The organism is Aeromonas sp. D3, from assembly GCF_027705025.1.
Classification (GTDB): domain Bacteria; phylum Pseudomonadota; class Gammaproteobacteria; order Enterobacterales; family Aeromonadaceae; genus Aeromonas; species Aeromonas salmonicida.
Map to the genome: position 1 here is coordinate 1 of NZ_JAPDBE010000001.1, position 216,100 is coordinate 216,100.

Sequence of the window (216,100 nt, forward strand, 5' to 3'; positions counted from 1 at the left end):
CCGAAACCAAATCAACAGGTTTCGGATTTTTACACATCAGCAGGATCGGTCAATGGATCCTTAACTGATCGGCATTAGCGCTAGCAGCGCCCTTTTTTGGCCTGACCTGGAGGGCAGAAGGTTCCATTGCCCCCATTGCTGCCATCACTGACCCGGATCCGGGTATCGTCCACGCTGACATCGGCACCGTGCACCCGTACAGGCCCGCTGCTGCAGGCGCAGAGCAGACTCCCCAGCAACATAGTCACAACCAGCTTGCCCATAATGCCTCCTGTTATTTCCCTGATTATGGGGCATTTTCAGGCAGGGGCGGAGGCGAGTTTGCGGGTGTGCGTCATGGCTTGCCGCTGATATGACGAGGAGCGCCGCGGCGCTCCTCGTGTGAGGGGAAGAAGGGGTTACAGCCGGAAATTGCCCACCAGCTTGTCGAGCTCGCCGGAGAGTTGTTGCAGGCTGCGGCTGGCGTCGGTCAATTGGTGGGCTATGTCGGCAGTTTCCATGGTGAGCTGGTTGATGTCCTCCACGTTGCGATTGAGCTCGCCGACCACGCTCGACTGCTCTTCGGTGGCGGTGGCGACTTGGATGTTCATGTCGTTGATCTGGGTGATGTAAGCGGTGATCTGACCGAGTGCACCATTGGCCTCGTCGGCCTGGGTTACTACCGCCAGGCTCTGGCTGCGGCCCTGAGTCATGGCGCTGACAGCACGGGCGCTCTGATCCTGAAGCCGGTTGATCATGCCCTGAATTTCGGCGGTGGAGGCGGCAGAGCGGTTGGCGAGGTTGCGTACCTCGTCGGCCACCACGGCGAAGCCACGGCCCTGTTCACCGGCGCGGGCCGCCTCGATGGCGGCGTTGAGGGCCAGCAGGTTGGTTTGCTCCGAGATGCTGCGAATGGTCTCCAGGATGCTGCCGATGGAGTCGGTCTGCGTCGCCAGCGACTCTATCACGCCCGCCACCTGTGCAATCTCGTCGGAGAGACCGACTATGCCGTGGCGGGCCTGGGCCACTACGCCAGCGCCTGCTTCAGCCTGGTCGTTGGCCTGCCTGGCCACCTCGGCGGCTTGCGAGGCGTTGCCTGCTATCTCGCTCACGGTTGCCCCCATCTCGTGGATGGCGGTGGCCACCTGCACTGTGCGGTCACGCTGGGCGGTGCAGTTTTGCTGGGTCAGCTGCGCCTTGCTGGCCACTTCGTCGGCGGTGGCGGCGAGCTGGTGGGAGTTTCTGGCGACCTGCTCGATGGCGCTGTGGATCTTGCTGACGAAGTGGTTGAAGCTCTCCGTGATCTCCGCCAGCTCGTCATTGCCAGTGAGCTTGGCGCGGGAGTCCAGCGCCAGATGCTCGGCGGCATAGCCGATGTACTGTTGCAGGAAGCCGACCCGACGCTTGAGGTTGATCAGGATGAGCACCGAGACCAGCAGCGAGATGAGGATGGCGCCGCTGATGATGGTGATCATCTGCATTCGTCCGCTGGCATAGCTCTGCTCACCGCGCTGATGGCGCTGCTGTGCCTGCTGGATCAGGCCGTCGAGCAGGGCGTTGGCATCCTTGCGCATGGTGCCATAGGTGACCGTATAGCGATCCCGATAGATGCCTCTCGCCGCTTCCATGTCCCCTTTTTCCAGCGCCTGCAGCATGGGGTTCAGCTCGTTGCTCTCCATTCCTTCAAACTGGCTCAGCAGTTTTTGCGCATCCGCTCTGGCCGCCGGATCCGTCTGGGCGGTTACCGCTTGCTGCATGGCCTGACGCATCTCGGGAATGTCCTCGTCACGGGCATCCTTGACCCGGCTGAGTACGCCCCGTTCATCCTTGAGGGAGGTATCTTGCAGCAGCATCATGTCGATCCCCACCCGCATGCGGGGGATGCGTGATACCACTTCCGCCATGGCGCGCATGGGGGTGGCCGTGTTCTGGTAGAGCTCGGTGGATTGCTGCTGGATGGAGCCCATGCTTCTCAGGCTGGCGCCACCCACGAGCAAGAGGGCAAGACAGGGCACTGTGACAGCCAGGATCAGCTGCAATTTGAGCGTCAGTTTACCTTCTAGCAAGGGAGTGCTCCTTCATGGCTGGCCATGATGTGGTCGATGAGGGTTGTTGCCAGTATAGATATGAATTGGCCGCCTCCCGGGCAAAGGCACGGGGAATGGGCCGCAAGCCGCATAAAAAAGGAGCGCCATGGCGCTCCTTTTTAGGTGTGACTCCCGACGCCGTTTACAGGCGGAAGTTGCCGACCAGCTTGTCCAGCTCGCCTGAGAGTTGTTGCAGGCTGCGGCTCGACTCGGTCAGTTGGTGGGCTATGTCGGCCGTCTCCATGGTGAGCTGGTTGATGTCTTCCACGTTGCGATTGATCTCGCCCACCACGCTGGATTGCTCCTCGGTAGCGGTGGCGACCTGGATGTTCATGTCACTGATCTGGGTGATGTGGGCTGTGATATGGCCAAGGGCGGCATTGGCTTCGTCAGCCTGAGCTACCACTTCCAGACTCTGGCTGCGACCCTGGGCCATGGCACTGACCGCGCGGGCGCTTTGCTCCTGCAGCCGGTTGATCATGCCCTGGATCTCGGCGGTGGAGGCGGCGGAGCGGCTCGCCAGATTGCGTACCTCGTCGGCTACCACGGCAAAGCCCCGGCCCTGTTCACCTGCCCGTGCCGCCTCGATGGCTGCGTTCAGTGCCAGCAGGTTGGTCTGCTCCGAGATGCTGCGGATGGTGTCGAGAATGCTGCCGATGGAGTCGGTCTGGTTGGCCAGGGATTCAATGACACCGGCGACCTGCTCAATCTCGCTGGAGAGGCCGACGATGCCGTGGCGGGCCTGGGCGACGACGACAGCACCCGCATCGGCCTGCTCGTTGGCCTGTCTGGCGACGTCCGCCGCCAGGGAGGCGTTGCCGGCGATCTCGCCTACCGTCGCCCCCATCTCGTGAATGGCGGTCGCCACCTGGACGGTACGGTCGCGCTGGGCGGTACAGTTGTGCTGGGTCAGCTGCGCCTTGCTGGCCACCTCGTTGGCGGTAGCGGCCAGTTGACGGGAGTTGCTGGCGACCTGCTCGATGGAGCCGTGGATCTTGGCGACGAAGTTGTTGAAGCCGGTGGCAACCTGGGTCAGCTCGTCGTGGCCTTCTACCTTGAGGCGCTGAGTGAGATCGCCATCGCCACTGCCCAGTTCACGGAACAGGCGGGCCAGCTCGTTGAGCGGGCGGCTGACGGAACCGGCCAGCAGCATGCCGAGCAAGCCCATGCCGGTGGCGATGGCCAGGCTCACCAGCACAATGTGCAGTCGTGCCTTGTCCAGCTCGGCATAGATCTCGGCTTCCGGCACCTGGGCCACCAGATACCAGTCGAGCATGGGGATGTAGCTGGTGGCCAGTATCACGGCCTGGCCATCGACCTCGGCCTGGGTGGCGGCGAACGCTTGCTTGGTCAGAAGGTTGGTTGTAGTGCCGCTGGCCAGCTGGGTCAGGTTGTCCCGATCGATGCGGGCGGCATCCGGGTGCAGCTTCACCTTGCCGCTGCCATCTGTCATGAACACGAAGCCGCTGTCACCGATCCGGAAGTTGGCGAGCATGCTGACCATGCTGTCGAGGGACTTGGCGAGCCCCGCCAGACCGCGGCCGTTGAGCTGCTGGAAGTTGACGAACAGCTTCACCTCGCCATTGGTCTCGCGAAAGATGCTGAGCATCAGGTCTTGCGGGCTCTTGGTATAGCCGTAGAACCAGGCGTCCTGCTCAGGGGTCAGGTTGCGCAGGAAGCCATCCTGGTTGTAGTAGGCCGCGCTCTGCCGATCGGCAAAGGAGGCGGTCACCAAACCATACTGGGCCGTCATGTCCTTGAGCTGATCGATGAGGATGGACTCCTGCTCCTTGGGCATGCCGCGGGCGACCCAGTCCAGCACGAAGCGGTCGTTGGCCAGCTGTCTGGCGGCATTGGCGACCGAAGTCAGATCCTTCTCGATCTCCTTGCCGATACGCTGGGTCAGGTTGGGCAGCTCCTGCTCGAACATGCGGGTTTCGATCAGTTGTTGCGCCGAGCGCTGGCTGAAGTAACCCACCAGCAGGCAGGAGAGCACCACGGCCAGGGTGACGGTGGCCAGAATTTTCTGTTTGAGTGTCAGGCGTGCAAGCATGGGATTGACTCAGAAGTGTGGAGACGGGATTGAGTACATATTAACGGCAGTGTGGTGATGCCCTTGAGGGGCTAACCGGTTTTATTGATAGATTGCGTTTGCGCTCACAGGGGCGTGCTGGTGCAGCTCCGGTTTATCAACGAACAGCGCCGCCATCGCGGCCCTATATTGCTGTCGTGGCTGTTGCGGTTAGATTTTCGCACTTTATAGTAAGCGTCACTGCTTACTTGGCTCGCACTGGATTCAATGGAAAATCATATGCGCATCTTTCGTCGGGGATGGACCCACCTGTTTCTGATTTTGCTGGCAGGCTTGCCACTCATGGCGGCGGCCCAGTCCGAACGGCCCAGGATTGCCCTGGTGCTGAGCGGTGGCGGTGCCAAGGGGTCGGCTCATATCGGCATCCTCAAGGTGCTGGAGGAGAAGCGCATTCCGGTGGATATCATAGTGGGCACCAGCATGGGCTCCTACGTGGCGGGCATGTACGCCATGGGGCTCAGCGCCGAGGAGGTGGAGCGCACCACCCTGGCCATCGACTGGAACAAGGGATATCAGGACAAGGTCGGTCGGGACGAGTTATCCCTGCGCAAGAAGCAGCAGAGCGAGAAGTATCAGCTGCGCACCGATATCGGTGTCAACGGTGACGCTGTCCAGTTCCCGGATGGATTCTTCCAGGGCCAGTCCATGGCCAGCCTGCTGCGCCACGCCACGTCCAACCTGCCGGCCCAGAAGAGCTTCGACGACCTGCCCATCCCCTATCGCGCCGTGGCAACCGACATGGAGACTGTGACGCCCTTCGTACTGGAGGGGGGCAGCCTTGCCAAGGCGATGCAGGCATCCATGTCCATTCCCGGTGCCCTCAAGCCAGTGGAGTGGGAGGGACATATCCTGGCCGACGGCGGTACTGTCAACAACATGCCGGTGGACGTGGCCAAGGGGATGGGAGCCGACGTTGTGATAGCCGTGGATATCGGTGCCAGGTTGCGCACTAGGGAATCCCTCAAGTCCGGCCTCGCCATGATAGATCAGCTCACCACCTACATGACCCAGGTCGGTACCGACAAGCAGAAGGCGCTGCTGGGGCCGCAAGATATTCTGCTGACCCCTGAATTTGGCAACATGGGCATCGCCGACTTTTCCCTGATGCCGGAAGGGATCAAGCAGGGGGAGGCGGTGGCCAACCGCGCCGCTACCCAGCTCGATGCGCTCTCCCTCTCGCCCAGGGAGTACGCCGTCTATCGCAACCAGAAGCTGAGCCGCCGTGCCGAGCGCAGCGGTCAGCCCGCCTACTACATCGACAAGGTGGAGATCCTCAACAAGTCACGCCTTTCCGACGAGACGGTGCGCGCCATGTTGAAGGTGAAACCCGACAAGATACAGACCAACGAAAGCCTGGAGGCGGGCATTCGCCGCCTCTACGCACTGGAGTCGTTTGACCGCATCACCTATGAGGTGGAAGAACGCGACGGAGAGAACGTGTTGGTGGTGGATGCCAGCGAGAAAAACTGGGGGCCGGGCTACCTCAACTTCCAGTTCGGCTTCTCCGACGACTTCGAGAGCAGCTCCAACTACAACGTCGGCATGTCCTACACACTCACCAACTTGAATGAGTGGGGCGCCGAGTGGCTGACTGAGGCCTCCCTGGGCACCGCCAAGCACCTCAAGACCGACTTCTATTCGCCGCTGGAGCCTTCCCAGACCTTCTACGGCGAGGCGAGCCTGGCCTATGACAAGACCCAGCGCCGGATTTTCATTCCTGAAGACCCGAACGGTGCTAATGATGTGAGCTATATCGACTCCGAATACAGCTTCACCAGCGCCGATCTGGCGGTTGGCTGGAACCGGCAGCCCTGGAGTCGCCTCTCGCTGGGGGTGGAAGGCAAGATGGGCAGTATCGATGTCAGGAACTTGAATGGGGTGAATTCGGATGCCATCTCCTGGGGCCCTTATGTCCGTTTCGAGCACGATACCCTCGACAGCCGCTACTTCCCCTATGAAGGGGTGTTCTGGGACATCAAGGGTGGCTATTCCCATGTCCGGCTGGATTATCACAGTGATGATGAAGAAAACGAGCGAAATGAGGGGGTCAATTATCACCTCTCTATGATCAAGCCCTGGTCCTGGGACAGACACAGCCTGAACCTGATACTGGAAGGGGGTGGCTCCACTTCGCAGGAAGAGTATCCGCTGTTCGTGCAGGATCTGGGCGGGCTGTTCCGTATGTCCGGTTTCCAGCGCTACCAGCTCAGCGGTCGCTACAGTCTGTTTGGCGGGCTGCGCTACATCTATCGGGTGGTCGACAACGACTTTGGTGCGCTGCGGGCGCCGCTCTATCTGGGGGGCTCCCTCGAGCAAGGAGGGGTGTGGGACAAGGGGGAAGACATCAGTATCGAGAGCTCCTTCACCGGAGGATCCGTCTACGTGGGGATAGAGAGCTTCCTCGGTCCCATCTTCCTCGGCTACGGCATGGCGGAGGGGGGCAACAACATGTTCTATCTGCAATTGGGCACCACATTCGAATAACGGCCAAATGATGCCTTTTTGTTAACTTATTTCTTGCCTGGCTTTTATGTGGCGGCAAAATGTGAGCAAGTTTAATTGGTTAGCCTGGCTTGTTGAATATCTGTACAGGGTTTGGATTTTAATTACTCGTTAAAACTTATATAGTGAGGGGCACCCTACGGGTGTCCCGCAAGGACGATCGCCGCGAGCCTGGGCGAACCCCAAAAAAAGACCAAAGAGGAATTAGTCGTGCTTGAAACATACCGTAAACACGTCGCAGAACGTGCCGCCGAGGGCGTGGTTGCCAAACCTCTGGATGCAGAGCAGGTCGCCGCCCTGGTTGAACTGATCAAGAACCCGCCCGCTGGCGAAGAAGACTTTCTGAAAGAGCTGTTATCCTCCCGAATTCCACCAGGTGTTGATGAAGCGGCTTATGTCAAAGCCGGTTTCCTCACCGCCATCGCCAAGGGCGAAGCCCACTCTCCCATCCTGACCGCCGCACAAGCCGTTGAGCTGCTGGGCACCATGCAGGGTGGTTACAACATTCAGCCGCTGATCGACCTGCTGGACCATGCCACCCTGGCGCCACTTGCCGCCAAGGGTCTGTCTCACACCCTGCTGATGTTTGACTCCTTCCACGATGTGGAAGAGAAGGCCAAGGCGGGCAATGCTCACGCCAAGCAGGTGATGCAATCCTGGGCCGATGCCGAGTGGTTCCTCTCTCGTCCCGAGCTGGCCGAGAAGATCACTGTGACCGTGTTCAAGGTGACCGGTGAAACCAACACCGATGACTTGTCACCTGCGCCGGACGCCTGGTCCCGTCCCGATATTCCGCTCCATGCCCTGGCCATGCTGAAAAATGCCCGTCCCGGCATCACTCCTGACAACGACGGCACCGTCGGCCCCATCAAGACCATAGATGCCCTGAAAGAGAAGGGTTTCCCGCTGGCGTATGTCGGCGACGTGGTCGGTACCGGCTCTTCCCGTAAATCTGCCACCAACTCTGTGCTCTGGTTCATGGGTGACGACATTCCGTTCGTGCCGAACAAGCGCGCCGGCGGTGTCTGCCTCGGCGGCAAGATTGCACCCATCTTCTTCAACACAATGGAAGATGCGGGCGCTCTGCCCATCGAAGTGGATGTCTCCAAGCTGGAGATGGGCGATGTCATCGACATCTATCCCTTTGCTGGCAAGATCTGCAAGCACGGCACCGATCAGGTGCTGGCCCAGTTTGAACTGAAAACCGACGTGCTGATCGACGAAGTCCGCGCCGGTGGCCGTATTCCGCTGATCATAGGTCGTGGCCTGACCGACAAGGCCCGCGAAGCCATGGGTCTGCCGTTCTCCACCGTATTCCGTCGTCCTGTGCCTGTGGCCGATACCGGCAAGGGTTACACCCTGGCCCAGAAGATGGTGGGCAAGGCGTGTGGCGTGCAGGGCATTCGCCCGGGCACCTACTGCGAGCCCAGAATGACCACGGTCGGCTCCCAGGACACCACGGGCCCCATGACCCGCGATGAGCTCAAGGACCTGGCTTGCCTCGGCTTCTCCGCCGATCTGACCATGCAGTCCTTCTGCCACACAGCCGCCTATCCCAAGCCCATCGACGTGCAGACTCACCACACTCTGCCGGACTTCATCATGAATCGCGGTGGTGTGAGCTTGCGTCCGGGTGATGGCGTCATCCACTCCTGGTTGAACCGCATGTTGCTGCCGGATACCGTCGGTACCGGTGGTGACTCCCATACCCGGTTCCCCATCGGTATCTCCTTCCCGGCGGGCTCCGGTCTGGTGGCCTTTGCCGCCGCGACCGGCGTGATGCCGCTGGACATGCCGGAATCCGTGCTGGTGCGCTTCAAGGGCGAGTTGCAACCGGGCATCACCTTGCGTGACCTGGTTCATGCCATCCCTTATGCCGCCATCCAGAAAGGGCTGCTGACCGTCGAGAAAGCGGGCAAGAAGAACATCTTCTCCGGCCGTATCCTCGAGATTGAAGGTTTGCCGACCCTGAAGGTGGAGCAGGCGTTCGAGCTGGCTGACGCCAGCGCCGAGCGTTCCGCCGCCGGTTGCACCATCAAGCTGGATCAGGCGCCGATCACCGAGTACCTCAAGTCCAACATCGTCATGCTGAAATGGATGTTGTCCGAAGGTTACGGCGACCCGCGCACCATCACCCGCCGTATCCGGGGGATGGAGGAGTGGCTGGCTAACCCTGTGTTGATGGAAGCGGACAAGGATGCCGAGTACGCCGAAATCATCGAGATCGATCTGGCCACCATCAAGGAGCCCATCCTGTGTGCGCCGAACGATCCGGACGATGCCCGTTTGTTGAGCGACGTGGCTGGCAGCCAGATCGACGAAGTTTTCATCGGTTCCTGCATGACCAACATCGGCCACTTCCGTGCCGCCGGTAAATTGCTCGAGAAGTATCAGGGCGAACTGCCGACTCGCATGTGGATCGCACCGCCCACCAAGATGGACAAGGATCAGCTGACCGAAGAGGGCTACTACGGCATTTTCGGTCGCGTCGGTGCTCGCATCGAGATCCCGGGTTGTTCCCTCTGCATGGGCAACCAGGCGCGCGTGGCGGAAGGGGCTTCTGTGGTCTCTACCTCCACCCGTAACTTCCCGAACCGTCTGGGCAAGGGTGCCAACGTCTACCTGGCCTCTGCCGAGCTGGCTGCCGTTGCCGCCATCCTTGGCAAGATCCCGACCGTTGCCGAGTATCTGCAGTACGCCAAGACCCTGGATGCCACTGCGGCCGATACCTATCGCTACCTCAACTTCAACGAGATCGCCTCCTACACCAAGAAGGCCGATGCGGTGATCCTGCAGCAAGCGGTATAAGATTCCGGCATTCGCCGTCATCTGATGCAACAGAGCCCCGGCAGTGCCGGGGCTCTTTTTTTATTGGGTAACAGGGCTGCATACGATGCATACAGACACAAATATTTATTCAGGATAAGTGGTTCGGATGGCAAGCTGAGGTAAGCTGCACCCCTCCTTTTGTCCTGCATTGCCAGAGAGAAGAGAGGGAGATCCCCGCGGCAGTCACTGCGGGAAAACAGGGGGAAGGCCCGATCAGCGCAGACTGGTGGGGCTTGTCGTCATAACCACATTGCCGTTTGCCTGATGTTCACCTGATTCAGGCCGGCGGGCCGTTTCTTTGGATGAATCGGTTATGCATTTTTTTTATATCGATCTCTCCCGCCGCTGGCTTCGGCTCTGCTGCGCTTTCATGGTCTTCATCCTGCCGCTGCTGGTGGGGGGATGGATAACGCACAAAAACTACATGCAGGAGCTGGAATCCGGTTCCGCCGCCGCCGCCCACAAGGCGATGACGCTGATGGAAAATATGCTGGATCACGCCGAGCGGGCCAATCGTCAGGTGCTGCCGCTGGTGGGCGCCCCTTGTGACGAGATAGATTTTCAGCTGCGTGAGCAGGTCGCACTGGTGCCTTTTGTTCGCTCGGTCAACCTGGTCAAGGAGGGGATGCTGTACTGCACCTCCCTGTTTGGCTCTGTGCGTGAGGTCGATGATGCCAGCCCCTATATAGCGCGCAAGTTGCTGCTGATGCGTGGCAATCAGGTGCGGGCCAATCATCCCTTGCTGATAGTGCGCAGTGAGCAGGGAAGAACTGCAGCCTTGAGCGCCATCGATGGGGAATACCTTAGCGTCATGCTGACCCTGAGCCATCACGCCGGCAATCTCTTCATGCGGGTGGGCAGCACCTGGTTTGATGAAGCAGGCCACTATCTGGACAAGGCCCCCGACCTGCATGCTCTGGCCAGAACCGAGCTGACTTCACCACATTACCCCTTCTCCATTCATGCCGGTTACGTGACCCTGGCTTACTGGCATTCGCTGTGGGATCACAAGTCTCTGATCCTCTCTCTGCTGTGCGGTCTCTCATTAGCCTTTGCACTGCTGGTATGGTGGCTGCTGGGCCGCCCGGGTTCCCCGGTCGGCGAGTTGCGCAGAGCGTTGCGGGCCAAGGAGTTCGAACCCTATCTGCAACCTCTGGTCACCACGAGTGACACCAGGTTGATGGGGGTGGAAGTGCTGATGCGCTGGCAGCATCCCAATTCAGGTCTTATCCGTCCCGACCTCTTTATTCCCCAGGCGGAGGAGTCCGGGCTGATAGTGCCCATGACGACCCTGATCATGAAGAAGGTGGCACAGGTGTTGAGCCGAGAGCAGGCACGCCTGCCCGATGGCTTTCACATCAGTTTCAATATCAGCGCGGCCCACTGTCGCGACCTGGCTTTGCTGCAGGAGTGCCGCACTTTTCTGGCGCAGTTTGCCCCCGGCAAGATAGTGCTGGTGCTGGAGCTGACCGAACGTGAGCTGCTGGTAGTGGATCCGAATACCCTCTCCCTGTTCCGGCAACTGGATCAGATGGGGGTCAAGCTGGCCATCGATGACTTCGGAACGGGTCACTCCAGCCTCTTCTATTTGCAGCAGTTCCACGTGGATTATCTGAAGATCGACCAATCCTTTATCGGCCGTATCGGTACAGAGTCGCTCTCCGAGCACATAGTGGCGAATGTCATCGACCTGGGCGCCAGACTGGGCTTGTTACTGATAGCAGAAGGGGTCGAGAGCGAATTGCAGGCCGCCTATCTGAGAGCCAAGGGCGTCGACTACCTGCAAGGCTACCTGTTTGGTCGCCCCATGCCGTTGCGTCAATTCTGCGAGGAGCGGCTACCGGGAGAGGCGAAGGCCCGGTTGCCAGAATCTGTACGGGGTATATCGAACGCGATCTGACTATGGGCCTCTTCACTGAGGCAGGGATGGCAGCCACTGTGCCACTGGATTGACCGGGTGTTTGGCGGCTTGCTGGTGGGGTTCGGCATGCTGCTGGCACTGACCCAGCAATCGCGCTGAGGGAGTGGGGGAGTTATCCCCCTTATCCACCCCCGACTGTAGGGGCTTGTTTTTCATGCCTTGTGGTCCGCTTTTCGGTAGAATTGCCGCTCATTTAGAAGTCAGATGAGGCGCGGTATGACGGTCAAGTTCCAGGCATTTCACAGCATCAAGGCGATCAACAATCGGGAGGTGCTGTTCAACTGGTCCAGGACCAACCCCCTCGGCGCCCTGGATCAGGTGTGGCGCCCGAAGAACCGCGACGAGCTGCAGGCGCTGCTGCGTGAATACCCGGAGCGCAAGCTGCGGCTGATCGGCTCAGGCCTCTCCTTCGAGCCCATTCACAGCGTCTATGCCGAGGGCAGTCAGGCGCTGCTGGTGGACTTGTACCACCTTCGCGGCCAGCTGGCGAAAACCGCCGATACCGTCACCTATCAGGCGGGCACGCCACTCGATACCATCTACGCCGATCTCATCGCCATGGAGCGGATGCTGCCCGCATCCCCCGGTGTCATTGGCATCCAGACCCTGGGCGGCGCCCTCAGCACCGGCACTCACGGTCAGGGGCTGCACCAGTCTGCCCTGTGCGATGCAGTGGAAGCGATGACTGTGATGCTGGCCAGTGGCGAGATTATCAGGGTCGATCGCACCGATCCGCGCTTCGGTGCCTTCGTGATGGGGATGGGCATGCTCGGCATATTGCTCGACGTGCGCCTTCGCACCGTACCGAACCGCATCATGCGTTGCACCAAGTTCACCACCGACTATCCCTTCCTGCTGGCGCACAACGAGCGGCTCAATCGCGAGCACGGTTTCGTGAAGAGCTGGTGGTTCGCTTGGACCGGCGAGAGCCACATCTGGCTGGTGGATCCCGCTTCCGAGGAAGAGGTGGCCCGTTACCGCGCCGCCGGCAGCGAGCCGCTGCTGCTGGAGGGCGATATCGACGCCCGCATGAATGCCACCATAGATGCCACCTTGCAGAAGATGGCGAAAGACACCAAGGATGAGGCGTTGGCGGGGGAGCACTTCGAGACGGTGCGCCGCTTCAAGGACGCTTCCGATCTGGTGGGCAACGTCTACCAGATCCTCTGCAAGGGGATACCCGCACCCCAGATCAACTGCGAGGTGGCGGTGCCACTGCACCGCATGAACGAGGCGCTGGAGACCCTGCAGGCATGGCAGCAGGCCAACCCGGGCGTATTGCACTACCCCTTTATCCTGCGTTGTACCGGTCCCTCCGAGGCCTGGCTCAGCGCCGCCTACGATAAATCGGTCTGCTGGGTCGGTTTCCTGGTCTATCTGGCGGCGGATGGCACCTTCGTCAACGGCTCCATGGAGCAGATGCGGGAGTTGCAGCAACTGCTGGTGCCGCTCGGCGGCATTCCCCACTTCGGTAAGCATCTGGCGATGGATCTCTACGACTTCCCGGCCCTGCTGCCGCGCTGGAACGACTTCCTGGCCCTCAAGGGCGAGCTCGACCCTCATGGCCGTTTTGAAAACCGCTGGCTTAGCGACCTGTTTGCCAACCGGTAAGGACCCGACATGACCGATATGCAAGACACTCGTATCCCTGTGACCCTGCTGACCGGCTTTCTCGGCAGCGGCAAGACCACCTTGCTCAACCACTGGGTCAAGCAGCCCGAGCTTGGCGAGTGCGCCGTGCTCATCAACGAATTCGGCTCTGTCGGGCTGGATCACCATCTGGTGCAGCAGGTGGACGAGCAGGTGGTGCTGCTCGATTCCGGCTGCATCTGCTGCTCGGTGCAGGGCTCCCTGGTGGAGGCGCTGCAGGGGTTGTTCATGCGCGCCATCCAGCGCAAGATCAAGCCGTTCAAAAGGCTCATCATAGAAACAACCGGTCTGGCCGATCCGGCGCCCGTGCTGTTTACCCTGCGCGAAGAGGGCTTTATCGCCCAGCGCTACCGCTTCGATGGCACAGTGACAGTGGTGGATGCTGGCCATATCGAACAGCAGCTGGCGGCTCAGTATGAAGCGGTGAAGCAGGTGGCATTGGCGGATCTGCTGGTGGTGAGCAAGGGGGATCTGGTGGATGGCGATCAGCTGGCGCGCGTCGAGGCCCATCTGGCCGCCCTCAACCCGGCGGCCCCCATTGAGCGGGTCACCAACGGCGAGCTGTCGCCTGCGGTGTTGGAGAAGCTGGGCGCCTACGACGAGGCTGCGGGGCGCGATGTGCGCCAACTGCTGGCCTGGCTGCGCACCGAATCCCCCAAGCAGGGGCTGGCCTCGCCGATGCAGCCGAAGATGAAGCCGTTCGCCGCCAAGGTGGGCACGGCCGCGCCGACCCACTTCGAGCACGGCAACATAGAGAGCTTCTCCCTGCGTATCGGCGAGCCGCTCAAGCCCTCCCGCCTGCTGGCCGCCATCGATGCGGTGCAGGTCCAATATGGCGATGCTCTGCTGCGGCTCAAGGGGATATTGCAGTTGGAGGGAGAGAGCCAGCCCGTGGTGATCCACGGCGTACACGGCCAGCTCTATCCGCTGCAGGCATTGGGAGATTGGCCGGAGGGCAAAGCCCAGTCCCGGCTGGTGTTTATCGTGAAAAGTCAGGACAAGGCGGGGATAGAGCGGTTGTTCCTGGATACGCTCAAGGCCCCCGAGCCCAGTCTGGAAGAGCAGCTCAGAGCCATGCTCGGCCAGCCGGATGCCTGACAGGCTGATATGACCCGCTTTCGTGCGGGTCTTTTTTTATCTGAAGAGGAGGTGGCTGCTCATGCCCGATAGCACACACATGGTTACGCCTGCCCAACGCAAGTGGCTGCCGCCGCTGGCGGCGGTCGGCTTCTTCATGCAAACCCTGGATGGCACCATCCTCAATACGGCCCTGCCCAGCATGGCCGAAACCCTGGGGGAGAGCCCGCTGCAGATGCAGTCGGTGATCATCGCCTACATGCTGACGGTGGCACTGCTCATTCCCGCCTCTGGCTGGTTGGCTGACAGGTTTGGCACTCGCCGTATCTATCTGGTGGCTATCCTGCTGTTTACCCTGGGGTCTCTGGCCTGCGCCGCTGCCAATACGCTGCCCATGCTGGTGGCCGCACGGGTGTTGCAGGGCATAGGCGGCGCCCTGCTGATGCCGGTGGGGCGCCTCGCCGTGCTGAGGGTCTACAGCAAACATGAGTTGCTGCGGGTGATGTCGTTTGTCACCATCCCCGGGCTGGTGGGGCCGCTGATAGGCCCCGCGCTGGGGGGCTGGCTGGTGGAAGTGGCGAGCTGGCACTGGGTGTTTCTCATCAACCTGCCGGTGGGGATACTCGGCTTTATCGCCAGCTGGCACTTCATGCCCGACCTGCGTCAAGGCACGGCCAAGTTCGACTGGCAGGGCTTCGTGCTGTTCAGCGCCGGCATGGTGTTGGTGTCGGTGGGTTTGCAGGGGCTGGGGGAGCACAGCATCTCCACCGGTTGGGCGCTGTTTGCGCTGCTGTCCGGCCTGGCCGCCATGGCGAGCTACTGGCTCTATGCCGCCAATGCCGAGCAACCGCTGTTCAGTCTCGCGCTGTTCAAGACATCCACCTTCGCCATCGGTGTCTGGGGCAACCTGTTTGCCCGCCTCGGCAGTGGCGCCATGCCCTTCCTCACGCCGCTCTTTCTGCAACTGGGGCTGGGGTTCTCGCCGAGCAAGGCGGGGATGACCATGATCCCCACTGTGCTCGGCGCCATGCTGACCAAGACGCTGGTGAACAAGCTGATTCCACGCATCGGTTATCGCCGCATCCTGATCGGCAACACACTGGCGCTGGGTGCCATGATCGCCAGTTTTGCCCTCATCGATAACCAGCTTCCCTATGGGGTGCTGCTGGGCTGGCTGATGGTGTTTGGCGCCATCAACTCATTGCAGTTTTCCGCCATGAATACCCTGACCCTGCAGGATTTGAGTCCGGAGCACGCCAGCAGCGGCAATGGACTGCTGTCTGTGGTGATGCAGCTCTCCATGAGCTTGGGGGTCGCCATCGCCGCCAGCCTGCTGGGGCTCTTCTCCGCCGGTTCGTCAGCCTCGGGTGGGCAGTGGCTGGCCGGTTTCCACCTCACCTATCTGTGCATCGGTCTCATGTCCATGCTGGCGGCGCTCATCTTTGCCCAACTGGCAAGCGACAAGGCGTGATCAGGTCGCTGTCGTCAGCAATCAGGCTTGAATCGTGGTGAGATAGCTGACCTGGCAGGGTAACTGGGCCAGTACTCGGGGCAGATGCTCGGTCGCCAGGATAAAGGTCTGCTCCGGGTGGCCCGGCGTCCAGGTGAAGGCATCATGGGCCAGCAGGGCAGAGTCCACCAGCAAGGGAATATCAGCCCTCGGCAGGAAGGGGCAGACGGCTCCCGGCAGGCAGCCAATCTCTGCCTGCATCTCCTCGGCGGTGCAGATAGACGGCTTGGCACCGAGCGCGGCCTTGACCGCCTTGTTGTCGAGTCGCCCCCCTTGATGGGTCAGCAGCAGGGCGAAGCGGCCATCCTTGAATTTGAGAAACAGCGTCTTGCTGAACACCGCCTGCCAGCCAAAGCGGGCCCTGACTCTTTCGTCGGTGGCGTAGTCGAGGATAGGTTCGTGCTGATAGCGCTGGTGAGGCAATGGGGCCAGTAGCTGGCAGTTGAAGTCGTGAATGGTATCGAGCGGCATGGGGGTCTCCTGTGGCGAGCCCTATCCTGCCAGCCATGGCGGGCCGGGCCCAATCACACTTTCTTATGGCGGATAAGCCGCCTTGCAAGATGCAACAAGGGCACCCTAGGGTGCCCTTGTTGATTCAGTGATGCTGCAGCTCGCGCGCTTCCCAGTGAAAGGGAATGGGGCTGAGTCGCTGGGAGGCCTTGTCGTAACCTTGCCACAGTTCGTCCAGCGTGCGGCCATCGACCGGGTGGCGCATGCTCGGTGCCAGCTCGGCTAGCGGCCAGAGGACGAAGGCATTGGTGAGGATTTCGCCACGGGGTAGCGCGACCGGTACATCGCAGACCAGATCGCCATAGAGCAGCAGATCCAGATCCAGGGTGCGCGGAGCAAACTTCTTGGCATCCGGCTCGCGGCCGTGGGCAAACTCCATGGCACGCAGCCGTTGGCACAGGGTGGCCAGCGGCAGATCTGTGTCGGCACCGACTACCAGGTTGTAGAAGGGGCGACCGGCAAAGCCAACCGCCTCGCTCTCGAATACCCGGGAGACGGTGAGCTCGCCAAATTCGGCATGCAGAGCATCGAGACCGGCGCGGATATGGTGCTCCCGCTCGATATTGGAACCCAAGCTGATGTAGATACGGGTCATGCAGTGCTCCCTGTTATCTGGTTGGAGCCCGGGCTGATATAGATGGTGGTCATCAGCAGGCGCTCGCAGCCGGAGTGCGATGGCGCAGTATCTCTACCCCGACGCCAGCCGCATTGGGGACAGCACCCGGTTTGGTCAGGGTGACCTTGACCCATTGCACCCGCTCGTCGGCCAGTACCAGCATGGCAACCTGCTCGGCCATGGTTTCGACCAGCTCCACCACCTTGCTGGAGGCGTGATCACAGATCTTGCGAGAGAGGGTGGCGTAATCCAGTGCCAGATTGATATCGTCGGTTGCAGCGGCGGGACGGTTGTCAAACCCCATTTCGAGGTCGAAACAGAGCTTCTGGCGAATGCCCTTCTCCCACTCATATACACCGATGGTGGCCAAAACCTCGAGTCCGCGAATAAACACCTTGTCCATGACAGTACTTCTTCTTTACTCTTGATGGGCTGTGATGACAGCGCAGGGATGCAGGCTCGGCAAGCAGTTTGCCGCGCGGTCGGTTTGGGCGACACGCCTTTGGGCAACCCCGAGCCAGAGAATGTGGCCCGCATCATACCCCATTCATATCGTGGTAAAAACGACCAAGATGACGGCCCTGACGATTTTGATGATTATTCTGGCCTACCTGGGCGGCTCGCTGTCCAGTGCCGTGCTGGTTTCCCGCATCACGGGTCTGCCGGATCCACGGGATCATGGCTCCCATAATCCGGGGGCGACCAATGTGTTGCGCCTCGGTGGTCGAGTGGCTGCGCTGGTGGTCTTGCTGCTCGATGTGCTCAAGGGCACGGCGCCTGTCTATCTTGCCTGGTATCTGCAAATCAAGCCCGTCTACCTCGGCTTTATCGGGGTTGCTGCCTGTCTGGGTCACATGTACCCCATCTTCTTCCACTTTCGGGGTGGCAAGGGGGTGGCGACGGCACTCGGTACCATGATGCCCATTGGCTTCACCATGGGGGGAGCCGTCATCGGCACCTGGCTGCTGGTATTGCTGGTGAGCGGCTACTCCTCGCTGGCCTCCATCATTACCGTGTTGCTTAGCCCACTCTTTACCTATCTGATCAAGCCGGAATACACACTGCCGGTTTCCCTGCTCTCCTGCCTCATCCTTGTCCGCCATCACGAGAACATAGCCCGCCTGTTGAAGGGGGAAGAACCCAGAGTCTGGGGCCGCCAGGCACAGCGCCGACAGGAAGAAGTAGGGGAAATGGATGATGTTGCGCAAAAAAGAGACGAACGAGACAAAAAGTGAAATTTCCCGTTGACCACCTGCCTTAAAATCCGTTTAATAGCGCCCACGCCCAGATAGCTCAGTCGGTAGAGCAGGGGATTGAAAATCCCCGTGTCGGCGGTTCGATTCCGTCTCTGGGCACCAAATTTGGTGCCATGAAGTAAAAAATTAGTTCATGCACAGTGGTTTAAGTGTGCCGGCTTAGCTCAGTAGGCAGAGCAACTGACTTGTAATCAGTAGGTCACCAGTTCGATTCCGGTAGCCGGCACCATTTATATATTGCCCAGATAGCTCAGTCGGTAGAGCAGGGGATTGAAAATCCCCGTGTCGGCGGTTCGATTCCGTCTCTGGGCACCAAGTACAATTCCTCCTTAGTTCAGTCGGTAGAACGGCGGACTGTTAATCCGTATGTCGCTGGTTCAAGTCCAGCAGGAGGAGCCAACACAAAAGCCCAGCAGCAATGCTGGGCTTTTTCTTTGCCTGTTTTTCACGGCTGACCAGATTCGCATGAGAGGTTCGGTTGTTGTTTGTCGATGGAGATGATGGCCTGCCGGTGATCGTTGAGTCTATTAAATCCCTCCTCCCTGCTGTTGTTTCACCTGTGGATCAGTCCTACGTCACCTTGCCGGCGTGATGCCCTGCATCTTCAGCCAGAATGCCTCCTGACAGGGATTGTGGAACAGCTTGCGTGGCGGCGTGATGGGCATGTTGCTGGTGACAACTCGATAGCTTATCCAGCATTCGGCGCACAGCTGTTCTGAGGGGACCTGGTCCTGCTCTATCTGATGACAGATGACTACCCCATTGGCGAACCAATAGGTGGTTTGCTGGTGCTGGATCAGGGTGCCACTCTCGTCATTCTCGCTATAGTGCTCACTCTGCTGATGAGTGATTGTTGCTGGCCCAGGTTGCCGATGGATGGCCTTGATATAGGTAATAAGCTGATTCATTGCTTTTCTTGCTTGTGACAGGAGTGGTGGCGTGGGAACGCAGGTCGCAGATGCCGCGAGCTTAGCGCTCGGCGCCGCTGGCGGCAATCCCGACCGGGCGGCAGGGTGGCAGGCATGAAGGAGTAAGGTGATGGGGATCCCCAGTAACAAGGCCGAGCTGCTGCTCGCCATCGACACGAATTTTGGCAAGTTGCTCAAGGCCTTGCAGGCGGTACCCGAGAACCGGGTGCAGGAGCTGGTGATGGAGGGGCACAGCAAGGGCACTCGCATGAGCGTGGCCAACCTAGTGGCCTACCTCATCGGCTGGAATGAGCTGGTGATCAAGTGGATAGAGCGGGATACGGCGGGCTTGCCGGTAGATTTCCCCGAGACGGGCTTTAAGTGGAACGAGCTGGGCAGGCTGGCCCAAAAGTTCTATCGGGATTATGAGGGGCTGGCCTATCCGGCACTGCTGGCCCGACTGATGGCGGCCAGGGCCCGCATCGTCGAGCTGATCGTGATGCGCAGTGACGATGAGCTGTATGGTCGCCCCTGGTATGAGCAGTGGACCCTGGGGCGGATGATCCAGTTCAATACCGCCTCTTCCTACCACAATGCCAATGGGCGATTGCGCAAGTGGTTGAAGGGGAACTGTATTCGGGTATGAATGTTCCCGGTGTTGCCGATGGCGATGCTGGCTGAGGCGGCCCGTATTCTTTCGCTGACTTGCCCCGGTTGTTATACTCCCGCCCCTCAATTTTCCCGGGTGCCGGGTTTATCTTCCCCCCTGGCGTGAGGCGGCTTGCCATGCTGCCTTGTCTGGCAAACGGGTGTTTCCTCCTGAGTTCAGTCGCCAGTTCGGCGGGCTGTTCATCCGGATATCACCGGAGCCCTTGTTGCGAGACGAGGGCTCCGGTGTCACGAGTTCAATAACAAAAACAACGATTCACACAGAGACAGTCATCAGGATTGGTATGGAAAATCAAGCAGTTAAAGATTCACATGCAGCACAAAACTCCCTTCGCCGCTGGCTGGAGCCGGTACTGGTACTGGCCATTCTGGGCAGCCTGTTCGGTTACCTCGGCAGCCTGATGGGGCTCTCCGCCCTGGTCAACACCCTGTTCAATACGGCCCATCAGCTGCTGCTCAATACTGTGCTCTTCATCATGGGGATTACAGTGCTATCCGGGGCGCTGAGCCAGCTGCTCAGCGAGTTCGGAGTGATCCGCCTGCTGGAGGTGCTGCTGGCGCCACTGATGAAGCCCATCTTCCGTCTGCCGGGCCGCACCGCCCTGGCGGCTCTGATGACGTTCTTTTCCGACAACCCGGCGGTGATCAGCCTCGCCAAAGACAGTCGCTTTCGCAAGGGCTTCACCCCCTGGCAACTGGTGTCTCTGACCAACTTCGGGACGGCTTTTGGCATGGGGCTGATCGTGGTGACCTTCATGGCCACCCTGCAACTGCCAAGCGGTGAATCCACTGCCAGTGCGGCTTTGATAGGTCTGCTCGGCGCCCTCATCGGCTCAGTGGTCTCGACCCGGCTGATGCAGCGCATGATCAGGCCGCTGGTGGGGGAGACCCTGATTGATGACGAAGTGGTGAGCGTGGGCGCCAAGCCCGGGCTGAGTCAGGAAGCGGCTCCCACTTGGCTCCGGGTGCTCAATGCCCTGCTCGATGGTGGCAAGTCCGGGGTGGAGCTCGGCATGGCGGTGATCCCGGGTGTGCTCATCATCAGTACCTTCGTCATGTTGCTGACCTTTGGTCCTGGCGACAAGGGCTATACCGGTGAGGCCTTCCAGGGGGTGGCACTGCTGCCCGTGCTGGCGGCCAAGGTGGGCTGGTTGTTCGAGATGCTGTTCGGTTTTACCCATGCCGAGCTGGTGGCTTTCCCCGTAACTTCACTGGGAGCGGTCGGGGCCGCCATGTCGCTGGTGCCTCCTTTCATCGGCAAGGGTTGGATCACCGGCAACGAGGTGGCGGTATTCACCGCCATGGGCATGTGCTGGAGCGGTTTTCTGAGTACTCACACCGCCATGCTGGATGCGCTCGGTTATCGCCATCTCACCTCCCGCGCCATAGTGGCTCATACCATCGGCGGTCTCTGCGCCGGTGTGGCGGCCCATCAGCTCTACCTGCTGCTGGGCTGAGTTAGGTTCAGATAACAAAAGAGGCCCTTCGGGGCCTCTTTGCATTGCTCGTTGCGATCACGCGGACAGCATCGAGACGGCCAGCCCGGCGTTGTGCTCACTCGACATGGCCAATGACGGTTTGTTCTATCACGGCTCCGGGCATCATCTGTTGTATGCCTTCAATCAGCTTGTTCCCGGCTGCTTGCAAAGCTTCCAGGGGCATTTCGGGCAAGCTCTCCAGAATGAACCACATCATGCTCGATTCCACACTGAGCCTGGTCCTGACTCCCTGTCTCCAGTTCCAGCGTCGGCACGTCACCCCCTTGTCATCCCGCCATACCACTTCACCGGGTTCTGGAGATTCATGAGCCACTTCGCCGCCCTTCATTGTGTCGAATAGCTCGCTGCCATCGGCAACTACCAACCTTGGCGTCCCTTCATAGGTAGTCAGGTTTTCGCCCCCGACCGGTATGGCGTACTCAATGCTGATGGCGTTATAGAGGTCAACGACAGGATCGATACTCGGCAGGCTGCCATCACGAGCAACCCGTTTTCTCAGGGCTTCGGCGGAGCAGGGAGTGCGCTGTGGTTTGGCGCCAAACTTTCTAAAGAGGTCCGCCCAGGCAGAGAGGTGTGCATCGGCCCAGGGTGCATCTTCTCTGGCCATGGCAAGGGAGGCTTGTTCCAGAGCCCGCGTCCCCACTGTGGGGTCTGCAATGGCAGCCGCCTGGACAGTGATACTCAAGGCCCGGAATCCGGGAGCCATATCGGTCACTTCAGGGGTGATTAACGGCTTGAACAAGGGCATAGCGACTCCAGGAGATTCATTGATAGAGACGACATTTGATGTCTCGATAGCGCATGGCATCAGCCACATCAAACTCAATTTGAGAGTCATCTTGCTTGGGTGATGGCAATAAGAAAATTTACGAAATCTTAAGGCCAATAAGGATTTGGAATGACAAGCAGCCCGTCAGTGAACGATTGGCATGGGATCTTGATCCAGAAGGAAGCTCTGTCTTTTCGTTGATCTCTCGCGAAATGGGATGAGCCGCTCAGGAGCGCTATCTCTGATGCTGCTGAACAACATCAACAACAAGGGCGCCGAGGCGCCCGTTTGCTTGAGTGTCAGACTGACGACATTACAGATTGCCCGGTTTGGGAATGGGGATGCCGAGCAGCAAGTTATCCATCATGCCGACCATGCGGCCCAGCTCGGGTTTGGTGATGGTGTCATTGGCCCCCAGCTGCAATGCCTTCTGGCGGTTGTCATCACTCATCAGCGACGAGAACATTATGATGGGGGTGGTCTTGAAGGCGGGGGTGTCCCGCAGCCGTTTGAGCAGATGCATGCCATCCATTCGGGGCATCTCGACGTCTGTGATGATGCCGCTGACAAACTCGGACACTGGTATCTTCTCCTCCTGTGACAGGCGGTCAAACTCCGTCAGCATCTCCAGCCCTTCTCCCCCGTCCTTGGCCGTCACCACGTTGTAGCCAGCGGTGCGCAGCGTTGTCTCTATCATCTTGCGGATGAAGGCCGAGTCGTCGACCACCAGAATGCTCTTGGCCTGGCGCAGTGCCATCATGCGATCGTCGATGATGACCTTGCGATCCTGGGTCACATCGTATTTCTCCATGCTGAGCTCTGGGTTGATGTCGGCGATGATCTTCTCGAAATCGAGGATCATGATGAGGTTGCCATCGCGCCTGACCACGGCGACCACGCAGTCATTCTCGCCTGCTTCCAGAAACTGGCTGGGGGATTCCACATCCTCCCAGGAGACTCTATGGATCCTGCTGACACTGTCTATGAGAAAACCGTTCGCCATCTTGTTGAAGTCGGTGACGATAACCACTTTGTTGCTGTTGTCCGGGTTGGTGCGGATCCCGAGCCAGCCCGCCAGATCCACCAAGGGGATCAGCCGTTCACGCAGCGAGAAAACCCCGACCATGTGGCGCTGGGCATTGGGGTAGTCGGTAGTTTCCGGTACCCGAATCACCTCGCGCACCTTGGCGACGTTGATACCGTAATAGGCAATCTTCTCCCTGCCATCGGGCAGATGCTTCTTGAGATGAAACTCGATGATTTCGAGCTCGTTGGTCCCGCTCTCGGTCAGGATGGATTTACGCTCTTCCCCGTTTTTGGACATCATGGCGACTCTCGTGCTTCTGGTTGCGCTGGCAGCACCGGCTGCGGTTTTCCCTCAGTATAGGAATGGATCCGTCCACACCGGAGAGATCCACACAACATAACCCTCATAACTGCTTGATCCCGCAAGTAGGAAGGCACGTAACAGCTTAACAGGGAAACAAAGATGCGATGGAGAAGACCATCACACTCACCACAAACAGGAGCGGAACATGGCAGAGGCTGTGGTTGTGATAGGGGCAGGGGGCGGAATCGGGCAGGCACTGGTGGCGCACTGGCTGGCGGCAGGAGCCAACCCAGTCATTGCGGTCAGCCGGCAGCAAGCCCCCGCCGGGTTTGATGATCCCCGATTGCATTGGCTGCCCTGCGATTACAGCGACCAGCAGATGAGCCACTGCGTCAGCCATATTGCCGGAGTGGCACTTGGTTTGCGCTATCTGGTGATCTGCAATGGCGTTTTGCATCAGGGGGAGATCAAGCCGGAAAAACGGCTGGAAGCGCTCAATGTCGAGGCCATGACCCGCCTCTACCAGACCAATGCCTTGCTGCCGCTGCGCTGGATCAACCAGCTGCTCCCGCTGTTTGGCACTTCACCCTGCACCCTGGCGGTACTCAGTGCCAGGGTCGGCAGCATTGGCGACAACCGCGCTGGGGGTTGGTATGGCTATCGTGCTGCCAAGGCCGCTCTCAATATGTTGCTCAAGTGCGCGTCCATCGAACTCGCCCGGCGTGCCCCGGGCGTCAAGCTGCTGGCGTTTCATCCGGGCACTGTGGATACCCAGCTCTCGCGTCCGTTTCACGCCAATGTGCCGGCCGGCAGCTTGCAGACGCCAGAGCAGGTAGCTCACCATCTGGTGAGTTTGATGGATCGGCTGATGCCCGACGGCGAACTCAGCTATCTCGACTGGCAGGGCAAGACTATCGAGTGGTAGGGGCATCCAGCATGCGAGCCAGCAGGGTCCGCAGCGCCTTGATGATGGCCGGCTTGCCCGCCAGTTGCAGCCTGGCAGCCAGTCGACCCCAGTCCGCGTATTGCCAGATGGTGGCGATCAGCAGCTGGCGCTCGCTTGGCATCAGGGAGGCCAGTCGCGGCAGATTGCCTGTCAGCCAGCACTGTAGAGTGGATTGGCACAGCTCGAACGGCTTGTGGTGATGGGCGAAGCAATCAAGCTCATCCCGTTCAAACTCATCCAGCTCAGGCACGGCCAGCTCTTGTTCCTTCACACATTGCCACACCAGTTCGGGATCCAGCTCTTTCAACTCCCCGGCCAGCAGGGTAGATAGCTGTTTTACGAAGCGCTGGCGCCACAGGTCCAGCTCGGCTTGCCACTCGGGTTTCAACGCTTTGAGCAGCAGGGCGGCATGGCTGCCGCTGGCGGCATCCCGCTGCAAACCGATGCGCAGTGTCACCAGCCCGGCCTTGCGCCAGAAGGGCAACAAGTCGGCGCTGGCCGAGAAAGCGGAGCCGAGATAATCAAGCCCTTCCTCCCGGTAGTAGTCCTCCAGCTGGCCGAGCAGTCGTGAGCCGAGCCCGTGGCGATGCAGCGCCGGGTGGATGGCGATGCGCATCACCCGGGCGTAGCTGCGTCCCCCGGCTGTCTTGAAACCTGCGTGGGCAAGCAGGGACTGGGGCAGCAGATGGCCACGCGGGCGCCGTCGGCCCGCCCAGATAGCCTCGGCGAGTTCGGGGGCGATATTGCCCTCCCGCACTACCAGCGCGACCCCCAGCAGGCTCTGCGCCTGTTCCAGTAGGTGGATGTCGAGATCCGGACTCTCCAGCAGAGATCTCAGGTCGCTCGGCGTGGTCTGGTAGTGGGCCAGCACCAGCAGGCCGAATACTTGATTCAGCAGTGCCTCATCGGTGGCCAGCGTCCCTTGCCCGATCAGCCGCCAGCTCGGGTTGGTCGGCGGTTGAGGAGCATCTACCTCGGTATTGAGGCCAAGGAGGCGAAACACCAGCGGTTCCAGCGGGTCGCGAGTGCTCCAGCGCATGGGCTCGGCCAGGTGGATCTCCTGCCAATCCGGCGTCTGGCGGTCAAGCACTCGCTTGAAACGCAGGTGAAAGCCGCGTCCCGTCCCCTCGTAGCCGTGTTCCGTGGTGGCGAAGACGATACGACTGTGGCGGGCCAGCATGGCCTCCAGCAGCGGCGTAGGGATGGCGGCGGCTTCATCCACCAGCAACAGATCGGGCTGCAGCGCCTCATGTACCAGTCGATCCGGTGAACAGAACTCGAGGCCCACAAGCTGCTCTTGGGTGGTATCGAGCGCCCGGGCGGCGTGGGCGAACAGGGTGGCGACAGTGGCCTGAGAGGGTGCCGTCACCACTATCTTCAGGTCGGGTTGCTGGCGCAGCAGCCCGGCGGCGGCGAGGCCCAGCAGGCTGCTCTTGCCGCGTCCCCGATCGGCGCTCAGCACCAGGGGGCGGCGGCGATGGCCGTGCAGCACCCTGTGGATGGCGGGCAGAGCAAGAGCCTGATCGTCACTCAATGGCCGTTCGGCGCCTATCGGTTGCCAGGGCTGTGGGCTGGTGGGCGGGAGCAGGGAGAGCGCAGGATCGCCTGTCAGCAGCCGCACCAGCCGGGCGATAAAGCCGTGACCCGCCCGGCTTGCCTCCTCCGGCTGGGCCACCAATCTGATCCGGTCGGGATCCGGCCATGCTGGCCACAGCTCTCTGGGCGGTGTCAGCAGCAGCAGCATGCCGCCCGCCCGCAGTGTGCCCGCCAGGGCGCCGAAGGCGTCGGGATGAAAGCCGCTGAAAGCGTTGAAGACCAGCGTGTCGCACTCCTGACCCAGCCGTTGCAGCGCCTTGGCGGAGGGAACAGGCCCGTGGTGGGCGGGGCCTTCCCCCAGCCAGAAGATGGCACCGTCCAGCAGCGGCTCGGCACGGACGATGCAATCAACCTCATCCCCTTCCAGCCAGATCAGTCGCCGCTCGCCAGCATGGGCGAGGGTCTGGCGCAGGGCTTTCACCTCGGCAAGGCTCATGAGGCTGAACTGTCGCCCGCTTTGACGCGAGGTTCAAACATGCGATCCCCTGTCTGGTCGATAAAGGTATGGGCCTTTTGCACCATGAAACGTTCAGCATCGGCTGGGTTGGCAAACAGATCGGATCGGATAAATCGATGGGTTTGCAGCACACCATCCAACTCCTTGGTGATGCGGCCCGCCAACCGGTACTGACCCCCTTCCGCCATGGGCTCTGGATAGATGAGATAACCGGCGTATTCGGTGGGAGTGACGTCGACGGCTTGGGTTGGTTGGCCCCCGAACAGCGCTGTGAACAGTTTCTTGAGCATGATGTTTTCCTCTGTGACAGAGGCATTGTCCCCAAGGGGCTGATGGCTGGCAAGCGGGGGATCTTATTACTAATTGTTATTTGCACTACGAACCATTCTCATTTAGATTTCATGGCATTCCAGCATGAGGTAAACACTATGTACGTCTGTTTGTGCCGTGGCATCACAGATACCCAGATCCGCAAGGCGGTACAGGCAGGCAAGAGCGAGTTTCGTCAACTCAAACAGTCGCTGGAGGTAGGTGCCCAGTGTGGCAAGTGCGTGCGCATGACCATGGAGATCATCGCCGCCGAACTCGACAAGGCAGAGCTGGAAACGGCCCCGCTCTACTACGAAGTGGCCTGACCAAGACCCTGGCGTTTTCCAACCCGACCCGGCAGCAGGGTCACCCTTCCTTTCAGGCGAGCAGGCTCGCCAGACCTCTTGTTGTCACTTTTCTGGACTAAGCTCTAACGATCGAAGCCTCAGGCACGAACCAAGGAGCAGAGTCGATGAAAGGAGACCCCAAGATCATTGCCCACCTCAACAAGGTGCTGGCCAATGAGCTGATTGCTATCAACCAATACTTCCTGCATGCCCGCATCTACGATGACTGGGGCCTCAAGGCGCTCGGGCACAAGGAGTATCACGAGTCCATCGATGAGATGAAGCACGCCGACGAGCTGGTCAAACGGGTGTTGTTTCTGGAAGGGCTGCCCAACTTGCAGGATCTGGGCAAGCTGCGCATCGGTGAGACGGTGGAGGAGATGCTGCGCTGTGATTTGTCGCTGGAGATGGACGCCATCCCCGACCTGAAAGTGGCCATCGCCTATGCCGAGTCGGTGCAGGATTACATCAGCCGTGACCTGTTCCAGGACATTCTGGAAGATGAAGAGGAGCACGTAGACTGGCTTGAGACCCAGCTCGATCTCATTGATCGCATCGGGCTGGAGAACTATCAGCAGTCACAGCTGCATCACGGCTCATCCTGAATAGTTATGGCATGAAAAGCTGACTTAAAAACCCGCCAAGGCGGGTTTTTTCATATCCGTTGCATAGCTTTTCATCCGGTTTATCCATATGAAAAATAAGCTTATTTTTGTTAATCAGGTCGCAAAAATATGTTGAGCAGATGTGCACTATTGGAACCCCTATCGGGGGCACACAATAACAACAGGTTAAAGGACTACACCATGCACTTCTTGCCCAACAAACTGGCGCTGGCTTGCGCCATCGCACTCTCTCTCGCTGCCTGCAATGACAACAGCTCCAACGCGCCGGCGGATCCCGCCGCTACCAAGGCATCCCTGATGCAAATCATGGACGAGGCCCAGCGTGCGAGTCAGGCGCTGGACCCTTACGGATTTGCCATTGATGCGCCAGGGATCGCCCAGCGCAAGGCGCTCGACGGTTCGCTGCTCACCCGGCTGGATGCCATGGATCCGAGCGTGTTGAGCGAGCGGGACCGACTGTTTTACGACATGATCCGCTGGGATTTGCAGATCAACCTGGTGGGCTACGAGCTGCCTCAATCCCAGATCCCGATCCATCACTTCCGCAATCGGGTGGTGGATCTGGCCGATGAGGTCGGGGCTGCGCCCGCCAGCGGCAAGGCCGCCCGCACAATCAGCAGCGGCTTCGATTACTTCGAGCAGAGCTCGGCCGAGCGAGTCGCGCCGGGAGATGCAGCCTGGCGGCGTGATCTGGACCGTACACCTGCGGGGACGGTTGTAGCCACGCGGGCGAAGGCAGTGACGGCACCGCTGGCCTGGTATCAGGAACACCTCACCTGGCTCAAGGCCTACGACGCCTATCTGGCCGAAGTGAAGCATCAGTTCGAGCTGGGCAGCACCCAGGGCAACACTTTGCCGAATGAGCTGGTGGACAGGCTGCTGGCCCAGCTCGACAGCAAGCTGGACGGTGAAGCCATCTCCGGTGCCTACCTCGGCTGGCAACAGCTGCCAGGGGAGGCCGACGAGGCACTGCGCACCGATTACAAGGCGGTGCTGGACAGCATCAACGGCCGTTATCTGGCGCTGCGGGACTATCTGGATTATCAGCATGGCGGCGCTTATGCGGTGCGTCTTGGCAGCGGCGAGTGTGACGATGGCTTCTGCGGCATGACCAATGGCCGTGACTGGTATCGCTGGTTGCTGAAGAAGCACACCACCACCGAGATGACGCCGGAGCAGGTGCATGCGCTGGGGCTGAGCGAGGTGGAGCGGATCTTCGGCGCCATGGTCAAGGTGTGTCATACCGTCGGCAAGTGCGACAGCGAGGAGGTGGCCCAGAGCAAGCAAAGCGGCCAGATCTATGACTTCTTCCGCTATCTCAACGAGCCTGCCTTCTTCTACCAGAATCCGCTGGCTGTCTGGTCTGCCGGTTTGAATCCGAGCAATGCGGCAGGGGCGGCGCTGAGTGAGCCACAACAGCAGGCGCTGGCCGAACATGAGCGGGCACTGCAGGAGTACAACGCCTTCAAGAGCAAGGCAGCGCTGGTGTTGCCGGATTTCTTCGATGCCGAGCGCACCATCCCCAAACTGGATTACGAGGTGGTGCCCGTTTCCTATGAGGATGCGCCCTATGGCGGCGTTGCCTGGTATCAGGACGGCAACCCGCAGACCGGTCGCAAGGGGCAGTTCTTCCTCAATACCTACTATCCCTATGGTTTGCAGAGCTGGAACATCAGCACCCTGCTGGCCCATGAGGCGGCGCCTGGCCACCACTTCCAGATCACCATAGCCCAGGAGCTGGCGGCCAAGGATCCCAATTTCCCGCAGTATGTGGCGAACGCTTCCTATACCGCCTATGCGGAGGGCTGGGCGCTCTACACCGAATACCTGGCGGATCACGACATGGGGCTCTATCAGGGGCGCGGCCTCTACGATCCGGCCGTGGGAGATGTGAAGGTCGAGGGCTCGTCCGCGTTCAACAACCAGCTGCAGTATTTCGGACGCCTCAACGAGGAGATGCTCAGGGCCATGCGGCTGGTGGTGGATACCGGCATTCACTGGTATGGCTGGAGCCACGACAAGGCCGTCAATTACATGCAGGAGAATTCGGCATTGGGGGCGGGAGACATAGGATCAGAGGTGCCGCGCTACATGGCCTATACCGGTCAGGCCACGTCTTACAAGGCGGGTCAGCTGGCGCTGATCCGGATGCGGGAGTCCGCCGAGCAGGACCTTGGCAGCCAGTTTGACCTCAAGGCCTTCCACCACCATGTACTGGAGTACGGCATGTTGCCCATCTCTGTGCTGGAGCAGAAGAACCGGCAGTGGATTGAACAGTCGAAGTGATCACAGTTACGGCGCCCGACAAGGCAGCAGGCGCCGCTTTCGATTAGGATACGGCTCTATTTCCATCACAATGCTACGGATGATTTACATGGAACTGATTGCACGTGAGATGGCCCCCCACAAGCGGGTGGCGCTGGTGGCTCACGACAACATGAAGACCCCTTTGCTGAACTGGGTGATGCGCCGCAAGGAGGAGCTCAAGCTCCACCATCTCTATGCGACCGGCACCACGGGCACCATGCTCGGCAAGCAGGCGCAACTGCCCATTACCTGCCTCTTCTCCGGCCCCATGGGCGGTGACCAGCAGCTCGGTGCCTTGATTGCCGAAGGCAAGATAGACGTGCTGATCTTCTTCTGGGATCCCCTCAATGCGGTGCCCCACGATCCGGACGTGAAAGCGCTGCTGCGCCTCGCTGCGGTATGGAACATTCCAGTTGCCACCAACGAGGCGACTGCAGACTTCATCATGGATTGCCCCCATATGCGGCAGGCATTCAGCGTACAGATCCCGGATTATGCTGGCTATTTGAAAGCCAGAACTGAATAAGAGCAGATCCACCAATCTGTGCTGGTTACTTGAAAGCCAGGATCGAATAAAAACAAACAGATATAACAGATAGCAAAGAGCCGGACACAGTCCGGCTCTTTTATTTGAAAGATGGCAGCACGTTAACGCTGGAACCCCTTTTGGGCGAATTTGGGTCTGGCGCTCATGATCTGCTCCACCTGCTCGTCGCTCATCTTGCCGCGGGAGAGGCCCAGCACCTTGTAGGTGAGCAGCGGCCGTGCCGGCAGGGCAATCATCAGTGCCCGGATCTGGTTCTCGTCCTCTTTCTCCCGTACCGGCTTGCCATAGGCGTAGGTGAGTACGCCGGCATCCATCAGGTTTTTGACGGCAGGCTCGGTGATCGGCAAATTTATGACGCTTTTGCGTTGCAGCACGAACTCGCGCAGTACCGCTTTCTCGTTGAAGTCGAGGAAAGCAATCATCTGGGCCAGCAGATCCTGTTGGCGGCGGGACTGCCACTCTTCACAGGCCCATTCCCAGGCGATCAGAAATGCCTGACTGCAGAAGTAGGAGATGGCGATCAGCATGCCGACCCCGAGCCAGGCTGCGTGGAGCGTGGCCCACTGGCTGACTGCACCTTTCATCAGACCGGCCGGAAACAGCAATATGATGCTGCAGCAGAGTAACAACCAGACCATGAGCCAGTTGAGGCGGTTCAGTTGATAGAAATGTTGGATCCACCGTTTCATCGTTCATCCTTCCCAAACTATTGTGGACAGTAATCAACTCATAGCAATCGTTGTGCCAAGGCGTGGATGCCGGGGGAAAGAGTGGAGATCCGGACGGAGAAATCGAGGGAGCTGACCGAGTGACGCGTTACATTCCCTTACAACTTACTGAGATAATGATCATTAGTTTGCCTTGTGAGCTGGCCACCGGTTTGGTAAAAAGCCCGCACTGTCATTGGGGAGTAGCAACCCGCCCGTGATCCGGGCAGGGCTCATGTCAACATTCTTGGATCTTCCGATCCATGGCATGGGCGGCGATAGCATCTATCGCTCTGCAAGACCTTTGGCCTCGATACGCAAGCCAGCCGGGCGAGCCGTATCGGGTCCATCGGTTGTTCTGCTCGCCTGGCGGTTGCCTATTATGTTGATCACCCTGCTGTTATTTCTGCTCTCTGCCGTCACCATCTACCTGGCCTGCGAATATTTCGTCAATGGTATCGAATGGACCGGCCATCACTTCAAGTTCTCCCAGAGTGCCACCGGCTCCCTGCTGGCAGCCCTGGGTACGGCCTTGCCCGAATGCATCGTCACCCTGACCGCCTTGCTGATGGGGGATGCTCCCGCCCAGCAACAGATTGGGATTGGCGCCGCCCTCGGTGGCCCTCTTGTACTCGCCACCATAGGCTATGCCGCCGTCGGCGTGACCCTGCTGCTGTGCATGAGCCGTGCCCATCGAGTCATCGACGGCGAAGTGCAGCGCGAGATAGGTCGGGATCAAGCCTGGTTTGTCGGTATCTTCCTGGTGGCTGTTGCCCTCGGCATGGTGGCTTTCACCGGCAAGGCCTGGCTGGCGCCGCTGTTCGTGCTGGTTTATCTGGTCTATGTGCGGCGCGAGCTGAAGCAGACCGACAGCCACGAGGTCGAGTTGCCCGAGCCCCTCAAGCTGGATCCCGAGGCCGAGATCCCGGCGCTCGGCAAGGTGCTGCTGCAGACCCTGGTGGCACTGGTGGTGGTGGCGCTGGCTGCCCAGCTGTTTGTGCACCAGCTGGAAAGCATGGGCGAGCTGTTTGGTCTCTCCCCCGTATTGGCGGCCTTGCTGCTGAGCCCGGTGGCGACCGAGATGCCGGAGCTGATGAACGTGCTGATCTGGGTGCGGCAGGGCAAGAGCCGGCTGGCGCTGGCCAATATCTCAGGCGCCATGATGATCCAGGGCACGATCCCCAAGGCATTCTGCCTGCTGTTTACCCCCTGGTTGCTGGACAGCACCATGATGGTTTCCTCGCTGGTGACCCTGCTGGCGGTGGTACTGCTGTGGTGGGGCTTCAGCCGTGCGCAGATGACGGCGGGCAGGCTGGCCTGGGTTGGGCTGGTCTATCTCGGTTTTTGTGGCTGGCTGGTGGTGAGCTGACGGTGCGCTCTATGTGAAGATGACGCCATGAGAAAGGGCAGGATTCCATCCTGCCCTTTTTATTGTCATCAAAATATCTCAGCTGACGCTGAGCACCGGGATCAGAACTGCTGGAACCAGCGCTGGATCTGGGCCGGATCCTTGCTCTGGGTCAGGGAGAGCATCAGCAGGATGCGCGCCTTCTGCGGGTTCAGGGTGCCGGCGGCCACGAAGCCGTACTTGGCATCGTCGATCTCGGCATCCAGGGTGGTGGCGCCGGTCGGTACGCGGGCGGAACGCACCACGCGGATGCCGTCCTTGCTCGCCTTGGCCAGGGTATCGAACAGTGTGTGGTAGAGGTTGCCGTTGCCCACGCCAGCGCTGACGATACCGTCAAACTTGGCATCCACCATGGCCTTGGCCGGCAGATCGGTGGCGTTGGCATAGCTGTAAACGATGCCCACTTGCGGCAGCTTGTCGAGCTTGCTCACGTCGAATGGAGTCTTGCTGGTGTGCAGACGTGCCGGTGTGCGCTGATAGTCGATTTTGCCGTTGTGGATGTAACCCAGCGGGCCGAAGTTGGGGGCAGCGAAGGTCTGCACCCCTGTGGTGTTGGTCTTGGTGACGTCGCGGGCATCCAGCACGGTGTCGTTCATGGCGACCATGACGCCACGGCCCTTGGAGCTGGGGTCGGAGGCGGTGACGACAGCGTTGTAGAGGTTGAGCGGGCCATCGGCACTCATGGCGGTGGAGGGGCGCATGGCACCGACCAGCACCACAGGCTTGTCGCTCTTGACGGTGAGGTTGAGGAAGTAGGCAGTCTCTTCCATGGTGTCGGTACCGTGGGTGATGACGATGCCATCCACGTCATCCTTGGCCAGCAGCTCGTTGACTCGTTTGGCCAGGGTCAGCCACACCTCGTCGTTCATGTCCTGGGAGCCGATCTTGACTACCTGCTCTCCCTGCACGTCGGCCACGTTTTTCATCTCGGGAACTGCAGCAATCAGGGTCTCGATAGCTACCTTGCCTGCCTCGTAGTTGGATTGGGTGGCGGACTGTCCCGCTCCGGCTATGGTGCCACCGGTAGCCAGGATATGAACCTGTGGCAGGGCCATGGCCATCGGGGAGAGGGTCAGGCCAACGACGGCGGCGAGCAGTGTCTTGCGGATAGGGAGAGTCATGCTGCAAATCCTTCTGAGTGATAAAAATTGCAGCAAGTTTGCGCTTTCTGTTGAGGGGGTCTGTGATGACTCTCACCAAAAAACAGCTGGATACAGAATTTTAACCTGATTTATACCTCTATAGAGATAATTTAACTCGCCAGGAAGCCTTTGGCTTCAATCAGGGCTATCAGCTCCGCCTTGCTCAGATCGCTTTCAATGACGGCTTTGCTGCTGGCGAAATCCACCCGGGCCTGGCTAACAGCGCTCTGGGCCAGCAGGGCGTTTTGCAGGCTGGCGGCGCAGCCACCACAGGACATGCCGGAAATGGTGAGTTCGATGGTCATGGGATCACTCCTCTGTTGATGTGCAGCCAGCCTAAAGCTGCCGCCCGCAGCAAGGTCAAGCCCTGCCATACCCAATGCAGACTAGCCCATCAACCCCAGATAGTTCATCAGAGCGGCGCCCAGGCTGGTGGTGATGAGCGAGCCCAGCGTGGTGGTGGCTATGATGTTGGCGGCCAGTGCGCTGTCGCCCCCCATGGCGCGGGTCATCACATAGCTGGCGGCGGCAGTGGGGGTGGAACTTATCAAAAACAGTATGCCGAGGGCCTGCTGGCTGAAGCCCAACGCCCAGGCCCCCAGCACCAGCAACAAGGGAATGCAGAACAACCGGTTGACGGTGGCCCAGCCGGTCAGCATGGCGCCGCCGCGCAGGGCTTTGAGATTGAGACTGGCGCCGGTGCAGAGCAGGGCCAGTGGCAGTGTCATGTTGGCGAAGTAGTTGCCCGTCGTGATGACCAGCTGGGGCAACTCAATGCCGAGCAGGCCAAATGGCAGGGCCGAGAGGATGGCGATGATGAGAGGGTTTTTGGCGATCCCGTTAAGAATGGGTTTGATCCCTTTGCCGCCTCCCAGACTGCGGGTGAGGGTGATGACGGCCAGGATGTTGTAGAGCACGGTTACCGAGCCCACCAACAGGGCGGCGGCGCCGATCCCCTCCGGCCCGTAGGCGTTTTGCACATAGGCCAGCCCCATGATCCCCATGTTGCCGCGAAAGCTGCCCTGCACGAAGATGCCGCGCTGACGCCGCTCCGGGATGAAGCGGGCCGCCAGTGCCTCAAGGATCAGAAAGCCGGTGAGGGTGCCGAGCAAGCCGTAGAGAATGAGCCATGGACTCGGCATGGTGGAAAAATCGGTGCGTACCATGCTGAGAAACAGCAGGGCGGGCAGGGTGACCTGAAACACCAGGCGGGAGGCGGATTCGACGAAGCTGTCTGGCAGCAGACCCAGCTGCTTTAGCCAGATGCCGAGCAGCAGCACCACGCAGATGGGGCCTGTGATGGAGAGGGAGAAGTGCAGACTTGCCAACAGATCCATGATGCGCGTCCTGTGCGATGGCGAGCGGCGCGGCGATCGCCGGGGCAAAAAAGGCATTCTAACGCCATGGGCTTGTATTCACAGGGCTTAATCACAACAATGTGGGCAATTCCACCGCCGATCCATCTGTGAGCCAATTCATGGACAAGAAACTGACCATCCTCGATATCGCCCGCCTCTCGGGTGTCGGCAAGTCGACCGTCTCCCGGGTGCTCAACCAGGACCCCAAGGTGAAGCAGGCGACCCGCGAGCGGGTGGAGCAGGTCATCGCCGAATACGGCTTCGTGCCGAGCAAGTCGGCCCGGGCCATGCGCAGCCAGAGCCAGCAGGTGGTGGGGATCATCGTCTCGCGCCTCGATTCCAGCTCGGAGAATCAGGCGGTGCGCGGCATGCTGGAGACCCTCTATCAGCACGGCTATGACGCAGTGCTGATGGAGAGCAAGTTTTCCCCCGCCAAGGTGCAGGAGCATCTGGCTGTGCTGGAGCGGCGCGGGGTGGATGGCATTATCCTGTTTGCTTTCAACGATCTGGACTATGCGGCTATGGCCGCGCTCAAGGACAAACTGGTGCTGGTGGCGCGCGAATATCCTGGTTTCTCCTCGGTCTGTTTCGACGATGGGGGAGCGGTGCGCACCATGCTGACAGAGCTGGCCATCAGGGGGCTAAGCGACATCGCTTATCTCGGGGTCGATACCTCTGATCTCACCACGGGCCAGCGCCGGCTCGATGCCTATCTCGGCTACTGCGCCGAACAGGGACTGACGGCGCGCAGTGCCCTCGGCGATCTCAGCCTGCAAAGTGGCTACCGGCTGGCTGCCGACTTGCTTACCCCCGCCACCCAGGCGCTGGTCTGCGCCAGCGACACCCTCGCCATAGGTGCAGCAAAATACTTGCAAGAACAAGGGCGTAGCGAAGTGCTGGTGACCGGCCTTGGCAACAACCCCATGCTCAGTTTTCTCTTTCCCAATGCCCTTAGCCTGGATCTTGGCTACAAAAGGGCAGGGGAGCAGGCGGCCCGTCAGCTGCTCGGCCAGATTGAGCAGGGCCGCTGCCCGCTGGCGACCATAGCACCCTGCCACACACTGTGAGCCCCATCACTTAGCCCTGCACAAAAAACGCGCTTTCTGTGATGTTGACCACGAAATGGGAACGTTCCCATTTCGATCTGACCAAATTGGCTGCATGCTTAATGGGAACGATACCAAAAACGCTCCGGCCGACAGACTGGCCCAAAAGGGCGAGGCAGACCAATATCAATGGAGTCACAGAGGGAAGACTCATGTCCAAGATCAACGCACAGCAGCTTGCCACCCTGATCGACAAGATCGGCGGCAAGGAGAACATCGCCACCGTCAGCCACTGCTTGACCCGATTGCGTTTCGTCCTGAACGATCCGGCGAAAGCCGACAGCAAGGCCATCGAGACCATACCGGCGGTAAAGGGTTGCTTCACCAATGCTGGCCAGTTCCAGGTGGTGATCGGCAACGAGGTGGATGACTGGTACAAGGCACTCACCCAGGAGATTGGTGTCAGCGGTGGCAGCAAGGATGCCGCCAAGCTGGCTGCCCGTCAGAACATGAATCCGCTGGAGCGCGGCATCTCCCACCTGGCGGAGATCTTCGTGCCCTTGTTGCCCGCCATCATCACAGGCGGTTTGATCCTGGGTTTTCGCAACGTCATCGGCGACATCAAGATGTTCGACGACGGGACCCACACTCTGGTCGAGATCAGCCAGTTTTGGGCCCAGGTGCACGCCTTCCTCTGGCTGCTGGGTGAGGCCATCTTCCATTTCCTGCCGGTGGGTGTCTGCTGGTCTGCGGTCAAGAAGATGGGCGGCTCCGAGATCCTCGGTATCGTGCTGGGTATCACACTGGTGTCGCCGCAGCTGATGAATGCCTATGGCATCGGCCAGCAGACCCCGGAAGTGTGGGACTTCGGCCTCTTTGTCATTCAAAAGGTGGGTTATCAGGCCCAGGTCATTCCGGCCCTGCTGGCGGGGGTATTCCTGGCCTGGGTGGAGACCAACCTCAAACGCATCATTCCGGCGTATCTCTATCTGGTGATAGTGCCCTTTATCTCCCTGCTGCTGGCGGTGATAGTGGCGCACGCCTTTATCGGCCCCTTCGGTCGCTGGATTGGTGACGGTGTCGGCTTTGCCGCCAAGGCCGCCATGACCGGCTCCTTCGCGCCCATTGGTGCGGCCCTGTTCGGCTTCCTCTATGCGCCCCTGGTCATCACCGGCATCCACCACACCACCAACGCGGTGGACTTGCAGCTGATGCAGAGCATGGGTGGCACCCCGATATGGCCGCTGATCGCCCTGTCCAATATCGCCCAGGCCTCTGCCGTGGTAGGGATCATCCTCATCAGCCGCAAGGAGAACGAGCGGGAGATCTCCGTGCCTGCCGCTATCTCGGCTTACCTGGGGGTGACAGAACCGGCCATGTACGGCATCAACCTCAAGTACAAGTTCCCCATGCTGTGCGCCATGGTGGGCTCGAGCTGCGCGGCCCTCATCTGCGGTTTCGCCGGTGTGATGGCCAACGGCATAGGGGTAGGGGGCCTGCCGGGTATCCTCTCCATCCAGCCGCAATACTGGGCCATCTACGCCATCGCCATGCTGGTGGCGATTGTGGTGCCCCTGGTGCTGACCCTGCTGGTCTACAAGCGTCAACAGGCCTCGGGCAAACTGGCTCAAGCCATCGCTTGAGTGCACTCATCAGGGCGGCCTCGCAAGGGGTCGCCCTCTCCATTTTTTATTCGAGACAAGAGAAAGACCCATGAGCCAAACTCCCTGGTGGCAGAGTGCCGTGATTTACCAGATCTACCCCAAGAGCTTTCAGGATTCGGGCGCCCGTGGCACCGGCGATCTCAAGGGGATCATGGCCCGCCTCGATTATCTCAAGACCCTGGGGGTCGATGCCCTCTGGCTGACCCCCGTCTATGTTTCCCCCCAGGTGGATAACGGCTATGACATTGCCGATTACTACCAGATTGATCCCGCCTACGGCACCATGGCCGATTTCGAGGCGCTGCTGGCGGCAGCCCATGCCCGTGACATTCGTATCGTGATGGACATAGTCGTCAACCACACCTCCACCGAGCACGCCTGGTTCAAATCGGCGCTGGGGGATAAAAACAGCCCCTACCGCGACTACTACATCTGGAAAGATCCGGTGGATGGCGGTGTGCCAAACAACTGGCAATCCAAGTTTGGTGGCAGTGCATGGGAGCTGGATGCCGCCACCGGCCAGTACTATCTGCACCTGTTTGCCCGCGAGCAGGCGGATCTCAACTGGGAAAACCCGGCGGTGCGCGCCGAGGTCAAAAACATCATTCACTTCTGGGCCGGCAAGGGGGTTGATGGCTTCCGCCTTGATGTCATCAACCTGATTTCCAAGGATCAGACTTTCCCGAACGACGACGTGGGCGATGGTCGTCGCTTCTATACCGACGGGCCGCGCATCCACGAATTCCTGCAGGATGTGAGCCGCGACGTATTCGCCCCGGTCGGCGCCATGACGGTGGGGGAGATGTCCTCCACTTCGCTGGCGCACTGCCAGCGCTACGGTGCCCTTGATGGCTCCGAGCTTTCCATGGTGTTCAACTTCCACCATTTGAAAGTCGATTATCCCAATGGCGACAAGTGGACCAAGGCGCCTTTCGATTTCCTCGAACTGAAGCGTATCTTCAACCACTGGCAGAGCGGCATGCATGGCAAGGGCTGGTCGGCCCTGTTCTGGTGCAACCACGATCAGCCGCGCATCGTCTCCCGCTTCGGGGACGAGGGCGAGCATCGCGTGGTCGCCGCCAAGATGCTGGCCAGTACACTGCACGGGCTGCAGGGCACTCCCTACATCTATCAGGGGGAGGAGATAGGCATGACCAACCCCGGTTATCAGAGCATCGATGACTATCAGGATGTGGAGAGCCGCAACATCTTCGCCATCAAGCAAGCCGAAGGCATGAACGAAGCCGAGATCCTCGCCATTCTCGGCGCCAAGTCTCGCGACAACTCACGCACTCCGATGCAATGGAGCACAGCCCCCAATGCCGGCTTCACCCAGGGTTCGCCCTGGCTCAGGCCCGCTGCCAATTACACCGAGATCAACGCCGAAGCGGCACTGGCCGACCAGGGCTCAGTGTTCTGGCACTACCGGGACCTGATCGCGCTTCGCAAGGCGCATCCCATCTTTACGCAGGGGGATTATCAGGAGCAGTTGCCAGGCCATCAGCATATCTGGGCCTATACCCGCAGTGCCAAGGGTCAGACCCTGCTGGTGGTAAGCAATTTCTACGGTGAGCCTGTGGCCTTCGACTTGCCACAAGATCTGCAAGAGAGGGAAGGCCGTCTGCTGCTTGGCAACTACCCCGATAGCCCGGCAATGCCGCAATCTTGTATGCTGCGTCCCTATGAATCTCTGGTCTGGCTGGTGGCGTAGGTGGTGAGCGAGGTGATGGCAAAAGCAATGGCCCCGGTGCACGGCACCGAGTGGCAAAAGATGGTGGCGGGTCAGCCCTATGATGCGGGCGATCCCGAGCTCAAGGCGGCGCGTGAGCGCTGTCGTTTCCTTTATCACACCTTCAACACCAGTTGGCAGGAGAAACCGGCGCGGGATGCGCTGCTGCGGGAACTGCTCGGCAGCCGGGGCAATGTGTGTGCTATCAACCCGCCTTTCTTCTGCGACTATGGCGCCAATATCCATGTGGGGGAGAACTTCTACGCCAACGTCAACTGCACCATCCTCGACGTGTGCGAGGTGCATATCGGCGACAACGTGCTGTTGGCCCCCGGGGTGCAGATCTACACCGCCGCTCACCCCGTTGCCCTTGTCCCTCGGGTGGCGGGGGTCGAGTTTGGCAAACCAGTGCGCATAGGCAACAACGTCTGGGTCGGCGGCAGCACAGTTATCTGCCCCGGTGTCACCATAGGGGATAACAGTGTGATCGGCGCAGGCTCTGTGGTCACCAGAGACATTCCGGCCAATGTGGTTGCCGTCGGCAATCCTTGCAGGGTCTTGCGGCCCATGACGGCAGAGGAGCTGGCGAGCATCTAAATATCAAGGGGCAGGGGATCCTGCCCTTTATGCATGAAGTTTCCCCCTCATCCCGGTTCTTATCCCCTCCGAAGTTCAGTGCCAGTTGCGCCGTGAGCTGTACCTGAACCTGTGATTTACATTACGGTCAGTTTTTTTGAACATCTAGGCCAGTTTATCTCGCTAACAAAGGTGGGCAGAGGTGTTTAATATTCACTCAACGCTTAGGCAGGAACGCCAGGTGGCCAAATAACAGGTTGTTTCAGGCGATGACACCAGAAACCAGAGTGTCAGACGTCGGTGAAAGAACTACATACTATTTGAATAACCTCTTGCAAGGATGCATTGATTCAGGCCGAACCGGCCTTGGCAATGACACAAAAACCAAGAGAGTGAATGAACATGAAAAACGTAATCAAGATGCTGGCCGTTGCAGGCCTGATGACTGCCGGTTTTGCTCAGGCTTCCGTTCCCGCTGACTTCAACGCTGCACCGGGCGTGCTGTTTGTGAACTGGCATGCAACCGCCGCTGTGGATGGCAAAACCAACCCCATGCTGGAAGTACGCAACGAGTCAGGAGATGTGGTGGCTTCCGTTCACGCCAATCTGATGGGCACCCAGCAGGTACGTATTCCGAGCCGCACTCAGGGCAACCTGACCGTCAGTCTGGGTGAGCAGAGCAGCGACTACCGCATCCCGTTCGGTATCGGCAGCGGCAAGCAGCGCTAAGAGTGGTTGTTGCCGGTCAGCTCCCGGCTAGCGTTATCCCCACCGGGAGTCACGAGACACTGCGTTCAGAGAGAGGGCCCCGCATGGCGGGGCCCTCTGCTTTTGTGCATCGAGCGCATGTTCGAACCGGGTGGGGCTCAGGACTGGCTCGTTCCCTTGCCGCTGAAATAAAAAGCAAGGGCGTGCCTTTGGTCTGTGCCTGTTGGCGTGACGGATTTAGCCACCGTATTGATAACAGCGTTTAAGCTCGCTGAAGTCATAGAAGAAACTGCCGGCCTTGATGGGCTCGCAGCCCGCCTTGAAGGCGAGCTCTTTCTCGTTGTAGAGCATCTTGACCAGCACCCGGCCTGCGTCGTTGCGGTAAGCATCCCATTGGATATTGGCCGTATAGGGCGAAACCCAGCCGCCGCGCCATTCGTTGTTCTCCTGACTGTAGAGAACTCCTTCCTGGGCACCTTGTTGGCTCCCTTCCAGCCTCATCAGCGCTGCCAGTGGAATGATGGCCTCTGCATGGGCAAAGCGCAGCGTAGCGATCCGCTCGCTGGCATTCTCCACCACCTGATGTTGTACCTCCTTGAACATGCCATCCAGCAGGGCCTGAGCGATATCATAGGTCGCACTCTGACTGGCAAAGCTTGGGCCCTTCTCATAAAAATCTTCCGCATCAGAGAGATAGGAAAACCAGGTCGACTCTTCTGGCGTGAGGTACTGCTCCAGATCCCAAGGGGCGCCCTGGGCCTCGGCTTCGCGGATCATGCCCGGGCCTATGATGAAGAGGTTGTAGAGCATCAGGGCCGCATCCACTTCATCGCGTACATAGGTCTTGCCGCCATCCTCAGGGTTGATGGCCACGAACTCGACTCCACCTGCCAGATAATCGACAAAGGCCTTGCTGTAGATACGCTCAAGCATGGTGCGCGCCATGGCCCTGGTCTTGTCCAGTACCTTGAGATCGTTGAGAGCCTTGCTGAGTGCTGGATTGGACGCTATGCCGGCCTCCTCGTCCCCGACGAAAGCCTGGTATGCCTGGAAGGCGGGCAGGTACTTGAGATAATCCCCTTCCGGTTCCGTCTTGTGAAAGTAGAGTTCGAACTTGTTGCGTAACCCCTTGTCGATGACAGAGGGATCATCCTGGCTGATGTAGCACTGGGCGTCATCGTTCACATAGTCGACCCGCTTGGCCAGGCTCTGCATGAAGTAAAAGGCGCTCTCGTTGGCCCTGTCTTTGCCCGAGGTCTCGACCCGGATGCAGCCGGGAGTCGCGCTCTTGCCTAGCAGGGTCGGTAGCCGTTCGGCCAGGCGGGTGGCGAGCGTCGCATGTTCTTCCTTGCCTATGACAGTGAGCAGGCCATAGCCGAGTTGCTGGTTGGCTGCTGTGACCGCATCCACTTTGGCGCCCAATCCCTGCCCCAGTTCAGTGAGGGCACCCTGCCGGTAGGCGGCATCCCAGACCTGCTTGGTGAGTACATCGTATTTGGGGCTGGACAGGGATCGGGAGCCATGCCGAGCCACCAGTTCAGTAAAGACGGGGTCGAATCCCGCCGGAGCCGCTTCATAGCTGGCCGCATCCTGGCGGGCTGCGTAGACAGCTTTGGTGCTGTACTGATAGTCGATACCGGGGTTGGCATCAGGAGTGGTGTCGTTATCGGAGTTGCAACCGGCCAACAGCGTCATTGTCAGGCTGGCAGAGAGGGCGATGGTGAGAGAAGAGAGGCGGAACATAGTCATCCTTGAACCATATTGAAAATGAGGCTGCACATTAAGCGCTGCATATGACAGTCCGGTGTCAGCAGCCGGTTTGAGTGCCCAAGCCTGAGCAAATACATGCGATATGGAGGACTATCTGGTAATTACCCCTTGCCATCCTGTTCCCCACCCCTCTGCTGAAAAAGGAAGAACGGGAGCCTGTTTACTATGTCGGATCTTCCTCTCTTGTTGCCTTCATATTTTTTGAACATCTAGGCCAGTTTATCTCGCTAACAAGTGTGGGGGGATATGTTTAATATTCACTCAACGCTTAGGCAGGAACGCCAGGTGGCCAAATAACAGCTCTTCATGGGCGATGACACCAGAAATCAGAGTGTCAGACGTCGGTGAAAGAACTACATACTATTTGAATAACCTCTTGCAAGGATGCATTGATTCAGGCCGAACCGGCCTTGGCAATGACACAAAAACCAAGAGAGTGAATGAACATGAAAAACGTAATCAAGATGCTGGCCGTTGCAGGCCTGATGACTGCCGGTTTTGCTCAGGCCTCCGTTCCCGCTGACTTCAACGCTGCACCGGGCGTGCTGTTTGTGAACTGGCATGCAACCGCCGCTGTGGATGGAAAAACCAACCCCATGCTGGAAGTGCGCAACGAGTCAGGGGATGTGGTGACTTCCGTTCACGCCAATCTGATGGGCACCCAGCAGGTACGTATTCCGAGCCGCACTCAGGGCAACCTGACCGTGAGTCTGGGTGAGCAGAGCAGCGACTACCGTATCCCGTTCGGTATTGGCAGCGGCAAGCAGCGCTAAGCCGAGCCACATCAGCTGCAGTTTCTACCCCTGAAAACTGTCCAGACACAACAAAGGCGCCCTGAGGCGCCTTTGTTGTTTGTTGTGTGGATCAGCGGGAGCTGGCCGCTTCGATGACGGGAACCCGGTTCACCGCTTTGCCCAGATAGGCGAGGGTGATGGTCACTATGATGCAGGTGAAGCTGAGCCACATGTAGGGCAGGTAGTCGAGGGTCGCCACCCCCAGTACCCCGGCCATGAAGATACCGTTGTCGCTCCAGGGCACCATGCCGCAGGTGAGGGTACCGCCGAACTCGGCGTTGCGGGAGAGGTTCTTGCGTGCCAGTCCCAGCCGGTCGTAGTTCTTGGCCATGATCTTGGGAGTCAGGATCAGTGACACATACATGGCCGAACCGAATACGTTGGCCAGGAAGGCGGTGCCTATGGTGTGGCTGGTCAGGCTGCCGACACTGTTGATGCGCTTCTCGAAGGCATTGGCGATCACTTCCAGAATACCTACCTTCTCCAGCAGGCCACCAAAGCCCAGACCGAAGATGATGACGGCGACCGAACCCAGCATGGATTCCATGCCGCCGCGCCCCAGTATGTTGTCGATAAAGCCGATGCCTGAGGTAATGGGGAAGGGACTGTAGGCGGAATGCATCGCCTTGACCGGATCCATGTCCTGGAACGCTATGGCCCAGACAAGCCCCAGCAGAGCGCCGAAACTGATCACCGGGAAGGCGGGTTTGCGGTTGGCGAGCAGACCCAGTACCAGTACGACCGGCACTACGGCCAGCGGGGTGATGTTGAACTGGTTGTCGAGCGCCTCCATCACCAGATTGACCTGCTCCAGGCTGACGTTGCCCGAATACTGCATGCCGACCACGGTAAACAGTGCGGCCGTGATGATGTAGGAGAGCAGGCTGATGGGCAGCATCCCCTTGATGTGTTCCACCACATCGACATTGGACATGGTGGAGGCCAGTACCACTGAGTCGGAGAGGGGGGAGAGCTTGTCACCGAAGTAGACACCGGAGAGCACAGCACCCGCCACCAGTGGCGCAGGGACGCCAAGACTGTGGCCTATCCCCATCATGGCGATGCCGGCGGTGGCGGCAGAGCCCCAGGAGGTACCGGTGGCCAGCGAAGTGAGGGAGCAGATGATCAGCGTTGCCAGCAGGAAGATGGACGGGTGTATTACCTTGAGGCCGAAGTAGATGATGCTGGGGACTATACCGCCCGCGATCCAGGTGCCGACCAGGGCGCCGACGGAGACCAGGATCAGGATGGCCCCCATCCCTTTGGAAACACCGTCAACGGCAGCTTGCTCCAGGGATTTGTAATCATGACCCAGCTTGATGCCGAGCCCCATGATGACGAACCAGGCGATGAACAGTGCCAACTGAATTGGCAGATCCAGCACGCTGGTGAACGAGAATGCCAGGGCCAGGAAAATGGCCAGACAGCCAAATACCTGCAACATGCCCGGTAATCGAATTTGGTTTTGCTGGTTTTGCATAGATGCTTCCTAAACTCTTGCTCGCCAAGGTCGGTCCCTCTCGTCCTGTGGATACCTGTATCCCGAGGGGCCAACCCAAAAGAGGCCGCAATCTACCACAAACCTGGGGGGGCAAATCCCAACTGATTTAGCAAAAATGCAATTTTGATTGAAAAAATTACAAATTAGTTGATCTCATAACCTGTATTTGAGCGCTCTATTGGCCCGAATGTGACATTCGACACCGATAACAAAGTCCGATTGCATACTCATAAAATACAAATGATAATCGTTATCAAGTCATGCAAGAGGATATATCACCATGATCTGGATCGTGAGAGTCGTGCTGCTGGTCGGACTATTGGCTGTGCTGGGCTGGGGTCAGGACAAGGAGTACGGCATCTGGAGTCTGGGTTTTGTGCTGGCTGCCTGGGTCATGCTGGAACCCAGGCTGAGACCTGTCCTGATACTGCTGCCGGTGGCCGGGATGACAGGCATAGCGGCTTTGCTCTGGCAGCAACCCTGGTTATGACTGGGCTGCGGGGGCGTTCTTGACCTTCTCTTGCGCCTGTTTGAGCGATGCGATGACGTTGTTTTCCATCTCGGTACGCTTGGCGTCGGTCAGGAAGTAGATCATGTCGACATCGTGGCGAATATAGTGGGAAGGCAGCTGGTTCAGGGTCAGGCAGCAGAGATCGGCCATCTGCTCGCTGTTCAGTTTCTGATTCAGCCCCTGCTTTTCGATCTCCTTGAGCACCAGATGTTCATAGAAGTTGTGAATATCGGTATCCAGTATCATATGCGCTCCTTGGCATGACGATGGGCGGTAAGTTGTCAAAAGCATAGTCATAACAAGGAGTAAAAACAAAAGGCCCATCACTTTCGTGATGGGCCTTTTATATAAGGAATGGTGCGAAGAGAGGGACTCGAACCCTCACATCCGTGGGACACTAACACCTGAAGCTAGCGCGTCTACCAATTCCGCCACCTTCGCACACTGATTTTCTCCAGCTGGTTTTTAAATGCGGTTGGAACGCATTGCTCTGTTTTTACATGTCAGAATCATGGTGCGAAGAGAGGGACTCGAACCCTCACACCCGGGGGGCACTAACACCTGAAGCTAGCGCGTCTACCAATTCCGCCACCTTCGCACATTGTGTTACCAGTTTTGATTTACATGCTGTCTGGAGAAGCATGGTGCGAAGAGAGGGACTCGAACCCTCACATCCGTGGGACACTAACACCTGAAGCTAGCGCGTCTACCAATTCCGCCACCTTCGCACACTGATTTTCTCCAGCTGGTTTTTAAATGCGGTTGGAACGCATTGCTCTGTTTTTACATGTCAGAATCATGGTGCGAAGAGAGGGACTCGAACCCTCACACCCGGGGGGCACTAACACCTGAAGCTAGCGCGTCTACCAATTCCGCCACCTTCGCACATTGTGTTACCAGTTTTGATTTACATGCTGTCTGGAGAAGCATGGTGCGAAGAGAGGGACTCGAACCCTCACATCCGTGGGACACTAACACCTGAAGCTAGCGCGTCTACCAATTCCGCCACCTTCGCATCACTGCGGTGGGGGATTCTATAGAGTTTTGGATGAGCGTCAACAGCCAAAGGGGACTTTTTTCGCTGTTGACGTTCAAAGCGGCATCAAGGGCACAAAAGTTCAGCAATGAGCATCACTGTCGGGCCAGTGCATCCTGATACATCTGCTCGTATTGAGTGACCGAATCCGGCCAGTTGAAGCGGGTATTCATGGCATTGCGCTGTACCTGAGCAAATCGCTCGGGATCCTGCAGGTAATAGAGCAGGCTGCGGCGCATGGCATCGAGCAGGATATTGGCGGTTGGATCGTTGAAGCAGAAGCCGGTGGCATGCTCAGGTTCCGCATCCCAGTCCACGACAGTGTCCTTGAGGCCACCAACGGCCCGTACCAGCGGCAAGGTGCCGTAGGCGAGGCTGTACATCTGGTTGAGGCCGCAAGGCTCGAACAGAGAGGGCATCAGGAAGAAGTCGGCGCCCGCTTCCACCAGATGGGCCAACCTGTCGTCATAGGTGTTGAGGAAGGCGAGCTTGTCCGGGTATCGCTGTGCGGTCGCCTGCAACTGGGCGGCGAGGGAGGGATCACCCGACCCCACTATCACCACCTGTACCTTGTGATGCAGGAACTTGTCCAGCACGGGTAGCAGCAGGTGTACCCCTTTCTGCTCGGTCAGGCGGCACACCATGCCGTAGATGGGCAAGTCCGTGACCGGCAGGCCCGCTTCCCGCTGCAGCGTCTGTTTGCAGACCCGTTTGCCAGCGAGGTTGTCCACGTCATAGGTGGCGGGCAGGAAGTCGTCAAATGCCGGATCCCAATCCTTATAATCACAGCCATTGAGAATGCCGCGCAAGTCGGCAGCCCGCTGCTGGAATATGTTGGCCATGCCGTGGGCGCCCAGGTGGGTCAGCAATTCACTGGCATAGTTGGGACTGACTGCATTGATTTTGTCGGCATAGAGCACACCGCATTTGAGCAGATTGACGTGACCATAGTCGTAGCTGATGCGCTGTTCATAGTCAGCAATTTCGGGCATGGCCCAGAACTGCTCCCGACCGAATACCCCTTGAAAGGCTGCATTGTGAATGCTGATCACGCTGCGAGTGTGCTGGAAGAAGGGGTTGTGAGCATGGCGGGTCTTGAGCAGCAGCGGCAGCAGACCGGTATGCCAGTCGTTGCAGTGCACTATCTCGGGGGCGAAGTCCAGCTGCTCGCAGGCATGCAGGGCTGCGGCCGAGAAGAAGGCGAACCGCTCACCGTTGTCGCCATAGGCTTGGTTGTTCTCGGCGTAGAGCTGGGGTCGATCGAAATATTGCGGGCAGTCGATCAGGTAGACACAGACCCCTTCCAGCTCCATCTGGTAGATGCGATAGCCGATGTCCGGCAGTCCCGGATGGGTTGGCAACCAGCGAGAGGCGATCAGTCTGGCCTCATCACGGCGCTTGATCGTCTTGTAGAAGGGCAAGATGATCCTGACGTCATGGCCCTTCTGGGCCAGATACAATGGCAGGGCTCTGGCTACATCTGCCAGGCCCCCGGTCTTCACAAGCCCCTCAACTTCCGAGGCAACAAACAGGATTTTCAGTGGGTTAATAGCCAACTCTTGCTCCCTTAGGTACCACGACGATACCGCCTTCGGATACGGTAAATCTCTCTCTGTCATGGTCCAGATTTTCACCGATCACGGTGCCGGGTGCAATTTCAACGTTCTTGTCAATGATGGCGCGTCTTATGGAGCAACCTTCGCCTATCTTCACATCCCCGAGCAACACTGACTCGCTGATGTGGCTGCAGGGGCCTATGTTGCAGCGAAATCCCAGTATGGAGCGCTGGATCTGGCTGCCCTGAATGAAGCAACCGCCGGAGATCAGGGAGTTGGCTATCTTGACCTTGCAGTCATCGGTATCGACGAAGGTGGCGGGCGGCAAGGGCGGATAGTGAGTATGCAGTGGCCACTTGCGGTTATAGAGGGAGAAGGGGGCATCGTCAGCGACCAGGTCCATGTGTGCCTGCCAATAAGAGTCAAGCGTGCCCACATCGCGCCAGTAGACGGTGGGTTTCTCGCCCGGGATCACGTTGGTGCTGTAGTCATAGACATAGACGGGGGCGCGGGGGAACATGCTGGGAATGATGTTCTTGCCAAAATCGTGGCTGGAGTTCTCCTCGGCGGCATCACGCTTCAGCTCGCGATAAAGCGCTTCGGTTTCGAAGATGTAGTTGCCCATGGAAACCAGCGCCTGCGTGGGGTCGCCGGGAATGTGTTTGGGATGTTTGGGCTTTTCTTCGAAGCCGATCATGCGGCCTTCCTGATCCACTTCTATCACCCCGAAGGCGCTCGCCTCCTCGATGGGCATGCGCAGGGCTGCGACGGTCAAGGCGGCGGCCTTCTGTTTGTGGAAGGTCACCATCTGGCTCACGTCCATCTTGTAGATGTGGTCTGAGCCGAAGATGCAGACGTGCTCCGGGTCCGAGATCTCGATGAAACGCAGGTTCTGATAGATGGCGTCGGCCGTGCCGTCATACCAGCGTTTTCCCATTCGCATCTGGGCTGGTATAGGGTCGATGAAGCGGTCCGTGATGCCGACTATGTTCCAGCCCTTCTTCATATGCAGATAGAGGGACTGGGACTTGAATTGGGTCAAGACGTAGATGCGCAGGAAGTCAGCGTTGACGAAGTTGTTGAGGACGAAATCGATCAGTCGATAACTGCCACCGAACGGGACAGAGGGCTTGCTGCGGGTGGTGGTAAGCGGCTGGAGACGGGTTCCTTCTCCGCCCGCCAGTATCATGGTGAGTATGCCTGCCATCGTATTTCTCTCCCTGAGTTCATACCGTGAAAAGGTTTTCATGTTGCTGCAAAAAAACACCCCTAAAGGGGTGGTTTGCGGTGTGACAATTACCTTATCAGATCCCGGATGGGGCTCTCTACCTGTTTCCGGTGACTGGTTACACTTATTTACACTTTGCTCAGATAGACCTTGAATTTGGCATCGCTGCTGATTATGTCAGTCCGTTTGAAGTGCGTTTCCAGTATAGGTTGATATCGCAGGAAGGCGTTGGCGACTATGGTCAGGCCACCATTCGCCGACAGGTATTCAGGTGCCTTGGCGAGGAAGGTTTCGGTGGCCGCATAGAAGGTCTTGAGGCCGGCGTGGAAGGGGGGGTTGGAGACGATGTGGTCAAACTTTCCTGTGATGTCGGAATAGACGTCGGAGGCCTGGACTTGTCCCTGCAAACCGTTGATGGCCAGGGTGCGGCGGCTCGACTCCAGCGCAAGGGCGCTGATATCCACCATCTTGACCTCCAGCCCCGGATTGCGTTTGGCCAGCACAGAGCCAATGACGCCGGCCCCACAGCCGAAATCGAGCAGCTCGCCCCTCATCGGTGGCACCGCCGCCAGCAGCATCTGGGTACCGAGATCTAGTTCGGCAGCGCTGAAAACGCCGGGCAGGGCCAGCACGGTCAGTTCGGTGTCACCGGCCTTGCACTGGTAGCGGCCAAACCAGCTATCCAGCTCGAACGGGGCGACCGGCTTGCAGAGCTCGCCGTGATAGAGAGAGCAGCGGCGGGCCGAGTCGCGCTTGACTGGCTTGTTGCCATAGGCGGCCAGCAGCTTGTCGGCGCCATTGATGCCGCCGCGATTCTCCCCGGCCAGAAACAGGTCTGCACCCGCCTCCAGCAAGGGGGTCATCATGGCCAGCAGGTATTGGGCCTCTGCCTTGGCCTTGGGCATCAGCAGCAGCAGGGCATCGAAACGGGGGGCACCGCCCAGTTGGTGGTCGAACAGGATAGCGTCACCCAACGTTGCCTGCTGGCTGCGGTAGTAGCAATAATCCGTGGTAAACACAGTCAGGGAACTGGCCAGCTCAGCCAGCTGGCGGGGATAGTCATCCTCCAGGGTGCCGCAGACAAGTAGCCGTTTGCCGACAAAGAGGGCTTGGTTTCGTTCCAGCATCTGGCTGACGGCACTGATAGGGCTGCTCATCGGGTCTCTCCACGCAATTTTGGGCGGCCATTATACATAGCCCCTTTCGCCTTGACATTTATGCCGTGTTCCCGAAATATGCCCAGACACCATTTTTTGACCAGAGATGATGAAATGCGGTCCAACGAGTTGAAACGAAAGCACAAAAAAAGCCTGACATTCGGGCCTGCCGACGTTCGCGCGTAACCTCTCATCCCTGAGAAGATTCAACCCCGGTTGCGCAACCCGTACCGGGGTTTTTTATTAGTATTTTTACCGTATCCAGGAGAAGGAAATCCCATGTTTCAAGGTTCGATAGTTGCCCTGATCACCCCATTTCGACAGGGCCAGCTGGATGAGGCCGCACTGGCCCGCCTGGTGGAGTGGCACATAGAGCAGGGCACTCACGGCATAGTGCCGGTCGGTACGACGGGCGAGAGTCCGACCCTGACCCACGACGAGCATTGCCGCGTGGTGGAGCTGGTGGTCAAGCAGGTAGCTGGCCGGGTGCCGGTGATCGCCGGGGCCGGTTCCAACAACCCGGTCGAGGCCATTGAATATACCCGTCATGCCGAGCAGGCGGGGGCCGATGCCACCCTGCACGTGGCCGGTTATTACAACCGTCCCAATCAGGAGGGACTCTACTACCACTTCAAGGCGGTACACGACGCCACCAGCAAACCCATCATCGTCTACAACATTCCGCCGCGCGCCATCGTTGACGTGCAACCTGCCACCCTGGCCCGTCTGGCCGAACTGCCGCGCATCGCCGGCGTGAAAGATGCCACAGGTGATCTGGCTCGTCCCTGGACCGAGCGTCAGCTCATCAAGAAGCCGTTTGCCTGGCTCTCAGGTGAAGATGCTACCGCAGTGGCTTACAACATAGGTGGCGGGCAAGGCTGTATCTCTGTTACCGCCAACGTGGCACCCAGACTGGTGGCCGAGGTGCAGAACCTGACCCTGGCCGGCAAGTGGCAGGAAGCGCGTGAACTGCAGGACAAACTCATCCCGCTGCATCAGGCCATGTTTGCCGAGCCGAGTCCGGCAGGTGCCAAGTATGCGGTCTCCCTGCTGGGCTTTTGCAGCGAAGAGTGCCGCCTGCCGGTTATGCCGTTGTCCGAGGCGACCCGCGAGCGCATCCGTAGTGCGATGCAGGCATTGAATTTGTTATAAAAATTGGGCTCTGGATCGCGCTTTTGACTGCCTAGTCAATTAATGTGCAATGTTTGCCGATATACTCGCTTGGATACAACCAAGGATGGCAGGCATGCAGGAATGGGATCCAGAGCACTTCACCAGTTTTGAACACCTCTGTGAAGTGACACTGGCAGCAGTCAGGGAAAAGACAGAAGCCGAACAGATTTACCTGTGGTTGCGGGCGCCCGAGTCCCAACTTTACAGTTTTCAACTGGAGCAGGGGCTGATCTGCCTGAATGCAGAGGCCCTTGCGCCCGCCAAACTCCCCATCATCTTTATCGAACATGCGCTCGACAAGGGTCAGCTGGTGGTGGAGCAGACAGCCCCGACTGCCGATGTCTGGGAAACCGTTGAACCGGAAACGCCACGCCTGCGCGCCTGCTTCCCGCTCAAGCGCCACAAGGGGCTGGAGGCCGTGGTCTATCTGGAAACCCGCCGCCGTCTCGATCGCCTCTCCCGACGCCAGCAGCAGAGTATCCAGTTGCTGATGCACTACCTGGCCGCCGAGCTGGAGAGCCGATTGCTCGCCAGCCAGATCGATCAGGAGCGGGATCAGCGCAGACACACCCAGGCCGACCTCATCCGCAGTCAGGCGTTGCAGGACTCCTTCCTCAGCATGTTGCAGGCGCTCCATCAGGTGGGGGTCAAGCTTTCCCGCTGCGATAGCGAACAGCAGCTGCTGCACGATGCGGTGGCGCTGGCGCGTCAGGATCTGCAGTTTGATCGCATCGCCATCTTCCTGGTCGACGCCGAGTTCAAGACCATGCGTGGAACCTGGGGAACCAACGAGGCAGGTGAGCTCATCGACGAGCACCACTTCGTCAGCCCCATCCCGGAGCACCCCACTGTGCAGGAGGCGCTGCGTCGCAAGGATTATGTGCTGGTGCTGGAAGATGCGCCGCTCTACTACGAGAAGCAGGAGGTGGGGCGCGGCTGGAATGCCATGGTTTCGCTGTGGGACGGTGATATGCCCATCGGCTGGATCGCTGCCGACAACCTGTTGTGGCGTCGGCCACTCAAGGCCTACCAGAGCGAGATCTTCAAGCAGTACGCCGCCATGCTCTCCCAGCTGTTGATCCGCCAACGCACCCAGGCCGCGCTGGAGCATTTCAACCGGGAACTGGAGCTGAGGGTCAGCGAGCGCACCATGCAGCTGGCAGAAACCAACCGGGCACTGGAGGAGGCCAACAAACGACTGTCCATGCTGTCGCTGGAAGACCCCTTGACCGGCATCGCCAACCGTCGTCACTGGGATCTCACCATGCAACGGGAGTGGGAGTGGGCCCGTCGTCATCAGAGCTTGCTGGCGGTGTTGATGATCGATGTGGATGAGTTCAAGTCCTATAACGATCACTTCGGTCATGCCAAGGGAGACCTGTGTCTGCAACAGGTGGCCAGCCTGCTGCAGGAGGCGGAGCGACGACGCACCAATCTGGTGGCGCGCTACGGCGGGGAGGAGTTTGTGATCCTGCTGTGCGGTCCGCAGCCTGGTGAAGCCGAGCGGTTGGCCGAACAGATTCATCAGGGGCTGAGTGAATTAAAGATCCCGCATCCGGCTTCCCGAGTTGCTGATTTCATTACGGTTAGCATAGGCTTTAGCTATCTGGTTCCCTCGCTGGATGGAACATGGCAGAGCCTGACCGAACAGGCCGATCAGGCGCTCTATCATGCCAAGTCGCAGGGGAGGGCGTGTACGCTAGCCTATCGGTGAGCCCATGCTGTTACGTCGTTACCCCATCTTCAACCGCCGTCTTGCCCTCGTTGCCTATGGCATTGACTACCAGCTTGCCGACCCTGCCGAGTGGGCTCTGCTCGCAGCGCAATGCCGTCTGCTGGCCCAGGGGCGTCAATACTTGTTGCCCTTCAGCCATGAACAGCTCGATGAGCAACGTCCCTTGCTGTTTGACCCGGATACCATTCCGCTGGTCGAGGCCTCTGCCGAGCGTCTGCCCGCCTCGTTTCCCGTATTGACCCAGTGGCGTGACTACCGGCGGCGTCTGGCCGTGCACTGCGCCCAGCGCGAACCACGTTGGCTCAACGCCTGCCGTCTGCTGGTGTTCTGGACGGGAGAGGAGGGGATCAGCCAGCCGACCGAGCACAAGCGAATGGCCCTGGACATCGAGACCTGGGGGGATTTTTTGCCGCTCAAGGAGGCCGGGGTCGATTTCTTCGCCGGCGGTTTTCTTGCTCGTCCCGAACTGGTCAATCAGCGCGCCGCCCAGCCGGACATGAAGCTGGTGCAGGAGATACTGCAAGTCATCTGCCACGAGGAGTTCTCTTTTGCCAGGGTCGCCAGCCTGCTGGAGCAGGACGCCTGGCTGCCGGGCCAGCTGCTTACCTATGTTAATGCTCCCGGCTTTGATCACGTCAGCTCCATTACTTCTGTGCCGAGAGCCCTCTCCTATCTGGGGGAGCAGGAGATCCGCAAGTTCGTCCTCATCTACGGGCTGGCGCGGGTCAGCCATCACATGCCGGAGGCCTGTACCCGCATGGCCATCGCCCGTGGCCGCTTCTGCGAGCTGATTGCCATGACAGCGCTTGGCAAGGATGCCGCCAGCTGGGCCTTTCTGGTGGGATTGGTGCTGGATGGTTCACTGCTCTCTGCCCAGCTCAAGGCTCATCTGCCCAAGGATGTGCAGCGGGCGCTGGAGTTCCATGAGGGGCCGCTCTTTCATCTGTTCCAACTGGTGAAAACCTACGAGCAAGGAGACTGGCCGCTGCTTGCCCAGCTGGCACCGCACTACCAGCTGGATCCTGCCAGGCTGACACCCATCTATTTTCAGGCACAAATGTGGGGGCAAGCGTTTCTCGCCACCTAGGTCATGGCGATGAGGAGTGGCTCTGGCTAGAATGGGGACCCATTCTCAGACACGGATCCTGCACCATGACCCTATCCGGATTTCAAGGCCTGGTATTTGACCTCGATGGCACCCTGGTGGACTCAATGCCGCTGCATCTTGCCGCTTGGGAACACACTTCCCGAGAGTTTGGCTTTCGCTTCGATGCTGACTGGTTCTATGAGCTGGGCGGCATGCCGAGTCGAAAAATTGCCCTGCTGGTTGCCGAGCAGCAGCAGATCGCCCTGGATCCCGTGGTCGTGACCCGTTGCAAGACAGAGCACTATGTGGCCAATCTGCACAAGGTGGCCGTCTTTCCGGCCATGCTGGAACTGGTTGAGCGTTATCACAGCCAGATCCCCATGGGGATAGGCACAGGGTCGCCGCGTATCAATGCCGAGGCTGTGCTGCGCAATACCGGACTGGATCGCTACTTCTCCGTGGTGGTGACCGCTGACGATGTTGAGTTGCACAAGCCCCACCCAGATACTTTCCTGCTGGTAGCGAGTCGTTTAGGACTTGAACCGATGACCTGTCTGGTATTCGAGGATACGGGAATTGGCGTGCAGGCCGGTCAGGCTGCCGGGATGCAGACCTGCATGGTCAGGGATGGCAAGCCGGTCGACTTGCAGTACTGAAGAGAAAGCGGTGAGGGAGAGACACGAGCGGGCCAAGCATAGAGTCCATTCTCATACGGGACAGACATAATCAATGAGAATGGACTCGGTCACCCTTTGACGCAGTAATGGTCTCGGGGTGATTCAGGCAAGCCAGTTACTGCTCGCTGCTGCCGCCCTGATTGTCGTCGTAACGACTCGGGGCTCCGTGGGGGCGCGGCGCCATGGAGACGCGTGGCTTGCGGGCGCGCTGTATGCTGACCTGGGGACGGCCGGAATGCATGGCGATGGTGGAGATCTTGGCCTTGTAGACCAGCTGCTGGTTACCATGGGCATCGGTCAACAGTACGCTGTACTGGTCGAAGCCGCTGATGGTTCCTTCCAGCTTGATGCCGCTCACCAGGAAGATGGCGACCTGACTGCGATTTTTACGCAACCAGTTGAGGGCAGAATCTTGCCCGTTCCCGAGGGAGAAGGCTTGCTCAATCGTGGAGTAGCTTGGGGATTCAGTTGTCATAAATTATTGTCCCGCGGAAAAAAGTGGCGTTTGATTGTGCTAAATGGCTACTGGCTTGTCAAAGTCATTCTCACGCCCATCCCGTATGGTGTAACGACAGTACTGGTCGGCGGGGGCCGCGGCTGTAATAATTGGCGCCTCTGGCCCGTGGCGGGTCTCATCTTGGGGTTTCATCTTGCATCCGGTTTCAAACCTACACAAACCCACCTATACCCACGACGCGACCGCATGTGAAGAGTGTGACCTGCTGGTACCGGCCACAGTGCTGGCCGTGGGGGAGAAGAGCAGCTGTCCGCGCTGTGGCCATGTCCTGAGCGTCCATCTGCCGGAGCAGGAACGCAGGCCCATCTCCTATGGCTTTGCGGCCATCATCATGTTTGTACTCTCCAACTCCTTCACCTTTATGTCCTTCTCGGCCAAAGGGATAGGGCAGGAGATGACGTTTCTGCAGTGCATCACCACTCTGGTGGATCAGGGCTACCTGTTTCTTGGGGCTGTGCTGAGTTTGACTCTTATCGGCCTGCCGCTGGTCTATGTGGGCTCCATCATGCTGGTGCTGTGGCGGGTCGACAAGGATCTGCACAGCAATTCCCTGCGTGCGCTAGGCCGTCTGCTTTGCCGGATAAAACCCTGGCTGATGGTGGATGTGTTCCTCATCGGGGTGCTCATTTCGCTGGTCAAGCTGATGGGGATGGCTGATATCAAGATGGGGCTGTCGTTCTGGGCCTTCGTCGGTTACACGGTGCTGCTCATCAAGACGATCTCGTCGCTGGATCGCATGTGGCTGTGGCAGCGGCTGTTCGGGCCGACCGAACCCCGCGAGCTGGATGCTGATGCCGAGGCCAGCGCCATGGCATCCGGGTTGGTGGGGTGCCACATCTGCGGCGCTCTGGGTGAGGTGGGGGAGCACAGCTGCAAGCGTTGCGGTGAGCACCTGCACAGCCGCAAGCCGGGTGGCATCAACCGGACCTGGGCCCTGCTCTTCACGTCGGTGATCCTCTATGTGCCGGCCAACCTTTATCCCATCATGGATACCGTCTTCCTCGGGGATGACAGTCCTTCCACTATCATGGGCGGCGTGGTTTTGTTGTGGGCCATGGGGTCTTACCCCATAGCTGCAGTGATCTTCATCGCCAGCGTTGTGGTGCCGCTGGTGAAAATCCTGGCGCTGCTGTGGCTTTGCTATATGGTACAGCGCGGCCACGGGGCCTCGCCCCTTGGCAAGCTCAAGCTCTATCGCATGACTGAATTTGTGGGACGCTGGTCGATGATCGACGTCTTCGTGGTGGCCATATTGGCGGGCCTGATCCGGCTCGACAATCTGATGACCGTCTATCCGGGCCCTGCAGCCGTTGCATTTGCGGGTGTGGTGTTGATCACCATGGTAGCTGCCATGAGTTTCGACTCCCGCCTGATCTGGGATTTACAACAAGGAGAGCGCGAACGTGAGTGAGCGTAAGAAAAGGTGGAAACCCGGCTCTGATTTTCTGAGCTCGGCCGCCGCAATCTGGATGGTGCCGCTGCTGGCGCTGTTCATCGGGGTCTGGATGCTGTTCCAGCATTGGTATTCGCAAGGTCCCAGCTTCACCCTGACAGTGGCTACCGCCGAAGGGATAGTGGCGGGCAAGACGGTGATCCGCTCCCGCGAGGTGGAAGTGGGTCGTATCGAGGCAGTGGAGCTCAGTGAGGATTACAGCCATGCGGTGCTGAAGGCTCGCCTGACCAACGCTGCTGCCGGCATGCTCAAGAAAGACAGCCAGTTCTGGGTGGTCAAGCCCAGGGTTGGCCGGGAAGGGGTCTCCGGTCTCAGCACTCTGCTTTCCGGTGCCTATATCGAGCTGGCGCCTGGCAGAAAGGGCAAGCCCCTTGACGAATACGCCATGCTGGACAAGCCGCCACTGGCCTCCCAGGATGCCAAGGGGCTGCGGCTCTCCCTGAGCAGCCGGGATACCCGTGCGCTCGGGGTGGGGTCGCCCATCAACTATCAGGGCTTTACCATAGGCCAGGTGGAAGAGGCGAAATTCCTGCCCGAGAAGAGCGAGATGCAGTACCAGATCTTCATCAACACCCCCTATGACGTGCTGGTGAGCGCCAACTCCCGCTTCTGGATGACCCCGGGTTTCGAGGTCTCCATGAGCAGCGAGGGGATGAAGGTGAAGATGGATTCTCTGGAGAGTCTGCTCGACGGTGGCATCACAATGGGGTTGCCGCCCGGCTGGGCCCCCGGTGAGCCGGTCAAGCAGATGGATGGTTTCACACTCTTCCAGGATGAAGCCAGTGTGCTTGCCGGTAGTCTGGATCAGTTCATCGATTACGTGTTTCTGTTTGAAGACAGTGTCGGTGGCCTGCATCCGGGGGCTGCGGTGGAATATCGCGGCATCCGGGTCGGTACCGTCATCTCGGCCCCCTACCTCATCGACGAGAAAGGGGTACAGATGTTCCAAAGCCGACAGATACCGGTACTGGCGCGCATCGAGGTACAGCGGCTCTCTCACCGCTATGCCAATGCTGAGAAGGAGCAGTGGCGTGCCCTGTTCGGCAAGCAGTTCAAGGAAGGGTTGCGGGCAACGCTCAAGACCTCCAGTCTGCTGACCGGGGGCAAGGTGGTGGATCTGAACTTCTATCCGGACGCACCCAAGTATCAGGCCGTCAAGCTGGCCGGCTATCAGGTGTTCCCGACCGTTCAGGCCGGGCTGGACCAGATCGAGCGCAAGGTGAACCAGATCCTCGACAAGTTCGTCGACATGGACACGGCCAAGACGCTGACGCAGGTCAACAGCACCCTGGCCACGCTGGATCAGACCCTCAAGAGCATCAGTGCCGTGAGTTCCAATCTGAACAAGTTTACCGGTCAGAGCTCGACCCAGCAGTTGCCGGCGTCCTTGAACGACAGCCTGAAGCAGTTGCAGAGCACGTTGCAAGAGTACGATGCCAACTCCCAGACCAATCAGGATCTGCGCCAGTCGGTACAGTCGCTCAATCAGCTGATGCGTGAGTTGCAGCCTCTGGTGCATTCACTCAACGAACAACCGAGTTCGTTGATCTTTGATCGCGCCCGTCCCCGCGATCCTGAGCCCAAGCGAGGTCAATGATGAAAAAGCAGATAATGACGCTGGCCTTGCTGGGCCTGCTGGCGGGTTGCAGTTCGGCCCCGACGGTGCTGCACTACTACTCTCTCGATGCCGCAGCACTGCCGGCGGCCGCGGTGACGGCGCAACCCCAGCATCAGCTGGTGTTGCGTCCGGTTGCGCTGTCGGGCCAGCTGGACAGGGTCAGTCTGGTCTATCAGCTGGAAGGCAATGAGCTGCACTTCGCCGAGTATCATCGCTGGGCAGGCTTCCTCGATGCCCAGCTCAATCAGCTGACCCTTAGTGGCTTGTCCAGCCGCCTGCCCGGCTGGGTGGTGCGTCAGGACGGTGCCCGCAAGGGCCCTGTCCTGAGCATCTCGGTCGAACGTTTCCAGGGACGCCACGATGGGCGTGCCGTGCTGAGCGGCCGCTGGCGCTTGTTGACGGAAGAGGGCACCGTCTTGCGTGATGTTCCCTTCCAGCAGGTGCGAGTGCTGCCAGCCGACGGCTATGGTTCTCTGGTCAGCGAGCTGGGACAAGGCTGGGAACAGCTGCTTGACCAGATTGCGGCAGAGGTGCGCAAAGGCGCCTGAGTCTGACGTGAATGAAAACGGGAGGCTGATGCCTCCCGTTTTTTATCGTGGCGCCACCAGAGTGGCGTCATGAGACTATTGCTGAACTTCCGATACTCCCTCCACCTTGACCTCGACCCGGCGATCCGGGGCCAGGCAGACGATCAGCTCATGCTTGGATTTGCTGGTGCAGCTGTCGCCGGTGACAGGGGACCCTTTGCCACGCCCCTCCACGTTGACCTTGCCCGCTGGCAGGCCTTTGCCGACGAGATAGTCAGCGACTGTCTGTGCACGCTGCTCCGAGAGCCGCTGGTTATAGGCATCCGAGCCGATGCGGTCGGTATAGCCGATCACGGTAGCGACGCCATCCGTGGGCCGGGCTGCCTCAATCTCACCGTAGAGGGTATCCAGCGCTTGCCCGCCTTCCGGTTTGAGGGTCGCCTTGTTGAAGTCAAACAGTACGTCCGAGCTCAGGGTGAATTGCTTCTCGACCATGACGGGCTCCGGGGCTGGCGTAGGCGCCGGGGCTGCTACCACAGGGGCGACCTGGCCGAAGCGATAAACCACGGCGACGGCCAGCAGACCATTGTCCATGCGCAGACCCGTTTCTTCCCGGTCGCCATACGGCGAGCTGTATTGGTATTCGAGGCGGGCGGCCCAATCCCGATTAAAGGCATATTCTGCGCCGAGTGCCCCGACGAAGTTGAAGCGGCCGTCGTTATCCAGCTCATCGCTGCTGGTCCAACCGTATCCACCCCCGACGCGACCGTATAGATCCAGATTCTCTGCCACCGGGAAGCCGAGTTTCAGGGTCAGCTGAGCCAGTTGGGCTTCCACTTTATCGTTGAAAGCTGCGCCGTTACGGGTCCCGTTGTATTTGTAGTTGCCCAGGTAGTCGTAACCCAGCTCGATCCCCAGATTCTGGTTGACCTGATAACCGGCGAAAGCACCGGCACCCACTTCATCGTTGTCGTCGTTGAGCGAGGTAATAGTGTTGTGCTCGTCGACACCGTAGAAGTTGGACCAACCCAATTTGGCACCGCCATACCAGGTGTTGTCTTGTCCGGCTGCGTGGGCGTTGGCCGCAAGCAAGCCTGAAACCAGTAAGGTAATCAGTGATTTATTCATGTTGAGCCTCTGCAATTGCATGTTGGGTGAGGGGGGATCTGGTGTCACCTCTCCTCTATGGGTCGGGGCTTGTAGCACAGCCACAACAGATTAACAGTAGTCCCTTTCCTCAGGTTCTCAAGCAACTGATATAAAACATATTGTGATTATTATTCCCACAGCCGGTTGGCGTGATTTGATCTCTGGGGCGGGGCAGCAATAGTTAAGCGAGGCAGGATCACACCGAGGTGGAGATGAACGGCAAATGGATATGGCTGTGCTGGTCACTGTGGTTGGCCCCGGGTTGGGCCGTCGAAACCTTGCAGGTGGTGACCGAGGATTATGCTCCTTACAACTATCTGGAGGAGGCCGAGATCAAGGGGCTGGGCACAGAGGTGGTGGAGGCCATGCTGGAGGAGGCGGGGTTTGAGTACAATCTGGATATTTACCCCTGGGCGAGAGCCATTTCACTGGCTCGCAGTCGGCCCAATGTGCTTATTTACAGCATCAGTCGCTTCCCCGAGCGTGAGGCGCAATTTCAGTGGATAGGGGTGATCGCCAAGATCAACTTTCATGTGTTTGCCCTGGCCAAGCGTGACGACATCAAGCCATTCAGCGAGTTGTCGCAGGCGCGAACCTGGTCCATCGGCACTGTGCGCAATGATGCGCTGGAGCAGTACCTGATGGGGCGCAATTTTTCCAACCTGCAGCGCAACAACAATAACGAGGCCAATATGTTGAAGCTGTTGATGGGGCGGATCGACCTCTGGCCCGTGTCGCAGGAGTCGGCGAATTACTATGTGCGTCAGGCGGGCTACGATCCCAGCACCCTCAAGATAGTGCACGACATCGAGGACTTTACCGGAGGAGAACTCTATGTGGCAGCGAGCCTGGAGACGGCGCCGGAGGTGATCAAGCGGCTGCAGGAGGCGCTGGCCACCATCAGGCAGAACGGCATCTATGACGGTATCGTGAAACGTTACCGTTGAGCCAATAGGGGAGCGAAGGAGCAAAAAGAAGGGGCCGACCATGTGTCGGCCCCTTGTCATCAGTGGGTGAGGAACTCGTACTGGTTCTCGATGAAGGTGGCGGCGCGCTCGCTCAGGGCTGCGTGCACGACAGTGGTCGGGTGTACCTGATCCCAGAACATCTTGCCCTCACAGTTGAGGGGGCTGGCGCTGCGGCGGGCCATAGGACTGGCAACGGCCTGTGCCAGCAGCGGGCTGCCGGCGATGGCGAGGCGTTCCTGCGGACTGAAGGCGGAGAGCTGGCGGTCGGTGCTGGCACTGCGGGTGGCAAACGGCTTCCATACATAGCCGCCGTCGTAGCAGGGGGTCTCGACGTCGCTCAGGCCGAAGTTCTGCGGATCACGCAGCATCTCGGCAAATTGCTTGTCGATCTCGAACAGCTTTACCATGCCGGTGGGGGCCAGCTGGCGTGCCAGGTTCAGCAGCAGCTGGTTGTGATAGGCGGAGACATGGCTGACCGCCTCGACCACCTTCTGACTGCGAGCTGACGGGTTCTGGCCCAGATCCGGCAGGTTGAACAGCAGTATCTGCTTGGCACCGTTCAGTACCATGCGGTTGGCCGCATCGCTGATGGCATCGCGAACCCGCTTGGCATCCTGCTCCGTATTCCAGCCATAGGCCAGATAGTCATTGGCACCGACCCAGAGGATCACCAGATCGTCCGGCTTGAAGCTGTCTTTCTGCAAGAACTGGGTGACCTCGTAGTCCAGGTTGTTGATGACCTGATACTTGGGATTCCAGGAGATCTTGTTGTAAGCCACGGCAGTGGCACCGCCTTCCGCTTCGTTGGCGATGGTCAGACCCGGGAACTGTTTGGTCAGCTGCTCCAGCCAGACGGGTCCGTTGGAGAAGCGGCCCTCATAGTAGGGGGGGCTGGAGGGGAGGTAACCGCGCATCTTGCTGTACATTTTGCCGGTATCGGAGAGGCTGTCGCCGAACATCACGATCCGGGAGAAGGCGGGGCGACTCTCGGCTGCCTGAACTGTCAGCGCGATCAACCCCAATAAACAAACAAACCATTTTTTCATCTTGTTGTTCTCATTGATGTGAAGCAGGTGGTGCCTGCAGGCTTTTCCTCGATGCGGCAAGCTGGGCTGGGAACCCATTTTGCCATTTTGCAGCGTAACCAGCCGAATTAAATTTCGCAGCAGGTGGGGTTGATTAAATCGATTACGGTCACATGCCCTTCACCCAGATGGGGAGGCTTCACGTTTGTTTCACGCACCAGGCCTCACACTCATCTCGTACCCAATCACAGGAGCATGAAATGAACAAGGCAAGCGTAATCGGTCTGTTGACCCTGATGTCCATCTCTTCTTTCACCATGGCGGCCTTCACAGGTCCGCAGGAGCAGAACAAGGTATCCGTTGCCCAGTTGAAGGATCTGGCCGATGACAGCTGGGCCACCCTGGAGGGTAACCTGGTCAAACACCTGGGCGGCGAGAACTATATGTTCCGCGATGCCAGTGGCGAAGTGGAAGTGGAAGTGGATCAGGATGTGTGGCGTGGCACCGAAGTGGGCCCGGACGATCTGATCCGTATCCGTGGTGAAGTGGACCACAGCTGGAACAAGACCGAAGTGGAAGTGGAGAGCTTGGAGAAGGTAGGCGCCACACCGCAGAGCAAGGGCGGGTTTATCGCCAAGTAAGGTACAACCGCAGCACAGGTCATATGTAAAAAGGGCGCCTCCAAAGAGGCGCCCTTTTGTTTTGGCCGCTAGCCGGTGCGGGCCAGCGTGCGTTTGAACCCCTTTTCGGCCTGATTGACCTTGTAGAGGTAGCGGCGCGCTTCCGCCTTGGGATGTTGCTCTGTCAGGATCTGGTAGACCACTTCTGGCGAGAGCTGGTTGATCTTGCCGGGCGCAGCTTTGCGGTCGCTGGAGAAGGTGTTCAGCACCCCGCCTGCACCACCGTTGTAAGCCGAGATGACCGCATAGCGACGTGAGAGCGGGTCCTGGATATCCGCCAGATAGACGGTCTGCAACAGATGCAGGTAGGCGGTTCCCACGTCTATGTTGTAGGCCGGATTGAACAGATCATCCCGGGTTGGCTGGCCATTCTTGCCCTTGACCCTTACATAGACATCCCGTCCTGCGGTGGCCGGGATCACCTGCATCAGGCCGTAGGCGTTGGCGTGGCTGACCGCATAGGGGTTGAAACTGCTCTCTGTCTTGATCACCGCATAGATCAGGCTCTCTGCCACCCCGTACTTGCGGGACGCTTGACGAATGATGCTGGCGTACTTGTAACCCCGCTTGTCTTCATGGTTGGCCACCATGGGAATATCGACGAAGAAGATGGTACGGATCCCCAGAGTGCGTTTCTTCATCGCCGTGCTGAGCAGGTAGTCGGCGTAACGCTCGGCGCGCCAGTCGAAGCGGATCGGCTGCCCCTGGTTGTCCAGCACCTGACCATAGAGGAAGGGTTTGCCACCGGGCAGGATTTCCCGATCGGAGTACAGATCCACCTCAGCCGGATCGTCCGGGGTCAGCAGTGTCTCTATGATGGCGCGGCGCAGGTGAGCCTGGGGGTCGAGTCCGGAAACCGTCTCCACCATGATGTGGCCGCTGGAGAAATTGATGTGGGCACGGCTCTTGTACTGATCCGTGTATTTGACATAGTCAAACTTGCCCGCAAACAGCGCCTCACGCCCCCATATCTCGTTCACGTTATGGGAGAGCGCGCTGATCATGTGTTCGAAACCGCGAATGTCCTTGCCGTTGACCAGAGCGTCATCCTCGCTCCCGCTGGGCTTGGGGGAAGATGAGCAGGCAGAGAGAAACAGCAGGGTGCAAAGCAGCCAAAAAATTCGGCCCATAGGATCCTCAAACAGGGCGGCGAAGCCGCCCGTCATTCATTGGCTGTGAGCTAAGAGATACATAGCCGTCTCTGGCTCACAGGTACAACTCATTGGCTGGGAGGGGTATAACCATCGATGGCCACTTCACCCGCTTCAAACAGGTAGCTCACCATCTCTTTTTCCAGCAGCTGACGATGCTCCAGGTTCATCATGTTCAGCTTCTTCTCGTTGATCAGCATCACCTGCTTCTTCTGCCATTCGGTCCAGGCTTCCTTGCTGATGTTGTCAAAAATCCGCTTGCCGAGTTCACCGGGGTAGAGTTGGAAATCCAGGCCCGGGCCCTCTTTTTTCAGGCGTTGGCAAAATACAGTACGGCTCATGTTGACCTCTATGGTTGTAAGTCCGGGTAGGCAAGCAGGCGGGCCGTGGCGGCTGCCAGTCCCACCTCTGCAGGATGGCGTAAGTTATACCAGAGTCGGTTATCCGCTTCCATGAGCTGGGGGGCAGGTGGTGCATCCATTTCAATCAGAAAAGGCTGAATATCGAGATGGAAGTGGCTGAATGTATGCCGAAATCCGCTCAGCTCCCGATAATCGTGGCCGTTCAGCCCGAGCCGCTGCAAGAGTCCGTCGATTTCGGCTGGTGACTCCACCTGCGGGAAGCAGTAGAGCCCGCCCCAGATCCCCTGCGGCGGCCGCTTCTCCAGCAGCAGCTCGTCGCCGTGACGAATGAGCAGCATGATGCCGGTGCGGGCCGGAATGCTCTTCTTCGGCTTTGAGTTGGGGTAGGCGGTGGGCTTGCCCTGCGACAGCCCCTGGCAATCGGCCTGCACCGGGCAGCGGTCACAGGCGGGCTTGCTGCGGGTGCAGACGGTGGCGCCCATGTCCATCATGGCCTGGTTGTAGTGGGCCACGCCGAGTTTGGGGGTAAGGCGGATGGCGAGCTCCCACAGATCGTTCTCCACCTGTTTCTGGCCGGGCCAGCCCGGCAGTGCCAGCCAGCGGGTGAGTACCCGCTTCACGTTGCCATCCAGAATGGCGTGGGGCTGCCCAAGGGACAGGGAGAGCACGGCACCTGCGGTGGAGCGGCCAATGCCGGGCAGAGCCATCACCTCTTCCAGCCGCTCCGGAAACAGGCCGCCATGCAGATCGCGGATCTGCTGTGCCGCCTTGTGCAGGTTGCGGGCGCGGGCGTAATAGCCGAGCCCGGTCCAGTGGTGCAGCACCTCGTCGATGGGGGCGTCGGCCAGGGCCTGCACGTCAGGGAAGCGGGCCATGAAGCGCTGGTAATAGGGGATCACTGTGGCGACCTGGGTCTGCTGCAGCATGATCTCGGAGACCCAGACCCGATAGGGGGTCTTGTCCTGCTGCCAGGGCAGTGTCTTGCGGCCATGGACCTGATACCAGTCGAGGATCCGGGTGGCGAAAGTCGCGTTGTCTGAGTTGTTCACATTATGCTCATGTTATTGATTAAAAAGGGGAGCTCTCGGGCTCCCTCTTGAAATTGACATCAGGTCAGCGGGGCTGCCCCGGTTTTTGGATAACGATTGGCTCAGCCGCGCCAGTCCTGCAGTGCCTTGAGGCTGGCGTTCTGACCTGCCACCTGCAATATGATGTAGTCCTGTGCTATGGCGATCAGGGTCACCCCGGAGGCGACCTCGCTCCCCTCGCGAAACTCACGTCCGTTCAGCATCACGGCCCGTTTGGCCGGATTGGAAGAGAAGACGTGGGAGCCGTAGGAGAGGGCGGGGATCCGTTGCTTCAGCTCCAGAGGCAGGGCGCTGATCGGCATGGCCTGCGCCTCGGGTTGGGCCTGCGGTACAGCCTCTTCCATCAGCGGCGTGTTGTTGAGGGCATTCATGATGCGCTCGGCCAGCCCCTGGCTGCTGTTGGCAGCCGGCGTTTTGTTCTCGGGCACCGCTCTGGGACGGACCACGGGTTCAGGCAGCGGCGGGGGCAGTGGGCGGGTAATCATGGGCCTGGGCTCGATGCGCACGAAGGGGGGAGTGACCACCTCTTTCACTTCGATTGTCTTCTCGATGGGGCGGTTGTTGAGCAGGTGCCAGCCATAGTTGGCGCCAGCGCCCATCAGCAGAGCAAGAGGGGCCAGCAGCCACCAGATCCAGCGCCGGTTCTGTTCCTCTTCCTGGGTGACGGGCAACCCCATCGCCGGAATATGCGAGGTGAACTGGGGCTGATCGGCCCGGCGCAGCGCCTTGAGCAGGGTAGACATCAGGAAGCCTCCTCGGACAGTGTGACCATGGACTCGTCGTCCATGGCATCCAGTTTGGCCGGCGTGCCGGTGCGCTTGGACTCATCTTCCAGTCTGGGCATGGGTTCACCGGCCATCACGTTGAGACGCAGCAGTGTATTGCTGCCGGCTATGCCGTCCGGATTCAGCCCCTGCTCGCGCTGGAACTGCTGCAACTTGCTCTTGAGCTCGGCGTCGAAGCGACGCACCTTGCGATCCGGCTGTTGCAGGGCACGGCTGAGGGCGTTGTCCAGCCACTGCACCTGGGTCGCCCCGGCATTGTTGCCGATCAGGGCGACGCCGCCCTTGGGCATGCGCCACAGCAGGGTGTAGCTGCCACCCCAGAAGTCGGACAGCCACTGCCTGTCCACTTGCCAGCTCTGGTTGCCGATGAGCAGATTGGCTTTGTCCGGCCCCAGGCTCACCAGAGTCGCGTAGTAGATGCCGCCGGTTTCGTCGGTCAGGCTGATGAGGGCCGGGTGCTGCAGGGCCTGCAGATCCGCCAGCGAGGCGTCGCCCTCCTGGCAGCGCAAGCCGGCGCGGGGTGCGTTGTCGCAGGTCGCCTCCTCCAGCTCGGTCTGGTAGCCCCACACCTTGTAGAGATTCTGCATGGCACTGTCCGGTTCCAGCGCCTGATTGATGGCGCGTGTCAGCTGTTCCTGCTGCTCAGGGGTGTCGTCCACCTTGACCGGCACCTCCACCTTGACCACGGGGCGCTCGGGGAAGAAGCCGAAGAACTGCCAGCCCCACCAGCCGGTGGCGACCAGCAAGGCCCCCGCCAGAGCGACCATGAGGCCGGACTGCCAGGTGCCCTCGTCGCGAATGCCGCTCACCTCATAGGCCGCCAGGCTGATGTCGCCGTGAACTATCTTGTGGCTGCCACGGGCGAAGGCGGCGATCAGGGCGCGATCGCAGATAAGGTTGATAAGGCGGGGAATGCCGCCGGAGAGGCGGTGCAGGGTCTGAGTCGCCTTGGGGGTAAAGATGGGCTGGACGCAGCCCGCGACCTGCAGCCGGAAGCGCACATAGGCATCCACGTCCTGATGCGAAAGGGGCAACAGGTGGTAACGGGCCGTGATGCGCTGGGCCAGTTGGCGTAGCAGGGGCTGGCGCAGCATCTGTTGCAGCTCTGGCTGGCCGATGAGCACCACTTGCAGCAGCTTCTTCTCGTCGGTTTCCAGATTGGTGAGCAGACGCAGCTGCTCAAGCACACCGGGCAGCAGATGCTGGGCTTCATCCACCAGCACAACGCTGCGCTTGCCTGCCGCCAGGTTGGCCAGCAGGTGATCGCGAATGAGATCGAACAGCAGCTTGAGGCCAGCGTCCTTGTCGTATGGCAGCTGGAACTCGTCGCAGATGGCCGCCAGCAGGTCGCGCTCGGTCAGGGATGGATTGAGGATGTAGGCGATCTCGGTCTCGGCCGGCAACTGCTGCAACAGGCAGCGGGAGACGGTGGTTTTACCGGTTCCCACTTCCCCGGTCAGCAGCACGAAGCCGCCGCCATCCTGCAACCCGTAGTTGAGATGGGCGAGGGCCTCCCCGTGACGTTCACTCATATAGAGATATTTGGGGTTGGGCGAGATGGAGAACGGGGGCTCCGACAGACCGAAGAACTGTGTGTACATAAGGATCCATTCCATTGTTATGGGCGGCAGGTTAAAGCCTCCCCACCGGGATGTCAAAGACCCGGATGCCATAAGGGGGGCTGGCGCCTGCCTCGCTCCACGTCGGCGTTTTGAGCGGGGCCAAGGGATCGAAAGTGCCGCCATGGTGTGAGCCGGGAGGTCAGTGCACCTGCTGGCGAAAGCTGTAGTTTGTGGCACGGCAGGGTTATCGCCAGCGAGGTGGGGAGCAGGCATAGTCTCTGTTGGCTAAACCGGTATAATCGGGGCAGGTTTATCAAGGGAGACGCAGATTGCAGACTTATCTGGTTGGGGGCGCGGTGCGGGATCGCCTGCTGGGATTGCCGCAAGGGGATAGAGACCACCTGGTGGTGGGGGCAACTGTGGAGCAGATGCTGGCGCTGGGGTTCACTCAGGTTGGCCGGGATTTCCCCGTGTTTCTCCATCCCAAGACCCAGCAGGAGTACGCGCTGGCCCGCACCGAGCGCAAGCAGGGCCGCGGTTACACAGGGTTTGTCTGCCACGCATCCCCCGAAGTGACGCTGGAGCAGGATCTGCTGCGCCGGGATCTCACCATCAACGCCATTGCCGAGGATGAAGAGGGGCGGCTGCATGACCCCTACGGCGGTATCCAGGATCTGGAACAGCGTATGCTGCGTCACGTCTCCCCGGCCTTTGCCGAGGATCCGCTGCGCATCCTGCGGGTTGCCCGTTTCGCCTCCCGCTTCCACGCCCAGGGCTTCGTGGTGGCCCCCGAGACGCTGGCGCTGATGCGCGAGATGACCGACGCCGGCGAGCTGGCTCATCTGACCCCGGAGCGGGTCTGGAAGGAGCTGGAGAAGGTGCTGCTGGGGCAGACCCCTCAGGTCTTCTTCGAGGTGCTGCGTGAATGTGGCGCCCTCAAGGCGCTGTTCCCCGAGCTGGACGCCCTGTTCGGTGTGCCTGCGCCCGCCAAGTGGCATCCGGAGATCGACACTGGTATCCATACGCTCATGGTGCTGGCGCAGGCGTGTCGTCTCTCCCCCGAGCTGGCGGTGCGCTTCGCCGCCCTGTGCCACGACTTTGGCAAGGGACTGACTCCGCCCGCCTTCTGGCCGAGCCACCACGGTCACGGCCAGAAGGGACTGCCGCTGATCCGCGACTTCTGCGAGCGTTTTCGGGTGCCGAACGACTGCCGCGATCTGGCCCTGCTGGTGAGCGATCTGCACACCCATATCCACATCGCCTTCGAACTCAAGCCCGCGACCCTGCTCAAGGTGTTCGACAAGGCGGATGCCTGGCGCAGACCCGAGCGTTTCGCCCAGCTGCTGGACGCCTGCCGCGCCGACGTCCACGGCCGTACCGGCTTCGAGGAGCGGGTCTATGCCGAGCCCGACTATGTGGCACAGGCGCTCGGCGCGGCCCAGGCCGTGCCCGTGAAGGAGATAGTGGCAGCCGGTTTCAAGGGGGAGGCCATTCGCGAGCAGCTCGCCAAGCGCCGGCTCGATGCCATCAGTCGGGTGCGCGACGAGTGGACTTTTATCGACGAGGAGTAGCCTCTTTTGCCGCCAGATATAAAAAAGCCCGGGTCAGTGACCCGGGCTTTTTGCTGCGGCTTGCGTCAAGAGAAGCAAGCTTGCAAGACGTAGAAAATGGCGATGGCCAGGATGGCTCCTGCGGGCAGGGTAATGATCCAGGAGACCACTATGTTGCGCAGTACACCCAGATTCAGCGCCGCAATACCGCGCGCCAGACCGACACCCATGACGGCACCGACCAGAGTCTGGGTGGTGGAGATGGGCAGACCCGTACCGGAGGCAATCACTACGGTCGCGGCAGTTGCCAGCTGGGCGGCGAAACCACGGCTCGGGGTCAGGTGAGTAATACCGGTACCGACCGTTGCCATTACCTTGCCGCCCATGGTCGCCAGACCGATGACGATACCTATGCCGCCAAGGGGCAGGATCCACCAGGCGATGGAGGACTGACCGGCGATCTCGCCACCTGACGCCACTATAGAGGCGACAGCAGAGAGCGGACCTATGGCGTTGGCCACGTCGTTGGAGCCGTGAGCAAAGGCCATGGCACAGGCAGTGATCACCATCAGGATGCCAAATACCTTCTCCACGTTGGCGAAGTGCATCTTGCTGTCATCTTGCGGGTTGTACTTCTGGCCGCGAATGTAGAGCCAGCCGGCAAACGCCACGGCGATGGAGATGGCGACGGATAGCATGATCCCTTCGCCGTCGGTGAGGTGCAGACCGACGTGGGTCAGCCCCTTCTTGATGGTGACCAGACAGATCACCAGTGCTGTCAGGAACATGTAGAAGGGCACGTAACGCTTGGCGTTGGCCAGAGGATCATCTGTGTTGAAGATGAGCTTCTGCACGCTGATGAACATGAAGTAGGCGATGATGCCGGAGATGGCCGGAGTGATGATCCAGGAGCCGACGATGCCGCCGAACTTGCTCCATTGCACCGCTTCCGGACCAATGCTCACCATCGCAAAACCGACGATAGCGCCAATGATGGAGTGGGTGGTCGAGACAGGCCAACCAAAGTAAGAGGCCAGGATCAACCAGGAGCCCGCCGCCAGTAGAGAGGCGATCATGCCGAGCACCAGCAGATCCGGTGTATCGGCAAAGGCATTGGTATCTATGATGCCATTGCGGATGGTGGCGGTCACTTCACCGCCCGCCAGATACGCACCGGCAAACTCGAAAATCATGGCGATGATGATTGCCTGACGTATGGTCAGGGACTTGGTGCCGACCGATGTGCCCATGGCGTTGGCCACGTCATTCGCGCCTATACCCCAGGCCATCAAAAAGCCGAACAAGGCCGCCACGAGCACCAGAGTAGTGCCGTAATTCGCGATAATGTCCATTAATAGTGTTTACCCAGTCAGTCGATTACGAACGAGCCAGCATCAGTTCCAGACGGGCGCCAACGCGCTCGGCCTGGTCTGCCAGGTCACCAACCCATTCGAGGATCTTGTAGAGGAACATAACGTCGATCGGATTGTACTTCTGCTCAACGGCTTGCAGCTGTTGGCGCAGCCCGATCTGCATGGTGTCAGTATCGTCCTCGATAAGATCCAGCTGGTGGATCATCTCGGCAACCATTTCAACTTCTCGTCCTTTGAAGCCGGTTTCGAGCAGCTCATCGAGTTCTCCGATGGCTTTTTCGGCTTGGGCGGTCGCATCGATACAACGTTTGAGATAGGCCATGAAATCGGCGCGCATCTCGGCAGGGAATTCCATTTTACGACCAAGCATGCGACCGGAGATATCCTTGGCACGGTTGGCAATCTTGTCTTGTTGAGTCAGCAGCTCCAGCAGGTCGGTACGGGCGACCGGCAGGAAGAGACCACGAGGCAGTTTCAGACGAATTTCACGTTTGAGGATGTCCGCCTCTTTTTCCAGCTGGGCGATATGTTCCCGAATCTTCTCGGCATCTTCCCAACGGTCTTCGGCCACGGCATCAAAGAAGGGGATGAGCTGCTCGCAGCACACGTGAACCTTGACGATATGCTTCTGTAACGGCTTGATGGGGGACTTGGCAAAAAGCCCCAAAATAGTATTTACTGGCATGGTCAAACCTGTGTCGGTGAAAAAACACTCGATACGATGTTATGAGGCGCGCATGGTAACCGAACTGCGCCATCAATAAAACCGTGAATTAATCCTGATGTATCGCAGGCATTATATCCTCGCGTTCAGTATCATGCCCCCCCAAGTTGCCTGCCAGCCCGGAATGACTATGCAAACTGAGATCGAGATAAAGTTTTTTGTCTCACAAGACATTCAACAATCATTATCCAACCTGCTGAATTCTATCGAAATTACATCCAATGCCCAGGTGGAGCTTGGCAATGTCTATTTCGATACGCCGACCCTGGATTTACGTCGGCTCGAAATGGGATTACGTATTCGTCGCAGTGACGATTTTGCCGAGCAGACGATTAAATGCCGGGGTCAGGTGGTGGGGGGATTGCACGCCAGGCCTGAATACAATGCCCCTGTGCATGGGGATGTTCCGATGCTATCTGCCTTTCCGGACGAGATCTTCCCGAGTCTGTCTGTCCGCGACGAGATCCAGGGCAAGCTGGTTGCCCAGTTCCGTACCGATTTCCTGCGTCGTCACTGGCTGATTGCCTTCGAGGGAGCCGAGATCGAGCTGGCCTGGGATCAGGGCGAGATCGTCGGCTCGCTGGGAAAAACGGCCATCAACGAACTGGAACTTGAGCTTAAATCCGGCGATGCCAGCGCCCTGTTCGCGCTGGCAGAACGGCTGACCGTGCTGGGTGGTGTCAGGCTGGGCGCGCAATCCAAGGCGCAGCGCGGCTATCGGTTGGCAGGGCTCGGCAAGCCGCTGGCGTTGCAATCCTTGCCTGTGGTCAATGTGGTCAATGCCGCTATGCTCATCACCTCGGGCCTGCAACATTGGCAACATCATGAGCAGTACTGGCTGGAACAGGCGGACCCCGAGCAGCGAAGCCTGGCGCTGCAAGAGATCCGCCAAGGTATTGCGCTTGTCATTGAGGCGGCCGATACGCTGGTGGCACCGGCCTGGCTGGCGGCGCTGACCGACTTGTCGACTCATCTGGCCTTGCTGGCGCAAGACGTGGCCGAACCTGAGTGGCAGACGGCACTGTCTGCTCTCTTCCATCGGGCTGACTATGTGCGGCTCCAACTGGCCATCGCCGCCTGGTTGCACGCAACTGCATGATGCTTGTGCCCGGCGGGCGTGACGGGTAGTGACGAAAAAGGTGAGCCCGGGCTCACCTTTTTCATGGTCGACACTCTCATCACAGGCGAAGGCTTCAGACTTGGGTGTAGACCAGTCCTGTGCTGCGAACCATGTCTTCCCCTTGGCAGAGTTGCGCCAGCCCGCTGGTGTCACAGGGCTGGCCGTTGTGCTCGATACAGAACTCGAATCGGGTCTGGGACTTGATGGGGGTATGGTCCGGATTGGCGGTAGTCGCCTGCCACTGCCACTGTTGCAGCGTCTCTATGGCGACCTCGCTGAATTGTTCGTCACTGCGAGCTAGTACGCGGATCTGCTCGGCTTGACCCGCTTCATTGATCACATACTCGAGTGAGGTGCATCCCATCTTTTCGGCCAGAATGGCCTCCTTGGGATAGCGTGACTCCACTCTGGTCAGGGGGGTCCACTGGGCATTCACATCCGTGATGTTGCTCAGGGGGAGTGAGGTGAGGTGCACGCTCTGGGTCTGGTGACTGCAACCGGTCAATACGCACAGGGCGCCCAGTAAAAGAGTGGCTTTCATGTTCGCTTCCCTTCGTTCGCTTTATTGTTCCTGGCGGGGCCCGCCCGCCGCTCGGCAGGGTTATTAATAAAATATTCAGCTACGAATGAAAACCCTTTGCGGGCGGCAGGCCATAAAAAACCGCCTTTCGGCGGTCTTTTCATCCTTTTCTGACTCAGTAGTAGCCAGTGTCATCCGGGCTCGGTCTGGTCTTGAAGCGGCGATGTAGCCACATGTACTGCTCGGGTGCCTTGCGTACCGCGGCCTCTATCTCTTTGTTGGCACGGGTGGCATCGACCACGTCATCGCCGCTGGGGTAGTTCGCCAGAGGGGCGCCTATGTGCAAGACATAGCCCTCTTTGGTGCGAATGTTGTAGCAGGGCAGGGTAACTGTGTTTTTCACCCTGGCCAGGGTGGCGGTCCCTGTGATGGTAGCCGCCTGCTCAACGGCGAAGTAGGGGACAAACACGCTGGCGTGGGAGCCGTAGTCGTGATCCGGGGCATACCAGAGGGCATCGCCGTTGCGCAGCGCCTTGATCATTCCCTTCACGTCCATGCGGTCCACCAGATATTTGTTGGAGGCGCAGCGACCGTGGTACTGGGCATATTCCAGGACAGGATTGGTGTTGGGGCGGTAGACGCCAACCCCCGGCCTGACCAGGCCGAAGCAGCGGGCGTTGAGCTCCAGCGTCAGAAAATGGCAGGAGAGCAGCAGCATGCCCTGACCCTTTTCCATGGCGGCGATGACGTGCTCTTCCCCTTCTACCTTCATCAGGTTGCGCATGCGCCAGTCGGGCCAGAACCAGGCCATACCCACTTCGAAGATGGCGCAGCCCACGCTCTCGAAATTCTGCCTGAGCAGCTTCTCCCGCTCATCCTTGGTCAATTCCGGCATTGCCAGTTCAAGGTTGCGGCGGGCAATTTTGACGCGGGATTTCAACAATACACGGGCCAGGGTGCCCAGTTGACGGCCCAACCACATCTGGCTGCGCCAGGGCAACAATACCAGCAGCCAAAGCAGGCTGAGGCCGATCCAGCTCCCCCAATAACGGGGATGGAACAGATGGGGTTCGAGGCGGGGGGCGTGTTCGTGGGCCATGAAAAATCTCTTGTTCGCAATCGCCATGATCTGGAGAGTCCAGCCAAAAAGGGGAGGCGATAAAGGCTCGTGGATATCCTGATTGGATAGTTTTACTGGCAATCGGGGGATTCTAGCCGAAAAGCGGGGTCGGGTGCGAATGGCCTCTCGCCTGGTCAGAGCTGACATGGCTGGTCTATGTCTGCTCACTGTGTCGGCTCGCGGTAGTGAAGCAGGGCCGCGTGCTTTTTTCACACCCCGCAAAAGAGTGTGATAAAATCGGCGGCTGATTTTTCAGGTTTTGAGAGTCGATACAGATGAAAATCACCCTGCCCGAGTTTGCAAAAGCCCGCGTTCTGGTCGTTGGCGATGTCATGTTGGACCGCTATTGGCATGGCCCCACCGGCCGGATATCGCCCGAGGCACCGGTGCCTGTGGTCAAGGTTGAGCACATTGAGGAGCGCCCGGGTGGCGCCGCCAACGTGGCCCTCAACTCCGCCGCTCTGGGCGCTCATGCCGTTCTGCTTGGCCTGACCGGTCAGGATGAAGCGGCCGATGCCCTTGCTGGCCAGATGGCTGGCGTTAAGGTCGCCTGTGATTTCGTTCGTCTGGCCGACTATCCGACCATCACCAAGCTGCGGGTGCTCTCCCGCAACCAGCAACTGCTGCGCCTCGACTTCGAAGAGGCTTTCCACGATGTCGACTCCACTCTGCTGATGAACAAGGTGGAGCAGGCGTTGCCCAGCAGCGACGTGATGATCCTCTCCGATTATGGCAAGGGTGCTCTCAACGACGTACCCGGCATGATCCAGCGTGCCCGCGCCGCCGGCATTCCCGTACTGGTCGACCCCAAGGGGACCGAGTTTGAGAAGTATCGCGGCGCCACCCTGCTGACCCCCAACATGTCCGAGTTCGAGGCCGTGGTGGGCAAGGTGAAGGGTGAAGAGGATCTGGTTGCCAAGGGGCTGGAGCTGGTCAAGCGTTTCGAGCTGGAGGCCCTGCTGGTTACCCGTTCCGAAAACGGCATGACCCTGATCCGCGAAGGTCAGCCAGAGCTGCACCTGCCGGCCCAGGCCCACGAGGTCTACGACGTGACCGGTGCCGGTGATACCGTCATCTCCACCCTGGCCACCTCGCTGGCCGCCGGCATGAGCCTAGACGAGGCGTGTGCCTTGGCCAACACCGCCGCCGGTATCGTGGTCGGCAAGCTGGGTACTTCCACCGTCAGCCCGGTGGAGCTTGCCAATGCTCTTTACACCGAGCAGGAGACCGGTTTCGGCGTCATGTCCGAGGCCCAGCTCAAGATTGCCGTGCAGGCTGCCCGCCTGCGTGGCGAGAAGGTGGTGATGACCAACGGTTGCTTCGACATACTGCATGCCGGTCACGTCTCTTACCTCGCCAATGCCGGCAAGTTGGGGGATCGCCTGATAGTGGCGGTCAATACCGATGACTCCGTCCGTCGCCTGAAAGGACCCGGTCGCCCGGTCAATTCGACCGACCGTCGCATGGCCGTGCTGGCCGCGTTGGGCGCCGTGGATTGGGTGGTGCCTTTCGCCGAAGATACGCCCCAGCGGCTGATCGCCGAAGTGCTGCCCGACCTGTTGGTCAAGGGCGGTGACTACAAGCCGAAGGATATCGCCGGTTATGATGAAGTGACCGCCAACGGCGGTGAAGTGCGCGTGCTCAACTTCGAAGATGGCTGCTCCACCAGCGACATCATCAAGACCATCCGCGAACGCGGCTGAGTCAAAACCCGGCCCAGGCCGGGTTAATGTGATGGTCAGCCTGACCCACAGCCCAGCAGGCTACGCTTGCTGGGCTGTTTCTTTTCTACTTCAGGAGAGCATCATGGCAACTATCGCACTCTTTGGACTCGACATCGGCAAGCACTCCTTTCATCTCGTCGGACAGGATGCCAACGGCAAACCCGTCTTCAAACGCCAGTTCACTCGTTCTAGCCTCATTCATTACCTCGCTCAGCACCCCGCTTGTCGCATTGTCATGGAAGCCTGCTGTGGCGCACACTGGCTAGCCCGTCAACTCGCTGGTTTCGGCCATCAGGTGCAATTGATCGCACCACAGTATGTTCGCCCTTTTGTCACCGGCAACAAGAACGACTTCCTTGATGCACACGCCATCTGTGAAGCGGCTTCCCGCCCCTCCATGCGCTATGTCGGCGTCAAAACACCCGAACAGCAGGCCAGCTCGGCACTGCATCGACTGCGCGAAGCCCGTATTGCCGACCGGGTACAAACCGCTAATCAAATCCACGCCCTGCTGCTCGAGTTTGGCATTGTGCTGCCGCTAGGGGCGCGGGGCATCAAGCAAGTCCCTGATATCGTTATGAATGCTAGTGCTGACCTCCCACACGCGGCACGCCGGATCCTCTCGGCACAGTATGAGCACTATCGCTACCTGGCAGAGTTGATTGCCGGGCTGGATAGCCAGATTGGAGCGCAAGCCAAGGCCGATGCGTTGACCAGTCGATTGATGACCATTCCCGGCATAGGCCCCATCACTGCAAGCCAGCTGGCTGCCGATGCAGGCAACGCGCAGAGCTATGGCTCGGCACGCCATTTTGCCGCGTCCCTTGGGCTGGTACCGCGCCAACACTCCACGGGCGGTAAGAGCAAACTGCTGGGGATCAGCAAACGGGGGGACAAATCGCTGCGGCGGTTACTGGTGCAGTGCGCTCGGGTGGTGATGCAGAACGCCGGCAAATGGCAAAGTGCGGTGGCGCAGTGGACGCAGCAGTTGATGACACGACGACACTCGAATGTGGTGGCCTGTGCGTTGGCCAACAAGCTGGCACGGATCGTATGGGCAGTGCTAGTGAAGGGGGAGGAGTATCGTCCGAACCCCAATGCTGCCTGAAGGTAAGTAACACATCGCCGAGTTTCCCCGGCGACCTGAAGTAACACGCCTGCTTTTGCGATGTTCAGAAAATGATGACGACAACTGGCCCAACGGCCTGAGGGTAAACCTGACATAAAAAACAGTCTTCAAGACTGACGGTTTTTTGAGGTCCCTCAGGCGCGGCTCACATCATGGATCGGGCATGATAGTCCACCAAGAATCCGGATAGATTAGAGCAAGCCTGCCCTGTCAGTACTCATCATCAATCTGGCCTTGCAAAGTTCAGGCTGACCATAGATTTTTATGTCTGGCCCGCACCTGAGTATGGAAGTCTCGCGGCGTTCACCAGCCTGCGGAAAGAGAACCGGCTGGTGCGGGCAACAGAAAGCGGATAACAAAAAGGCGACCCTGGGGTCGCCTTTTTACTGGATGCGCGTCGGGATCAGGACTTGGTCTTGACCTGAGCGGCAGGTATCAGCCCCTGGTTTACTTCTTCCAGATCTTTCTGCTCCAGCGTGCCGGCGGCCTGCTTGAGGGAGAGGATGCTGAGGATGTAGTTGTAGCGGGCCTCGGAGAGTTTCTGCTTGGCCTGGTACAGCTTGCGGGTAGAGTCCAGCACGTCGACTATGGTGCGGGTACCGACTTCATAGCCCGCTTCGGTGGCCTTGAGGGCGCTGTCGGCGGAGATGACGGACTGGCCGTAGGCGCGTACCGAACCTATGCTGGCGTTCACGTTGTTATATGAGGAGCGCACCGTGCTCTGCACAGAGCGGAAGCTGCGCTCCAGCTGCTCGCTGGCCGCCACGTAATTGAACTGGGACTGCTTGACCTGGGAGGTGGTTGCGCCACCCGTGTAGAGCGGCAGCTTGAAGTTCAGGCCTATGTTGCCCTGATTGCTGTTGCTCTCGGGGTTGCGGATCTCGTCCTTGTAATCGCTATAGGTGCTGGAGAGACCGGCACCCAGATCCAGCGTCGGCTCGTGACCCGTTTTGGCCAGATCGATCTGTTCCTTGGCGATATCCTTGCCGATGCGGGCGCTGTGCAGTTGCAGGTTCTTGTCCAGTGCCAGCTCCAGCCATTTGTCGGAGTTGAACGGCGTCTTCTGCGGGCTGAAACGCTCAGTATTGAGTACGTCCAGCTGACGGTGGTCGATGCCGGTCAGCTCGCGCAGACTCTCGTAGCTGTTGTCCAGTGTGTTCTCGGCATTGATCTCGTCCGCCAGTGCCTGATCGCGCTCGGCCTCGGCCTCATGCACGTCCGTGATGGCGGTCAGGCCCACTTCGAAGCGCTGCTGGGTCTGTTCCAGCTGACGTTCTACGGCGGCCTTGTTGGCGCGGACGAATTCCAGTGTGTCCATTGCCTTGAGCACGTTGAAATAGGCCTGGGCGGTGCGCAGCATCAGATTCTGGATTTCGAGGTTGTAGGCCACGTCGGACTGGGTGGCGCTCTTCTCGGTCAGGTCCAGGTTGACCCAGTTGCTGCGACGATAGATAGATTGATCCAGCGAGAGGGAGCCAGTAGCGTTGCTGTTGGTCTGGGTATCACCCTTGTTTTGCAGGTAGTTCAGGCCGGCTCCCAGATTGATTTGCGGCAGCAGGGCAGCGCGGGATTCATTGATCTTCTCGAAGGCTTGGTCACGCTTGGCCTTGGATTCCTGCAGTTGGGTGTCCTTGATCTGGGCTTGTTGGTAAATGTCGAGCAGGTTCTCGGCGTGGGCGCCGGCGCTGACGCCCAGCAACACCATGGCTGACAAGAGTGTTCTTTTCATAGATCGTTTTAACCTTATGTATTAACCCAAAGCTGTCGCTGGATGAAGGAGGGGTATTGTCACTGAGCAAGCTTGATTTCAGCTTAATCACTCTACTATAAGCAAAATATTATGATAACTGTCTCTTTTCCAGCGACAGGAACGTCAAGCACGAGGGGGAGTTTTCTCCCCCTCGTGCCTAGCCAAATGCCCTGTGACTGCTAAAATCCATCCCTCATCTCAGTCGGGAACGAGTGAATGAATGTTCATTCATGTTCTCGGATTTTATGGTCAAACCGAGCCAAGTCAAGCTGGCGGGAGTCTCGTATGTCGCAGCAAGCCTTGCCCCAAACCCGTCACTATTCTGCTGATGATGTAAAAATTATCGAGAAATCATCGGGATATAACGGCTTCTTCAAAGTAAATGTCTATCGCCTGCAACACAGGTTATTTGCGGGGGGCTGGAATGAGCCCATAGTGCGCGAGCTGTTCGAGCGCGGCCATGCGGCCGCGCTGCTGCCCTATGATCCTGTGCGCGACCAGATAGTGCTGGTGGAGCAGTTTCGCATCGGCGCCATCGAGACCAGTTCCACCCCCTGGCTGCTGGAGCTGGTGGCCGGCATCATAGATGAAGGGGAGACTGCCGAGGTAGTGGTGCGCCGGGAAGCGGTGGAAGAGGCGGGGATTGAGGTGGGTCGCTGCGAGCATGCCATCAGTTATCTGGTGAGCCCGGGCGGCAGTACCGAGCGTATAGAGGTCTATGTGGGTGAGGTGGATGCCAGCAAGGCCGAAGGGATCCACGGTCTGGCGGAAGAGGGCGAAGATATCCGGGTTCACGTGGTGAGTCGTGAACAGGCCTATGCCTGGCTCAAAGAGGGGCGCATCGACAATGCGGCTTCCGTCATCGCACTGCAGTGGCTGGCCCTCAATCACGGTGAGCTGCGGGCTCGCTGGCTGGCGGGGCGCTGAGGTGGTGAGCGTCCAGCAGCAGGGCAAGCGCTATGTGCCTGATTTGATGTCCTTGCAGCGCACTTGCGAGGTGAATTACTCACGGGTGTTGATTGATGGAGCTGCGCTATGCCGTTAGTCCAGAGCCCGATGAAACGCTATGTACCTGACTTGATGTCCCTGCAGCGTACCTGCGAGGTGAACTATATGGCCTTGATGAAACTGCTGCCACCCGGTGGCACAGTCGGGGCCGAACGCCGCTATCAGGTGGGCAACGGGTTGCAGTTCCAGCTCATCGTCAGCGAGGAGAGCCGCTTTACCAGTCAGGTGATCCTGGCACAGCACAACCCGGAATTGCCGAGCTACTTGCAGGCTCGCATCGAGATTCGTTTGTATCATGACGTGCGGATGGCGGAAGTGTGTGCGGCGCAACAGATTTCGAGGTTGCAACCACGTTATGATTATCCTAATAAAAAAATGCACCAGCGGGATGAAAAGGAGCAGGTAAATCTGTTTCTGGCCGATTGGCTAAGATTTTGTCTCAGACATGGTACCAGCCTGATCAACATCCTCTAGTTGAACTTATACAAAGAAGCGTGATTTTGGAAACAGAGCTACCCCAGGCGCAGGACGGCAGTGTGCGCCTGTTACAAATTACCGACACCCATCTCTTCGCGAGTGCCGAGGGGAGGCTATTGGCTGTGCGCACCGCAGAGAGCCTGGCTGCCGTGCTGGAACAGGTGCAGGTCAATGAGCACCCGTTCGACCTGATCCTGGCGACTGGCGATCTGTCGCAGGATCACAGTCCGGAGTCCTACCAGCGCTTTGCCAGCATGATGGCTCCGCTGGCGCGCCCCATCTACTGGTTGCCCGGCAACCACGACGACGGCCCCCTGATGACCGAGTACCTGCATGCGGCAGGGATCAGCGAGGCCAAGCAACTGGTGGGCGAACACTGGCAAGTGATGCTGCTCGATACCCAGGTACGCGGCAAACCCCATGGCGTGCTGGGGGATCACCAACTGGCGGCGCTGGACAGCGCACTGCGTCAACATCCCGAGCGCCACGCTCTGATCGCCCTGCACCATCAGGCTGTGCCGGTCGGTTGCGCCTGGCTGGATCAGCACAATCTCAAGAATGCCGACGACTTGTTCGCCGTGCTGGCTCGTCATCCCCAGCAGAAAACCATCTTGTTTGGCCATGTCCATCAGGAGTTTGACGAGGTGCACCGCGGGGTGCGGCTGATTGCCAGCCCCTCCACCTGCATCCAGTTCAAACCGCTCAGCGATGGTTTCGCGCTGGATGAGTCCGGACCTGGCTGGCGCTATCTCACCCTGCATCCCGATGGCCGGGTGGCGAGCCAGGTGTGGCGCCTGCCAGTGGGGCAGTTTGTGCCAGACCCCGATGCCACCGGTTATTGAGGAGAGCATTGCATGAAGTCGGTTCTCCTCTATCTGCACGGTTTCAACTCTTCGCCTGGCTCTGCCAAGGCGCAGCAGATGGCTGCCTGGGTGGCCGAATACAGACCCGACATCGAGGTCATTATTCCGGCCCAGCCCAATACGCCTGCCGCTGCCTGGGCGGCCATCGAGCAAATCATCGAAGATGTCAGTGCCCGTCATGGTGCCCATTTCAAGCTCGGCGCCGTGGGCAGCTCGCTCGGCGGTTTTATGGCGACCCGGGTGGCCGAGCGCTATGGCTGCCGCGCGGCCCTGATCAATCCGGCGGTGCGCCCCCATGAGCTGCTCTGCGACTATCTGGGCCCCCAGACCAATCCTTATACCAACGAGTGCTTTGAGCTGCTGCCGGTACACATGGACGAACTGCGGGCGTTGGCGGTACCTGTGACGGCGCCTGAACGGCTCTGGATCCTGCAACAGCAGGAGGACGAGGTGCTCGACTATCGCAAGGCGCTGACCGAATATCAGTTCGCCCGTCTCTCGCTGGAGTGCGGCGGCAATCACGCCTTCACCGGGTTTGAACGCTACCCCGCCCAGATCATCCACTTCCTCGGGCTCTAGCGATGCAACCGCCGCTGGCCACCTTTCTGGAACAGGTGCTGGCCACGGCGCAGGCCGGCCTCACCTATTCCAAGGATCCCTTCGATATTGGCCGCTTTGAGGCGCTCAGAGCGGCCACGGTCGCCCTGATTGCCAGTCATAGCGACCTGAAACCGGACGCCATCGCCGAGTGGATCGACCGCGATCGCGGCTACCCCACTCCCAAACTGGATGTGCGAGCCCTTATCGTTGATAAGGCTGACCATATCCTGCTGGTGCAGGAGCGCAGCGACGGTTGCTGGACCCTGCCCGGCGGCTGGTGTGATGTCGGTGACTCGCCAGCCGATGCCGTGGTGCGCGAGGTAGTTGAAGAGACTGGCCTCGAATGTCGGCCCGTGCAGCTGCTGGCTTTGTTCGACAAGCTCAAGCACCCCCATCCGCCCCAGCTGCCCCACGCCCACAAGGCTTTCTTTTTGTGCGAGGTGATCGGTGGCCAGCTGCTCGGCGAAACCGATGAAACACAAGGTGCAGGTTACTTCCCCATCGACGACTTACCTGAACTCTCCTGTCATCGGGTGGTGGCGTCCCAACTGCGCACCCTGCATGCCCATCTGTTGCAAGGACGGCGCGATACCCTGTTCGACTGACTCGGTTGGAGGGCGCATCAGCTAGCAAGGAGGCTGGATGATCAAACACATTGGCAAGACCCGGATTGAGGAAAAGCACAGGGCCAGCTGTCACTGCGGGGCCGTGGTACTGGAACTTACCTTGCCGGATGGGGTGGTGGATCCGCGCCGCTGCGACTGCTCCCTCTGCCGGCGGCGCGGCGCCATCGTCGCCTCTGTACCGCTCTCGGGCATACGCATCCTGCAAGGGGAGGCCGAACTGCGCTGCTACCAGTTCAACACTCGTACCGCAAAGCACTACTTCTGCAGCGTCTGCGGCATTTATACCCATCACCAGCGTCGCTCCAATCCGGCCGAGTATGGTTACAACCTTGCCTGTCTGGAGGGGGTCAACCCGTTCGAGCTGGCTGAGGTGCCGCTGCGCGACGGGGTAAACCATCCAGCCGATCGAGGGAAATAGCCACAAGGGCGTCATCCGCAGATGTCATCATCAGGGTGGCAGCGTCTTTTGGTTTCCATGTCTCCTTCTCCAGGCTGACACAGGCACTCTCTGTGGCGTCAGGCGCATCTGATCCCGGCTCAGTATCTTGTCGGCCCCTGTCTGGATCACCCTTTCCCGCCGTCGGGTTTGTCCAAGGCCCTCCCAACGAGTAAGATTCTCCCCAAACGTCAATTCGCAAGGCCCTCCATGTCCACTCAATACAATGCGGATGCCATTGAGGTCCTCAATGGCCTCGAACCGGTGCGTCGTCGCCCCGGCATGTACACAGACACCACCCGGCCCAATCACCTCGGCCAGGAGGTCATCGACAACAGCGTCGATGAGGCGCTGGCGGGCCACGCCCGTACTCTGGAGGTGACCCTGTTTGAAGACCAGTCCCTCGAGGTGATCGATGACGGCCGCGGCATGCCGGTCGACATTCACCCGGAGGAGGGGGTATCCGGTGTGGAGCTGATCCTCTGCAAGCTGCACGCGGGCGGCAAGTTCTCCAACAAGAACTACCAGTTCTCCGGCGGTCTGCACGGGGTGGGCATTTCTGTGGTGAACGCCCTCTCCGATCGGGTCGAGGTGACGGTGCGTCGCGACGGCCAGGTCTATGACATCGCCTTCGAGCGCGGCGACAAGGTGCAGGAGCTGACCATTACCGGCACCTGCGGGCGCCGCAACACAGGTACCCGGGTGCGCTTCTGGCCGCAGGCGAGCTATTTCGACTCGCCCCGCTTCTCGGTCACCAAGCTGGAGCACCTGCTCAAAGCCAAGGCCGTGCTCTGCCCCGGTCTCACCATCAAGTTCCTCGACAAGAACACCGGCATCAAGCTGGAGTGGTGCTACGAAGATGGCCTCAAGGATTACCTGGTCGATGCGGTCAAGCAGTTCACCTGCCTGCCGGAGCAGCCCTTCGTCGGCGCCTTCAGCACAGAGCAGTCCGCGGTGGACTGGGCCCTGTGCTGGTTGCCGGAAGGGGGCGAGTGCCTCGCCGAATCCTATGTGAACCTGATCCCGACGCCGCAGGGCGGCACTCACGTCAACGGCCTGCGCCAGGGCCTGCTCGACGCCATGCGCGAGTTCTGCGAGTTCCGCAACCTGCTGCCGCGCGGGGTCAAGCTGACCCCGGAAGACATCTGGGATCGCTGTGCCTACATCCTCTCCATCAAGATGCAGGATCCTCAGTTTGCCGGCCAGACCAAGGAGCGGCTGTCGTCGCGCCAGAGCTCGGCCTTCGTGTCGGGGGTGGTGAAGGATGCCTTCAGCCTGTTCCTCAACAGCAACACCGAGCTGGCGGAGCAGATCGCCGAGATCTGCATCAGCAGCGCCCAGCGCCGGTTGCGCGCCGCCAAGACTGTGGTGCGCAAGAAGATAACGCAAGGCCCGGCCCTGCCCGGCAAGCTGACCGATTGCAACTGCGCCGACCCCATGCAGGGGGAACTCTTCCTGGTGGAGGGTGACTCCGCGGGCGGCAGTGCCAAGCAGGCGCGGGATCGCGAATTCCAAGCCATCATGCCCCTGCGCGGCAAGATACTGAACACCTGGGAGGTGGAGGCCGGTCAGGTGCTCGCCTCGCAAGAAGTGCACGACATCTCTGTGGCCATCGGCCTGGATCCGGACTCCGAAGACCTCTCCGGCCTGCGCTACGGCAAGGTGTGCATACTGGCGGATGCGGACTCGGACGGTCTGCACATAGCCACCCTGCTGTGCGCCCTGTTCGTGAGGCACTTCCGCACCCTGGTCAATCATGGTCACGTCTATGTGGCCATGCCGCCGCTCTACCGGATCGACATAGGCAAGGAGGTGTTCTACGCCCTCGATGAGGACGAGAAGAACGGCGTGCTGCAGCGGGTCGAGGCCGAGAAGAAGAAGGGCAAGGTGATGGTGACCCGATTCAAGGGGCTGGGCGAGATGAACCCGAAACAGCTGCGGGAAACCACCATGGATCCCAATACCCGCCGCCTGGTGCAGCTCACCATGGGCGAGATGGAGGAGGGGGACGAGACCCTGCAACTGATGGACATGTTGCTGGCCAAGAAGCGTGCCCCGGATCGCCGCGAGTGGCTGGAAGAGAAGGGCAACCTCGCCATCATCTAAGCCGTCGGTCACCTGCCGACCCGCATTTCAGGCGTGCCCTCTGAGGGCGCGCCATAGCAAGAGAAAAACATATGAGTGATGCTATCGAGCTCAGTTTGTTGGATGAAGTAGAGCGCCAACCAGCTCCCGAACCGAAAGAGATAATCACATGAGTGATGCTATCGAGCTCAGTCTGGACGGGGTAGAGCGCCAGCCGATGCGCGCCTTTACCGAACAGGCTTACTTGAACTACTCCATGTACGTCATCATGGATCGGGCCCTGCCCCATATCGGCGATGGCCTCAAACCCGTGCAGCGGCGCATCATCTACGCCATGAGCGAGCTGGGTCTGTCGGCCCTCTCCAAGCACAAGAAGTCCGCCCGTACCGTGGGTGACGTGCTGGGCAAGTACCACCCCCACGGCGACAGCGCCTGTTATGAAGCCATGGTGCTGATGGCCCAGCCCTTCTCCTACCGCTACCCGCTGGTGGATGGTCAGGGCAACTGGGGGGCGCCGGACGATCCCAAATCCTTCGCCGCCATGCGTTATACCGAGGCGCGGCTGTCGCGTTTCTCCGAGCTGCTGCTCTCCGAGCTCGGCCAGGGCACTGTGGAGTGGACGCCGAACTTCGACGGCACCATGAAAGAGCCGGTGGTGCTGCCCGCTCGCCTGCCCCACATACTGCTCAACGGCATCACTGGCATAGCCGTGGGCATGGCGACCGACATTCCGCCCCACAACGCGCGGGAAGTGGCCTACGCCTGCGCCGAGCTGCTCGACAACCCCAATGCCGGGCTGGATGCGCTGATGGCGCACATTCAGGGGCCGGACTACCCGACCAGCGCCGAGATCATCACGCCGCGTGATGACATCCGCAAAATCTACGAGACCGGCAAGGGCTCCATCAAGCAGCGGGCGGTGTGGAACGAGGAGGATGGCGACATCGTCATCACGGCGCTGCCCCATCAGGCCTCCGGCGCCAAGATCATGGAGCAGATCGCCGCCCAGATGGTGGCCAAGAAGCTGCCCATGGTCACCGATCTGCGGGACGAATCGGACCACGAGAACCCGACCCGTCTGGTGATCATCCCCCGTTCCAACCGGGTGGACATGGAGGCGCTGATGGCCCACCTGTTCGCCACCACGGATCTGGAGAAGAACTATCGCGTCAACCTCAACATTCTGGGGCTGGACAACCGGCCGCAGGTGAAGACCCTCAAGATGATCCTCTCCGAGTGGATCACCTTCCGCCGCGAGACGGTGCGCCGTCGCCTGCAGTATCGCCTCGACAAGGTGCTGGCTCGCCTGCACATCCTCGAAGGCTTGCTGGTGGCCTACCTCAACATCGACGAGGTGATCGAGATCATCCGCACCGAGGATGAGCCGGGCAAGGTGATGGTGGAGCGCTTCAATATAAGCGAGACCCAGGCCGAGGCTATCCTCGAGCTGAAACTGCGCCATCTGGCCAAGCTGGAAGAGTTCAAGCTGCGCGCCGAACAGGACGAACTGGCCATAGAGCGCGACAAGCTCGAACTGCTGCTGGGCTCGGAGCGCCGCCTCAACACATTGCTCAAGAAAGAGCTGCTGGCGGATGCCGAGAAGTACGGCGACGATCGCCGCACCCCGCTGGTGGAGCGCGCCAGCGCGGTAGCCTTGACCGAGAAAGAGCTGACCCCGAGCGAGCCGGTCACCGTCATCCTCTCGGGTGCAGGCTGGGTAAGGGCCGCCAAGGGCCATGACGTGGACGTGGCAGGCCTCTCCTACAAGGCGGGGGATGGCTATCTGGCCCACGCTTGCGGGCGCAGCAACCAGCAGGCTGTGTTCCTCTCCACCCTGGGACGCACCTATGCGCTGGAGGCTCACACGCTGCCATCGGCCCGCAGTCAGGGCGAGCCGCTCACCGGCCGCTTTGCGCTGGGGCCGGGAGAAGAGGTACGCCATCTGGTGATGGGCAACGAGGGGGAACCCTATCTCATCTGCTCCGACGCCGGTTACGGCTTCGTCTGCACCTATGACGATCTCATCGGCAAGAATAAGAACGGCAAGGCGCTGCTGACGGTGCCGGAAGGGGGCCTGGTGATGGCACCCCAGAAGATTGGCTCGCCCGAGACCGATCTCTGCATGGCCATCTCCAACGAGGGGCGCATGCTGCTGTTCCCGCTCAGCACATTGCCGGTGCTCGGCAAGGGCAAGGGCAACAAGCTGATCAGCATTCCATCGGCGCGGGTCAAGGCACGGGAAGAGTTTATGGTGATGGCCGCCATTATCCCGCAGGGGCAATATGTCACCCTGTTCGCCGGCAAGCGCAAGTTGACCCTCAAGCCCTCGGATCTTGACTATTACCGTGGCGAGCGCGGCCGCCGTGGCGCCAAGCTGCCCCGCGGTTTGCAGCGCGTCGATCGCATCGAGATTGAATCCGCTGCCGGCGCTGAGCCGGCCGCCGAGGAAAATCAGGAAGGGTAATGAAATGGGGGCGAATGAATCGCCCCCATTTACTTTAATAGGATATTATGAACAAATTATATACTTTATTATTTCATCACCTACTACTCGAACAGCCTACATAAATCATAATAACATGTTCGTGCACAAGTTATTTAATTGTTGGTCTCATTTAATGTCACTTTATTTTCATAGATACTGTTTTTAAATGAACCTGTAAACAATTAATGGTCCAGGTGGTTTTTGTATAAAGCTAATTTATAGAGAGCCGAATTATTTATAGTTCATCTTCACACATGGCCTTTAATATCGATGGATTGACAGAGTTAGCCACTGTTTTGTTTGATGATAAGTAGCCAATGATGTTGTTTTCTTTAATTACCATGGGAGGGTTTATTGACATGTTATTAAATGGAGAATACATTCCATATTTCCCACCAAAGCTTCCATATTCATTCCAGATTGAATCTGAAGCATATTTGCTGCCATAGTCACCATAATCATTGAAGATTGATTTTGCATTGAATTTGTTTTCTATGATACCCAGGAATGTGTTGCTACCATCTTGTGCTATTACATAAGCACCACGAGCAATGCTACATAAGTTTGATGATACTGCTAAGTTAGACCAGAGCAATAAAAAACATAGTGTGAAATATATTCTGAATTTATGATCTTTCATATCACCGCCATTTTTCACTATAGGCAGTAATTTTCATAAATAGTGTGTGGCACCATGTTTCTATACTTATTAAAAATACGAAATACAAATTTCAAACGATGTCTGATTATGCTCATCTATGACATCAGAACATTGACTTGCATCATGACAGCGTCTGCAATCAGCTGATTACGTTGCGCTAATCAATTCTAACCATCAATACTTAGATGCTTAACAATAGCTTCTGTCGTGATGATTTGCTTCCCTATCTTCATCCCTTCTCCTGTGAGGGGAGAAGGGGCTGTGACCTTAGCTAGTGAGGGTTATGGTGGCTATATGCTGGATATTGCTATTCAGATGACAGCCATATGGGGAAGATTACAGGCGCCTGAAATAACAGCAGAGTATGGAGTGACTACCACGGCTGGAGGTTGGCACGGGCTGATCCCCTCTCCCTTTGGGAGAGGGCTAGGGTGAGGGGAGCTGGCTGACCGGGTGTAGCAACCAGGCGGCATTACACCGCTGAATCTTCAGTTATTGAAATTCCACGCGATCGGCAGTTCGACGTCGAAGATAAGTGCATCCCCGTCGAGGCGAAAGGCCAGGCTGGTCTGGTGCTGGTCGTATTCGTTGATAATCAGGCAGCTCTCGGCGAAGTTGGACTCGTAGTTGATATGGGCCACTCCTTCACGGCCGTCAGCGAGTTCGATGCTGAGCACCCGCAGCGGGTTCTCCTGACTGAGGTTGACCCGGGTGTCCCCCACGTCCACCAGCCGTTCCAGCAGAGGGAAGAAATCTTGTCTGTGGGTCGTTATGGCCTGGGTGATGGCCTGCTCCAGCTCAGCCTGGGTGGCGAAGGGGCCGCCGAGTGGGTAGCGGGTCTGGATCCTTTCCTGAGTCATTGCGTTTCCTCCTGAACTGAGATGTGGCAACAGTTTGGCCGCTGCAGTGACCTGTAACCCGGAATCTGCGACCAGCGTGTTTTATCGCAAATTGTCGATGGCGCATTACGCAATAGGGGAGTCCTTGTCCTGATAGATGAAGTAATCCGTAAAATCGAAACCATGCCGATGTTTATAAAATATCAGGCGGGGATACGGCCGTTCTTCACCAGCGCCCGGCGGATGTTCTTGCACATCTTGCCAAAACGGTAGAGCTCGTCGAAGGTGGGCGGGATGCCGCGATTGATCTGATATTGCCAGTAGCTGAGATCCGTATCCACCAGCTCCATCAGCTTCTTGGGGCAGTCGATACAGGTGTTGTCCGGCCCGCATTTGAAGGTGTCAGGTTGATAGAGCGGGAATTCTTGCTTCACGGCATCGATGATCTGCTGCATCGCTGTGATGCGGTCGGGTTTTCTGCTCACGGCTCGTTCCCCTGCTGCTGGTATGGGGGGCATTATATTCCTGACATTTTGTAGGCCAATGACGCTAACGAGGTAGTTCCAGTGGGGCTTCGATAGGAATGCCTGACTTTTCCCCACCCCATCTTAGCCCCACCATCTGCGAGGCCGTCATCGGCTTGATAATCCCTTCCTTGCACCGAGAGATATTTTTTCAGGAGTGTTTCAGTGCATCATGGAGGCCCCATATGAAGCAATTCTGCCGATTTGGACAAGCTGAACCTGCTGGAGATCTGATGATGAAATATGTCCCGCTTTTGTTTTGCTGCTGGGCCTTGTATGCGAAGGCTGAGTCGCCCGAACCGTTACAGGAGGGAACCTTAGCCAATCAGCAGCTGATTCAGGATGCCATGGTCGGTGTGGCGGGCTGGGTAGCAACCAAAGGCTGCGATGCACCGGAGCGCTTTGTGCCGGTGGTGTTGCAGCTATCCAAGGGGGAGCCCGGCAGCCGCTACTGGCAGGAGCGCTGGACAGTGATGGGGTGTGGCAAAGAATATCCCGTGACCATCGACTTTCGTGAAACTGGTATGGAAAGTGCCATGTGGAGCATTGTGTACTGAGACAACCAGACACCATCTTTTTGAATGAGCCCCTCAAAGGAAAACAGAAGAGCCTATTGTTGGCCACGGTCAGAAATCACAGTATCTGCCGTGATCTCTGATGGATGGCCAGATTTCTAATGGTATTTAAAGTGGGCCTTTATTGTGGCAAGGCAAAGCTCACTTTATCTTGCGATATGCTGCCCAATTTTCTTCAATACAAATTGTTTCCACATAGGGAGCAAGATGGTCATTGATAGCGTCTTGAACGCCATACCAATCCGTGTCATCCATGATAATCACTCCACCAACTTTCACTTTTGGCAAATAAAGATGGATGTCACTGGTCACGCAGGAATAGTCGTGGTTGCCATCAATATGGATAAAATCGACGCTTTGAGCTGTGAAATTCTCGTAGACATCTTTTGAGCAAGCCCGAATGACTTGTGCATACTGTTCAAGCCCATTGCTGTTGATGATGTCGACCAGCCCATCATGGATTTCATCCAAGGTGTGCTGCCCTGGGATGATTTTCTTCAGAGCCTCCAATACGTGTTCATCCGGTAATTCATTCCAGATCAGTTCGTAGTTGTATGGATCGATGGCGGTAACACGGCCATTAATTTTCATCGCACCTTCAACGATGTACATTAGGCTTGCACCGCGCCAGACACCTATCTCGATACAATTCTTAAGCCCTTCAACTTGGATAAGGGACATCATCACCAGACCCTTTTTATGACCACAACGGCCACCGCCATCCAGTTTGTCTTGCGGGATTAGACTGATAAGATTTTCCAGCATTTCACCATTCCCTTGTCTCGTCTCCGGATTGGCCCGGCGATGCGGCAGTGTACGCTATTCCTCTGGTCATGCACATGAAGGGGGACTATTTGAGTTTTTTCTGTGAGTGAGTAGTGTTGTTTTCAGTAATAAAAACAAGACTGTATTGCAATGTGGGCGTTGCTGGGGCCCACAACGCCTAGCAAGCCGGGCGTTGTGGGGATGGGTCCTCACCATCATCCCAGGGATCCTGGGAGACAGACGGGCTTGAGCTTAGAAGTCGTGGTAGAGCGGCCAGCCGAGCAGAGGGTGCTTAAGACCGGCGCGCATCTCGACGTTGTCGAGCTTCTCCGGCGAGGCGTTCTCCTGTTGCAGCTGCTGGTACTGGCGCACAAAGCCCAGGGTATGCAGCAGGTTGGCGACAAACCCCTTGCTGAGCTCCTGACGCAGACCGGCGATCAGCTCGCTCGGCAGCTCCGCCAGCAGCAGTTCCAGCTGGGCGGCCAGATAGTCGGTGTCGTACCAGGCTTCCTGCAGCACTATGTCTCGTGCCAGACGGCGTTTGAGATCCTGCTTCACCTTCAAGGGGGCCGCGCCGCTGCCCTGACCGCAGAGGATGCGATAGAGCAGGGCCTCGGCCAGCTTGTCTTCCATGGTGGGGTGGTCGTTCTCGCAGGCGAAGAAGTGCTGATCGATCAGGCTCATCAGGCGGGCCTTGTTGTGCTCCACCAGCGCCTTCTCGTACTCCTGCCAGCCTTGCCACTCTTCCACGTCCGGCGGGCTGGAGATCTTGTCCAAGAGCCGCGCATCCACGTCGCCATAGAGGCTGTTGCCACCGGGCTGCTTGGCGCTGACCGAGATCAGCATGGACCAGCCCTTCTGGAACGGCTTGATGGGCCCCTCCGGCGCCTGCAGCAGGGCAAGTGCCTTGGCGGTATCCCGTTGCGACAGCTCCAGCAGCCCCAGGCTGACCACGCCGATGACGTCATGAGCGGCCTGTTCCAGCAGGTGCATCTTGTACTTGTTGTAGTACTTGTCGGCGAACTTCAGGCTCATCAGCACCGCCTTGCCCTTGATCTGGCCAAGCTGTTGATCGCTCAAGTGTTCGCTCTCGCGGCCAAAGCGCAGGACCTGGGTGAGAAAGGGGCCCTGATTGACATCGCGTATGGCTAGTTGCATGACGGGGCTCCTCAATCCAGGAAGCTGAACATGTCGTCGACTTCGGCGTACTCGTCGGAGGCGTCGTTCTTCTCTTTGGCCTGCATCACCAGCTCGCTGGCGAACTTGCTGATGATCCCCTCCCAGCTGGAGTGCTCATTGCGCAGCAGTGCCTTGATGGCTTTCTCCACCTCGGGGGTCAGCTCGCGGATCAGCATCAAGAGGCTGCGCGGGTCATCCAGCGGGTAGTCGTGGGCATTTTCGCTCTGCTGGCGGTCGCTGTAGGAGAGTGCCTCTTCCAGATCTTCCTCTTCGGCGTGCAGCGTGTCGTGGAAGCCCTCGTCATCGTCGAAGCGCTCACCGCGATAGAACTCGATGAAGGGGATGGCGAGGTAGAAGAGACCGGCCGGATCCTCGGCGATGCACTCCAGGATCTCCGCTTGCTTGGCGTCGCTGTCCTGGGTGCGGATCAGGTAGTTGAGGAAGTCGAAGGTGTGCTGCTGCAGCTCTTCGGCGTTGTTCTTGATCGCCTCTTCCCAGTAGAGGGGCTGCTGGCAGACGATGTCGCGGATCCGCTCCGGGGTCATCAGCTCGGAGATGATGGACGGGAACGACATGTCATGCTGGCCGTTGATCTGGGTCAGGGTGACGATATCAATCTGTTCAATGACTTCGGCCAACTGGTCGTCGGACATTGTCTTGGCGATCAGTTCGAACTTTTCGCTGGCCTGTTTCGGCTCTATCACGGCCAGCTCTTTGATCTCGATGGCGGTAATTTCTATCAGACTGTGCATGCTTTGCCTCAAGTTAGAAACGTACTTCGTCGTACATGTCTTGATCGCCGTCGTCGTCACCATCACCGTTGTAGTCGGCGTCAGCGTTTTCCCCGTCTTCATCTTCGTCGTCACGCAGCTCGTAGTCGTCATCGGCACGGCGGCCACCGCGCGGCAGCGGGTTGTCGAGCTGGAACAGCACGGCGCAGGCTTCGATCAGCTGATCTTCGCTCTGGGCCCGTACCGCTTTTACCAGCGGCAGGTCGGCATTGTTGAACGCCACCGACACCTTGAACTCGTCCCATGAGGGTTGTACGCCGCTGCCGAGCCACTTGATCCACTCGGGCTTGGCCTTGGCCGGGAACTGCACCCGGCCATAGAGGGCCAGCGGCAGGTACTCGGGCATGAACTCCAGCATGCTCATGTCGGCCAGCAGCAGTGTCTTCATCTTGCCGGTGAACTGCTCAAGTGCCTTGGGCTGGTCCTGATCCCGGTAGGATTCGATGTTCTCGCTGGCATCACTCATCAGCGCTTTGATCCGCGCCTGGTCCCATTTTTTCTGCATAGCGCCTCAGGGGTAGAATTGGTCCCACATCTCCTGCATGGCAGAAGCGGGATCGGTCACGATGACGTTGTTGAAATCCTTGATGAAAGCGGCCCGCTGTTTCGGGTCTGACAGCACTTCATAGGCCTGCTTTACCTGGTGCAGCTTGATGGCTGCCAGCTCTCGCTCTTCTTCGCTCGCCCCCAACAGCTTGTCTGGGTGGTACTGGTTCGACAGCCGTCGATAGGCTTTTTTGATGTCGTTTTCGCTGGCATTGGACTTGACGCCCAGTACCCGAAAGTAGTTGTTCATGGCAGATCCTGCATCACTGGCATCTTGGAATTCACAATGCGGGCGCCTGATGGTTGAGCTTGAGAAACCAGGCACGGCAAAAACCCGTCATTTTAACGGAAACAGGCCAGCTCCGCTATGAATAGGAGGCGATATGGCAAGCAAGTTGCTAATGCGAGAAAAGCTCCAATCGCTGCCATTTTGGCAAGAAGAGGGTGGGGCATGTGTGATGGCGGTTGAAAAAACGCCCGGCAGGCCGGGCGTTGTCACAGAGGTTACTGAAGGCTGGCCCAGGCCAGGCGCAGCTTCAGCCCCAGACCCGAACTCCAGCCTGTGGTGGTACTCACCACCTTGCCGTCCTTGACGATGAGGAAGCTGGGGGTGACGCTCACCTGCCAGCGGGCGGCAAGGTCCCCTCGCTCATCGTTATGGGTCGGGAAAGTCAGCCCCTTTTTGCCCATCCCCTTGCTCAATTGCTGCGTGTTGCCTGAGCGCAGTGCCACCGTCAGCACGTTTTCACCGTTCTGCCAGAGCTGCTCCACCGTCGGTGTGGTGAAGCGGCAGACGGCGCACCAGCTGGCCCAGTAGTAGACCAGCAGCGGCTTGTCCCGGCTCATGGCCTGCAGGTCGGCGGTGGTGCCATCTTGCAGGGTGAGGGTGGGCAGAGGGCTGCCTTCTGGCAGCGCCGGGCTGCGCCAGAAGTCCAGCGCCATCGAAATGACCACGCCAAACAGCAGCAGCCAGAGTGCCTCTTTGCCCCAGCGTCGCAGGCGATGGGGGAGGGATGGTTTGGCTTCCATGGTTACCCCTTCCTGGCCAGTTCGGCTTTCACGATTTGCTCAAGCTCTTCGTAGGGGATGGCGCCCGACACCAGCTGGTTGCCGATCAATGTGGCCGGTGTCCCTTGCACTCCCAGCAGCGTGCCGATGCGAAGGCTGTTGCGCAGCTCCTCGGTGGCCCTGGCTTCGGGTTTGAGTGCAGTGTTGCCGGTGGCCGCCAGCGCCTTGTTGATATCCGCCTCGGTCAGCATGCCCTGCTTGCTCATCAGCTTGTCGTGCAGGGCGAGGAAGCGGGCGGGATCCTGCTGCCACAGGGTCAGGCTGTATTGGGCCGCCTTGGCAGAGGTCTGCCCCTTGAACGGCAACAGCTTGATCACCAGCCCGACATCATTTGGGTAGGCCTTCAGCAGCCTGGCCAGATGGGGATCGAACTGTTTGCAGAAGGGGCAGTTGTAGTCGGTGAACGACACCAGGGTCAGCTTGGGGTTTTTGGCGCCCAGGCGCGGGCTGGTAGCGCTGTTGAACAGCACATCCTGGTTGCCCTTGATGAAGTTGCCAAGCTGGCTGGCCTGATCCGCCGCGTTCTGTTTCTCCCAAGCATCGGCCACCTCATCGAGGATCTTGGGGTTGGCCACCAGAGTCTCGCGGATCAGCTCCTTGATGCGGGACTCCTGCTCCGGGGTGAAGGGGGCTGCGTGCAGGGCCGGGGTCAGCAGGGTGCCCAGCAGGGTCAGGGTGAGCAGGGTCGATTTCATTTGGTGTCTCCTTGAGAGGGGGCTATGGCTGCTTGCTTCAGGGTGCCAAGCAGAGTCGGTCGGTCCAGCAGGGGGGAAAGGATCTCGCCACCCTGCAGGCCCGGCCCATAAATCTGGTTGAAGGGAATGGCCACGCTGACGCGCTGGCGCAAGAAATCAGCGATGCTGGCGGAGGGACGGCTCCAGTCCCCGCGCAGGGCCACCACATCGGGGGCGCTCAGCGCTTTTTGCACATCATCTCGCAGCAGCACGTTGAATTTGTTGGCTTTACAGGTAATGCACCAGTCGGCGGTGACATCGACAAAAACCCGCTTGTTCTGCGCCAGAGCATCCGCAATCGCTTGCTCAGAGAGCGGCTGCCAGTTGACGGTATCTCGCTGGGGTTTTCCTTCCATCGTAAAGGCGCCGCCCAGCAGCAGGGCTCCACCCAGTAGACAGGTGAGGGCCAGTCCCAGGGTCACACCCCGAATACCGTGACGCCACACCACGGCTAGCAGCAGGGCAGCCAGCATCAGCGCCATCAGGATCAGCATCCAGAACTGACCGATATGGTTGCCGAGCAGGCTGAGCAGCCAGAGGCTGGAGCCCAGCATCATCAGACCGAGCAGAATGCGCAGGCGGCCCATCCAGCGGCCCGGCTTCGGCAGCCAGAGTGCGAGACGGGGGAAGGCGGCGATCAGCAGCCAGGGCAGGCTCATGCCAAGGCCAAGCGCGGTGAAGATGAGCCAGAGTTGACCCAGCGGTGCTCCGAGCGCAAAGGCGACTGCGGTGCCGAGGAAGGGCGCCGAGCAGGGGGTGGCCAGCAGGGTAGCGAAGCACCCCTGCAGAAAGTGACCGCCCAGGCTGTTGCCACCCGTGGTGGCGAGACGGGTATTGAGGTTGCTTGGCAGCCTTAGCTCGAACAGCCCCAGCAGGTTGGCACAGAACAGCGCCGTCACCACCACCATAAAGCCGATAAACCAGACGCTCTGGAACTGGATGCCCCAGCCGACGGCCCCCTGGCTGGCGCGCAACAGTGTGCTCATGAGTGCCAGCGCCCAGAAAGAGACCAGGATGCCGGCACTGGCCGCCAGGAATTGCAGGCGAACCGGACGGCGCTCGCGGGTTTCCAGTTGCAACACCGATCCCAGCTTGAGCGCCAGCACCGGCAGCACGCAGGGCATCAGATTGAGGATAAGGCCACCCAGCAGGGCGGCGCCCAGCAACCAGACAAGGGCGTGAGCGCTCTGGGGCAGGGTCAGCGGGTCACCTATGTGGAACTCGCTCTGCCAGGCCTGTTCACCGTTGGCCAGTACAAAACCGAGTTGCTGGCTACGGATGTCGGGCGCATCGCCCTGCCAGCCATCGCTGACCGGAATGCGGGCGATCAGGGTGTTGCCTTGCACCTCCAGCTCGGGTTTGCCAAATTCGGCGCCCTCCAGCTTCTGGAGGAAAATCTGGGGATCCTGCCAGCCTTGCGGGTTGTCGGCGGTCAGCTGCAGCTGGTTTTGCTGATAACCCGCTTTGAGGATGACGGTATCCGGCAGGGTTTGTGGCAGCTTGCTCATCGCCTGGGCGTAGGCAAAGTCGAACCCTTCCGGCGTGGTGCCATCGAGCGCAAGGGTAAAAGGGTAGTCGGTCAGAATGCAGACATTGCTGCAAGTCGAAAGGCGCAGGGTGCCAGTCAGCGCATCGCTGCTGCTGTGAGCAAGCGTGATGGGGAGGCTGACGGTCTTCTGATAGCCCTGGGTCGAGATACCACTGACGTCAAATCGCTCCGGCACGGGCCAGTGCCACTGCTGGGTGGCTTGAGGGGCATCCCAGAAGATTTCAGGGGCAATGCCACCTTCCCCCGGGTTCTGCCAATAGGTCTTCCAGCCGGACTCGAGCTCCAGGCTGAGCAGCACGCGAGTTTGGGCGGGATCTCGGGTATCCGCTTGCAGCCGCACTTTGGCGTGATCGTTCTGGGGGCTGGCAAGCCAGCCGGTATCGCTGGCCAATCCCATGGATTGCCACAGCAGGCCGCCCATCAACAGGGCGGTCTTGATGATGTTTGACATTTTTTTGTCTCTTGAAAATGAAAGTTAGGGTGGTGTAAACCGCGGCTAACTCATTCTCGCCAGACACAGAGAGTAAGATGAAGTCGCCGTTCAGGCGGAGATATGTTTCTGGGTGGGGGCAAGGCGGGGGCGCGGCGCGACAGCGGCGCCAGCAGGGCAATCACGAAGGCGATGGCAAAGAAGATCTGTTCGACGCAGAGCAGGGTGGCGGCACTGAGCCACTTGCCGTTGAGCTGGCAACTGCTCGGCTGCGGTGTTGCGGTTTGGGCATCGTCGGCTTCGGCGCCGGAAGATGGGACAGGCAGTATCTGGCAACTCAGGGCCTGATCGAGCTGAGCCAGCCGTGCCAGCGGCTGGGCCGCACAGTTGAGCACCAGAATGCAGACCAGCAGCAGGAGTCTTGTCGCCACGCGTTGTCGCAAAATCATGCTCGCCCTACCCTGTTGAATGGTGCATATCCTATCGATCAATAATGGCAGGGGCAAGTCAGCAGGATTCGATACGACCATATGTGCGATGCAGGGTGGTCAGATCTATTTGGCGAACACTTGTTCGCTAAAAGGGGGATCAGTATACTGCGCCGAGTTAAAATTCGAGGTGTTCGATGCTCAAACTTGCCCGTGTGCTGCTGCTAACCCTGCTGCTCGTCTTCTGGTTCGTGTTCGGTCTGTTGCTCTGTCTGGTGCGTCCACGTCATCCCAACAACGTCTTTGTATTCGCCCGCATGTACCATGCGGTTTGCCCGCTGCTCGGGCTCAAGGTCAAGGTAACCATACCGGACGAGATCAAGTCGCTCGGCCCGGCGGTTTACGTCTGCAACCACCAGAGCAACTTCGACATCTTCACCGTGACCGGTGCCGTCATGCCGGGCGTGGTGGCGGTAGGCAAGAAGAGTCTGCTGTGGCTGCCCTTCTTCGGTCTTATCTTCTGGCTCTCAGGCAACGTGCTCATCGACCGCTCCAACCGCTCTCGTGCCATCGGCACCATAGGCCAGGTGGTGGATCGCATCAAGCATCACGGTACCTCCATCTGGATGTTCCCTGAAGGCACTCGTTCCAAGGGCCGTGGCCTGTTGCCGTTCAAGGCAGGCGCCTTCCACACCGCCGTGCAGGCCGAGGTGCCCGTGGTGCCCATCGTCTGCTCCAGCTACTTCGGTCAGGTTGACCTGAACCGCTGGGACAATGGTGAAGTGCTGGTCGAGGTGATGACTCCGCTGTGCAGCAAGGAGCACGGCGCCGCCGGCATTCGTGATCTGTCCGATACCTGCCGTGTAGCGATGGAAAGCAAGCTGGTCGAACTGGACAGCAAGCTGGGTCGTCATCAGGCCGTCTGAATCTGAACGGAAGAGGACATAGAGGGAGCCGCTGGCTCCCTTTTTTGTTGGTTAAAATCACCACTTTATTGGTTATTTTTACCAATCTTCTCGCCTTGAATCTCAGTATGAAATCCATATCTATATGTAAAACAACAATAAATTATTTTGGCATGGCTCTTGTAATGCTATGGGAAGAGATAGCCATCCCAATGAACAAGGAGCCAGACCATGAGCGTATTCAGCCGCCTGACCGACGTGATCAATGCCAACCTGCACAGCCTGCTCGACAAGAGTGAAGAGCCGGAGAAGATGCTGCGGTTGATGATCGAAGAGATGGAGCAGGTGCAGGTCGAGATGAGAACCCAGGCCGCCCGCGTCATCGCCGAGCAGAAACAGCTGGAGCGTCACCAGCAGGCGTTGCAACACCAGATCCTGGAGTGGTCGGCCAAGGCCGAGCTCGCCATCCAGAAGGGACGTGAGGATCTGGCCCGTGCCGCTCTCACAGAGAAGCTGGCTGAGGTCAAAAAATGCGAGCAACTGGAGCAGGACAAGGCCCGTGTGGCCGAGGTGCTGGCCCAGCTCACCGCCGACAGCGAGCGACTGGCGGCCAAGCTGAGCGAGGCCCGCGAGAAGCAAAAGATGCTGACCCTGCGGGAGCAGACCGCCCACAGTCGCATCCGTGCCCGTGCTCAGGTCGACAATCAGCGCATGCATGAGCTGATGGCCCGCTTTGACGGTTTTCAGGGGCGGGTCGATCAGCTGGAAGCCCAGCTGGAGGCGGCAACCCTGGGGCAGAATCCCTCGCTGGAGGCCCAGTTCCGCGAGCTGGAACTCAATGACGAGATTGAACGCGAGCTGGCCCGTCTGAAGGGTCAGAAGGTGGAGGCATAATCATGACGCCCTGGCCGAAAGACCGTGCCCATCGCAAGTTGACCGGGGTCTGCGCCGGCATTGCCAGCCGGCTGGGGCTCTCCAGGGTGACGGTACGGATAGTGGCGCTGATCGCCCTGATCCTGATGCCGCCGCTGACCCTGGCCGCCTATCTGCTGGCGGTGCTGATCATGCCGCCCCGTCGTGAATTGAAGCGTTGGCTGGACTGACCCCGGGGTCATTCAGCCAGCAAGAGAAGCCTGTGAGGAGCAGAACATGCTGGAATTTATCGTCTTGATGCTGGTGTTGGTCGCCATGGCGCTGACGGGGTTCACCGTGCTGGCCATGTTGGTGGTGAGCGGTGTCTTCGTGCTGTTCGGCGCCCTGGCCGGCATGTTTGCTCTCATCATCAAGCTGGCGCCCTGGTTGCTGGTGCTGCTGGTGGTGTGCTGGTTCATCAGCAACAGGCGCAAGCAATCCAATACCTACCGTTAACCCTCCCTGTTATCGGATCCTTCCTTGGCCACTGCTTGCAGTGGCCTTTTTTTGTGGTGCTTCCAGGGGCGGCGTGACGACCGTCAGCCAGGGCTGACTCCAGTCGGCCCAGCCATCCGGCTCTTGCACCAGGCGCTCCTTGAAGGCTTTGCTCTGCTGCTTGAGGCGATACTCGAGCCGCAGCGCGGCACCCTTGTCACCAACTGTCTGCTGCCACACCAGCACCAATGGCCCCTTGCCGCGCAGGGCGCGTGAGCCTTTGCCGCTCTGGTGCTGGCGAAGTCGCCTGATCGGGTCTGTGCTGATCCCCGTATAGAGCAGGCCGGCCGCAGTGCGAACCAGATAGATGGACCACTGGCTGGGGGCGGGAGGGGGAGTCGGTTTGGCATCCATCACGGGTTTTCTCATTCGATCTGTCTGTGCCAAACTCAAAGCAGCGCAAGGAGGTGCGATGCGAGTCTGGTGTTGGTTGTGGTGTCTGTTGTCGATGTCGGCTCATGGAGAGACGCTGCGTCTCTACGATTATCATCAGCATCCCCCTTTCGTGACGGGGGAGACGACCGGGCTGAGCCGGGATCTGGTCAAGTATCTCAACGAAAAGCTTGGCGGAGAACCCAGACTTGAGCTCTGGCTGGTGAATCGCGCCAGATTGGCGCTTGAGATGTCGGATCCTGGCTTTGACGGCCTGGTGAGCTGGGTCAATCCTGCCTGGGTCGGGGATCCCCAGCGCGAGCACTATCTGTGGACCTTTTCCATGATGCGCGACACCAACGAGCTTATCTCCAGCCTGGCCAAACCCGTCACCTATCGTGGCCCGGATTCACTCAAGGGTCTGATCTTCGGTGGCATAGAGGGCTACCGCTATCAGGGCATCGATGATGCTGTGGCCCGGGGCGATCTGGTGCGCCACGATGCCAAGAAGGTCAGAACCAATTTCAGCCTGCTGATACGCGGCCGCATTGATGTGACGCTGGTGCCGGGCTCGGCACTCGCTTTTTTCACCCATGATGCCTATGAGGGCAAGCTGTTCGTCTCGCCCTTTGCCCAATCCAGCTATACCCGCCACCTCTTGTTGCCCAAATCCCGCCACGAGTTGCATACCAGGCTGAACGACATTGCCGAGCAGATGGGTAGGGATCCCAAGTGGCTTGCCATTCTGGAATCCTATCGCAGCAGACCCTGAGCATCATTGCTGCCGCCGCGCCTGAGGCGGTGCAGCGGCAGCAGGCTCACCAGCAGGCCCGCCCAGACAAAGGCAAACCCGACCGATTTGACCGGATCCGCCGTCTCGCCAAACCAGAGGATGGCGAGCAGGAAGGCGAGGCTGGGTTCTATGTATTGCAGCAGGCCAACCGTGCTCATGCGGGTGCGCATCATGCCGTAACAGAACAGCCCCACCGGCAGCAGAGTGGCGGGAGCGCTGCCCATCAGCAGCAGTCGGTCGGCCCAGTCACCGGCCATGAACTGGCTCACGCCGTTGAGCGTCAGAGCGCCGATGATCAGCAGGGCGACCGGCAGCTGGACCAGGGCTTCGAGGTAGAGGCTGACACCGGCGTCGTAGTGCACTTTCTTTTTGAGCAGACCATAGAAGGCGAAGTTGGCCCCCATGATGAGGGAGAACCAGGGCAGCTGACCGTAGGAGAAGAGCATGTAGGCGAGTCCGGCCAGTGCCAGGGCGACTGCCAGGTGCTTTTGCACTGTGAGCTTCTCTTTGAGGAAGATGACGGCGAACACGATATTGAACAGCGGCGTCATGAAGAAGGCGAGGCTGGTGGCCAGCACCTGACCCGTGGTCAGACACCAGGTGAACATGCACCAGCTGATGGACATGACAGGGCCCGCCAGCAGTATGAGGCCCAGCTGGCGGGGTTCACTGCGAAGCCGTGCCCAGGGCACCTGATAGCCGAGGAGAGCAAAGAGCGCAGCCAGCAGAACGACAGACCAGAGCACACGGTGGGAAAGCAGCTCCCACATGTTGACCTCGGGCATGAACTGGTAATAGAGGGGCAGCATGCCCCACAGCGCGAATGAGAGGGCCGCGCTGCCGGTGCCCATCCAGTTTTTCATCGTTTTTCGTTTATTAAATTAAACATTTGTGGCCGCATGATAAGTATCTGTTGAATCTTTCACAAGCAGGATCAGGGGGAAAACTCTGTTACCATCGGGCCCATGAACCGACTCGATACGCTGTTTGAACAGATCCGGGCCTGCCGGTTGTGCGAGGCTCATTTGCCGCTGGGCCCACGCCCTGTGATCCGCGGGAAAGAGCCTGCTCGTCTGCTGATCATCGGTCAGGCTCCCGGCACCCGAGTGCATGCCAGTGGCATCCCCTGGGATGACCCCTCTGGCGATCGGCTGCGTCACTGGCTCGGCGTGGATAAAACGACCTTCTACGACGAGTCCCGCATCGCCATCATGCCGATGGGGCTCTGCTACCCCGGCAAGGGCAAGTCGGGGGATCTGCCCCCTCGTCCTGAATGTGCGCCCACCTGGCACGACAAGGTATTGATGCTGCTGCCCAATATCGAGCTGACCCTGCTCATCGGCCAGTATTCCCAACAGTACTATCTGGGCAAGGCTGGCAAAGGTTCGCTGACCGAGACGGTAAGACAATGGGCCGACTATGGTCCCGCCTGGCTGCCTTTGCCGCACCCGTCTCCCCGCAATACCTTCTGGCTCAGGAAGAACCCCTGGTTCGAGCAGGATGTGCTCCCCCATTTGCAGCAAAGGGTCGCCCCCTTGCTGCTTTGATTCAGGCCGCCGGTTCTGCAAGGGGTTTTGGCTTGCTGCGGGCCATGGCAAGCAGCGGGATTATGATGCACAAGCATCCCAGCAGCAGCGGCAGACCCGGCTGCTCGTCAAACAGCCAGACCCCGATGGCAACCGCCATCAAGAGGCCGGTATATTCCGCCGAGGCGATCTTGCTCGCCTCCGCCTTGCGATAGGCCACCACGCACAAGCCGGCATAGACCATGATCAGCGCCGATGAGCCGAAGGCGGGCCACCACATCTGCCACTGCCAGTCGCCCCCTTCCCATAGCGCCAGCGCCAGTATGAAAGGCATGCTCAGCACGTTGGTGAAGAACAGTGTCTGGGCGATGGGCTGCTTGAGCGGGATCCGCTTGATCAGCAAGTTGTTGAGCGCCATGGAGAGCGCCACCCCGAGTGCCGCCAGCGCGGCCCAGTTCACCTCGGTCGGCCGCAGCACGATCAGCACTCCGATAAAACCGATGAGTGCGGTCAGCACCTTCTGGCGCGAGATGGCTTCCCCCGCCATCCACACTGCCAGCGGTACCATCATCAGAGGCGCCGCATAGAAGAGGGCATTGGCGGTGGCGAGCGGCAAGCGGGTGAGGGCGATAACCATCAGGCAGACGCCAACCGCCCAGATATGGGCCCGCAGCAGATGCCACTTGATGGCGACCGGCGGATTGCGACGCCATGACCAGAGCAGCCAGGGAGTCAGCAAGAGGGCGGCGGAGAGCTGGCGAAAGAAGACAAACTGGAACACGGGCTGGCTCGGCTCCAGCACCTTGACCAGCGCATCGGAAAAGACCGCCACCATATTGCCCAGCACCAGATAGAGGATCCCGATCCCGACTGCATTCATACCACCTCCCATGTCAGATGAGGGCAGGGTAGCGCGGGGTCAGTTATCCAGTAAAATGATAAAAAATCACCATCCATGAGATTTTTGGATAATGAAACTGCCTCCCCTGCGTGCCGTTCAATACTTCGAGGCGGTCGCCCGCCTGCTCAGCTTTTCTCGCGCGGCCCTCGAGCTGAACGTCAGCCAGAGTGCGGTCAGCCATCAGATCCGATTGCTGGAGGATTTTCTGGGGGAGCGGCTGCTGCTGCGCCAGGGGCGGCTGTTGTCATTGACAGCCCAAGGGGAGGTGTATTTTGAGGGCATAGCGGCCGGGCTCGGCCAGATCGCCCAGAGCAGCGAACAACTACGCGGCGGTGGCGAGATGCGAGTCCGGCTTGCCGTCTACAGTTCGTTCGCGGTGAAGTGGTTGATCCCGCGCCTGGCGGGCTTGCGTCAGCTCTATCCCGAGCTGGATCTGAGCCTGGAGATGGTGGCGGAAGATCCCGAGCTTTCCGATCGGGTGGCAGACTGCTTTATCACTGTCTCGCCCCATGGTCGTGGCTATTGCCACGATCTCATCTATCGGGAGCGGCTCTTTCCGGTTTGCAGCCGACGGCTGTTGCAGCAAGTTGAAGGGGAGTGGCCGCAGGCCATCTGGCAACTGCCGCTCCTTTCGGTACAGTCTATCTACAAGGCGCGGGGAGAGGATTGGCAGCGCTGGGCCAAGGCGGGTGAGCTGGTCATTCCCGAGGAGGCGCGCATGCACCACTTCAGTCATGTGTTGCTGGCGATGGAGGCGGCGGCCTGGGATCAGGGGGTGGCCTTTGTGAACGACTACATGTTGCGGCCGGATGATCCCCAGCTGGTGGCCTTGCCGGTACACCAGCTGGAGACGGGGGATGCCTTCTATTTCACCTGCAAGCGATCCCGGGCCCATGAGCCCGCCATCAGCCGCTTGCGTCAATGGCTGATGATGGAGACGCGCCAGAGCATGGCCTTGCAAACAAAAGCCCAGCCCTGATGCTCAGGTTGGGCTTGTTTGAACTGGCTCAGAATACACAGGCTGGCGGCACAGACGCCACCGAGGGATTTGCAGTGGCCTGACGGCAAGCATCAGGCCACCCGAGACTCAGGCTTTCTTGAACTGGCTCAGAATAAACATGCTGGTGGCACAGACCACGACGGAAGGGCCCGCAGGCGTGTCCTGATACCAGGAGAGGCTGAGCCCGCCCAGCACAGCCAGACAGCCGATCAACGCCGCAAAACCGGCCATCTGCTCCGGCGTCTGGCTGAAGCGGCGAGCGGTGGCGGCGGGAATGATCAGCAGGGAGGTGATGATCAACGCCCCGACAAACTTCATCGCCACGGCGATCACCAGCCCAATCAGCAGCATCAGCACGCAGCGCAGCACATCGACCCTGACCCCTTCCACCCGCGCCAGCTCTTCCGAGATGGTCATGGAGAGCAGGGGATCCCACAGTCGCCACAGGGTCAGCAGCACCAGGGCGCCGCCACCGTAGATCCAGAGCAGATCCACCGGCTGTACCGAGAGCAGGTCGCCGAACAGATAGGCCATCAGATCCACCCGCACGTTATCCATAAAACTCAAGGTGACCAGGCCCAGCGACAGGGCACTGTGGGCCAGGATACCGAGCAGGGTATCGGTCGCCACCTGCTGGTTGCGGCTCATGATCACCAGCAGCATGGCCATGGCGAGGCAGCAGACCACCACGGCCAGGGTGAGATCCACCTGCAGCAGTATCCCCAGCGCTATGCCAAACAGGCAGGCGTGGGAGAGGGTGTCGCCGAAATAGGCCATCTTGCGCCACACCACAAAGCTGCCCAGAGGCCCGGCCAGCAGAGCGATGCCGAGACCTGCCGCGAGGGCATATAACAGAAAGCTGTCCACTTGAATGTCCTTAGCTGCGCTTATTGATTGCGAGACGGCAGGCGGATGACGGGCGCCTGCGGTTCGTGATGATGATGCTCGCCGTCGCAGTGATGATGGTGGGTGTAGACCGCCAGCACCTCCTGTTCAGGGCGCCCGAACAGGCGGGCAAATTCGGGATGGCGGGCCACGCTTTCCGGTTCACCGTGACAGCAGACGTGACGATTGAGACAGATCACCTCATGGGTGCTTGCCATCACCAGATGCAGGTCGTGGGAGACCATCAGCACGGCGCAGTTGAGCTCGGCCGCCAGCTGGCTGATGAGGGCGTAGAGCTCGATCTGGCCCGTGATATCCACGCCCTGAACCGGCTCGTCCAGCACCAGCAGCTCGGGTTTGACCAGCAGGGCGCGAGCCAGCAGCACCCGCTGCATTTCGCCGCCGGAGAGTTTCTGCATCCGGTTGTCCAGCAGGTCCCCCGCGCCGACCCGATCCAGCGCCTCATCAATGGAGAGGCGGCCATTCTTGCCGAGTTGCAGAAAGCGACGCACCGTCAGCGGCAGGGTAGGGTCCAGATAGAGGCGCTGGGGGACATAGCCGACCCTGAGGTCCCGACTGCGATGGATCTCGCCGGAATCCGGGGTGAGCAGGCCCAGCACCAGCTTGCTCAATGTGCTCTTGCCTGCCCCGTTGGGGCCGACCAGGGTAGTGATTTTGCCTTTATTCAGGGTAAAGGAGACCTTGTCGAGCACGGATCGTCCGTCGAACGAAAGACAGACCTCTTTCAGCTCCACCAGTTGGGTCATGACAGCTCCGGGGTTTACAGCCTGTGAGAGTTATAATATAACAGCAGTATTGGTTTGTTATATTATCACACACTCACTTCCTGACGAGATCTCTATGCGAATTCTTACACTGATCACTGCCCTGCTGGCGGTGAGTCTGCCTGTCCGTGCCCTCGAGGTGCTGACCACCATCAAGCCCCTCGGCTTTATAGCGGCCGCGATCACCGATGGCGTGAGCGAGCCCAAGGTACTGTTGCCGACCGGCGCCTCTCCCCACGATTTTGCCCTGCGCCCCTCCGATATTCGCAGCATCAACGGCGCCGATCTGGTGGTGTGGGTGGGTCCAGAGCTGGAAGGTTTCATGGCCAAGCCGCTGGCCAAGCATCCTCACGTGCTGACCCTTACCCAGGTTGAAGGGATGCCGCTGTTCAATTACGCAACTCAGGCGAGCCATGACAGCCACCATCATGATGCCGATGAGCACGACCATGCTGCCCATGATCACGCAGACCATGACGGACACGAAGGGCATCATCATGAAGGGGTCGACCCGCATATCTGGCTGGGGCCGACCCAGGCACTGGTCATCGCCAGCGCATTGAGCGAAACCTTGAGCGCCCAGGATCCGGCCAATGCCGAGCGCTATCGTGCCAACCTGCTGACCTTCAAGGGCAAGGTGGATGCCAAGGACAAGCTGATTGCCGGGCAGATGAAGGCGGTGAGCCAGAAGGGCTATTTCGTGTTTCACGAGGCCTATGGTTACTGGGAACGTCACTACGGCATGAGCTCCAAGGGGCACTTTACCGTGAGCCCGGAGCGTCGCCCTGGCGCCAAGACGCTGGTCGATATCCGCAAGGCGCTGCAGGAGAAACAGGCGAGTTGCATCTATGCCGAGCCGCAGTTCTCGCCGGCAGTGATCGAGTCGGTCGCCCGCAATACCGGTGCCAAGGTGCTGCTGTTGGACGAGGTGGGTGAGCAGGTTCCGCTCGGGCCGGATGGCTATCCGCAGTTCATGCAGCAACTGGCCGATGCCTTCGCCCAGTGCCGCTGAGCCAGGGCGGGTTGATCGATAGGGCAACCGTGGCCAACTATACTGACCTTCATCATCTGACATGGAGTGTCTCGTATGAAATGGCTGCTCATTCCCACCTGCACGCTGGCGTTGCTCTGCGCCAGCGTGCAGGCCTCTCGCCTCTCCGAATATATTGCCAGCCCTGAACTGCGGGCAAAATTGCAGGAGGTCTATGGTGGCAGGGCGATCCAGCGGGCCGAGGCGTTCTCCCGTTTGCTGTCACCGAGGGCTGGCACTACGGATCAGCAGAAAATAGAGCTGGTGAACAACTACTTCAACAACCTGACCTACAGCGAGGATCCCAGACTGTGGGGAGATGAGGATTATTGGGCCAATCCGCTGGAGTTCATCGGTGCCCGAGGTGGGGATTGCGAGGATTACAGCATTGCCAAGTACTACACCCTGATGGAGCTGGGGGTGGATGAGAAAAAGCTGCGGCTGGCTTATGTCAAGGCGGTGAAATACAACCAGTTTCACATGGTGACGCTTTATTTCCCGACTCCCAAGTCTGACCCTATGGTGCTCGACAACATCAACAGCCGGATCCTGCCCGGTAGCCAGCGGACCGATCTCATCCCTGTTTACAGCTTCGACGCCAAGAGCATCTGGATCATGAAATCCCGCCGTGAGGGAACCCTGGCGGGCAGTGCTGACCGGTTGGCGCAGTGGACATCGATGAAGACCCGTTTCTCCAGCGAGCAACTGCGCTCTCCCCGTCGTCAGTTATAGTTTTCCCGCTGTTTTCAGCTCCTCGAAATATTTGGCTGCACCCGGGTGCTGTTCGATGCTCAGCACCGGGCCTGTCTTGTTGCGCGCCTTGTGAAACAGGTTGGCGTAGCCATAGGTTTGTTCGTTGAAGTTGGTCTGCTGGGTCAGCATGGCCCTGGTCAGGCGATAGACATCGGCCTCTGGCGTAGCGGCATTGGTCACCAGGGTCGCCGCGATGGCAAAGGTGGGGGTCGCTTTCAGGTTGCCGGGATAGATGCGAGCCGGCACCTGACTGCGCTGGTAGTACTTGACCCCCTTGATCAGTTGCTCCCGCAGCGTTCCCTCAATCGGCAGAAAGCGGATGGCGCAGCGCTTGGCGGTATCGAGCACGATCCGGTTCGGGTGGCCCATCACCAGGCCATAGGCATCTATCTGTTTGCTGCAGAGTGCATCGACCAGATTGCCTGCACTCTTCAGATCGAGATCCTGCTCCTTTGCACCCAGCAGGTCGAACAGCGCCAGCGCCGTCTGGCGGGTACCCGAGCTCTTCAGCCCCATGTCGATGGGAGCCAGCTTGAGTTGCTCCAGGCTGGTGATATCGCCATCGGCTCGCACCACTATGGTGAAGGGTTCTGCATGGGTGGCAAACAGGGCCCTCAGCTCGGGTTGAGGCTGGCTGACATAGGGACCCAGCCCCTTGCTGGCCTGATAGAGCCAGTCCGATTGCACCAGTGCGTAGCTTGTCTGGCCAGCCTGCAATTGGCGAAGGTTCTCGATGGAACCTGATGTGGCCTGCGGCTTGCATTGCAGCTCGGGGTCACTCTTGTTGGCCAGTCGGCAGAACTCCCTGGCAATCTGATGATAGATCCCCTGCTCACCGCCGGTGGCGAGGGTAACGGGGTTGGCCAGCAGCGGCAGCGGCCACAGCAGGGCGAGCAACGACCAGGTTCTGTTCATGATGCCTCCTTGCTGGCATAGCCATCGATACCCCAGGCGCGCAGGGTATTTACATCCTGGATTTCGCTGGCTTCAGCCAGCAGGGTGTAGCCCGAACTGTGCAGGCATTGAGCGACCAGATTCCAATAGAGGGGATCCTGGGTCGGCTGGCAGCTGATGAAGACGGGATTGATGGGGTCGAGCTGGTTGAAGGTGTCGTTGGTCATGGGAATGGCGCTAAACGCCATCTCGACGCCCTGCTCCTGCAAGGTAGCGAGCCGTTCCTCCCCGAGAGGCGGGAAGCTTGCCAGATCCCAGCGCCAGTCGAGTGTCTTGCCCCTTGCTTTGGCCAGTAGCGGCGCAAATTGTGTCCAGTCGGCATGATTGAGCAGGCTGAGGGGCAGTTGCAGCCCTTCCGCTGGATGGGATAGCCAGTGCTCAAGCAGGCTTTTGATTTCGTCCGGTGAACTGTCGATGGAGGGAGGAATGGTCGGGACAAGGCGGCTGTAGAGGCGGATCTTGCCCTGGGTGGAGAAGAAATATTGTTGCTGCATGCCCTCTTCTTCGTCCATCAGCCCTTGCAGCGGAAGTTCAGCTGTCACTGCCTGCTGCTTGCCAAGCTGGGTGACCTTGAGCCTTTGTTGCAGCAGGTCACGCTTGCGCTCGGAGACCAGCTGATTGACCGAGATGACCAGCTCCTTGAGGTCCTGCAGCCAGGGGGATTCCAGGCTGCCGCTGAACTGGCGTTTGCGGATCCTGACCAGTTGCTGGTTGATTTGCTCGAGGGGGCGAAGCAGGCGTCTGCATACCCAGGAGATCACCAGGGTGAATACCAGCAAGCCAGCGAGCAGGGCCAGTCCGGTACGGCTGATGGCATTCCACAGATGCTGGTAGGCGTAGCCGGTATGTCCCTCCAGGGTGAGGGTGCCCAGCATGCGCCAGCCATCGGTCAGTTCCTGCTCAATGTTGACTGGCGGCATGTCGATAACAGAAGGGAGCCAGCTTGGTACGTTCTGCTGCGCTGTGTGGAAGACCTTCTGAAACAGCGGCTGACCGTCAGGATCCAGCAGGGTGACCGAGCTGACAAAACCGCCGTCAAACATGGCATTGACGATGGTTTCTGCCAGCACCTTGTCATCGTTGAGCAGGGTACCTTGCAGTACCAGCCCGAGTGCCGTGATGGCCGTTTCAAGATTGGCTGACATCTGGTCGAGGATGGATTGACGTACCGTGGTGACTTCCAGCATGAACAGCAGGGCGGCACCGATAACGAACAGGATCAGGATGATTCGGTTTAACAGTTTTGCTAACGACATATCCACTCCATGGAAAAGTTATCGCAACATCATGAAACCTTGGGTCAAACACGATCGGACCCGGTTCTTAAAAATAGGAAAAAATAGTTAAAAAAGACGATCATTTCTGCCCATAAAGGAATGTTATGCATAAAATGTGAGGTTCATGCAGATTGGTATGAACTTATTGTGAGTATTTAGGTCAAACAATCAGTTTTATACGGTTTTATAACAATCAGACCGACCACTAACACCCATTGGATCTAATGACAGGATAGCGGATGAAACGTCTCCGTCCCTTGGTAGCACAGGCTGCCAATTGGGAACCCCCGGTTCCCCGCAAGCATTTTTATGCCATGTTACTGCTCACGGCCATGACGCTGTCAGCGGTAGCCATATTGCCGGCACCAGGTGACATCCTGGAGCGGCCATTGCGTCTTGAGTTGCCGATTGCGACCCATGGCACAGCAACCAACGAAGACAATACGGACTTTAACGACATCCCGGATCATGAGCTGGTGGAAGCCGCGACCCCGGAAGATGATATCCCGACCGATGCCACTCCCCAGTGGCAGGATTATCGGGTGCGCAGTGGTGAGAATCTGACCACCATCTTCAACAATCTGGGACTTTCTACCACCACCCTCTACAAGGTGCTGGATGCGGACAGCAAGAATAACCTTGCCCGCCTCAAGCCTGGCCAGACCATAGAGTTGCTGATCGATCAGGACAACATACTGCAACAGATGAAGATTCGTCTGAACATCAAGCAGACCCTGGTCCTGGAGCGCACTGACGATACTTACAGCGCCAACATGCTCAATGAAGAGGTGGAGTGGCAGCAGAAGAGTTATGACGGTGTCATCAACGGCAGTTTCTATGTCAGTGCCCGCAATGCCGGGATCCCGGCCAGCCATATCCAGAAGATTGCCAACCTGTTCCAGTGGCGGCTGAATTTCGCCAAGGATTTGAAAAAGGGCGACAAGTTCAGGGTGCTGGTTCGTCAGGAGACGGTCGAGGGCAAGAGCACGGGCAACACCCAACTGCTGGGCGTCGAAGTGTTCAATCAGGGCAAGGGCGTCTCGGCCTGGTTGTCGGAAGATGGCAACTACTATGACGGCCAGGGCAACAGCCTGGAGCGCGGCTTCCGCCGCTATCCGACCCACAGCCGCTATCGGGTGAGCTCCAGTTTCAACCCGAACCGCCGTCACCCCATCACCGGCCAGGTCCGCCCCCACGAGGGCACCGATTTTGCCTTGCCGGTGGGCACGCCTGTATTGGCTACCGGTGACGGTGTCGTACTCAAGGCGACCAGCCACCCACTGGCCGGTACCTATGTGGTGATCAGGCACGGTCGTACCCTGATGACCCGTTATCTGCACCTGAGCAAGCTGCTGGTGAAAACCGGCCAGAAGGTGAAGATGGGTGACAAGATTGCGCTCTCCGGCAACACGGGCCGGTCCACCGGTGCTCACCTGCACTACGAGGTGCGGATCAACAACCGCCCGGTCGATGCCATGAAGGTCAAGTTGCCGATGGCGGAGCCGCTCTCCGGCAAGGCCAAGCGCCAGTTCCTTGCCAAGGTGAAGAGCTATCGCAAGGAGATGGAGGCAGGCTGAAGCCGGTTTCCAGCCGAATAGAAAAGGCCCCGCCACATTGGCGGGGCCTTTTCATTGGTGTCATGGGCGTATCAGTAACCCTTGTCGAAGTCTATCTTGCCATCCAGCGGCTGGCCGTCGATGAAGCGGATGTAGTTGCGCACGAAGATCTGGGCCACATCATCGGGGAAGCTGTAGGCGCTGTTGTGCGGCGTGATGATGAGGTTGGGCTGGCCCCAGAGCGGACTGTCAGCGGGCAGGGGCTCCTGCTCGAACACATCCAGCACCGCCATGCCCAGCTTGCCGGTACGCAGGGCAGTGAGCAGATCGCCTTCGTTGATGGCATTGCCGCGACCGACGTTGAACAGGATGGCGCCCGGCTTGCAATGCTCGAAACGAGATGCGGTGAACAGATGATGGGTCTCGCGGGTGGCGGGCAGGACGCTGACGATGACATCGGCCTGGGTCAGCATCTTGTTGAGTGCCGGTAGCTGATACACCTGATCGAAACCGGCCCGCTCACGGCCGCTGCGGCTGACGCCGAGCACCTTCATGCCAAAGTGTTTGCCGGTGTGGGCTATGTGCTGGCCTATGCTGCCTGTGCCCAGGATCAACAAGGTGCGCCCCTTGAGCCCCTGATAGGGATGGCTCTGCCACAGTCGCTGTTTTTGCTGTTCCCGATAGAGTGGCAACTGACGCATCAGGCTGAGCAGGTGGCCGAAGACATATTCGCTCATCAGCGGGCCGAAGATGCCGCGCACATTGGTGAGCTGGTAATCGCGGCGGCAGCGCGTATCCAGCAACACATCGACCCCGGCATAGGTGGACTGAAACCAGCTCAACTTGTTGGCCTTGGCCAGCAGCGGCTTGGCCCGTGCCGGCTCGGCCATCAGGATATGGGCTTCCCCGATCAGTTTCTCGGCATCGCTCTGGTTGTCGGCTCTCAGAATGCGCAAATGGGGGAGGTGAGCTGCTTTGAGCAGACGCTCGTAGTGCGCGTTGTCCTGGCTGAGCAAAAGAAGGGTACGTTGACTCATACTCTTGTTCCTTATCAGATTTGCGGCGTGGGAGAGAGGCCGCTCTGCCTTCATCTTACCCGAGTTGATCGGGCAAGATAGTCGACCAGGCCGCTTTTTCGTTTTCGTGCGGCCCCTCGTGGGCTACAATCTGCCCCACATTTTGCAAAGGATCCGACCCCAGTGTTTGGTGACAAGTTTTATAAGCGACTGGCCGAGCTACAGCCTTGGCAACAGACCGTCTACACCCTGGCGCTGGCAGAGCGCATGTACCCCAACTATGCGTTGTTTGCCCAGGCGTCCGGCTTTGGTGATGCGAAGGCTTTTCGACACGCGCTGGATCAGATGTGGAACTACCTGACAGTGAAGGGATCCCGCGTCAATCTGGGGGCTATCCTGGAGGCGTTTGAAGTTTACATTCCGGAGCCCAGCAAGTTTGAATCCTACGGTGCCTATCCGGCGCTGGATGCCTGCGTGGCACTCGGCAGCGCCTACAACTCGGTGATCTGCCGGGTCGGTGAAGAGGCCGAAGATGCCAGCCATGCCTCAGTGGGAACCGTAGCCGGTTTCATCGAGATGCTGGAAGAGCGCGAGCTGACCGAAGAGGAACTCTACGAGCACGAGTACATCGAGGCCGAGCTGGAGTTTCAGGTTGAGCTGCTCAAGCGGGTGGCCCACGAGCGTGACAGTGACCGCATCCTGGCGATCAAGGTATTTGCAGCCCAGGACGGTGTGTCCAACATCGGCATCAGCCTGGACGAGTGATACCGCCGCTGGGTCTGTAGAAAACGTCTCCATAGAAAAAAGCTCCCGTCGGGAGCTTTTTTTATGCCCGTACCCCTTTCATGCCCGTTCTTCGGTGAGCGGACGAACGCTCAGTACGGGAGCGGCATCTATCGCGTCGGCATTCATCATCGACGAGATGCGCTGCAGGGAGGAGAGTAACAGGGTCTGCTCCCAGGCTTCCAGTGCCTGAAAGCGCTGGATGAAACGCTCTTGCAGCGGGGTTGGCGCCTGGGCCAGCAGGGCACGGCCTGCGTCAGTCAGTGTCGCGTGAACCTTTCGCTTGTCGGTTTCACTGCGAATGCGCTGTACCAGCTGGCGGCTCTCGAGACGGTCCATGATGGTGGTCGCAGTAGCCTGACTCATGTTGGTGTGGTCGGCCAGCTGACGCATGGAAATCTGTCCCAGCTCGTTGATCCCCTTGAGCAGCAAGAGCTGCGGCGACGTCAGCCCGGCTTCCTTGATCAAGCGCTTGGAGTGCATATCGATGGCACGAATAATCTGGCGCAGTGCAACCAGCACTTCATCATGTTTTTCCATGGGTGTGAGTCATTGCAGGGCTGTTGAGAGGCGCGAAATTCTCCGCCTAATTCGTGATAAGGTCAATATGGTTTTTGCTGTAATCATTTCTGCTCTAATGATTTTTGTGTTAGGTTATCGGGCATTTTCTGAATATCAACCCCATAATCGAGGAGCGAGATGATGAATGACTATCTGGACATCAAGTCTCTGGTTGCCGATCTGCGCGTGGTCAGAGTCCGTTATGAACTGCCTGATACCTCGGCATTCGTGCGTTATCAGCCCGCCTATGAAGAGGACCCCAATACCCTCAAGGTACACCACTATGATGGTGAGCTTCCCCTCTCCTGCAGTGAGACCGGTGCTTTCAACCTAAAGGAGTTGGTGAACGAATTGCGCTATGCCTATGTGCTGGTCCACCTGTTCCCTGACGAGAGTGCCATGAACTTCTACCTGACCGGCCTCGATACCGGCCTGGCCCAACTGGAGTTCATCGGTGGATCCTACGATTTCAACCGGCTCTGGATCACCAGCGGCATCTCCAATCTGGGTGTGCCCATGGCCATCTTCCTTGGCAAGCGTCACGCCGTGAATGGCCAGCCTTCCGTCACCCTGGTGGATCATCGTGAACTGGCCGCAGGCCGTATGGTCTATCGCGCCATCGGCGGCGCAGGCGAGCATGTGGGTGAAGACTTTTTCAACAACGACTAAGGAGGCCCGATGAGAGCAACCAAAGGGCTATTGAAAGGCCTGAACCCGACCATGGCCATGACGGCCCTCACCGTCATCACCCTGTTCCTGCTGTTTGGCGTCTTTGTGCCCGAGACGGCCGCCGCCTGGTTTACCGGCGCCAAGGATCAGATCATTGCCGGGTTCAAGTGGTACTACATTCTGGTGGTCGCCCTGTTCCTGTTCTTCGCCGTCTATCTGATGTTCAGCCGCTTTGGCAGCATCCGCCTGGGTGACGACGATCAGGTACCGGAGTTCGGCTACTTTGCCTGGTTCTCCATGCTGTTCAGTGCCGGCATGGGCATAGGTCTGGTGTTCTGGAGCATTGCAGAACCCATGAATCACCTGCAGGGCAACCCCTTCATCACCGAAGGGATGACGCCGGAGGCGGCCCAGATCGCCATGCGGCTGACCTTTTTCCATTGGGGTCTGCACCCCTGGGCCATCTATGTGATCGTCGGCCTGTCGCTGGCCTTCTTCAGTTATCGCCGCAAATTGCCCCTGGCCATTCGCTCCGTGCTTTACCCCATTCTCGGTGAGCGCATCTACGGCTTCTGGGGCCATGCCGCTGACGTGCTGGCGGTGTTCGGTACCGTGTTCGGGGTGGCGACCTCCCTCGGTCTCGGCGTCTCCCAGATGAATACCGGTCTGAACCAGATGTTCGGCATGGCGGTGTCGCAGTCCAATCAGCTCTGGCTCATCGGCGGCATCAGCCTGATCGCGACCCTGTCTGCGGTCTCCGGTGTGGGGCGCGGGGTCAAGATCCTCTCCGAGCTCAACATCTGGCTGAGCGTCTTCGTGCTCGGCCTCTTCCTGGTGCTGGGGCCGACCACCTATATCCTCAACGCCTATGTGCAGAACATAGGTGACTACCTGCAAAACATCGTCAAACTGAGCTTCTGGACCAACACCGAAGCCAACGGTACCTCGGCCTGGCAGTCGAGCTGGACCGCGTTTTACTGGGGCTGGTGGATCGCCTGGGCACCGTTTGTCGGCATGTTTATCGCCCGTATCTCCAAGGGCCGTACCATACGTGAGTTCGTGCTCGGCGTGCTGCTGGTACCCTCCCTGCTCGGCATGTTCTGGTTGACCGTGTTCGGCGGTACTGCCATGAACCTGGAGCTGTTCGGCGGCGGTGGCGTGGTGGCGGCGGTCAATCAGGACGTGACCATGGCGCTCTACAAGACGGTGGACCTGATGCAGTGGGAGACCTTCGGCTGGATCGCCAAGGCGGTACTGACCCTGCTGATCTGCACCTACTTTATTACCTCCAGCGATTCGGGCACCCTGGTCATCACCACGCTGCTCTCCATCGGCGATCAGGATCCTCCCGTGTTGCACCGCGCCATCTGGGGCCTGGGGCAGGGGCTTGTCGCCGCTATTTTGCTGGTGTCCGGTGGATTGGCAGCCTTGCAGGCGGCTAGCATCATAGCCGCACTGCCGTTCTCGGTGATCATGCTGGCCATGTGTTACTCCCTGGTGCTGGGGCTCAAGCAAGAGAGTCAGCATCAGTTCGAGTATCGACAGAAGCTCAAGCGTCACCCCGGCTCGGTCAACCTGAGCCTGATGGATCGCATAGGTCCGGGCTGATGGCCTGACAATCAAATTGTGCAAAGTAAAAGGGGAACCGTGAGGTTCCCCTTTTGTATGCTGCTGTAGTCGGCTGGCGGTTAGAGCATCTGCTTGAGGCGATAGAGCAGATCCAGCGCCTGACGGGGGGTGAGCTCGTCCGGGCGAACCGCCTCCAGCTCATCCACTACAGGGTGGGATTGGGGCAGCAACGGTATGGAGGCAGGGCGAACTTCCCCTGTGGCCAGGGGCGTGGCGCTTTCGAGCTCCGCCAGCTTGTGGCGAGCCTGATTGATCACCGATTTCGGTACCCCCGCCAGCGCCGCCACTTGCAGGCCGTAAGAGCGGCTGGCCGCGCCTTCTTGCACCGCGTGCATAAAGGCGATGGTGTCGCCGTGCTCCACCGCATCCAGATGGACGTTGGCCAGCCCCTCCATCAGCTCCGGCAGCCGGGTCAGCTCGAAGTAGTGGGTGGCGAACAGGGTGTAGGCGCCAATCTTGCTTGCCAGCTGCTCGGCGCAAGCCCACGCCAGGGAGAGACCATCGTAGGTGCTGGTGCCGCGGCCAATTTCGTCCATCAGCACCAGACTGCGGGCGGTGGCGTTGTTGAGGATGTTGGCTGTTTCTGTCATCTCCACCATAAAGGTGGATCTGCCCGATGCCAGGTCATCCGACGCCCCGATCCGGGTGAAGATGCGGTCTATAGGGCCGATGCGGGCGCTGTCGGCGGGCACGAAGGCACCGATATGGGCCAGCAGCACGATAAGGGCCGTCTGGCGCATATAGGTGGATTTACCCCCCATGTTGGGGCCCGTGATGATCAGCATCCGCCGTTCCCGTTCAAGCCGGATCGGGTTGGCGATAAAGGGATCGCTCATCACCTGCTCCACCACCGGATGACGGCCCGCCTCGATCAGGATCTGATCCTCGTCAATCAGGGTCGGGCAGCGGTAGTCCAGGGTCTCGGCCCGCTCGGCCAGGTTGGCCAGCACATCCAGCTCTGCCAGCGCGGACGCCGACTCCTGCAGATCGCCGAGGTGGGGCAGCAAGGTGTCGAGCAGCTCTTCGTAGAGCCGTTTCTCCAGCGCCAGCGCCTGTGCCTGGGCGGTGAGCACCTTGTCCTCGTATTTTTTGAGCTCGTCTATGATGTAGCGTTCGTTGTTCTTCAAGGTCTGACGGCGGATGTAGTGGGCCGGTACCAGATGGCTGTTGGCGCGGCTCACCTCGATATAGAAGCCGTGCACCCTGTTGTAGCCCACCTTGAGGGTGTTGATGCCAGTCAGCGCCTTCTCGCGCTCCTCGATGCGGGCCAGACTGGCGGTGGCGCCGTTGGCCAGATCCCGCAGCTCATCCAGCTCCTGATTGAAGCCGTCACGGATGACGCCCCCATCGCGGATCAGCACGGGCGGCACCTCCATCACGGCGCGCTCCAGCAGGCTCAGCAATTCGGGGAAGGTGCTGGCCCGTTCGGCCAGTTGCTGTACCGCTTCGTGCCGGTTGTCCGCCAGCAGGCGCTGCAGCTCTGGCAACTGGGCAAACGCCTGACGCAAGCGAGTGAGGTCGCGGGGGCGGGCAGAGCGCAAGGCGAGGCGAGCCAATACCCGCTCCACGTCGCCGACCTGGCGCAGCAGGGCGCCCAGCTCGTCATAAAGGTTCTGCTCGATCAGCTCCTTGATGGTGCTCTGGCGACCTTTCAGGATCACCCGATCGCGGATCGGCTGGTGGATCCAGCGTTTGAGCAGGCGGCTGCCCATGGGGGTGGCGGTGCGATCCAGCACCTCGGCCAGGGTATTTTCATAGCCGCCCGCCAGATTCTGGGTCAGCTCCAGGTTGCGGCGGGTGGCGGCATCCATGATGACCGCATGGTCCGGCTGCTCGAGGCGCACGCTACGGATGTGGGGCAGGGCGGTGCGCTGTGTATCTTTCACATACTGCATCAGGCAGCCGGCGGCGCACAGGGCTGTCTCGCTCTTGTCGACCCCAAAGCCCACCAGATCCTGAGTGCCGAACTGCTGGCACAGCAGCTTGCGGGCTGTGCCCAGTTCAAACTCCCACTCGGGGCGACGGCGCAGGCCGCGGCGACCCTCGACGTGCTGCAAAAACGCGAAGGATTCCGGATAGAGCAGCTCGGCCGGGTTGGTGCGTTGCAGCTCCGCCAGTAAAGTCTCTTCCTTGTCGAACTGGTTGATGAAGAAGCGGCCCGAGCCTATGTCCATGGTGCCGTAGCCGAAGCGACGGCCATCGTGATAGACGGCGGCGATCAGGTTGTCCTGTCGCTCCGAGAGCAACGCCTCGTCGGAGACGGTACCCGGGGTGATGATGCGAATGACCTTGCGCTCCACCGGCCCCTTGCTGGTGGCGGGATCCCCCACCTGCTCGCAGATGGCGGCAGATTCGCCGAGCTGTATCAGCTTGGCCAGGTAGCCTTCGATGGCGTGATAGGGCACCCCCGCCATCGGAATGGGGTTGCCTGCCGACTGGCCGCGCTTGGTCAGGGAGATATCGAGCAGTTGGGAGGCCTTGCGGGCATCGTCGTAGAAGAGTTCGTAGAAGTCACCCATCCGGTAGAACAGCAATATCTCGGGGTTCTCGGCCTTGAGGCCAAGGTACTGCTGCATCATGGGGGTGTGCTGCTGGATGTTTTCTATGTTAATCAATGTGCATCCACCATTAAGTCGTTGTTTTTGAGCTGTGTTGTCATCTGGCATCGGGTCTGTGATGTGCTGTTTTTCCACGGATGAGGAGCGCCTGAATGAGAGGCTCGATGAGGCGATCATCCGAGGAGGATATTGAGTCTGGTGCGCGTCAGCCCGGGTGGCAAAGCGTCACACCACAACCAGGGCCACGAGTTGGTGCCAATCTTATCATCCCTGCCGCGCCAACAAAGGCCATGCATTCACAAAATCATCCGGACTACCCGCAACAGGGAAAATGCCAAAAACAGAGTGCAGAGATAGTGCGGGCATATTGATCATTTCAACTATTCTTGTATAGTTGAATCCATTCCATGGGTTGAGGGATTCCAAATGCACAAAGATGTGGCCACCAGGGTGTTCGAGTCTCTCGCATCCGGTATCCGTCTCGATGTATGGCGCTTGCTGGTCAAGGCCGGGTTGGAAGGGCGGGTGGCCGGTGAGCTCGCTGGCGAGCTCGACATTGCACCGAACAGCCTCTCGTTTCACTTGAAGACCCTGCTTCACGCCGGACTGGTATCGGTGGAGCAGGAGGGGCGTTTTCTGCGCTATCGCGCCAATATCCCCCTGATGCTCGATTTGATCGGTTATCTCACCGAGGAGTGCTGTGCCGGTCACCCCGAAGCCTGTGGCGTGATGCGGGCCGAATCCGGCTGCTCGCCCCATGTATTGCCCGAGCAATCTTGCTGCAATAAGGAGTAATACCATGTCAGTTATCCAGATTTTCGATCCGGCACTGTGCTGTGCCAGCGGTGTGTGCGGAACCGAGGTTGAACAGCGCCTGGTGAGCTTCGCCGCCGACCTCGCCTGGGCCAAGGGGCAGGGGGTTGCCATAGAGCGATTCAATCTGGCCCAGCAACCCATGGTGTTTGCCGAAACTGCGGCGGTGAGTGCCTTTCTTGTCCACGCGGGAGAGGAAGGCTTGCCGCTGGTGCTGGTCGATGGTCAGGTGGTGCTGACAGGCCGTTACCCCAGCCGCGCAGAGTTGACCCGCTATGCCGGTCTTGCGTCACCGAACGCGCCTGAAAGCGGTGGTACAGAAATCGATGATGCTGAAGCCAATCCGCTAGCCGCCGGGCCGGGCAAAGCCGGTGCCATCAAAGGGATCGTCAAGAGTGGATCCTGCTCCGGCAGCAGTGGTTGCTGCTAAGCGTCACCCTTTAGTTGGCAAGCGCTCTGTTCGGTCAATTGCCTCGTTATTCCTGATAGGAGTCTCTTATGTCCCCGTTTCTGAACTACTCGTTTCTCAATGATGCGCCCCCATTTCTCTTTTTCACCGGCAAGGGTGGCGTAGGCAAGACATCGCTGGCCTGTGCCAGCGCGGTCGCCTTGTGTGACAGTGGCAAACGGGTACTGCTTGTCAGCACGGACCCGGCCTCAAACGTAGGCCAGGTGTTCGATACCCAAATAGGCAACAGCATTACCGCCATCGTGGCAGTCAGTGGGTTATCAGCACTGGAGATTGACCCGCAAGCCGCCGCACAAGCCTATCGGGAACGGATCGTCGGCCCGGTGCGTGGCAAGTTGCCCGACAGCGTGGTGCGCAGCATCGAAGAGCAGCTCTCTGGTGCCTGCACCACAGAGATTGCCGCCTTTGACGAGTTCACCGCCCTGCTGACCGACAGCAAGCTGGTAGGGGAATACGACCACATAGTGTTCGACACGGCGCCCACAGGTCACACTATACGTCTGTTGCAACTGCCGGGGGCATGGAGCGAGTTTTTGGAGCAGGGCAAGGGCGATGCTTCCTGTCTGGGGCCATTGGCGGGACTGGAAAAACAGCGTAGCCAATATGCAGAGGCCGTTGCGGCCCTGTCAGATGCCGGGAAAACCCGGCTTATTCTGGTCGCCCGGGCGCAAGCCTCGACCCTGCGTGAAGTGGCGCGTACCCATGACGAGCTGGCGACCATCGGCCTTGCCAATCAGCAACTGGTTATCAATGGCATCTTCCCGCAAAGCGAGCTGGCGGATGACCCCCTGGCGATTGCCGTATGGCAACGTGAGCAGCAGGCTATGGCTGATATGCCAGCGTTGCTGGCCAGTCTTCCACAAGACAGAGTGCCGCTGTTGGCCACCAATCTGGTGGGGGTGGACAGCCTGCGCCAGTTGCTCGGTGCAGCGCCTGTCAACGGGACCGACGAGGTCGAGCGCCCGGCCGTCGAATCACAGGACCAGCTACATCCTGGCTTGAAGCAACTGGTCGACGAGCTGGCCACCGATGGTCATGGGCTCATCATGCTGATGGGCAAGGGCGGTGTGGGTAAAACCACCCTGGCGGCAGCGGTGGCGGTGGAGCTTGCCAGTCGGGGCCTGCCGGTTCACCTCACTACGTCAGATCCCGCTGCCCATCTGGGAGAGACACTGGCAGGGGCACTGCCCAGCCTGGAGGTCAGCCGCATCGATCCCCATGCCGAGACTGAACGTTACCGTGCCCAGGTGCTGGCCACCAAGGGGGCGAGTCTGGATGCCCAGGGTCGCGCCCTGCTGGAAGAAGATTTGCGTTCCCCCTGTACCGAAGAGATTGCCGTGTTTCAGGCCTTCTCGCGGATCATTCGTGAGGCTGGCAAGCGCTTCGTGGTGATGGATACCGCGCCCACCGGCCACACCCTCTTGCTGCTCGATGCGACCGGTGCCTATCACAGGGAGATTGCTCGTAATATGGGGGGCAAGGGGATGCACTTCACCACCCCCATGATGCAGCTGCAAGACCCGAAACAGACCAAGGTGATGATAGTCACCCTGCCCGAGCCCACCCCTGTGCAGGAGGCGGCCAACCTGCAAGCTGACCTGCGCCGTGCCGGTATCGAGCCCTGGGCCTGGGTGGTCAATCACATGCTGGCCCCGGACAGCGTCACCTCGCCCCTGCTGGCCCAGCGAGCCTATCGTCAGCAGCCCCATATCGACGCGGTCAAAGGTGAGCATGCCCGGCGTTATGCCGTTGTGCCCTTGCAGGCCGTCGAGCCGGTGGGTGTCACGGCGCTGCAAGCGCTGTGTCACCCTGTCCACAGGGCGGGGTGACATGCATCAGAGCGAGTTTACTGCCAAGGAGCAACCAACAGAGGCATTTGCCCGGGTTGAGTCCTTCATTTCATCCAACCCTCATGGAGTCTCTTGATGAGTACTACAGCCTGCTGCGATCTGCCCGTCAGCAAAAAAATGAGCTTTCTCGACCGCAATCTCACCCTCTGGATCTTTGTCGCCATGGGCATGGGGGTCGGGATTGGCTATCTGTTCCCTCAGGTTGCCCAGTGGAACGAGGCCATGTCGGTCGGCACCACCAATATCCCGCTCGCCATCGGCCTTATCCTGATGATGTATCCGCCGCTCGCCAAGGTGAATTACGGCACCATGGGGGCCATGACCCGCGACCGTCAGGCGATAACCCTCTCACTGGTAATGAACTGGTTGGTCGGCCCTATCCTGATGTTTGTCATTGCCCTGACATTCTTGCATGACTACCCGGACTACATGGTGGGTCTGATCCTGATCGGGTTGGCACGTTGCATCGCCATGGTGCTGGTGTGGAACGATCTGGGCGGCGGCAACAAGGAGTACGGAGCGGGTCTGGTGGCGATTAACAGCGGTTTTCAGATCCTCACCTACAGCTTTATGGCCTGGTTGTTTATTACCGTGCTGCCACCCCTGTTTGGTTTGCAGGGTTTCGCGGTGGATATCACCATGCTGGATATCGCCGAAAGCGTGCTGATCTATCTGGGTATTCCCTTCCTGGCGGGCTTCCTGAGCCGTAAATACCTGGTCAAGGCCAAGGGGGAGCAGTGGTATACCGAGCGCTTTATCCCGGCTATCTCGCCCATCACACTGATCGCCTTGCTGGCCACCATAGTGCTGATGTTCAGCCTCAAGGGTGAGATGATCGTCGAGCTGCCGATGGATGTGGTGCGCGTTGCCATCCCGCTGGTGATCTACTTTGTGCTGATGTTCTTCACCAGCTTCCTGGTCGGCAAGAAACTGGGTATTCCCTATGACAAGAATGCTTCCATCGCCTTCACTGCCACCGGCAACAACTTCGAGCTGGCCATTGCGGTCTCCATCGCCGTGTTTGGCCTGAATTCGGATCAGGCCTTTGCCGGTGTGATAGGCCCGCTGGTGGAGGTGCCTGTCTTGATCTCCCTGGTCAATGTGGCTCTTAGAATGAAACGCAACTATCCAAACGCAGAGGCTTAATCATGCATGACACCCAGATCACCATTTACCACAACCCGGCTTGCGGCACCTCCCGCAATACGCTGGAACTTATCCGCAACTCAGGGGTTGAACCGACCGTCGTTCACTACCTGGAGACACCGCCGAGCCGCGAGACCCTGGTTGCGCTGATTGGGGCCATGGGGATGCCGGTGCGCGACCTGCTGCGCAAGAACGTCCCTCCTTATGAGGCGCTGGGACTGGCTGAGGAGAGGTTCAGCGATGATGAGTTGATTGACGCCATGCTGGATCATCCCATCCTGATCAACCGTCCCATAGTGGTGACCCCGCTTGGCACCAAGCTGTGCCGCCCGTCAGAAGTGGTGCTGGATATCCTGCCGAGCCCCCAGCAAGGCGCCTTTACCAAGGAAGATGGGGAACAGGTGGTGGATGCAGCGGGAAACCGCATCAAGTGACACGCACGAGCGGTGCGCCCTCTGTCTGATGACGGCATGGCAGCCGCACGAACATGAGCTCTACGGTTGGCTGCTCAGGCAATCGGGCAGCCTTGTAGATACCTATGTTCTGCTGCAAGAGACTTGCTTGCGGGCTATGCGCCAGCAGGGAACGTTTTGCGTCATCGAGAATGCCAGCGCTCGACCAGCTCACTCTGGATAGACGGATGTGCGCCCCATCTCCGGCTGGTTCAGGTGGCGAAGCAGGTGCGGGAGCAGGTGTCCGGCATCTGGCCCGACGCCTCTGAGGGTTGCCGAGGCAAAATTGCGTTGCTTGGGCAGGCCGACAAAGTACAAGCCGGGGACATGCATGGCGTGCCCGTCGCGTTGCATCACCTGACCTCGTTCGTTCGTCACGGGCAGGCCCTCGAGAAATGTCAGGTTGGGACGAAAACCTGTGGCAAACACCAGACTGTCAACGGCTTCATGCTGGCCATTCGGCCAGACAATGCCGCTTGACGTTACCTGGGTGAACATGGGGCGCTGCTTGAAATAACCGGTTTTCAGCGCCTTTCTGTAGGTGCCGTCGTCCAGTACCGGTGTGCTCTGGTCGTTCAGCCAGCGGGTTTTCTCCAGGCCTGTCCATTTCAACCAGCTATGAAAATCTGCCCCCAATATCCGCTGGGGGGCGAACCGGATTGCTTCTCGGGTGGCCAGTGTCACAGTGGCCACGCTGGCGAGATCGTAAGCGATCTGGACGGCGGAGTTCGCCGCGCCAATGACGATGACGCTTTGCCCGCGAAAAGGCGCCGCATGTCGATAGTCGGCACTGTGCAGCCGGGTGCCCCTGAAACTTTCCAGTCCAGGAATGTCGGGCAGGTAGGGGCGGCTAAAGGCCCCCGATGCCACTATCACGGCGCTTGCCAGCATGCCTTGGCCGTTGGCGGCAGTTATCTGGAAGCCTGCATCTGCTCGCGCGACCTGGGTGACCTGAACTCCCTGGCGAACAGGTAGCGGGAAGAGGTCGGCATACTGCTCAAGGTAACGCACCACCTCATCACGTCCGGGATAGTGGCCAGGTGCGCCGGGGAATGGCATACCGGGGAGGGAAGAGTAGGCAGCTGGCGAGAACAGCTCAAGGCTGTCGTAGTAGTTGCGCCAGTTCCCGCCAGGCCGCGCTTGCGCGTCAAGTATCACGAAGTTGAGCCCCTGCTGTTTCAAGTGCCAGCCACAGGCCAATCCGGCCTGACCTGCGCCTATGACAACCACATCCAGTCGCTGATCAATCGAGTTCATATGTGCGCATCCATGCACATGTAAAGCGCTGATGCGCAGTGATCAGCCATTTGGCAAGACAGGGATGTTGGGACACCCGCCGTTTTGATCGTGGCGCCGGGTCGTAAAAATAAAAAAGGGCGCCAATGATGGCGCCCTTTTGCGGGTTTTATGAAACCCTGATCAACCCGTGTTGCGCATGCCTGCGGCAATACCGGCGATGGTGACCATCAGCGCCTGATCCAGTTCGGGATGCAGGGTCTCGGTGTGGTTGCGCGAGCGGCCCAGCAGTTCGACCTGCAGCACGTTGAGGGGATCCGTGTAGGGGTTGCGCAGATTGATGGACTCCTTGATCCAGGGCTGGTCGTCCAGCAGGTCTCCCTGCGGGCGCAGCTGCAGCACGATCTGGATGGCGTCGGCAAGCTCCTGGCGCAACTGCTTGCCCAGATTCCACAGCTCTTGCGGTACCAGACGGGTGTCGTAGTACTCGGCGAGCCAGAGGTCGGCCTTGAGGAACACCATCTCCAGCATCTCGAGGCGGGTGCGGAAGAAGGGCCACTGGCGGCTCATCTCTTCCAGCACGCTCTTCTGACCGTCAGTGATGGCATGTTCCAGCCCCTTGTGGGCGCCAAGCCAGGCCGGCAGCATCAGCCGGTTCTGGGTCCAGGCGAAGATCCAGGGGATGGCGCGCAGACTCTCGACGCCGCCGTTGGGCTTGCGCTTGGCCGGGCGTGAGCCGAGCGGCAGCTTGCCAAGTTCCATTTCAGGGGTGGCGGCGCGGAAGTAGGGCACGAAGTCCGGATGACCGCGCACTATGCTGCGGTAGTGATCGCAGGAGACGGTGGCAAGTTGTTCCATCACGGCGCGCCAGCTCTCTTTGGGCTTGGGCGGCGGCAGCAGGTTCCCTTCCAGCACGGCGCTGGTGTAGAGGTTCAGGCTGTGAATGGCGACTTTCGGCAGACCGAACTTGAAGCGGATCATCTCGCCCTGTTCGGTCACTCGCAGCCCACCGCGCAGGGATCCTGGCGGTTGGGACAGGATCGCCTGATGGGCGGGGGCGCCGCCACGGCCGACGGTGCCGCCACGGCCATGGAACAGGGTCAGGCGCAGATTGCTGGCTTCGGCCAGTGCCACCAGAGATTCCATGGCAGCGTACTGGGCCCAGCCGGCGGCCATCATGCCCGCATCCTTGGCGGAATCCGAGTAGCCGATCATCACGTACTGGCGACCCTGGATATAACCGCGATACCAGTCCACCGACAACAGGCGCTCCATTACGGCGGTGCCCGCCATCAGGTCTTCCTGGGTTTCGAACAGGGGGGCGACCGGCATGCGGAACTTGCAACCGGCTTCTTTCAGCAGCAGCTGTACCGCCAGTACATCGGACGGGGCGCCCGCCATGGAGATGATGTAGATGCCGAACGCATCCGGGTCGTGTTGGGCGATCACCCGGCAGGTGTCTATGGTCTCGCGGGTCTCGTCGCTCGGCTCCCAGTCGGTCGGGATCAGGGGGCGGCGGGAGTTGAGCTCATTGAGCAGGAAGGCCTGCTTGTCGTCTTCGCTCCACTCTGCGTAGTCGCCCATGCCCAGATAACGGGTCAGCTCGGAGAAGACCTGGCCGTGGCGCTCGCCATCCTGACGGATATCCAGCTTGACCAGATGGATGCCGAAACAGGCCAGCTTGCGCAGCACGTCCAGCAGCATGCCATCGGCGATGTTGCCCATGCCGCAGGCGTGCATTGAGTGGTAGCAGAGCTCCAGCGGCTCGCGCAGCTGGGCTGTGGTGGTGATCAGGTCGCGGCTCTCGCTCACCTGACCCTGCACCTTGGCGGTGAGGTATTCCTGGGTCTCGCGCAGCGCTTCACGCAGCTCGCGCACCAGGGCGCGATAGGGTTCGGGGTGATCGCCCACCCGCTCGCGTACGGCGTCGGTGCAGTCGGACATGGAGAGCTCGGAGGTGAGCTCCTTGATGTCCTTGTAGAAGAGGCTCACTGCCATCCAGCGGCCCAGTTCCAGTACCTCTGCGGTCACCTTGGCCGTGACGAAGGGGTTGCCGTCGCGGTCACCGCCCATCCAGGAGGTGAACTTGACCGGCGCGGCATCCAGCGGCAGCCGCACACCCAGGTGCTGTTGCAGACGCTCGTCCAGATTGCGCATGAATTCGGGAATGGCCGGCCAGAGGCTGTTTTCCACCACGGCAAAGCCCCACTTGGCTTCGTCTACCGGTGTCGGGCGCTGCTCGCGGATCTCGTTGGTGTGCCAGGCCTGATTGACCAGCTGTTCGATGCGATTGAGGATCTTGTCCCGCTCGCGGGGCAGCAGATCGGAGAGTTCCAGCGCTTCCAGGCAGTCGTTGAGCTGGACGTGTTTGTGGATCAGGGTTCGACGGGTCACCTCGGTCGGGTGAGCGGTCAGCACCAGATCGATATCCAGCTCGCGCACGGCCTGGATGATGGCCTCCTGCGACAGGTTGGATGCCTTGAGTTTGGCGAACATCTGCTCCAGCGGATCCGGTGTGCAGACCTGCTCTTCGCAGCGGCGGGAGATGGTGTGGAACTGTTCGGCCACGTTGGCCAGGTTGAGGAACTGGCTGAAGGCGCGGGCCACCGGCAACAGCTCGTCATCGCTCAGGGTTCGCAGGGTTTCGAGCAGACGTTCCCGGTCTGCCTCATTGCCTTTGCGGGAGGACTTGGCCAACTGGCGAATGGTTTCGATCTTGTCGAGGAAGGCTTGTCCCTGATGATCCTTGATGGACTTGCCCAGCAGTTGACCCAGCATGCCTACGTTGGCGCGTAGAGCGGCGTACTTTTCGTTCATTCCACATCCTTATCTGGTTGGTGTCTCTCTCCATCCGAGGTGAGAGACAGCCTCACTTATTGTTGTGTGATTACAACATATGCTCCGTCATCTTAGGGTGACAATCTACCCAGATTGTCTGCGCAAGGTCAAATAACAGGCCGATTCAGAACATGTATTTCCTTCACCTGTCCCAGGCAGACTGTCAGTAACTTACTTACATACCCTATGGCTTACAGGCAGAAGCGGCGGATCAGGTGTTGCAGCACTGCCGTGGTGGGTTTGACGAACGACAGATCCAGGTATTCGTCCGGCTGGTGGGCCTGGGCTATGTGACCAGGGCCCATCACTATCGTCTGGCATCCCAACTGCTGGATAAAGGGCGCTTCGGTGCAGTAGTTCACCGATTCCGCCTTGTGCCCGCTCGCCTGCTCCGCCTCGCGCACCAGCACTGAGTCGTCCGCGCAGGCATAGGCAGGAATGGGCTCGTGCAGGTGCTGCAGGTGCAGGCAGCCCGGCTGGTGAACCTCTATGGGGGCGAGCGCCTCTTTGAGCATGCCCATCAGCTCGTCCGGCCCCACTTGCGGGGTGGGACGTATGTCGATGTGCAGCTCGCAGCAGCCGCAGATGCGGTTCGGGCTGTCTCCCCCATGTATGTATCCCAGATTCAGCGTGGGTTGCGGCACCGCGAACCGGTAGTCGGCATAGGTCTCTTCCAGACGCAGTTGCAGGCGCAGCACCCGCCCCATGGCCTGATGCATGATCTCCAGCGCATTGACGCCGTTGGCGGGATCCGAGCTGTGACCGCTCTTGCCGGTAATGCGGATCGCTTCTGACATGTGACCCTTGTGGGCCACCACGGGCACCAGCCCGGTCGGTTCGCCGATCACCGCATAGTCGGGTTTGATCTCGGCCGCGGCGGCGATGGCGCGTGCCCCCGCCATTGTGGTCTCTTCGTCGGCAGTGGCGAGAATGCGCAGCGGCTTGGTGAGTTTGGTGAGGTCGATCTCTTTGAGCGCTTCCACTATGAAGGCGAAGAAGCCCTTCATGTCGATGGTGCCGAGGCCGTACAGGCGGTTGCCCTCTTCGGTCACCTTGAAGGGATCCTTGCTCCAGCCCCCTTCGTCGAACGGCACTGTGTCCGTGTGGCCCGCCAGCAGCAGACCGCCTTCTCCCTGGCCTATGGTGGCCACCAGATTGAACTTGCCGGGCAGCTCCGGCAGCGCCGTCACTTCACACTGAAAGCCGAGTTGGCCGAACCAGTCGGCCAGCAGCCGGATCACCGCCTCGTTGCTCTGATCCCAGTGCGGATCTGTGCTGCTAATAGAGGGAATCGCAATAATATTCTTATAAAGTGCAAAAAAATCCAGATTGGCCATCAGCTGCTCCTTGCGTCCCCGGAACGTTTCTGTTAGAAAATACAAATGCAAAGTGAGTGCATGAATATTCTGTGAGTTTGCCTGAATTCGTGGCTCATCAACAAGGCTTCTAGTTGTAAGGGAAAGTTAATGTTCTGTCACCTGATCTATAACCGACGACACAACCCCGCCTGAATTGCCCCTCCGCACTCGTTGCATTGAAGGGGCGGTTCCTCACCCCTTGCACTGTCTGCAGCGCCATGCTGTGAATTTCGAACTCTGACTTGGAATACTCAAAAATGCTTAACACCGTTATCGTCGGTGCCAGTGGCTACGCGGGAGCCGAACTGGCCGCACTGGTCCAGAACCATCCTCAACTCAAGCTGTTCGGTCTCTATGTTTCCGCCGGCAGCCAGGATGCCCACAAGCGCTTCTCTTCTCTGCACCCCCAGTGGGTCGGCGCGCTGGATCAGCCGCTGCTGCCGCTGGATGAAGATGGCATGACCCGGATCCTGACCCAGGCCGACCTGGTGTTGCTGGCGACCGCCCATGAGGTGAGTGCCGAGCTCGCACCCAAGTTCCTGGCCAAGGGGCTGCCGGTGTTCGATCTCTCCGGCGCCTTCCGGGTCAAGGACCAGCAATTCTACTCCTCCTTCTACGGCTTCACCCACGAGAACGAGCAGTTGCTGGAGCAGGCCGCCTACGGTCTGGCGGAATGGAACAGCGATGCCATTGCCGCCGCCCAGCTGATTGCTGTGCCAGGTTGCTACCCGACTGCTTCTCTGTGCGCCCTCAAACCGCTGCAACAGGCCGGTCTGATTGCCGAGGGATGGCAGCCCATCATCAATGCGGTATCCGGCGTCTCCGGGGCCGGTCGCAAGGCAGCCATCAATACCAGTTTTTGCGAAGTGAGCCTGAGTCCCTACGGCACCTTCAACCACAGGCATCAGCCGGAGATCAGCCACCACCTGGGCAAGGAGGTGTTGTTCCAGCCCCACCTTGGCAACTATGTGCGCGGCATCCTGGCCACCATTTATGTGCAGCTGGCGGATGGCGTGACGCCGACCCAGGTGGATCAGGCATTCCTCAAGGCCTACGAAGGAAAACCCCTGGTGCGCCTCACCGGCCAGATGCCCTCCATCCGTGGCGTGGCAAGCACTCCCTACTGCGATATCGCCTGGCAGCAGCAGGGCAATATGCTGGTGGTGGTCTCTGCCATCGACAACTTGCTCAAGGGCGCTGCCTCCCAGGCAATGCAATGCATAAATATTAAATTCGGTTTTGACCCGGCCACCGGCCTGATTTAAGAAAGGATTGAGAGATATGGACAAGCAGACACTGGTTATCAAGTTGGGTGGCGCCCTGATTGAGAACGACGAGGCGCTGACCGCCCTGTTCGGCACCCTCAAAACGTTTCTGGATGAGCAACACAGACCCCTGGTGCTGGTGCACGGTGGCGGCTGTCTGGTGGATGACCTGCTCAAGGGATTGGGCCTGAGTTCAACCAAGAAGAACGGCCTGCGGGTCACCCCGTTCGAGCAGATCCCCTTCATTGCGGGTGCGCTGGCCGGGACGGCCAACAAGCAGATGATGGCCAAGGCCATCGCCACCGGCATTCCGGCCGTGGGACTCTGTCTGGCCGATGGCGGTCTGTGCCAAGTGACCCAGCTCGATCCGGATCTCGGTGCGGTCGGTGATTGCCAGCCGGGCAACCCTGCGCTGGTGACCGGTATCCTGGGGCAGGGGTTCCTGCCCGTGGTGAGCTCCATCGGCATCACGGCCGATGGCCAGCTGATGAACGTCAACGCGGATCAGGCTGCCACCGCCATCGCCGAGGCGCTCGGTGCCGACCTGGTGATGCTGTCGGACGTGAGCGGCATTCTGGATGGCAAGGGCAAGCTGGTGCCGCAGTTGAACAAGGCAACCGCACTGGATCTGATGGAGAAGGGCGTGATCAGCGATGGTATGGCGGTCAAGGTGAAAGCCGCCTTGCACGCCGCCGAGACCCTCGGCAAGCCGGTCTGTGTCGCCAGCTGGCGTTACCCGGATCAACTGCTCAAGCTGCTGGCTGGCGGTGCCGTCGGCACCCAAGTCACCCTCTAACCCTGGCTGGAAAAAGGAACCTCCGATGCAACATCTTCTGAAAGATAGTGATCTGAGCAAGGCTCAGATCGAGGCGCTGATAGCGCTGGGGAAAGCGGTCAAGGCCGACCCGAAAAAGTACAGCCAGGCGCTGGCGGGCAAGAGCGTGGTTACCCTGTTCGAGAAGCCCTCTTTGCGTACCCGGGTGACCTTCGACATCGGCATCGCCAAACTGGGCGGCCATAGCGTCTATCTGGATCAACAGAACGGTGCCCTGGGCAAGCGGGAATCGGTGAAGGATTTCGCCGCCAACCTGTCCCGCTGGTGTGACGCCATCGTCGCGCGGGTATTCGATCACCAGACCCTGGTTGACCTGCAAGCCTACGGCTCTGTGCCCGTGGTCAACAGCCTGTGTAATCTTTACCACCCCTGTCAGGGGCTGGCCGACTTTATGACCATTGCCGAGCATTACGACGATCTGTCGAAGGTGAAGCTTGCCTACCTCGGCGATGGCAACAACGTCAGCCACTCTCTGCTGCTGCTGGGGGCGACCCTGGGTACAGACGTGACCCTGATCTGCCCGAAAGGCTATGGCCCGGATACCCAGATCTTCCTGCAGGCCCAGGCGCTGGCGGCCGATTCCGGCGCCACCATTCACATCAGCGATGACGTGGGCGACATTGAAGGGTTTGACGTGGTTTATACCGATACCTGGGTCTCCATGGGTGACAACACACCAATGGAGCAGGTAAAAGATATCTTCATGCCTTATCAGATCAACCAGGCCCTGCTTGAGCGCACCGGCATCCAGCACGTGCTGCATTGCCAGCCGGCGCACCGGGAGCTGGAGATCACTTCCGACGTCATGGACGGGCCTGCTTCCCTCATCATGGATGAGGCAGAGAACCGGATGCATATCCAGAACGCCGTGCTGCTGACCCTGCTTGGCAACAAGTAGCGGAATAAGCAACGCGGCCACCGACCCTGAATTACAACACCTTATCGAATCATCATGGAGAGAAGTAAAATGAGCGGAATCAACAAGATCGTACTGGCTTACTCGGGCGGACTGGATACCTCGGCCATCATTCCCTGGCTCAAAGAGCACTACGATGCCGAAATCATCGCCTTCGTCGCCGACGTGGGTCAGGAACGTGACGATCTGGAAGGAATCGAGCAGAAAGCCATCGCTTCCGGCGCGGTCAAATGCATCGTCAAGGATCTGCGGGAAGAGTTCGTCAAAGAGTACGTCTATCCGACCCTGAAAACCGGCGCCGTCTATGAAGGCACCTACCTGCTGGGCACCTCGATGGCCCGTCCCATCATTGCCAAGGCGATGGTGGAAGCGGCCCTGGCGGAAGGTGCCGATGCCATCTCCCACGGCTGTACCGGCAAGGGCAACGATCAGGTGCGTTTCGAAGGCGCCGTGGCTGCCCTGGCACCCCAGTTGAAAGTGATCGCCCCCTGGCGTCTGTGGGACATGCGCTCCCGGGAAGATCTGCTGGCCTATCTGGAAGCCCGCGACATTCCCTGCAAGGCGACTCTGAAGAAGATCTACAGCCGTGATGCCAACGCCTGGCACATCTCCACCGAGGGTGGCGAGCTGGAGAGCACCTGGAACGAGCCGTCCGAAGCGGTCTGGCAGTGGACCGTCTCTGCCGAGCAGGCACCGAACGAGCCGGAATACGTCAAGCTGACCGTCGCCAAAGGCGAAGTGGTTGCCGTGGACGACCAGCCGCTGAGCCCGCACCAGATCCTGACCACCCTGAACGAGCGTGCCGGCAAGCACGGCGTGGGCCGGATCGACATCACCGAAAACCGCATGGTGGGCATGAAGTCCCGTGGCTGCTACGAAACTCCGGGCGGTACCGTCATGGTCGCCGCACTGCGCGCCGTGGAAGAGCTGGTACTGGACAGACCGACCCGCGCCTGGCGGGAAAAGCTGGGTGCCGAGTTCTCTCACCTGGTCTATGACGGTCGCTGGTTCACTCCGCTGTGCAAGGCCATTGTCGCCTCCGCCAATGCCATCGCCGAGGATCTCGACGGTGAAGTCATTCTGAAGATGTACAAGGGTCAGGTCACTGCGGTGCAGAAGAAGTCGCCGAACAGCCTCTACTCCGAAGACTTCGCCACCTTCGGTGCCGATGAAGTGTATGACCAGAGCCATGCAGAAGGCTTTATCCGTCTCTACACCCTGGCCAGCCGGATCCGCGCCATGAAGGAGCAGCATCAGGCGATCGGCGGTGACCACACCCACGGCTAAGCTGACGCCAATCCGCTGATACAGGTGAGGGGGCATGGCCCCCTCTTTTATCAGCCCTCCCATATGGCGGGGTGTGAGCAGAGCGGCAGCGCCTCGGCCGCTTCTGTGAGATAACAGGCTCGCAGAAAAACAGGGCACGATTTCAAGCTCGACGGCGCAAGGCGCCGCCGACAACGCATTCAAGGAGAGCAGTATGGCACTTTGGGGTGGACGCTTCAGTCAGGGAGCCGATAGCAGGTTCAAGCAGTTCAACGATTCGCTGCGGTTCGATTACCGGCTGGCGGAGCAGGATATCCAGGGCTCCATGGCCTGGGCCAAGGCGCTGGTGAAAGTGGGCGTATTGACCGCCGACGAGCAAGGAAAGCTGCAACAGGCGATGGAAGTGCTGCTCGCCTCGGTACAGCAGGATCCCCACCAGATCCTCAATTCCGATGCCGAAGACATTCACTCCTGGGTCGAAAGTCAGCTCATCGCCGCCGTCGGCGATCTTGGGAAGAAGCTGCACACCGGCCGCTCGCGCAACGATCAGGTCGCCACCGACCTCAAACTCTGGTGCAAGGCGCAAGGGGAGCTGCTGCTCGGCTCCATCAGTGCCCTGCAATCCGGGCTGGTCGCCTCTGCCCGTGCCAATCAGGCTGCCGTGCTGCCGGGCTACACCCACTTGCAGCGCGCCCAGCCCGTCACCTTCGCCCACTGGGCGCTGGCCTATGTGGAGATGCTGGAGCGGGACTATTCCCGTCTGCAGGATGCCCTGAAGCGGCTCGACACCAGCCCGCTTGGCTGCGGCGCCCTGGCGGGTACCGCCTATGCCATCGACCGTGAAGCGCTGGCACTGGACATGGGCTTTGGCGGTGCGACCCGCAACAGCCTGGATTCGGTATCGGACAGGGATCACGTGGTGGAGCTGATGCACGTGGCGTCCCTCTCCATGACCCACCTGTCGCGCTTTGCCGAAGACCTTATCTTCTACAACACCGGCGAGGCGGGCTTTGTCGAGCTCTCCGATGCGGTCACCTCGGGTTCCTCCCTGATGCCGCAGAAGAAGAATCCGGATGCGCTTGAGCTGATCCGTGGCAAGACAGGTCGGGTAGTTGGCGCCCAGATGGGCATGCTGATGAGCCTGAAGGCACTGCCGCTGGCCTACAACAAGGACATGCAGGAAGACAAGGAAGGGCTGTTCGATGCCCTCGACACCTGGCACGACTGCCTGGACATGGCGGCGCTGGTGCTGATCGACCTGAAGGTGAACGTCGAGCGTACCAAGGCGGCGGCCCAGGGCGGCTATGCCAATGCCACCGAGCTGGCGGACTATCTGGTGGCCAAAGGGATACCCTTCCGTGAGGCGCACCATATCGTCGGCGAGACAGTGGTCTATGCGCTTGAGGTGAAGAAGCCGCTGGAAGATCTCTCGCTGCCCGAGTTCCAGCGCTTCAGCCCCGTCATTGGCGAGGATGTCTATCCCAATCTGGAGCTGGAAGCGACGCTGGCCAAGCGAGTCGCCAAGGGTGGCGTCGCCCGCGAGCTGGTGGATGCGGCCCTCACCGCCGCCGAACAGTGGCTGGCCAAGCGGGCTGGCTAAAGCACAGCGGATTGATTCCAATGAGCACAAGACGGCAACCCCAGGGGTTGCCGTTTTTTGTTTGCCTGATGATGAATGAAGGGGAGGGGGATTGCCTGCCCAGATGCCAGGAAAAAGAGACCGTATCCTCAGCTCTGGTGCGTGGCATGGGCCCGCTGCACCGCCTGGGTGAGCAGGCTTTGCAACTGGCTCTCGGCCTCACCGGATCCATTGCCTGCTCCCAGCAGTACGACCCCCAGCGTGCCCGGCGACGGCAGCGCATCGGCCAACGGGGAGAGAGACGCCGGCATACCGATGGCAGAGCGCACTGTGATCCCGAGCCCTGCCTGCAAGGCCGCCCAGATCCCGCCCAGGCTCTGGCTGGTGAAGGCGATGCGCCACGGGATACCTGCATCGTCCAGAGCCTTGAGGGCCCGTGAACGCATCAGGCAGGGGGCATCGAAGAGCACCAGGGGCAAGGGCTCTCCGCGTGCCAGCAGGGGGGCCGGATCCCAGTTCGGGTGAGCAATCCACTGGAGTGACACCAAGTCGATGAGATGGGCGTCCATCTTCTCTTCCGGGTGCTGCCAGGCCAGGGCCATGTCGAGGGTTCCCTCCCTGATCCCTTTCATCAGCTGCGCATTGCGATCGATGCGCGTCGTCATGTGCAGCGCGGGGTGCTGACGGCAGAGGGGGCCCAGCACGGCAGGTAGTAGGGATTCACCAAAATCTTCCTGAACCCCCAGCCTGATCTCCCCTTGCAGCAGTTCCCCTTTCAGGGCAAGCACGGCTTCGTCATTGAGCTCAAGCAGCCGTTTGGCATATCCCAGCAGTCGTTCGCCACTGGCCGTTGGGACCAGGTGGCGGCCCCTCTTCATGACCAGTTCGGTACCGCATTGCTGTTCGAGTTTTTTCAACTGGGCGCTGACCGCCGAGGTGGAACGGCACAGCCGCTGCGCCGCCAGCGCAAAGCTGCCACAGTCCAGTCCAAGGACATAGCTGCGCAGAGCATCGAGATCCAGGTTCAGGGGAAGGGGTTGCATGATAGTCCTGATAATCGGGATTGTTTGTCTTGAACGTTTTGATTTTTAAAATTGTAGCAGTGATAGAGAGTGGCTTCACCAACCAAGGAGATTGCCATGACCCATCCTGTTCTTGATCGTGACGACCTGGCGCGGGCAGCGCCGAGACTGTCCCAGCTGGCGGAAGAGACGCTGTTTGGCGATATCTGGCAGCGACCCGCATTGTCTGCGCGTGAACGCAGCCTGATCACCCTGGCCATACTGGCGTCGCTGGGCCGGGTGCAACAGCTGCCGTGGCACATAGCGTTTGCCCAGCATAACGGCCTGACACGGGAGCAGCTGGAGGAGCTGTTCACCCATCTCGCTTTCTACGCCGGATTGCCTGCGGCGGTCACCGCTGTGAGCTACCTGCCCAGTCGTGAGGAGCCGCACCCATGCCGCTGACCCGTATCACTCTGCGCGAGGGGATGAGTGACGCGCGCCTGCAGCAAGTCTCCGATCTCTATCATGAGACCCTGGTGGAGGTGTTTGATGTACCGCGGGAGGACAAATTCCAGATCCTGGAGGCCTTGCCAGCCAAGGCGCTTGTTTATCATCCCCACTATCAGACCGGCCGCCGGGACGGAGACTTCATCCTCTTCCAGATCCTGGCGGGGAAGCCGCGCAGCACTGAGGTCAAGCAGCGGCTCTATCTGCGGCTTGCCGAGCGTCTGCACGCAGACATGGGCATTCACCCCGACAACCTCATGGTGGTCATTCAGCTGAATGGCAGCGAGGAGTGGAGTTTCGGACGGGGTCTCATGTTTCGGCAGGGGGTGATCTTATGATCGCCATGCATTACAGATTCACCCTGCCGGCGGATTACGACATGGGGCTTATCGAAGAGCGTATCGCCAGCAATGGCACCAAACTCGACGGCTTCCCCGGCTTGCTGTTCAAGGCCTATCTCTATGGCCGCCATGACGAGGCCGCGCTGCCATGCAGGGAGAATCGCTATGCCCCCTTCTATGTGTGGCAAAGCGTCGAGGCGATGCGCATTTTCCTTGTCAGCGAGGGTTTCGCGGCGCTCACCAGGCACTTTGGCTGGCCCCATATCGAGACCTGGCATCTGCTGTCAGCCCCGCAGATGGAGGCGCTTGACCAGGCCAGGGTGGCCATCTTGCGGCGCACCCGCATTGCGCCGCACTGCAGCCTGGCCGAGCTGCACACCGGGGCCATGCTGAGCGGATGGGATGTTTCCCGTTGGCAATGGCTGGAGGTGGATCTCCTGCCGTCGCCCCCGCCGACGATACCGGCAGGGGCCGACGCCTATCACATTGGTTATCTGGCCAAAGGCGTTCCAGCCTGAGTGGGTGACGACGACATGAGGGGGATCCATGTCCTCACTCGTCATTTCACCTGCATGCGGCGTTAAACCTGGTTTGCAGTGAAGTGCTGGTGTTTGGCGCTTGATGGTCGTTGCCAGCCGCATACGATCAAGGTCCTCGTAGGATGTCGGCAGGCAGATTCGAGATGACGGCGCTCGCCTGGCGGGGCATGATCTCGAGGCATTGCGTACGGACACACCACCCTGGATAAAGGAGCCTGCATGTATCTGCCATCCCATTTCGAAACGCCTGACCTCGCGTCGCTGCACCAACTGATCCTGGCCCATCCGCTGGGGGCCCTGATCACCCACGGTGAGCGGGGGCTGGATGCGAACCATCTGCCGTTTGAGCTGGATGCCGGGAGTGGTGAGCAGGGCGTATTGCGTGCCCATGTCGCCCGCAACAACCCGCTCTGGCAGGAGGCCAGCAATGGCGACGAGGTGTTGGTGATCTTCAAGGCTGCAGATGCCTACATCTCACCCAACTGGTATCCGAGCAAGCAAGTGCATCACCAGCAGGTGCCGACCTGGAACTACAGCGTGGTACATGCCCACGGCCGAATTCGTATCCACGATGATGCCCGCTTCGTGCGCCGTCTGCTGACGAACCTGACGCGGCGTCATGAATCCGCCGAGCCCGCCCCCTGGAAGATGGCGGATGCGCCGAGGGAATATATTGAGGCCATGGTGCAGGCTGTTGTTGGTATCGAAATCGAGATAACCGGGCTGGTCGGCAAGTTCAAACTGAGTCAAAACAAGGCGGATGCGGATCGTCAGGGCGCGGCAGACAGCTTGCAAGCGCGTGGGCAGGTAGAGATGGCAGAGTCTATGTTGAGTCCACCATCGTCGCTGCCACAGCAATAGATTATCCCGTCTGGTCTCAATAAAAGCGGCAACCCAAGGTTGCCGTTTTTATGTGTTTATTTGCAATCAGGCACTGGCATTGAGCAGCTTGCCGACCCCTTCGCCCTTGCCATTGGGCAGGATCTGCTTGAAGGCGCTTAGCAGTTGATCCAGATTGAGGTCGCTGCTGCCCAGTGTGCCTTTGAGGGTATCGAGTCTGCTTTGCAGGGCATCCAAGCGGGTGCTCTGGGTGCCGTTGGCGAGCTGGTTGCGGGCTGTGTCTATGGCCTCGGTCAGAGAGTGGCCATTGTTTTCCTGACCCAGAGTCTGCATCAGTTCGCTCATAAACTGGTTGATGGCGGGGCGGTTCTGCTCGCTGTCGGCATCCTTGACCCCCAGCCGCTGGAACAGGCTCTGGACTGTGGGGGGCAGGCGTTCTTCCTGTACCGGCTCAGGTTCGGGCTGGGCTTTGGCGCTGCTGCTCAGCAGATAGCTGCCCAGCTTGAGGGCTATCGAGGCGATGGGAAGCAGGGTGCTGATCATGATGTCACTCTCCGGTACGGCTGATGACAATGACAGAGCAGGGATTGAGCCAGGTTGGCGAAAAATACAGCAATCTAAGACAGGGTCCTGATCCTGCTGTGAATTTAGTTTTTGGGGTTATATGGGGGAGGGGAAGGATTGCGGGAAAAGCGGCAAACCCTTGCAGCGCCAGGCTGGCCGGTTTGCCGCCGAGGTCGCCGGATCAGAGCTCCCTGAAGGGGCGACGCTTCTCCTCTTCGATGACGATGGCTTCCAGGTTGGCAATACGCTCCTGCAACTTGTTGATGATCACATCCTGCTTTCCGAGGCGGTCAGTGATGCGGGCATCTCCCAGCTGGTAGCGTGCTCGTTTGGTGAGATAGCCGAACAGCATGCTGATAAAGACGATCAGGACTATGCCTGTCCACATGGTCATGAGTGACTCCTTGTCGATAAATACGCGAGAAATAGCCCTGTTGTCTCATACCCGGTGAGGGGCCGCAATGCCCGCTCTGGTGGTGAGCATGAGCCCTGTGATACCCGGGCTTATGCCATCAGTTGCCAAGAACTGGATGCCAGCCATGTTTGTCGTGGTAGCGGGTCTTGTCCCCTCAGACCCCCTGCCAGAGGGGGCGTCCCAGCCAGAGTCCCCACAGGGTGAGGTGCAGCAGTACGATAAACCAGAACACCAGCCGGTAGCTGCCCTTCTGGGTTTTGTGGCGCAGCCAGTGACGGGCGACCAGCGCCCCGGGCCAGCCACCGCACAGCTCCAGCAGATGGAGGCGAGATTCGGGGATGCGCCAGCCGCCGCGAATGGCCTGCCGCTTGTCGTGGGCGTAGGCCAGTACCGTCAGCAGGCTCATGGTGGTGAGGATGGCGAGCGGCCACCAGTTGGCGTCAGCCAGGCCAAGCCAGGCGGTCCAGAGCAGGGGAAACAGGGCGAGCCAGATCACAGTGCCAGCTCCCAGCCACGGGGGGCGTCAGGGCTCAGACTGCGGATCACGCGAGCGGGGTTGCCCACTGCCACCGAGTCGGCGGGGATGTCGCGAGTCACAACGGCGCCAGCCCCTATGATGGAACGCGCCCCTATGGTGACACCGGGGCAGATGATGGCGCCGCCGCCAATCCAGCAGTCATCGCCTATGTGTACCGGCTTGTTGTAAGCGGTCCAGTTGCGGCGCTCCAGGTAATCCATGCTGTGGGTGGCCGTGTAGATCTGCACGTTGGGGGCCAGCAGCACATGGTTGCCGATATGCACTTCACCCACATCGAGAATGGTGACGTTGAAGTTGAAGAAGGTCTGCTCGCCTATGTGGATATTGCGGCCAAATTCACAAGTGAAAGGAGTGCTTATCCAGCTGGAAGCGGGACAGTGGCCGAACAGCTCGCCGCACAGGCGCTGGCGCAGGGGGTGATCCCCGGCGGATGACGCATTGAGTTGTGCCAGCAGCGCCTGACCCCGGATCCTGTCATCCGCTATCTCCTCGCTCTGGCTATCCAGGGCGCCGCCCGCCAGTATCTTGTCCCAGTCGCTTGCCATGCTCGTCTCTCCTCATGTGCCAAGAGGAGCCAGTATACGCCACCCGTCTTGCAGCGTCAGGCTGTCACTTGCTGCAAGATCAGGCGCTTGGCCAGATGAGCGGCAGGATCAGCAGGGCAGAAACCAGATAGGGCAGCAGCACCATGAGCCCCAGCCGGCGCCCGCCAATACCCAGTGCCAACACGCCTTTCACCAGCGAGTTGACCAGCCCTGCCAGCAGTATGCCCCGGGCCGCGACCTCCAGCCCCAGCTCTTTGTGGGAGAGCTGGGAGAGCGACAGGGTAATGGCGTCCACGTCCGTGATCCCCGACACCAGTGCCAGCAGATAGACACCCGAGTCACCCACCCGGCTTTGCAACAGTGTTGCCATGAAACCTATCAGCGCCAGCAGCAGGCCGAACTTGATGGCGGTGGCGAGATCCAGCGGATTGCTGGTTCTGGGCTGCACTGGCCCGTCGGTCAGCGCTTCCCGCTGGCGCCAGAACCAGAATGCAAAGCCGTAGACAATGACTGCCAGCAGCAGCAGGGGAGCGGCGAGGCGCATCGCCAGCTCCTTGTGGATCAGCAATACCAGCACCAGCAGCCGCACCCACATGGTGGCTCCCGCCAGCAGTATGCCGGTGGCCAGCAGCCGCTCCAGTCCGCCCTGCTCCTTGTTGAGGCGGGCAAACTGCAAGGTGAGAGCGGTGGAGGAGGCGAGCCCCGCCAGCATGCTGGTGAGCACCAGTCCTGCGCGGGTGCCGAGCAGACGCACCGCGAAGTGGCCACAAAACGAGATGCCGGCGATCACTACCACCATCAGCCAGATCTTGAAGGGGTTGAAGGCATCGAGGGGCCCCATCTCCTCGTTGGGCAGCACCGGCAGCAGCACCAGGGAGATAAGCAGAAAGCGCAGTGTGGCGTGAAATTCGGTTTCGCTGAGAAACAGCATCCCTTGCTGGATCTTGCCCTTGAGCCCCATCAAAAGGGCGGCCAGCACGGCGCAGGCCACCGCCTCGCTCGGGCTCAGCAGCACGGACATCAGCCCCAGCAGATAAGTGAGCAGCATGGCCACCGAGCTGGTGAGGCCGAACTCCCCCTGCCAGCGCTGGGCCAGCCAGACCGAGAGGCCGCAGCCCATGACCACAGCCAGCAGACCGAGCAGCGGCAGCCAGGGGCCCAGGGTCGGCAACAGCAGGGCGCAGACGCCGCCGAGCAGGCCGATGAGGCCATAGGTTCGCATCCCGGCGATGCGCTGGTTGTCCCCCAGCTGGCGCACTTGCCAGCCACGCTCCAGCCCTATGATGAGGCCGATGGCCAGCGACACCAGGGCGCCATTGACGGGGTCTGCATTGATCCACATAACGACTTCCTTTTCGCTGTGTGATTGCCTTGAACCCATGATGGCACAGGCTGTACCGGGGCAGAGAGGCATGGCTCACAGAGTGTGCGAATGGGGCCGTGCGGCGGATTGATATGAGCAAAAGAGATAAGCAAAGCGTTATTTCTTGGTTCTCGGCATAACAAGCCCGCGGCATGCTGCATTCAACCCAAGGATATGGAGTATCACCATGAAACTGCGAATGACAGCCCTGACCCTGCTCTCCCTGTTGGCCCTCGGTCAGGCCAATGCCGCCGAGATCCGTCTGCTCAACGTCTCCTACGATCCGACCCGCGAGCTGTTTCAGGAGTACAACGCCGCCTTTGCCAAAGAGTGGAAAGCGAAGACGGGTGACGACGTAGTGGTGAGCCAGTCTCACGGTGGTTCAGGCAAGCAGGCGCGGGCCGTGGTGGATGGGCTGGAGGCGGATCTGGTGTCGCTGGCGCTGGCCTATGACGTCGATGCCATCGCCAAGGAGAGGCTTATCGCCGCCGACTGGCAGAGTCGCCTTGCCAACAACGCGTCCCCCTACACCTCCACCATCGTCTTCCTGGTACGCAAGGACAATCCCAAGCAGATCAAGGATTGGGGCGATCTGGTGCGCAAGGATGTAGCCATCGTCACCCCCAACCCCAAGACCTCCGGCGGGGCGCGCTGGAACTACTTGGCGGCCTGGGGCTATGCCCTGAAGAAAAGCGGCAGTGAGGAGGGAGCCAGACAGTTCGTCGGCGATCTCTACAAGAACGTCAAGGTGCTGGACTCCGGCGCCCGTGGTGCCACCACCAGCTTTATCGAGCGGGGTCTCGGCGATGTCTTGCTGGCGTGGGAAAACGAAGCCCTGCTGGTGCTGGGTCAGGCTGGCAACAGCGACAAATTTGAACTTGTGGTGCCGTCTGTCTCCATCCTGGCGGAGCCTCCGGTGGCCGTGGTCGACAAGGTGGCCAGGAAGCATGGCACCGAGGCTGTCGCCAAGGGGTACCTTGAGTATCTCTACTCGGACGAGGGGCAGCGCATCATCGCCAAGTATCACTACCGCCCCAGCAGTCCTGCAATCCAGAAGGAGACGGCAGCCCAGTTCCCGCAACTGACCCTGTTTACCGTCAAGGATCTGGAAGGGGACTGGGACAAGGCCCAGCAGAAGCACTTCGCCCAAGGCGGCCTGTTTGACCAGATTTACCAGCCGGGCGGCTAAGGCCCCCTGCTTCCTTGTGGCATGTTCACCCCGCACTGGCCCCTGTGCCAGCTGATAGGAGCACCAAGATGAACAAGATCCTCCTGGTTCCCGGTCTGCACAACAGTGGGCCGGATCATTGGCAGAGCCGCTGGCATCAATATTTCCCCCACTGGCAGCGCATGGTTGGCCTGCCGTGGGACAAGCCGGACCTGACGGTCTGGAGCGCCAAGCTGGCGAGCAAGCTGCGTAGCCGGCGCGGCCGGGCCCATCTGGTGGCCCACTCCTTCGGCGCCCTGGCGGCTATCACGGCAGCGCGTCAGCAGCCCGACAAGGTGGCCTCGCTGTTTATCGTGGCGCCGGCGGATCCTGCCCATTTCGGCATAGTGGATGAGGCGCTGGCCGGTTCGCTCAAGGTATCGGCCCAGCTGATCGCCAGTCGTAACGATCCCTGGCTCAGTTTCGAGCGAGCCGAATATTGGAGTCGCCAGTGGCAGGTGCCGCTGTTCGATGCCGGTGAGGTGGGGCATATCAATGCCCAGTCCGGTCATGGGGAGTGGAGTCAGGGACTCAACCTGCTCGGCACCCTCTATCGCCGGGCCGAGATGGTGGTCGAGCCTGCGCCTGCTGTGTGGGAGCGACGCGCGGCCCTCAGTTTTCGGTGAAAGTGTTGCCAATACCCGTTCAATTTGCAGAGAAGGAGAGAGAGCACCCGACATGACAACAGCCTGATTTTGATTGCTTGGTACATTGCACGACGCTCCATTTTTTAGGTCTTTTATTTATATAAAAGACCTTTTTTTCATTTTATGGCGCTAAAAACCAGTGCCGCCCTGGTTAGATAAAAAAGTGCTTAGCAAAGGCGTTATTGGTGTTTGTTGTCTCAAACAGGCGTGCGCAGAATCGCTGTATCGAATGTTTTTCATAACAAACGGAAGCGTTATGCGATTTGGTTCTTACTCCGTCTTGCCAGGCTTTGGTCCGACCCTTGGCTTCAGCCTGCTCTATCTTGGCATCCTGGTGCTGCTGCCACTCTCGGCGCTGGTGTTGTTCGCGGTGAACAATCTTACTGCGGGGGAATTCTGGCAGGTGATCGGCTCACCCCGGGTGCTCGCCTCCTTTCGCCTGAGTTTCGGTGCCGCTTTCATCGCGGCGCTGCTGAACAGCCTGTTTGGCCTGATCCTCGCCTGGGTACTGGTGCGTTACCGCTTCCCCGGTCGCCGGCTGGTGGATGCGCTGATCGATCTGCCGTTCGCCATGCCCACCGCCGTCTCCGGTATTGCACTGTGCGCCATCTTCGCCCCCAACGGCTGGATCGGGCAGTGGGTCGCCCCACTGGGCATAGAGCTTGCCTACAACCCCATCGGCGTGGTGATTGCCCTCACCTTCATCGGGTTGCCTTTCGTGGTACGCACCCTGCAGCCGGTGCTGCGGGAGGCAGAGACGGAGCAGGAAGAGGCCGCCGCCAGCCTGGGGGCTGACCGCTGGCAAACCTTTTTGCGGGTGCTGTGGCCAACCCTGATCCCGGCACTGCTCACAGGTTTTGCCCTGGCGTTTGCCCGTGGTGTGGGGGAGTACGGCTCCGTCATCTTTATCGCCGGCAACCTGCCCATGGTTTCCGAAATTGCCCCCCTGATGATCATGAGTCATCTGGAGGAGTACGACTATGCAGGCGCTTCTGCCATCGCCGTGGTCATGCTGCTGGTCTCATTTATTTTGTTATTGCTCATCAACAAGTTGCAGGCCTGGAGCTGGGCACGCATAGGAGGGACTCGCGTATGAGCGCATCCAACTCGACACTGGATCTGGTCCAGGTTGTGGCGCCAGCCACGCTGGCCCGCCACCCTTCCGTCACGCGTGAGCCCGTCTGGGTCAAATGGCTGCTCATTGCCCTTGGACTGGGCTGGTTTGCCGCTCTGCTGCTGTTGCCGCTGGCCACCGTCTTCATTCAGGCGCTGAGCCCGGGGCTCGCTTTCTTCTGGCACGCCATCAGCGAGCCGGATGCCCTGAGCGCCCTGGGCTTGACCGCCCTGGTCACGCTTTGCGCCGTGCCCCTCAACCTGCTGTTCGGGCTGGCGGCGGCCTGGGCCATCGCCCGCTTCCGCTTCCCCGGTCGGCAGCTGCTCATCACCCTCATCGACCTGCCGTTCTCTGTCTCGCCGGTGATCGCCGGGCTCATGCTGGTGCTGCTGTTCGGCAGTCGCGGCTGGTTTGGCGACTGGCTGAGCGAGCACGACATCAAGGTCATCTTCGCCACCCCGGGCATCATTCTGGCCACCACCTTTATTACCGTGCCCTTCGTGGTGCGCGAGCTGCTGCCCCAGATGGAGGCCCGCGGCCCGGAAGAGGAGGAGGCGGCCATCATGCTGGGGGCGAGCGGCCTGCAGATGTTCTGGCGTGTCACCCTGCCCGGCATCCGCTGGAGCCTGATGTATGGCCTGCTGCTCTGTACCGCCCGGGCTGTGGGGGAATTTGGGGCCGTGTCGGTGGTCTCCGGCCATATTCGCGGCCAGACCAATACCCTGCCGCTGCATATCGAGATCCTCTACAACGAGTACCAGACCGGCGCCGCCTTCGCGGTGGCAAGCCTGCTGGCCCTGTTCGGGATCTTCACCCTGCTGGGCGAAACCCTGCTGGCCCGGCTACGCGGGCAGCCTGACAAGCCCCACTGATATTGCGAGAGAGGCGCGGCTGCGCGACCTGCCGGGCCTCATACCCCATTGATCTCGATATAACGATTATTGAAAAGAGGCATCTATGAGCATTCAGGTTCAAGGGCTCAGCAAGCATTTCAACCAGTACGCGGCGCTGGCCGACATCAACCTCGACTTTCACGATGGCGAGCTGGTGGCGCTGCTGGGCCCCTCCGGCTGTGGCAAAACCACCTTGCTGCGCATCATAGCCGGGCTGGAGCAGGCCGACTCTGGCCACGTCATCATCCGCGGTGAGCATGCAACCGACCTTGATGTGCGTGAGCGCAACGTGGGTTTCGTGTTCCAGCACTACGCCCTGTTTCGCCACATGACGGTGTTCGAGAACGTGGCATTCGGCCTGCGGGTCAAGCCGAGGTCAGAGCGTCCCACCGAGGCTGTCATCCGCGCCCGGGTCAAGGAGCTGCTGGATCTGGTGCAGCTCAGCCATGTGGCCGATCGCCACCCGACCCAGCTCTCCGGCGGTCAGCGCCAGCGGGTCGCCCTGGCCCGCGCCCTGGCGGTGCAACCCAAGGTGCTGCTGCTGGATGAGCCCTTCGGTGCCCTCGATGCCCAGGTACGCAAGGAGCTGCGCCGCTGGTTGCGCGAACTGCATGACGAGCTGCATGTCACCAGCCTGTTCGTGACCCACGATCAGGAGGAGGCGCTGGAGGTGGCGGATCGGGTGGTGCTGATGAACGCCGGCCGGGTCGAGCAGATAGGCACACCGGCCGAGGTCTATGACCAGCCCGCCAGTGCCTTTGTGCACAGCTTTCTTGGCAGCGTGAACCTGTTTCGCGGTCGGGTGGCAGGTCAGGGGCTCGGCATTGGCGAGCAGTGGCTGGGAGGCCCCATCAGCTCCCATCTGGCGGAGGGCAGTGCAGCCATCGCCTATGTGCGTCCCCACGAGCTGGAGATAGTGCCTGCGGATGCAAGCGGGGGGATCCGCGCCACCATCACCCGACTGCTGCCCATGGGACCCCGTATCCGGGTGGAGTTGCGTGGCATTGGGGATACAAACGGTGCACACTTCGAGGCCGAATTGAGCAAAGAGGCGGCCAGGGCATTTGCTCCGGGGCAGGGGGTGCGGCTGGTGGCCAGGCAGGCCCAGCTCTATCCGGACTACCAGATTTGATGGCCAGGGTTTGCATCCAGGCGAGAGCGACTCGCCGCCATCCTATGCCAACCGACAGGATCAGGGCGTGACCTTTTTCGCGATAACAGTATCAGGCTTGCAGTCCGGCACAGGGTCGGGCTGGCAATAACAAAAACGGCGGCGGGACCAACCCGACCGGCCAGTCAGCGCAGGAGGCGATGGCGTGAATTTTCAGCAGTTACGCATTATACGGGAAGCGGCGCGGCGGGATTACAACCTGACCGAGGTGGCCAATGCCCTGTTTACCTCCCAGTCCGGGGTCAGCCGCCATATTCGCGAGCTGGAGGAGGAGCTGGGGATAGAGCTGTTCATCCGCTATGGCAAGCGGCTGCTTGGCATGACGGAGCCGGGCAAGGAGTTGCTGGTGATCGCCGAGCGCATCCTCAATGACGCCAACAATATCCGCAAACTGGCCAGCACCTTTGCCAACCGCGAGTCCGGCAGGCTGCTGGTGGCAACCACTCACACCCAGGCCCGTTACGCACTGCCGAGGGTGGTGAAGGCGTTTCGCGAACAGTTTCCGCTGGTGCAACTGGAGCTGCGTCAGGGCAGCCCTGAGGAGATAGTGCGGCTGGTGCAGACCGGCGAGGTGGATATCGGCATCAGCAGCGAGCGGCTCGACAAGAGCGAAGGGGTGGTGGCGTTTCCATACTACCGCTGGCATCACAACATAGTGGTGCCCGAGCAGCACCCCCTCACCGTCGAGCAGGAGCTGACCCTGGCGGCGCTGGCACACTGGCCCATCATCACCTATCAGGCCGGCTTGACCGGACGGGCGCGGGTGGATGAGGCATTTGCCGAAGCGGGGATCACGCCGCAGATATTGCTGACTGCCCAGGATTCGGACGTCATCAAGACCTATGTCGAGCTGGAGATGGGGGTCGGCATATTGGCGGACATGGCATTTGATACCCAGCGCGACAGGGGGCTGGTGCAGCTTGACGGCAGCCGACTGTTTGCGCCACACACCGCCTGGATCGGGCTCAAGCAGGGGCAGTTCCAGCACAACTTCGCCTGGCAATTTATCCAGCTCTGCAATCCGGAGCTGGCGCTGGCAGACATTCAGGCCCGCGCCATGGGCGGTGAGCCTGTCATCGACTACCAGATCTGAACCTTGCCAGACGATGTGAAACGGGGAGCCAATGGCTCCCCGTTTTGTTGGCGACGAGGGCGCGCAGGCCAGTGACATACATGGCGGTCACCAAGGGCCTCATATGAATTTTTTCGCTTAGGTTTGCCGCTTTACTTCGTTTGTTATCACGCACTTTGGTTACAGGATGGAACAAGTGACTGACAACAGCCGACATATTCCGGATAAAGCATGCCGTACAGCTACCTATCACATCTGCGTTGCAGCAAGACCGGCGATATCCATGATGCCGATCAGCCCCAGCAACTGAGCCTGGTGGGGGCCCCCCTGCTGGCCAGCTACGATCTCGAGGCCCTGAAGAAGGTTTGGCATCCGGCCGCTCTGCTAGGACGTCCTGCCACCCTGTGGCGTTATCACGAGCTGCTGCCGGTGCGTGACCCCGCCCAGGTGGTGACACTGGGGGAAGGACTGACACCCTTGTTGCCCTTGCGCGCACTGGGCAAGCAGGTCGGTATTCCGGATCTCTGGATGAAGGATGAGAGCATCATCCCCACCGGATCCTTTAAGGCCCGTGGCGCAGCCGTTGGCATTTCCCGTGCTCGTGAACTCGGTGTCACCCATTTTGCCATGCCCACCAACGGCAATGCTGGAGCCGCATGGGCTCTTTATGGTGCCCGTGCCGGCCTGCGCAGCACCATAGTCATGCCACAGGAAGCCCCTGCCATTACCCGGCTGGAAACATCCCTGGCGGGTGCGCGCCTTTATCTGGTGGATGGCCTCATCAGCGATGCGGGCCGCCAAGTCGCTCAGGCTGTGGTGGATCAATCTCTGTTTGACGCCTCTACCCTGAAGGAGCCCTATCGGATCGAAGGCAAGAAGACAATGGGGCTGGAGATCGCCGAACAGCTGGGTTGGAAGTTGCCAGATGTAATCATCTACCCCACAGGCGGCGGGGTCGGCCTTATCGGCATCTACAAGGCGTTCCGTGAGTTGCAGGAATTGGGCTGGGTCAAAGGGGAGCTGCCCCGACTGGTGGCGGCGCAGGCCAGTGGTTGCGCACCCATAGTGCAGGCCTGGCAGCAAGGGGCCAGCGAGTCGAGCTTCTGGCCGGCTTCCCAGACCCTGGCCTTCGGCATCAATGTGCCCAAGGCGCTGGGAGATTTTCTGGTGCTCGATGCACTCTATCGTACCAATGGTTGTGCCATCGCTGTGGATGACAGGGCGATTAAGGCAGAGATCCGCCAACTTGCGTCCCTGGAGGGGAGCTTTGTCTGCCCGGAAGGGGCTGCGGCTTTCGCCGCCGCCCGCCAACTGCGGGAGAGTGGCTGGATCAAGGGGGGTGAGCAGGTCGTCGTGCTCAATACGGGGTCTGGGATCAAGTACCCGGATGCAATCACTGTGTTGCCCCAGCGACTACGCCGTGACGGGAGGATACCTGCATGACGTTCGACTGGTCTTTTATCCTCGGCACCCTGCCCGCGTTCGGCAAGGCGGTCTGGGTCACACTGCAACTGGGCGCCATGGTGATCTTTACGTCGCTGGGGGTGGCCCTGCTCAACGTGGCCCTGCTGAGCCTGCAAAAGCCACTGCTCGCCGCGTTCATCCGCGGCTATGTGGAGCTGGCCCGCAACACACCGCTGCTGATCCAGCTGTTCTTTCTCTACTTCGGGCTGCCGGCGCTGGGGCTATCGCTGTCAGGTTTTGCCACTGCGGTGATCGCCATGACCTTCCTCGGCGGTGGTTATCTGACCGAGGCGCTGAGAGCCGGTATCCAGGCCGTACCCACCAGCCAGCTGGAAGCGGGCCGGGCCATTGGCCTCTCCCGCTGGCAACTGCTGCGCCATGTGCAACTGCCCCAGGCCTGGCTTGCCAGCCTGCCGGCACTGTTTGCCAACTTCATCTTCCTGCTGAAAGAGACGACAGTGGCCTCGGCGGTGGCGGTGCCCGAGCTGCTCTACACCACCAAGAACTACATAGCCCTCTACTACAAGACCTACGAGATGCTGGCTGTGCTGACCCTGATGTGCGTGCTGATCTTTCTGCCGTTATCACTGGCCCTGCGGACTTTGGAAAGGAGGCTGCAACATGGTCAGTTCGGTCACTGAGTTGCTGGGCCAAGCCCTGCCGCTGCTGGCAATTGGCGCGGGTCAGACCCTCGCCATCTCGCTGCTGGCCATCCTGTTTGCAACCCTCGGCGGTGTCGCTTACGGCGTGCTGGCGCAACAGGGCGGACGACTGACTCTGGGCCTGCTGCGGGTTTATCTGGAGCTGTTTAGGGTGGTGCCCGTGCTGGTGTGGCTCTACCTCTTCTTCTTCGGGTTGCCGATCTTCTTCGGCCTCGATATTCCGGCCTTCTGGTGCGCAGTGCTGGTACTCGCCCTTTGGGGCGCCAGCGAGGTGGGGGAAGTGGTGCGCGGCGGCCTGGGATCCTTGGCCCGTGGTCAGCAGGAGGCCGGGTTGGCGCTCGGACTCTCGACCTGGCAGCTCTATCGCCACGTGCTGTTGCCCCAGGCGTTGCAGCGGCTGACGCCGCCGACCATCAACATCTACACCCGCATCATCAAGACCAGCTCGCTGGCGGTGCTGATCGGGGTGGTGGAGGTGATCAAGGTGGGCCAGCAGATCATAGAGCGCACCTATGCCTCCGTGCTCATCTACGGCTTGCTGTTTCTGTTCTTCTTTCTGGTCTGCTATCCGCTCTCGCTGGCCTCGCGCCGACTGGAGCAAAAATGGGGTAATGCGGTATGACACCTCTGCTTGAACTTGAGCTCGTCAGCAAACAATTCGGCCAAAACCGGGTACTGGACGGGGTCAGCCTCGCGGTGAACCCCGGGGAAGTGATCGTCATCCTGGGGCCGAGCGGCTGCGGCAAGAGCACACTGCTGCGCACCCTCAACGGGCTCGAACCCATTCAGGGGGGCGAGATCCGCTTCGACGGCGTGCTGCTCGATGGTGCCACCGACTGGCAGCGGGTGCGCCAGCGTATCGGCATGGTGTTCCAGAGCTATCACCTCTTCCCCAACCTGACGGTGCTGGAGAACGTGCTGCTAGGCCCCCTTCAGGTGCAAAAACGGGAGCGGCAGGAGGCCCTGCTGCAGGCGGAGCAGCTGTTGACCCGCATCGGTCTGTGGGAGAAGCGCCACGCCTATCCGCGCGAGCTCTCCGGCGGCCAGCAGCAACGCATCGCCATAGTGCGGGCTCTGTGCATGAACCCCCAGGTGATGCTGTTTGACGAGGTGACAGCCGCTCTCGATCCCGAAATGGTGCAGGAGGTGCTGGAAGTGTTGCGGGATCTCGCCGGCAGCGGCATGACACTGCTTATCGTGACCCACGAGATGGCGTTCGCCCGGGCGGTGGCGGATCGCATCGTCTTCATGGATGGCGGCCACATTCTGGAGCAGGCCGCGCCCCATCAATTTTTCGATAACCCGAGGAGCCAGCGTGCGCGCCAGTTCCTCGCCAAGTTTTCTTATACAGATGTCATCAAACGAAAGGAGTCAGCATGAAAAAAATCACCTCGGTTCTGTTCAGTGCCCTGATCGGCCTGGGCCTTGCCAGCGGCGCAGCCCATGCGGCGGACGGTTCCCTCGACAAGATCAAGGCGCGCGACAAGCTCATCGTCGGCGTCTTCACCGACAAGCCCCCCTTCGGCTACGTGGATGAGAAGGGGAACTACGTGGGCTTCGATACCGATCTCGGTCGCCGTTTCGCCAAGGACCTGCTGGGAGACGAGAACAAGGTCGAGTTCGTGGCGGTGGAGCCCGCCAGCCGCATCCCCTTCCTGCAGAGCGACAAGGTGGATCTCATTCTCGCCAATATGACAGTGACGCCGGAGCGGCGCGAGGTGGTGGATTTCACCAATCCGAACCTGCGAGTGGCGGTACAGGTGCTGGTGCCGGAAGGGAGCCCGGCCAAGAAACTGGATGATCTGGCCAGCAAGACCCTGATCGTTACCACCGGCACCACGGCCGACATCTGGCTGACCCGCAATCATCCAGACTGGAAGGTGCTCAAGTTCGAGAAGAATACCGAATCCCTGCAGGCGCTGGCTCAGGGCCGTGGTGATGCCTACGCCCAGGACAATCTGGTGCTGTTCAGCTGGGCCAAGGAGAATCCGGGCTACCGGGTGCTGCCCGAGAAGCTGGGGGCGGAAGACCCAATCGCGCCAGCGGTGAAGAAGGGCAATATCGAGCTGCGTGACTGGGTCAACGAGCGCCTCGCCAAGCTGGGTGAAGAGAAGTACCTGCTCAAGCTCTACGACCAGTATGTGCGCGATAAGTTGAGCGCCGATACCGACCCCAACGACGTGATAGTGGAAGGGGGCAAGTGGCAGGGGTAATCCTGTTGAAAGAGTGAAAAGTGTGCTGAGAAAAGTGAAGCGTGAAGTCCTGGTTCCGTTGGTCCGCAAACCGCAAGGTTTGACCTTTCAGGCGTCCCCGTTCGGGGGACGCTTTTTTTATTTGCCACGCTTGTACGTATCCGTTCAGCGCAATCTAGGCATCCTGCCCGTTGGTGTCGATACCCGGCTTATCCGGGCGGGCGCTGGCCGACTTCAGGTCGGCAAGCCCGCCATCGACTACCCGATCCGAGCCTTGCCAGAGTACGTAAAACGGGGAGCCATTGGCTCCCCGTTTTGTTTATGACGTTATCACTCTGTGCCGGATCAGTTCAGCGCAATCCAGGCATCCTGCCCGTTGGTGCCGATACCCGGCTTATTCGGGCTGGCGCTGGCAGACATTCAGGTCCGCTCTCGACTTTCAGAACTGGCTCAGTTCAGCGCAATCCAGGCGTCCTGCCAGTTGGTGTCGATACCCGGCTTATCCGGGCGGGCGCTGGCCGACTTCAGGTCGGCAAGCCCGCCATCGACTACCCGATACGAGCCTTGCCAGAGTAGGTAAAACGGGGAGCCACTGGCTCCCCGTTTAGTTTATGACGATGCGGATCAGTTCAGCGCAATCCTGGCATCCTGCCAGTTGGTGCCGATACCCGGCTTATTCGGGCTGGCGCTGGCAGAATCAAGGTCCGCTCTCGACTTTCAGAACTGGCTCAGTTCAACGCAATCCAGGCGTCCTGCCAGTTGGTGCCAATACCTGGCTCATACTGGGTGGCGCTGGCCGACCACTGGCTGCACCAGCCTCGGTAGGGGAAGGGCTTGCACTGATAGACCTTGCCGTTCTTGGGCTGCAACACCTTGGTGCCGTCCGTGTAGGAGGTGAGTCCCTGCGGGAAGGTGAACTGGTAGTCACCGCCACCTGCCGAGTCCTTGAGCATCAGGTCCAGGGTCTGCTGCAGGGCTTCGCCCCCCGCCTTCGGCTTGGCCTCGATCACCAGTTGGTGGTGACCCGCGCTGAGCCCGGTGAGCGGCATGGTGAAGCTCTGGCTGCTGTCCTTGATGTCGGCGGCAGACTGGCCCTTGGCCACACCACCATGGTCATACAAGGTATTGGTGACAGTCAGATCCCCCTGGGCAGTGATGGTGAAGTCGAGGATCACCTTGCCGTCGTCGAGCAGGTATTCACTCTCCAGACCGCTCACGCTGATGTCGTTGCCCACCGGCGGTTGCAGCTGTTCGAGCTGGATCTCGACCCGTTCCAGTGCGCTGCCTGCCTTGAGGTAGACGGGGTTCTGGCCGTAGACGGGGTTGAACTGATTGTCGGCGTTCTGCTGACCGGCGCGGATCTGGCTCTGCTCCGCATTGATCTTGCTGGCCAGGGCATGGGCCCAGTTGTTCTTCTGGCCTTGTTCCGTGGTGGTGATGGTCAACTCGGTCTGCAGATCGGGGCGCACGCCATTGGCGTCGAACACCAGAGCTCTGGCCTTGTCACCGGCCGCCAGATCGGTGGAGGGATAAATGGTGCCCCCCTGGCTCCAGCTCAAGGGGGGCTGGGTGCCGCTCTTGAAGTTGGCATCGATCAGGTTGTAGAAGCTGTTGCTGGTATCGCCCACTTCCCACACCCCCAGGATCAGCTGATAACCGGTGCGCTCCGGCAGGTTGCAGTTGTGGGTGACCTGCTTGGGCGGCTGTACCATGTTGCCATCCACCACGCAGAAAGGGGTGAGATCGAAGGCGGCACGGGTCAGCGGCTGGTTCGGGTTCCAGTCCTGTTTGGTGAGGTAGTAACGCCAGTTGCGGGTGACATGGTTGGCGGTGAAGGTCCAGCTGATGGCGAATGGCCCTGCCTGTACTTCACGCCTGGTCCAGCGATCGCTGGTCTGGGCGTTGAGTTCACTCCAGTTCGGGCTGCCCGCCGAGGCAATCTGACCATCCTGAGGGCCGGATTGCGGGAAGCCGGAGGGGCCCTCCACGCTCTGGGGCTCCCACTGCACTGCGCCACACTGGCTGTTGCCACCGGTCTTGCACAGATAGTTGCGCGACTCCGGCTGACTGATGTAGCCGTGGGCGAGTACGCCACCACTGGCCAGCAGCGCCACCACTGGCCAGCAGCGCCAGCGCTGCCGCGACGTGATTAAGTTGGATTTTTGCTGCCATACATTCCTCTGTTCGATAGATGTGGGCAGTCAAGTTGGCAGGGGAGTTCCCCGATACACACCTGAGTGTGGCAACCCCGCTATCCTGGACGACATGTCTTTAGACCGGAGGCTTTGCGTCCTGGCCTTTCAACCAGTTTGCCAAATGACTACATAAAGGGTCATGGTGTCGCGTCTTGCGACACCATCATCATGACTAATTTTGATTAGTTAATTAAGTGTAAATGTTTACAGCTTGACTCATCGGAGTAGAGCTAAAACTTAACGTTATGTTTTTAATGGTATATTTAATCGGCAAGCCGGGCTGAATGTCGCCCATCATGTCGATAACATGCAAAAATTCGACATTTTTCATCAATGAAAAAATCCTCTGCCAGCGGGCTGGCAGAGGATGAATTGCGACAGGGCAAGACGGATCAGTGGCGAGCGCGGGGGCGTTCGGCCTGATGTGATTGCTGATGCAGGGGGGCCAGCCGCTGTGCCAGGGTCTGATCGATGGCAGTGCCCAGTTTGAACACCGCCAGTCGCTCATCCAGACTGCGGGAGAGGTCTGCCAGCAGCTCGCTCTCTTTCGCCAGATAGGTGGCGGATTGTGACATCTCCTGGGCCGAATCATTGATGCCACTGACGTTGCGGTTCATATCCTCGGCCACCACGCTCTGCTGTTCCGCCGCTGTGGCTATCTGGATCGCCATGTCGCTCACATGCTGGATGTGGTTGACGATGAGGGAGAGGTCCTGCCCTGCCTTTTGGGACTGGCTGACGCTGTTCTCCGCCAGCTTGCGGCTGGCATCCATGGCACTGGCGGCGGTCACTGCCCGCTGCTGCAATTGGGCTATGGTGCTCTGTATCTCCTCGGTGGACTGGCGGGTGCGGCTCGCCAGCTGGCGTACCTCGTCGGCGACCACGGCAAAGCCGCGCCCCTGCTCACCCGCCCTGGCTGCTTCGATGGCGGCGTTGAGGGCCAGCAGGTTGGTCTGTTCGGAGATGGCGCTGATGACGGCGGTCACCTCGCTTATCTGCATTACCCCCTCCTTGAGCTGATTGACCTGCTGGGTGGCCTGTTCCACCTCGGTGGCCAGCGCCTGTATGCCATTGACACTGGCATGCACGTCACGGTTGCCCAGCCCGGCCTCGCTGGTGGCTTCCTGGGTATCCCGGGCGGTATTTTCGGCGTGACCCGCTACATCGGCAATGGTGGCGCTCATCTCGTTCATGGCGGTGGCGAGCTGGGAGAGCTGGTCCCGCTGGCTGTTGACCGCCTGATTGGTCTCCTCCGCCGAGGAGGCGATCCGCAGGGCAGCATCTGCCACATTGCGGGCCCCTTGGCTGGCTTCAAGCAAGGCGTGGCGAATGGCGTCGAGCCCCTGGTTGGTACAGGCGGCGACGACCCCCATCTCATCCTTGCCGTGTACCGGTATGCTGATCACCAGATCCCCGGCCGCCACCTGCTGCATGGCTCGCTTGATCTCGGCCAGGGGATTGACGATGGAGCGGCTGATGGCAAACCCCAGCAGCCCCATCAGCAGGATCACCAGCAGGGTGGCGCCCCCCATCAGCTGGTACTGGGACCAGATGGTGGCTTCAATGTCCTGCAGCAGTACACCGGAGCCCAGGATCCAGCCCCAGGGCTGATAGCCGGCGACCAGCGACATCTTCTGGGCGGCATCACCAGAGGGGGATATCCACTGGTATTCCAGCCGCCCCTGCTGGCCACCCTTGCCGAGTTCCACCATGCGTTGCCAGTGATCCCCGGCTGTCTCGGTGCCGCTCTGGCCCATCTGCTGGCCAACCAGTTCCGGTTTGACGGGGTGTACCACAACGTGGCGAGTTTCATCGAGTACGAACAGATAGTTGTCGCCATCGAAGCGCATGCTGTTGAGCATGGCCTTGGCTTCTGCCTGAGCCTGTGCGGCGGGCAAGGTGGTGGCGAGTGACTGGATGCGGCTCATGGCGAGATCCAGCACGGCCTGCAGCCGGGCCTCCCGCTCACTCATCAGATTGCGATGCAAGGCACTGGCCGAAATAAGCAGCAGTGCGATGAAACCGACTAGCGCCAGTGAGAGCAGCAACATCAATTTGCGGCTCACGGCGATATCACCAAGCTTGAACATAAGGTCTCACTGATTTCCCTGTGGGTCTTGTTGTGGCCAGACATGACAATGGCCCTGATTATTTCGTTATTAACATTTAATTAACTTTCAATAACTTGTGGTGACTGAATGCTAATTGAGTGTTTTGACAACCAGTATAGCCAGCAGACAGAAACCGTCGCTTTTGGTAGCGTGGTTGTGCGCATCCCGGCGCATCATTTGCCAAAAAATGTGAATGGCTTGGCATTTCACCAAAAAGGAGCGGGCACCCGTGCGGGTCAGCCCCATACAAGAGGGAATTTATGCATTCCATTGCCAGGAATTATTTGAATCAGCTCAATGCCGATTACCTGCAGGTACACAGGCGCAAGGAGGACCTGTTCTGGTCCACCTACATGGGCACCAGTGACGATCAGGCAGGTTTCACCGCCGCCGAGCAGGCCTACAAGGCGTTTTGCGCCAACCCGGCCCGACTGCCGGAGCTCAGAGAGATGCAGGCCCGGGCCGAAGAGGCGGATCTCAAGCGTGGTCTGGGGGGCTGGATTGCCTTCTTCGAGTGCAACGTCATCGAGGACCCGGCCGCCGCCGCCCTGATGGACGAGCTGGTGGCGGCCGAGGCGGCGCTGTTTGCCCGTCGCCGGGAGCTGAAACTCAGCTTGCTGGATGAGCAGGGTCAGCAGGTCGCCGGCAGTCTGCCCGCCGCCAGCACCTCCCTTGCCGCCAGCCCGAACGAGGCGGTGCGCCAGAGCGCGCTGGCCATGTTCCATACCCTGGAGCAGTGGGTGGTCGACAACGGTTTTCTCGAGGTAGTGGCGATCCGCAACCGCTTCGCCCGTGCCATGGGTTATCGCGACTATTTCGATTACAAGGTGCGCAAGAACGAGCAGATGAGCCCGGAACAGCTGTTTGCCGTGCTGGATGATTTTATCGCCCGCACCGAGCAGCGGGTGCAGCAGAGTCTGGCAGAGCTGAAAAGCGCCAAGGGAGAGGCGGCGCTGCTGCCCCACAACCTGCGCTATTTCGTCAGCGGCGACGTGACCCGCCAGCTCGACCCCTATGTGCCTTTCTCGCGGGCGCTGAAGGACTGGGTCGAGAGCTTCCGCCGGCTCGGCATCCAGTATCGCGATGCGACCCTGACTCTGGATCTGCTGACCCGGGAGGGGAAATACGAGAACGGCTTCTGCCACGGCCCTGTGCCCAGCTTCTGGCAGGAGGACAAGTGGGTTCCCGCCGTGGTCAACTTCACCAGTCTGGCCAACCCGGCTCAGGTGGGCAGCGGTTGGAGTGGCCTCAATACCCTGTTCCACGAGGGGGGCCACGCCGCTCACTTTGCCAATGTGACTGGCAACGCTCCCTGCTTTTCACAGGAGTTTCCACCCACCTCCATGGCCTATGCCGAGACCCAGTCCATGTTCTGCGACAGCCTGCTGGACGATGCGGACTGGCTCAAGCGCTATGCCAGGAACGTGGCGGGAGAGGTGATCCCAGATTCGCTCATCAAGGCCATGATAGCGGCGCGTCAGCCGTTTCGTGCCTTCAACGAGCGCCAGATAGCGCTGGTTTCCTACTTCGAGCGGGATCTCTACGCCATGGAGGAGAGCGATCGCACTCCGGACGCCGTGCTGGCGCTGGCCCGTCAGTGGGAGCGCAAGATACTGGGGACAGAGAGCCCTAGGCCGCTGCTGGCCATTCCGCATCTGCTGAATCAGGAGTCGGCTTGTGCCTATCACGGCTATCTGCTGGCACTGATGGCGGTGGAACAGACCCGCGCCTATTTCCTTCAGCGCGATGGTTATCTCACCGACAACCCGCGTATCGGTCCGGATCTGGCCGCCCACTACTGGGGGCCGGGCAACGGCATGACCCACGATGAGACGCTGCGCAGCCTGACCGGCGAGGGATTCAGCGCAGTGCCGCTGGCCGAGGTATGCAACCAGAGCGTGGCCGACGCCTGGGCGCAGGCCCAAGCCTGCATGGCGGCGGCGCAGCAAAGGCCGCCGGCCGGTGAGGGGGCGCCCCTCAATGCCTGCATCCGGGTGGTGCATGGCAGTGAGCTGATTGCCGACAACAGCGAGTCGGAGGCGCGCATGCTGGCGGACTTCGAGGGCTGGATCCGGCGCCAGAGCGAAGTCGAGCCCGCCACCCAGGGCTAGATGAACCCCGCCTGCAAAAGAGCCCTGCCAATTGGCAGGGCTCTCTCTTTATATGGCGAGCGAGTCGATCACATCGTCAGCAGGGTGACCGGCTTGCCCGTGAGGGCGACGAGCAGGTGCTTGCCCGGCAGTTTCTGGCCATCGAGCATGATGGAGCTGTTGCTGAAGTTGGCGACCAGGCGGCTGCCATCCGAGAAGCGGGTCTCCTGCACCCGGCCCACCCCGTCGCGCCAGCGAAATCCCACCAGCGCCTTGTCCCACAATGCCTCGTGCAGCGGCGCGAATTGATCGCTCAGTCTGACCAGCTCGGGCAGGCGGCTCTCCAGCGTGCTGCGGCTCAGGTTGACCAGCGGCGGTGTGTTGTAAAGCAGGCCGAGCAGGGCGCGCTCCTCCTTGATGCCCGGAAACTTGAGGTTGTCCAGCAGCCAGTGATGGCTGTTGAGCACGGAGTCGTGGAACACAGCCTGATAGAGGGGCAACCTGTCCGCCGGATTGAACACGGTTTTCAGGTAGCGCGGCTTGAGGCGAGCGGGCATAAAGAAGACCTGCGGCGCCTCGTCCGGCCACCACTTGCCGAGGTAATAGGGGGACTTGGCCTGCTTGCGCATGCTGGCATCCTGCCAGCCGAAGCCCCAGCTCTGGATGCCGTGGGCAAACATCAGCGGCTTGCTGGTGAGGGCATTGCCATCCTCCGAGCCCAGCACCAGCCCGAGCCGCTCTCCCACCCAGGCCATGCGGGCATTGCGGGCGGCGATCATGGCCTGGCTGCCCTGCTGGTGAGCCGGGTTGTAATCGTTGGAGGCCATGGCGGTGCCGTCCACGTCGAGGAAGAGGCTGTTGATACCGCTGGCTTTGGCCAGCTCGCTCATGCGGTTCTTGGCGAAGGGCAGGGTGCAACCGGGATTGAGGTAGGCTCCCTCGCCACCAAAGCCGGGTTTGGGTTTGCCGTTGGCCTCCATGATGGCGCAGCGCTTGCCGATCTTGGGGGGGATCTGGGCGGTGAGCCAGCTGTCGTTGCTGCCGGGGAGGATGGCGGTATCGTAGGAGTCATAGCTGCCCACCAGATAGCCCAGACGTTGGGCGGCGGTGACGGCATAACCCTGTTGCAGAGCCGCCGTCCATTGCGGGGTGCCGAGCCAGAGCTTGTGCAGTCCTGCCTGTTGCAGCGCCTCTATCACAGGCAGTGACAGGCCCTGTCCCCAGCGAGTCTGCGCAACCAGCAGATCTCCCAGCTGACCCCTGACCCACTGCTGGCGCAGCGCCAGCACCTTGCTCTGGCTGACGGGGCCCTGCTGGGCGGGCAGGGGGAGCTGGCTGGCAATCAGCCGGTTGAGCCCGGCCATGATCAATGTCTGCTGCCAGGGCTCGGGGGTCGTTGCGGCCAGCGCTTCCCGCTCCTCGCCGCTGAACGCTTGCAGCCAGGCCGGTTTTTGATTGAGTCTGGCCTGCAGGCCTGGCCAATCCTTCACATCCTGTCGATCCAGCAGGGCATCTCCCCACAGATAGACATGGCTGGCACCAATCAGGCGGCGGCCAGCGGGGATCCGGGCAAACTTGTCAGCGAGGGATTGCCACTCCCCCTCGGCCTGCAACCACTCCCGATAGCGACGGGCCCCCGCCAGCCAGTCATCCCCCACGCTCAGACGCACCACCATGGGAGCCTGCTGGTTGAAGCTGCTGAATTCGTGGCGGGCGCTCAGTTGCAGGCGCCCCCCCTTGCGGGTGAAGTTGAGCTGGTTGTCGTAGGGGGTTTGCAGGATCCAGCTGTAGGTCTGTTTGCCTGCATCCTGGCTCCACAGCGGCAGCTTGAGGTCGTAATGGGTGTTGAGTTCGGCCAGTTCGTCGCCGACATAGCCGAGCCAGTCGCTGTCACGCACCGAGAAGCGGCTGCCCTCGCCAAAGGCCATGGAGAGGTGGGTCTGGTTTTTTGGCAGGCTGTACCAGGCCAGCTGACGGGGCGTGTCGCTGACAAGGGTCAGCAGCAGATCATCACCGTCCAGTTTGACCTCGACCCTGGCGTCCTGGGCAGGCCAGTGCCAGCTGGCCTCTTGCTCCCCCCGGGTCAGCTTGTCGACCTGACGGGCGGGTTGGCCGGCACTGACCGGCACCTTGTTGACCGAGATGGCCAGGGTATCGGGGGCGATGCGATAGCTCAGCGTCTCCCCTTGCAGTATCAGGGGGGCGGCGGCCAGAGGCGCCGCCAGCAGTGAAATCAGCAGGCAGCCCAGTACTGGCGCCTTTATCCGTAAACCCTTCATTCAAGATCCTTGGCCAAGTCGATGGCATCAGGGTACGCCCTTGCCCGTTCTACGGTACAGCCAAATTTGCCCGCACCAGCGGCGGCAAGTCACAGGACCTTGCCAGGGGCCAGAAGCGGTTGAGGTCGATGATTTTCTGTCAGGGGGTTATCAGATGGGGCTTGTTTGTGGTCGTGACGTAGTCTGTCGTAGTCAGCCAATACTGGATTCGGATGCGCCAGATTCGCTGCAGGGGGCAATCAAGGGGGGAAGCTCAACCCCATTGCTTGATGGACCACCGATGCAGGCCAATCAAAATGGAATTCTGTTAATTACCTCAATAGTAATAGTGAAAAATTGAGTCCACAGGGACAGGCAACAGACGGTGGCTTATCGAGAATGGTTCCTGTCTGACTCGATTGACTAACTCGTCCACCGCTGCAGAATTGGCCGCCTCGCCACCCCCGATGCGAATCGGGTTCGGAAAGTCACAGGTCTCTTCCCGGAGACAGCTGGACCGCGCATTGAGGAAGGCGTTGGTTCATCCCTCGCCTTTCACCATCACAACCGCACATCCGTCAGGAAGTCACCCTGCGTTGCCACGGCAGCAGGGTCGGACATATGTGCGTAATCGTCAGGGCATTCAAGGACCGATCTGCCCGGCGCGTGTCAAAGGTGGAATGTTGCGAATGAATCGCATCTTTTGGTTATTGGCGCTCTTGCCCCTGCTGGCGTTTGCCGGCGGGGTGGATGGCGTACGGGAAGCCTGGGTCATCCAGGCCAGGGCAGGGGAGCTTGACGCCGCGGCGCAAGGACTGGATGCCCTCTATCGACAAACCGGCGACGGCAAGGTGCTTGACGATCTGATTGCCGTGCAGTTGTGGCGCGGGGATCGCAAGGGGGCGCTGGCAGCCTGCGCCCCCTGCGAGTTCAGTCCCATTGCCAACAGCACGCTGGAAGGGGTGGCCCGCGCCGCCCGGGACGAGAAGCGTTACTTTGAGGCGATCAGCTATTACCGGGTGTTGCAGGGGCGTGACCCGGGCAATCCCACCGGTTGGCTTGGCCTGTTTCTCACCGCCAGCGATCAGGGCAACCGTGTGCTGGCCCATCAGGCGGCAGGAGAGTACGAGGCCCGTTTCGGTCGCGATCGGGCCGTACTGGAGGCGCGTATCTATGCCGCCCGTCAGGCCGAGGACCCCATGGGTGAGATGCTGGCCCGCCAGCAGTGGCTGGCGCTCGAACCCGGCAACAGTGAACAGGTGCTGGCGCTCTATCGGGTTGCGGTGAGCCTGGGGGCGGGTCCCGCCGCTGCCGACTTGATGGGGCAGTATCCTGCCCTGTTCAAGCCGGTGGATCGGCTCTGGCTCGACTACTACCAGGCGGTCAATTTGCTGCGGATCTCGGCGCAGACCGAGGATCCGGCGCTGGCTCGCACCTCCCTCACTCACACCCTGGCCCTGCAGGACAAGATCCTGGCCCGGGCTCCCCGCGATCATGTGCTCTACCTCAGTGCCCGCCGTGATCTGGTGGTGACCCTGGTGGCCCTCGGTGAGTTTGCCCAGGCGGAGCGGGAGTCTGCCGCCCTGCAAGCCGAGGGGCCGCTGCCGGAATACGTGCAGGAGGCGCGGGCCGATGCGCTGGTTGGGCTGGGGCGGGTGGACGAGGCTTCCCTTGTCTATCGGCAACTGGCGACCCCGCAGCGGGCCAAAGACAAGACGCTGCTGGAGAAGCGTTTCTACGCCTACTCGGATGCGGAGCGTTACGGCGCCGCCCAGGGGTTGCTGGCGGGTTGGCAGGAGCCGCCGACCCGCTGGGATTTCACCGGCAATATGCGCATGCCCAACGATGACTACGAGAAGGTGCTGCAGCTCAGAACCCTGCTGCTGGCCTGGCGGGGTGAGGCCGGGATGGCTGAGGCGCAGCTGGAAGGCTGGCTGAAAACGGCCCCTGCCAACCCCTGGCTCTGGTTGCAGCTGGGGGACATCCGTCGTTGGCGCGGTCACCCGGATGGCGCCGAGCAGGCCTATCAGCAGGCAGTGCGCTGGCTGCCGACTGGCCGTACCCGACTCGCCGAGCCGGGTCTCCTCCAGGCCCGCCTCGATCAGGGGCAGTGGCAACAGACACCGCAGGCGGTGCGGGCCCTCGGCAACCTGACCAAGGATCGCCGGGAGTTGCAACAGCGGCTGGCTCTGGAGCAGGCCCCCATGCTGACCACTGAGCTGACCCATGGTCGCAATGAAGGGGGCTCGGTACAGGCCAGTCGTGACTGGAGTTACGACAGCCGCTTTTACAGCGCTCGCAGCGACGGCGGCGATCGGCTGTTTGCCCGTCGTCAGGGCAGCTTCGGTGAATTTGACGGGCAGCCGGAGCGTGCCGCCTACAGCGGGCTCGGGGCCGAGGTCTCCTTCTATCCGCTGCTGTTGACCCTGGAAGGTGGGATGGGCAGTGAGCTCAATCAAAAGGGCTATCTGTGGAGCCGCCTCGACTGGCGGCTGGGCGATCACTGGACGCAGGGCTTTGCCATCAACCTCAACAGCGCCGACACACCGCTGCGGGCGCTGGCTCGGGGCAACTACGCAGATCAATATCAGCTGGATCTGGGTTGGCGCCAGGATGAGACCCGGGAGGCGGGCCTGCGGCTGGAACGAATGGACATCAGTGATGGCAATCGGCGGCTCACCGCCTCCGGCTGGCTGCGTCAGGATCTCTGGCGTCGGGATCGCTGGTGGTTCGACACCACACTGCGGGCTGCCACCTCCCGCAACGAGGCGGTGGATTACTTCAATCCCCTGCGGGATCGCAATCTGGAGCTGGAACTGGCGGGGCGTTACCGGCTGCCGCTGGATGGTCGTCGCGCCCTGCTGCAGAGCCTTGTCATCGGCGGCAATCAATACTGGCAGCAGGAGTATGGCGGCGACCCCGGCTGGCAACTCAGCTATCGCCACGACTGGGTGTTCTCACCCGCACTGAGCCTGGGCTATGGCCTGGGCCGGCGCCAGGCCGTCTACGACGGCAACCCCGAATATGGAAATTTCGTCTTCGCCAATCTGCAATGGAGTTTCATGTGATGAGACGCTGGCTTGCCCCTCTTTTCCTGTTGTTGTCCGTGCTCATGCCGCTGGCCGCACAGGCTGCCCGTCAACCCGATGACTATGTGGTGCTCTGCTACCACGATATCGTCGATCTGAAATTGACCCCCAACCTCAAGCTCTATCCCCAGACCATACGGCGCGACACCCTGATCCGCCACTTCAACTGGATCAAGCAGCAGGGCTATCACCCGGTCAGCTTCCAGCAGGTGCTGGATGCCAAGGCTGGCAAGGCAGCCCTGCCGGAGAAGGCCATTCTGCTCAGCTTCGACGATGGCTACGAGAGCTTCTACCGGCTGGTCTACCCGCTGCTCAAGCTCTACAACTATCCGGCCGTCTATGCCCTGGTGGGCAGCTGGCTGGATGTGCCCGACGACAAGCTGGTGCCCTATGGCAACGACAGGCTGCCGCGCAGCTACTTCGTCGGCTGGCCGCAGATCCGCGAGATGCAGGCCTCCGGACTGGTGGAGCTGGCCTCCCACACCTTCGCCTCCCACTACGGCTTGCTCGCCAATCCCCAGGGCAATGTGCAGCCGGCGGTGACCACGGCGGGCTGGAGTCCGGCCGGTTACGAAACCATGGCGGACTATCAGGTGCGGGTGAAAGCCGACTTCGATGCGTCTGCCCGCCAGCTCAAGGAGCAGACCGGCCGGGCACCGCGCATCATGGTCTGGCCCTATGGCGCCTTCAACCAGACGGCGCTGAACCTGGCCCGTGACAGCGGCATGCCCTACAGCTTCACCCTGATTGAGGGGCTCAACACCCTGGGGGATTCCGGAGCCACTGTGCGCCGCTATCTGCTGGAGGAGGACACCAGCCTGGAGACTCTGGACGAGATCATGGGGGGCAACACCTGGGAGCGGCAGGAGGAGCGACTGGTGCACGTGGATCTGGACTATGTCTATGACAAGGATCCGCTGCAGCTGAACAAGAACATCGACCTGCTGCTGGAGCGGATCAAGGGATACGGCATCACCACCGTCTATCTGCAGGCCTATGCCGATGACAACGGTGACGGGGTCGCGGAGGCGCTCTACTTCCCCAATCGCCACATGCCGGTCAGGGCGGATCTGTTCAACCGGGTCGCCTGACAGCTCAAGACCCGGGTCGGGGTCAAGGTGTATGCCTGGATGCCGGTGATGGCCTATGACATGGGGCCGAACCACACCTATGTGACCGACAGTCGCACCGGCGCCCCCGCCAGGGGTCAGTATCTGCGCCTCTCGCCCTGGGATGCCGCCAGCCGTCAGCTGCTGCTGGATATCTACGAGGATCTCGGTTTTTACACCAAGTTCGACGGCCTGCTGTTCCACGATGACGCCTTCCTCAGCGATTACGAAGGGCCCATGCCGCTGGTGCGCTCCACCCAGGCCCTGCGGGCTCAGGGTGAGCACAAGACTGATTTGCTGATCGACTTTACGCTGGCGCTGCGCGACGCTGCCGCCCGTTATCGCCAGGGAGGGGCTGACGGCCTCAAGACAGCCCGCAACATCTACGCGGCTCTGGTGACCGAGCCTGACGCCCAGCAGTGGTTTGCCCAGAGCATGGCAGCGTTCGCCAAGGCCTATGACTACACGGCCGTGATGGCCATGCCCTACATGGAGTAGGCAGAAAATCCGGATGAGTGGCTGGCCCGGTTGGCGGAAACCTCCCTGGCCCAGGTGCCGGCGGAGCGGCTGGTGTTCGAGCTGCAAAGCCGCAACTGGCGCACCGATCAGCCGATCCCGGATGAGGAGCTGGCGCGCTGGATGCAGATCATCCAGCGCAAGGGGGTGAAAAACTTCGGCTACTACCCGGACGATTTTCACAACAATCAGCCGGATCCTGCCGTGCTGAAACCCGTCTTCTCGGTGCAGACCCAGCCTCAGCCAGTCCAGCTGCCGGTGGCTCCCTCTGTACCCGTCAGTGCGGCCATGGCCACACAAGCGGGGGCGGCACGGTGAGCGGATTTCTCTCAGGAATTGCGATTTTTACCCTGGCCTACCCCAGCATGATGGCCATGGTGTGGATCTGTGGCGGCCTCTATTACTACTTCCAGTGGGAGCAGCGGGACATAGCGCTCGCCAGAACCGGGCTGGTGTTGCCTCGCTATCCCAAGGTGACCCTGATGGTGCCCTGCTACAACGAGGGGGCCAATGTGGAGGAGACCATCAGCCACCTGCTGCGCCAGCGTTATCCCGATTTCGAGGTGCTGGCCATCAACGATGGCAGCAAGGATGACACAGGGCAGCGACTGGATCGGCTGGCGGCGCAGGATGCGCGCCTTACCGTGCTGCACCAGCACAATCAGGGCAAGGCCATGGCCCTCAACAATGGCCTCGAACGGGCGAAGGGGGAGATACTGGTGGGCATAGACGGCGATGCCGTGCTCGACCATGACGCTGTGCGCTGGATGGTGAAACACTTCATCGAGAGCCCCAAGGTGGGGGCTGTCACCGGCAACCCGCGGGTGCGTACCCGCTCCACCATCATCGGCAAGATCCAGACCGGCGAGTTCAGCTCCATCATAGGCCTTATCAAGCGGGCCCAGCGCATCTATGGCACCGTCTTTACCGTGTCCGGGGTGGTGGTGGCCTTTCGCAAGTCGGCGGTGGAGGCGGTGGGGGGCTGGAGCACGGACATGGTTACCGAAGACATCGACATCAGCTGGAAACTCCAGCTGGCGGGCTGGCTCATCCATTACCAGCCCCAGGCACTGTGCTGGGTGCTGATGCCGGAGACGGTGCGCGGCCTCTACAAGCAGCGGCTGCGTTGGGCCCAGGGCGGGGCCGAAGTGATACTGCGTTACGGCCTGCAGGCAATGCGCTGGCGCAACCGCCACTTCTGGTTGCTGCTGCTGGAGTACCTCTCCAGCGTCCTCTGGTGCTACAGCATGCTGCTGCTGGCGCTGGTCTGGCTGATCCGGCCCGATCTGGGGGATCTGGCCGAAGGTCGGCTGTTCCAGTGGACCGGTGTCATCATGACCGCCATCTGCCTGCTGCAGTTCGGGGTCAGCATCTTTATCGACAACCACTACGACAAGACAATGGCCCGCAGCTTCGTCTGGTGTATCTGGTATCCGCTTATCTACTGGCTGCTCAACCTGGTGACTGTGGTCATTGCCGTGCCCAAGGCGATCCTGCGTCGCCGTGGCCAGCTTGCCGTATGGGAAAGCCCTGACAGAGGAGAGTCCTTCCGTGACAAAAAATAAGTTCGCCAACGAGATGATCATACGCAACGGTGCCCGTTGCAGCTGGCAGTACCGACTGCGGGATCTGTTGATCCTGCTGGTGACCTGGATTGGCTGGTTGTTTCTGGCGCTGCAACCCTGGCTCAACTATCTGGATAAAGGGGAAGGGGACAGCTTTATCGGCTCGCTGGATGCGCAGGGCGCCGGGCAGCTGTTTTTGGCCCTGCTGCTCGGCATCTTCCTGCTGATCCACTCCTGGGCCAAATATAATCAGCTGCTTTACCGCCTGATGCGCAAGCGGGCACTGCGTAAAGCCGGTTAACCATGGGGCCATCCGGCCCCATTTTTGTATCTTCCCTCTTGTCACACTCTGTCACCAAGTCGCCGGTGGCTGGCAAAGTCTTGTCATGGCACAGGCGTGTAATTGGATCAGGATACCGGCGTGGCCATTGGGTGAGCCGGGTGAGCAATGCATGACATGACGGGACAAGGAGCAAAAAATGGTGACCAAGCGGGCGTTATGGCTGCTGCCGGTGCTGGCGGCACTGATCTGGTGGGCGGGATATGCAGGGGATGCCAACGGCGTCTGGCCCTGGCGCCATGAGATGCTGTTGCTGACCGGTCTGCTGGGGCTGGGCTACATGGCGCTGACCCTGTTGCTGGCGTTGCGTTTGCCGAGGCTGGAAGTCTGGTGTGGCGGGCTGGATCGCATGTTGCGGCTCCATCGTCACAGCGCCATGGCCGCGACCCTGGCCCTGACCAGTCACTGGCTGCTGGTGGAAGCGCCCAAGTGGGCGGTGACGGCCGGCTGGTTGACCCGGCCTGCCCGCCGGGGGGCTGGTGGCGGGGCGGGAGCAGGGGTTGGCAATGGCCTCTCCCTGCATGCCCTTGGCAATACGCTGGGGGAGTGGAGCTTCTATCTGCTGATAGCCCTGGTGGTGGTGAGCCTGTTGTCGCTGGTGAGCTATGGCCGCTTTCGGGTGATCCACCGTCTGGCGCCGCTCATCTATCTGGCGGGGTGGGTACACGGTCTCTGCCTGTTGCCCCAGGTTGGCCTGCTGACACCCGTGGGGCTCGGGATCTCGCTGCTGGGCGGCGCAGGGGCTGTGGCTGCGGTTTACTCCCTGCTGGGCTTGACCGGTCAGCGGGATCGCCATCAGGGCCGCATAGTGGCGCTGCGCACCCTGGCGGACAGTACCCGTGAATTCACCTTGCAGCTGGAGACGCCGCTGTCGCACTACAGGCCAGGCCAGTTTGCCTTCTTCGAGTTTGATGCCAAGGAGGGGCCGCACCCCTTTACCCTGGTGCGGGTGTCGCCCGACAAGCGTCAGCTGGTGATTGCGGTGCGGGCGCTGGGGGATCATACCCGCCAGCTGGTCGAGGCGGCCCGGGTCGATGGCCCAGTGACAGTGACGGGGCCTTATGGCGCCTTTGTCTGTCCCCCCCGACAGGGGCAGTCGCTCTGGCTTGGCGCCGGGATCGGCATTACCCCTTTTGTCGCCTGGCTGGAGGGGCTGGTGGCACGTAGTGAACGGGGGGAGGGGATCACCTTGATCCAGTGTGCGTCGGACTTGGATGGCGCCGTCTATCACCAGCGATTGGCCGAGTTGTGTCAGCGTACCGGGGTTCGTTATCGGCTGCATCTGGACAAGGAGGCGGGGCGGCTGGACCTGGCCGGTCTTGCACAGGGCAAGCCCGGTGACGTCTGGTTCTGCGGTCCGGAAGGAATGGCAGACGCCCTGACCCGGCTGTTGCCGGGCGGGCGCCTGCATCGGGAGCTATTTCGCTTTCGTTGACAGCTGGGCGAGGGCAGCCTCGACGGCTGCTTCCAGCTGGGGATCTCGTCCGCTGATCATGTCGGCTGGTGTGAGCGCCACCTGCAGATCCGGGATCAGCTCCTGATTTTCGTAGAAGCTGCCATCCGGGTTGCGCAGCCCCAGGGTCGGGATGCCGTAGGCGAGTCCGGGGATCAGTCTGGAGTCATGGGCATAGACCATGGTGCCCGTGCCCGGGACTGGCTCACCTATGATGGGGCCGACCTTGAGGGTGCGGTAGTACTGGGGGAAGGCCGAGCCTTCCGAGTAGCTGCCTGCATTGGCCAGCACCACCGAGGGCTTGGTCCACTGGCGGGTGGCGGCGTCTGTCTCCCCCTTGCCGTGGCGTGGCCAGCTGCGCGCCATTCCCTTGTCACTGCCGCTGCCGGTCAGGAACTCCACCAGGGTATTGGCCAGATAGCCCCCCTTGTTGAAGCGCACGTCCACGATCAGCGCCTCGCGGTTGCGCTGACGGCCGAGGGCATCGGCGACCATTTCCTCATACACGGCGCTGTTCATCTCCGGCAGATAGACATATCCCACCCGACCCTGACTCAACTGCGCCACCCGGGCGCGGCGCTTGGCGACCCAGCCATCCAGTTGCAACTTGTACTCCTGCTGCAAATCCATGGCGGTGACGTCGAGCTGCACCGGCGCCTTGCTCCCCTTGGGCAGCAGTGTGAGGGCCAGCCGCTGATCGGCCTGGTGGTTGAGCTGGGCATCCAGCGCGTTCAGGTCAGGAACCTCGGTGCCATTGATGGCCAGCAGACGGGCTCCCGGTGTCAGGTCTGTCTCCTGTTCCAGCGGGCCGCCGGCCAGCAGGGCGACCAGTTCAACCCCCGTCTTGCCATCTTGCCAGTAGCCGCCGAGGCTGGCGGTGTTGTCGGGCATTCGCGGGGATGACGCCGGACCCACTCCCCAGGTGTGGGAAACGTTCAGTTCACCGGCCAGCTCCGCCAGCAGATGACCAAAGTCCCTGCCATTGTTGATACCGGCCAGTTGGCGGCGATAGGCGGCCACATAGCCATCCCAATCCACGCCGTTCATGTCGGCACGATAAAACTCGTCGCGGGTGAGCCGGGTTATCTGGTCATAGGCGGCTGTCATGAGCGCCAGCGAGCTTCCGGTCTGCAGCAGGTCGAAAGGGTGTGAACTTGCCTCGCCTGAACCTGTGTCTATCAGGGTCACTTCTCCTTCCCGCACCAGGGTGGCCAGGCTGGCATCCTGATTGAGGCTGACCTGCGCCGGACCAGGCTGGCCGTCAAACAGCACCCGGGTCTCGCCCTTGCGCAGATCCTGGGCGTAGCCCTTGATCTCGCTCTCGCCGTTGGTGTCACTCTCTTCCACCAGCGAGATGAGGTGATCATCGACGATGCGGCTGGCGAGGATGAGGCCTGGGGGCTGCAGTTGCAGCGCCTCTCTGTGTGCCAACCGGTCGGATTCGAAGCCGTAACCCGCTTTGGGGGGCGTCTGCTCGGCGATGAAGTCGCTCTTGGCGGCGCGGCTGCTGTAGAGGCCGAGCAGGCTGCCGCCAAGCGGCTCCCCATCGGCACCCAGAACCCCGTATTTGGTGGATTGCCAGTAGAGGATGCCGCCATCCTGGCTCCAGGCAGGACTCATATCCCGATAGCCGTTGAGGCTGACATTAATCGGCTCGGCTTTGGGGTCCGCTATGTCGATGACGGCGATCTCCTGCTGGGCCGAGTCAGGCTGTATGGTCAGCGCCAGATGACGGGAATCGGGGGCGAAGGCGAGTTCCACTGTGTGGCGGGAGGGGTTGAACTCGGCGGCGACCAGCGGTCGCTGTTTGCCGCTGGCCAGATCCAGCAGGTGGACGGCCTGACCATCCACCACGAAGGCGAGCTGCTTGCCATCGGGGGAAAGGGTCGGCTTGCTGATGGCGGCATCCGGCATGGCCAGCAGCTTCTGTTCCGTGAGGGTGCCGGGATCGCTGAACAAGCCATCCGGCTGCGCTTTGTTCAGGCGATAGAGGGCGGCCGGGCCATCCTGCTCCGAGAGATAAATGAGCCCCTGCTCTTTGTCCACGTACAGGGGGGATGACTGCTCGCTGGGATGACGGGTGAGCTGGCGCACTCGCTCGCGGCGGGTATCGATGGCATACAAGTTCCCCTGGCTCACCAGTATCACCTCGTCACCATCCTGGCGGGCGAGGGCCTCGTTGATGGGGCCTGGCATCCAGCTCCTCTCGGCGGGCGCGTTGGCAAAGAGTGGCTGTATGGCGAGCTTGCGCGGTGTCTGGCTGCCCGCATCGAGCCGGTACAATTCCCCTTGCCAGGACCAGACCAGATCCCCTTGGCGGGAGGCGGAGAGGCCGCGTACAGGGTGACCCTGATAGTGGGTGAGTTGACGATCCTGACCGCTGACCAGATCCCGTTGCCAGACGTTGAAATCGCCGCTGCGCTCGCTCAGGTAATAGAGTGCCTCACCCTTGTCATCCCAGACGGGATCGCTGGCGGCCACTCTGTCTTCGGTCAGCTGGTGATGGGCTTTGCCATCGAACAGCCAGAGGCGGGAGACGGCAAACGAGTGCTGATGTTTGCGAAACGGTTGATCCATGCCCGGCATCTGATAGGCCAGCTGTTTGCCATGGGGGCGAGCCAGGGTGGCGGGCAGAGGTTGTGCCGGCGTCAGGGTGCCGCCACCGACCGGGGTCCAGTAGAGGGCGCTGGCTTGGGATCCTTCCGCCACGAAGTGATCCGATTCGGGCGTGGTCAGTCGCTGGCTGCTCAGCAGCAACTGCTTGCCATCGGCGCTGAATGCCTGGGGCAGATCGGGGCGGGAGTCACGGGTCAGTCTCACCATCTCGCCCCCTGCGCTCGGTACCACGAACACATCTTCGTTGCCATATAAGTTGGCGGCGAAGGCGATCTGTTTGCCATCCGGTGACCAGAGCGGGCGCTGGCTCAGGTAGTCGCTGTCGGTGAGCGGCATGGCGAGTCCGCCATCCCCTGCGCTCAGGTAGACTCGGCCCTGCCAGGTGAACGCGAGTTGCTTGCCATCGGGGGAGAGCGCAGGCTCGCGCAGCCAGAGCGGTTCGGCCGCCTGCAAGGGGGAGCAGATCAGCAGGATCAGCAGGGAGAGTCGGCATCGCATGGTGGAAGTTTCCAAGTAGGTGAAAAAGCGCCTTATCTTCCCCCAATCGCCCGGGGGGCTCTATCCCGATATAGGGGGGATATCCCCTTGTTTTGGCTGTTAATTGTAACAATTTATAAAAGATGGCACGGGATATGTTTCTCTGAATATATTGAGTATTGATGGCGATCCCATATGATGGCGCTCGCCTGCCCCACGGGGTGGTGCCATTCAGATGATTTGGTAACAAGAAAAGCCCTAACCAGAGGCTTGTCGAGGGATGGAATGAGAGCCGTATTACTGTGTTTGCTGGGGCTGTGGCCCGCCTTGAGTTTTGCCACCTTGTCTGCCGACATGGTGGTGGTGAAGAAGTCTTCCTACAGCCTGATCCTGATGAAGGATGGCAAGGAGATCAAACGCTACTGGGTTGCCCTGGGGCCGGCCCCAAAGGGACACAAGCAGCGTGAAGGGGATCAGCGTACGCCGGAAGGGCGTTATATCCTCGACTACAAGAAGAGCAATTCCGGCTTCTATAAGGCGATTCATATCAATTATCCGAATCTGGATGATATCAAGCGCGCCAATGAGCTGGGGGTGAGCCCGGGTGGCATGATCATGATCCACGGTCAGCGTAACAGCATGGGTAACCGCAGAGTACAACCATCCAACTGGACCAATGGTTGTATCGCGGTACTCAACCACGAGATGGACGAGATCTGGAACGCCATCGAGCCCGGCACCCCCATCATCATCCAGCCCTGATTGCCTCTCTGTGTGCCCCCTTCATGGGGGCGCACTGCATTTCTGAACCCTTGCAGTATCCGTTTTAGTCCTTGGTCTGCGGCCTTGTGTCGTGCTAGTTTTTCCCGCTCGCCGTGGATGCAACAAGGATGACCCCATGCCGTCAGCAACGAGTGCCCTTCCCGCCGGTGCCGAGAGCGCCCGTACGCTCTGGTGGCGCGCCACCATCGATATTTTGCCGCTCTCCATCTCCGTCATCCCCTGGGGGATATTGTGCGGCGCCCTGGCATTGCAGGTGGGGCTGAGCCCGCTACAGGCCCAATGCATGTCCCTGCTGGTCTATGCCGGTGCCGCCCAGCTTTCGGCTACCACACTGTTCGGGGCGGGTACGCCCCTGCTGCCCATCATGGGATCCACCTTCGTCATCACCTCCCAGCATCTGCTCTATGGCTTTACCTTCCGCCGTGATGTCTTGCCGCTCTCCCTGCGCTGGCGTGCCAGTCTGGCGTTCTTTCTGACTGACGAGATGTTTGCGGTGGCGCTCAAGGACAGGGAGCGCAGCGGCCGCTTCCATCCCGGCTATGCCCTGATCGCGGGCTTCGTGTTCTACCTGTTCTGGAATCTGGCGACCCTGCTCGGTATCGCCGCCGGTCAGTACATAGACGGCCTGGACAAGATGGGACTGGACTTCGCCATTGCGGCCACCTTTATCGCCATGACCATACCCGCCCTCAAGAACCTGCCCATGGTGGCGGCGACCCTGGTCAGCGGCGGCACAGCGCTGCTCACCAAGCCGCTGCTGGCGGAGGTCTACATCATCATATCGGCGCTGGCCGGCATGGTGGTGGGCTATGTGCTGCACCGGATGAGGAGATGACAATGAGCTGGCTGATGATAGGCCTGCTGGCCCTGATCACCTTCTTCAACCGCTTCGCCTTCTTCTCGCGGCTGACCCGTTATCAACCCGGCGCCGAGATGGGGGCCTTCCTCAGCTTCTCGGCCCAGTCGGTGCTGACCGCAATCTGGTTGCCCATCGTCTTCAGCTATGAGCCGGGCAAGGGGCTGGACTGGGATCCGGACTACCTGGCCGCCACCCTGCTGGTGACGGTATTGACCCTGCTGCGGCTGCCTACCCTGCTGGTGGTCGTGGTGGGCATGGGGGGCTTCTTCCTGCTGCGCTGGCAGGGGGGCATGGCCGCCCTCTTGCCCTGGATGGTGTAGGTCCGTGATCTGGCATGGTGGATGTCCTTTATGGATATCCGCCATGTTGTGAATGTCACTTCAAAAAACACCTCTCAAGTGTGAGGATTTAGGGACTATCCGCCAAGGAGCACCCCATGTCTGTCACCGAAACCTGTCAGCGCATAGTGCGCGATCCCCTGCTCTCGCCCGCTCAGAAGAACCATGCCCTGGCGTTGGCCGCCGAAAATGCGCTGCCTTACCCAGAGTTGCCACCGGTGGTCGCCGAGGCGCTGGCGCAGGGGTTTCTCTGTGACATGTTCGAGGGACATGCCCCCTACAAGCCGCGCTACGTGCTGCCGGATTATGCAAAGTTCCTGAGTCAGGGCTCCGCCTGGCTGGAGCTGGCTCCCCCCAAGGATTTTGACGAGGCGCTCGATGCCCTGCGCATCCTCTACCACCATGTGCCCTCCGTCACCGGCATGCCGGTCTGGCTGGGGCGCCTCGATCATCTGCTGCTGCCCTTTGTGGGTGAGCTGGATGACGAGACCCTCCATCGCAAGCTGAAAGGGTTCTGGATCTACCTGGATCGGGTACTGCCGGACGCCTTCATGCACGTCAACATAGGCCCCGATGACAACCGTCTCTGCCGCCTGATCCTGCGCATCGACGGCGAGCTCAAGCAGGTGGCGCCGAACCTGACCCTGTTTCACGATCCGGTGCAGACCCCGGACAACCTGCTGATGCTGGCGGTGCAGAACATAGCCAGCTGCAGCAAGCCGCACATCGCCAACTACCCGCTCCATAGCAACACCTTCGACCAGCGTGGCTTTGGCATCGTCAGCTGCTACAACGCTCTGCCCCAGGCCGGTGGCGCCAATACTCTGGTACGACTCTCCCTCAAGCGGGTGGCCGAGCAGGCCCACGGCATAGACGACTTCATGGGCTGTCTGCTGCCCCACTACTGCCGCCTCGCCTCTCAGCTGATCGGCGCGCGCGCCGCCTTCCTCCATCAGGAGTCCGGCTTCTTCGACAGCTTTTTGGTGCAGGAGGGCTTGATCGACGAAGACCGCTTCGTGCCCATGTTCGGTATCTATGGCATGGCGGAGGCGGTCAATTTGCTGATGGACAAGGAGAATCTGCCCGAGCGCTACGGCCATGACGAGGAGGCCAACCAGCTTGGCTATCGCATCTCGGCCCAGCTCTCCCGCCATGTGACCGAGACGCCACAGGTACACGCCTGGGGTGGTCGCGCCCTGCTCCACTCTCAGGGCGGGCTCAGCGTGGATCGCGGCGTGACTCCCGGGGTGCGCATCCCTTACGGTCAGGAGCCGGATCCCGCCAGCCATGTGCTGGCCCTGGCGCCGCACCACGGTTTCTATCACTCCGGGATCAGCGAGATCCTGACCCTGGATCCCACCATACGCCAGAACCCGCAGGCGCTGCTGCAGCTCTGCAAGGGGGCCCTCGCCATCGGCATGCGCGAGTTCACCGCCAACGTGGCGGACAGCGATCTGGTGCGGGTGACTGGCTACATGATCCGCAAGAGCGACGTGGCCCGTTTCGCGACCGAAGGGTCGCGGCTGCAGACCACCTGTCTCGGTGCCGAGGCGAGTGAACTGACGGCCATTCGTCAGCGAGCACCGAGAGTCGTTGGCCGTGAGGCGACCCTGTGTGACTACTGAATGTGGCAAGGAAAGGAGGGAGCCAACGGAGCGCACCGCAACGGTCAGCCGCTGGCTGCCCTTCTCCTGCGTGGACGGCCCCGGCAATCGGCTGGTGCTCTTCCTGCAGGGGTGCAACTTTCGCTGCCCCGGCTGTCATAACCCTCACACCATGGGGTTGTGCGATCACTGCGGTGACTGCGTGCTGGCTTGTCCGAGCGGGGCCCTGACGCTCATCGAGGGCCGTTCTGGCGAGAGAAGAGTGCGTTGGCAGGCGGCGCTCTGCACCGATTGCGATCGCTGCATCGACGGCTGCCCGCGCCATGCCAGCCCCAAGACCAGCCAGATGTCGGTAGCCGAGGTGCTGGCCCTGCTGCGCCGCTACGGTCCTCTGCTGACCGGCATTACCGTCTCCGGCGGCGAGGCCACGACTCAGCTGCCGTTTGTGATCGCCCTGTTCACGGCCATCAGGCAGGCACAGGATCTCTCGCACCTGACTTGTCTGCTCGACAGCAACGGCTCCCTGGCCGAGACGGGCTGGCAGCGGCTGCTGCCGGTACTGGACGGCGCCATGATAGATCTCAAGGGGTGGCGCGACTCGGTGCACCATTCACTCACAGGTGTTGGCCGCGAGCGGGTGCTGGCCTCGCTGCGCCTGCTGGCGAGGCATGGCAAGCTGGCCGAGCTGCGGCTGCTCCATGTGCCGGGACGCAGCGATTTTCTGGATGCCGACGGCAAGCTGGAAGCAGCGCTTGTCCTCTTCTTGCAGAGTCTGGGGCCAGTGCCCATCCGCCTCAACGGCTTTCGTCAGCATGGTGTGCGCGGAGTTGCGACGAGCTGGCCGGAGGCGGGCAGAGATGAGCTGACCCGCCTTGCCAGGGCGGTGAGCGACAGGGGACTTGGACCCGTTTCCCTGCCGGCCATTATCTGACCCTGTGTTTGCAGGCTAATTAACTGATTGCAAAGCAATTTGATGGGATGCTTTTGCCAGCATCCTGCTCTGATGTTGAGTCTGGAGGCGGCTTTTTTGCAGTCTGAGTCTGAAGATGACGTAACTGTGATTGCTGTCTATTTGAGCTCTGAGGGGGGGCGGCTAGAATGGGGTATTCGCCCACAATCAACAGACGAACATGAGTGAATCCAACGCCTTATACCGAGTGCAGTTCATTTGCCACAGCGAGCGTTATGAAGTCTATGTCAGGGAAGTGAGTCAGGGTCAGCTGTTCGGCTTTATCGAGATCGCTCACTTCGTGTGGGATAACCACACGGCATTGATCGTCGATCCCAGCCACGAGAAATTGAAGAGTGAATTTGCCGACGTCGACCGCACAATGATCCCCATGCACCATGTATTGCGGGTCGATCAGGTGCGCAAACAGGGGGCCGCCCGCATCACTGAGCTGGGCAACAACATCGCGCCCTTCCCCAACCCCATCTATACCAGGAAGCCCTGAGGCTTTCTCCTCTCTGCGAGCCTTGCCATGGGAGTTCCCCTGGTGGGGCCATCTCCTCTTCGGGTCGGTAATGGCGCCCGCAGGATCTGCAATGGGTGCCGCCTGGGTGCGTTAACCCAGCTCCCTGGCCAGTGTCAGGATCCGCTGTCTGAACCAGCGCAGCGCCGGCTCTTCGCCTGCCGGCCCATACCACACCAGGCTGTGGGTGACTGCGCCATAGTCGAACGGGACTGGACGGATCGCTAACCCCAAAGCCGCGCTCTGTAACGCCCAACCCTCGATGGCGGTCAGGATGAGATCGCTCTGGCGCAGCAGGGCTGACGCGCTGCCAAAATCCGGCAGAGTGGCACAGATCTGGCGGCGTACCTGCAACTGGGCCAGGCTCTGCTCGAAGAAGGGGTTGGCCAGTTCCTGATCGCGAATGGCGATATGGCGCCAGCTCAGGTAGGCATCCAGATCCCAGGGCTTGTCGAGCGCCGGATGGTCCGCCCGCAGCAGACAGACCAGCCTGTCTTCCCGCAGGGTTTCCCATACCAGACCCGGCTGGCGGGGCAGGGGCTGGCTCTGGTCGTGGGGCAGGATAACAAAGTCGAGTTTGCCCGCTGCCAACGCCGCCAGACCTTGCTCATCCTTGTTCCAGACATTGGGCTCCAGGCCCGGTACCTCCTGCATCAGCTGGCCCAGAATGGGCCCCATCGGCCAGACCATGCTGCTTTCCCGCAGCGCAAACCTCAGTTGTCCCTGCCAGGTTTGGGGGTCAAAACCGTCCTGGCTGGTGAGATTGTTCAGCTCGCTCAGCAGTCGGTGCAGGGTAGGGCCGAGTCGCTCGGCAAAGGGGGTCAGCAACAGCTGGTTGCCCTGGCGGTAGAGCAGCTGATCGCCGAGCAGATCCCGTAACTGGTTGAGGGTTTTGCTGACGGTGGAGGGGGTGGTGCAGAGCCGCTCGGCCGTGCGGGTGACGCTCTGGCTGTCGAGCAGCAGATGCAGGGTGACCAGATGACGGCCTCCCAGCCTGGACAGTGCAATCAGATCCATGACAGCTCCACAACATAGGGACAAACAAAAAGCCCCGCTTGAGCGGGGCTTGCACGGGTTAGCCCTTGAGCACGGCGGCCATGGCGTCGGCCACATAGTCGACGTTGCGGCTGTTGAGGCCCGCCACGCACATGCGACCGGAGCGCACCAGATAGATGGCGAACTCTTCGCGCAGGCGGTCAACCTGCTCCGGCGTGAAGCCGGTGTAGCTGAACATGCCGCGCTGGCTGATGAAGTAGCCAAAATCACGACCAGGCACCTTGGCGCTCAGCACCTCAAACAGCTTCTGGCGCATGGCCTTGATGCGGATGCGCATCTCGCTCACCTCATCGACCCAGAGGGCGTGCAGGCTGGCATCGTTCATCACGGCCGCTGTGATCTGGCCGCCGTGGGTGGGGGGGCTGGAGTAGTTGCGACGCACTGTCGCCTTCATCTGGCCCAGCACCCGACCCGCCTCTTCGGCATCTTTGCAGATGACAGACAGGCCGCCGCAGCGTTCGCCGTAGAAGGAGAGGTTCTTGGAAAACGAGTTGCTGACGAAGAAGCTGACGCCGGCGGCCACCATGGCACGGATGGCGTAGGCATCCTCTTCCAGACCATCACCGAAGCCCTGATAGGCGATGTCCATAAAGGGAATTAGCCCCTTATCCACCACGAGCGCGATCACCTTGTCCCACTGGGCAGAGGAGAGATCCACGCCGGTCGGGTTGTGACAGCAGGGATGCAGCAGCACTATGCTCCTGGCCGGCAGGGCGCTCAGGCAGTCGATCATGGCATCAAACTGGACGCCGCCGGTGGCTGCGTCGTAGTAGGGGTAGTCGTGCACCTGGATGCCGGCACCCTCGAACATGGCCTTGTGGTTGTCCCAGGTCGGATTGCTGACCCACACCTCTGAGGTCGGGAAGTAGCGCTTGAGCAGGTCGGCCCCGATCTTGAGCGCGCCGGAGCCGCCTATGGTCTGGATGGTGGCGATGCGGCCGGCCTTGACCGCTTCATGGTCGGCGCCAAACAGCAGGTGCTGCACCGCTGTGCGGTAGTTGGCGGCCCCTTCCATCGGTTGATAGGGGCGCGGAGCGGGTGCGGCGGCGCGTTGGGCTTCGGCCTGTTGCACCGAGGCCAGCAGCGGAATGCGGCCCTGCTCGTCGTAATAGAGGCCGATCCCCAGATTCACCTTTTGCTCACGGGTGTCTTTGTGGAAGGTCTCGACCAGGGTCAGTATGGGGTCGCCAGCGTAGGCATCGACGTGTTCAAACATGGGGGGTCCTTGCGAAGTGGAATCCAGGGTAAGGGATCAATGATCGGCGGTCATGATGGCGTAAAGCGGGCAAGGGCTCAAGTCTGAAACGGACCTGCCGTGCACGGCCATGGTCCCCTTTGCTGTAAAGGGTTCGGGTCCGGACTTGCTCCCATGGCTGGCGCCAGTGGCGAGCAGGCCGGGGAGCCTTTACTTCAGGTAGGATCTCAGCACCCGCACCACCTGATCCAGATCCTCCAGCCGCTCGGCCGGGGTGGCCTCTTCGGCGCCGAGATGCTCCCGCATATGACCCTCCAGCACCTCCAGCATCAAGCCGTTGACGGCACCGCGGATGGCGGCGATCTGCTGCAAAATGGCGGCGCAGTCACCCTCCTGCTCCAGTGCGGTTTCCAGCGCCCCTGTCTGACCCTTGATGCGGCGCACCCGCGCCAGCAGCTTTTTCTTGCCGTGAATGGTGTGTGACATGGAGGATCCTCTCGATCAATAAAACTATACTGGGGTATAGTATATTGCATCATCGCCCTCAGGAGAAATCCATGTCATCCCTCGTCTCATCCCACTGCCATCAACCCGTCGTGCACCAGGGTAATCCGCTGGCGGAACAGAAAACCCGCTGGGCCGTGCTGCTCACCGTCATCATGATGGTGGCGGAGATCAGCGGTGGCTGGTTCTACAACTCAATGGCGCTGCTGGCGGATGGCTGGCACATGAGCTCCCACGCGCTGGCGCTCGGCCTCTCCGTGCTGGCCTATCGAGCCGCCCGCCATTTTGCCCGCGACCACAGATTCAGCTTCGGCACCTGGAAGATAGAGGTGCTGGGGGGCTTCACCAGCGCCTTGCTGCTGGTGGGGGTGGCCGGGTTGATGCTGTTCGAGTCGGTGTTCCGGCTGCTGGATCCCAGTCCGATCCACTATCAGCAGGCGATCGCCATCGCGCTGGTGGGCCTCTTGGTGAACCTTGCCTGTGCCTGGCTGCTCAAGGACGATCATGGCCATCATCACGGTCACAGCCATGACCACCATCACGGCCATGATCATCATGACCATGCTGACCACCAGGGTCATCAGGATCTCAACTTGCGTGCCGCCTACATCCACGTACTGGCGGATGCGGCCACCTCTGTACTGGCCATCCTGGCGCTGGTGGGTGGCATGCTGTGGGGAGCCGACTGGCTGGATCCCCTGATGGGCATAGCGGGGGCCGTGCTGGTGGCGGTGTGGGCCTGGGGGCTGTTGCGCGACTCGGGTCGGGTACTGCTGGATGCCGAGATGGATACCCCGCTGGTGGCGGAGATCCGCGAGGTGATAGCAGACTTGCCGGACGCCGAGATCCGCGATCTGCACGTCTGGCGGGTGGGGCAGGAGCAGTATGCCTGCGTACTCTCTCTATTGATGGCGACGCCCATCCCGGCTGGCCAGATCCGTGAGCGGCTTGCCATCCACGAGGAGCTGGTCCACGTCACCATAGAGATTGCCCAGCCATAAGCAGACGCGTGGGATGGATGCTCAAGACAGGATGTGAAGAAGGGGCCAAGGTCCCTTCTGTGGTTCGGGTCAGTGATGCTAGCTGTGGTCATCGTCCGGCGTGTGTTGCCAGATGGCCCCTAGCAGCAGCTTGAGCAGCAGCCCGGGCGGGTTGTCCAGCAAGTGTCCCGACTCCAGCAACAGGTGACCATCCGCCCGAAAACCCAGGCTGGCATGCACTGTGCCATCTTCGCCGCGCACCTGGATGAGGCCGCTCAAGGTGCCGCGTTCTCCCGGCAGGCAGCGCAGCCGCAGCTCACGGGGTTCTCCCAGCAGGGTGAAGGCCCGACTCAGGGGCGGCGTGTCTTCAAAGTCGGGCCAATTGAAGAAGTGATACTGCTCTGCGAGCCCGCCCGCCTGCTGGCAAAACTGGTCAAACAGCTGCGCAATCCCCTGATACTCCAGATCCAGCCGTTTGGCCTGCTCTTCAATCCTTTTCATCTGCTGCTCCTGCTCACGCTATCTGGCTGATTGAAAACTGGTTTTTTTCAAGGTGCCAGCGGGTTCGACCAGATATGGCGCCAAATGGTGGCCGGGTCTGTGAGCCGGATCCAACTTTCGTTATGAAAACGTTATCTTGTTGAAAATGGTTGGTTTTTTTGCCCTTCTGCTCACATTTGAAACGATTGCCGCTGATTAATATGGCATCGCTCGGCAATGACCGGGTACTCGGATATCGAGACTAACTACAGCGGGAATTATAAAAAAATGGATATGAAAAAGACCAAAGTGGCGCTGGTAACAGCCTCACTGCTCGCGCTTTTGTCCGGCTGCAATGACAACAGCTCTTCACCCTCCACCCCTGAACCCACGGATGGGCCTGTCGCCCGTCTGCCCGATGTGCAGCCCCCTGCCGAGCAACTGGTTGCCGGCCCCGATCAGGCGGTGATCGCTCTGGTGGATACCCAGACCAGCGCCGCGCGCGGGATAGAAGGGCCCTTTGCCAACCACAGCCTGCACCTGTGGAACAACGACGCCTGCAACGCCACCGCCGAGAGCGGTCTGAATGCGGGCTGGGATGACAAGGCCAATACCCCGACGGCGGTCGACAGTTTCGGCCCCAGCTGGGTGGTTCCCCTGGCCAAGCTGGAAGGCTGTATCAACTTTATTGCCCGCAACGGCGATCTCGCCAACCTGACCGGCGCCGACATGAAGGTGGTCTTCAGCGATCACCCTGATCGCACCGTGGCCATAGTCGCGGGCAAGAGCGAAGTCTTCGACAGTCGTGCCGATGCCTTTACCGCCGCCTTTGGCGTGGCCGGGGCCAGCGCCCATCTGATCGACGGCAACACCCTGATCTGGCAAGGGGGCAAGGACAAGCCCCATGTGCGCCTCTATTACACGGAGTCGGGCACCATCAAGGCCAATGCCGAGGGTGTGTTCGACTTCCCCTATCTCAGCCTGACCGCGACCAGCCTGACCGCCGAGCAGCAGGCCAAGTACCCGCACCTCAAGGATGCCGCCGCCTTCGCCCTGCCATCCGGCAAAGATCTCAAGCCCCTGCTCAAGGGCGAGCTGGTGGCCATTGGCACGGATGCCGACGGCATTTTGCAGGGGGCGACCCTGGTGCAGAGCGCCGGCGCCCTCGATGCCCTCTACGCAGAAGAAGCCACCAAGCTGGCCTATGGCGCCATCGTTGAGGGGGGCAATGTCACCTTCCGGCTGTGGGCGCCAACCGCCAAGTCGGTCAAGCTGGCGTTGTTCGACGAGCAGCACAAGGCCCTCGGCGAGCGCACCATGACACAAGACGACGCCAGCGGCAGCTGGAGCGTGCAAGGGGGTCAGGAGCTGGTCGGAAAATTCTACCGCTATGATATCCAGGTCTATCACCCGCTCAGTCGCAAGCTGGAATCCTATCAGGTAACAGACCCCTACTCCCTGAGCCTGGCGATGAACTCCGAGTTCAGTCAGGTGGTGGATCTCGATGATCCGGCCCTCAAGCCGGAAGGGTGGGACAGCCTGAAGGCGCCCCACAGCCAGCAGAACCCTGCCGACATCACCATCTATGAGGCCCATGTCCGGGATTTGACCGGCAACGATGAGTCCACCAAGCCGGAACACAGAGGCAAGTTCCTCGGCCTGACCGACAGCGACAGCGTGCCGGTCAAGCATCTGCAATCCCTTGCCCAAAGCGGCGTCAGCCATCTGCACCTGTTGCCTGTATTCGACATCGCCACCGTCAACGAGGATCCGGCCAAGGTCGCCAACCTTCAGGATGACTTCAGCAAGCTGTGTCAGGTCAATGCCGAGGTGAAGGATTCCAAGTTTGGCGGTTACTGCGGCGGTGGCCAGACCATAGAAGCCGTGCTGGCCGATCTGCAAGGGGCCGACAGCAAGGAGAGCCCGCAGGTGCAGGAGCTCTCCGGCTATCTGCGTGGCGTTGACTCCTTCAACTGGGGTTATGACCCTTATCACTACACTGCGCCGGAAGGCTCCTATGCCACCGATGCCGAAGGCAGCCAGCGGATCCTGGAGTTCCGCGAGATGGTCAAGGCCATCAAGCAGAACATCGGCATGAACGTGGTGATGGATGTGGTCTACAACCACACCAACGAAGCCGGCCTCGGTCCCAAGTCGGTGCTCGACAAGATAGTGCCTTGGTACTATCAGCGCCTCAATCCGGAGACCGGCTCGGTCGAGAACTCCACCTGCTGCTCCAACACGGCGCCGGAACACGCCATGTTCGCCAAGCTGATGGATGACTCTCTGGTGACCTGGGCCCGCGACTACAAGATCGACGCCTTCCGCTTCGACCTGATGGGTCACCACCCGAAAGATCAGATGGTGCAGGCGCTGGCCGCAGTGAAGCAGGTCAACCCCGAGATGTACTTCTACGGCGAGGGCTGGAACTTCGGCGAAGTGCAGGATGACAAGCGCTTCGTGCAGGCGACCCAGAAGCACCTGGCTGGCACCGGCATCGGTTCCTTCTCCGACCGCTTGCGTGATGCGGTGCGCGGTGGCAGCCCGTTTGACGGCGGCGATACCATTCGCAAGACCCAGGGCTTTGGCAACGGTGCCCTGGTGGATGCCAACGAGATGGACGGCGTCGAGCTGGCCACAGCGCTGCACCAATCCGACCTGGTTCGCCTCGGCATGGCCGGCAACCTCAAGGAGTTCGTGCTGACCGACAAGGACGGCATGCCGAAGAAGGGCTCCGACATCGACTACAACGGTCAGCCGGCTGGTTATGCCCAGGATCCGTTCGAGGTGCAGAACTATGTCGACAAGCATGACAACCAGACCCTGTTCGACAACCTGATCTACAAGGCGCCGGAAGGAGCCGATCTGGTGCGGATGCAGGGGGTATCGCTGGCCACCGCCATGCTGGGGCAGGGCATTCCCTTTACCCACGCAGGTGTCGAGCTGCTGCGTTCCAAGTCCATGGAGCGGGACAGCTACGACTCGGGTGACTGGTACAACAGGGTCGACTACACCCTTGCCGACAACAACTTCGACAAGGGGTTGCCGCGCAAGGACAAGGATGGGGACAACTACCCGTTGATCGAGCAGGTACTTGGCAAGCACGTCAAGCCGAGCGGGGCCGACATGGCGACCATGGTGGGCTTCTATCAGGAGCTGGCCGAGCTGCGTCAATCCTCCCGTCTGCTGCGCCTTGGAAGCGGCGCCGAGGTGATCAAGCGGGTTGATTTCCGCAATACCGGGCCTGACCAGGTGCCAGGCCTCATCGTGATGACGGTGGATGATGGCGTCAATGCCGGTGCGGATCTGGATCCCGCCATCGAGGGCCTGGTGGTGATGATCAACGCCACCAACCAGCCCCAGAGCATCAGCGACTTCCGTGATGGCAAGGATCAGCCCATCGATCTGAGCACACTGCAGCTGAGCCCGGTCCACCATGCCGGCAGCAGCATCGCCGATGGCGCCCTTGCCAGTGGTGGTCAGCTGACCCTGGGAGCCTGGTCTGCCGCCGTGTTCGTCAAACCGCAGGCCGGAGTCCAGGGCGTGGGTCTGCCGGTGAGCAAGAAGATAGACCTGAGCACGGTTCCGCCCTTTGGTGACACCGATGTCTTCGTGCGTGGTTTCCTGAACGAGTGGGATCCGGTCAACAAAATGATCTTTGGTGGCAACTTTACCTACGAGTTCACCACCGAAGTGACGACCGATCAGCTTGGTACCACCCAGGTGAAGATTGCCGGTAGTGACTGGGACGGCCCGATCAACTACGGCAAGTGCAGTGACACCGACCAGCTGGCGACAGGCCAGGTCAGCGTGCTCTGTGCCAATGGCGGGGATCTGCCGTTCAATGCTGACAAAGCGGGCAGCTACAAGTTTGTGTTCACGGCAATGAACAAGGACAAACCGACCCTGAGCGTCAGCTTCACCGAGCTGGTGCAGAGCTGCAAGGTGCTGGATACGGTGGCAGGCAATCCACTCGGCTATAACCTGTTCGTCAAGGGTGAGCTGTCCGGTTGGGCTGCCCAGCCCCAGTATCAGCTGAGCTACAAGGGGATGGACGGCGACCTCGCCATCTATCAGGCCGCGTTCAACTACATGGGCACCAGCGAGTTCAAGGTCGCCAATGAAGACTGGAGCAAGGAGTACCTGCTCAACGGCGGTGGCGCTGTCACTGCCGAGACGGGCTACTCTCTCGGCTTCTCCCAGGCGGGCAGTGCCAACAACAGCATCACATTGCCGCAAGGATTGTGGAGCGTGCTGGTGAAGGTTGACCCGGCTGGTACCAAGGTCGGTACCGCCGTCATTCAGGAGTGCAGTGCCAAGTAAGCACACCCATAGAGTCCGGGGCTGGCTCGGCAGCCCCGGGTTGAATTCCACCTTGCCAAGGGTGGGATAACTCCGAGAGAGTAAGCAAAGCGCGACTGCCAACCGGCAGCCGCGCTTTTTCTTTGCAGGTGTGAGGTGGGGGAAAGAGAAAAGCCGTCCCTGTCGGGGGACGGCTTGGCATATGGCGATCTCGTTTGCGGGCTGGATCAGCGCTTGCGCAGCAGACGCAGGGCGTTGGCCGTCACCAGGGCGGTGGCACCGGTATCCGCCAGCACGGCAATCCACAGGCCCGTGATGCCGAGCAGACTGGTGACCAGGAAGATGGCCTTGAGTCCCAGCGCCAGCGCTATGTTCTGGTGGATGTTGGCCAGTGCTGCCCGCGACAGGCGGATCATGGCGGCGATGCCACCGAGCTGGTTGTGGGTCAGGGCGGCATCGGCCGTCTCCAGCGCCACGTCTGTGCCGCCACCCATGGCGATGCCAATGTTGGCCCGCTTCATGGCGGGGGCGTCGTTGATGCCATCCCCTATCATGGCGACCTTCTGGCTGGCGGCCAGCTTGGCGATCTCTTCCACCTTGTCTTCCGGCAGCAGGCTGGCGCGCCAGCCCATGCCGAGCTCGTTGGCAATCGCCTCGGCGGCGCGGGGGTTGTCACCGGTCAGCATAATGCTGCGCAGTCCCAGCCCCTTGAGCTCCGCCAGGGCCGCTGCCGCTTCGGGCCGGATCTGGTCCCGCAGGGCCAACAGGGCCGCCGGCGCTGCGCCCGGTTGGCCGAGCACGACCACCGTCTTGCCCTGCTGCTCAAGGGTGGCTATTTGTGCGTTGAGGGCATTGCTCAGCGAGTCAATCCGGCTCGGCGCCAGCAGTTGCCAGAGGGTGCCGTCGATGCGTCCCTCCACCCCCATGCCTGGCAGGGCGCGCAGATCCTGAGCCGCGGCCAGGGTCAGCCCCTGCTCACGGGCGGCGGCCACCACGGCGCGAGCCAGCGGGTGGTGGGAGCCTTGCTCTATGGCGGCGGCCAGTGCCAGCAGTTCGTCCTCCGGCTGGTCATTGAGGCTGACAAGTTCGGTCAGTTGCGGCTTGCCCAGGGTCAGGGTGCCTGTCTTGTCAAACGCGACTGTGTCTATATGGGCCAGCCGTTCCAACGCGGCGCCGCCCTTGATCAGGGCCCCCTGGCGGGTTGCCGCCGCCAGGGCGGAGGTGACAGCCGCCGGGGTTGAGATCACCAGGGCGCAGGGGCAGCCGATGAGCAGCAGCGCCAGTCCGCGATAGACCCACTCGTCCCAGCTCTGGCCAAAGGCCAGCGGTGGCACTATCACCACCAGCAGGGCAACCAGCATCATGGCCGGGGTATACCAGCGGCTGAAGCGGTCGATGAAGCGCTCTATGGGGGCACGCTGGGTCTCGGCCTCCTCGATCAGGTGCAGTATGCGGTCGATGGCGTTGTTGCCGGGCTCGGACACCACCTCGAGGCGCAACACCCGATCCGCCGCCAGACTACCGGCGGGCACCTTGTCGCCCTGGCGACGCTCCACCGGAATGGACTCACCGGTCAGGGCACTCTCGTCAAAGGCCCCAAGGGCGTCGAGTAAGCGGGCATCTGCCGGCAGGCGGGCGCCCGGGGCTATCTCTATGATGTCGCCGGGACGCAGCTGGTCGGCCGCCACCTCTTCCCGAACGTCACCGTCAACCCTGGTGCGGATACGCAGTGCCTTGTCGGGCACCAGCGCCATCAGGGCGGTGACGCCGGCGCGAGCACGGCCGGCGGCGTAGGCCTCCAGATGCTCCCCCAGCATGAACAGCAGCAGCACCATGGCCGCCTCGGCGGTTTCACCTAGGAAGAGGGCGCCCAGCGCCGCCACCGTCATCAGGGTCTCGATGGCGAAGGGGGAGCCGCTCCTGGTCAGGGCCCAGGCTTTGCGGGAGATGGGCCACAGGCCCCAGAGGGTGGCCAGGGTAAACAGCGGCTGGCCGAACTCTTTCGGCAGCAGGGCCGCCACCAGCATCAGGCCGGCCAGCGACAGGGGCTGCCAATACTTGGCGAGCATGGCCATCTGCGGGCTGCGGCGCCTGGCGTTGTCGTCCCCGGGCTGAGTTGCGCCCTTGAGCCGGAAACCCGCGGCCAGCACGGCGGCGGTGACGGGGTCGGGGGAGAGGCCGGGGGCGAGATCCACCACCAGCTTCTCGGTGGCAAACAGCACCCGGGCCTGCTGCACGCCCGCCACCCGGCTGACGGCGGTCTCTATCTTGCGGGCGCAGCTGGGGCAATCCATCCCCAGCACCTGCCAGCTGTGGCGGCGGCTGTCCTGCTCCGGCGCGACTAACGGCTCGGCGGTGTCGGTGGTTTGCTCATGGTGATCATGCTCATGATGGTCATGGTCATGGTCATGGTCATGGTCATGAGGCGGCTGCGGGCTGCAGCAGCCCTGGCTTTGACAACTTCCTCTGGGGGGCTCTTCATCCCCCGGTGATTCACTCACCCCCTGATCCTGATGATCATGGGGTGCCTTGCTGGCGCAGCAACTGACCTGTTCGACATTGTCACAGCAGTGGCTGTCGTGTTGATGTTCGACTTGGCTGGTGACGGCCTTGCCGGTGGCCGCTGTGTGTTGATGGCTGCAGCAGGATTTGCTCATGATGAGTCCCTCTTGGATGGATCCCGCCGGTGCGGAACCTTGGATAACTGAGCCGAGTGTAAACCTTGGTGTTAAGTCCAAGGTCAAGCCTCTTTATCTCCCTCTCTCGTTTGAGAGGGGCTGCCAGTTCGGTCCAGGAGCAAGTGCCGCTATATCCTTGTGATTGACGGGTGTTTGTCCTCGCCCGGCGCGCCTATACTGGGGGGCCCTATCCTCCCTCGATAATCAAGGACATAACATGAGCAATTCCGTTACCCTGCAAGGCAACCCCGTTTCCGTAGCCGGTCACTTCCCCGTTGCCGGTGAGCAGGCCAAGCCTTTCTCCCTGGTTGCCAAGGATCTGTCTGACGTGACCCTGGCGAGCTTCGCCGGTCAGCGCAAGATCCTGAACATATTCCCGAGCGTCGATACCCCGACTTGTGCCACCTCGGTGCGTAAATTCAACGAACAGGCCAGCGCGCTGGAGAACACAGTCGTGCTCTGCATCTCCGCCGATCTGCCGTTCGCCCAGTCCCGCTTCTGCGGCGCCGAAGGTCTGGACAAGGTGGTGACCCTCTCCACCCTGCGTGGTACTGCCTTCATGCAGGATTACGGTGTGGCCTTCTCCTCCGGTCCGCTGGTGGGCCTGACTGCCCGCGCCATCGTGGTGCTGGATGCAGACAACAAGGTGCTGCACAGCGAGATGGTCGCCGAAGTGGCCGATGAGCCGAACTACGCGGCCGCCCTGGCTGCCCTGTAAGCTTCCGAGCGCAAAAATCCCGCCACGGCATGCCTGTGGCGGGATTTTTTTATGGATGGAACCCGGTTATCAGGGGGTCTTTACAGGCTGGGTGGCGGGTAATGGCTCAGGGTGTGGCTGCCAGTGTTCGTAGGGTCTGTGCAGCTTGGAATATATTTCATTCAGTTTGCCCGATGCGGCTAGCTTGTCGATCGCCGTGCTGAGGAAGTGATCCATGTCATCACCCGCCACTCCCTTGGCAATGATGAACACATCTTCGAAATCGCCGAAGTGCTCCCGATGAATATTGGTCAACCCCAGCTGGCGCAGCATCAGGTCGGCTTCCTCCTGTGCCCAGATAAAGGCATCGATGCGACCGCGTGAGAGCTTGCGCAGGGACTGCTCTATGCTCATGGACCTTTGCAGTTGAATGGGCAGAAATCCCGGAGTGGCTTCGATCAGCAGATCCCGCTGGGTGGGCTCAATACCATAGGCCATGTCGGTGGTGACAGGATTCGCTGTGTTGCTGTAGATGACATGGGCTACCTTGCCAAAGCTGCGGGTGCTGAAGCGATAGGGCAGCATGTCTGCATCGTGCAGATTGCGAATGGCGGGCAGGCTGAAATCGGCCTTGCCGTTGATCACGCCCGCCATGGCGCGCGCAATGGGGTAGATGGTGATCTCGATAGTCATATCGGGGTAGAGCGCATCAATCCCATGGACCAGATCGACGAAGGGGCCTGTCTTGTCGGCGTTGATAAGGCCTGGCAATTCACCAAGGTGGGCCTTGATGACGCGGACCGGCTGGGCAGGGGGGCTGGAGGTGGTCGACGAGGTCTGGGAGAGACCTATGGTCGCGATACCGAGCAGGCCGAGCAGTAGCATGGGGATATGTCTGAGCATGGTCTGTCTGCCTTCGAGGTGAATAATACCATTGTAGACAGCCATGACCTGGCACAGTGCTCTTCCTCTTGCCGCTTGCGGATAGGGTTTTACTTCTTATGCCCCGCTAACTAGACTTCCCCTCCCACTTCTTTATCCGCGTATCCCATGACCTTTAGCGAACTCGATCTCCATCCCGCCTTGCTGGCTGCCTTGCCTGCCACCCTGCACACTCCGACTCGCATCCAGCAGCTTGCAATACCCCTGGTATTGGCGGGGCAGGATCTGCTGGCGCTGGCCCAGACCGGCAGCGGCAAGACGCTGGCGTTCGGGCTGCCGCTGCTGCAACGGCTGGATCCCGCCTCCAGCCTGGTGCAGGGACTGGTAGTGGTGCCGACCCGCGAGCTGGCGATGCAGGTGAGCGCTGCACTGCAAGGGATGGCTGACGCTCTGGGATTGCGGATCCTCACCCTGTGCGGTGGCGTGGCACAGGAGCGGCAACAGGCAGAGCTGGCACTGGGGCCGCAACTGCTGGTGGCGACACCGGGGCGACTGCGGGATCTGCTTACTCAGCAAGTGCTGGGGCTGGATGGCCTGCAACAGCTGGTGCTGGATGAGGCGGATCGCCTGCTGGAGATGGGCTTCTTGCCCGACATCCAGTGGCTGATGAATGAGATGCCCGCCGAGCGTCAGACCCTGCTGTTCTCCGCCACCCTGCCTGCCGAGCTGGATGCCCTTGCCCATGGCCTGCTGACAGAACCGACTCGCATCGAGGCCAATCCCCTCAACAGCCTGGTCAACGAGATCGAGGAGCGACTCTATCTGGTCAACAAGAGCAGCAAGGTGCCTGCGCTGATCAGCTTGCTCAAGGAGCAGGCCTGGCCGCAGGTGCTGGTGTTCATCAGTGCGCGGGACGATGCCGACGGCGTGGCCAGGAAGCTGGCCAGGGCGGGGATCCCGGTTGCCGCCCTGCATGGGGAGAAGGAACAGGCGGTGCGCGAGCAGGCGCTCGACGATTTCAAGGCTGGCAAGGTGCGGGTGCTGGTGGCCACCGACCTGATGGCGCGGGGCATACATGTGGAGGCATTGCCTGTGGTGATCAACCTGGACTTGCCCGCCAGCGCCCCCGTTTATGTTCACCGTATCGGCCGTACCGCCCGCGCCGGGTGCGAGGGGCTGGCCATCTCGCTGGTGTGTCACGGCGAGAGCGATATTCTGACTGCGATCCGCACCCTCACCGGCCGTGAGCTGCCGCTGGGGGAACTCGCCGGTTTCCCGGTGACCGATCTGCCCGCCAGCGGGGAGGGCAAGCGCCCACCTCGCGACAAGCAGGCGAACCGTCGCACCGCCAACAAGCGCAGCGTCAAGCAGTTCAAGGGCAAGGTCTAGTTCAAGGCTGAGTTGGACTGCCCGATTGGGCCGTATCAAAGGACGCCGGTTTCACTATGCTCCATGGGTTTAACCATGGAGGGATAGAAGATGACAAGCCTGTTAATGGGGCCCCTGCTGGGGCTCGAAGCTGAGACGCAGTACAGCATCTGTTTTCTGGCGGGGCCCGGCTGCAAGGGCGCCAGCATCAGGATCAACGGCACCTTGCTGCCTGCCAGCAAGCAGGCGGATACCCCCAGAGGGGGTTTGTGGCGGGCCAGCTGGACGGCAAGCCCGGCCGCCGAGGGTGCTGCTGTGGAGTACCGGATCCTGCTGGATGGGGAGCCCGCCCGGGATCTGGCCGGGGACGACCATTGGCAGTTTCATCTGCCGGGGCTGGCGGAGCCGGTGCGCATCGGTTACGCCTCTTGCAACGGTTTTTCCGACTTCAAGCTGCTCACCTCCACGCCTCAGCCCTATGTGATGTGGGGCAGGCTTGCTGCCGAACACGCCGCGCATCCCTTCTCGCTGTTGCTGATGGGGGGGGATCAGGTCTATGCCGACTCTCTCTGGACCACGGTTCCCAGCCTCAAAGCCTGGAACGAGCTGGACAGGACGGAGAAGGTCAAACGCAAGGCGACCCGCACCATGGAGGAGCAGCTCGATCGCTTCTATTGCGATCTCTACTGCAAGCAGTGGAGCCGGCCCGAGGTGGCCCGCCTGCTGGCCCGGGTGCCAAGCGCCATGATGTGGGATGACCACGACATCTTCGATGGCTGGGGCAGCTATCCCGAGGATCTGCAGGGCTGTGATGTTTATCGGGCCATCTATGCTGCCGCGTCCCGTTATTTCCGGCTGTTCCAGCTGCGCAGCAGCGCCAATGCCTCCCTGCTGGACCCGGTCAATTTGAATCACCACTCCTGGCTGCTGACGTTTCGGGGTTACCGGATCCTGGCGCTGGACAACAGAGCAACCCGCATCCAGGCCCAGGTGATGAGCCAGTCCCAGTGGGAGCAGGTCAACGGTGCGCTGGCCGCCTGCGACTCGGGCCACCTGCTGGTCATGGCGGGGGTGCCCGTGGTTTATCGGGACTTCTCCTTCACAGAGGCGGCGCTGGATGCCACCCCCTGGGAAGAGGAGCTGACCGACGATCTCAAGGATCACTGGCGGGCCAAGGCCCATCAGGGGGAGCGGGCCCGTCTCATCATGCGGCTGCTGGACAACGCCCGACTGCGGCGCCTGCAGGATCAGGGCAGCAAGACACTGATCCTCTCCGGCGACGTGCACGTGGGCTGCCTGGGCGTCATCCAGGACAAGCGGGAAGGGGTCACCAATGTGCACCAGCTGGTCTCCTCCGGCATAGTCCATCCCTGTCCCACCCAGTTTCAGTGGATGGGGATCCTCGCCATGACCAACGACAATCCCGAATACCTCGACGAGAACCGCTTGATACGCGCCGAGCTCATCAAGCCGTTCGGCGCCCCTGTCTACCTGCGCACCCGCAACTTCGCCACCCTGCTGATGGGCAGCGACAACAAGCTGTGGGCCAACTGGCATTGCGAGAACGGGCTGGCCGCCAGCTATCCGCTGGCCTGATGGTCGGACAAACGCAAAGGGCCCCGGCGGGCCCTTTTTCTTTTCCACGTCAGGCTCCCCGGGTCGTTTCATGCTCAGGGCTTGTCCTGTGCCTGGGCGAAGAAGTCGCGCCGAAACTGGCCGAGCACCTCCTCCCTGTGCTGCTGCCAGCGCTCGGGATCCATGCTCCCCTGACTGGCCGCCAGTTGCTGCTCCAGCTCGGCCAGCTGCTGCTGGTAGCGGCCGCGCTGATCCAGCTGCTGCTGGCGCACACCGGCAAACGCCACGCTGGCCTCGGCCCGGTCGGCAGGCAGGAAGTGGCGGGCCAATGTCTCCAGCTCCTCATCCCCCCACAACTGGCGCGCCTGCAAGAGGCGGGCATCCGGGTTGAACAGATCCGCTGCCAGATCCGGGTGATCCGCCGCCCACTCATCCTGCAGCCGGGTCAGGGCGGCCAGCCGTTCGGCCAGTGCCAGCTGTTCGCTGTCAGCGGCCAACTGATCCAGGGCCTGGGCGTAACGCCCCTGCAACCGTGTCAGGCTCTCCCCCTCACTCATCCACTGGGATTCCAGCGCGATCAGATTGACCAGCCGCTCGCTCAGCGGCTGGTCGGTGTCGCTGATCTCGCTGGCGAGCCGCTGGCTCAGCTCCGCAGGCATCTCTCGCCAGCCGGGGGGCGGCTTGGTGGACTGGCCCCCGCTGGCCGCCGGGGTGAGCCGGGGCATGAGGGCTGTCATCGGAGCTGCTGGCGTCTGCTGCGGCTGACTTCCCCCACGCTGATGAAACTCAGTGTTGGCTGGGGCCGACTCCGGCTCATTCTGCCAGCCGAGGTTGAGCAGCAAGAGCGAGAGGACTGCCAGGGCCAGGATCCCGTAGCGGCGCTTCATCGGCTGATCTCGCCCTTGACCGGGAAGTGATCGGAGAGGTTGCTGGCGGGCCAGAGGCTGCCATCGCTGCTGCGCGGGATCCAGACGCTGTTGAGGTTATGACTGGCTGTGCCGTACTCCCGGCTCACCACCAGATAGTCCAGATACTCGACGTTGGCACCTCCGGAGAGAGGGCCGCCTGCATAGGGGTTGATCCTGGGATCGAAGGTGGCTTCGGTATAGCCGCCATAGCCGGGTTCATGGGCGTCAAGGTTGGCCAGCATGCTGGCGTAGTCGTCGGCGAACTTGCGCTTGTTGACGTTGAAGTCGCCGCCATAGATGACGGTGTCACTGGCCGGGATCTTGAGGCTGGCGGCCAGGGTACGAATTTGGCCGAACTGGATCTGGCGCAGCCGTCTCGCCTCGTCGGTGTCGAAGCTGGCTGTGTGGGTGGCGAACAGATGCCAGGCCTTGCCCCCCTTGATCACCTCGGCGTACATGACCCCCTTGTCGGCGAAACAGTCGGTGCCGGTGCACTGGGGATAGACCAGCTGGGCCTCCCTCACTATGGGGTAGCGGCTGACGATCACCACGCCACCGTCGTGGATATTGACCCCCGGCTTGTCGAGCACCTTGGTCTGATAGGGGTACTCTTTGGCCAGCGCCTGCAGGAAGCCCTCGCGGCGGCCGTCGAACACCTCTTGCAGCAGCAGGGCGTCATAGCCCTTGAGGTAATCGGGCAGCAAGGTTAACCGTTCGCCAATGCTGGAGGCGATCACCGGCAGGGCCCAGACGTTGTAGCTGGCTACCTTGAGCTTGCTCTGTGAAGGCTCCGGTTGTTCCCGTGGTTGTGGCGGGGTCAGCATGTAGTGCAGATCGTCGTAACGGCCGGTGAATTTGGCGGCAAAGGCCAGCTCCTGCGGCCCCTGGGTACGATGCAGGGCGCGGTCGCTCTTCCACCCCGAGCTGGCGGTCGGGGTGTCGCCACCGTGCTGCAGGGTGGTGTTCCACCAGGTACCCTCCATCAACTGGTTGAGGCGATAGGTGTCGCCGCTGGCCGTGGTGACACGGGTTTCGAACAGATAGCTTTTGCCCGCCTTCACCCCCTCGTAGCGATTGAAGCTGAGCACCATGGCGCTCTCCCAGGGGCCCAGCTCCGTTCTGTGCTGGATCCATTGGCTGCCCGCCTGCAGCTGGCCGCTGCCGCTCTGGCTGATTGCCAGTTGCAGGGGTTCCGGGCCGTTGTTGGTGAGGTAGACATCGGTATCGGCCAGCGCCTGCAATGGAAACTGGCTGACCAGCAGCAGGGCGGCATAACTGAGGGGCTTGTGCATCATTAAGTCCTTTTGGTTGAGGCACGATGGAAAGTGACTGTTATGGCGGGCATAGAGGTCATTTCATTTACATTTTTGTTACAAATAAATGAAAGGCCCCATATGGGGAGAGGGGGTGGCATTGAGGGGAAGGCTGCGGGTCAGTGGCCGTTCAAGCGGAGGATCTAGATCAGGCTTGGCAATCAAGGGGGCGCGTACCGGTCGGCACGCACCCCGAGTGACGGGTCAGTGGCGGAACTGGTTGATCAGGCGGGAGAGGGCATGCAGCCGCTCCACCAACAGCGTGATGCCGTCCAGGGCCTGCCTGCTGTTGTCGGCTGTGTGGCTGGCCAGCTGGTGGATCTGGTGGATGCCGTGATCCAGGGTACTGGTGACATCCGCCTGCTGGCTGACGGCCTGGGCAATTTCGTCGCTGGTGTGGGTGACCTGGGTCAGCATGCGGTTGATCTGGTTGAGCACCTCGGCTGTGGTGCTCACGTGCTGCTGGCAACGCTCCGAGGTCTGGGCCCCCTGGGTCATGCCATCGGCCAGTTGGCGGGTGGTCTGCTGCAGCGCCTGGATCATCTCGTGGATCTCGCCGGTGGAGCTGCGGGTCTTCTGGGCCAGTGCCCGTATCTCGTCGGCCACAACTGCAAAACCACGCCCCTGCTCACCGGCCCGCGCCGCCTCTATGGCCGCATTGAGGGAGAGCAGATTGGTCTGATCGGCGATCTGGCTGATCACCGCCAGGATCCCGCTGATCTTCTGGCTGTCACCGGTCAGTTGCGCCAGCACCTGGTGGTTGGCATCAAGTTCTTCATGCAACTGATTGACCGATGATTGTGTGGTCGCCAGCGCCTGCAATCCCTCGGCCGATACCTGTTGTACCTCGCCCACCAGGGCGTTGGCCTGATGGGCGTTGCTCGCCACGTCACGGATCGACTGGCTCATTTGCGTGATGGCGGTGGCCAGCTGCTCGCTCTGGGTCCGCTGCTGTTGCAGGTGGGTGTCTATGGTCTGGATATTGCCCCTGTCATCCTCGGCGGCCTGCAGTATCTGCTGGTTGGTGTCGGCGCTGCGCCCCACCACCGCCTTGAGCTCGGCCCGCTTCATGCGCAGGGCCAGCTCGAGAGCCGCCAGTGTGTCCCGCCGTTTGGTGTAGAGCACCTGGCAGAGCGGGGTGCCCATCTCCTCGCCTGCCGTGGTAGCCAGCCGGTTGAGCCGCTGTTGCAGCCGCCAGCCGTGGATCATCTGGGCCAGCAGGGTCGTTGTGCCAATAACCCCCCACATGGGATGGCCAGTAACGAGGGCCGTCAGCAGGGCGAGCAGGGCCGTGCCGGAGAGGAGCAAGGTGAGCTGGCCCGGCTCCAGGGTGAACCGGCTGGGCCAGGGCAGCGCCTTGCCCGCCCGGATGCGGGCGTAGAGCTGCTCAGCCCAGGCGATGTCCTGTTCGCTCGGGCGGGTACGCACCGACTGGTACTCTATGATCTGCCGCTGGTCGTTGAGGATCGGTGTGACGTAGGCGTTGACCCAGTAGAAGCTGCCGCTCTTGGCGCGATTCTTTACCAGTCCCATCCAGCTCTTGCCCTGGCGCAGTCGCTGCCACATGTCGGCAAAGGCAGCCTTGGGCATGTCGGGATGACGTACCAGATTGTGGGGCACCCCTTCCATCTCGGCGGCGTTGTAACCGGCTACCTCGCAGAAGTGCTGGTTGGCATAGGTGATGTGGCTGGCGGGATCCGTGGTCGAGATCAGGGATAGGTGGTCGGGGAAGCGTATCTCCCCCTCCCGTTGGCTTGTGGTCATGTGAGCATCCTGAGTGAGTCAAGTAACTGATAATTTTGTTTTTATTTTTGTGATGGTTACCGGCTCATTCTATGGGGCGGAGATGACACTATCTTGGCTTGGGTCAATTAATCGACACTCTAGCCTGGTGAAATAGTGCAAATAGAAAGCCCGCAGGGTTCAGGTTGCTGTCATGGGGAAAAGGGGCGCCGGGTGGCAGGCAAGGGGGAATGTGATGGCGCCCCTACCGGGGCGCCTGGGATCAGCGGCTGGCCAGGGGGTAGGTAAAGAGGGCCAGATGTGCGAAGTTGAACAGGAAGTGGATGACGATGGCGACGCTCAGGCGGCCACTGAACTGGAACGCCAGGCCGTAGCAGGCGCCCGCCAGGGCGGCAAACAGCATCAGCAGCGGGCCGCCGGCCAGGTGGGCTGCGCCGAACAGCAGGCTGGCCATCAGGATGCCGAGCCAAAGCCGGCTGCGGGCGGCCACCCCTTGCTGGATGAAGCCGCGAAACAGCGCCTCTTCCGCCACGCAGGTGAACAACAGATTGTTGAGGGCAAACAGCCACCACCAGTGGGGCAGACCCGCTTCGGGCTTGAGCGCCCCCAGCTGCCAGGCGGTGATCAGCAGGGCCGCCAGCGGCAGCAGCAAGAGGGCCAGCGCTCGCCAGCGGATCGCACCGCCCTGGCCGAGCAAGGCGGGCCAGGCCAGCAGCAGGCCGAAGAAGACCAGCGGCTTGTCCAGATTGAGGTACATGTTGAAGGGCACGCTGGCGGGGCCTGCCTGTACCTGGTCCAGCACCTTCAGATTGTTGAAGCCGGGGATGAGGTGCAGCATCAGCGCTATGGCCCACAGCAGCACCAGCGTCAGCGCGGCGCCACGCCAGGGCTGGGGCAGGCTGGGGGTGCGCCAGGCCAGCAGCAGGCCCGCCAGCGTGATCAGCAGGGCGGAAGGGCTGAGGCGACCGAGGTATAGGGCGGCCAGCAGGGCGACCCCCAACAGGAGCAGGCCGGGCAGGCGTTGACGGACCAGACAGAGCAAGACGGCCAGCGCCAGTGCTCCCCAGATGAGCGAATCAGGTAGAGGTAACATTGAGTCTCCAAGGCCGATAAAAGTCCCGCACCTTAACAAGTCGTCACATCATGACACAAGCCTTAATAGGCTGGTCGGATCCCTGCAAGGGCGAGTCCGCTGCGGGGCGCAGCCATGAAAAAGCCGGAGCTGAGGCTCCGGCTTTTCTGAGACTGCATTGCCAGTACAGGTGCCTTTTAGCGACCAGATTCTGCGATGACACGGGCTATGATGTCGGCGCGCTTGGTGGCTTCCAGCTCGCCCAGGGCGATGAGGCCGGCCTTGAAGATGACGTTCTTCGGCAGGCTGACATCGTCCAGGGTGGTGATGGCTTCGACGTGCAGACCGTTCAGACGGCTGGCATCGCGCGGGCTCAGGTTGACCTGAGTGTTCATCACCTGCTTGCCTTTCTTCTTGGCAGGCACGGCTTGTTTGGTCTGGTCCTGCTCGTCTTCCGGCTGTTCTGGTTGTTCGCCGTCAAAATCGTAAATAGACATAGTCAATCCTGTTGGGTTGCAAGGGGCATGCTCGCCCTAAATGTGGGTATTCAGCCCATATCCTCATTGCGGATAAAGGCGCGCCAGGAGCCTAGCACCTGGGCAAAGTCTTCCAGCCCGCACATGGCCAGCTGCTCATCATCGTAGTAGGCGAGATCGTCGAGATCCTCATCCTGTTCGATATTGAGGACGTTGGCTTTCACCTCGGCTTCCTCATGGGTGAGCAGCAGTGAATAGTCACCGCCGTACAGCTGGTACTCTGTGCGGGTGCGATTGGACAGCTGGTCGATGATGGAGAAGAGCTCATCGAGCTTCTCCTCATCCTTGCCAACTTCATCGATCAACCACTGACCGATGGCCTCATGACCCATGGAGAACCGGGCGCGATAGCCACCGAACGGGTCGCGGCGAAATTCATAGTCCATAGCGGAGTCCATATCGGAAGGATGAGGCCACCACAAAGCGGACTGGCATAGCGTCAGATCCATGATCCATGGTGGGTCACACATAGCGTAAAGTGGCCTATTCTAGCGATCCCTCCCGCGCTTGTCTTGATGATGTGGGATCTTTGCACGTCGGCCCGTGTGATTGTGGGCCACCAGGCGTCATGCCAGCTTGTTGTCCGGAGATGTTATGCAGCTAAACGATACCCTGGCCCGTCAGATAGTGAGCAGGGCGATGAAGATACTGTCGTTCTCGGTCAACGTGATGGATGAACACGGTTTGATCATTGCCTCCGGCAATCCCGAGCGCCTCCATCAGCGCCACGAGGGGGCCGTACTGGCGCTGACCGAGAACCGGGTGGTGGAGATAAGCGAGGCGACCGCCCAGCAGCTCAAGGGGGTGCGCCCTGGCATCAACCTGCCCATCGCCTATCAGGGGGAATTGCTCGGGGTCATCGGTATCTCGGGCGATCCGGACATAGTGCGTGCTTACGCCGAGCTGGTGCGCATGACTGCCGAGCTCATTCTGGAGCAGGCGGCGCTCACCGAGCAGTTGCAGTGGGACAAGCGCCACAAAGAGGAGCTGGTACTGCAGCTCATCCGTGGTGAGGGGCGGATCGATCAACTGCAACAGGCAGCCCGTTTCCTCGAGCTGGATCTGGCCCAGCCTCGGGTGGTGGCGGTACTGGCGCTGGAGGAGGCGGATCCCGCCCGCTTGCGGGAGCTGGTGCATCTGCTGGAAAATCCGGAGCGGGACAATCTGGTGGCCATCAACGGCCTCGACGAGATAGTGGTGCTCAAACCGGCCCAGCTGAGCGACGGCGTCTGGCAATCGGAGCAGGAGCGCAGCCGCATCAAGCAGTTGCTGGCTCGCATTCCCCACTTCAAGGTACGAATAGGGGTGGGTGATTACTTCGGCGGCATAGATGGTCTGGCGCGCTCCTACCAGACGGCGCGGGATACTCTGCGCCGGGGCATGCGGCAGGCTCCGCGCAAGCAGGTCTACTTCTTCGAGGATTACCGGTTGCCGGTACTGCTCGGCAGTCTGGCGGACTCCTGGCAGGCGGATCAGTTGCGGGCGCCCCTGCTCAGGCTGGCGCAGGAGGACACAAAGGGAACGCTGCAAAAGACGCTGCGCCAATATTTCTTGCAGGATTGTGATCTGCATCCCTGTGCCGAGGCGCTCTTCATCCACCCCAATACACTGCGCTACCGGCTAACCCGGATCGAGCAGATAACCGGGTTGAATTTCAACAAGTTAGACGACAAGTTCCTGCTCTACCTCGGGCTCAATCTCGATAGCTGATTTGTTGTAATGAACAAAAAGACTCTCTTTAAAGAGGCTCTATTTGGCTTTTCAGACAACGCATTCCGATCCCGGATCACCATAATGGCCACCACTCACTCCCATTCAAGGTGCCCGTCATGATCCCTGTATCCGCGCTCGGCGCTCTCGCCGCGCTCTCCATCGCCATCTTCCTCATTCTGAAGAAGGTGCCGCCCGCCTACGGCATGATAGTCGGCGCCCTGGCGGGTGGCCTGATCGGCGGGGCCGATCTGACCCAGACCGTCGCCCTGATGATAGGTGGCGCCCAGGGGATCACCACCGCCGTGATGCGGATTCTGGCGGCCGGTGTGCTGGCGGGCGTGCTGATCGAATCGGGCGCCGCCACCACCATCGCCGAGACCATAGTCAAGAAGCTCGGCGAGACCCGCGCCCTGCTGGCGCTGGCGCTGGCCACCCTGATCCTGACTGCAGTCGGCGTCTTTGTGGACGTGGCCGTCATCACGGTCGCCCCCATAGCGCTGGCCATAGCGCGCCGTGCCGACCTCTCCAAGGCGGCCATTCTGCTGGCCATGATAGGGGGCGGCAAGGCGGGCAACGTCATGTCCCCCAACCCGAACGCCATCGCCGCGTCCGACGCCTTCCACCTGCCGCTCACCTCCGTCATGGCGGCCGGCATCATACCTGGCCTGTTCGGGCTGGTGATGGCCTACTGGCTGGCCAAGCGTCTGAACAACAAGGGCAGCAAGGTCGCCGCCGACGAGGTGGTGAGCTTCAGTGGCAGCAAGCTGCCCGGCTTTGGCGCCGCCATCAGTGCGCCCCTGGTTGCCATACTGCTGCTGGCCCTGCGCCCACTGGCCGGTATCGTCGTGGATCCGCTCATTGCTCTGCCCCTCGGCGGCCTGGTCGGGGCCCTTATGATGGGCAAGTTCAGCAAGGTGAACCAGTTTGCGGTCTCGGGCCTGGCCCGTATGGCGCCGGTGGCCATCATGCTGCTGGGTACTGGTACCCTGGCGGGCATCATTGCCAACTCGGGTCTGAAGGATGTGCTGATCAGCGGCCTGACCGCCTCAGGTCTGCCCTCCTACCTGCTGGCTCCCATCTCGGGCGCTTTGATGTCGCTGGCGACTGCCTCGACCACGGCCGGGACAGTGGTGGCTTCCAACGTGTTCAGCTCCACCCTGATTGAGCTCGGCATCAGCACTCTGGCGGGGGCCGCCATGATCCATGCCGGTGCTACCGTGTTTGACCACATGCCCCACGGCTCCTTCTTCCATGCCACTGGTGGCAGCGTCCACATGGGCGTGGGGGAGCGCCTCAAGCTTATCCCTTATGAAACAGCCGTCGGTCTGACCATAGCAGCCGTCTCCACCCTGATGTTTGGCGTGTTTGGTCTCGCCTGAGGAACTGATATGAAAATTGTTATCGCACCGGATTCATTCAAGGAGAGCCTGAGCGCCATGGCGGTGGCTGATGCCATCGAGGCGGGTTTCAAGCAGGTGTTGCCAGAGGCCACCTACATCAAACTACCCATGGCCGATGGCGGCGAGGGCACAGTACAATCCCTAGTGGATGCCACCGGGGGTCGCATACTGCCGTTTTATGTGACAGCGCCGCTCGGCAACCAGGTGCAGGGCTTCGTCGGCCTGCTGGGGGATGGCGAGCGCGCCGTCATCGAGATGGCGGCGGCCTCCGGCCTGCACCTTGTCCCCCCCGAGCTGCGCAATCCGCTGCACACCTCCAGCTTCGGTACCGGTGAGCTGATCCTGGCGGCCCTCGACATGGGGGTGAAGCACCTGATCCTCGGCATCGGCGGCAGTGCCACCAACGATGGCGGTGCCGGCATGATCCAGGCGCTCGGCGGCAAGCTGCTCAAACGCGATGGCACTCCCATAGCGCCGGGCGGCGTCGGGCTGGCGGATCTGGCCACCATAGATCTGAGCGGGCTCGATTCGCGCCTCGCCAAGATCACCATAGAGGTGGCCTGTGACGTGGACAATCCGCTGTGCGGCCCGACAGGTGCCTCCGCCGTGTTTGGCCCGCAAAAAGGGGCCAACGCCGATATGGTGACCCAGCTGGATGCCAACCTCTCCCGCTACGCCGACTGCATCGAGCAGGCCCTTGGCAAACAGGTGAGGGAAATCCCGGGGGCGGGCGCCGCCGGTGGCATGGGGGCGGCCTTGGTGGGCCTGCTCGGTGCCGAGCTCAAGCCCGGCATCCAGATCGTCATAGCGGCGTTGAAACTGGCCGAGGCTGTGGCCGATGCGGATCTCGTCATCACGGGGGAGGGGCGTATCGACAGCCAGACAATTTACGGCAAAACGCCAATCGGTGTCGCACGCTGTGCCAAGCAGTTTGGCAAGCCGGTGATAGGTATTTCAGGGTGTCTCACCGACGACTACGGTGTGGTGCATGAGCACGGGCTGGATGCGGTGTTCGCCGTGGTCAACCGCGCCATGTCCCTGCCGGAGGCATTGGCGACAGCCACCACCAACCTGCAGCTCACGGCCCGCAACGTGGCCGCGCTCTATATGCTGCGATGCTGATCCTCTTTTGGCCGGTGCCGGGCACCGGCTTTACCCTGCCCCGTGTCGCGGTGATGACCTGTCTTTGTTGCAGATCTGGCCGCAATACCTTGCCGATCTCCCGATCGGCTTTTTTCATTATCTTGCTGTATCTCCATCGCTTTTCTACGGTTTCTATATTTTGGCTGACCACTTTGCGGCATAGTGATCCCCCATAGTACAAGGAGCCACCCATGATCTTGCTGACCCTGGGGGTACTGCTGTTTACCCTTATCCATCTCTATCCCTGCTTCGCTGCGGCCCATCGAACCCGCCTGCGCGACCGGTTGGGGGAGAACCGTTACAAGGGACTCTTCTCGCTGCTGGTGTTCGTCGCTTTCGGCTTGATTCTGGCTGGCTGGCGTTCGTCCAGCCCCATGCCACTCTATTTTCCGCCCGCCTGGGGCCCGGCTCTGGTGATGGGCGTGATGCCAGTCGCGCTCATTCTTTTCTTCTCGGGCCAGGGGCCCAACCACTTACGGCGCTGGCTGGTTCATCCCCAGCTGCTTGGTACCCTGCTCTGGGCTGGCGCCCATCTTGCGGTCAACAGCGAGGCCCGCTCCTTGGTGCTGTTCGGCGGTATCGGTCTGTGGGCCCTGGTCAGCATCATCTGGATTTCGGTGCGGGACTGGCAGTGTCATCCCCGCCCCGCAGCGAACTGGGTTGGGACTGGTATCAGCGTGGGAGCTGGACTTGCGGTCACGGCTGTCTTGATCTTCTGGGGTCATGGCTGGCTGACCGGCATACCCTTGCGCTAAATGATGGGGATGAACCGGCTGCGCCACCTGTGCGTATGACGCTCATCTGTTCAAAAGGAGTTGCCCGATGAAATGGTTCACTTTGTTATTGCTGCTTGGTGTCGGGACGGCCTCTGCTGCCTGCCCTGATTATTTCAATATGGAGCAACGGGAGCTCAACAGCACCCAGCGCCACAACCTCTGCCAGCTGACCGAAGGCAAGGTGGTACTGGTGGTAAATACGGCGTCTTATTGCGGTTATCGCGGCCAGTTTGGGGATCTGGAGACGCTTTACCAGACCTATAAGGACAAGGGGCTGATAGTGCTGGGCTTTCCGTCCAACGACTTCTGGCAGGAGTCGGGGGATGAGGACAAAACCGCCGCTGTTTGCCGCCGTGACTACGGGGTGACCTTCCCCATGTTCAACCGGCTGGCGGTACGGGGTGACGATGCTAGCCCTCTCTACAAGGGGTTGGCCGCGGCCGCGGGCGAGGCGCCGGGCTGGAACTTTCACAAGTACCTGATAGGGCGCGATGGCAAGCTGATAGCAAGCTATGGTGCGAACCAGAATCCGGCCGACGATCCCCTGCAAAAAGAGGTCAAACGGGCGCTTGGGCTTTAGGTCTACCCCGCTGCGGGCTGCTCTGGAATAATGGAGGCCCGCTTTCCTGTCTGGTAACTCTGTGCTGCAACGTCTGCCCCAAATGGTGATCTTCGATGCCCTTGTCCGTGAACAGGGCATCTCGGCGGCCGCACGGCGGCTCGGCGTCTCCAAATCCCACATCAGCAAACAGCTGGCCCAGCTTGAGGCCGAACTCGGTGCCCAGCTGGTGCAGCGCACCACTCGCCGCTTTTCCCTAACCGAACTCGGCCAGGAGTATGCCCGTCACTGCCGCGCTTTGGTGGCGGTGGCGCTGGAGGCGGACTCCATGGTGGCGGAGCGCCGTGGCAAGGTGAGTGGCGTGCTTCATCTTGGGGTGGGCCAGTCGTTTGGCCGGCTGCACGTGATCCCGCGCCTCAAGGCGTTTCAGGATCGCTACCCCGAGCTGGAGCTGGAAGTCTCCCTGTTCGATCACAGAACCAACCTGGTGGATGAGGGGCTGGATCTCTGGATCACCACCTATGAAGACAAGCCCGAAGCGCTGGTGGGGCAGCGGCTGGCGGATATCCACTTCGTGCTGGTGGCCTCGCCTGACTATCTGCTGAGCCACGACATACCCTTGCACCCAAAAGATCTGGCCCAGCACAACTGCATCACCTACCAGAGCCGGGAGAGGCGCTACCACGAGTGGTCGTTTCGCCAGGGCAAGGAGCGCCAGACGGTGCAGGTGGCCGGCAACTACCGGGTGGATCTGGCGGAGGCGGTGCGCGATGCCGCCCTGGCCGGGCTCGGCATCGCCTATGTCGCCAACTACTTGCTGGACAAGGAGTTGCAGTCCGGTCAACTGATCCCACTGCTGCCCCAGTGGCGGCCTAACCAGAAGATGGCGGTGCACGCCGTCTACGCCAGGCGCGAACATCTGGATCCCAAGATCCGTCTCTTCATCGATTTTCTCAAGGAGAGCTTCGGCCCCAATCCCTATTGGGAGCAGCGACTTGCCCCCTGGCTCGGCGGCAAATTGTCCGGTACAGAGGAATAATCGTTTCCATATAAGAACACTGGCTTTCGCATGATACCAAAATTGAACCAAATCAGCGGGTTGGCGCAACCGATATCGTGCAAACGTTTTTGCTAACAGGGCTGTAACCAGGCGGGCTTGCAGTGGAGGGGCGGGGAGAGCAGAATCCGCGCCCATCTTTTGCCCCCCTTGATGGAGTCCCTATGATTGCCCTGCTCGGCATACTGAGTATCCTGGCCCTGGCCGTACTCTGCTCTGATAATCGTCGTCGTATCCCGTTGCGAACAGTGGGTCTCGCCCTCTGCCTGCAAGTCCTCTTTGCCGGTCTGGTGCTCTGGCTGCCTGCCGGTCAGCACGTGCTGAACGGGGTCAGCGAGAGCGTCAGCAGCGTGATCGGTTACGGTCAGGAGGGGATCGCCTTCCTGTTCGGGGATCTGGCCAAGTTCAAGCTGGGCTTCATCTTTGCGTTCAACGTGCTGCCGGTCATCATCTTCTTCTCTGCGGTGATCGCGATCCTCTATCACATAGGCCTGATGCCGCGGGTCATCGCCCTGCTGGGCGGCGGTCTGCAGAAGCTGCTGGGTACCGGCCGTGCCGAGAGCCTCTCCGCCACCGCCAACATCTTCGTCGGCATGGTGGAAGCGCCGCTGGTGGTCAAGCCCTACCTCTCCAAGATGTCCGACTCCCAGTTCTTCGCCGTGATGAGCTGCGGTCTCGCCTCCGTGGCTGGCGGCACCCTGGTGGGCTACGCCAGTATCGGGGTTGAGCTCAAGTACCTGATAGCGGCTGCCTTCATGTCGGCACCTGCCGGTCTGGCCATGGCCAAGATCCTGGTGCCGCCTGCGGCCGAAGACGTTGACCACTGTCAGGATGTGGAGATCCCCCGTGCGACCAATGTGATCGAAGCGGCGGCCGATGGCGCCATGGCAGGCCTCAACATAGCGGTCGCGGTCGGCGCGACTCTGCTGGCTTTCGTCGGGGTGATCGCCATGCTCAACGGCCTGCTCGGCTGGGCCGGTGATCTGGTGGGACTGGAGCTGAGCTTCCAGATCATACTGGGCTGGCTGTTCGCCCCCGTCTCCTGGCTGATCGGCGTGCCCTGGGATCAGGCCCAGGCGGCTGGCGCCCTGATCGGGACCAAGATAGTCATCAACGAATTCGTCGCTTTCATCGCCCTGGTGCAGGATCAGACCCTGAACGAATCGAGCAAGGCCATCGTCACCTTCGCCCTGTGCGGTTTCGCCAACATCTCCTCCATGGCGATCCTCATCGGTGGCCTGGGCGCCATGGTGCCGGAGCGCAAGTCCTTCATCGCCCGTTACGGCATGCGCGCCATACTGGCGGGTGTGCTAGCGAACCTGATGAGCGCCTCGCTGGCGGGGCTGTTCCTCGCCCTCTGATTGACCTCGAAGCTGGCACCTTCCGGTCAGAGCCCGCTTCGGCGGGCTTTTTTGTGGCTGTTTTTCAGGCAAAAAAAGCGCCTCAGAGGAGGCGCGGGGAAAAAGACAGATTGGAAGCGTCACATGGGTGCCACTTGAATGAGGGATGAGCCATGCCATCCAAGTGTGAAGCCATGATGCCTGACCCTGTCTGAAGCCCTTCTGAGGCGATTCTTCATACTATGTTCATTTTTATAAACGCAAAACGGCGCCACTCGAACAAACCGGACCTCTGTTGTGCCAGTGGCTGAAGTGAGTGTTTTACAGGGATGTCGCCACTATCAAGGAGTCAACTCGAACGAACCGGCGTTCTGTTGTTCCAGCGCCAGCAACCAGCGCTTGATGGGGATGCCGCCGGCATAACCGGTCAGCTCGCCGCTGCGCCCTATCACCCTGTGACAGGGCACTATGATGCTGAGAGGATTGCGGCCATTGGCGGCACCCACGGCTCGCACCGCCTTGTGGTTGCCGATGGACTGGGCTATTTCGAGATAGCTGACGGTCTTGCCATAGGGAATGTCGCACAGAGCGCGCCACACCGACTGCTGGAAGGGGGTTCCCTTGGCGGCGAGCGGCAGATCGAAGCGTTGCAGACGGCCGGCGAAATAGGCGGCGAATTGCTCGACGTAAGGCGCCAGCGCCAGATCATCCTGACGCCACTGCTGGGTTGGCATTATGGGGCGCTCGCCCTGCATGAACTCCACGTGGCGCAGGCCATCCCGATCGATGGCGATGAGCAGGGGGCCGTGGGCGCTGTCGCAAAAACTGTATCTCATCTTCTCTCATCCTTGGCGTGGGCAAGTCGTAAGGCTGGCAGCATCACTCCAGCACGGGTTTGCCGCGGGCTGACTTGATGTCGCCCTTGCGCTTCTTGGCGTCGATCCGCTTGCGCTGGGAGCTGCGGGTCGGCTTGGTGGCATGACGGGCCTTGGGGCGCCAGGCGGCTTTCTTGAGCAGCTCCACCAGGCGGCTCATGGCCTCTTTTCGGTTCATGTCCTGGCTGCGATGGGTCTCGACCCGGATCTGGATAAAACCATCGTGTACCCGGCTGTCGCTCAGCTTGTCGAGCCCCTCTTTGTAGAGCGGGGGCAGACTGGGAGAGCTGCGGTAATCAAAGCGCAACCAGACGGCGGAGTCAGTCTTGTTGACGTGCTGGCCGCCGGCCCCCTGGGCCCGCATGGCCTGAAACTGCAGCTCATGCCAGGGGAGGGTGACGCTGTTGGAGATGACTAGCATACTGCTGTGCTCTTGTTTGGTGCATAGGGAGAGGCTGGTTCAGCTTGGTGCCTCATTATGGGGCGAGATGTGCTCCCTTGGTGATGCCGGGGGGGATTCATCCAGGATATAAATGCTATCTTTTTGAAATTAAACAATAAAAAGACTTGGCACAAGAATTGATACCCAATTCACCACATACCATGGATTGGGAGCAACCAGATGAAGCTGATTACTGCGATTATCAAACCCTTCAAGTTGGACGATGTGCGTGAAGCCGTCGCCAGCCTGGGAGTCGAAGGACTGACAGTGTCCGAGGTCAAGGGGTTTGGCCGCCAGAAAGGGCACACCGAATTATACCGGGGAGCCGAGTACCAGGTCGACTTCTTACCCAAAGTGAAGCTGGAAATTGCGACGGCCGATGACAACGTCGAAGGGGTCATAGAGGCGATCTGCAAGGCGGCGTATACCGGCAAGATCGGCGATGGCAAGATTTTTGTCTACGATTTGTTGCAGGCGGTGCGCATTCGTACCGGTGAAAGCGATGACGAGGCGCTCTGATCGCTCGGGTGCCCTGGCGGCTTGAGCATGGGTAACCCTGTTTCGGATTGCCAGACTGGACGGGTTGCCGATAGGTAGTCATTGATTGACTCCATGGTGGGGCTGGATAGGATTCTATCCGGCCCTTTTGTTTGAACGGCGTTTAAATATGTGATCCCGCACTCGATGTTTTCTTGATCCGGTTGGCGAGGCCAATGCAAAATACAAACAGCAATGGTTATCACTCGATATAGCAACTCAAGGAATGGATGATGAAAATGAAGATGCTGGCACTGGCTTTTTCTACCCTGGCTGCTCAGGGTGCGTTTGCGGCAGGAGAGGTGAATGTCTACTCCAACCGTCAGGATGAACTGATCAAGCCCATCATCCAGCAGTTCGAGAAGGAATCGGGCATCAAGGTCAACGTGGTGTTCGCCAAAGAGGGGCTGAACGAGCGTCTGGAGCGGGAAGGCAAGCTCTCTGTGGCCGACCTGATGCTGACCGTGGACATCAGCCGTCTGACCGATCTGGTGGACAAGGGGCTGGTGCAGCCGGTAGACAGCAAGATACTGCAGGAGAATATTCCCGCTATCTATCGTGACCCGGAGAACCGCTGGTTCGCCCTGACCACCCGCGTGCGTGCCATCTATTCGAGCAAGGAACGCCTCGGCAAACTCGACACCATCCGCTACGAAGATCTGGTCAAGCCTGAATTCAAAGGGAAAATTTGTACCCGTAGCGGCAAGCATGAGTACAATGTGGCGCTGGTTTCCTCCATGATCGCCCATCACGGCATGGCGGATGCAAAAACCTGGCTGGAAGGGGTCAAGGCCAACCTGGCGCGCAAGCCGCAAGGCAACGACAGGGATCAGGTCAAGGCGATTAAGGATGGCATCTGCGATCTGTCCCTCGGCAACAGCTACTACCTGGGTGCCATGTTGAAAGATCCGGCTCAGAAGTCCTGGGCTGATGCTGTCTACATCAACTTCCCGAACCAGGCTGACCGTGGCGCCCACGTCAACGTGAGCGGCGTGGCCATGACCAAGCATGCCAAGAACAAGGAAGCCGCCCAGAAGCTGATGGAGTTCCTGGCTGGCGATACTGCCCAGCACATGTATGCGGACGTGAATGCCGAGTACCCGGTCAAGGTCGGGGTCGAGCCTTCCGCCATGGTCAAGTCCTGGGGCAGTTTCAAGTCTGATCCCATGCCGGTCAGCGAGTACGCCAAGCACCGCAAGGATGCCTTGCAGTTGCTGGATGAAGTAAAATTCGACTTGTAATCAGATGGGGCCAAGGGCCCCATCCACTTCTGTGGTCTCATGAAAAATTGTGGATGGATTGTCAGCAGCTGGGCCACCGCCCTGCTGCTGGGTTTGCCGGTACTCGCCCTGATCTTCTCAGCCTTCTCGGCAGACGGAGACCTGTTTCGTCACCTCGCCGATACTGTGCTGTTCGACTACCTTGCCAATACGCTGGGACTGGTGGTGGGCGTAGTGCTGCTCAGCCTGTTGTTCGGCGTACCTACCGCCTGGCTGGTAGCCATGTGTCAGGTACCGGGGCGCCGAGCCCTGCAGTGGGCGCTGATGCTGCCCATGGCCATGCCCTCCTACATCGTTGCCTACGTCTACACCGACCTGCTTGACTACTCGGGGCCGCTGCAGGCGGGGCTGCGCACCCTGTTTGAGTGGAGCAGACCGGCGGATTACTGGTTCCCGGCCATTCGATCCCTGGGCGGCGCAGCCTGGGTACTGGCGCTGGTGCTCTTTCCCTACGTCTATCTGCTGGCCCGCGCCTCGTTCTTGGAGCAGTCGGTCAGCCTCATTCACTCCAGCCGTCTGCTCGGCTGCAACCCTTGGCAGAGCTTTCGCCGCCTCAGTTTGCCGTTGGCACGCCCCGCCATCATGGTGGCGGTTTCCCTAGTGGCGATGGAGACTCTGGCCGACTTTGCCACTGTCCACTTCTTTGCCATCAACACCCTGACCACTGCGGTTTATGATACCTGGCTCGGCTATGGCAGCCTGGCCACCGCTGCCAAGCTCTCCTGCATGATGCTGCTGGCCGTGGTGCTGCTGATCGCGCTGGAGCGCCGCTCCCGCCAGCGTCAGCAGGTGTTTCAGAAATCCATGGGTCATGAGCAGCCGCTGCGTTATCCACTCAAGGGAGTCAGCCGTTGGCTGGCCGGACTCTGGTGCTGGGGACTGGTGCTGGCGGGTTTCGGCCTGCCATTTGTCATCCTGCTCGATTACGGCGTGCGCTATTTCGAACTCTCCTGGACGCCGGAGTTTGTCCGCTTCGCCGGCAACAGTCTGCTCATCTCGGCGCTGACAGCCCTGCTGGCCATGGGTATCGCCCTGCTGCTCGGTTTCTTCCGTCGCCTCGATGGCGGGGTCAAGAGCCTGCTGCCCCTGCGCATCGCCGCCATGGGATACGCCATGCCGGGTACCGTGCTTGCCATCGGCGTGCTGGTGCCGCTGACAGCCCTCGATTTTGGTATCAATGATCTGGCCGAGTGGCTTGGAGGGCAGGGGCCTGGCTTGCTGCTGACCGGTACCCTCACTGCCATCGTATTCGGCTATCTGGTGCGCTTCGTGGCCATTGCCATCGGTTCGGTGGAGAGCAGCATGGGCAAGATCTCCCCCAGCCTTGACATGGCGGCCCGTTCCCTGGGACAGGGAGATGGCGGTATGCTGCGGCGGGTTCATCTGCCGCTGGTGCGACGGGGTCTGTTTGCCGGTGCCATGCTGGTATTCATCGAATCCATGAAGGAGCTGCCCGCCGCCCTGCTGCTGCGGCCGTTCAACTTCGATACCCTGGCGACCCACGTCTATCAATTTGTCTCGGACGAGATGCTGGAACGCGGCGCCCTGGGGGCCATCGTTATCGTGCTGGTAGGGCTGTTGCCGCTCATCTGGGTCAACCGCAGCCTGGATAGCCAGGGGCACTGAGTCTGCAGATCACTCCCTGAATTGTTGTCCGGCGCAGGTCGGCCTGAATCAAAAGAATATGAGGAAGTCAGCCGTGTCTTGCTTGCAGGTTGAGAACGTCAGTTGCCGTTATAACGGTCGCAATGTGCTGGAGCAGCTGTCTCTGTCGGTGGCCGACAACGAGATTGTCTGTCTGCTGGGGGCCAGTGGCTGCGGTAAAACCACGCTGCTCAAGGCCATTGCAGGCCTGTTGCCGCTGGCCGAAGGGGAGATCCGCCTCGGTGCTACCCTGCTGGATGGGCCGGGCGTCAGCGTGCCACCCGAGGCGCGCAACATCGGCATGATCTTCCAGGATTATGCCCTCTTCCCCCATCTGACGGTGGCCGACAATGTCGGTTTCGGGCTGACTCGCCTTGACCACTCCGCCCGTCAGCAGCAGGTGGAGGAGGCGCTGACGCTGGTTAAGCTGCAGGGGCTGGGAGATCGCTATCCCCATCAACTCTCTGGCGGGCAGCAGCAAAGGGTTGCCATCGCTCGCGCTCTGGTGTGCAAGCCGAAGTTGATGCTGCTGGATGAGCCCTTCTCCAACATCGACACCCAGGTGCGGATGAAGCTGATCCTCGAGATCCGCACACTGCTCAAGCAGCAGGGGATCGGCGCCATCTTCGTTAGCCACAGCAAGGAGGAGGCGTTTGCCTTCGCCGACCGGCTGGCCCTGTTTCGGGCTGGTCACATCGAGCAGGTGGGACAGCCGGAGCAGCTTTATCGCCGCCCGCAGAACCGCTTCGTTGCCGAGTTTTTGGGCGGGGTGAATTATCTGGCCGCCGAGGTGGTGGACAGTCACTGCGTGCAGACGGCGCTCGGGGTTATCTGTGGCAGCGAGCCTCATGGTCGCAACCTGGGCGAGCTGCTGCAACTGATGCTCAGACCCCAGCAACTGTTGCTGGAGGCCGTCGTGGACGGCGAACTGACTGTGCTGGAGCAGCAGTTTCTCGGTCATCACTGTCGGGTGTTGTTCGAGTGTGGCGGTCAGCGACTGGAGGCGAGCATAGGTGAGCCACTCGGCGGGGATCGCGCTCGGGTCAAGGTCGCTCCCCATGGGTTGGTGTTGTTTGAACCAGTGCAGTGAACCACTTGATATCGTTATGGAATCAATGAATTGAATTCACTCTGGTTTATAATCGCGCCACGCTAATGCCTATACAGGGGAGAGACATAATGAAAGCCCAAGCCGGGATCTGCGCAGAGCCGAATCTGCACGCACTCTATCTGATGTTCAATCGCACAGGAGAGGCGACCGCACTGGTTGCCCGTCTGGCCAGCTTGCCTGCTCTGTGGGAAGCGGTTGCCGCCGATTTCCCCGATGCCGGTTTCACTGGCCTGGTCGCCGTCGGCGCCGATGCCTGGGATGACCTCTACCCTGTGGCCCGTCCGCCCCAGTTTCGCGGCTTTATGACGCAATCAGCCAACGGTCAGCAGGCGCCAAATACGCCGTTCGACCTCTTCGTGCAGTTGCGCGCCGATCGGGTCGATGTTTTGCATCACGCCGGTCAAAGGGTTATGGCGCTGCTGGCCGGATTGGTGGCGCTGGTGGAAGAGGTGCGTGGTTTCCGCAATCTGGATTGCCGGGACCTGACCGGCTTCGTCGACGGCACCGAGAACCCGCAAGATGAACACCGCGCTGAGGTGGCCTTGCTTGAGGGTGGCGAGTTTGCCGGTGGCTCCTATGTCCATGTGCAGCGTTGGGTACATGCCATGAGCGACTGGGAGAAGCTCGCCCTGAAGGAACAGGAAGACATCATTGGCCGCACCAAGCGCGACAACATCGAATACGAGTCGGCCGACAAGCCGCTGACCTCCCATATCAAGCGGGTCAACCTCAAGACGCCCAAGGGCGAATCCATGGAGATACTGCGTCAGAGCATGCCCTGGGGAACCATGACGGAGCAGGGACTCTATTTCATCTCCTGCTGCCGCACGCCGTTGCACTTCAATGCCATGATGGCCAGCATGTACAAGGGGGAGGGCGGCCATTTTGATCACCTGCTGCGCTTCACCACGGCAGTGACGGGGGCGGCCTTCTTTGCCCCCTCGGAAGATTTTCTGGTGGCAAAGGGTCAATAAGTCAGCATTCACCGGTGCGCAGAAAACAAAAATCCCGGCCTTGGCCGGGATTTTGCGTTCTGGCGGTACCGCTAGTAGGCGGTGGCCTGCGCATTGGCTGACATTAAGGGGTCTGTTCGAACAGCTCGAGGGCGGAGAGATAGAGCTCTTCGATATCGGTGTCGCTGGTCGGAGTGATGAAGATGGTGTCATCACCGGCGATAGTGCCGAGGATCCCTTCTGCCTTGCCGAGTGAGTCGAGCAGGCGGGCGATCAGCTGGGCTGCACCCGGGCTGGTGTGGATCACGACCAGAGCGCCGTTGTGGTCGACGTCGAGTACCAGGTTCTTGAGCGGGCTGGAAGTGGTGGGTACACCCAGTTCCACCGGCAGGCAGTAAACCATCTCCATCTTGGCATTGCGGGTGCGAACGGCGCCGAAGCGGCTCAACATGCGCGATACCTTGGACTGGTTGATGTTTTCGAAGCCCATCTCTTGCAGGGCAGTCACTATCTCTGCCTGGGAGCCAAATCGTTCTTCTTTCAGCAAGGCTTTAAAGGCCTTGGCCAGTTTTTCTTGCTTGTCGTTGTGTTTCATCTTGGACTCACGAATGAGGAGGTGTGGCTGCCTGTCACGCTCAGGCGGCAGATATGAACAGCGTGCCCATTTTGCATTCATGTGCCTATTTTTGCAAGGAAGCGGCGGTTGTTCTGCATATTGATTCAAAATTAGCTTGCATCCCCCCATGTTGGGGCTAAAATCGGGACGAAATTTTGAAAACTTATTCAATTGGGCTGTATGGGTATTGAACTAATCGGTATCGCAAAATCCTGGCACAAGGTGCCGGTGCTGCAAGATGTCAGCTTTCGGACTGAGCCCGGTGAAACCTTGGTGCTGCTGGGCCCGAGCGGTGCTGGCAAGAGCTCGCTGCTACGTATGATGAACTTGCTGGACACGCCGGATGCCGGCGTATTGCGCATCGGTGAAAGTGAATTTTCTTTCCCGTCCGGCCTGTCTGCTGCCGAATTCAACCGTCAGGCGCAGGCACTGCGTCGCAAGGTGGGCATGGTGTTCCAGCAGTACAATCTCTGGCCACATCTGACCGTGATGGAGAACCTCATAGAGGCGCCCGTCAAGTTGCTCGGCATGAGCAAGGCCGCGGCCATCGAGAAGGGCGCCTACCTGTTGACCCAGTTGCAACTGGCCGACAAGCGTGATGCCTGGCCTGCCCGCCTCTCCGGCGGCCAGCAGCAACGGGTGGCCATTGCCCGTACCCTGATGATGGATCCGCAAGTGCTGCTGTTTGACGAGCCGACGGCCGCACTCGATCCCGAGATCACCAAAGAGGTGGCCGAGATCATCCGCAATCTGGGCCAGACCGGTATTACCCAGGTGGTGGTGACCCACGAGGTGGAGTTTGCCCGCAAGGTGGCCAGTCAGGTGATTTATCTGGAAAAGGGGCGGATCATCGAGTCCGGTACCGCCGCCATTTTCCAATCCCCGCAAACCAGCCGGTTTGCCGAATTCTTGATGCATTGATATTCAAATCGATAAGGAAGCTGTCATGAAAAAGAGTCTGTTGCTGGTTGCTGCCATGGGTTTGCTGAGCACCTCTGTGCTGGCCAAAGAGATCAAGTTCGCCACCGAGGCGACATATGCACCGTTCGAATACCTGGACGACAAAAACGAGTTTCAGGGCTTTGACATCGACCTGGCCCGTGCCATCTGTACCCAGGTCAAACTGGAGTGCAGCTTCCACAACCAGGCCTTCGACAGCCTGATCCCCAGCCTCAAGTTCCGTCGTTATGACGCTGCCATCGCAGCCATGGATGTGACCCCGGAGCGGGCAGCCCAGGTCGACTTCTCCGACATCTATTACGAGAACTCAGCCGTGTTCGTGGCCAAGAAAGGGACCTTCAAGGGGCCGGAAGACTTGGTCGACAAGACGGTCGGCGTGCAGAATGGTTCCTCGCATCAGTCCTATCTGGTGGATAACTGGATCAGCAAAGGCTTGCTGACAGTGCCCTATGCCAGTTACCAGAGTGCCTTCCTCGACATGATGAATGGCCGTACCGATGGTGTCTTTGCCGATACTGCCGTGGCGGCCGACTGGCTCAAGCAGCACAAGGAGTACGTCGTGATCGGTGCGCCTGTGACCGATGCCAAGTACTTCGGTACCGGCTTTGGCATCGCAGTGGCCAAGGGCAACCTGGAGCTGCTGACCCAGCTGAACAAGGGGCTGGCCGAGATCAAGGCCAACGGCACCTATCAGAAAATCTTCGACAAATACTTCGCGCAGTAAGCCATGTTGAGCCTGTTGTTGGATGCAGCCTGGATGACCCTCGGGCTGGCCTTGGCATCACTGGTCGGTGGCATGGTATTGGCGCTGGGATTGAGCGCCGCCGAGCTGAGTAAACAGCCTTGGCTGGTGTGGCCTGTGGCTACACTGACCACCTTGATCCGTGGCTTGCCCGAGCTGTTGGTGGTGCTGTTCATCTACTTCGGCTCGACCCAGGTGCTGTTTCTCATCACAGGTGAGTATGTGGAGTTCAGCCCGTTCGCCTGTGGAGTGCTCGCACTCTCTCTGCTGTTTGCCAGCTATGCCACCCAGACTCTGCGGGCGGCGCTCAATGCGGTGCCCGCCGGACAGCGGTTGGCGGCGCTGGCGCTCGGTCTTGGCAAGGGGCGCATCTTCTTTCGCATCGTGTTGCCCCAAGCCTGGCGTCATGCCCTGCCGGGCCTCGGCAATCAGTGGCTGGTGTTGCTGAAGGATACGGCGCTGGTCTCTCTCATAGGGGTGAACGAGATGATGCGTCAGGCCCAGATGGCTTCGGCCAGCACTTATGAACCCTTCACCTGGTATGCCGCCGCGGCCCTCATCTATCTTGCCATCAGTCTGGTGAGTGAATTCGGCCTCAAGCAGGCTGCCCGCTATACCCGCCGCTACGGAGGTTGACCATGCAGGACTATTTCATGACCCTGCAGGGGGGATCAGTGATCACCCTGCAACCGACCCTCGTCAGTCAGCTGAGTGAATTCGGGTTTAAGCAAACAGCCAGCTATACCCGCGGCTACGGAGGTTGACCATGCAGGACTATTTCACGACTCTGCTGGGGGGATTAGTGATCACTCTGCAATCGACCGTCTTCAGTCAGCTGAGTGAATTCGGGTTTAAGCAGAC

Annotated in this window: 197 protein-coding genes, 9 tRNA genes, 3 pseudogenes and 2 riboswitches; of the genes and pseudogenes, 120 read left to right on the forward strand and 89 right to left on the reverse strand. The window is 60.3% G+C overall.

What is annotated here, in order from left to right; genetic code table 11:
• Window positions 1-80: 80 nt before the first annotated feature.
• The 3 genes from OKC28_RS00005 to OKC28_RS00015 all read right to left on the reverse strand — a co-directional run bounded on the left by OKC28_RS00005 (window position 81) and on the right by OKC28_RS00015 (window position 4,119).
• Window positions 81-263: a hypothetical protein gene (locus OKC28_RS00005; RefSeq protein ID WP_099994484.1), complete on the reverse strand. Its 183-nt coding sequence runs from the start codon at window positions 261-263 to the stop codon at window positions 81-83.
• Between the two features lie 135 nt (window positions 264-398).
• Window positions 399-2,045 (reverse strand): methyl-accepting chemotaxis protein, encoded by a 1,647-nt coding sequence (locus OKC28_RS00010; protein WP_256685959.1) that lies wholly within the window; start codon window positions 2,043-2,045, stop codon window positions 399-401.
• Between the two features lie 163 nt (window positions 2,046-2,208).
• Entirely contained in the window at window positions 2,209-4,119 is a 1,911-nt protein-coding gene (locus OKC28_RS00015) for a methyl-accepting chemotaxis protein (protein WP_256685957.1), read from the reverse strand.
• A 258-nt stretch (window positions 4,120-4,377) separates the two neighbouring features.
• Here OKC28_RS00015 and OKC28_RS00020 point away from each other — a divergent pair, with 258 nt between their 5' ends.
• The 7 genes and pseudogenes from OKC28_RS00020 (at window position 4,378) to mdtD (ending at window position 15,608) form a co-directional block, all read left to right on the forward strand.
• Complete coding sequence (locus OKC28_RS00020; RefSeq protein WP_256685955.1) at window positions 4,378-6,642, forward strand: patatin-like phospholipase family protein; 2,265 nt, start codon at window positions 4,378-4,380, stop codon at window positions 6,640-6,642.
• A gap of 228 nt (window positions 6,643-6,870) precedes the next feature.
• Window positions 6,871-9,468: a bifunctional aconitate hydratase 2/2-methylisocitrate dehydratase gene (gene acnB / locus OKC28_RS00025; RefSeq protein WP_234593268.1), complete on the forward strand. Its 2,598-nt coding sequence runs from the start codon at window positions 6,871-6,873 to the stop codon at window positions 9,466-9,468.
• 334 nt (window positions 9,469-9,802) lie between these two features.
• Window positions 9,803-11,389, forward strand: a complete 1,587-nt coding sequence (locus OKC28_RS00030; protein ID WP_256685953.1) for an EAL domain-containing protein — start codon at window positions 9,803-9,805, stop codon at window positions 11,387-11,389.
• A 42-nt stretch (window positions 11,390-11,431) separates the two neighbouring features.
• Window positions 11,432-11,509 (forward strand): annotated as a pseudogene (locus OKC28_RS00035) (LysE family translocator); the annotation flags it as partial.
• 117 nt (window positions 11,510-11,626) lie between these two features.
• Window positions 11,627-13,021, forward strand: coding sequence for a D-arabinono-1,4-lactone oxidase (locus OKC28_RS00040; RefSeq protein WP_256685951.1), 1,395 nt, complete (start codon window positions 11,627-11,629; stop codon window positions 13,019-13,021).
• A 9-nt stretch (window positions 13,022-13,030) separates the two neighbouring features.
• Window positions 13,031-14,158 carry a CobW family GTP-binding protein gene (locus OKC28_RS00045; RefSeq protein ID WP_270686502.1) on the forward strand — a complete coding sequence of 376 codons (1,128 nt, stop codon included), beginning with the start codon at window positions 13,031-13,033 and terminating at the stop codon, window positions 14,156-14,158.
• Window positions 14,159-14,219: 61 nt separating this feature from the next.
• On the forward strand, window positions 14,220-15,608 hold the full coding sequence (gene mdtD / locus OKC28_RS00050) for a multidrug transporter subunit MdtD (protein WP_087756630.1): 1,389 nt from the start codon (window positions 14,220-14,222) through the stop codon (window positions 15,606-15,608).
• Window positions 15,609-15,629: 21 nt separating this feature from the next.
• Here mdtD and OKC28_RS00055 read toward each other — a convergent pair whose 3' ends face one another.
• The 3 genes from OKC28_RS00055 to folB form a co-directional block, all read right to left on the reverse strand.
• Entirely contained in the window at window positions 15,630-16,118 is a 489-nt protein-coding gene (locus tag OKC28_RS00055) for a YbaK/EbsC family protein (RefSeq protein ID WP_059113474.1), read from the reverse strand.
• A gap of 124 nt (window positions 16,119-16,242) precedes the next feature.
• Window positions 16,243-16,752: a 2-amino-4-hydroxy-6-hydroxymethyldihydropteridine diphosphokinase gene (folK, locus tag OKC28_RS00060; protein WP_256685945.1), complete on the reverse strand. Its 510-nt coding sequence runs from the start codon at window positions 16,750-16,752 to the stop codon at window positions 16,243-16,245.
• A gap of 52 nt (window positions 16,753-16,804) precedes the next feature.
• Window positions 16,805-17,176 (reverse strand): dihydroneopterin aldolase, encoded by a 372-nt coding sequence (folB, locus tag OKC28_RS00065; RefSeq protein WP_111588884.1) that lies wholly within the window; start codon window positions 17,174-17,176, stop codon window positions 16,805-16,807.
• Window positions 17,177-17,345: 169 nt separating this feature from the next.
• Here folB and plsY point away from each other — a divergent pair, with 169 nt between their 5' ends.
• The 5 genes from plsY (at window position 17,346) to OKC28_RS00090 (ending at window position 18,428) form a co-directional block, all read left to right on the forward strand.
• Window positions 17,346-18,008: a glycerol-3-phosphate 1-O-acyltransferase PlsY gene (gene plsY / locus OKC28_RS00070; protein ID WP_058394568.1), complete on the forward strand. Its 663-nt coding sequence runs from the start codon at window positions 17,346-17,348 to the stop codon at window positions 18,006-18,008.
• A gap of 47 nt (window positions 18,009-18,055) precedes the next feature.
• A tRNA-Phe gene (locus tag OKC28_RS00075) sits at window positions 18,056-18,131 on the forward strand.
• Between the two features lie 51 nt (window positions 18,132-18,182).
• Window positions 18,183-18,258 (forward strand) — tRNA-Thr (locus OKC28_RS00080).
• Window positions 18,259-18,268: 10 nt separating this feature from the next.
• Window positions 18,269-18,344: transfer RNA gene (locus tag OKC28_RS00085), tRNA-Phe, on the forward strand.
• Window positions 18,345-18,352: 8 nt separating this feature from the next.
• Window positions 18,353-18,428 (forward strand) — tRNA-Asn (locus OKC28_RS00090).
• 176 nt (window positions 18,429-18,604) lie between these two features.
• On the opposite strand, the gene OKC28_RS00095 is transcribed toward OKC28_RS00090, so the two are convergent.
• The gene (locus OKC28_RS00095) at window positions 18,605-18,937 is read right to left on the reverse strand and encodes a hypothetical protein (RefSeq protein WP_212541137.1); all 333 of its coding nucleotides are present in this window, start codon (window positions 18,935-18,937) and stop codon (window positions 18,605-18,607) included.
• A gap of 130 nt (window positions 18,938-19,067) precedes the next feature.
• On the opposite strand from OKC28_RS00095, the gene OKC28_RS00100 reads away from it, so the two are divergent.
• Together OKC28_RS00100 and OKC28_RS00105 are read left to right on the forward strand one after the other, a co-directional pair.
• Window positions 19,068-19,583 carry a ClbS/DfsB family four-helix bundle protein gene (locus OKC28_RS00100; RefSeq protein ID WP_256685941.1) on the forward strand — a complete coding sequence of 172 codons (516 nt, stop codon included), beginning with the start codon at window positions 19,068-19,070 and terminating at the stop codon, window positions 19,581-19,583.
• 307 nt (window positions 19,584-19,890) lie between these two features.
• On the forward strand, window positions 19,891-21,063 hold the full coding sequence (locus tag OKC28_RS00105) for a CD0519/CD1768 family membrane protein (RefSeq protein ID WP_059169258.1): 1,173 nt from the start codon (window positions 19,891-19,893) through the stop codon (window positions 21,061-21,063).
• A gap of 97 nt (window positions 21,064-21,160) precedes the next feature.
• Here OKC28_RS00105 and OKC28_RS00110 read toward each other — a convergent pair whose 3' ends face one another.
• On the reverse strand, window positions 21,161-21,853 hold the full coding sequence (locus tag OKC28_RS00110) for a B3/B4 domain-containing protein (protein ID WP_219597945.1): 693 nt from the start codon (window positions 21,851-21,853) through the stop codon (window positions 21,161-21,163).
• Window positions 21,854-22,187: 334 nt separating this feature from the next.
• The gene (locus tag OKC28_RS00115) at window positions 22,188-23,201 is read right to left on the reverse strand and encodes a chemotaxis protein (RefSeq protein WP_005314079.1); all 1,014 of its coding nucleotides are present in this window, start codon (window positions 23,199-23,201) and stop codon (window positions 22,188-22,190) included.
• A gap of 208 nt (window positions 23,202-23,409) precedes the next feature.
• Between OKC28_RS00115 and OKC28_RS00120 the strand changes: the two genes are divergently transcribed.
• Window positions 23,410-24,129, forward strand: coding sequence for an SDR family NAD(P)-dependent oxidoreductase (locus tag OKC28_RS00120; protein ID WP_256685936.1), 720 nt, complete (start codon window positions 23,410-23,412; stop codon window positions 24,127-24,129).
• Here OKC28_RS00120 and OKC28_RS00125 read toward each other — a convergent pair.
• The gene (locus OKC28_RS00125) at window positions 24,116-26,182 is read right to left on the reverse strand and encodes a tRNA(Met) cytidine acetyltransferase TmcA (protein ID WP_270686524.1); all 2,067 of its coding nucleotides are present in this window, start codon (window positions 26,180-26,182) and stop codon (window positions 24,116-24,118) included. The two genes, OKC28_RS00120 and OKC28_RS00125, sit on opposite strands and share 14 nt — an antisense overlap.
• Window positions 26,179-26,493 carry an HlyU family transcriptional regulator gene (locus OKC28_RS00130; RefSeq protein ID WP_256685932.1) on the reverse strand — a complete coding sequence of 105 codons (315 nt, stop codon included), beginning with the start codon at window positions 26,491-26,493 and terminating at the stop codon, window positions 26,179-26,181. The genes OKC28_RS00125 and OKC28_RS00130 overlap by 4 nt, the downstream gene beginning before the upstream one ends.
• Window positions 26,494-26,631: 138 nt before the next feature.
• Here OKC28_RS00130 and OKC28_RS00135 point away from each other — a divergent pair, with 138 nt between their 5' ends.
• From OKC28_RS00135 to OKC28_RS00150, 4 genes are all read left to right on the forward strand, one after another.
• Window positions 26,632-26,838, forward strand: a complete 207-nt coding sequence (locus OKC28_RS00135) for a bacterioferritin-associated ferredoxin (RefSeq protein ID WP_005314070.1) — start codon at window positions 26,632-26,634, stop codon at window positions 26,836-26,838.
• 146 nt (window positions 26,839-26,984) lie between these two features.
• Window positions 26,985-27,464: a bacterioferritin gene (bfr, locus tag OKC28_RS00140; RefSeq protein ID WP_005314068.1), complete on the forward strand. Its 480-nt coding sequence runs from the start codon at window positions 26,985-26,987 to the stop codon at window positions 27,462-27,464.
• A gap of 201 nt (window positions 27,465-27,665) precedes the next feature.
• Complete coding sequence (locus OKC28_RS00145) at window positions 27,666-29,771, forward strand: DUF885 domain-containing protein (protein ID WP_256685931.1); 2,106 nt, start codon at window positions 27,666-27,668, stop codon at window positions 29,769-29,771.
• Window positions 29,772-29,859: 88 nt separating this feature from the next.
• Window positions 29,860-30,318 carry a methylglyoxal synthase gene (locus OKC28_RS00150; RefSeq protein WP_021139003.1) on the forward strand — a complete coding sequence of 153 codons (459 nt, stop codon included), beginning with the start codon at window positions 29,860-29,862 and terminating at the stop codon, window positions 30,316-30,318.
• Between the two features lie 122 nt (window positions 30,319-30,440).
• Here the strand turns inward: OKC28_RS00150 and OKC28_RS00155 are convergent, their stop codons facing one another.
• On the reverse strand, window positions 30,441-31,028 hold the full coding sequence (locus OKC28_RS00155) for a superinfection exclusion B family protein (protein ID WP_017412541.1): 588 nt from the start codon (window positions 31,026-31,028) through the stop codon (window positions 30,441-30,443).
• A gap of 204 nt (window positions 31,029-31,232) precedes the next feature.
• A riboswitch (yybP-ykoY riboswitch) is annotated at window positions 31,233-31,340 on the forward strand.
• An 88-nt stretch (window positions 31,341-31,428) separates the two neighbouring features.
• On the opposite strand from OKC28_RS00155, the gene OKC28_RS00160 reads away from it, so the two are divergent.
• Window positions 31,429-32,415 (forward strand): sodium:calcium antiporter, encoded by a 987-nt coding sequence (locus tag OKC28_RS00160; protein ID WP_021139002.1) that lies wholly within the window; start codon window positions 31,429-31,431, stop codon window positions 32,413-32,415.
• A gap of 101 nt (window positions 32,416-32,516) precedes the next feature.
• On the opposite strand, the gene ansB is transcribed toward OKC28_RS00160, so the two are convergent.
• From ansB to OKC28_RS00175, 3 genes are all read right to left on the reverse strand, one after another.
• Window positions 32,517-33,575 carry an L-asparaginase 2 gene (gene ansB / locus OKC28_RS00165; RefSeq protein WP_270686534.1) on the reverse strand — a complete coding sequence of 353 codons (1,059 nt, stop codon included), beginning with the start codon at window positions 33,573-33,575 and terminating at the stop codon, window positions 32,517-32,519.
• Between the two features lie 131 nt (window positions 33,576-33,706).
• On the reverse strand, window positions 33,707-33,901 hold the full coding sequence (locus OKC28_RS00170; protein ID WP_087756615.1) for a heavy-metal-associated domain-containing protein: 195 nt from the start codon (window positions 33,899-33,901) through the stop codon (window positions 33,707-33,709).
• Between the two features lie 81 nt (window positions 33,902-33,982).
• Window positions 33,983-34,933: an AEC family transporter gene (locus tag OKC28_RS00175; protein WP_042467707.1), complete on the reverse strand. Its 951-nt coding sequence runs from the start codon at window positions 34,931-34,933 to the stop codon at window positions 33,983-33,985.
• A 140-nt stretch (window positions 34,934-35,073) separates the two neighbouring features.
• Between OKC28_RS00175 and treR the strand changes: the two genes are divergently transcribed.
• The 5 genes from treR to OKC28_RS00200 all read left to right on the forward strand — a co-directional run bounded on the left by treR (window position 35,074) and on the right by OKC28_RS00200 (window position 40,698).
• Entirely contained in the window at window positions 35,074-36,021 is a 948-nt protein-coding gene (gene treR / locus OKC28_RS00180) for a trehalose operon repressor TreR (protein ID WP_256685921.1), read from the forward strand.
• A gap of 191 nt (window positions 36,022-36,212) precedes the next feature.
• A complete protein-coding gene (treB, locus tag OKC28_RS00185) occupies window positions 36,213-37,643 on the forward strand; it encodes a PTS trehalose transporter subunit IIBC (protein WP_256685919.1) in 1,431 nt (476 codons plus the stop codon).
• 70 nt (window positions 37,644-37,713) lie between these two features.
• The gene (gene treC, locus OKC28_RS00190; protein ID WP_256685917.1) at window positions 37,714-39,375 is read left to right on the forward strand and encodes an alpha,alpha-phosphotrehalase; all 1,662 of its coding nucleotides are present in this window, start codon (window positions 37,714-37,716) and stop codon (window positions 39,373-39,375) included.
• 3 nt (window positions 39,376-39,378) lie between these two features.
• On the forward strand, window positions 39,379-39,990 hold the full coding sequence (locus OKC28_RS00195) for a sugar O-acetyltransferase (protein WP_270686542.1): 612 nt from the start codon (window positions 39,379-39,381) through the stop codon (window positions 39,988-39,990).
• Window positions 39,991-40,365: 375 nt separating this feature from the next.
• A complete protein-coding gene (locus OKC28_RS00200) occupies window positions 40,366-40,698 on the forward strand; it encodes a hypothetical protein (RefSeq protein WP_017412399.1) in 333 nt (110 codons plus the stop codon).
• Window positions 40,699-40,914: 216 nt separating this feature from the next.
• Here OKC28_RS00200 and OKC28_RS00205 read toward each other — a convergent pair whose 3' ends face one another.
• Window positions 40,915-42,426: a histidine-type phosphatase gene (locus OKC28_RS00205; protein WP_099994463.1), complete on the reverse strand. Its 1,512-nt coding sequence runs from the start codon at window positions 42,424-42,426 to the stop codon at window positions 40,915-40,917.
• Window positions 42,427-42,887: 461 nt separating this feature from the next.
• Here OKC28_RS00205 and OKC28_RS00210 point away from each other — a divergent pair, with 461 nt between their 5' ends.
• Window positions 42,888-43,220: a hypothetical protein gene (locus tag OKC28_RS00210; protein ID WP_256685912.1), complete on the forward strand. Its 333-nt coding sequence runs from the start codon at window positions 42,888-42,890 to the stop codon at window positions 43,218-43,220.
• Window positions 43,221-43,311: 91 nt separating this feature from the next.
• Here OKC28_RS00210 and nhaC read toward each other — a convergent pair whose 3' ends face one another.
• Window positions 43,312-44,721: a Na+/H+ antiporter NhaC gene (nhaC, locus tag OKC28_RS00215; protein WP_256685910.1), complete on the reverse strand. Its 1,410-nt coding sequence runs from the start codon at window positions 44,719-44,721 to the stop codon at window positions 43,312-43,314.
• A 301-nt stretch (window positions 44,722-45,022) separates the two neighbouring features.
• On the opposite strand from nhaC, the gene OKC28_RS00220 reads away from it, so the two are divergent.
• Window positions 45,023-45,232 carry a hypothetical protein gene (locus OKC28_RS00220; protein ID WP_169046867.1) on the forward strand — a complete coding sequence of 70 codons (210 nt, stop codon included), beginning with the start codon at window positions 45,023-45,025 and terminating at the stop codon, window positions 45,230-45,232.
• Here the strand turns inward: OKC28_RS00220 and OKC28_RS00225 are convergent.
• The 9 genes from OKC28_RS00225 to rsmC form a co-directional block, all read right to left on the reverse strand.
• A complete protein-coding gene (locus tag OKC28_RS00225; RefSeq protein ID WP_059111923.1) occupies window positions 45,227-45,499 on the reverse strand; it encodes a late competence development ComFB family protein in 273 nt (90 codons plus the stop codon). The genes OKC28_RS00220 and OKC28_RS00225 overlap by 6 nt on opposite strands.
• A gap of 109 nt (window positions 45,500-45,608) precedes the next feature.
• A tRNA-Leu gene (locus OKC28_RS00230) sits at window positions 45,609-45,694 on the reverse strand.
• A 71-nt stretch (window positions 45,695-45,765) separates the two neighbouring features.
• Window positions 45,766-45,851: transfer RNA gene (locus OKC28_RS00235), tRNA-Leu, on the reverse strand.
• A 44-nt stretch (window positions 45,852-45,895) separates the two neighbouring features.
• Window positions 45,896-45,981 (reverse strand) — tRNA-Leu (locus tag OKC28_RS00240).
• Window positions 45,982-46,052: 71 nt separating this feature from the next.
• Window positions 46,053-46,138: transfer RNA gene (locus OKC28_RS00245), tRNA-Leu, on the reverse strand.
• A gap of 44 nt (window positions 46,139-46,182) precedes the next feature.
• Window positions 46,183-46,268, reverse strand: a tRNA-Leu gene (locus OKC28_RS00250).
• 116 nt (window positions 46,269-46,384) lie between these two features.
• Window positions 46,385-47,845 (reverse strand): glycogen synthase GlgA, encoded by a 1,461-nt coding sequence (gene glgA, locus OKC28_RS00255; RefSeq protein ID WP_113721519.1) that lies wholly within the window; start codon window positions 47,843-47,845, stop codon window positions 46,385-46,387.
• Window positions 47,835-49,052, reverse strand: coding sequence for a glucose-1-phosphate adenylyltransferase (gene glgC / locus OKC28_RS00260; protein WP_058394546.1), 1,218 nt, complete (start codon window positions 49,050-49,052; stop codon window positions 47,835-47,837). Before glgC ends, glgA begins: the two co-directional genes overlap by 11 nt.
• Before the next feature lie 149 nt (window positions 49,053-49,201).
• Complete coding sequence (rsmC, locus tag OKC28_RS00265) at window positions 49,202-50,230, reverse strand: 16S rRNA (guanine(1207)-N(2))-methyltransferase RsmC (RefSeq protein WP_256685903.1); 1,029 nt, start codon at window positions 50,228-50,230, stop codon at window positions 49,202-49,204.
• A gap of 279 nt (window positions 50,231-50,509) precedes the next feature.
• Here rsmC and dapA point away from each other — a divergent pair, with 279 nt between their 5' ends.
• From dapA to OKC28_RS00285, 4 genes are all read left to right on the forward strand, one after another.
• Window positions 50,510-51,382: a 4-hydroxy-tetrahydrodipicolinate synthase gene (gene dapA, locus OKC28_RS00270; protein ID WP_021141205.1), complete on the forward strand. Its 873-nt coding sequence runs from the start codon at window positions 50,510-50,512 to the stop codon at window positions 51,380-51,382.
• A gap of 94 nt (window positions 51,383-51,476) precedes the next feature.
• Entirely contained in the window at window positions 51,477-53,117 is a 1,641-nt protein-coding gene (locus tag OKC28_RS00275; protein ID WP_059169272.1) for a GGDEF domain-containing protein, read from the forward strand.
• A 4-nt stretch (window positions 53,118-53,121) separates the two neighbouring features.
• Window positions 53,122-54,225, forward strand: coding sequence for an EAL and HDOD domain-containing protein (locus OKC28_RS00280; RefSeq protein WP_021140572.1), 1,104 nt, complete (start codon window positions 53,122-53,124; stop codon window positions 54,223-54,225).
• Window positions 54,226-54,290: 65 nt separating this feature from the next.
• Complete coding sequence (locus tag OKC28_RS00285; protein WP_021140571.1) at window positions 54,291-54,881, forward strand: HAD family hydrolase; 591 nt, start codon at window positions 54,291-54,293, stop codon at window positions 54,879-54,881.
• A gap of 136 nt (window positions 54,882-55,017) precedes the next feature.
• Here the strand turns inward: OKC28_RS00285 and hfq are convergent, their stop codons facing one another.
• Entirely contained in the window at window positions 55,018-55,377 is a 360-nt protein-coding gene (gene hfq, locus OKC28_RS00290) for an RNA chaperone Hfq (protein ID WP_005313994.1), read from the reverse strand.
• Between the two features lie 175 nt (window positions 55,378-55,552).
• Here hfq and OKC28_RS00295 point away from each other — a divergent pair, with 175 nt between their 5' ends.
• From OKC28_RS00295 to OKC28_RS00305, 3 genes are read left to right on the forward strand one after another with little or no spacing between them, the layout of a single operon-like run.
• A complete protein-coding gene (locus tag OKC28_RS00295) occupies window positions 55,553-56,830 on the forward strand; it encodes a paraquat-inducible protein A (RefSeq protein ID WP_034524269.1) in 1,278 nt (425 codons plus the stop codon).
• Window positions 56,823-58,469: an intermembrane transport protein PqiB gene (gene pqiB, locus OKC28_RS00300; RefSeq protein WP_021140569.1), complete on the forward strand. Its 1,647-nt coding sequence runs from the start codon at window positions 56,823-56,825 to the stop codon at window positions 58,467-58,469. The genes OKC28_RS00295 and pqiB overlap by 8 nt, the downstream gene beginning before the upstream one ends.
• Window positions 58,469-59,038 (forward strand): PqiC family protein, encoded by a 570-nt coding sequence (locus OKC28_RS00305; RefSeq protein WP_021140568.1) that lies wholly within the window; start codon window positions 58,469-58,471, stop codon window positions 59,036-59,038. The genes pqiB and OKC28_RS00305 overlap by 1 nt, the downstream gene beginning before the upstream one ends.
• Before the next feature lie 75 nt (window positions 59,039-59,113).
• Here OKC28_RS00305 and ompA read toward each other — a convergent pair whose 3' ends face one another.
• Window positions 59,114-60,145, reverse strand: a complete 1,032-nt coding sequence (gene ompA / locus OKC28_RS00310) for a porin OmpA (protein ID WP_021140567.1) — start codon at window positions 60,143-60,145, stop codon at window positions 59,114-59,116.
• Window positions 60,146-60,378: 233 nt separating this feature from the next.
• Between ompA and OKC28_RS00315 the strand changes: the two genes are divergently transcribed.
• Window positions 60,379-61,113 (forward strand): substrate-binding periplasmic protein, encoded by a 735-nt coding sequence (locus OKC28_RS00315; protein ID WP_212540919.1) that lies wholly within the window; start codon window positions 60,379-60,381, stop codon window positions 61,111-61,113.
• Window positions 61,114-61,172: 59 nt separating this feature from the next.
• Here OKC28_RS00315 and OKC28_RS00320 read toward each other — a convergent pair whose 3' ends face one another.
• On the reverse strand, window positions 61,173-62,180 hold the full coding sequence (locus OKC28_RS00320; protein WP_270686561.1) for an SGNH/GDSL hydrolase family protein: 1,008 nt from the start codon (window positions 62,178-62,180) through the stop codon (window positions 61,173-61,175).
• Window positions 62,181-62,419: 239 nt separating this feature from the next.
• Between OKC28_RS00320 and OKC28_RS00325 the strand changes: the two genes are divergently transcribed.
• Window positions 62,420-62,800: a YgiW/YdeI family stress tolerance OB fold protein gene (locus OKC28_RS00325; RefSeq protein WP_005313975.1), complete on the forward strand. Its 381-nt coding sequence runs from the start codon at window positions 62,420-62,422 to the stop codon at window positions 62,798-62,800.
• 68 nt (window positions 62,801-62,868) lie between these two features.
• On the opposite strand, the gene mltC is transcribed toward OKC28_RS00325, so the two are convergent.
• The 5 genes from mltC to OKC28_RS00350 form a co-directional block, all read right to left on the reverse strand.
• Window positions 62,869-63,969, reverse strand: coding sequence for a membrane-bound lytic murein transglycosylase MltC (mltC, locus tag OKC28_RS00330; RefSeq protein WP_270686563.1), 1,101 nt, complete (start codon window positions 63,967-63,969; stop codon window positions 62,869-62,871).
• Window positions 63,970-64,058: 89 nt separating this feature from the next.
• Window positions 64,059-64,331, reverse strand: coding sequence for an oxidative damage protection protein (locus OKC28_RS00335; protein WP_005313967.1), 273 nt, complete (start codon window positions 64,329-64,331; stop codon window positions 64,059-64,061).
• Window positions 64,332-64,339: 8 nt separating this feature from the next.
• Entirely contained in the window at window positions 64,340-65,401 is a 1,062-nt protein-coding gene (gene mutY, locus OKC28_RS00340; RefSeq protein ID WP_021140563.1) for an A/G-specific adenine glycosylase, read from the reverse strand.
• A gap of 101 nt (window positions 65,402-65,502) precedes the next feature.
• Window positions 65,503-66,183, reverse strand: coding sequence for a GspB family T2SS assembly factor variant ExeB (gene exeB / locus OKC28_RS00345; RefSeq protein ID WP_021140562.1), 681 nt, complete (start codon window positions 66,181-66,183; stop codon window positions 65,503-65,505).
• Window positions 66,183-67,826, reverse strand: coding sequence for an ExeA family protein (locus OKC28_RS00350; protein ID WP_021140561.1), 1,644 nt, complete (start codon window positions 67,824-67,826; stop codon window positions 66,183-66,185). The genes exeB and OKC28_RS00350 overlap by 1 nt, the downstream gene beginning before the upstream one ends.
• A 290-nt stretch (window positions 67,827-68,116) precedes the next feature.
• Between OKC28_RS00350 and OKC28_RS00355 the strand changes: the two genes are divergently transcribed.
• On the forward strand, window positions 68,117-69,358 hold the full coding sequence (locus tag OKC28_RS00355) for a multifunctional CCA addition/repair protein (protein WP_270686570.1): 1,242 nt from the start codon (window positions 68,117-68,119) through the stop codon (window positions 69,356-69,358).
• Window positions 69,359-69,423: 65 nt separating this feature from the next.
• On the opposite strand, the gene OKC28_RS00360 is transcribed toward OKC28_RS00355, so the two are convergent.
• Both OKC28_RS00360 and OKC28_RS00365 read right to left on the reverse strand, forming a co-directional pair.
• Window positions 69,424-70,689 (reverse strand): inorganic phosphate transporter, encoded by a 1,266-nt coding sequence (locus OKC28_RS00360; RefSeq protein ID WP_021140559.1) that lies wholly within the window; start codon window positions 70,687-70,689, stop codon window positions 69,424-69,426.
• Window positions 70,690-70,714: 25 nt separating this feature from the next.
• Window positions 70,715-71,395, reverse strand: a complete 681-nt coding sequence (locus OKC28_RS00365) for a TIGR00153 family protein (protein WP_021140558.1) — start codon at window positions 71,393-71,395, stop codon at window positions 70,715-70,717.
• 169 nt (window positions 71,396-71,564) lie between these two features.
• Here OKC28_RS00365 and OKC28_RS00370 point away from each other — a divergent pair, with 169 nt between their 5' ends.
• On the forward strand, window positions 71,565-72,533 hold the full coding sequence (locus OKC28_RS00370; RefSeq protein WP_034524265.1) for a CYTH domain-containing protein: 969 nt from the start codon (window positions 71,565-71,567) through the stop codon (window positions 72,531-72,533).
• 94 nt (window positions 72,534-72,627) lie between these two features.
• On the opposite strand, the gene OKC28_RS00375 is transcribed toward OKC28_RS00370, so the two are convergent.
• A complete protein-coding gene (locus OKC28_RS00375) occupies window positions 72,628-73,095 on the reverse strand; it encodes an energy transducer TonB (RefSeq protein ID WP_021140556.1) in 468 nt (155 codons plus the stop codon).
• 154 nt (window positions 73,096-73,249) lie between these two features.
• Window positions 73,250-74,173 carry an LpxL/LpxP family Kdo(2)-lipid IV(A) lauroyl/palmitoleoyl acyltransferase gene (lpxL, locus tag OKC28_RS00380; protein ID WP_021140555.1) on the reverse strand — a complete coding sequence of 308 codons (924 nt, stop codon included), beginning with the start codon at window positions 74,171-74,173 and terminating at the stop codon, window positions 73,250-73,252.
• A gap of 296 nt (window positions 74,174-74,469) precedes the next feature.
• Here lpxL and hldE point away from each other — a divergent pair, with 296 nt between their 5' ends.
• Both hldE and OKC28_RS00390 read left to right on the forward strand, forming a co-directional pair.
• Window positions 74,470-75,897 carry a bifunctional D-glycero-beta-D-manno-heptose-7-phosphate kinase/D-glycero-beta-D-manno-heptose 1-phosphate adenylyltransferase HldE gene (hldE, locus tag OKC28_RS00385; RefSeq protein WP_021140554.1) on the forward strand — a complete coding sequence of 476 codons (1,428 nt, stop codon included), beginning with the start codon at window positions 74,470-74,472 and terminating at the stop codon, window positions 75,895-75,897.
• 103 nt (window positions 75,898-76,000) lie between these two features.
• Window positions 76,001-77,026, forward strand: a complete 1,026-nt coding sequence (locus OKC28_RS00390; protein WP_099369056.1) for an IS110-like element ISAs24 family transposase — start codon at window positions 76,001-76,003, stop codon at window positions 77,024-77,026.
• 424 nt (window positions 77,027-77,450) lie between these two features.
• Here the strand turns inward: OKC28_RS00390 and tolC are convergent, their stop codons facing one another.
• The gene (tolC, locus tag OKC28_RS00395) at window positions 77,451-78,776 is read right to left on the reverse strand and encodes an outer membrane channel protein TolC (protein ID WP_059169798.1); all 1,326 of its coding nucleotides are present in this window, start codon (window positions 78,774-78,776) and stop codon (window positions 77,451-77,453) included.
• A 306-nt stretch (window positions 78,777-79,082) separates the two neighbouring features.
• Here tolC and nudF point away from each other — a divergent pair, with 306 nt between their 5' ends.
• The 8 genes from nudF to parC all read left to right on the forward strand — a co-directional run bounded on the left by nudF (window position 79,083) and on the right by parC (window position 87,356).
• Complete coding sequence (gene nudF, locus OKC28_RS00400; protein WP_059169797.1) at window positions 79,083-79,724, forward strand: ADP-ribose diphosphatase; 642 nt, start codon at window positions 79,083-79,085, stop codon at window positions 79,722-79,724.
• Window positions 79,725-79,832: 108 nt separating this feature from the next.
• Window positions 79,833-80,279 (forward strand): DUF1249 domain-containing protein, encoded by a 447-nt coding sequence (locus OKC28_RS00405; RefSeq protein ID WP_021141263.1) that lies wholly within the window; start codon window positions 79,833-79,835, stop codon window positions 80,277-80,279.
• Window positions 80,280-80,305: 26 nt separating this feature from the next.
• Window positions 80,306-81,124: a 3',5'-cyclic-AMP phosphodiesterase gene (gene cpdA / locus OKC28_RS00410; RefSeq protein WP_011898312.1), complete on the forward strand. Its 819-nt coding sequence runs from the start codon at window positions 80,306-80,308 to the stop codon at window positions 81,122-81,124.
• Between the two features lie 12 nt (window positions 81,125-81,136).
• Complete coding sequence (locus OKC28_RS00415; protein ID WP_131731591.1) at window positions 81,137-81,724, forward strand: YqiA/YcfP family alpha/beta fold hydrolase; 588 nt, start codon at window positions 81,137-81,139, stop codon at window positions 81,722-81,724.
• Window positions 81,725-81,726: 2 nt separating this feature from the next.
• Entirely contained in the window at window positions 81,727-82,350 is a 624-nt protein-coding gene (locus OKC28_RS00420; RefSeq protein WP_265430506.1) for an NUDIX hydrolase, read from the forward strand.
• Window positions 82,351-82,387: 37 nt separating this feature from the next.
• Entirely contained in the window at window positions 82,388-82,789 is a 402-nt protein-coding gene (locus OKC28_RS00425; protein ID WP_059111813.1) for a GFA family protein, read from the forward strand.
• A gap of 228 nt (window positions 82,790-83,017) precedes the next feature.
• Window positions 83,018-84,913 carry a DNA topoisomerase IV subunit B gene (gene parE, locus OKC28_RS00430; RefSeq protein ID WP_043554448.1) on the forward strand — a complete coding sequence of 632 codons (1,896 nt, stop codon included), beginning with the start codon at window positions 83,018-83,020 and terminating at the stop codon, window positions 84,911-84,913.
• 148 nt (window positions 84,914-85,061) lie between these two features.
• The gene (gene parC / locus OKC28_RS00435; protein ID WP_270686596.1) at window positions 85,062-87,356 is read left to right on the forward strand and encodes a DNA topoisomerase IV subunit A; all 2,295 of its coding nucleotides are present in this window, start codon (window positions 85,062-85,064) and stop codon (window positions 87,354-87,356) included.
• A gap of 256 nt (window positions 87,357-87,612) precedes the next feature.
• On the opposite strand, the gene OKC28_RS00440 is transcribed toward parC, so the two are convergent.
• From OKC28_RS00440 to OKC28_RS00450, 3 genes are all read right to left on the reverse strand, one after another.
• Entirely contained in the window at window positions 87,613-88,017 is a 405-nt protein-coding gene (locus OKC28_RS00440) for a hypothetical protein (RefSeq protein ID WP_270686598.1), read from the reverse strand.
• 509 nt (window positions 88,018-88,526) lie between these two features.
• A complete protein-coding gene (locus OKC28_RS00445; RefSeq protein WP_004099020.1) occupies window positions 88,527-88,898 on the reverse strand; it encodes a hypothetical protein in 372 nt (123 codons plus the stop codon).
• Window positions 88,899-89,080: 182 nt separating this feature from the next.
• A complete protein-coding gene (locus OKC28_RS00450) occupies window positions 89,081-89,332 on the reverse strand; it encodes a hypothetical protein (protein ID WP_270686927.1) in 252 nt (83 codons plus the stop codon).
• Window positions 89,333-89,634: 302 nt separating this feature from the next.
• On the opposite strand from OKC28_RS00450, the gene OKC28_RS00455 reads away from it, so the two are divergent.
• A complete protein-coding gene (locus tag OKC28_RS00455; RefSeq protein ID WP_270686929.1) occupies window positions 89,635-89,958 on the forward strand; it encodes a hypothetical protein in 324 nt (107 codons plus the stop codon).
• 159 nt (window positions 89,959-90,117) lie between these two features.
• Here OKC28_RS00455 and OKC28_RS00460 read toward each other — a convergent pair whose 3' ends face one another.
• The 9 genes from OKC28_RS00460 to OKC28_RS00500 form a co-directional block, all read right to left on the reverse strand.
• Window positions 90,118-90,741 (reverse strand): class I SAM-dependent methyltransferase, encoded by a 624-nt coding sequence (locus tag OKC28_RS00460; RefSeq protein WP_270686600.1) that lies wholly within the window; start codon window positions 90,739-90,741, stop codon window positions 90,118-90,120.
• A 252-nt stretch (window positions 90,742-90,993) separates the two neighbouring features.
• On the reverse strand, window positions 90,994-91,899 hold the full coding sequence (gene atcC / locus OKC28_RS00465) for a cold adaptation protein AtcC (RefSeq protein WP_270686602.1): 906 nt from the start codon (window positions 91,897-91,899) through the stop codon (window positions 90,994-90,996).
• 11 nt (window positions 91,900-91,910) lie between these two features.
• Complete coding sequence (gene atcB / locus OKC28_RS00470) at window positions 91,911-92,672, reverse strand: cold adaptation protein AtcB (RefSeq protein WP_270686604.1); 762 nt, start codon at window positions 92,670-92,672, stop codon at window positions 91,911-91,913.
• A gap of 13 nt (window positions 92,673-92,685) precedes the next feature.
• The gene (gene atcA, locus OKC28_RS00475) at window positions 92,686-93,216 is read right to left on the reverse strand and encodes a cold adaptation protein AtcA (protein WP_103472164.1); all 531 of its coding nucleotides are present in this window, start codon (window positions 93,214-93,216) and stop codon (window positions 92,686-92,688) included.
• Window positions 93,217-93,222: 6 nt separating this feature from the next.
• A complete protein-coding gene (gene atcJ / locus OKC28_RS00480) occupies window positions 93,223-93,507 on the reverse strand; it encodes a cold adaptation protein ActJcold adaptation protein ActJ (RefSeq protein WP_005313867.1) in 285 nt (94 codons plus the stop codon).
• 254 nt (window positions 93,508-93,761) lie between these two features.
• Window positions 93,762-94,286 (reverse strand): protein disulfide oxidoreductase, encoded by a 525-nt coding sequence (locus OKC28_RS00485; RefSeq protein ID WP_270686609.1) that lies wholly within the window; start codon window positions 94,284-94,286, stop codon window positions 93,762-93,764.
• 2 nt (window positions 94,287-94,288) lie between these two features.
• Window positions 94,289-95,020, reverse strand: coding sequence for a DsbA family protein (locus tag OKC28_RS00490; protein WP_059168846.1), 732 nt, complete (start codon window positions 95,018-95,020; stop codon window positions 94,289-94,291).
• A complete protein-coding gene (locus tag OKC28_RS00495) occupies window positions 95,017-97,059 on the reverse strand; it encodes a protein-disulfide reductase DsbD family protein (protein ID WP_270686612.1) in 2,043 nt (680 codons plus the stop codon). Before OKC28_RS00495 ends, OKC28_RS00490 begins: the two co-directional genes overlap by 4 nt.
• A gap of 50 nt (window positions 97,060-97,109) precedes the next feature.
• Window positions 97,110-97,487: a hypothetical protein gene (locus OKC28_RS00500; RefSeq protein WP_270686614.1), complete on the reverse strand. Its 378-nt coding sequence runs from the start codon at window positions 97,485-97,487 to the stop codon at window positions 97,110-97,112.
• Between the two features lie 176 nt (window positions 97,488-97,663).
• On the opposite strand from OKC28_RS00500, the gene OKC28_RS00505 reads away from it, so the two are divergent.
• From OKC28_RS00505 to pspG, 4 genes are all read left to right on the forward strand, one after another.
• Window positions 97,664-98,392: a 1-acylglycerol-3-phosphate O-acyltransferase gene (locus OKC28_RS00505; RefSeq protein WP_270686616.1), complete on the forward strand. Its 729-nt coding sequence runs from the start codon at window positions 97,664-97,666 to the stop codon at window positions 98,390-98,392.
• 210 nt (window positions 98,393-98,602) lie between these two features.
• A complete protein-coding gene (gene pspA / locus OKC28_RS00510; RefSeq protein WP_021139707.1) occupies window positions 98,603-99,265 on the forward strand; it encodes a phage shock protein PspA in 663 nt (220 codons plus the stop codon).
• A gap of 2 nt (window positions 99,266-99,267) precedes the next feature.
• A complete protein-coding gene (locus OKC28_RS00515; protein ID WP_270686618.1) occupies window positions 99,268-99,474 on the forward strand; it encodes a PspC domain-containing protein in 207 nt (68 codons plus the stop codon).
• A 46-nt stretch (window positions 99,475-99,520) separates the two neighbouring features.
• Window positions 99,521-99,739, forward strand: a complete 219-nt coding sequence (gene pspG / locus OKC28_RS00520; protein ID WP_005313840.1) for an envelope stress response protein PspG — start codon at window positions 99,521-99,523, stop codon at window positions 99,737-99,739.
• Between the two features lie 9 nt (window positions 99,740-99,748).
• Here pspG and OKC28_RS00525 read toward each other — a convergent pair whose 3' ends face one another.
• Complete coding sequence (locus OKC28_RS00525; RefSeq protein WP_442865730.1) at window positions 99,749-100,147, reverse strand: GIY-YIG nuclease family protein; 399 nt, start codon at window positions 100,145-100,147, stop codon at window positions 99,749-99,751.
• Between the two features lie 43 nt (window positions 100,148-100,190).
• Between OKC28_RS00525 and OKC28_RS00530 the strand changes: the two genes are divergently transcribed.
• Entirely contained in the window at window positions 100,191-100,922 is a 732-nt protein-coding gene (locus OKC28_RS00530) for a substrate-binding periplasmic protein (protein WP_270686621.1), read from the forward strand.
• Here the strand turns inward: OKC28_RS00530 and rarD are convergent.
• Entirely contained in the window at window positions 100,904-101,806 is a 903-nt protein-coding gene (gene rarD, locus OKC28_RS00535; protein ID WP_125596989.1) for an EamA family transporter RarD, read from the reverse strand. The genes OKC28_RS00530 and rarD overlap by 19 nt on opposite strands.
• A gap of 102 nt (window positions 101,807-101,908) precedes the next feature.
• Here rarD and OKC28_RS00540 point away from each other — a divergent pair, with 102 nt between their 5' ends.
• Window positions 101,909-102,490 (forward strand): uracil-DNA glycosylase family protein, encoded by a 582-nt coding sequence (locus OKC28_RS00540; RefSeq protein WP_270686624.1) that lies wholly within the window; start codon window positions 101,909-101,911, stop codon window positions 102,488-102,490.
• A gap of 1 nt (window position 102,491) precedes the next feature.
• Here OKC28_RS00540 and OKC28_RS00545 read toward each other — a convergent pair whose 3' ends face one another.
• Window positions 102,492-103,349 (reverse strand): DMT family transporter, encoded by an 858-nt coding sequence (locus OKC28_RS00545; RefSeq protein WP_005313828.1) that lies wholly within the window; start codon window positions 103,347-103,349, stop codon window positions 102,492-102,494.
• A 91-nt stretch (window positions 103,350-103,440) separates the two neighbouring features.
• Here OKC28_RS00545 and OKC28_RS00550 point away from each other — a divergent pair, with 91 nt between their 5' ends.
• A complete protein-coding gene (locus tag OKC28_RS00550) occupies window positions 103,441-104,349 on the forward strand; it encodes a LysR substrate-binding domain-containing protein (protein ID WP_270686628.1) in 909 nt (302 codons plus the stop codon).
• Between the two features lie 108 nt (window positions 104,350-104,457).
• On the opposite strand, the gene znuB is transcribed toward OKC28_RS00550, so the two are convergent.
• Together znuB and znuC are read right to left on the reverse strand one after the other, a co-directional pair.
• A complete protein-coding gene (znuB, locus tag OKC28_RS00555) occupies window positions 104,458-105,237 on the reverse strand; it encodes a zinc ABC transporter permease subunit ZnuB (protein ID WP_005313824.1) in 780 nt (259 codons plus the stop codon).
• A gap of 20 nt (window positions 105,238-105,257) precedes the next feature.
• Window positions 105,258-106,022 (reverse strand): zinc ABC transporter ATP-binding protein ZnuC, encoded by a 765-nt coding sequence (gene znuC, locus OKC28_RS00560; RefSeq protein ID WP_021139701.1) that lies wholly within the window; start codon window positions 106,020-106,022, stop codon window positions 105,258-105,260.
• Between the two features lie 94 nt (window positions 106,023-106,116).
• Between znuC and znuA the strand changes: the two genes are divergently transcribed.
• The gene (znuA, locus tag OKC28_RS00565; protein ID WP_021139700.1) at window positions 106,117-107,052 is read left to right on the forward strand and encodes a zinc ABC transporter substrate-binding protein ZnuA; all 936 of its coding nucleotides are present in this window, start codon (window positions 106,117-106,119) and stop codon (window positions 107,050-107,052) included.
• A gap of 75 nt (window positions 107,053-107,127) precedes the next feature.
• Entirely contained in the window at window positions 107,128-107,802 is a 675-nt protein-coding gene (locus OKC28_RS00570) for a transglutaminase-like cysteine peptidase (protein WP_021139699.1), read from the forward strand.
• On the opposite strand, the gene OKC28_RS00575 is transcribed toward OKC28_RS00570, so the two are convergent.
• Both OKC28_RS00575 and OKC28_RS00580 read right to left on the reverse strand, forming a co-directional pair.
• Window positions 107,797-108,738 (reverse strand): TAXI family TRAP transporter solute-binding subunit, encoded by a 942-nt coding sequence (locus tag OKC28_RS00575; RefSeq protein WP_021139698.1) that lies wholly within the window; start codon window positions 108,736-108,738, stop codon window positions 107,797-107,799. The two genes, OKC28_RS00570 and OKC28_RS00575, sit on opposite strands and share 6 nt — an antisense overlap.
• Window positions 108,735-110,033 carry a LapD/MoxY N-terminal periplasmic domain-containing protein gene (locus tag OKC28_RS00580; RefSeq protein WP_021139697.1) on the reverse strand — a complete coding sequence of 433 codons (1,299 nt, stop codon included), beginning with the start codon at window positions 110,031-110,033 and terminating at the stop codon, window positions 108,735-108,737. Before OKC28_RS00580 ends, OKC28_RS00575 begins: the two co-directional genes overlap by 4 nt.
• Window positions 110,034-110,293: 260 nt before the next feature.
• Here OKC28_RS00580 and mepM point away from each other — a divergent pair, with 260 nt between their 5' ends.
• On the forward strand, window positions 110,294-111,631 hold the full coding sequence (mepM, locus tag OKC28_RS00585) for a murein DD-endopeptidase MepM (protein WP_021139696.1): 1,338 nt from the start codon (window positions 110,294-110,296) through the stop codon (window positions 111,629-111,631).
• A 71-nt stretch (window positions 111,632-111,702) separates the two neighbouring features.
• Here the strand turns inward: mepM and OKC28_RS00590 are convergent, their stop codons facing one another.
• Window positions 111,703-112,647, reverse strand: a complete 945-nt coding sequence (locus OKC28_RS00590) for a D-2-hydroxyacid dehydrogenase (RefSeq protein WP_021139695.1) — start codon at window positions 112,645-112,647, stop codon at window positions 111,703-111,705.
• Between the two features lie 162 nt (window positions 112,648-112,809).
• On the opposite strand from OKC28_RS00590, the gene OKC28_RS00595 reads away from it, so the two are divergent.
• Complete coding sequence (locus OKC28_RS00595) at window positions 112,810-113,391, forward strand: YjaG family protein (protein WP_021139694.1); 582 nt, start codon at window positions 112,810-112,812, stop codon at window positions 113,389-113,391.
• 78 nt (window positions 113,392-113,469) lie between these two features.
• Here the strand turns inward: OKC28_RS00595 and OKC28_RS00600 are convergent, their stop codons facing one another.
• On the reverse strand, window positions 113,470-113,949 hold the full coding sequence (locus OKC28_RS00600) for a MarR family winged helix-turn-helix transcriptional regulator (RefSeq protein ID WP_005313803.1): 480 nt from the start codon (window positions 113,947-113,949) through the stop codon (window positions 113,470-113,472).
• A gap of 162 nt (window positions 113,950-114,111) precedes the next feature.
• Between OKC28_RS00600 and OKC28_RS00605 the strand changes: the two genes are divergently transcribed.
• Both OKC28_RS00605 and OKC28_RS00610 read left to right on the forward strand, forming a co-directional pair.
• Complete coding sequence (locus OKC28_RS00605; protein WP_005313801.1) at window positions 114,112-114,639, forward strand: hypothetical protein; 528 nt, start codon at window positions 114,112-114,114, stop codon at window positions 114,637-114,639.
• A gap of 9 nt (window positions 114,640-114,648) precedes the next feature.
• Window positions 114,649-116,247: a BCCT family transporter gene (locus tag OKC28_RS00610; protein WP_021139693.1), complete on the forward strand. Its 1,599-nt coding sequence runs from the start codon at window positions 114,649-114,651 to the stop codon at window positions 116,245-116,247.
• An 80-nt stretch (window positions 116,248-116,327) separates the two neighbouring features.
• Here the strand turns inward: OKC28_RS00610 and mutS are convergent, their stop codons facing one another.
• Window positions 116,328-118,883 (reverse strand): DNA mismatch repair protein MutS, encoded by a 2,556-nt coding sequence (gene mutS / locus OKC28_RS00615; RefSeq protein ID WP_265455169.1) that lies wholly within the window; start codon window positions 118,881-118,883, stop codon window positions 116,328-116,330.
• Window positions 118,884-119,252: 369 nt separating this feature from the next.
• On the opposite strand from mutS, the gene OKC28_RS00620 reads away from it, so the two are divergent.
• The 5 genes from OKC28_RS00620 (at window position 119,253) to arsC (ending at window position 123,538) form a co-directional block, all read left to right on the forward strand.
• The gene (locus OKC28_RS00620; RefSeq protein WP_270686640.1) at window positions 119,253-119,621 is read left to right on the forward strand and encodes an ArsR/SmtB family transcription factor; all 369 of its coding nucleotides are present in this window, start codon (window positions 119,253-119,255) and stop codon (window positions 119,619-119,621) included.
• A gap of 4 nt (window positions 119,622-119,625) precedes the next feature.
• The gene (gene arsD / locus OKC28_RS00625; RefSeq protein WP_270686642.1) at window positions 119,626-120,069 is read left to right on the forward strand and encodes an arsenite efflux transporter metallochaperone ArsD; all 444 of its coding nucleotides are present in this window, start codon (window positions 119,626-119,628) and stop codon (window positions 120,067-120,069) included.
• A 68-nt stretch (window positions 120,070-120,137) separates the two neighbouring features.
• Entirely contained in the window at window positions 120,138-121,937 is a 1,800-nt protein-coding gene (gene arsA / locus OKC28_RS00630; protein WP_270686644.1) for an arsenical pump-driving ATPase, read from the forward strand.
• 96 nt (window positions 121,938-122,033) lie between these two features.
• The gene (gene arsB / locus OKC28_RS00635) at window positions 122,034-123,104 is read left to right on the forward strand and encodes an ACR3 family arsenite efflux transporter (protein WP_270686646.1); all 1,071 of its coding nucleotides are present in this window, start codon (window positions 122,034-122,036) and stop codon (window positions 123,102-123,104) included.
• Between the two features lie 2 nt (window positions 123,105-123,106).
• Entirely contained in the window at window positions 123,107-123,538 is a 432-nt protein-coding gene (gene arsC, locus OKC28_RS00640) for a glutaredoxin-dependent arsenate reductase (RefSeq protein WP_021139687.1), read from the forward strand.
• Between the two features lie 189 nt (window positions 123,539-123,727).
• Here the strand turns inward: arsC and OKC28_RS00645 are convergent, their stop codons facing one another.
• The 3 genes from OKC28_RS00645 to argE all read right to left on the reverse strand — a co-directional run bounded on the left by OKC28_RS00645 (window position 123,728) and on the right by argE (window position 128,967).
• Window positions 123,728-124,813: a flavin-containing monooxygenase gene (locus tag OKC28_RS00645; protein ID WP_270686648.1), complete on the reverse strand. Its 1,086-nt coding sequence runs from the start codon at window positions 124,811-124,813 to the stop codon at window positions 123,728-123,730.
• Between the two features lie 162 nt (window positions 124,814-124,975).
• Window positions 124,976-127,609, reverse strand: coding sequence for a phosphoenolpyruvate carboxylase (gene ppc, locus OKC28_RS00650; RefSeq protein WP_021139685.1), 2,634 nt, complete (start codon window positions 127,607-127,609; stop codon window positions 124,976-124,978).
• 212 nt (window positions 127,610-127,821) lie between these two features.
• A complete protein-coding gene (gene argE, locus OKC28_RS00655; RefSeq protein WP_270686651.1) occupies window positions 127,822-128,967 on the reverse strand; it encodes an acetylornithine deacetylase in 1,146 nt (381 codons plus the stop codon).
• Window positions 128,968-129,245: 278 nt separating this feature from the next.
• Between argE and argC the strand changes: the two genes are divergently transcribed.
• The 5 genes from argC to argH all read left to right on the forward strand — a co-directional run bounded on the left by argC (window position 129,246) and on the right by argH (window position 134,870).
• Window positions 129,246-130,253: an N-acetyl-gamma-glutamyl-phosphate reductase gene (gene argC, locus OKC28_RS00660; protein WP_021139683.1), complete on the forward strand. Its 1,008-nt coding sequence runs from the start codon at window positions 129,246-129,248 to the stop codon at window positions 130,251-130,253.
• Between the two features lie 16 nt (window positions 130,254-130,269).
• Entirely contained in the window at window positions 130,270-131,049 is a 780-nt protein-coding gene (gene argB, locus OKC28_RS00665; RefSeq protein WP_058395388.1) for an acetylglutamate kinase, read from the forward strand.
• 25 nt (window positions 131,050-131,074) lie between these two features.
• Entirely contained in the window at window positions 131,075-131,986 is a 912-nt protein-coding gene (locus OKC28_RS00670; protein WP_021139681.1) for an ornithine carbamoyltransferase, read from the forward strand.
• Window positions 131,987-132,055: 69 nt separating this feature from the next.
• The gene (locus OKC28_RS00675; RefSeq protein WP_005313759.1) at window positions 132,056-133,291 is read left to right on the forward strand and encodes an argininosuccinate synthase; all 1,236 of its coding nucleotides are present in this window, start codon (window positions 132,056-132,058) and stop codon (window positions 133,289-133,291) included.
• Window positions 133,292-133,484: 193 nt separating this feature from the next.
• A complete protein-coding gene (gene argH / locus OKC28_RS00680; RefSeq protein ID WP_111588055.1) occupies window positions 133,485-134,870 on the forward strand; it encodes an argininosuccinate lyase in 1,386 nt (461 codons plus the stop codon).
• 128 nt (window positions 134,871-134,998) lie between these two features.
• On the opposite strand, the gene OKC28_RS00685 is transcribed toward argH, so the two are convergent.
• Entirely contained in the window at window positions 134,999-135,892 is an 894-nt protein-coding gene (locus OKC28_RS00685) for a LysR substrate-binding domain-containing protein (protein WP_270686660.1), read from the reverse strand.
• Between the two features lie 96 nt (window positions 135,893-135,988).
• Here OKC28_RS00685 and OKC28_RS00690 point away from each other — a divergent pair, with 96 nt between their 5' ends.
• From OKC28_RS00690 to OKC28_RS00705, 4 genes are all read left to right on the forward strand, one after another.
• Complete coding sequence (locus OKC28_RS00690) at window positions 135,989-136,315, forward strand: carboxymuconolactone decarboxylase family protein (RefSeq protein ID WP_059168822.1); 327 nt, start codon at window positions 135,989-135,991, stop codon at window positions 136,313-136,315.
• On the forward strand, window positions 136,306-136,698 hold the full coding sequence (locus tag OKC28_RS00695; protein ID WP_270686663.1) for a tautomerase family protein: 393 nt from the start codon (window positions 136,306-136,308) through the stop codon (window positions 136,696-136,698). The genes OKC28_RS00690 and OKC28_RS00695 overlap by 10 nt, the downstream gene beginning before the upstream one ends.
• Before the next feature lie 5 nt (window positions 136,699-136,703).
• Window positions 136,704-137,219, forward strand: coding sequence for a DUF4865 family protein (locus OKC28_RS00700; protein ID WP_270686665.1), 516 nt, complete (start codon window positions 136,704-136,706; stop codon window positions 137,217-137,219).
• Window positions 137,220-137,459: 240 nt separating this feature from the next.
• Window positions 137,460-138,101 carry an FMN-binding negative transcriptional regulator gene (locus tag OKC28_RS00705; protein WP_270686667.1) on the forward strand — a complete coding sequence of 214 codons (642 nt, stop codon included), beginning with the start codon at window positions 137,460-137,462 and terminating at the stop codon, window positions 138,099-138,101.
• Between the two features lie 66 nt (window positions 138,102-138,167).
• Here OKC28_RS00705 and OKC28_RS00710 read toward each other — a convergent pair whose 3' ends face one another.
• The 5 genes from OKC28_RS00710 to OKC28_RS00730 all read right to left on the reverse strand — a co-directional run bounded on the left by OKC28_RS00710 (window position 138,168) and on the right by OKC28_RS00730 (window position 141,484).
• The gene (locus OKC28_RS00710) at window positions 138,168-138,623 is read right to left on the reverse strand and encodes a hypothetical protein (protein WP_265461937.1); all 456 of its coding nucleotides are present in this window, start codon (window positions 138,621-138,623) and stop codon (window positions 138,168-138,170) included.
• 202 nt (window positions 138,624-138,825) lie between these two features.
• Window positions 138,826-139,038, reverse strand: coding sequence for a hypothetical protein (locus OKC28_RS00715; protein WP_058395380.1), 213 nt, complete (start codon window positions 139,036-139,038; stop codon window positions 138,826-138,828).
• A gap of 175 nt (window positions 139,039-139,213) precedes the next feature.
• Window positions 139,214-139,555: a DUF1294 domain-containing protein gene (locus OKC28_RS00720; RefSeq protein WP_059111779.1), complete on the reverse strand. Its 342-nt coding sequence runs from the start codon at window positions 139,553-139,555 to the stop codon at window positions 139,214-139,216.
• Window positions 139,552-140,142, reverse strand: a complete 591-nt coding sequence (locus OKC28_RS00725) for a sugar O-acetyltransferase (RefSeq protein ID WP_059168818.1) — start codon at window positions 140,140-140,142, stop codon at window positions 139,552-139,554. Before OKC28_RS00725 ends, OKC28_RS00720 begins: the two co-directional genes overlap by 4 nt.
• Window positions 140,143-140,221: 79 nt before the next feature.
• Entirely contained in the window at window positions 140,222-141,484 is a 1,263-nt protein-coding gene (locus tag OKC28_RS00730; RefSeq protein WP_087756551.1) for an MgtC/SapB family protein, read from the reverse strand.
• A gap of 208 nt (window positions 141,485-141,692) precedes the next feature.
• Between OKC28_RS00730 and OKC28_RS00735 the strand changes: the two genes are divergently transcribed.
• From OKC28_RS00735 to OKC28_RS00785, 11 genes are all read left to right on the forward strand, one after another.
• Complete coding sequence (locus OKC28_RS00735; protein ID WP_265461935.1) at window positions 141,693-142,694, forward strand: sulfate ABC transporter substrate-binding protein; 1,002 nt, start codon at window positions 141,693-141,695, stop codon at window positions 142,692-142,694.
• Window positions 142,695-142,762: 68 nt separating this feature from the next.
• On the forward strand, window positions 142,763-143,338 hold the full coding sequence (locus OKC28_RS00740) for an RBBP9/YdeN family alpha/beta hydrolase (RefSeq protein WP_042869004.1): 576 nt from the start codon (window positions 142,763-142,765) through the stop codon (window positions 143,336-143,338).
• 277 nt (window positions 143,339-143,615) lie between these two features.
• Complete coding sequence (cysT, locus tag OKC28_RS00745) at window positions 143,616-144,455, forward strand: sulfate ABC transporter permease subunit CysT (RefSeq protein WP_021138869.1); 840 nt, start codon at window positions 143,616-143,618, stop codon at window positions 144,453-144,455.
• On the forward strand, window positions 144,452-145,345 hold the full coding sequence (gene cysW / locus OKC28_RS00750; RefSeq protein ID WP_270686679.1) for a sulfate ABC transporter permease subunit CysW: 894 nt from the start codon (window positions 144,452-144,454) through the stop codon (window positions 145,343-145,345). The genes cysT and cysW overlap by 4 nt, the downstream gene beginning before the upstream one ends.
• Window positions 145,346-145,430: 85 nt before the next feature.
• Window positions 145,431-146,498, forward strand: a complete 1,068-nt coding sequence (locus tag OKC28_RS00755; protein ID WP_270686682.1) for a sulfate/molybdate ABC transporter ATP-binding protein — start codon at window positions 145,431-145,433, stop codon at window positions 146,496-146,498.
• 184 nt (window positions 146,499-146,682) lie between these two features.
• Window positions 146,683-147,630: an HTH-type transcriptional regulator Cbl gene (gene cbl, locus OKC28_RS00760; RefSeq protein WP_270686684.1), complete on the forward strand. Its 948-nt coding sequence runs from the start codon at window positions 146,683-146,685 to the stop codon at window positions 147,628-147,630.
• A gap of 210 nt (window positions 147,631-147,840) precedes the next feature.
• Window positions 147,841-149,052, forward strand: a complete 1,212-nt coding sequence (locus OKC28_RS00765; protein WP_270686686.1) for a threonine synthase — start codon at window positions 147,841-147,843, stop codon at window positions 149,050-149,052.
• The gene (locus OKC28_RS00770; protein ID WP_265430537.1) at window positions 149,049-149,714 is read left to right on the forward strand and encodes an amino acid ABC transporter permease; all 666 of its coding nucleotides are present in this window, start codon (window positions 149,049-149,051) and stop codon (window positions 149,712-149,714) included. The genes OKC28_RS00765 and OKC28_RS00770 overlap by 4 nt, the downstream gene beginning before the upstream one ends.
• Window positions 149,695-150,357, forward strand: coding sequence for an amino acid ABC transporter permease (locus OKC28_RS00775; RefSeq protein WP_059111773.1), 663 nt, complete (start codon window positions 149,695-149,697; stop codon window positions 150,355-150,357). The genes OKC28_RS00770 and OKC28_RS00775 overlap by 20 nt, the downstream gene beginning before the upstream one ends.
• On the forward strand, window positions 150,354-151,115 hold the full coding sequence (locus tag OKC28_RS00780; RefSeq protein WP_087756542.1) for an amino acid ABC transporter ATP-binding protein: 762 nt from the start codon (window positions 150,354-150,356) through the stop codon (window positions 151,113-151,115). Before OKC28_RS00775 ends, OKC28_RS00780 begins: the two co-directional genes overlap by 4 nt.
• The gene (locus OKC28_RS00785; protein WP_270686691.1) at window positions 151,112-151,948 is read left to right on the forward strand and encodes a transporter substrate-binding domain-containing protein; all 837 of its coding nucleotides are present in this window, start codon (window positions 151,112-151,114) and stop codon (window positions 151,946-151,948) included. The genes OKC28_RS00780 and OKC28_RS00785 overlap by 4 nt, the downstream gene beginning before the upstream one ends.
• Window positions 151,949-152,655: 707 nt before the next feature.
• On the opposite strand, the pseudogene gbpA reads toward OKC28_RS00785, so the two are convergent.
• Together gbpA and OKC28_RS00795 are read right to left on the reverse strand one after the other, a co-directional pair.
• Window positions 152,656-154,099 (reverse strand): annotated as a pseudogene (gbpA, locus tag OKC28_RS00790) (N-acetylglucosamine-binding protein GbpA).
• 66 nt (window positions 154,100-154,165) lie between these two features.
• A riboswitch (cyclic di-GMP riboswitch) is annotated at window positions 154,166-154,251 on the reverse strand.
• A gap of 263 nt (window positions 154,252-154,514) precedes the next feature.
• Window positions 154,515-156,212 (reverse strand): methyl-accepting chemotaxis protein, encoded by a 1,698-nt coding sequence (locus OKC28_RS00795; protein WP_270686693.1) that lies wholly within the window; start codon window positions 156,210-156,212, stop codon window positions 154,515-154,517.
• A gap of 281 nt (window positions 156,213-156,493) precedes the next feature.
• Between OKC28_RS00795 and OKC28_RS00800 the strand changes: the two genes are divergently transcribed.
• A complete protein-coding gene (locus tag OKC28_RS00800; protein WP_270686695.1) occupies window positions 156,494-158,344 on the forward strand; it encodes a M3 family metallopeptidase in 1,851 nt (616 codons plus the stop codon).
• 68 nt (window positions 158,345-158,412) lie between these two features.
• Here OKC28_RS00800 and OKC28_RS00805 read toward each other — a convergent pair whose 3' ends face one another.
• Window positions 158,413-160,602 carry a glycoside hydrolase gene (locus tag OKC28_RS00805; RefSeq protein ID WP_270686697.1) on the reverse strand — a complete coding sequence of 730 codons (2,190 nt, stop codon included), beginning with the start codon at window positions 160,600-160,602 and terminating at the stop codon, window positions 158,413-158,415.
• 668 nt (window positions 160,603-161,270) lie between these two features.
• On the opposite strand from OKC28_RS00805, the gene pgaA reads away from it, so the two are divergent.
• The 5 genes and pseudogenes from pgaA (at window position 161,271) to OKC28_RS00830 (ending at window position 168,635) form a co-directional block, all read left to right on the forward strand.
• Window positions 161,271-163,649 carry a poly-beta-1,6 N-acetyl-D-glucosamine export porin PgaA gene (gene pgaA, locus OKC28_RS00810; RefSeq protein WP_270686699.1) on the forward strand — a complete coding sequence of 793 codons (2,379 nt, stop codon included), beginning with the start codon at window positions 161,271-161,273 and terminating at the stop codon, window positions 163,647-163,649.
• Between the two features lie 44 nt (window positions 163,650-163,693).
• Window positions 163,694-165,613, forward strand: a pseudogene (pgaB, locus tag OKC28_RS00815) (poly-beta-1,6-N-acetyl-D-glucosamine N-deacetylase PgaB).
• On the forward strand, window positions 165,610-166,860 hold the full coding sequence (pgaC, locus tag OKC28_RS00820) for a poly-beta-1,6-N-acetyl-D-glucosamine synthase (protein WP_166541488.1): 1,251 nt from the start codon (window positions 165,610-165,612) through the stop codon (window positions 166,858-166,860). Before pgaB ends, pgaC begins: the two are co-directional and overlap by 4 nt.
• The gene (locus OKC28_RS00825) at window positions 166,847-167,161 is read left to right on the forward strand and encodes a hypothetical protein (RefSeq protein ID WP_017412598.1); all 315 of its coding nucleotides are present in this window, start codon (window positions 166,847-166,849) and stop codon (window positions 167,159-167,161) included. The genes pgaC and OKC28_RS00825 overlap by 14 nt, the downstream gene beginning before the upstream one ends.
• Before the next feature lie 178 nt (window positions 167,162-167,339).
• Complete coding sequence (locus OKC28_RS00830; protein ID WP_270686705.1) at window positions 167,340-168,635, forward strand: ferredoxin reductase family protein; 1,296 nt, start codon at window positions 167,340-167,342, stop codon at window positions 168,633-168,635.
• On the opposite strand, the gene OKC28_RS00835 is transcribed toward OKC28_RS00830, so the two are convergent.
• A complete protein-coding gene (locus OKC28_RS00835; protein ID WP_270686707.1) occupies window positions 168,618-171,767 on the reverse strand; it encodes a S41 family peptidase in 3,150 nt (1,049 codons plus the stop codon). The genes OKC28_RS00830 and OKC28_RS00835 overlap by 18 nt on opposite strands.
• Before the next feature lie 264 nt (window positions 171,768-172,031).
• On the opposite strand from OKC28_RS00835, the gene OKC28_RS00840 reads away from it, so the two are divergent.
• The 6 genes from OKC28_RS00840 to OKC28_RS00865 all read left to right on the forward strand — a co-directional run bounded on the left by OKC28_RS00840 (window position 172,032) and on the right by OKC28_RS00865 (window position 176,784).
• Window positions 172,032-172,508 (forward strand): L,D-transpeptidase family protein, encoded by a 477-nt coding sequence (locus OKC28_RS00840; RefSeq protein WP_201302778.1) that lies wholly within the window; start codon window positions 172,032-172,034, stop codon window positions 172,506-172,508.
• A 136-nt stretch (window positions 172,509-172,644) separates the two neighbouring features.
• A complete protein-coding gene (locus tag OKC28_RS00845; protein ID WP_021138854.1) occupies window positions 172,645-173,364 on the forward strand; it encodes an AzlC family ABC transporter permease in 720 nt (239 codons plus the stop codon).
• Window positions 173,365-173,366: 2 nt separating this feature from the next.
• On the forward strand, window positions 173,367-173,708 hold the full coding sequence (locus OKC28_RS00850; RefSeq protein WP_021138853.1) for an AzlD domain-containing protein: 342 nt from the start codon (window positions 173,367-173,369) through the stop codon (window positions 173,706-173,708).
• Window positions 173,709-173,824: 116 nt separating this feature from the next.
• Window positions 173,825-175,351, forward strand: a complete 1,527-nt coding sequence (locus OKC28_RS00855) for a YjjI family glycine radical enzyme (protein ID WP_270686714.1) — start codon at window positions 173,825-173,827, stop codon at window positions 175,349-175,351.
• A complete protein-coding gene (locus OKC28_RS00860) occupies window positions 175,341-176,261 on the forward strand; it encodes a YjjW family glycine radical enzyme activase (protein WP_270686716.1) in 921 nt (306 codons plus the stop codon). Before OKC28_RS00855 ends, OKC28_RS00860 begins: the two co-directional genes overlap by 11 nt.
• Before the next feature lie 199 nt (window positions 176,262-176,460).
• The gene (locus OKC28_RS00865; protein WP_005313662.1) at window positions 176,461-176,784 is read left to right on the forward strand and encodes a DUF1820 family protein; all 324 of its coding nucleotides are present in this window, start codon (window positions 176,461-176,463) and stop codon (window positions 176,782-176,784) included.
• Window positions 176,785-176,895: 111 nt separating this feature from the next.
• Here the strand turns inward: OKC28_RS00865 and OKC28_RS00870 are convergent, their stop codons facing one another.
• From OKC28_RS00870 to OKC28_RS00880, 3 genes are all read right to left on the reverse strand, one after another.
• The gene (locus tag OKC28_RS00870; protein WP_270686720.1) at window positions 176,896-177,819 is read right to left on the reverse strand and encodes a LysR family transcriptional regulator; all 924 of its coding nucleotides are present in this window, start codon (window positions 177,817-177,819) and stop codon (window positions 176,896-176,898) included.
• A 58-nt stretch (window positions 177,820-177,877) separates the two neighbouring features.
• Window positions 177,878-179,074 (reverse strand): amino acid aminotransferase, encoded by a 1,197-nt coding sequence (locus tag OKC28_RS00875; protein ID WP_270686722.1) that lies wholly within the window; start codon window positions 179,072-179,074, stop codon window positions 177,878-177,880.
• A 189-nt stretch (window positions 179,075-179,263) separates the two neighbouring features.
• Window positions 179,264-179,539, reverse strand: a complete 276-nt coding sequence (locus tag OKC28_RS00880; protein WP_021138847.1) for a metal/formaldehyde-sensitive transcriptional repressor — start codon at window positions 179,537-179,539, stop codon at window positions 179,264-179,266.
• Window positions 179,540-179,610: 71 nt separating this feature from the next.
• Here OKC28_RS00880 and dmeF point away from each other — a divergent pair, with 71 nt between their 5' ends.
• On the forward strand, window positions 179,611-180,558 hold the full coding sequence (gene dmeF / locus OKC28_RS00885; protein ID WP_270686725.1) for a CDF family Co(II)/Ni(II) efflux transporter DmeF: 948 nt from the start codon (window positions 179,611-179,613) through the stop codon (window positions 180,556-180,558).
• 78 nt (window positions 180,559-180,636) lie between these two features.
• Here dmeF and OKC28_RS00890 read toward each other — a convergent pair whose 3' ends face one another.
• Window positions 180,637-181,038, reverse strand: coding sequence for a hypothetical protein (locus OKC28_RS00890; RefSeq protein ID WP_270686726.1), 402 nt, complete (start codon window positions 181,036-181,038; stop codon window positions 180,637-180,639).
• Between the two features lie 267 nt (window positions 181,039-181,305).
• On the opposite strand from OKC28_RS00890, the gene pulA reads away from it, so the two are divergent.
• Window positions 181,306-185,340 carry a pullulanase-type alpha-1,6-glucosidase gene (gene pulA / locus OKC28_RS00895; RefSeq protein WP_270686728.1) on the forward strand — a complete coding sequence of 1,345 codons (4,035 nt, stop codon included), beginning with the start codon at window positions 181,306-181,308 and terminating at the stop codon, window positions 185,338-185,340.
• A 206-nt stretch (window positions 185,341-185,546) separates the two neighbouring features.
• Here pulA and OKC28_RS00900 read toward each other — a convergent pair whose 3' ends face one another.
• Window positions 185,547-187,976, reverse strand: coding sequence for a zinc/cadmium/mercury/lead-transporting ATPase (locus OKC28_RS00900; RefSeq protein WP_270686730.1), 2,430 nt, complete (start codon window positions 187,974-187,976; stop codon window positions 185,547-185,549).
• Between the two features lie 238 nt (window positions 187,977-188,214).
• Between OKC28_RS00900 and tpx the strand changes: the two genes are divergently transcribed.
• Complete coding sequence (gene tpx / locus OKC28_RS00905; protein ID WP_059111756.1) at window positions 188,215-188,715, forward strand: thiol peroxidase; 501 nt, start codon at window positions 188,215-188,217, stop codon at window positions 188,713-188,715.
• A 69-nt stretch (window positions 188,716-188,784) separates the two neighbouring features.
• Here tpx and OKC28_RS00910 read toward each other — a convergent pair whose 3' ends face one another.
• Complete coding sequence (locus OKC28_RS00910) at window positions 188,785-189,597, reverse strand: transporter substrate-binding domain-containing protein (RefSeq protein ID WP_270686733.1); 813 nt, start codon at window positions 189,595-189,597, stop codon at window positions 188,785-188,787.
• Window positions 189,598-189,744: 147 nt separating this feature from the next.
• Here OKC28_RS00910 and OKC28_RS00915 point away from each other — a divergent pair, with 147 nt between their 5' ends.
• Together OKC28_RS00915 and OKC28_RS00920 are read left to right on the forward strand one after the other, a co-directional pair.
• The gene (locus OKC28_RS00915; protein WP_270686735.1) at window positions 189,745-190,965 is read left to right on the forward strand and encodes a DEAD/DEAH box helicase; all 1,221 of its coding nucleotides are present in this window, start codon (window positions 189,745-189,747) and stop codon (window positions 190,963-190,965) included.
• 90 nt (window positions 190,966-191,055) lie between these two features.
• Window positions 191,056-192,540 carry an alkaline phosphatase D family protein gene (locus OKC28_RS00920; RefSeq protein ID WP_270686737.1) on the forward strand — a complete coding sequence of 495 codons (1,485 nt, stop codon included), beginning with the start codon at window positions 191,056-191,058 and terminating at the stop codon, window positions 192,538-192,540.
• A 74-nt stretch (window positions 192,541-192,614) separates the two neighbouring features.
• Here OKC28_RS00920 and OKC28_RS00925 read toward each other — a convergent pair whose 3' ends face one another.
• From OKC28_RS00925 to OKC28_RS00950, 6 genes are all read right to left on the reverse strand, one after another.
• A complete protein-coding gene (locus OKC28_RS00925) occupies window positions 192,615-193,406 on the reverse strand; it encodes a hypothetical protein (RefSeq protein WP_270686740.1) in 792 nt (263 codons plus the stop codon).
• Window positions 193,403-194,719 carry a sphingomyelin phosphodiesterase gene (locus tag OKC28_RS00930; protein ID WP_270686934.1) on the reverse strand — a complete coding sequence of 439 codons (1,317 nt, stop codon included), beginning with the start codon at window positions 194,717-194,719 and terminating at the stop codon, window positions 193,403-193,405. Before OKC28_RS00930 ends, OKC28_RS00925 begins: the two co-directional genes overlap by 4 nt.
• Window positions 194,720-194,944: 225 nt before the next feature.
• Window positions 194,945-196,504: a methyl-accepting chemotaxis protein gene (locus tag OKC28_RS00935; protein WP_270686742.1), complete on the reverse strand. Its 1,560-nt coding sequence runs from the start codon at window positions 196,502-196,504 to the stop codon at window positions 194,945-194,947.
• A gap of 241 nt (window positions 196,505-196,745) precedes the next feature.
• Complete coding sequence (locus tag OKC28_RS00940) at window positions 196,746-197,576, reverse strand: CPBP family intramembrane glutamic endopeptidase (RefSeq protein WP_270686744.1); 831 nt, start codon at window positions 197,574-197,576, stop codon at window positions 196,746-196,748.
• 176 nt (window positions 197,577-197,752) lie between these two features.
• Window positions 197,753-198,052 (reverse strand): hypothetical protein, encoded by a 300-nt coding sequence (locus OKC28_RS00945; protein ID WP_005313598.1) that lies wholly within the window; start codon window positions 198,050-198,052, stop codon window positions 197,753-197,755.
• A 50-nt stretch (window positions 198,053-198,102) separates the two neighbouring features.
• Window positions 198,103-198,477: a YacL family protein gene (locus OKC28_RS00950; protein WP_270686747.1), complete on the reverse strand. Its 375-nt coding sequence runs from the start codon at window positions 198,475-198,477 to the stop codon at window positions 198,103-198,105.
• Between the two features lie 208 nt (window positions 198,478-198,685).
• Here OKC28_RS00950 and OKC28_RS00955 point away from each other — a divergent pair, with 208 nt between their 5' ends.
• The 7 genes from OKC28_RS00955 to OKC28_RS00985 all read left to right on the forward strand — a co-directional run bounded on the left by OKC28_RS00955 (window position 198,686) and on the right by OKC28_RS00985 (window position 206,100).
• A complete protein-coding gene (locus OKC28_RS00955; RefSeq protein ID WP_270686749.1) occupies window positions 198,686-199,801 on the forward strand; it encodes a sugar diacid recognition domain-containing protein in 1,116 nt (371 codons plus the stop codon).
• Window positions 199,802-199,920: 119 nt separating this feature from the next.
• Window positions 199,921-201,183, forward strand: coding sequence for a GntP family permease (locus tag OKC28_RS00960; RefSeq protein WP_270686751.1), 1,263 nt, complete (start codon window positions 199,921-199,923; stop codon window positions 201,181-201,183).
• Window positions 201,184-201,192: 9 nt separating this feature from the next.
• Window positions 201,193-202,326 carry a glycerate kinase gene (locus OKC28_RS00965; RefSeq protein WP_270686753.1) on the forward strand — a complete coding sequence of 378 codons (1,134 nt, stop codon included), beginning with the start codon at window positions 201,193-201,195 and terminating at the stop codon, window positions 202,324-202,326.
• 212 nt (window positions 202,327-202,538) lie between these two features.
• Window positions 202,539-203,102 (forward strand): NnrU family protein, encoded by a 564-nt coding sequence (locus OKC28_RS00970; RefSeq protein ID WP_059111747.1) that lies wholly within the window; start codon window positions 202,539-202,541, stop codon window positions 203,100-203,102.
• Between the two features lie 67 nt (window positions 203,103-203,169).
• Window positions 203,170-203,703, forward strand: coding sequence for a glutathione peroxidase (locus OKC28_RS00975; protein ID WP_021138831.1), 534 nt, complete (start codon window positions 203,170-203,172; stop codon window positions 203,701-203,703).
• An 82-nt stretch (window positions 203,704-203,785) separates the two neighbouring features.
• Window positions 203,786-204,721 carry a LysR family transcriptional regulator gene (locus OKC28_RS00980; RefSeq protein WP_270686936.1) on the forward strand — a complete coding sequence of 312 codons (936 nt, stop codon included), beginning with the start codon at window positions 203,786-203,788 and terminating at the stop codon, window positions 204,719-204,721.
• 182 nt (window positions 204,722-204,903) lie between these two features.
• Window positions 204,904-206,100 carry a NupC/NupG family nucleoside CNT transporter gene (locus tag OKC28_RS00985; RefSeq protein WP_059111745.1) on the forward strand — a complete coding sequence of 399 codons (1,197 nt, stop codon included), beginning with the start codon at window positions 204,904-204,906 and terminating at the stop codon, window positions 206,098-206,100.
• Between the two features lie 320 nt (window positions 206,101-206,420).
• Here the strand turns inward: OKC28_RS00985 and OKC28_RS00990 are convergent, their stop codons facing one another.
• Together OKC28_RS00990 and arfB are read right to left on the reverse strand one after the other, a co-directional pair.
• Window positions 206,421-206,915 (reverse strand): methylated-DNA--[protein]-cysteine S-methyltransferase, encoded by a 495-nt coding sequence (locus tag OKC28_RS00990; protein ID WP_021138828.1) that lies wholly within the window; start codon window positions 206,913-206,915, stop codon window positions 206,421-206,423.
• A 43-nt stretch (window positions 206,916-206,958) separates the two neighbouring features.
• Entirely contained in the window at window positions 206,959-207,375 is a 417-nt protein-coding gene (arfB, locus tag OKC28_RS00995; protein WP_005313563.1) for an alternative ribosome rescue aminoacyl-tRNA hydrolase ArfB, read from the reverse strand.
• Between the two features lie 201 nt (window positions 207,376-207,576).
• Here arfB and glnK point away from each other — a divergent pair, with 201 nt between their 5' ends.
• From glnK to OKC28_RS01020, 5 genes are all read left to right on the forward strand, one after another.
• Window positions 207,577-207,915 carry a P-II family nitrogen regulator gene (glnK, locus tag OKC28_RS01000; RefSeq protein WP_005313561.1) on the forward strand — a complete coding sequence of 113 codons (339 nt, stop codon included), beginning with the start codon at window positions 207,577-207,579 and terminating at the stop codon, window positions 207,913-207,915.
• A 251-nt stretch (window positions 207,916-208,166) separates the two neighbouring features.
• Entirely contained in the window at window positions 208,167-209,174 is a 1,008-nt protein-coding gene (locus OKC28_RS01005; protein ID WP_270686938.1) for a Fe(3+) ABC transporter substrate-binding protein, read from the forward strand.
• A 39-nt stretch (window positions 209,175-209,213) separates the two neighbouring features.
• Complete coding sequence (locus tag OKC28_RS01010; protein WP_234577256.1) at window positions 209,214-210,839, forward strand: ABC transporter permease; 1,626 nt, start codon at window positions 209,214-209,216, stop codon at window positions 210,837-210,839.
• A gap of 73 nt (window positions 210,840-210,912) precedes the next feature.
• The gene (locus OKC28_RS01015; protein WP_270686761.1) at window positions 210,913-211,947 is read left to right on the forward strand and encodes an ABC transporter ATP-binding protein; all 1,035 of its coding nucleotides are present in this window, start codon (window positions 210,913-210,915) and stop codon (window positions 211,945-211,947) included.
• Window positions 211,948-212,036: 89 nt separating this feature from the next.
• Window positions 212,037-212,942, forward strand: coding sequence for a Dyp-type peroxidase (locus tag OKC28_RS01020; protein WP_265451813.1), 906 nt, complete (start codon window positions 212,037-212,039; stop codon window positions 212,940-212,942).
• 103 nt (window positions 212,943-213,045) lie between these two features.
• Here OKC28_RS01020 and argR read toward each other — a convergent pair whose 3' ends face one another.
• The gene (argR, locus tag OKC28_RS01025) at window positions 213,046-213,516 is read right to left on the reverse strand and encodes a transcriptional regulator ArgR (RefSeq protein WP_005308670.1); all 471 of its coding nucleotides are present in this window, start codon (window positions 213,514-213,516) and stop codon (window positions 213,046-213,048) included.
• Between the two features lie 201 nt (window positions 213,517-213,717).
• Here argR and OKC28_RS01030 point away from each other — a divergent pair, with 201 nt between their 5' ends.
• The 4 genes from OKC28_RS01030 to OKC28_RS01045 are packed head-to-tail and all read left to right on the forward strand — an operon-like array spanning window position 213,718 to window position 216,003.
• On the forward strand, window positions 213,718-214,458 hold the full coding sequence (locus OKC28_RS01030; protein WP_005313549.1) for an ATP-binding cassette domain-containing protein: 741 nt from the start codon (window positions 213,718-213,720) through the stop codon (window positions 214,456-214,458).
• Window positions 214,459-214,483: 25 nt separating this feature from the next.
• Window positions 214,484-215,221 carry a transporter substrate-binding domain-containing protein gene (locus OKC28_RS01035; protein ID WP_005313547.1) on the forward strand — a complete coding sequence of 246 codons (738 nt, stop codon included), beginning with the start codon at window positions 214,484-214,486 and terminating at the stop codon, window positions 215,219-215,221.
• A gap of 3 nt (window positions 215,222-215,224) precedes the next feature.
• Window positions 215,225-215,875: an arginine ABC transporter permease ArtQ gene (artQ, locus tag OKC28_RS01040; protein ID WP_270686766.1), complete on the forward strand. Its 651-nt coding sequence runs from the start codon at window positions 215,225-215,227 to the stop codon at window positions 215,873-215,875.
• A gap of 2 nt (window positions 215,876-215,877) precedes the next feature.
• Window positions 215,878-216,003, forward strand: a complete 126-nt coding sequence (locus OKC28_RS01045; RefSeq protein WP_270686768.1) for a hypothetical protein — start codon at window positions 215,878-215,880, stop codon at window positions 216,001-216,003.
• The last annotated feature ends 97 nt before the right edge of the window (window positions 216,004-216,100 follow it).

Bases quoted from the DNA above. Each gene is read 5' to 3' on its own strand.
- OKC28_RS00460 (WP_270686600.1), bottom strand. From the start codon at position 90,741: ATGCTGGAAAATCTTATCAGTCTAATCCCGCAAGACAAACTGGATGGC.
- OKC28_RS00130 (WP_256685932.1), bottom strand. From the start codon at position 26,493: ATGCTCAAGAAACTGTTCACAGCGCTGTTCGGGGGCCAACCAACCCAA.
- OKC28_RS00515 (WP_270686618.1), top strand. From the start codon at position 99,268: ATGACGCCCTGGCCGAAAGACCGTGCCCATCGCAAGTTGACCGGGGTC.
- OKC28_RS00095 (WP_212541137.1), bottom strand. From the start codon at position 18,937: ATGAATCAGCTTATTACCTATATCAAGGCCATCCATCGGCAACCTGGG.
- ansB (WP_270686534.1), bottom strand. From the start codon at position 33,575: ATGACTCTCCCTATCCGCAAGACACTGCTCGCCGCCGTCGTTGGCCTG.
- OKC28_RS00275 (WP_059169272.1), top strand. From the start codon at position 51,477: ATGCAGGAATGGGATCCAGAGCACTTCACCAGTTTTGAACACCTCTGT.
- OKC28_RS00495 (WP_270686612.1), bottom strand. From the start codon at position 97,059: ATGTCAAACATCATCAAGACCGCCCTGTTGATGGGCGGCCTGCTGTGG.
- argB (WP_058395388.1), top strand. From the start codon at position 130,270: ATGGACAAGCAGACACTGGTTATCAAGTTGGGTGGCGCCCTGATTGAG.
- hldE (WP_021140554.1), top strand. From the start codon at position 74,470: ATGAAAATCACCCTGCCCGAGTTTGCAAAAGCCCGCGTTCTGGTCGTT.
- OKC28_RS00440 (WP_270686598.1), bottom strand. From the start codon at position 88,017: ATGAAAGATCATAAATTCAGAATATATTTCACACTATGTTTTTTATTG.
- OKC28_RS00935 (WP_270686742.1), bottom strand. From the start codon at position 196,504: ATGACCACAAGCCAACGGGAGGGGGAGATACGCTTCCCCGACCACCTA.
- OKC28_RS00550 (WP_270686628.1), top strand. From the start codon at position 103,441: ATGAAACTGCCTCCCCTGCGTGCCGTTCAATACTTCGAGGCGGTCGCC.
- OKC28_RS00850 (WP_021138853.1), top strand. From the start codon at position 173,367: ATGAGCTGGCTGATGATAGGCCTGCTGGCCCTGATCACCTTCTTCAAC.
- OKC28_RS00225 (WP_059111923.1), bottom strand. From the start codon at position 45,499: ATGATACTGGATACCGATATTCACAACTTCTATGAACATCTGGTGCTC.
- OKC28_RS00500 (WP_270686614.1), bottom strand. From the start codon at position 97,487: ATGATTTTGCGACAACGCGTGGCGACAAGACTCCTGCTGCTGGTCTGC.
- treB (WP_256685919.1), top strand. From the start codon at position 36,213: ATGTCCAAGATCAACGCACAGCAGCTTGCCACCCTGATCGACAAGATC.
- OKC28_RS00145 (WP_256685931.1), top strand. From the start codon at position 27,666: ATGCACTTCTTGCCCAACAAACTGGCGCTGGCTTGCGCCATCGCACTC.
- OKC28_RS00690 (WP_059168822.1), top strand. From the start codon at position 135,989: ATGACCCATCCTGTTCTTGATCGTGACGACCTGGCGCGGGCAGCGCCG.
- mltC (WP_270686563.1), bottom strand. From the start codon at position 63,969: ATGGGCCGAATTTTTTGGCTGCTTTGCACCCTGCTGTTTCTCTCTGCC.
- OKC28_RS00590 (WP_021139695.1), bottom strand. From the start codon at position 112,647: ATGAGTCAACGTACCCTTCTTTTGCTCAGCCAGGACAACGCGCACTAC.
- argH (WP_111588055.1), top strand. From the start codon at position 133,485: ATGGCACTTTGGGGTGGACGCTTCAGTCAGGGAGCCGATAGCAGGTTC.
- OKC28_RS00545 (WP_005313828.1), bottom strand. From the start codon at position 103,349: ATGAATGCAGTCGGGATCGGGATCCTCTATCTGGTGCTGGGCAATATG.
- OKC28_RS00730 (WP_087756551.1), bottom strand. From the start codon at position 141,484: ATGTGGATCAATGCAGACCCCGTCAATGGCGCCCTGGTGTCGCTGGCC.
- artQ (WP_270686766.1), top strand. From the start codon at position 215,225: ATGTTGAGCCTGTTGTTGGATGCAGCCTGGATGACCCTCGGGCTGGCC.
- folK (WP_256685945.1), bottom strand. From the start codon at position 16,752: ATGACCCGTATCTACATCAGCTTGGGTTCCAATATCGAGCGGGAGCAC.
- cysW (WP_270686679.1), top strand. From the start codon at position 144,452: ATGAGCGCATCCAACTCGACACTGGATCTGGTCCAGGTTGTGGCGCCA.
- OKC28_RS01020 (WP_265451813.1), top strand. From the start codon at position 212,037: ATGAAAGCCCAAGCCGGGATCTGCGCAGAGCCGAATCTGCACGCACTC.
- OKC28_RS00200 (WP_017412399.1), top strand. From the start codon at position 40,366: ATGAACATGAAAAACGTAATCAAGATGCTGGCCGTTGCAGGCCTGATG.
- OKC28_RS00960 (WP_270686751.1), top strand. From the start codon at position 199,921: ATGATCCCTGTATCCGCGCTCGGCGCTCTCGCCGCGCTCTCCATCGCC.
- znuC (WP_021139701.1), bottom strand. From the start codon at position 106,022: ATGACCCAACTGGTGGAGCTGAAAGAGGTCTGTCTTTCGTTCGACGGA.
- OKC28_RS00645 (WP_270686648.1), bottom strand. From the start codon at position 124,813: ATGAACTCGATTGATCAGCGACTGGATGTGGTTGTCATAGGCGCAGGT.
- OKC28_RS00840 (WP_201302778.1), top strand. From the start codon at position 172,032: ATGAGAGCCGTATTACTGTGTTTGCTGGGGCTGTGGCCCGCCTTGAGT.
- OKC28_RS00890 (WP_270686726.1), bottom strand. From the start codon at position 181,038: ATGAAAAGGATTGAAGAGCAGGCCAAACGGCTGGATCTGGAGTATCAG.
- OKC28_RS00880 (WP_021138847.1), bottom strand. From the start codon at position 179,539: ATGTCACACACCATTCACGGCAAGAAAAAGCTGCTGGCGCGGGTGCGC.
- OKC28_RS00030 (WP_256685953.1), top strand. From the start codon at position 9,803: ATGCATTTTTTTTATATCGATCTCTCCCGCCGCTGGCTTCGGCTCTGC.
- OKC28_RS00415 (WP_131731591.1), top strand. From the start codon at position 81,137: ATGAAGTCGGTTCTCCTCTATCTGCACGGTTTCAACTCTTCGCCTGGC.
- OKC28_RS00755 (WP_270686682.1), top strand. From the start codon at position 145,431: ATGAGCATTCAGGTTCAAGGGCTCAGCAAGCATTTCAACCAGTACGCG.
- OKC28_RS00740 (WP_042869004.1), top strand. From the start codon at position 142,763: ATGAACAAGATCCTCCTGGTTCCCGGTCTGCACAACAGTGGGCCGGAT.
- OKC28_RS00360 (WP_021140559.1), bottom strand. From the start codon at position 70,689: ATGGACATTATCGCGAATTACGGCACTACTCTGGTGCTCGTGGCGGCC.
- OKC28_RS00210 (WP_256685912.1), top strand. From the start codon at position 42,888: ATGAACATGAAAAACGTAATCAAGATGCTGGCCGTTGCAGGCCTGATG.
- OKC28_RS00325 (WP_005313975.1), top strand. From the start codon at position 62,420: ATGAACAAGGCAAGCGTAATCGGTCTGTTGACCCTGATGTCCATCTCT.
- OKC28_RS00765 (WP_270686686.1), top strand. From the start codon at position 147,841: ATGCCGTACAGCTACCTATCACATCTGCGTTGCAGCAAGACCGGCGAT.
- OKC28_RS00670 (WP_021139681.1), top strand. From the start codon at position 131,075: ATGCAACATCTTCTGAAAGATAGTGATCTGAGCAAGGCTCAGATCGAG.
- OKC28_RS00715 (WP_058395380.1), bottom strand. From the start codon at position 139,038: ATGACCATGTGGACAGGCATAGTCCTGATCGTCTTTATCAGCATGCTG.
- arfB (WP_005313563.1), bottom strand. From the start codon at position 207,375: ATGCTAGTCATCTCCAACAGCGTCACCCTCCCCTGGCATGAGCTGCAG.
- OKC28_RS00100 (WP_256685941.1), top strand. From the start codon at position 19,068: ATGGGGATCCCCAGTAACAAGGCCGAGCTGCTGCTCGCCATCGACACG.
- OKC28_RS01045 (WP_270686768.1), top strand. From the start codon at position 215,878: ATGCAGGACTATTTCATGACCCTGCAGGGGGGATCAGTGATCACCCTG.
- OKC28_RS00370 (WP_034524265.1), top strand. From the start codon at position 71,565: ATGCAAACTGAGATCGAGATAAAGTTTTTTGTCTCACAAGACATTCAA.
- OKC28_RS00980 (WP_270686936.1), top strand. From the start codon at position 203,786: ATGGTGATCTTCGATGCCCTTGTCCGTGAACAGGGCATCTCGGCGGCC.
- arsA (WP_270686644.1), top strand. From the start codon at position 120,138: ATGTCCCCGTTTCTGAACTACTCGTTTCTCAATGATGCGCCCCCATTT.
- atcA (WP_103472164.1), bottom strand. From the start codon at position 93,216: ATGCAGAAAAAATGGGACCAGGCGCGGATCAAAGCGCTGATGAGTGAT.
- OKC28_RS00785 (WP_270686691.1), top strand. From the start codon at position 151,112: ATGAAAAAAATCACCTCGGTTCTGTTCAGTGCCCTGATCGGCCTGGGC.
- folB (WP_111588884.1), bottom strand. From the start codon at position 17,176: ATGGACAAGGTGTTTATTCGCGGACTCGAGGTTTTGGCCACCATCGGT.
- OKC28_RS01005 (WP_270686938.1), top strand. From the start codon at position 208,167: ATGAAAATGAAGATGCTGGCACTGGCTTTTTCTACCCTGGCTGCTCAG.
- parE (WP_043554448.1), top strand. From the start codon at position 83,018: ATGTCCACTCAATACAATGCGGATGCCATTGAGGTCCTCAATGGCCTC.
- OKC28_RS00175 (WP_042467707.1), bottom strand. From the start codon at position 34,933: ATGGATCTGTTGGCAAGTCTGCACTTCTCCCTCTCCATCACAGGCCCC.
- mdtD (WP_087756630.1), top strand. From the start codon at position 14,220: ATGCCCGATAGCACACACATGGTTACGCCTGCCCAACGCAAGTGGCTG.
- OKC28_RS00855 (WP_270686714.1), top strand. From the start codon at position 173,825: ATGTCTGTCACCGAAACCTGTCAGCGCATAGTGCGCGATCCCCTGCTC.
- atcB (WP_270686604.1), bottom strand. From the start codon at position 92,672: ATGCACAGTCTGATAGAAATTACCGCCATCGAGATCAAAGAGCTGGCC.
- OKC28_RS00005 (WP_099994484.1), bottom strand. From the start codon at position 263: ATGGGCAAGCTGGTTGTGACTATGTTGCTGGGGAGTCTGCTCTGCGCC.
- OKC28_RS00930 (WP_270686934.1), bottom strand. From the start codon at position 194,719: ATGCACAAGCCCCTCAGTTATGCCGCCCTGCTGCTGGTCAGCCAGTTT.
- OKC28_RS00110 (WP_219597945.1), bottom strand. From the start codon at position 21,853: ATGCCCTTGTTCAAGCCGTTAATCACCCCTGAAGTGACCGATATGGCT.
- OKC28_RS00940 (WP_270686744.1), bottom strand. From the start codon at position 197,576: ATGTTACCTCTACCTGATTCGCTCATCTGGGGAGCACTGGCGCTGGCC.
- OKC28_RS00910 (WP_270686733.1), bottom strand. From the start codon at position 189,597: ATGCTCAGACATATCCCCATGCTACTGCTCGGCCTGCTCGGTATCGCG.
- rsmC (WP_256685903.1), bottom strand. From the start codon at position 50,230: ATGAGCAGCCCTATCAGTGCCGTCAGCCAGATGCTGGAACGAAACCAA.
- OKC28_RS00605 (WP_005313801.1), top strand. From the start codon at position 114,112: ATGAATGACTATCTGGACATCAAGTCTCTGGTTGCCGATCTGCGCGTG.
- OKC28_RS00985 (WP_059111745.1), top strand. From the start codon at position 204,904: ATGATTGCCCTGCTCGGCATACTGAGTATCCTGGCCCTGGCCGTACTC.
- OKC28_RS00965 (WP_270686753.1), top strand. From the start codon at position 201,193: ATGAAAATTGTTATCGCACCGGATTCATTCAAGGAGAGCCTGAGCGCC.
- plsY (WP_058394568.1), top strand. From the start codon at position 17,346: ATGACGGCCCTGACGATTTTGATGATTATTCTGGCCTACCTGGGCGGC.
- argR (WP_005308670.1), bottom strand. From the start codon at position 213,516: ATGAAACACAACGACAAGCAAGAAAAACTGGCCAAGGCCTTTAAAGCC.
- OKC28_RS00950 (WP_270686747.1), bottom strand. From the start codon at position 198,477: ATGGACTATGAATTTCGCCGCGACCCGTTCGGTGGCTATCGCGCCCGG.
- parC (WP_270686596.1), top strand. From the start codon at position 85,062: ATGAGTGATGCTATCGAGCTCAGTCTGGACGGGGTAGAGCGCCAGCCG.
- OKC28_RS00375 (WP_021140556.1), bottom strand. From the start codon at position 73,095: ATGAAAGCCACTCTTTTACTGGGCGCCCTGTGCGTATTGACCGGTTGC.
- tpx (WP_059111756.1), top strand. From the start codon at position 188,215: ATGAGCAATTCCGTTACCCTGCAAGGCAACCCCGTTTCCGTAGCCGGT.
- OKC28_RS00305 (WP_021140568.1), top strand. From the start codon at position 58,469: ATGAAAAAGCAGATAATGACGCTGGCCTTGCTGGGCCTGCTGGCGGGT.
- glnK (WP_005313561.1), top strand. From the start codon at position 207,577: ATGAAGCTGATTACTGCGATTATCAAACCCTTCAAGTTGGACGATGTG.
- OKC28_RS00315 (WP_212540919.1), top strand. From the start codon at position 60,379: ATGAACGGCAAATGGATATGGCTGTGCTGGTCACTGTGGTTGGCCCCG.
- znuA (WP_021139700.1), top strand. From the start codon at position 106,117: ATGCGAATTCTTACACTGATCACTGCCCTGCTGGCGGTGAGTCTGCCT.
- OKC28_RS00770 (WP_265430537.1), top strand. From the start codon at position 149,049: ATGACGTTCGACTGGTCTTTTATCCTCGGCACCCTGCCCGCGTTCGGC.
- OKC28_RS00155 (WP_017412541.1), bottom strand. From the start codon at position 31,028: ATGAAACGGTGGATCCAACATTTCTATCAACTGAACCGCCTCAACTGG.
- OKC28_RS00735 (WP_265461935.1), top strand. From the start codon at position 141,693: ATGAAACTGCGAATGACAGCCCTGACCCTGCTCTCCCTGTTGGCCCTC.
- OKC28_RS00685 (WP_270686660.1), bottom strand. From the start codon at position 135,892: ATGCAACCCCTTCCCCTGAACCTGGATCTCGATGCTCTGCGCAGCTAT.
- nudF (WP_059169797.1), top strand. From the start codon at position 79,083: ATGTCGCAGCAAGCCTTGCCCCAAACCCGTCACTATTCTGCTGATGAT.
- OKC28_RS00575 (WP_021139698.1), bottom strand. From the start codon at position 108,738: ATGAACAGAACCTGGTCGTTGCTCGCCCTGCTGTGGCCGCTGCCGCTG.
- arsB (WP_270686646.1), top strand. From the start codon at position 122,034: ATGAGTACTACAGCCTGCTGCGATCTGCCCGTCAGCAAAAAAATGAGC.
- OKC28_RS00160 (WP_021139002.1), top strand. From the start codon at position 31,429: ATGTTGATCACCCTGCTGTTATTTCTGCTCTCTGCCGTCACCATCTAC.
- OKC28_RS00970 (WP_059111747.1), top strand. From the start codon at position 202,539: ATGATCTTGCTGACCCTGGGGGTACTGCTGTTTACCCTTATCCATCTC.
- exeB (WP_021140562.1), bottom strand. From the start codon at position 66,183: ATGTCTACCCTGCTCAAGGCGCTGCGCCGGGCCGATCAGCCCCAGTTC.
- OKC28_RS00280 (WP_021140572.1), top strand. From the start codon at position 53,122: ATGCTGTTACGTCGTTACCCCATCTTCAACCGCCGTCTTGCCCTCGTT.
- OKC28_RS00425 (WP_059111813.1), top strand. From the start codon at position 82,388: ATGATCAAACACATTGGCAAGACCCGGATTGAGGAAAAGCACAGGGCC.
- OKC28_RS00115 (WP_005314079.1), bottom strand. From the start codon at position 23,201: ATGATGTCCAAAAACGGGGAAGAGCGTAAATCCATCCTGACCGAGAGC.
- atcC (WP_270686602.1), bottom strand. From the start codon at position 91,899: ATGCAACTAGCCATACGCGATGTCAATCAGGGCCCCTTTCTCACCCAG.
- OKC28_RS00725 (WP_059168818.1), bottom strand. From the start codon at position 140,142: ATGGCAAGCGACTGGGACAAGATACTGGCGGGCGGCGCCCTGGATAGC.
- argC (WP_021139683.1), top strand. From the start codon at position 129,246: ATGCTTAACACCGTTATCGTCGGTGCCAGTGGCTACGCGGGAGCCGAA.
- OKC28_RS00775 (WP_059111773.1), top strand. From the start codon at position 149,695: ATGGTCAGTTCGGTCACTGAGTTGCTGGGCCAAGCCCTGCCGCTGCTG.
- OKC28_RS00610 (WP_021139693.1), top strand. From the start codon at position 114,649: ATGAGAGCAACCAAAGGGCTATTGAAAGGCCTGAACCCGACCATGGCC.
- pulA (WP_270686728.1), top strand. From the start codon at position 181,306: ATGGATATGAAAAAGACCAAAGTGGCGCTGGTAACAGCCTCACTGCTC.
- rarD (WP_125596989.1), bottom strand. From the start codon at position 101,806: ATGAAAAACTGGATGGGCACCGGCAGCGCGGCCCTCTCATTCGCGCTG.
- OKC28_RS01035 (WP_005313547.1), top strand. From the start codon at position 214,484: ATGAAAAAGAGTCTGTTGCTGGTTGCTGCCATGGGTTTGCTGAGCACC.
- OKC28_RS00220 (WP_169046867.1), top strand. From the start codon at position 45,023: ATGATCTGGATCGTGAGAGTCGTGCTGCTGGTCGGACTATTGGCTGTG.
- argE (WP_270686651.1), bottom strand. From the start codon at position 128,967: ATGGCCAATCTGGATTTTTTTGCACTTTATAAGAATATTATTGCGATT.
- OKC28_RS00530 (WP_270686621.1), top strand. From the start codon at position 100,191: ATGCGAGTCTGGTGTTGGTTGTGGTGTCTGTTGTCGATGTCGGCTCAT.
- OKC28_RS00135 (WP_005314070.1), top strand. From the start codon at position 26,632: ATGTACGTCTGTTTGTGCCGTGGCATCACAGATACCCAGATCCGCAAG.
- OKC28_RS00405 (WP_021141263.1), top strand. From the start codon at position 79,833: ATGCCGTTAGTCCAGAGCCCGATGAAACGCTATGTACCTGACTTGATG.
- OKC28_RS00205 (WP_099994463.1), bottom strand. From the start codon at position 42,426: ATGACTATGTTCCGCCTCTCTTCTCTCACCATCGCCCTCTCTGCCAGC.
- OKC28_RS00150 (WP_021139003.1), top strand. From the start codon at position 29,860: ATGGAACTGATTGCACGTGAGATGGCCCCCCACAAGCGGGTGGCGCTG.
- OKC28_RS00900 (WP_270686730.1), bottom strand. From the start codon at position 187,976: ATGAGCAAATCCTGCTGCAGCCATCAACACACAGCGGCCACCGGCAAG.
- OKC28_RS00830 (WP_270686705.1), top strand. From the start codon at position 167,340: ATGGTGACCAAGCGGGCGTTATGGCTGCTGCCGGTGCTGGCGGCACTG.
- OKC28_RS00875 (WP_270686722.1), bottom strand. From the start codon at position 179,074: ATGTTTGAACACGTCGATGCCTACGCTGGCGACCCCATACTGACCCTG.
- OKC28_RS00045 (WP_270686502.1), top strand. From the start codon at position 13,031: ATGACCGATATGCAAGACACTCGTATCCCTGTGACCCTGCTGACCGGC.
- OKC28_RS00915 (WP_270686735.1), top strand. From the start codon at position 189,745: ATGACCTTTAGCGAACTCGATCTCCATCCCGCCTTGCTGGCTGCCTTG.
- OKC28_RS00845 (WP_021138854.1), top strand. From the start codon at position 172,645: ATGCCGTCAGCAACGAGTGCCCTTCCCGCCGGTGCCGAGAGCGCCCGT.
- OKC28_RS00675 (WP_005313759.1), top strand. From the start codon at position 132,056: ATGAGCGGAATCAACAAGATCGTACTGGCTTACTCGGGCGGACTGGAT.
- nhaC (WP_256685910.1), bottom strand. From the start codon at position 44,721: ATGCAAAACCAGCAAAACCAAATTCGATTACCGGGCATGTTGCAGGTA.
- OKC28_RS00105 (WP_059169258.1), top strand. From the start codon at position 19,891: ATGGAAAATCAAGCAGTTAAAGATTCACATGCAGCACAAAACTCCCTT.
- OKC28_RS00505 (WP_270686616.1), top strand. From the start codon at position 97,664: ATGCTCAAACTTGCCCGTGTGCTGCTGCTAACCCTGCTGCTCGTCTTC.
- OKC28_RS00975 (WP_021138831.1), top strand. From the start codon at position 203,170: ATGAAATGGTTCACTTTGTTATTGCTGCTTGGTGTCGGGACGGCCTCT.
- OKC28_RS00455 (WP_270686929.1), top strand. From the start codon at position 89,635: ATGATGAAATATGTCCCGCTTTTGTTTTGCTGCTGGGCCTTGTATGCG.
- OKC28_RS00320 (WP_270686561.1), bottom strand. From the start codon at position 62,180: ATGAAAAAATGGTTTGTTTGTTTATTGGGGTTGATCGCGCTGACAGTT.
- OKC28_RS00990 (WP_021138828.1), bottom strand. From the start codon at position 206,915: ATGAGATACAGTTTTTGCGACAGCGCCCACGGCCCCCTGCTCATCGCC.
- OKC28_RS00335 (WP_005313967.1), bottom strand. From the start codon at position 64,331: ATGAGCCGTACTGTATTTTGCCAACGCCTGAAAAAAGAGGGCCCGGGC.
- OKC28_RS00695 (WP_270686663.1), top strand. From the start codon at position 136,306: ATGCCGCTGACCCGTATCACTCTGCGCGAGGGGATGAGTGACGCGCGC.
- OKC28_RS00955 (WP_270686749.1), top strand. From the start codon at position 198,686: ATGCAGCTAAACGATACCCTGGCCCGTCAGATAGTGAGCAGGGCGATG.
- cysT (WP_021138869.1), top strand. From the start codon at position 143,616: ATGCGATTTGGTTCTTACTCCGTCTTGCCAGGCTTTGGTCCGACCCTT.
- ppc (WP_021139685.1), bottom strand. From the start codon at position 127,609: ATGAACGAAAAGTACGCCGCTCTACGCGCCAACGTAGGCATGCTGGGT.
- treC (WP_256685917.1), top strand. From the start codon at position 37,714: ATGAGCCAAACTCCCTGGTGGCAGAGTGCCGTGATTTACCAGATCTAC.
- OKC28_RS00700 (WP_270686665.1), top strand. From the start codon at position 136,704: ATGCATTACAGATTCACCCTGCCGGCGGATTACGACATGGGGCTTATC.
- OKC28_RS00055 (WP_059113474.1), bottom strand. From the start codon at position 16,118: ATGCCGCTCGATACCATTCACGACTTCAACTGCCAGCTACTGGCCCCA.
- bfr (WP_005314068.1), top strand. From the start codon at position 26,985: ATGAAAGGAGACCCCAAGATCATTGCCCACCTCAACAAGGTGCTGGCC.
- OKC28_RS00925 (WP_270686740.1), bottom strand. From the start codon at position 193,406: ATGAAGCGCCGCTACGGGATCCTGGCCCTGGCAGTCCTCTCGCTCTTG.
- glgC (WP_058394546.1), bottom strand. From the start codon at position 49,052: ATGGCAGGCATACTCACCATGATACTGGCGGGCGGAGAAGGAACCCGT.
- arsD (WP_270686642.1), top strand. From the start codon at position 119,626: ATGTCAGTTATCCAGATTTTCGATCCGGCACTGTGCTGTGCCAGCGGT.
- OKC28_RS00780 (WP_087756542.1), top strand. From the start codon at position 150,354: ATGACACCTCTGCTTGAACTTGAGCTCGTCAGCAAACAATTCGGCCAA.
- OKC28_RS00870 (WP_270686720.1), bottom strand. From the start codon at position 177,819: ATGGATCTGATTGCACTGTCCAGGCTGGGAGGCCGTCATCTGGTCACC.
- OKC28_RS00390 (WP_099369056.1), top strand. From the start codon at position 76,001: ATGGCAACTATCGCACTCTTTGGACTCGACATCGGCAAGCACTCCTTT.
- dmeF (WP_270686725.1), top strand. From the start codon at position 179,611: ATGTCATCCCTCGTCTCATCCCACTGCCATCAACCCGTCGTGCACCAG.
- OKC28_RS01030 (WP_005313549.1), top strand. From the start codon at position 213,718: ATGGGTATTGAACTAATCGGTATCGCAAAATCCTGGCACAAGGTGCCG.
- pgaA (WP_270686699.1), top strand. From the start codon at position 161,271: ATGAATCGCATCTTTTGGTTATTGGCGCTCTTGCCCCTGCTGGCGTTT.
- OKC28_RS00805 (WP_270686697.1), bottom strand. From the start codon at position 160,602: ATGAAGGGTTTACGGATAAAGGCGCCAGTACTGGGCTGCCTGCTGATT.
- OKC28_RS00485 (WP_270686609.1), bottom strand. From the start codon at position 94,286: ATGGAAGCCAAACCATCCCTCCCCCATCGCCTGCGACGCTGGGGCAAA.
- mepM (WP_021139696.1), top strand. From the start codon at position 110,294: ATGAAACGTCTCCGTCCCTTGGTAGCACAGGCTGCCAATTGGGAACCC.
- treR (WP_256685921.1), top strand. From the start codon at position 35,074: ATGGACAAGAAACTGACCATCCTCGATATCGCCCGCCTCTCGGGTGTC.
- OKC28_RS00365 (WP_021140558.1), bottom strand. From the start codon at position 71,395: ATGCCAGTAAATACTATTTTGGGGCTTTTTGCCAAGTCCCCCATCAAG.
- OKC28_RS00420 (WP_265430506.1), top strand. From the start codon at position 81,727: ATGCAACCGCCGCTGGCCACCTTTCTGGAACAGGTGCTGGCCACGGCG.
- OKC28_RS00350 (WP_021140561.1), bottom strand. From the start codon at position 67,826: ATGTACACACAGTTCTTCGGTCTGTCGGAGCCCCCGTTCTCCATCTCG.
- ompA (WP_021140567.1), bottom strand. From the start codon at position 60,145: ATGAATAAATCACTGATTACCTTACTGGTTTCAGGCTTGCTTGCGGCC.
- OKC28_RS00710 (WP_265461937.1), bottom strand. From the start codon at position 138,623: ATGATCAGCACCCTGCTTCCCATCGCCTCGATAGCCCTCAAGCTGGGC.
- arsC (WP_021139687.1), top strand. From the start codon at position 123,107: ATGCATGACACCCAGATCACCATTTACCACAACCCGGCTTGCGGCACC.
- OKC28_RS00285 (WP_021140571.1), top strand. From the start codon at position 54,291: ATGACCCTATCCGGATTTCAAGGCCTGGTATTTGACCTCGATGGCACC.
- OKC28_RS00170 (WP_087756615.1), bottom strand. From the start codon at position 33,901: ATGACCATCGAACTCACCATTTCCGGCATGTCCTGTGGTGGCTGCGCC.
- OKC28_RS00800 (WP_270686695.1), top strand. From the start codon at position 156,494: ATGCATTCCATTGCCAGGAATTATTTGAATCAGCTCAATGCCGATTAC.
- hfq (WP_005313994.1), bottom strand. From the start codon at position 55,377: ATGACAACTGAATCCCCAAGCTACTCCACGATTGAGCAAGCCTTCTCC.
- OKC28_RS00945 (WP_005313598.1), bottom strand. From the start codon at position 198,052: ATGTCTATTTACGATTTTGACGGCGAACAACCAGAACAGCCGGAAGAC.
- tolC (WP_059169798.1), bottom strand. From the start codon at position 78,776: ATGAAAAGAACACTCTTGTCAGCCATGGTGTTGCTGGGCGTCAGCGCC.
- OKC28_RS00540 (WP_270686624.1), top strand. From the start codon at position 101,909: ATGAACCGACTCGATACGCTGTTTGAACAGATCCGGGCCTGCCGGTTG.
- atcJ (WP_005313867.1), bottom strand. From the start codon at position 93,507: ATGAACAACTACTTTCGGGTACTGGGCGTCAAGTCCAATGCCAGCGAA.
- OKC28_RS00015 (WP_256685957.1), bottom strand. From the start codon at position 4,119: ATGCTTGCACGCCTGACACTCAAACAGAAAATTCTGGCCACCGTCACC.
- OKC28_RS00040 (WP_256685951.1), top strand. From the start codon at position 11,627: ATGACGGTCAAGTTCCAGGCATTTCACAGCATCAAGGCGATCAACAAT.
- OKC28_RS00525 (WP_442865730.1), bottom strand. From the start codon at position 100,147: ATGAGAAAACCCGTGATGGATGCCAAACCGACTCCCCCTCCCGCCCCC.
- OKC28_RS00620 (WP_270686640.1), top strand. From the start codon at position 119,253: ATGCACAAAGATGTGGCCACCAGGGTGTTCGAGTCTCTCGCATCCGGT.
- OKC28_RS00445 (WP_004099020.1), bottom strand. From the start codon at position 88,898: ATGACTCAGGAAAGGATCCAGACCCGCTACCCACTCGGCGGCCCCTTC.
- OKC28_RS00835 (WP_270686707.1), bottom strand. From the start codon at position 171,767: ATGCGATGCCGACTCTCCCTGCTGATCCTGCTGATCTGCTCCCCCTTG.
- OKC28_RS00795 (WP_270686693.1), bottom strand. From the start codon at position 156,212: ATGTTCAAGCTTGGTGATATCGCCGTGAGCCGCAAATTGATGTTGCTG.
- OKC28_RS00125 (WP_270686524.1), bottom strand. From the start codon at position 26,182: ATGAGCCTTGCCGAGGTGAAAGCCCTGCGCCAGACCCTCGCCCATGCT.
- OKC28_RS00920 (WP_270686737.1), top strand. From the start codon at position 191,056: ATGACAAGCCTGTTAATGGGGCCCCTGCTGGGGCTCGAAGCTGAGACG.
- OKC28_RS00120 (WP_256685936.1), top strand. From the start codon at position 23,410: ATGGCAGAGGCTGTGGTTGTGATAGGGGCAGGGGGCGGAATCGGGCAG.
- dapA (WP_021141205.1), top strand. From the start codon at position 50,510: ATGTTTCAAGGTTCGATAGTTGCCCTGATCACCCCATTTCGACAGGGC.
- lpxL (WP_021140555.1), bottom strand. From the start codon at position 74,173: ATGGCCCACGAACACGCCCCCCGCCTCGAACCCCATCTGTTCCATCCC.
- OKC28_RS00705 (WP_270686667.1), top strand. From the start codon at position 137,460: ATGTATCTGCCATCCCATTTCGAAACGCCTGACCTCGCGTCGCTGCAC.
- OKC28_RS00600 (WP_005313803.1), bottom strand. From the start codon at position 113,949: ATGGAAAAACATGATGAAGTGCTGGTTGCACTGCGCCAGATTATTCGT.
- OKC28_RS00020 (WP_256685955.1), top strand. From the start codon at position 4,378: ATGCGCATCTTTCGTCGGGGATGGACCCACCTGTTTCTGATTTTGCTG.
- OKC28_RS00865 (WP_005313662.1), top strand. From the start codon at position 176,461: ATGAGTGAATCCAACGCCTTATACCGAGTGCAGTTCATTTGCCACAGC.
- OKC28_RS00490 (WP_059168846.1), bottom strand. From the start codon at position 95,020: ATGAAATCGACCCTGCTCACCCTGACCCTGCTGGGCACCCTGCTGACC.
- OKC28_RS00570 (WP_021139699.1), top strand. From the start codon at position 107,128: ATGAAATGGCTGCTCATTCCCACCTGCACGCTGGCGTTGCTCTGCGCC.
- pspG (WP_005313840.1), top strand. From the start codon at position 99,521: ATGCTGGAATTTATCGTCTTGATGCTGGTGTTGGTCGCCATGGCGCTG.
- OKC28_RS00450 (WP_270686927.1), bottom strand. From the start codon at position 89,332: ATGCAGCAGATCATCGATGCCGTGAAGCAAGAATTCCCGCTCTATCAA.
- OKC28_RS01010 (WP_234577256.1), top strand. From the start codon at position 209,214: ATGAAAAATTGTGGATGGATTGTCAGCAGCTGGGCCACCGCCCTGCTG.
- pspA (WP_021139707.1), top strand. From the start codon at position 98,603: ATGAGCGTATTCAGCCGCCTGACCGACGTGATCAATGCCAACCTGCAC.
- OKC28_RS00580 (WP_021139697.1), bottom strand. From the start codon at position 110,033: ATGTCGTTAGCAAAACTGTTAAACCGAATCATCCTGATCCTGTTCGTT.